Origin of the sequence: Streptomyces sp. NPDC012888, from assembly GCF_042900645.1 — a bacterium.
Classification (GTDB): domain Bacteria; phylum Actinomycetota; class Actinomycetes; order Streptomycetales; family Streptomycetaceae; genus Streptomyces.
On the sequence record NZ_JBIBBM010000005.1, the window covers coordinates 1 to 219848 of the forward strand.

The window sequence follows — 219848 nt, forward strand, 5'->3', positions numbered from 1 at the left end:
GGGGGGACCCTGTGGGAGAGTAGGACGCCGCCGAACAATCATTGCGGGAAGCCCCGTACCGATCGAGTGATCTGGTACGGGGCTTTTCTGCGTTTAGGGCACACCTGTTCTCCTGTAGGGTCGAGAGACATCGTTCGCACGTTCACAGTGGAGGCCCCCGGGTGGAGGTCCAGGAGACTCGGGTTCAGACTGACCGAATTTTCACCATTCCGAACATCCTGAGCATGGCACGCCTCGCCGGCGTACCCCTGTTCCTCTGGCTGATCCTCGCCGAGCACGACGGGTGGGCACTGCTCGTACTCATGCTGAGCGGTGTCAGTGACTACCTCGACGGGAAACTGGCCCGCCGGTGGAACCAGATCAGCAACCTCGGCCGGGTGCTCGACCCCGCGGCCGACCGGTTGTACATCCTGACCACCCTCTTCGGGCTCACCTGGCGGGAGATCCTGCCCCTGTGGCTGACGCTCGCCCTGCTCGCCCGTGACGCACTGCTCGGCGTGATGGTGCTCGTACTGCGCCGGCACGGCTATCCGCCGCCGCAGGTGAACTTCCTCGGGAAGGCCGCCACCTTCAACCTGATGTACGCCTTCCCGTTGCTCCTCCTCAGTGATGGAGCGGGTTGGCTGGCGTGGCTCGCGTCCGTTTTCGGATGGGCGTTCGCAGGATGGGGTACAACCCTCTATTGGTGGGCAGGAATCCTCTACGTGGTTCAGGTCCGTCGCCTACTGAAGGCGGACCGCTCCGATAGATGAGCCGAGGAGGACTTTTCCGACATGAAGGCCGTCGTAATGGCCGGTGGCGAGGGCACCCGCCTGCGCCCCATGACCTCGAGCATGCCCAAGCCCCTCTTGCCGGTGGCGAACCGACCGATCATGGAGCACGTACTCAGGCTGCTGAAGCGGCACGGGCTCAATGAAACCGTCGTCACCGTGCAGTTCCTGGCCTCACTGGTCAGGAACTACTTCGGGGACGGCGAAGAGCTCGGCATGGAGCTCACCTATGCGAACGAGGAGAAGCCACTCGGCACCGCCGGGAGCGTGAAGAACGCCGAGGCGGCCCTGAAGGACGATGCCTTCCTTGTGATTTCCGGTGACGCCCTCACCGACTTCGACCTGACCGACCTCATCAACTTCCACAAGGAGAAGGGCGCACTCGTCACGGTGTGCCTGACCCGGGTGCCGAATCCGCTGGAATTCGGCATCACGATCGTGGACGAGGAGGGCAAGGTCGAGCGGTTCCTGGAGAAGCCGACCTGGGGGCAGGTCTTCTCGGACACCGTCAACACCGGCATCTACGTCATGGAGCCCGAGGTCTTCGACTACGTCGACCCCGACGTGCCCGTCGACTGGTCCGGTGACGTCTTCCCGCAGCTGATGAAGGAAGGCCGGCCCATCTTCGGGTACGTGGCCGAGGGCTACTGGGAGGACGTGGGCACCCACGAGAGCTACGTGAAGGCCCAGGCCGACGTCCTCGAGGGCAAGGTCCAGGTCGACATGGACGGCTTCGAGATCTCACCCGGGGTGTGGGTGGCCGAGGGAGCCGAAGTGCACCCCGACGCCGTGCTGCGCGGGCCGCTGTACATCGGCGACTACGCCAAGATCGAAGCCGGCGTCGAGATCCGCGAGCACACCGTCGTCGGGTCGAACGTGGTCGTCAAGAGCGGGGCGTTCCTGCACAAGGCCGTCGTCCACGACAACGTGTACATCGGGCCGCACAGCAACCTCCGCGGATGCGTCATCGGCAAGAACACCGACATCATGAGGGCCGCCCGGATCGAGGACGGCGCCGTCATCGGCGACGAGTGCCTGGTCGGTGAGGAATCGATCGTCCAGGGCAACGTGCGGGTCTACCCGTTCAAGACGATCGAGGCCGGCGCCTTCGTCAACACCTCCGTCATCTGGGAGTCCCGGGGCCAGGCGCACCTCTTCGGCGCCCGCGGGGTCACCGGCATCCTGAACGTGGAGATCACCCCCGAGCTGGTGGTGCGGCTCGCCGGTGCGTACGCGACCACCCTGAAGAAGGGCGCCATCGTCACCACGGCCCGCGACCACTCCCGGGGCGCGCGCGCCCTCAAACGGGCCGTGATCTCGGCGCTCCAGGCCAGCGCGATCGACGTGCGTGACCTGGAGAACGTGCCGCTGCCCGTCGCCCGGCAGCAGACCGCGCGGGGCAGCGCCGGCGGCATCATGCTGCGGACCTCCCCGGGCGTGCCGGACTCGGTGGACATCATGTTCCTCGACGAGCGCGGGGCCGACCTCTCGCAGGCCCAGCAACGCAAGCTGGACCGCGTGTACGCGCGCCAGGAGTACCGGCGGGCCTTCCCCGGCGAGATCGGCGACCTGCAGTTCCCCTCCAGCGTCTTCGACTCCTACACCGGCTCGCTGCTGCGGCGCGTCGACATCAGCGGCATCGCCGAGTCCGGCCTGAAGGTGGTGGTGGACGCTTCCAACGGCAGCGCCGGGCTGGTGCTGCCGAGCCTGCTGGGCCGGCTCGGGGTCGACGCGCTGACGATCAACCCCGGCCTGGACGAGTCGCGGCCCACGGAGACCGCGGAATCCCGGCGGGCCGGACTCGTGCGGCTCGGCGAGATCGTCGCCTCCGCCGGGGCCGCGTTCGGCGTGCGCTTCGACCCGGTGGGCGAGCGGATCTCCCTGGTCGACGAGCGCGGGCGGATCATCGAGGACGACCGGGCGCTGCTGGTGCTGCTGGACCTGGTCGCGGCCGAGCGGCGCAGCGGCCGGGTGGCGCTGCCGGTGACGACCACGCGGATCGCCGAGCAGGTCGCGGCGTACCACGGCACGCAGGTGGAGTGGACGACGACCTCGCCCGACGACCTGACCCGGGTCGGGCGGCTGGAGAACACGATCTTCGGTGGTGACGGCCGGGGCGGGTTCATCGTTCCGGAGTTCAGCAGCGTCTACGACGGGTCGGCGGCGTTCGTGCGGCTGATCGGACTGGTGGCGCGGACGCAGCTCACCCTCAGCCAGATCGACGCCCGGATACCGCGTGCGCACGTGCTCCGGCGCGACGTGCCGACCCCGTGGGCGGTCAAGGGGCTGGTCATGCGGCGCGTGGTGGAAGCGGCCGGAGACCGGCACGTGGACACCACGGACGGGGTGCGGGTGGTCGAGGCGGACGGTCGCTGGGCGCTGGTGCTGCCGGACCCGGCGGAAGCCGTGACGCACCTGTGGGCCGAGGGGCCGGACGACGCCTCCGCGCAGGCGCTCCTGGAGGAGTGGGCCGCGGTGGTGGACGGCGCCGGGCAGTGAGGGCCGCACCGCTCCGGCGGTGAGGTCCGTACGGTCGGGGAGCCCGGGGGCGGGCGGCGGTCGCGTGCCGCCGCCCGCCCCTCCCGTGCGGGGGCATTGGTCGCCCGCCCGCCCGACGTGCGACGATGTGCGGCATGTCGCAGCCGCACAACAACGGGAGCCCGGCCTCCGGTCGGCGGCGTCCGGACGCCTCCATGTCGCTGCTGACGGACGTGATGGACCACAGCCTCGACGAGGGCTACGCGGAGGCCGCGGCCCGTCGCGAGGCGCAGGGCACCACCGGTCTGCCGCGCACGCTCAGGGCGAAGCTGGGGCTGGCCGCCGGGCTGGTCCTCGCCGCCATGGTCGTCACGCTGGGGGCGGCGCAGACGCAGGCGAGCGCGCCCGTGCTCGCGAAGGAGCGGCAGGAGCTGATCGACCGGGTGGAGCGCGCCGACGCGCGCGCGGACGACCTGGAACGCTCGGTGGACGCGCTGCGCGGGGACGTCGCGGCACGGCAGCGGGCCGCGCTGCGGCAGCACGGCGGTGACCAGGGCCACCTGGCGGCGCTCCTGTCGGGCGCCACGGAGGTGCGCGGGCCCGGGCTGAAGCTCGTCGTGGACGACGCGGGCGACGCCGCCTCCGGCGGTGGGGGGCCCCGGGAGAACAGCGGGTTCTCCGACACCGGGCGGCTGCGCGACCGCGACATGCAGCGGATCGTGAACGGGCTGTGGCAGGCGGGTGCGGAAGCGGTGTCCATCAACGGGCAGCGGCTGACCGCGCTGTCGGCGATCCGTGCCGCGGGTGACGCGATACTGGTCGACAACAGGCCGCTGGTGCCGCCCTACGAGGTGCTGGCGGTGGGGGACAAGGGCCGCCTCGGGACGGAGTTCCAGGACAGCGCGGACGGGCAGTACCTGCACGTGCTGCAGGAGAACTACGGGATCCGCTCCACCCTGTCCGCCGAGGACGAGGTGCGTCTGCCGGCGGCGTCCAGCCTGAACGTGCGGACAGCGACAGCAGTAGAGCCGAAGAAGGGTGCATCGTGATCGCGGTACTGGGCCTGCTGGCCGGAGTGGTGGTCGGACTGCTGGTCCGGCCCGAGGTGCCGGCGGTGGTCGAGCCTTATCTGCCGATCGCCGTCGTCGCGGCACTGGACGCGGTGTTCGGGGGTCTGCGCGCGATGCTGGACGGCATCTTCGTGGACAAGGTGTTCGTCGTGTCCTTCCTGTCGAACGTGGTGGTCGCGGCGCTGATCGTGTTCCTGGGCGACAAGCTCGGCGTGGGGGCGCAACTGTCCACCGGTGTGGTCGTCGTGCTGGGCATCCGCATCTTCTCCAACGCCGCCGCCATCCGTCGGCACGTGTTCCGGGCGTGAGGACGGTTCGATGAGTACGCATGACACTCCCGAGGAGACGCCGGAGCCGGAGCGCCCGGTTCCGCCGGAGCGGGCCCTGCCGCCGGAGGCGCCGACCGCGGAGACCGGGCGGCAGCGGCTCAAGGCCGGTCTGTGGCCGCCGCGGTTCAGCCGGGCCCAACTGATCGTCGCGCTGCTGCTCTTCGTGCTGGGGCTGGGGCTGGCCATCCAGGTCCGGTCGCACACCGACTCCAGCGCGCTGCGCGGGGCGCGGCAGGAGGACCTGGTGCGGATCCTGGACGAGCTCGACGGTCGCACCCAGCGGCTGGAGGACGAGAAGCAGCGGCTGGAGGACCAGCGCAGGGAGCTGGAGAGCAGCTCCAACCAGGCCGAGGAGGCGCGCAGGCAGACCGTGGAGAAGGAGCGCCAACTGGGCATCCTGGCGGGTACCGTGGCTGCGCAGGGGCCCGGTATCACGCTGAAGGTCTCCGACCCGAAGGGGCTCGTGACCTCGGACATGCTGCTGGACGCCATCCAGGAGCTGCGGGCGGCCGGCGCGGAGGCGATCCAGGTCAACGGTGTGCGGGTGGTGGCGGGCTCTTACTTCTCCGATGAGAACGGGGGTGTCGGCGTCGACGGTAGGAAGATCACACAGCCTTACGAGTTCAAGGTGATCGGCAAGCCGCAGGACCTGGAGCCCGCGCTCAACATTCCCGGTGGTGTCATCCAGACGCTGGAGAAGGAGCAGGCTACGGCCACTGTCGTACGCTCGACCAAGATCGTCGTTGATGCCTTGCGGGCAGCGAAGCAGCCTGACTACGCTCGGTCGTCATCGTCATGAGGCGCCCTGCGGGGGGTCGAGGCACCGAAGTTGCGGTGCGTAGTGGAAACTGTCTGGTGGTTTCGGACGTTGTGAGAATGTCCGGGTCGGCAGGTTGTGCATGCGGAGTTCGTCCTGCCCCACGGGCGGGTCTGTTTCGGTCAAGGGGAATCGCCCGTGAAGTTGTTTGAGAAGTTGTTCGGCAAGAAGAACCGCGAGGAAGGCGGAGCGGCGCGGCACCGTGCCGGGCAGGGGGAGGCCGAGGGCCACGGCGACCGGCCGCTGTTCCGTGACGAGGTCGCGGGCGGAGGCGGCAGTGCGGGCGCGTCGCCCGTCGACCCCGCCGCGACGGGCCGCATAGGTTTCGGTGAACCGTCAACCTCCGGTGCGGGTGGAGGCTTTGAGCCCGACCCGTATGCGACCAGTGCCTCCGCGGGGCACCCGCGGAGCGAGGAGCCGTCCATGTCGGCCGAGCAGGTTTGCAGCAGGTGCGGGCACCATGCGGGTGCGGCCAGCCGGTTCTGCTCGCGCTGTGGGGCGCCGCTGCGGCCGGGGCTGACCCCGGAGCGTGCCTCGGAGACCACCTCCACCATCTCGATCTCGGGCCTGGAGGCCTACGAGGCCGAGGTGTCCGGGCAGCAGGTGCCGTCCTCGCTGTCCCCCGAGGCGCAGGCCGCGGTGGAGGCGCTGCCCCCGGGCTCGGCGCTGCTGATCGTCCGGCGCGGCCCCAACTCGGGCAGCCGTTTCCTGCTGGACGGCGAGCTGACCACGGCGGGCCGGCACCCGCAGAGCGACATCTTCCTGGACGACGTCACCGTGTCCCGGCGGCATGTCGAGTTCCGCAGGCGCCAGGACGGCGGATTCACCGTCGCCGACGTGGGCAGCCTCAACGGCACGTACGTCAACCGGAACCCGATCGACGAGGTCGCCCTGAACAACGGCGACGAGGTGCAGATCGGCAAGTACCGGCTGGTGTTCTACGCGAGCCAGCGGGGCGTCTGACGCCCCCGGACTGAAGTCCGGGGGGACTCTCCCAGGGAAGGTCCATGCTGCGTACACCGACCAGCGGTGCCGGGAACGGCACCGCGGGCTCGGCCGGGCGGCTGGTGAGCATCGGGACGGTGCTCAACCTGCTGCGCGACGAGTTCCCCGAAGTCACCATCTCGAAGATCCGTTTCCTGGAAGCGGAGGGGCTCGTGGAGCCCAGCCGCACACCTTCCGGATATCGCAAGTTCAGCCCCGGCGACGTCGAGCGGCTGGCCCGGATCCTGAGGTTGCAGCGCGACCACTACCTGCCGCTCAAGGTCATCCGCGAGCAGCTGGACGGGCAGGCGGCCGGTGAGCCGCTCCGGATCCCCGCGCCCTCCCCGCACGGGGACGCCGCCGCGGAGGGCGCGGAGCGGCCCACCGTGGCCCGGGTGGGGCGGGCTGAGCTGCTCGCGGCCGCCGAGGTGGACGAGGCGCAGCTCGTCGAGTGGGAGTCGTACGGGCTGCTCGCGGAGGTGCCCGGGGGCGGGTTCGATGCGCAGGCCGTGACGGTGGCGAGGCTGGTCGCCGACCTGGGCCGGTTCGGGCTCGAGCCGCGCCACCTGCGGGCCATGAAGGCCGCCGCGGACCGGGAGGCGGGACTGGTGGAGCAGGTGGTGGCGCCCTTGCGCCGGCACCGCAATCCGCAGACCAGGGCGCATGCGGAGGCCACCATGAAGGAGCTCGCCGGACTCTCCGTACGGCTGCACGAGGCCCTGGTGCAGACCGCTCTCGGGGTGCGGCTCAACTGAGCCGGGCGGCCCCGACTACCCAAACCGGCGCGGCACGTCCTAGGGTTGCTGTGTGAACGAGCTCGACGTTGTGGGTGTCCGGGTGGAAATGCCCTCCAACCAACCGATCGTGCTCCTGCGTGAAGTGGGAGGCGACCGGTACCTCCCCATCTGGATCGGTCCTGGGGAGGCCACGGCCATCGCCTTCGCCCAGCAGGGCATGGCCCCGGCCCGGCCGCTGACGCACGACCTGTTCAAGGACGTGCTGGAGGCGCTGGGCGAGGAGCTCACCGAGGTCCGGATCACGGATCTGCGGGAGGGCGTCTTCTACGCGGAACTGGTGTTCGCCAGCGGGGTGGAGGTCAGCGCGCGACCGTCCGACGCCATAGCCCTGGCCCTGCGCACCGGTACGCCGATCTACGGCAGTGACGGGGTGCTCGACGACGCCGGCATCGCCATCCCGGACGAGCAGGAGGACGAGGTGGAGAAGTTCCGCGAGTTCCTCGACCAGATCTCGCCGGAGGACTTCGGCACCAGCAACCAGTGAGCGGTGTTCTGCCCCATTCGGTAAGCCGTTCCCCGGAAAGGGGCACGGGAAACCACTCTCAGGGTGATTATCACTCGGCGTGCCGAGTGTGGCGATCGTTGACGCTGCCCTGGTGACTGCCTACCGTCGAGATGGCAGGTCAAGGACGGAGGGTCGGCGTGAGAGTCACGGGCGACGGTACGACCGGGGGCGTCCCCACACGGAGTGAATGCGGGCCGTACCCGCTGCACGGTGGTGCGACGGGTCCCGCGCGCCGGTCGCCGGAGTGCGCGCCGGTCGCCCCGGAGCGCGGCGGCGAACCGCAGTACGAGGAGATCGGGTACCGGGGGCCGACGGCGTGCGCCGCGGCCGGCATCACCTACCGCCAGCTGGACTACTGGGCGCGGACGGGCCTGGTCGAGCCGAGCGTGCGGCCCGCGTACGGGTCCGGCACCCAGCGGCTCTACAGCTTCCGCGACGTGGTGGTGCTGAAGATCGTCAAGCGCTTCCTGGACACCGGGGTCGGGCTGCAGAACATCCGGACCGCCGTCCAGCACCTGCGTGACCGCGGCTTCGCCGACCTGGAGCGCATGACGCTGATGAGCGACGGCGCGACGGTGTACGAGTGCACCTCGCCGGACCAGGTCGTCGACCTGCTCCAGGGCGGCCAGGGGATCTTCGGGATCGCCGTCGGCGTGGTGTGGCGGGACGTGGAGCACGCCCTGTCCCAGCTGCACGGCGAGCGGGTGGACACCGGTGAGACGCTGATCGGCCACAACCCTGCGGACGAGCTCGCGGCCCGCCGCAACCGGGCGGTCTGACCGCACTGCGGCCACGGCCGGTGCCCGCGGGCTCAGTGGGGTCCGTGGTCCGTGGGACGCTTGTCGAACGTTCTTGCGGGACATTGTCGGTGGTGTGGGGGAGCATCGGGGTGTGAGAGCCGCGCCGACCATCCTGCACCTGGACATGGACGCCTTCTACGCCTCGGCGGAGCAGGCCGCCAAGCCCAGCCTGCGCGGCAAGCCGGTGATCGTCGGCGGTCTCGGCCCGCGCGGGGTGGTGGCGACCGCCTCCTACGAGGCCCGCCGTTTCGGCGTTCACTCGGCGATGCCCACCGCCCAGGCCCGGCGGCTGTGCCCGAACGGCGCCTACCTGATCCCGCGCTTCACCCTGTACCGGGCGGTCAGCGACCACGTCATGGCCCTCCTGCGCGAGCTGTCCCCGCTGGTCGAGCCGCTCAGCCTGGACGAGGCCTTCGTGGACCTGGAGGCCGGCGGGGCCGCGTACGACACGGCCTCGGCGCGCGCCGCCGGCGAGCGCCTGCGCGCGGACATCCGCCGGGGCACCGGGCTCAGCGGTTCGGTGGGGCTGGCCGGGTCGAAGATGCTGGCCAAGGTGGCCTCCGAGGAAGCCAAACCGGACGGCCTGCTGGTCATCGAGCCGGGAACCGAACGGGAACTGCTGGCGCCCATGCCGGTGCGCACCCTGCCCGGGGTCGGCCCGGCCACCGGCGACCACCTCAGGCGCGCCGGCATCACCACCGTGGGCGACCTGGCGGAGGCGGGCGAGGACGAGCTGGTCCGGCTGGTCGGCCGGGCGGCCGGGGTCGGCCTGTTCCGGATGGCGCTGGGCCTGGACGACCGCCCGGTGGTCGCCGAACGGGACGCGAAGTCGGTGTCGGTCGAGGACACCTTCGACGTGGACCTGCACGACCGGATCCGGATCCGGTACGAGGTCCAGCGGCTGGCCGACCGGTGCGTGCAGCGGCTCCGCGCCTCGGGACACTCCGGCCGGACCATCGTGCTCAAGGTCCGCCGGTACGACTTCTCGACGCTGACCCGGTCCGAGACCCTGCGGGGGCCGACCGACGACCCGGCGGTGGTCCGGGAGGCCGCGGGACGGCTGCTGGACGGCGTCGACACCACCGGCGGGATCCGGCTGCTCGGCGTCGGGGTGTCCGGGCTGACGGACTACACCCAGGAGGACCTGTTCGCGCAGTCCCTGACCCTGGCCGCGGCCCCCGCCGGCAATGGCGGCGACAGCGGTGCCGCCGGGGCTCCCGAGGCCCTGGAGGAGCCCGTGACGGAAGGGGCGGCACCCGAGGCCCCCGCCGCCCCCGAACGCCGCTGGGCGGCCGGGAGCGACGTCCGGCACGCCGTGTACGGGCCGGGCTGGGTGCAGGGGAGCGGGGTGGGGCGGGTCACCGTGCGGTTCGAACAGCCGGGGTCGCCGCCGGGCCGGGTGCGCACCTTCCTGGTGGACGATCCGGAACTGGAACCCTCGGACCCGATCCCGCTGGTCGGCCGGCCCGCGGACGGGCCGGCCTGAAGGAGGGGCGGCGGCGGGGGCGCTAGCGCTGGCCGAAGTCGTGGTCGTGGTGGAACTCGCTGGGCAGCGTGGTGTCCAGGCCGTAGTGGTGGTAGAGCTGGAGCTCCTGCTCGGGAGAGAGGTGCCGGCCCACGCCGAAGTCGGGGGCGTCCTTGATCAGGGAGCGGTCGAAGGGCACGCGGAGGGTGTCCTCGACGACCTCGCTCGGCTCCAGCGGGACGAAGGCGTCCCGGCTGAACAGGCCGGTGCGTACGGCCGCCCACTCGGGGACCCCGGTCGCGTCGTCCAGGTACACCTCGTCGACGGTGCCGATCTTGACGCCGTTGCGGTCGAAAGCCTTGCGGCCGATGAGACTGCGGGGATCGATCTCGGACTGCACGGTCCCTCCAAGTGGTCGCATGGATCGCAACTCGCATCCGATATGACTACGTAAGGCCATATCCGGGGCGCGGGCCACTTGAGCCGGGCTCCACGGGCACCCCGGAAGGCCCCGGATCCGCGCTGGTAGGCTGGGTGTCGGCTGTTGACCCTGTGCGGGAGAGTCCTCCGAGTGAGCAAGACGGAGGCGCCGAAGGAGCAAATCCTCCCCGGAATCTCTCAGGCAGACGTACCGCACGGACGAGGCCACTCTGGAAAGCAGGGTGGACACCGGTCCCCGCAGTACCGGGCGCCTCCCTCACCGACGGTGAAAGCCGGCGTTCCCCGGGCGATCCCCGGGTGGCACCGGTGAAGCTCTCAGGTTGAGATGACAGAGGGGGAGGCCGTCCGGGCGCCCGCGCCGTGGTGCCCCTCGCAGGTCGTACAGACCAGGAGGCCTCCGTACATGACCGCCAACCGCATTCCGCTCTCCCAGCTGGAGCGAGGCATCCCCTTCGAGCAGCGCCACATCGGCCCGGATGCCGAGGCGCAGGCGAAGATGCTCGCTCAGGTGGGCTACGGCTCCCTGGACGAGCTGACCGCCGCCGCAGTACCGGACGTCATCAAGAGCGCCGAGGCGCTGGACCTGCCGTCGGCCCGGACCGAGGCCGAGGTGCTGGCCGAGCTGCGTTCGCTCGCCGACCGCAACCAGGTCCTCTCCTCCATGATCGGCCTGGGTTACTACGGCACCTTCACCCCGCCGGTGATCCTCCGCAACGTGATGGAGAACCCGGCCTGGTACACCGCGTACACGCCGTACCAGCCGGAGATCTCGCAGGGCCGCCTGGAGGCGCTGCTCAACTTCCAGACCGTGGTCGCCGACCTCACCGGCCTGCCGACCTCCGGCGCCTCCCTGCTCGACGAGGGCACCGCCGCCGCCGAGGCCATGACGCTGGCGCGCCGCGTCGGCAAGGTCAAGGGCGGCGTCTTCCTCGTCGACGCCGACACCCTGCCGCAGACGGTCGCCGTGATCGAGACCCGCGCCGAGCCGCTGGGCATCGAGGTCGTCGTCGCCGACCTGTCGGCCGGCATCCCCGAGGCGATCGCCGAGCGCGGCGTCTTCGGCGTCGTCCTCCAGTACCCCGGCGCCTCCGGTGCCGTCCGCGACCTCAAGCCGGTCATCGACCAGGCCCACGGGCTCGGCGCGATCGTCACCGTCGCCGCCGACCTGCTGGCCCTGACCCTGCTGACCTCCCCGGGCGAGCTGGGCGCCGACATCGCCGTCGGCACCACCCAGCGCTTCGGCGTCCCCATGGGCTTCGGCGGCCCGCACGCCGGCTACATGGCCGTCCAGGCCAAGCACGCCCGTTCGCTGCCGGGCCGCCTGGTCGGCGTCTCCGTCGACGCCGACGGCAACAAGGCCTACCGCCTGGCCCTGCAGACCCGCGAGCAGCACATCCGCCGCGAGAAGGCCACCAGCAACATCTGCACCGCGCAGGTGCTGCTCGCCGTCATGGCCGGCATGTACGCCGTCTACCACGGCCCCGAGGGCCTGAAGCAGATCGCCCGCCGCACCCACCGGTACGCGGCCGTGCTCGCCGCCGGCCTGACCGACGGCGGGGTCGAGCTGGTCCACGGCTCGTACTTCGACACCCTGACCGCGAAGGTGCCGGGGAAGGCCGCCGAGGTCGTCGCCGCCGCCCGCGAGGGCGGGGTCAACCTGCACCAGGCCGACGCCGACCACGTCTCCATCGCCTGCGACGAGACCACCACCCGCGCCGACCTGGAGGCGGTCTGGGCCGCCTTCGGTGTCGCCGCCGACGTCGACGCGCTCGACGCGGTCGCCGCCGAGGCGCTCCCCGAGGGCCTGCTGCGGTCGGACGCCTACCTGACCCACCCGGTGTTCCACCAGCACCGCTCCGAGACCGCCATGCTGCGCTACCTGCGCAAGCTCGCGGACAAGGACTACGCGCTCGACCGCGGCATGATCCCGCTGGGCTCCTGCACCATGAAGCTCAACGCGACCACCGAGATGGAGTCGGTGACCTGGCCCGAGTTCGGCCAGCTGCACCCGTTCGCGCCGATCGACCAGGCCCAGGGCTACGCCACGCTCATCAGCGAGCTGGAGGAACGTCTCTGCGAGGTCACCGGATACGACAAGGTCTCCATCCAGCCGAACGCCGGGTCCCAGGGCGAGCTCGCCGGCCTGCTGGCCGTCCGCGCCTACCACCGCGCCAACGGCGACGAGCAGCGCACCGTCTGCCTGATCCCGTCCTCGGCGCACGGCACCAACGCGGCCAGCGCCGTGATGGCCGGCATGAAGGTCGTCGTCGTCAAGACCGCCGACGACGGTGAGATCGACGTCGAGGACCTGCGGGCCAAGATCGAGCAGCACCGCGACGAGCTCTCCGTGCTGATGATCACCTACCCGTCCACCCACGGCGTGTTCGAGGAGCACGTCGCCGACATCTGCGCCCAGGTCCACGAGGCCGGCGGCCAGGTATACGTCGACGGCGCCAACCTCAACGCCCTGGTCGGCCTGGCCAAGCCCGGCCACTTCGGCGGCGACGTCTCGCACCTGAACCTGCACAAGACCTTCTGCATCCCGCACGGCGGCGGCGGCCCGGGCGTCGGCCCGGTCGGTGTCCGCGCCCACCTGGCGCCGTACCTGCCCAACCACCCGCTGCAGCCGACCGCCGGCCCGGCCACGGGCGTCGGCCCGATCTCGGCCGCTCCGTGGGGTTCGGCCGGCATCCTGCCGATCTCCTGGTCGTACGTCCGCCTGATGGGTGGCGAGGGCCTCAAGCGCGCCACCCAGGTCGCCGTGCTCGGCGCCAACTACATCGCCAAGCGCCTGGAGCCGCACTACCCGGTGCTGTACACGGGCCCCGGCGGTCTGGTCGCCCACGAGTGCATCATCGACCTGCGCCCGCTGTCGAAGTCCACCGGCGTCTCGGTCGACGACATCGCCAAGCGCCTGATCGACTACGGCTTCCACGCGCCGACCATGTCGTTCCCGGTGGCCGGCACGCTGATGATCGAGCCCACCGAGTCCGAGGACCTGGCCGAGATCGACCGGTTCTGCGACGCGATGATCGCCATCCGGGCCGAGATCGAGAAGGTCGCCACGGGCGAATGGCCGGCCGGGGACAACCCGCTCGCCAACGCCCCGCACACGGCGGCGGCCCTGGGCGGCGAGTGGAACCACGCGTACACCCGTGACGAGGCGGTCTTCCCGGGCGGGGTCGTCGCGGCCGAGAAGTACTGGCCGCCGGTCCGCCGGATCGACGGCGCCTTCGGCGACCGCAACCTCGTCTGCTCCTGCCCGCCGCTGGACGAGTACGACAACTGAGGCCCGGCGCGAGCGCGCGGCCACGCGAAAAGGACCGGCCCGGGAGCTGCAAGGCTCCCGGGCCGGTCCCGTTCCCACCGGAGACTACGCGGCCTTCACCACCCGCGCCGCCACGAGCGGGCGGTGCGGGGCGATGATCTGGCCGTCCGGCAGCAGCTCACCGGTGTCCTCGAAGAGCAGGACGCCGTTGCACAGCAGGCTCCAGCCCTGTTCCGGGTGGTTGGCCACGGGGTGCGCGGCCTCCCGGTCGGCGGAGTCGGCTGAGGGACAGGCAGGCTGGTGCGTGCACATGGATGCGTTCTTTCGCTGCGTCGTGGTCTGTGTGCTGCGGCTCGATGCGGTGTCCGCGTTGTTCATGGCCGCCCCCCCGTATCAATCTCGGTGTGGTCAGGGTCCCAGTGTTGCCCCACGGGCGTTGCTCCGCAGGGATTTCCGGCAGCTGTCCTCACAGATTGATGACGCATCACTCGTGCGGGCGGTTCAGCCCAACTCCCCTGTCATTTCGGATGGTTACGAACCCACCCCGAGGGACTAGTCCGAATGGGTCAACGGGGTCAGGCGGCCTCACCGGCCAGCGCGGTCGGGGTCAGCCGGTGGGTCATCACGGGCAGCAGCTCGGAGACCGGGTGCGGGCGGAACGCCGCGATCCCCGGTGGCGCCGGAGCCAGCGGGACCAGCAGGTCCGCGGCGGCCGGCAGCCCGGCGGCGGGACTGGCGCCCACCGCCCCGTGCAGCCACAGGGTCAGCATGTACAGCTCCGGCACGGACAGCAGCCGCGGCTGGTACCCGGTCCCGAGGGACTCGGCCTGGCGCAGCGCCCGCTCGGTGGCAGCCACGTAGGGACCCTCGAAGAAGTGGGAGAAGGCCCAGCCGTCCGGGGTGAGCCGGGTGTCCGCCGCGGCGACGAACCTGTCCCCGCCGCGGATCAGGAACCGCCACGCGGTGAGCCGGGTCCGCGGTGGCCGGCCGCCCGCGACCACCCGGTCCAGTACGTGGACCGGGAGCGGGAGTTCGGCGGTGACCGGGCCCTGCAGGGCGCGGAGCGCCGGAGTGTGCGCCTCGTTGAGCGCGGACGGGGATCCGAGTGCTGCGAGGACGCTGCGCAGGGCGGGCGCGGGGGCCGGGGGGAACTGCAGCGGCATAGTGGGTCGCCTCTCGCTTGGGAGACCGGTGGTGCGGGGGCGGGTGGGTGCTGAGGGGGCTGACGCATTCTGGGGCCAGAGGGGGGCTGTGGGGCAATGGCCGCGCGCCGACTCTCTGCCTCGATTGCGGAGTTTATACGACACGTGTTCACACAGTGTTTCGGCTAGCTGTCCCGCCCATTGCGGACAAGGGGCTTACCGGTCCCGCTGTCATGGATTTCATGCCGAGGGCGCGCGAGGGTCTCGCGCTGACCTCGGAGGTTACCCGACGGGGGCTCGGCTGGAAAGCGTCGGTAATGCGTTCGCCCAGTAGACGGGTCATGGTCACGTATTTCTCACGGCGCAATGTGCCGGGTGAATGTGCCAAAGCGACCCGCCGGCCGAACCGGCGCGCGCCGTCCGCCAGTCGCGTGCGGGAGGTGTCACCGACCGGGTCGCCGGGCATCATCGGGCGTAACGCCCGCGCCCGGGTATCCGGGTGGGGCCCACTCGAGGAGGGAAGCTTCGATGGGGGAGAAGGTCGTGGCAGGCGGATTCGACCTGTCCGATCGGCATCGGTATCGGAGGAAGCTTCACGAGTGCCTGGAGGGACTGGAGCGGCTTCTGGCCGAGAAGAGGTTCGACCGGCCCAGGAATCTGATGGGTCTGGAGATCGAGCTGAATCTCGCGGGCCCCGACGGACTGCCGAGAATGGTGAATGCCCAGGTTCTGGACCGTATTGCCAGCCCTGATTTCCAGACCGAACTCGGAATGTTCAACCTGGAGGTCAACATACTCCCGCACCGGCTCGGCGGGAGGGTATTCGACCAGCTCGCCGAGGAGCTCGACGCCGGGCTCGGCTACGCCCACCGGCAGGCCGCGGAGGTGGACGCCGGCGTCGTGATGATCGGGATCCTGCCGACCATCACCCGCGCCGACCTGGTCGCCGCCAACCTGTCGGCGGTGGACCGGTATTCGCTGCTGAACGAGCAGATCCTGATGATGCGCGGCGAGGACTTCCACCTGGACATCGACGGGGTGGAGCGGGTGAGCTGGACCGCCGGCTCGATCGTGCCGGAGGCCGCCTGCACCTCCGTGCAGCTGCACCTCCAGGTCACCCCGGCCCGGTTCGCCGACGTGTGGAACGCCGCGCAGTGCGTGACCGCCCTGCAGATAGCCGTCGGCGCGAACTCGCCGTTCCTGTTCGGGCGGGAGCTGTGGCGGGAGTCGCGGCCCCCGCTGTTCCAGCAGGCCACCGACACCCGGCCGCCCGAGCTCCAGGCCCAGGGGGTCCGGCCGCGCACCTGGTTCGGGGAGCGCTGGGTGGACTCGGCCTACGAGCTCTTCGCCGAGAACGTCCGCTACTTCCCCTCGCTGCTGCCGATCTGCGACGAGGAGGAGCCGCTGCGGGTGCTGGCCGAGGGCGGGGTGCCGAGTCTCCAGGAGCTGGTGCTGCACAACGGCACCGTGTACCGGTGGAACCGCCCGGTCTACGGGGTGGCCGACGGGGTGCCCCACCTGCGGGTGGAGAACCGGGTGCTGCCGGCCGGACCGACCGTCACCGACGTGGTCGCCAACGCCGCCTTCTACTACGGCCTGGTCCGCACCCTCGCCGACGAGAAGAGCCCGGTGTGGAGCCGGCTGCCGTTCGCCGAGGCCGAGGCCAACTTCGACGCCGCCTGCCGGTACGGCATCGACGCGCGGGTGCGGTGGCCGCGCCGGGGCCGCTCCGGCGGGCTGGTGAGCGTACCGGCCGTCCGCCTGATCCTGGACGAGCTGCTCCCGATGGCCGCCGCCGGGCTGGACGCCTGGGGCATCGAGCCCGCCGACCGGGACCACTACCTCGGGATCATCGAGGAGCGGTGCCGGCGCCGGGTCAACGGGGCCACCTGGCAGGTGGACACCTACCACCGGGCCCTGGACTCCGGGCTGGACCGGGGCGCGGCGCTGGCCGCGACCACCCGCCGTTACAGCCAGCTGATGCACCGGGGTGATCCGGTGCACACCTGGCCGGTGGGCCTGCCGGAGGAGGAGGCGAGCGCCCCGGTCGGGCTGCGCCGGTGACCGTCCGCCGCCCCGCCCCGCCCCGTGACCCGCGTCCGCCACCGAGCAGGCAGTATGGGTGGTCGAAGCGGACGGCGGGACGGCGGAACGGAGTCGGAGTGCGGGCGGAACCGGTGCTGGAGGAGCTGGGCGAGGACCGGCGGCGGGCCCTGCTGCGCACCGAGACCCTGCTGGTGCTGGCGCTCTCGCTGGGGGCCAGCGCGCTCTCCGCGCTGATCAGCTTCATCGGTTCGCTGACCAAGCCGGGAGGGCTGAAGGACCAGGCGGCCACCCTCAACGGCTCCTACGCTCCCGGCCGTCCCTGGCTGGACCTCGCCTGGCAGCTGTTCGGCATCGCCAGCGCCCTGGTGCCGGTGCTGCTGGTGGCCCACCTGCTGACCCGGGAAGGCGCACCGGGGCTGCGCGTGCTCGGCTTCGACCGCTCCCGGCCCTGGACGGACCTGGGGCGGGGAACCCTGGTCGCCGCCGGGATCGGCAGCGCCGGGCTGGCCTTCTACCTGGTGGCCCGCGCCTCCGGCTTCAACCTGACGGTGGTGCCGGAGGCGCTGCCCGACGTGTGGTGGAAGTTCCCCGTCCTGATCCTCTCCGCCGTGCAGAACTCGGTGGTGGAGGAGGTCATCGTCCTCGCCTATCTGCTGCGCCGGCTCGACGGGCTGGGCTGGTCGCCGCCGGCCGTGCTGCTGGCCAGCTCCCTGCTGCGCGGCTCGTACCACCTCTACCAGGGCATCGGCGGGTTCGTCGGGAACGCCGTGATGGGGGCGGTCTTCGTGCTGCTGTACCGGCGCTGGGGGCGGGTCGGGCCGCTGGTCGTCGCGCACGCCCTGCTCGACGTCGTCGCGTTCGGCGGGTACGCGCTGCTGGCCGGCAAGGTGGACTGGCTGCCCACCCCGTAGCGGCGTCCCCGCCGGCGCGGCGGCGGTCAGGGGCGGCTGAGCAGCTCCCCGTCGATGACCGTCACGGCGTGGCCGGTGAGGAGCGTACGGTCGCCGGCCAGGCGGACCCGGACCAGGCCGGTGCGGGCGCCGCCCTGCAGGCCGGTCATTTCCTCGCGGCCCAGGCGCGCCGCCCAGAACGGGGCGAGGGCGGTGTGGGCGCTGCCCGTCACGGGGTCCTCGTCGATGCCGAACAGCGGGAAGAAGCCGCGGGAGACGAAGTCGTAGCCGCGGGAGGGGTCCTCGGCCGGTGCGGTGACGATGATCCCGCGCCTGCCGAAGGCCCGCAGGGCGGCGAGGTCCGGGCGCAGGGCGCGGACGGTGGGTTCGTCGGCCAGTTCGACCACCAGGTCGCCGATGTGCTCGGAGGTGTCGTGCACGGAGAGGATCGCGACGCCGCCGAGGGCGCCGGCGATCTCGGCGGGCGCGTCGCAGGGGGTCAGGGAGGACGTCGGGAAGTCCAGGGTCACCGTGCCGTCGGGGTTCGTGCGGGCGGTGAGGATCCCGCAGCGGGCGGAGAAGCGGACGGTGCCGGTGGCGAGGCCGCTGTTCGCCAGGACGTGGGCGGTGGCCAGGGTGGCGTGGCCGCACATGTCGACCTCGGCGGCCGGGGTGAACCAGCGCAGGGCCCAGTCGGCGTCGCCGCCGGGCGGGAGCGGGTGGGCGAAGGCGGTCTCGGAGAGGGCGACCTCGGCGGCGACCTGCTGCAGCCAGGCGTCCGGGGGGAAGCCGCCGTCCAGGAGCAGGACGCCGGCGGGGTTGCCCCCGAAGGGCCGGTCGCTGAAGGCGTCGACGATTCGAATGCGCATGAGCCGACGGTAGGGCCGTGACCGCCGTGTGATCCAAGGCCAATCCGGGAGCACTGGCCTTGCCGGGAGGCGGGAGGCGGGAGGCCGGGAGGCCGGGACGCGGGCGGGCGCCCCGCGGCCGTGCTGCCGGAGGGCGCCCGCGCGTGTGATCGGGGTGTACGGGCGCCGGTCAGGTCACCAGCCCGGAGAGCTTGCGCAGCGACTCCGTGAGAGCGGCGGTGGCCGAGTCCTTGAGCTTGCCGGCCATCAGCGAGACCGCGGCGCCGGTGAACTCGCCGTCCACCCGCACGGTGGTGGCCCCGCCGTCCGGCACCAGCGTGTACCGGGTGCCGACCACCACGCCCATCGGGCCCTTGCCCTTGATCGCGAAGACGCGTTCGGCCTCCAGTTCCTCGATGGTCCAGGTGACCTCGGCCGGGAAGCCCATCATCTTCATGTTCTCCTCGAAGGTGGCGCCGACCGCGAGGGTCTGAGGGCCGCCCTTGGGGAAGCTGGTGTGGGTCTGGCTCCACTCGCCGTACGCACCCCAGTCCGTCAGCTGGGACCAGACCTTGGCGGCGGACGCCTCGATGCGCGACTCCACCGTGACTTCGGCCATGCGACCACCCCTTCTCGTCGGGACACGTGCGCGGAACGTAGTCCCGGCGGCCGCAACATTCAATACTGATGACCCGTCAGAAATCGGGACCCGTCTCAACAGGTGTCACCCACGTGACGGTCCTGACGGTCGGCTGCCATGATGGCGGAATGCAAGCGTCAGGGAAGAACGCCGGACTGGGCATAGCGCTCGTCTCGGCGGCCGCATTCGGCGGTTCGGGAGTCGCGGCGAAGCCGCTGATCGAGGCGGGTCTGGACCCGCTGCACATGGTGTGGCTCAGGGTCGCCGGCGGCGCCCTCGTGCTGTCCCCGCTGGCCTGGCGCCACCGCTGCCTGCTGCGCCGCAAGCCGGCCCTGCTGGCGGGCTTCGGCCTCGTCGCGGTCGCCGGCGTGCAGGCCTTCTACTTCGCCTCCCTGTCCCGCATCCCGGTCGGCGTGGCCCTGCTGCTGGAGTACCTGGGCCCCGCCCTGCTGCTCGGCTACATCCGCTTCGTCCAGCGCAAGCCCGTGAGCAGGGCGGCAGCCGCCGGTGCGGCGGTGGCCGTGGTGGGCCTGGCCTGCGTGGTGGAGATCTGGTCGGGGCTGAGCCTGGACCCGCTCGGCGTGCTGCTCGGCCTCGCCGCCGCCTGCTGCCAGGCCTTCTACTTCGTCTTCGCCGACCAGGGCACCGACGGTGAGGAGGTCCCCGACCCCCTCGGCGTCGCGGCGTTCGGCCTGATCATCGGCACCCTGGTGATGACCGCGATCGCCCGTCCCTGGCAGATCGACTGGTCGGTGCTCGGCGGGACCGCGGAGCTGGCCGGCGCGCAGGTCCCCGGTCTGGTCCTGCTCGGCTGGGTGGTGCTGGTCGCCACCGCGCTCGCCTACCTCACCGGCGTGGTCTCGGTGCGCAGGCTCTCCCCGCAGGTGGCCGGAGTGGTGGCCTGCCTGGAGGCCGTGGTCGCCACCGTGCTGGCCTGGGTGCTCCTCGGCGAGCACCTGTCCGCGCCGCAGGTGCTCGGCGGTGCGCTGGTGCTGGGCGGCGCCCTCATCGCCCAGTCCTCCCGTACGGCGCGGCCGGATGCGCCACCACCGCCGGGGGAGCCCGGCGCGGTCCTCGCGGCCGGGGTCCCGGTGGACCGGGAGTCGACCACCGCCTAGGCTGGCGAGCATGCATTCGACCGTGCTGCCGCCCCCCGCCGCCTAGCGCGGGCGGCCACCGCCGAGACCGTTCCAGCCCGGGAGTCACCGGGCCGGTCCCTGCTGCCCGCGAAGCGATGACGCAACCCCTTCATCCTTCCTGCTTCACGCAAGCGCGCAGATCGCGGAGAAAACACGTGTCCGACCACTCGCCCGCCGGGCGCAGTCTGCTGTACCTCGCCGTCGCCGGAGTCGCCTGGGGCACCGCCGGAGCGGCGGCCTCCCTGCTCTTCCTCGCCAGTGACCTCGGGCCTCTCTCGCTCTCCTTCTGGAGGTGCGCGGGCGGCCTCGTGCTGCTGCTCGGGGTGCTCGCGGTGCGCCGCCGCCGGCCCGCCCGGCCTCGACCCGCCGTGGGCTCGCTGGTCGTCACCGGCCTGCTCTTCACCCTCTTCCAGGCCGCCTACTTCGCGGCGGTGCGCGACACCGGGCTGGCGGTGGGGACCGTCGTCACGCTCGGCGCCGGACCCGTACTGATCGCGCTGGGCGCCCGCCACTGGATGGGGGAGCGGCTCGGGCGCGGCGGGGCCCTCGCCGTCGCCGCGGCGCTCGCCGGGCTGGTGGTGCTCGTCCTCGGCGGCACGGACGCCGAGGTGCGGCCGGTCGGCGTCGGCTGGGCGCTGCTGTCGGCGGCCGGGTACGCGGCGATGACGCTGCGGACGCGCCGGGCCGGCAGGTCCGGGACTTCCGGGGACCCGCTGGTCACCACGGCCTGGTCGGCCGGCGTGGGCGCGGTCTGCCTGCTGCCGCTCGCCCTGGTCGAGGGGCTGCTGCCGCACAGCGCCGAGCCGGGCCGGGTGCTGTGGCTGATGGTGTACGTGGCCGCGGTGCCGACCGCGCTCGCGTACGCCCTCTACTTCACCGGCGCGGCCGCGGTCCGTGCCGCGACGGTGTCCGTGATCATGCTCATCGAGCCGGTCGGCGCGGCCGTGATCGCCGTACTGCTGCTCGGGGAGGAACTGACCGGTGCGGTGGTGTTCGGCGGTGTGCTGCTGCTGGCGGCGGTCCTCGCGCTGATCGTCGCGGAGGCCCGCCGCCCGGCGGAGCGGCTGCCGGCGGCACCGGTCGCGCCGCTTCAGAGCGCGGCGAGGTAGTCCGGCAGGGCGATGGCGGGGTCCTGGCCGTCCGCGGGCACGGGGGTGCCGTACGTACGCGCGACCGGGACCACGCCCGACCAGTGGGGGAGTGCCAGGTCCTCGGGGTCGTCGTTGGGGCCGCCGGTGCGGATCTTCGCGGAGACCTCCAGCAGGTCGAGCCGGATCACGGCGGTGGCGGCGGACTCCCTGGCGTCCGCGGGGCGGGAGTCGGCCGAGCGCCCCGGCACCACCTGGTCGACCAGGGCGTCCAGGGCGGTCCGCCGCTCCGCCTCGTCGGTCACGGCGTAGGCGGTGCCGTGCACCACCACGGACCGGTAGTTGATCGAGTGGTGGAAGGCCGACTTGGCGAGGACCAGGCCGTCCACGTGGGTCACGGTCAGGCAGACCGGCAGGCCGGGGTCGGTGGTGGCGGCGCCGCGCAGCGGCCGCGAGCCGGTGGAGCCGTGGACGTAGAGGGTCTCGCCGACGCGCGCGTACAGGGTGGGCAGTACCACCGGGGCGCCGTCGCGGACGAAGCCGAGGTGACAGAGGTAGGTCTGGTCGAGGATCGAGTGCACCGTCTCGCGGTCGTAGTGGGCGCGCGGGCGGGACCGGGTCGGGACGGTGCGCTCCGTCGGGGCGTAGCCGGTCTGCGTGGCGCTCATGGCGACCTCCATTGCACTAGTGCATAATGTGGTTTGTGCTAGGAGACTACATGGTCACAGGAACGCGCGCATCGGAGATCGCGGCGAGCGTGGAAGCGGGCGTGAGCGCGGGCGAGCTCGCGCCGGGCGCGCTGCTGCCCCCGATGCGGGAACTGGCCGCCCGGCTGGGCGTCAACCCGAACACGGTCGCGGCGGCCTACCGAACGCTGCGCGAACGCGGTGTCATCGAGACGGACGGGCGCCGCGGCAGCCGGGTCCGGGCCCGTCCGGCCACCACCGCCCGCGAGTCGCTGCGGGTGGCGCCGCCACCGGGAGGGCGGGACGCCTCCCACGGCTGCCCCGACCCGGCGCTGCTGCCCCCGCTCGAGGCGGCGCTCGCCGCGGCCGCCCGCCGGTACGCGGAACGGCCGACCCTGTACGGGGACGACCCGGTGGTCCCCGACCTGGCCGCCGCCGCCCGGGCCGGACTCGCCGCGGACGGGGTCCCGGAGGGCCCGCTCGCGCTGGCCTCCGGCGCGCTCGACGCGATCGAACGGGTGCTGACCGCACACCTGCGGCCCGGCGACGCGGTCGCCGTCGAGGATCCGGGCTGGGGCAGCCTGCTCGACCTGGTACCCGCCCTGGGACTGCGGATCCTGCCCGTCGCGGTGGACTGCGAGGGGCCCCGCCCGGAGGCGGTGGCCGGGGCGATCGCGGCGGGCGCCCGCGCCCTCCTGGTGACGGCCCGGGCGCAGAACCCCACCGGCGCGGCGGTGGGCGCCGAGCGGGCCGCCGCGCTCCGGGCGCTGCTCGCGGAACACCCGGACGTACTGGTGCTCGACGACGACCACGGCCACGGCATCGTGGATCTGCCGCTGCACCCGCTCGGCGGGGTGACCCGGCACTGGGCCCTGGTCCGCTCGGTCTCCAAGGCGTACGGCCCGGACCTGAGGCTCGCCCTGCTCACCGGGGACCCCGTCACCCTCGACCGGGTGCGCGGCCGGCAGCGGCTGGGGCCGGGCTGGGTCAGCCGCGTCCTGCAGTACGCCGTGGCCGAGCTGTGGGCCTCCGGGGCCGTGGACCCGGTGGCGGTCTCCCGCTCCTACGCGCGGCGCCGCGACGCCCTGGTCGCGGCACTGGCCGAGCGGGGCGTCGCGGCGTACGGGCGCAGCGGACTGAACGTGTGGGTGCCGGTCGCGGACGAGACGGGGGCGGTGGCGCGGCTGCTCGCCGCCGGCTGGGCGGTGGCGCCCGGGGCCAGGTTCCGCGTCGCGAGCGGGCCGGGGATCCGGATCACCGTGTCCCGGCTCGCGGTGGAGGAGGTGCCGGCCCTCGCGGACGTGGTCGCGGAGGCGGTGCGGCCGCCCCGCGGCGCGCGCTACGACTGACGCCGCGGCCGGGCCTGGGTCAGGGCCGCACCGGCCAGGACGACGGCCGCGCCGACGGGCGTGTTCCAGTGCAGCTGCTCGCCCAGCACCAGCACGCCCGCGGCGGTGGCGATGACCGGGATGAAGTACGTGACCATCTGCGCCGTCGTCGGCCCGACCTCCGCCACCAGGCGGTACTGCATCTGCAGCGCCATCCCGGTGCCCAGCGCGCCCAGCGCGACGATCGAGAGGGTCGGCCAGAGCGGGAAGGAGGCCGGGGCCGAGGTGAACAGCGTGCTGACCACGGTCAGCTGGAGGGTGGAGACCATCAGCTGGCCCCCGGTCAGGGCGACGGGCGAGCCGGGGACGTCCGCCAGCGTGCGGCGCACGTAGATCCAGCCGACCGGGTAGCAGAGCGAGGCGAGCAGGGCCATCGCGGCGCCCCGCGGGTCGACGCCCGAGAACCCCTGCCAGGCGCCGAGCACCGTCAGCACGCCGAGGAAGCCCAGCCCGAGCCCGGCCACCCGCCGCCGCGTGGGGCGGTCCTCCGACAGCGCGACCAGGGACAGCACCATGCCCCACAGCGGCGAGGTGGCGTTGCAGATCCCCGCCAGGCTCGACGGGATGCTCAGCTCCGCGTAGGCGAACAGCGAGAACGGGGCCGTGTTGAGCAGCAGCGCCGCCACCGTGAGGTGCCCCCAGGTGCGCAGCCCGCGCGGCAGCCGCTCGCGGCGGACCAGCAGGACCGCGCCGAGCGCCAGTGCGCCGAAGAACACCCGGCCCAGGGCCACCTGGAACGGCGCGTACGCCTCGGTGCCCACCTTGATCAGCAGGAAGCTGAAGCCCCAGACGACGGAGAGGACGCCGAACCGGACCCGCCAGTCGAGTACGGCGCGGCACGCGCGGGCCCGGGCGGACGCGGACGCGGACGTGCCGGAGCGGACGGGCGGGCGGGCGGCAGCGGGAGAGTGATCGGGCGTGGTGGCGGTGGTGGGGGCCGGGCGGGTCTCTGCGGGGGCGCTCATGCCCTCCACTCTGATCACTCCGACCTCGTAGGACAAGCGAGAGTTCTTTCGGTCGATCGCGTAGCATCACTTACATGTTGAACCTGGAGCGCCTCCGCACCCTCGACGCCCTGGCCCGTCACGGCTCGGTCAGCGGCGCCGCCGACGGTCTGCACGTCACCACCTCCGCCGTCTCCCAGCAGATGGCCAAGCTGGAACGCGAGGTCGGCCAGCCCCTCCTCGCCAAGAACGGGCGCGGCGTCCGCCTCACCGACGCCGGGCGCCTCCTCGCCGAACACGCGGCCCGGATCATCTCCCAGGTCGAGCGCGCCCAGGCGGAGGTCGAGGCGCACCGCGGCCGCGCCGTCGGCGAGGTCCGCATCGGGGCGTTCCCCACGGCCATGCGCGGGCTGCTGCCCGCCGCGCTGACCGGGCTCCGCGCCGACCACCCCGACCTGCGCCCCCGGGTCCGCGAGATGGAACCCGAGGAGAGCATGGCGGCCGTGGTCCGCGGCGACCTGGACCTGGCCCTGACCATCGACTGGTACAACAAGCGGATGCCCGTCCCCGCCGAGCTGGTGCGGGCCCACCTGCTCGACGACGCGGCCGACGTCGCGGTGCCCGCCGGCCACCCGCTGGCCGCCGCCGCCCAGGTCTCGCTCAGCGATTTCGCCGAGGACGAATGGGTCTCCTGGAATGAGGGCCAGTTCTGCCACGAGTGGCTGGTCTTCACCCTCCGCGGGACCGGCATCGAACCGCGGATCACCCACATCGCCGAGGAGCACCACACCCAGCTCGCCTTCGTCGAGGCCGGTCTCGGCGTGTGCGTGACGCCCCGGCTGGGTCGCGGCCCGGTGCCGGCCGGGGTGCGGCTGCTGCCCGTGTGCGACACGGTGCGCCGGCACGTGTACGTGGTGTGGCGCGCCGACGCGGACCGCCGGCCCTCGGTCCGGGCCGCCGTCGAGGCGCTGCGGGCCGCGGCGCTGGGCGTCGTCAGGCCGTCTCTTTCGGATCTTGCCGGTTAAGCCCGCGTCGTCCGGTGCCGTGCATCGCAAGGCGGAGAGGCTCCCGATTACTGGACGTACTTGGGTGCCTCGACAACGCTGGGGGCACCTCCCAGCGGTAGCTGGGGGACGAGGTGCGGTGCCGGGCGGCGCGGGTCAGGCAAGATCCGGAAGAGACGGCCTGGAGGCCTACAGCTTGCGGAAGTCCCAGGAGACCACGGTGTCCGGGGTCAGCCGCAGCCAGGCGTGGCGGCCGTCGTGGGGCATCTGCTCCATCCCGAAGTTCTTGGCCGGGAAGAGTCGTTCGGCCTCCTCCAGGTCCGGGCAGGGCTCGCCCGTGCGCGGGGCCTCGCCCACGAAGACCGCGCTTCCCGACAGCTCCACGCCGCGCAGTTCGTCGTACGACTCGCCCGCGTCCACGACCACCGAGATGCGGGGGTCCGCGCGCAGGTCGGACCAGCGCCGGCTGCGGGTGATCGAGTACAGCCAGAGCGAGGTGCCGTCCCAGGCGAACCACAGCGCCCCGACGTGCGGGCGCCCGTCGGGGGAGACCGTGGCCACCCGGCAGGTGCGCTGCTCGCGGAGGAAGGCGTCGACTTCCCGTTCGGTCATCATGATGCGGCGGCCACGCCGCTGGGTCCCGTCCACCCGTCCCACACCCCTTCACATCTGACTGTGTGTCAGGAATCATCGGGGCTCTTCCGTCACCGCACCAGGGGGAGACAGGGTCGGACATGCTGAAGCTGGAACCCGGCACCACCGCACTGCTCACCGTCGAGTGCCAGAACGGGGTGGTCGGCGAGGACGGCGCCCTGCCCGAACTCGCCGCCGAAGCCCGGGGCTCCGGCATGCTCGCGCAGGTGGCCGCCCTGGTCGACGGCGCCCACGCCGTCGGCGTACAGGTGCTGCACGCCGTCGCCGAGCGGCGCCCCGACGGCCGCGGCGCCAACTCCAACGCCCGGCTGTTCCGCGCCGCGTCCCGCCTGCCCGTGCGGCAGCTGTCGGGCACGGCCGCCGTCCGCATCGCCGAGCCCATCAAGGTCGCCGACGAGGACCTCGTCGTACGGCGGCTGCACGGCCTCTCGCCCATGGCCGGGACCGACCTCGACCCGCTGCTCCGCAACCTCGGCTGCCGGACCCTGGTCGTCACCGGGGTCTCCGCCAACGTGGCGATCCCCAACACCGTCTTCGACGCCGTCAACCTCGGCTACCGGGTGGTCGTCCCGGCCGACGCGATCGCCGGGGTGCCCGCCGCCTACACCGCCGAGGTGCTCCGCAACTCCCTCGCCCTGGTGGCCACCGTCACCACCGCCGCGGAAATCCTCGAGGCCTGGGCGCAGGAAGGCCCGTAACCTGGACGGATGCTGTCCGAAGTGATCGCGACCCGCTACGTCACGCCCCTGCGTGAGGGCGGCTCGCTCCCGGGGATCGTCGAGGCCGACGACCTGGGTACCTACGTCATGAAGTTCACCGGCGCCGGCCAGGGCCGCAAGACCCTCGTAGCCGAGGTCGTCTGCGGGCGACTGGCCCAGCGGCTGGGCCTGCGCGTGCCCGACCTGGTACGGATCCAGCTGGATCCGGTGATCGGGCTGGGCGAGCCGGACCAGGAGGTCCAGGAGCTGCTGAAGGCCAGCGGCGGCCTCAACCTCGGCATGGACTACCTGCCCGGCTCGATCGGCTTCGACCCGCTGGCCTACCAGGTCGACCCGGCCGAGGCGGGCCGGGTGGTCTGGTTCGACGCCCTGATCAACAACGTCGACCGCTCGTGGCGCAACCCCAACATGCTGGTGTGGCACGGCGACGTGTGGCTGATCGACCACGGCGCCACCATGATCTGGCACCACAACTGGCCGACCGCCCAGGCCGCCGCCGGCAAGCCGTACGACGCCTCCGACCACGTGCTGGCGCCGTTCGCCCCCGACATCGCGGCGGCCGCCGCCGAGCTCGCCCCCCGGGTCACCGAGGAACTGCTGACCGAGGTCGCGGCCGAGGTCCCGGACGAGTGGCTGGTGGACGAGCCCGGTTTCGACGGGCCCGACGAGCTGCGTCGCGCCTACGTCGACGCCCTGCTGCCGCGCGCCCGCACCGTCCACGAGCGGATCTCGCTGGAGGCCCGGCCGAAGGCCCCCTCCGGCCCGCCCGGCTGGCTGACCGACCTCCTCGGCGAACGGCCCCACCAGAAGAAGAGCGGCGACCGGTGACCCAGCGGGACGTTTTCGAGTACGCGCTGGTGCGCGTGGTGCCCCGGATGGAGCGCGGCGAGTGCTTCAACGCGGGAGTGATCGTCTACTGCCGGGCGCGCTCCTTCGTCGCCGCCCGCACCCACCTGGACGAGACCAAGCTGCTCGCCCTCGACCCGGCGGCCGACGTCACCGGCGTACGGGCCGCCCTGCGCGCCGTGGAGGGCGTATGCGCGGGCGGGGAGCAGGCGGGCCAGGCAGCGGGCGACGACCCGGGGCGCCGCTTCCGGTGGCTGATCGCCCCCCGCAGCACGGTGGTGCAGCCGGGCCCCGTCCACACCGGTCTGACGGCCGATCCCCAGGCCGAGGTGGAACGCCTGCTCGACCTGCTGGTGCGCTGAGCCGGCCCCCGGGCGGAACGCCGCGAAGGCCCCCGGGGCCCGGTGCCGTTGACACCGGGTGCCGGGGCTCCTAGCGTCTCCCTCGCTGAAGCTACTAAGCGGTTGCTCAGGTATGGGCGGCCGTACTTCAAGGGCGAGGAGAACCAGATGTCCACCACCGAGCAGCGCGTCGCCGTCGTCACCGGGGCGGCCCGGGGCATCGGCGCCGCCACCGCCGTACGGCTCGCCGCCGAGGGCCGCGCCGTCGCCGTACTCGACCTGGACGAGGCGGCCTGCAAGGACACGGTCGAGGCCATCACCGGGGCCGGCGGCAAGGCCCTCGCGGTCGGCTGCGACGTATCGGACGGCGCGCAGGTGGAGGCGGCCGTCGAGCGGATCGCGGGCACGCTCGGCGCGCCGACCGTGCTGGTCAACAACGCGGGAGTGCTCCGCGACAACCTGCTCTTCAAGATGAGCGAGAACGACTGGGACACCGTCATGAACGTGCACCTGCGCGGCGCGTTCCTGATGTCGAAGGCCTGTCAGAAGCACATGGTCGACGCCGGGTTCGGCCGGATCGTCAACCTGTCCAGCGCCTCGGCCCTGGGCAACCGCGGGCAGGTCAACTACTCCGCCGCCAAGGCCGGTCTGCAGGGCTTCACCAAGACGCTGGCCATCGAGCTCGGCAAGTTCGGCGTCACCGCCAACGCCGTCGCCCCCGGCTTCATCGTCACCGAGATGACCGCCGCCACCGCGGCCCGGGTCGGCATGGGCTTCGAGGAGTTCCAGGCCGCCGCCGCCGGCCAGATCCCGGTCCAGCGGGTCGGCCGTCCCGAGGACATCGCCAACGCCATCGCCTTCTTCACCGGCGACGCCGCCGGCTTCGTCTCCGGCCAGGTCCTGTACGTGGCCGGCGGCCCGCTCAACTAGTCCGAGGGAGTCCGTACGGTCATGGCAGCAGCACAGGACAGCACCGCCCCCGACAGCGGCCGGGTGGCCCTGATCACCGGCGCCAGCCGGGGCATCGGCTACGGCATCGCCGAGGCGCTCGTCGCCCGCGGCGACCGGGTCTGCATCACCGGGCGCAGCGAGGAGGCCCTCAAGGAGGCCGTGGAGCAGCTCGGCGCCGACCGGGTCATCGGCGTCCCCGGCAAGGCGCACGACGAGGCCCACCAGGCGGTGGCCGTCGAGCGCGCGATGGAGGCGTTCGGCCGGATCGACTTCCTGATCAACAACGCCGGCACCAACCCGGTCTTCGGCCCCATCGCCGACCTGGACCTGGGCGTGGCCCGGAAGGTCTTCGAGACCAACGTGATCTCCGCGCTCGGCTTCGCCCAGCGGACCTGGCACGCCTGGCAGAAGGAGAACGGCGGCGCCATCGTCAACATCGCCTCCATCGCCGGCGTCTCGGCCTCGCCGTTCATCGGGGCCTACGGCATGAGCAAGGCGGCCATGGTCAACCTCACCCTCCAGCTGGCCCACGAGATGGCACCCCGGGTGCGGGTGAACGCCATCGCCCCGGCCGTGGTGAAGACCAGGTTCGCCCAGGCCCTCTACGAGGGCCGGGAGGCGGAGGCCGCGGCCGCCTACCCCCTGGGCCGGCTGGGCGTCCCGTCCGACATCGGAGGGGCGGCGGCGTTCCTCACCTCGGACCAAGCGGAATGGATCACAGGTCAGACTCTGGTCGTTGATGGCGGAATGTTTCTCAATGCCGGAGTCCACTGACCGATAAACGGACGGAATACCCCTTCGGGGGCCGGTAAATGTCTCCCGAATAGGCGTGAAAACGGTATGGAACCGGCACCGAACTGATCAAGTGCCCCACGGAACCACCCCATTGGATTCGTGGGGCGCTGCGGTAGGGTCTGCCGCACCCAGGCTGATCGAGGAGTGTGCACGTGTTCATCCGGACCAGATGCCTGCAGAGCACTGCGGCCCTTGCGTCCATATCCCTGCTGGCCGGATGCGGCCTGCTTCCGGGTGATGACGGAAAGAGCGAAAAGCGCATCGTCGTCGGCACGACGAGCGCGCCCACCACCCTCGACCCCGCCGCGGCCTACGACGGCTCCTGGGAGCTCTACCGGAACGTCTACCAGACGCTGGTCGCGTTCCCGACGGGAAGCGTCAAGCCGCAGCCCGACGCGGCCCAGAGCTGCGAGTTCACCGACACGGCCAACGAGTCCTACCGCTGCGTCCTGCGCAAGGGCCTGAAGTTCTCCAACGGGGAACCGCTCGACGCCAAGGCCGTCAAGCACTCCTTCGACCGGATCCGGACGATCAACTCCAAGGTCGGCCCGAAGGACCTCTTCGGCAGCCTGGACAAGATCGAGACGCCCGACGCGCAGACCGTCGTCTTCCACCTCAAGACGCCCGACGCGACCTTCCCGTACGTCCTCGGCTCCCCGGCCGCCTCGCTGGTCGCCCCCCGGGACTACCCCGCCGACAAGCTCCGCGAGGACGGCAAGGTCACCGGCTCCGGCCCGTACCTCCTCGAGGAGTACGTCGAGAAGCAGCGGGCCGAGCTCGCCGGAAACGGCGACTACCAGGGCTTCGCCCAGCGCAAGAACGACGGCGTGACCATCCGCTACTTCCAGGACTCCGGGAAGATGGTCACGGCCCTCAAGGCCAAGGAGATCGACGCCACCTACCGCGGTCTGACCGCCGCCGAGATCAAGGACCTGCAGGGCGCCGCCGCCCGCGAGGCCGGCATCCAGCTCCTCGCCAACGTCGGCTCCGAGATCCGCTACCTGGTCTTCAACCCGAAGGACCCGGCCGCCGGCAAGCTCGCCGTCCGCCAGGCCGTCGCCCAGCTCGTCGACCGCGGCACCCTGGTCACCAAGGTCTACCAGGGCACCGCCGAGCCGCTGTACTCGATGGTCCCCAAGGGTGTGGTCAGCCACAAGACGCCGTACTTCGACAAGTTCGCCCACCCGGACACCGCCAAGGCGAAGAAGTACCTCAAGGACGCGGGCGTCAGCACCCCGGTCAACCTGTCGTTCGTCTACACAACCGACCGCTACGGCTCCTCCACCCAGCTGGAGTTCGAGGAGCTCAAGCGGCAGCTGGAGGAGAGCGGCCTGTTCAAGGTCGCCATCCAGGGCAAGCCCTGGAAGGAGTTCCAGCAGGGCTACAAGGGCGGCCAGTACCCCGTCTTCGGCCGCGGCTGGTTCCCGGACTTCCCCGACCCCGACAACTTCATCGCCCCCTTCGTGGGCAAGGAGAACGCGGTCGGCACGCCGTACGAGCCCGCGCCGATCATCAACGACCTGCTGCCCAAGTCCCGCCGCTCCAGCGACCGCTCGGCCGTCAGCCAGCACTTCGAGGAGGCCCAGCGGATCCTCGCCGAAGACGTCCGGCTGCTCCCGCTGTGGCAGGGCAAGCTGTACGTCGCGGCCGGCGAGGACCTCGGCGGCGGCGAGCGGGCGCTCGACCCGCAGACCGTCATGCAGATGTGGGAGCTGTTCCGCAAGACCAGCTGGTAGCGGTCGGGCGGAGCACGGGTTCGGGCAGTGTCAGTGGTCGCGGGTAAGTTCTCCGGTCAGTTGCACTATTGATTGCCGGAGGTTGACGACGTGACCCAGATGCTGCCCGAGTCCTGGCTGCCCGTGCTCGGCGAGGAACTGGAGAAGCCCTACTTCAAGGAGCTGATCGAGTTCGTCGAGAAGGAGCGGGCGCAGGGGCCGGTCTACCCGCCGCGCGAGCAGGTCTTCGCCGCGCTGGAGGCCACGCCGTACGACCGGGTCAAGGTCCTCATCCTGGGCCAGGACCCCTACCACGGCGCCGGGCAGGGGCACGGGCTCTGCTTCTCCGTGCGGCCCGGGGTCAAGACCCCGCCCTCGCTGCGCAACATCTACAAGGAGATGCAGGCCGAGCTCGGCACGCCGATCCCCGACAACGGTTACCTGATGCCGTGGGCCGAGCAGGGCGTGCTGCTGCTCAACGCGGTGCTCACGGTCCGCGAGGCCGAGCCCAACTCGCACAAGGGCAAGGGCTGGGAGAAGTTCACCGATGCGGTGATCCGCCGGGTCGCCGACCGGCCCGACCCGGCCGTGTTCGTCCTGTGGGGCGCCTACGCGCAGAAGAAGCTCCCGCTGATCGACGAGTCCCGCCACGTGGTGGTCAAGGGCGCGCACCCCTCGCCGCTGTCGGCGAAGAAGTTCTTCGGCTCCCAGCCGTTCACGCAGATCAACGAGGCGATCGCCGCGCAGGGGCACGAGCCGATCGACTGGCGGATCCCGGACCTCGGCTGAGACCGCGCCGCGCGACCGCGCGTCTCCGGGAGCGGCCGGCTCCCCGTCCCGCCGGCCCCGGCTCCCGGATCGCGCGATCGCGTGATGGTGTGACCGCGCCTCGGCGGCAATGCCGGTGCCTGCGGCTAGCGTCGGGATGATCGGACCGGAAGGGTCCGGCGGAACGAGCCGGAGGCGGCGTTGACCGAGCAGCAGGAGGCGTCCGAGGACGCCGTCATGACCCGGATCGGCCAGGCGATCATCCTGCTCCACGCCGGCGACCGGGAGGAGGCGCGGAACCGGCTGGGCGAGATCTGGTCCGAGATCGGGGAGGACGGTGCGCCACTGCACCGGTGCACGCTCGCGCATTACATGGCCGACGCCCAGGACGACCCGGCGGACGAGCTCGCCTGGGACCTGCGGGCCCTGGCGGCGGCCGACGGCCCGGCCGGCGGGCCGCACGCCGCGGTACGGGCGTTCTACCCGGCGCTGCACCTGAACCTGGCGGCGGACTACGTCAAGCTCCGGCGGCCGGAGGCGGCCCGGCTGCACCTGGGGCGGGCCCGGGCCGCGAGTGGCGCGCTGCCGGACGACGGCTACGGGAACGGGGTCCGCGCGGCGATCGCCCGGCTGGAGGAACGCCTGGCTGCCGCCCGCCCGGACGCCGGGCCGTTCCCCGGCCAGCACGCGTAGCCGCGGCGCGCCGGAGCCGCCGGGGCACCGCCCCGCACCCCGCTCCTCGATCGCCGGAGGGGCTCGAGGGGCGGCTCCCGGTCGCCGGAGGGGGTCAGCGCGGGTCCGGGCAGATCCGGGATTCGGGGCTGTCCGGGCGCCATTTGCCGTGCTTGCGGCCCAGCGCGCAGACGTCCGCCGGCCGTACCGGCAGCCGCTTCATCAGCTCCCGCTCCACCTTGCGGGCCTCAGGCCCGGCGTGGCCGGGCCGGTCCCCGCCGTCCGGCTCCCGCCCCGTCGGCTCACCCCGTCCCGCCGCGGCCACCGGCTCCGGGATGTCCGGTACGGGCGGCGGCGCCGGAGCCGGCGCGTCGGGCTCCGGCTCCCGCCCCTCCAGCGGCGGCGTGGGCGGCGCCGGCGGCTCCCCCGGCGCGTCCTGTGCCGGGCCGCTGTCGGCCGGCGCCGCCTGCAGCGCCTCCAGGGCCGGTGCCTGCACCACCACCGGTTCGGCCCCCGGCCCGCTCCGCGGCTCGTGCCGCGGCGGCACCTCCGACACAGGGGCCGCGGCGGGCTGCACCGACGCGGGGGTCACATTCACGCAGCCGGAGACGGCCGAAACGGCAGCGGCCACTCCGAGCAGCAGGGTTGTCGTGGTTCGGGTTGGATGCACTCGGCCAACTCTGCTGTGCGCGGACCCCGTTGCGGAAACCCGGAGCCGATATTGACCCCGCACGGGTGACGGCTACTCGCCGGTTGCCCCGTCGATCTGCTCCCGCAGCAGGTCCGCGTGCCCGTTGTGCCGGGCGTACTCCTCGATCATGTGCGTGTACACCCAGCGCAGGTTGAACCCCTGCTTGCGGCGCGGGTGCTCGGCCACCGAGACCTCGTCCAGGGAGCGTCCCGCCGCCGCCTCGCGGGCCAGCCCGATCTCCTCCTTCCACACCTGCTCGGCGTCGGCGAAGGTGTCGTCCGCGCCGAAGTGGAAGTCGCCGTCCCGGTCCTCCCGCGTGCTGTACAGCTCGGGCAGGTCCAGACCCAGGGTTATCTCCCGGAACCACCAGCGCTCCACCTCGGCCATGTGCCGCACCAGGCCCAGCAGCGTCAGCTCCGACGGGGGCAGCGCCGCGCGCCGCAGCTGTTCCTCGTCCAGCCCGGCGCACTTCATCGCCAGCGTGGCCCGGTGGTAGTCCAGCCAGCCTTCCAGCATCTCCCGCTCGCCGGCGGTGGTGGAGGGCTCGGGACGTTCGTACTCGGTAGGAATCATTGCCCCATCGTCCGCGAACGCCCGCCCGCGCACCAGGGATTAAGCTGCGGGTGCACGGCACACGGACGGAGGAGGCCCCGGTGAAGGTCGCATGCATCGGACTCGGCGACATCGCGCAGAAGGCGTACCTGCCGGTCCTCACCGCCCGGCCCGGCGTGGAACTGCACCTCCAGACCCGCAACCGGGCCACCCTCGAACGGGTCGGTGACCAGTACGGCGTTCCCACCGCCCGCCGCCACGGCACCCTCGACTCCCTCCTCGCGGAGGGCCTGGACGCGGCGTTCGTGCACGCCGCCACGACCGCCCACCCCGAGATCGCCTCCCGTCTCCTCGAAGCGGGCGTCCCCACCTACGTCGACAAGCCGCTCGCGTACGCGTACGAGGACTCCCTTCGCCTGGTCGAACTCGCCGAGGCGCGCGGGGTGTCGCTCGCCGTCGGTTTCAACCGCCGGTACGCCCCCGGCTACGTGCAGTGCGCCGACCACCCGCGCGAACTGATCCTCATGCAGAAGAACCGGATCGGGCTGCCCGAGGACCCGCGCACCCTCGTCCTCGACGACTTCATCCACGTCGTGGACACCCTGCGCTTCCTGCTGCCCGGCGAGGCCGACCACATCGACGTGCGGGCCCGGGTCCGCGGCGGCCTGATGCACCACGTCGTCCTCCAGATGTCCGGTGACGGCTTCACCGCCCTCGGGATCATGAACCGGCTGTCCGGCTCCGCCGAGGAGGTCCTGGAGGTCTCCGGGCAGGACACCAAGCGGCAGGTCGTCAACCTCGCCGAGGTCATCGACCACAAGGGCCAGCCGACCGTCCGGCGCCGCGGCGACTGGGTGCCGGTGGCCCGCCAGCGGGGCGTCGAACAGGTGGTGGACGTCTTCCTGGAGGCGGTGGCCGCCGGCAAGGTGCTCAGCGCCCGGGACGCGCTCCTCACCCACGAACTCTGCGAGCGGATCGTGCTGGCGGCCCTGGAACAGGGCTCCTGACCGGCCGCGGCCGCCGTCCCGCCGCCGCGAAACCCGCCCCGACGGCGTACCCGGCGAGCGCGGCCAGCGCCCCGCGCACCGCCCAGTCGCCCCACCGGACGTAGAACGTGGTGCCGCGGGCGAGCGGCACCTCGTACACCTCGGCCACGGCCGCCGACGTGGGCAGCAACCGGCCCAGCCGCTCCCCGGCCGGGCCGTGCACGGCGCTGATCCCGGTGAGCGTGGCGTGCACCATCGGGCGACCCGTCTCCGCGGCCCGCAGCGCCGCCAGGGAGGCGTGCTGCGCCGGGGCCCAGCTGTCCTGGAAGGTGGAGGTCGCCGACTGGGCGACGAGCAGCCCGGCGCCGTCCGCGGCCAGCCGGCGGCCCATGTCGGGGAAGGCCGACTCGAAGCAGACCAGCGGGCCGATCCGCAGGTCCGGCCGGCCCGGCAGGGCCATCAGCACCGGAGCGGCGCCCCGGCGCCGGTCCTCACCGGCCGCCTTGCCCACCGAGGTCACCCAGCCGAGCGCCGCCCGCGCCGGCACGTACTCGCCGAACGGCACCAGCCGCATCTTGTCGTACCGGTCGCCCGTCGGGCCCTCCGGGCCGACGAGGACGGAGCTCTTCCAGATGCCAGGCCGGTCCGCGCCCCGCGCGTCCACGTTCACCAGCAGCGGCGCGTCCACCCGGGCGGACAGCGCCGCCAGCCGGCCGGCCAGGTCCGGGCGGGCCGCCAGGTCGGCGCCCACGCTGCTCTCGCCCCACACCACCAGGTCCGGCCGCCGCCCGGCCAGCCCCTCCGTCAGCCGCTCCCCGGCGGAGAACCGGCGCTCTGCCCCGTCCGGCCCGTTCAGCACGCCCGGCTGCACGACGGCCACCCGCAGCCGCCCGTACGTCTCCGGAGCCGGCACCCACAGCCACACCGCGCCCACCGCCACGGCGAGCGCCGCCGCCCCGGCCGCCGCCACCACGCGGGCCCGCGGAACCACCAGCAGCACCACCAGCACGCAGTTCACCGCGACCACCAGCAGGCTCAGCAGCCACACCCCGCCCACCGAGGCCAGCCGCAGCGCCGCCGGGACCTGCCACTGGCTCGCCCCCAGCAGCCCCCACGGCCCGCCTAGGCCCTCCCAGGACCGGACCAGCTCCGACAGCAGCCAGCCCGCCGGCACCAGTACCAGCGCGGCCGCCGCGCGGCCCGCCGGCGGACTCCCGCCCAGCAGCCGCCGGACCAGCAACCCGAACGGCACCCACAGCAGGCCCATCAGCAGGGCCAGCGGCAACAGGAACACGTGCAGGCTCGGCAGCAGCCAGTGGTGCACGGCCAGGATGAACCCGGCCCCGCCCAGCCAGCCCTCCAGCGCGGCCCGCCGCCCGCTGCGCGCGGTCCGCAGCAGCAGCATCCAGGGCACCAGCGCCCCGTACGCGAACCACCACAGCCCCGGCGCGGGAAAGGCGAGCCCGGGCAGCGCACCGGCCGCCGCGGCGGCCGCCGCGCGCTGCCATCCGGCCCGGCCCGGCCCGTGGTCGAGCATGAGGCGCCTCCCCCTCCAGTGTGGACCGGGCCGCCGCCCGCGGCCGCCGGAGCGGCCGGTCAGGCGGACGGGTGCCGCCACTTCTCGTGCACGGTGACCCGGTGGATCCGCCAGCCCTCCCAGGTGCGGGAGAGCTCGAAGGTGTACCGGCCGGCGGCCACGAAGTTCGGCGCGGTCGGTGCCGCCGCGGCGCCGCCGTCTTCCGGCCCCGCCAGCCGCATCGGGTTGACGAAGTCCGCCCGGACCTCGGCGCTGTCGCCCGGGGAGCCGTCCGCGTCCTCCAGCAGCACCCGCCGGTTGACGATCAGGTGCTGGCGGACGGGGAACAGCCGCATCGCCCCCTCCAGCCACTCGGCGACGTCGCCGGCGGGCCCCTCGATGCCACCCGCCGACCGGTAGTCGGCCCGGCCGGCCGGAGTGAACAGGGCCCGGTAGGCCGCCCAGTCGCCGTCGTCGACGGCCACCGCGTACCCGCTGACCAACTCGTCCACGGCGAGCCGGTCCATCACCGTCGCCAGGTCCCCACGCTGCGTCATCGGGTCAGTGTGGATCAGCGGGCCGCGGAGGCCAAGAGGCGTGCGCGCGCCGGAACCCGTCAGTGTCCGGAACCCGCCTCGCGCTGCCGGACCACCACCAGGAACGCGTCCGTGGCCAGGTCCATCACCACCTCGGCCGGAACCCCCTCCCGCATCCTCTGGGCCGCGTACTCCTCGGCCGGCCAGCTTCCCCGCGGACTCCCGGCCGGAAAGCGCTCCAGCACCACTCGTCCCATGGGACACCCCCTGCACGTCACCTGTCGTTCGTGTTGCGGTCTTCCCCAGGCACAACGACGCGGGGGCCGCCCGGGAACGTTCCCGGGCGGCCCCCGCGTCCTCGCCCCGGCGGGGCCGGCGGCCGGCTAGTGGCCGGACTCGCCCGCGTGCGGGCTCAGCACGTCCGTGCCGACCAGCACGAACAGCGCGACGCCCAGCACGATCCGGTAGATCACGAAGGGCATGAAACTCTTCGTGGAAATGAACTTCATGAACCAGGCGATGACCGCGTAGCCGACCACGAAGGCGATGACCGTCGCGAAGACCGTCGGCCCCCACGCCACGTGATCGTCGGACATGGCGTCCTTCAACTCGTAGCCGCCGGAGGCCAGCACGGCCGGGATCGCCAGCAGGAAGGAGTAACGGGCCGCCGCCTCACGGGTGTAGCCCATCAGCAGACCGCCGGAGATCGTCGCACCCGACCGGGACACGCCCGGGACCAGCGCCATCGCCTGGCACACACCGAAGATCAGCCCGTCGCGGACGCCCAGCTCCTTGAGCGTCTTGCGCTCGCGGATGGCCCGGTGGCGGCCACCACTCTCGTCGCGCGCCGCCAGGCGGTCGGCGACGCCCAGCACGACGCCCATCACGATCAGCATGGTCGCGGTGAGCCGCAGGTCCCGGAACGGGCCCTCGATCTGGTCCTTGAGCGTCACGCCCAGCACACCGATCGGAATGGAGCCCACGATCACCAGCCAGCCCATCTGGGCGTCGTGGTCGGACCGCAGCGCCTTGTTCGTCAGCGACCGGCACCATGCCGAGATGATCCGCATGATGTCCTTGCGGAAGTAGATCAGGACCGCGGCCTCGGTGCCGATCTGGGTGATCGCGGTGAAGGCGGCTCCCGGGTCGTCCCAGCCGGCGAACGCCGCGGTCAGCCGCAGGTGGGCGCTCGAAGAGATCGGGAGGAACTCCGTAAGCCCCTGGACGAGACCGAGGATTAGGGATTCGAACCAGCTCATGACGGGGTGCGCTCGTCCTTGTGATCGTCGGGCAGATGGGTCCGATGCTAGGGCCCGTTGGCGACGCCGCTGACCACAGGGGTGGGCTTCGGGGGGATTCCGGCCGCAGCCGGGAGCGCGGCTTGGACCACGGCGGGGACCGCCGCCGCGGTCAGCCTGTGCCGCTTGCGCCAGGCCACGGCCCCGGCGACCAGTCCGGACACCGCGATGAACCCGAACGAGGCGAGGAACGCAGGGGAGGTGGGGGAGGAGGCGCTGCCGCCGGCGATCACGTAGGCCGCCGTGTTGGGGACCGTACCGATACCGGTCGCGACGAGGAACGGGAGCCAGCGGCACCGGGAGACCGCCGCGATGTAGTTGGCCGCCGCGAAGGGCACGCCCGGGAAGATCCGCACCGCCAGCATCGACCGGAAGCCGTGCCGGCTCAGCTGGCCGTCCGCCGCCTCCAGCCAGCGCCCGCGCAGCAGCGGCCGCAGCGCGTCCTGGCCCATCGCCCGGCCCAGACCGAAGGCGATGCCGGCCCCGACGACCGTACCGGCCACCGCCGCGACCAGCCCGGCCTGCGCCCCGAACACGGCGCCGGCCGCCAGGTTCAGCAGCGGGCGCGGCACGAACGCCGCCGTGCACAGCCCGTAGGCCGCCGCGAACAGCAGCACCGCCGTGCCCACCGGGAGCCCCGGCGGCCAGCCCTCGGACAGCAGCCGCTGGGGCTCGTACAGCACCACGCAGACGCCCGCGGACACCAGCAGGACCACCAGCAGCGCAAGGCGGGTCCACGGCGCGAGGAGGAGGGACATCCCGGGAGACTAGCCGACGCGAACGGACCCCCGCCGTAATCTGCGCCTCACCCCGGCGAACGCCAGGTGGCCGCGGGACCCGCCGTGGCGGCCCGCCCACCGCACTGCGAGACTGCCGCCACCACACACCACGGGAGGCGGCTGGGATGACGGGGACGAAGGGCACGGCACTGGTCCTGGGCGGCGGCGGGATCACCGGCATCGGCTGGGAGTGCGGCATCCTGCACGGCCTCGCCGAGGCCGGGGTGGACCTGTCCGGCGCCGACCTGGTCGTCGGCACCTCCGCCGGCTCCGTCGTCGGCGCCCAGCTCGCCTCCGGGCTGCTCACCCCCGCCGAACTGTACGAGCGGCAGCTCGCCGGGCCCGGAGCCGAGCCGGCCGCCCGGCTCGGCGGGGCCGTCTACGCCCAGTACGGCCTGGCCATGGCCCGCTCCCGCGACGCCCGGTCCTACCGGCGCCGGATCGGAACCCTCGCCCTCGGCGCGGCGGCCGGCGCGCAGGAGGACCGCCGCACCGTGTTCGCGGCCCGGCTGCCCTCCCACGCATGGCCGGAGCGGCGGCTGCTGGTCACCGCGGTGGACGCGCACAGCGGCGACCTGCGGGTCTTCGAGCGGGACGGCGGCACCGGGCTGGTGGACGCCGTCACGGCCAGCTGCGCCGTACCCCTGGTCTGGCCCCCGGTCGCCATCGGCGGGCGCCACTACATCGACGGCGGCATCAGGTCCGCGGCCAACGCCGACCTGGCCGCCGGGTACCGGCGGGTGGTCGTCATCGCACCCCTCGCCCTGGGCTCCCGCCTGCTGCCGTCACCGCGCAGGCAGGCCGAGGAACTGCGCGCGGCGGGCACCGAGGTGGTCGTGATCCACCCCACGCGGGAGGCCCGCAAGGCGTTCGGCCGCAACGTCCTCGACCCGGCGCGGCGGGCCCCAGCGGCCCGGGCGGGGCTCGCCCAGGCCGCCGCCCACGCGGCCGAGGTCGCCCGGGTCTGGACGGCCTGACCCGCTGCCCGGACCCCGCCGGGCCACGACCGACAATGGTGGCGTGAACGACGAACGGATCCCGCTGGTCCGGGACGTGGCCCAGGGCACCGCCAAGCTGATGCCGGACGTGGACCGCGCCCGGGGCTGGCTGCTGACGGTCGACGGAGCCCCGCAGTCCTACGTGGACCTCGACGACCCGCGGCACCTGGAGTTCGAGTACGCCCGGCGCCTCGCGCACGTCCTGGACTGCGCGGCCGGGGCGGATGACGCCCCCCTGGACCTGGTGCACCTGGGCGGCGGCGCCCTCACCCTGCCCCGGTACGCGGCCGCCACCCGGCCCGGCTCCCGGCAGGACGTCGTCGAGTTCGACGGGGCTCTGGTCGAGCTGGTCGCCGAGCACCTCCCGACCAAGGGCGCGGACATCGCCGTGCACACCGCCGACGCCCGGGACTGGCTGGAGCGGCGGCCGGCGGCCAGCGCGGACGTGGTGCTCGGCGACGTGTTCGCCGGCTCCCGCGTGCCGGCCCGGCTGACCTCCGCCGAGTACGCCCGGGAGGTCGCCCGGGTGCTGCGCCCCGGCGGGATCTACGCGGCGAACCTGGCCGACGGGGCGCCCTTCGACTTCCTCGGCACCCAGCTGGCCAACCTCCGCCCGGTCTTCGCCGAGCTCGCCCTGATCGCCGAGCCCGCCGTACTGCGGGGGCGCCGCTTCGGCAACGCGGTGCTCGTGGCCTCCGACGCGGAGCTGCCGGTCGCCGAGCTGGCCCGGCGGTGCGCGTCGGACGCGTTCCCCGCCCGGGTGGAACACGGCCGGGCCCTGCTGCGCCGCGCCACCACCCCGGTCCCCGACGGCGAGGCCCGCCCCTCCCCGGAGCCCCCGGCCGACACCTTCACCCTCTAGGCGCGTACGCGCCCCCGTTCAGACGGCGGTCGGGGCGGACGTGCCGTCACGGGTGCCGGCGGGGGCGGGGGTACCGGCGGCGACCGGGGCCGCAGCGCGGCGCGTCATCCGGCGGACGTCCGGGACCAGCAGGACCAGCGCCGTCACGACGACGACCAGCGAGGCGCAGCCCCAGAGCGCGGCCGTACGGCCGAAGGCGGATTCCGCCGGCCCGGCCAGCGCCGTGGCCAGCGGCAGCATCGACACCGAGCCGAACCAGTCGTAGGCGGACACCCGGGAGAACTTGTCCTCCGGTATCTCCTGGTGCATCGTCGCCATCCAGTTGACGCCGAACACCTCGATGGCGGCCCCGGCCAGGAACATGGCCGCGCACAGCCCCCACACGGGCAGCGGGACCGCGAGCCCCGCCGACGGCAGCGCCAGCGGGAACACGCAGAGCGTGCCGACCAGCAGCATGCGGCGCGGCTTCCACACCATCATCAGCACGGCGCCCGCGATGGTGCCCACGCCGAACAGGGCGAGCGCCACGCCCCAGGGCGCCGCCCCGCCCAGCTTCTCCTGGGCGACCAGCGGCCCGTACACGGCGTCGGCGACGCCGACCACGGCGACCACCACGGAGAACTGGAGGACGATGCTCCACAGCCAGGGGCGGGTGCGGACCTCCACCCAGCCCTCGCGCAGGTCGGACAGCAGCCCGCCGCTGGGGGCCCGTTCGGCGGTCCGGCTGACGTCGAGGAAGGCGCGCATCACCCCGGCGACGGCGAACGCGGCCGCGTCCACAGCCAGCACCCAGCCGGGCCCGACGGCGGCGATCATCGCGCCGCCGAGGGCCGCGCCGCCGATGCCGGCACCGCTCATGGCCATGCGGAACAGGGCGAAGGCGCGGTTGGTGTGTTCCCCGGAGACGCTGGAGAGGAGCATGCCCTCGGCGGCCGGGTTGAAGAAGGCGGTGCCGGTGCCGCAGAGCGCGGTGAGCACCAGCATCTGCCACAGGCGCGGCTCGCCGGCGAGCACCAGCACGGCGAAGGCGGCCTGGGAGACGCAGTTGAGGGCGTTGGCGGCGACCATCACCCGGTGGCGCGGCAGCCGGTCGGCGAGCGCCCCGCCGACCAGCAGGAAGAGGACGAGCGGAAGGGTGCGTGCGGCGGCCACCAGACCGACGTCGCCGACCGAGCCCCCGGCCTCCAGCACGGCGAACACGGCGGCGATGTGCGCGCCGTGGCTGCCGAGGTTGGTGACGACCGCGGCGGCGGTGAGCAGGCTGTAGTTGCGGCCGGCCCACTCGGGTCGGCGGCCGGGGGTCCGGAGGGAGGTTCGTATGCTCACCCCCGGACTATCCCCGGCGCGACGCGATCTGCCAAACCGATATCCGGGCCCGCGCCCGAGGGCCCGGGGCCCTCGTCAACCGTGCTTCAGGCCGGGCTCGAGGCGGGGCCCGGGGCGGGGCTAGGGGCAGGGCTCCGGGCCGGTCGTCAGCCCGAGGTCAGGCGGACGGTGCTGAGCACCTTCTCGTAGACGTCCGCCTGGACCTCCTCCTTCACGCCCGCCGCCCCGTACAGGACCCAGCTGGCGAAGTCGCCGTTGGCGGTCTTGAAGGCGAAGCCGATGGCCTTGCCGTCGGTGGCGCACTTGTGGGGCTTCTTCACGCCGGTGGCGGTCGAGGTCACCATGTGGCCCTTGAGGCCCGTGGTGGTCGTGTACTCCTTGGGCTGGCTGACCTTCACCGTGCCCTTGGGCTCCTTCTGCGCGTACGCCGCCCAGACCCAGCTGCCGGTGTTGTCGTGCGCGGCCTGCGCGGTGTCCTTGGCGCCCTGGGCGCCCTTGACGCCGGTGGCGGCGAGGCTGGTCTTCTCGGTGTGGCCGTCCTGGTCGGAGTCGACCGTGCACCACTCTTCCTTGAGGTACGCCGGCGCGGACATGCTGATCGCCGGCATGCCGTTGTTCTTCTCCTCGTCGAGGATGCCGGCGGAGACTCCGGAGCCGAGGACCTTCCACTCCGGCGGGACGTCGAAGGCGACGTTGTACTTGGGGTTGATGACGACCTTCCAGCCCGGGACGACCGGCTGGATCGAGCCGCCGGCGCGCGGGTTTCCGCTCGGGGAGGCGGGCGCCGCCGGGTCCGAGGGGGTACCGGCGGCGGCCGGGGCCGAGGCGGAGGGCTGCTGCTGCTTGCCGTCCGCCTGGCCGCCCTCGTCGTCGTCCCGGGTGAGGACGAACGCGCCGGTGGCGGCCGCGGCCACCACCACCGCGGCGGCGGCGACGATCGCGACGGTCTTGGTGGAGGTCGTGTTCGAGGGCGGGGCCGGCGGGGCGGCGTGCGGCGGCTGCCCGTACTGCTGGGCCCACGGCTGCGCGGCCGGCGCGCCCTGCGGGACCGTCGGCGGCTGGGGCGGGTACCCCTGCTGCGGGTATCCGTAGCCCGGCTGCTGCTGGCCGTACCCCGGCTGCTGGTACGGGTTCGGCTGCCCCGGTTGCTGCTGGTACGGGTTCTGGTGCGCGTCCTGCGGGTTCTGCTCGCCCCCGGGCGGCTGCTGCTGTCCTGGCCACATGGCCGGTAACCATAGTGGGGCGGGGGGCGCGGGGCCACGCCCGCCCCTCCGGTTGGCCTCTGGCCAAGCGAGGCTACTCGCGGGTAACCTCTGCTTCCATGAGCGCAGATCAGATGAACGTGGGCGAACTGCTCGCCGCGACCGTGCCGATGGTCAAGACCCTGAACCTGGCCTTCGACGAGATCACCGCCGAGCGCGCGGTGCTCCGCCTGCCGGACCAGGCCGACTTCCACAACCACATCCAGGGCCCCCACGCCGGAGCGATGTTCACCCTCGCCGAGTCCGCCAGCGGCGCCATCGTCCTGGCCGCCTTCGGCGACCAGCTCTCCCGCGCGGTCCCGCTCGCCGTCAAGGCCGAGATCGGCTACAAGAAGGTCGCCATGGGCGAGGTGACCGCCACCGCCACCCTCGGCCGCCCGGCCGCCGAGGTCGTCGCCGAACTCGACGCGGGCGGCCGCCCCGAGTTCCCCGTCCACGTCGCCATCCAGCGCGCCGACGAGGCCGTCACCGGTGAGATGGAGATCACCTGGACCCTCAAGCCGCTGCCCGCCGCCTGACGCGCCGGACGCGGGACGCGTGACGCCGGGCCCGGCCCCGGGACGGGGGCGCCGCAACCGGCGCACCGCCCCGGGGCCGGCCGCGTTCAGCGGTCCTGCGAGAGCGCGTACAGCTCCGCGAAGGAGCCGCCGAGGGCAAGCAGTTCGCCGAACGTGCCGCTCTCCACGACGCGCCCCCGGTCGAGCACGACGATGCGGTCCGCCAGCCGGCAGTTCTCCATCCGGTGCGTCACGATCAGGGTGATCCGGTCCTCCTTCATCGCCTGCAGACCGCTGAAGATCCGGTGCTCGCCGCGCGCGTCCATCGCCGAGGTCGGCTCGTCCATGATCAGCAGCCGGGGCCGGCGGTGGAACGCGCGGGCGCAGGCCAGCCGCTGCCACTGCCCGCCCGAGGGCTCGTGGCCGCCCCACAGGGACCGGGCCAGCAGCGTGTCCAGCCCGTTCGGGAACCTCTCGACGGCCTCGCGCATCCCGACCGCGTCCAGCGCCTCCCACACCGCGGCCTCGCCGCGCCCGCCGGGCTGCCCCAGCGTGACGTTGTCCCGCGCCGTGAACGGCCAGTACGCGTACGACTGCGAGACCAGGCCGACCTGCGCCCACAGGGTGTGCTGGTCGTGCTCCCGGGTGGCCACCCCGTCCCAGAACACCTCGCCCTCCGTCGGCACCGTCAGCCCGGTCAGCAGCCGGATCAGCGTGGACTTCCCGGCCCCGTTCTCGCCCACCACCGCGATGATCTCCCCGCGGGACAGCGACAGGCTCACCGGCCCCAGCGCGGGGGCGTCCTTGCCCGTGTAGGTGTACCCCGCCCCCTCCAGGACCACCTTCTCCGGCGCCCCGGCCTCCACCGGGCCCCGCTTGCCGGACAGCTTCGCCGCCTCCGCGAGGAAGACCCGGTAGTCCTCCAGGTAGAGCGCGTGCTGGAACATGTACGCCCCGTTCGTGACCAGCGCGGACAGCGCGGTGGCCGCCGTGCGCATCGCCACGATCGCGGTGCCGGCCGCAGCGAGCTCCATCCGGCCGTCCAGCACCAGGCCTGCCAGGGCCGCCCAGGTGAGGACCTGGAACAGGCCGCCCAGCGACGCCGCGACCAGGGAGACCCGGAGGTAGCGGGGCGCGGACCCGACCAGCCGGTCGTCGATCCGGGCGCAGACCGCCGCGTACCAGTGGTGCGCGTACCCCCGCATGGAGTTGCAGCGCAGCTCGTCGCCCAGCTTGTGGGTGGTCAGGTACCAGCGCATCATGCCGCGGATGTTCCGCGAGGCGATGGTCGCGTTGTGCAGGGCGTAGTCGAGGCGGGCGGCGATCACGGCGCCGAGGCCGCGCGGCACGACGGACAGGAGGAGCAGGGGCAGCAGGAGGGGGTGGACGACGGCGAGGACGCCGGCGACGGCCAGCAGGTTGACCGTGCCGTTGGTGAACGACATGGCGTCCTTGACCAGCATGGAGGAGCGGGCGGCGCCGATCTCCGCGGCCTCCGAGCGGTCGGAGAACCGCGGCTCGTCGTACGCGGACACCTCCACGTCCATGTGGGCGTCGACCATCGCCAGGTCGGCGGTGGTGGCCAGGCGCGGGGTGAGGCGCCGGGCGGCGCTGGAGGACACGATCTGGGCGACGGTGCCGGTGCCGGCGGTGAGCGCGGCCACGGCCAGCGGGCGGGCCGCGGCGGCGATCCGCCCGGCGGCGTCCCCGCCCGCGAGGAGCGGGCCCATCGCGTCGGACACGGCGGCGAGCGTCGCCGCCGTGCACACGCCGGCCAGGACCTGGCCGCCCAGCAGCCACATCAGGGAGCGGGGGTCCACCCGCCAGGCCATCCGGGCGGTCTGCGCCAGCGAGGCGGGCAGCCGGGCGGCCATCCGGCGCAGCGACAGCGCCTCCATCGCCGCGTTGTGCTGGGTCCCTCCGGCGAACGTGAACTCCGGCGGATCCGCCGGTTTCTGCTGTGCGGTCGGCTTCGGCATCTGCGACTCCTTCACCCTCGTCCTCGGACAGCCACCGCCCGTCCCGGGGCACGCCGGGGCAGCGCGCGGCGGGGCCGCGAGGTGCCCGGGGGAGTGGTGGAGGGGTGAGTACATCCCGTCCCGGAGGGCGGAGTAACGAGAACCGGCCGTCATGCCCCGGCGGGCGGCGCGACACCGCAAGGCCGGGCCGCGGGGGCCCTTGGACGGGCCGGGCAGCAGAACGGCCGGAACCGGCGGTGACACCACGCAAACCGCTTGCGCCACGCACCCCCGATGCGCTGGCGCCGGGCGGCGCCGGGTCCGGGTCCGGCGCGGCCGGGGGGTCCCGGTCCGGCGCCGGCGGCACGTCCCGGTGCGGCGCCCGCACCCGCGTCCCGGTGCGGCGCCCGCACCCGGGTCCCGGTCCGGCGCCGGTGGCGTACCGGGACCGGGCCGCGGGCCCGACCGCCCGGGCGGGGACGCCGCGGGGCGGCCGTGGCCACTGGCGAGGCGGGGCCCCGCCCGGGCCCGCCCGGGCGGTCGGGCCGGGTGGAGCGCGCCGCCGCGGGGGTCGTACGGCGCTCGGGGCCGGGGGCGCTGCCTGGACGCTGGGCTACGCCGGAATCGCGCTGGTCCGCTGGGGCGCGCTGTGTCCGGTGCCGGGGGTGCTGCTTCGGTGCGGGGCGGCCGGGTTCCGTCTCGCCGGCGACTGGGGCGCGCGGCTCCCGGGGCCGGGTCGGGGCGGGGGCGGGGCGCCGGGGGTCCTCCCATCAGCTGAACGGCTCCGCCGGGGCCGTGCCATTGAGCCGGGCAGGGGCGTCCGCGGCGCACAGTGGGCGGGGGCGGTCGCCGCCGTCCAGCCGTCCGTACGTGCCGCCGGGAGCGCGAATGAGCCACGCACCCTCCAGACGAACCGCCCTGCGGCTGCTCGGCGCGGCCGGGGCCGCACTCGCCGCCGCCGGGTGCACGGCCACCCTGCCGCCGGGGGCACCCGTGCGCACGCCGACCGCCAGGGGCGTGCCCGGCGGCCAGGTGCGCGCGGCCGGCGCCGCGCGGATCGAGGCCCTGCTGGAGCGGCTCACGCTGGAGGAGAAGACCTCCCTGCTGCACGGCGCCCGCGACCCCGCCCCGCTCGGCCAGGCCGGCTACGTCGCCGGGGTGCCCCGGCTCGGCGTCCCCGCGCTGCGGCTGGCCGACGGCCCCGCCGGTGTACGGGTGACCCGGTCGGCCACCGCCCTGCCCGCGCCGGTACTGCTGGCGTCGGCCTTCGACCCGGAACTGGCCCGCGAGTACGGCCGGGTCCTCGGCCGGGAGGGACGGGCCCTGGGTCAGGACGTCCTGCTCGCCCCGGTCGCCGACCTCATCCGCACGCCCTACGCCGGCCGCGGCTTCGAGTCCTTCGCCGAGGACCCCCGGCTCACCGCCGACCTGGTGGCCGCCGTCGTCCGCGGCATCCAGGACGAGGGCCTCATCGCCTGCGTCAAGCACTTCGCCCTCGACGACCAGGAGCAGGGCCGCGGCACCGGCGACGTGGTCGCCGCCGAACGCACCCTCCACGAGACGGTCCTGCGCGGCTTCGAAGCCGCCGTCGGCGCAGGCGCCGGCGCCGTGGCGGTCGCCGGCAACAAGGTCAACGGGACGTACGCCAGCGAGAGCCGGCCCCTCCTGGAAGACCTGCTGCGCCGCGCCTGGCGGTTCGACGGCTGGGCGGTGTCCGGCCCGCACGCCACCCGCAGCACCGTCGCCGCCGTCAACGCCGGCCTGGACATGGAGATGCCCGCCGGTACCCACTTCGGCAACCCGCTGCGCCAGGCGGTGCGCGGCGGCACCGTCCCCGAACTCGCAGTCGACCAGGCCGTCCGCCGGATCCTCGGCACCATGGACCGGTTCCGCCTGCTCGACGGCGGTGGCCCCGCACGGCCGCCGCGCGACCCGGCCGCCGGAGCCCGCACCGCCCGCCGCGTCGCGGCCGCCGGCGCGGTACTGCTCCGCAACGAGCGCGGCACCCTGCCGCTGACCGGCGCCGCCGCCCGCTCCGTCGCCGTCATCGGCCCGACCGGCGCCCTGCCCTTCGTCTCGGGCGGCGGCAGCGGGCACGTGGTGCCCGAGCGGGCCGCCGCCCCGCTGGCCGCCGTCAAGCGCCGGGCCGGCCGTACCGCGAACGTCCGCTACGCCGTCGGCGAGGACGTCCACGGCAGACCGCTGCCGGCCGACCTGTTCAGCCCCGCCACCGGACTGGACGACCGCCGCGTGCCGGCCGGCCGGGACTGGCACTGGTCGGGCACCTTCACCCTGCCCGCCGACGACGAATGGACCCTGCTCCTCCACTTCCGCGGACCGAGGCCCGGCGTCACCCTCGACGGCGAGGAGCTGTTCCCCGACGGGCCCGCGGCCGCCCGCCCCTCCGGGGGAATCCTCGGCACCGCCCCCGACGGCCTCGCCGTACGCCGCCGCACCGTCGCCCTCAAGGCGGGCCCCCACCGGCTCACCGTGACCGCCCGCGGCGGCGGCCGGGGCGGGCACTTCCGGCTGCGGCACACCACCCGCGCCACCCGGGCCGCCGACGTGGCCGAGGCCGTCAGAGCGGCCAGGGCCGCGCGCAGCGTGGTGCTGTTCGCCTACGAGGACGCCACCGAGGGCGCCGACCGGGCCACCCTCGCCCTGCCCGGCGGCCAGGCCGCGCTGATCGAAGCGGTGGCCGGCGCCAACCCCCGCACCACGGTGGTGCTCAACACCTCCGGCGCCACCACCATGCCCTGGCTGGCCAGGACCGGAGCCGTCCTCCAGATGTACTACCCCGGCCAGGAGGGCGCGGCCGCCACCGCCGACGTGCTCTTCGGGGACGTCGATCCCGGCGGGCGGCTGACCCACACCTTCCCCGCCGACGAGCACGCCCACCCGGTCGGCGGGGACCCGCGGCGCTATCCGGGCGTGGGCGGCCGCCGCGAGTACACCGAGGGAGTCCACGCCGGCCACCGCTGGTACGACGCCCGGCGGGCCGAGCCGCTGTTCCCCTTCGGTCACGGCCTGTCGTACACCACCTGGCAGTACCAGCAGCCCGCCGTACGGCCCGGGCGCGGCGGACTGCGGGTGGAGTTCACCGTCCGCAACACCGGCCGGCGCAAGGGCACCGACGTCGCCCAGGTGTACCTCGGCCCCTCGCCCGACCTGCGCCTCGACCAGCCCGTCCGGGCCCTGGCCGGCTACCGGCGGATCACCCTGGCGCCCGGGCAGTCGCAGCGGGTCACGGTGGACGTGGACCGGCGCGCCCTTTCCGCGTGGGACCCCGGCCGGCGGGCGTGGGTGCTCGGCACCGGCACGCGGGAGGTGTGGGTGGGCCGCTCCTCCCGGGAACTGCCGCTGCGGACGAGGGCGGTGGTCGGCAAGGGGTAGGCTGCCCGGTCGGTGCGCCATCAGGGGGCGCGCCCGCGCACGAGTTCGGGAGGACGTACCGGTGCACATCCAGGACTGGCTGGAGACCATTCCGGCGGTCAGTATCTACATCCTGGTGGGTCTGGTCATCGGGCTGGAGAGCCTCGGCATCCCGCTGCCCGGCGAGATCATCCTCGTCAGCTCGGCGCTGCTGGCCTCGCAGCACGGCGACGTCGACCCGCTGGTCCTCGGGATCTGCGCCAGCACCGGCGCGATCGTCGGCGACTCGATCGGCTACGCGATCGGGCGGCGGGGCGGGAAGCCGCTCCTGGCGCGGCTGGGCAAGCGGTTCCCGAAGCACTTCGGGGAGCACAACATCGCGATGGCGGAACGCTCCTTCGAGAAGTGGGGCATGTGGGCCGTCTTCTTCGGCCGCTTCGTGGCCCTGCTGCGGATCTTCGCCGGACCGCTGGCGGGCGTCCTCCACATGCCGTACTGGAAGTTCCTGATCGCCAACGTCTTCGGCGGGATCCTGTGGGCGGGCGGTACGACCGCCGTCATCTACTACGTCGGCATCGTCGCGGAGGCCTGGCTGAAGCGGTTCTCCTGGCTCGGACTGGTCCTGGCGGTGCTGTTCGGCGTGACCTCCATGCTGGTCCTCAGGAACCGGGCGAAGAAGGCCGCGGCCGCGGAGGCCGAGGTCCCGGCCCAGGCCGCCGCCGAACCGGAGCCGGCTCCGGCGAACCACTGACCGACCGCCTCCTGTCCCGCCCGCCGTCCGTCCCACCGGGCGGCCGGGCGGGCGGGACGGCGGCGGGCCGGGTGCCCCGTCAGGGGGCCGGGGTGACCGCGGCGCGGTGCTGCTCGGACAGCTCCGAGTACATCGCCGCGTTCAGCCGGATCCCCTCCCGCTCCTCCTGCGTCAGCTCGCGCCGCACCTTGGCCGGGACCCCCGCGACCAGCGAACCCGGCGGCACGACCATCCCCTGCGGGACCAGCGCCTGGGCGGCCACCAGTGAGCCCGCCCCGATCACCGCGCCGTTGAGCACGGTCGCGCCCATGCCGATCAGGCAGTCGTCCTCCACGGTGCAGCCGTGCACCACCGCGTTGTGCCCGATGGAGACCCGCTCGCCGATCGACACCGGGAACCCGGGGTCCACGTGCACCGTGCAGTTGTCCTGCACGTTGCTGTCCGCGCCCAGCGTGATCGGCCCGCAGTCGCCGCGCAGCACCGCCGAGTACCAGACGCTCGACCCCGCGCCCAGCGTGACGTCGCCGACCACGACGGACGTGGGGGCCAGGAAGGCCCCCGAGTGGATCTGCGGGCTCCTGCCGCCCACACCCGCGACGAGTGCCTGGTCCGCCTGCTGTGCCATGTCCGGTCTCTTCCTCTGCTCCGTCGGATGCCGCGCCTCGGCAGCACCGTAGACGATGGGGCGAAGATCACAGGAGCCCGGTCCGGACGCCGGGCGCGCGGCCCACTACCGTGGCCGGGTGCCGAAGAACAGAAACACGTTCTCATCCCTGGCGGCCTGGCGGCGCCGGGCAGCCAACCGCGCCGTCCACGCCGGCTGGAACTGGATGCAGCGGGCCGGCGCGGTCACCGCGCAGACGCCCGGCCGCATCCGGTTCGGTGCCATCGGCTCCGGCACCCGGCTGGCGTTCCCCCAGGGCACCGTCTTCGGCGCGCCGTGGATCCGGCTGGGCGAGTACTGCATCATCGCCGAACAGGTCACGCTGACCGCCGGCATGATGCCCGACCTCGACCTCGGCCCCGACCCCGTGCTGGTCCTCGGCGACGGGGTGGTCCTCGGCCGCGGCAGCCACGTCATCGCCGACGCGCCGATCACCATCGGCAACGACACCTTCTGCGGACCGGGGGTGTACATCACCTCCACCAACCACAGCTACGACGACCCCGACGAACCCGTCGGCAAGCAGTGGCCGCGCAGCGCGCCGGTCGAGATCGGCCCCGGCTGCTGGCTCGGCACCGGCGCGGTGATCCTCCCCGGGGCCCGGCTCGGCCGGAACGTCGTGGTGGCCGCCGGCGCCGTCGTGCGCGGCGAGGTGCCCGACCACGCGGTGGTCGCGGGCGCACCGGCCCGGATCGTACGCCGCTGGGAGCCGGAGACCGGCTGGCAGCCGCCGCTGCGCACCCCGGCGCCGCGACCCGTACCGGAGGGCGTGACCCCACAGCAGCTCCGCGCCCTGGCCGAGCTGGAACGCCCGGCCGAGGCGAGGTAGCACGCCGTCGACCACGCTCGGACGACCCGGAGGGAACGCCTAGCCGGCCGCCAGCAGGACCGTGCCGGCCAGGGCGAGCCCCGCGCCCGCCGCCTGCACGGTACTCAGCCGCTCCCGCAGGACCGCGAACGCGGCCAGCGCGGTGACCACCGGGTAGAGGGAGGACAGCACGGCGGCCAGCGTGACCGGACCCTGCTGGGCGGCGATCGAATACGTGCCGTTGGCCGCCACGTCGGCCAGGCCCACGAAGCCCAGCGCGGGCAGCATCCGCCACAGCGTGCGCGGCCCGGTGCCCGGCGGCAGCGCCGGACTGCCCGCGCGAGACCGCACCCACAGCGCCGTACCGCCCGCCACCACGTTGGTGACGCGCTGCACGAACAGCGCGAGGAACAGACCGGTCACCGTGCTGGACGCCTCCGCGATCAACGCCATCACCGCACCGAACCCGAACGCCGCGACCAGCGTGAGCACGACCGCCTGCCGCTGCACCGGCGCGCCCCGCAGCTCGGGCCCGCCTGCCAGCACGATGCCGACCACCGCCACCGCGATCCCCGCGAGCTGCCCGGGACCCGGCCGCTCGCCGATGGCCAGCCCCACGCCGACGGGCACCACCACCCCCAGCGAACCGAGCGGGGAGACCACGCCCATCGGGCCGAGCGCCAGCGCCCGGTAGAAGCTGAACATCGCGACCGGGCCGACCAGGCCCGCCGCCACCGCCCACCACAGCTGGGGACCGGCCTCCCGCCACGCCCCGGTGGCGAGCACGGTCGCCCCGAGCACCACCACCGCGATCACCTGCGAGGCCACGACCACGGTCAGGGCCGGCAGCCGGCGGGTCAGCAGGCCGCCGCCGAAGTCGGCGACCCCCCAGAGCACGGCGGTGACCAGCGCGAAGAGAGCGGTCATGACGGTGGTACCTCGCAGAACAGGGCAGAACGGGCCGACGCGTGACACGCCGAACGACCGAGTAGACCACACGTTCGCCGGGTCGGGCGTCCGGCCTGCCCCCGCCCCGCCCCAGCCCGCCCCGCGTCGCGGCTCAGCGCAGGGTGGGTATCTCGATCGCCGGGCAGCGGTCCATGACCATGTGCAGTCCGGCCGCACGGGTCCGCTCGTACGCCGCCTCGTCCACCACGCCCAGCTGGAACCACACGGCCCGCGCACCGGCGGACACGGCCTCGTCGGCCACCTGACCCGCCAGCGCGCTGTTCACGAACACGTCCACCACGTCCACCTCGAACGGGATGGCGTCCAGCGACGGGTACCCCTGCTCGCCGTGCACCGTCTCCGCCTTCGGGTGCACCGGCACGATCCGCTTGCCGAACCGCTGGAGCACCTCCGCCACGCCGTACGCCGCCCGGTCCCGGTTGGCGGACAGCCCGACCACGGCCCAGGTGTCGCCGAGCTCGGTGAGGATGGTGCGGATGGTTGCCGGGTCGCCGTACACGTGCGCCGCCTCCTGCTGCTCGCCGGGCCCGGCCCCGTGCCGGCCCGCAGGTGGTGAACGGCGGGCGGGGCGGGAGTGTTCCCCCGGTCCCCTTTAGGGTGAAGAAGTGAAGGCAGACCAGTACGTGACGGTGGCCCGCGAGGGCGTGCACGAATCCGAGATCAACCGCTCGCGCTTCATCTGCTCGCTCGCGCCCGCCGCGACCGAGGCCGAGGCGCAGGAGTTCGTCGCCCGGATCCGCCGCGAGCACCCCACCGCCACGCACAACTGCTACGCCTACGTGATCGGCGCCGACGCGTCGGTGCAGAAGGCCAGCGACGACGGCGAACCCGGAGGCACCGCCGGCGTCCCCATGCTCCAGATGCTGACCCGGCGCGACATCCGCTACGCCGTGGCCGTGGTCACCCGCTACTACGGCGGGGTCAAGCTGGGCGCCGGCGGCCTGATCCGCGCCTACGGCGGCGTCGTCGGCGAGGCCCTGGACGCGCTCGGCACCGTCACCCGGCACCGCTACCGCCTCGCCACCGTCACCGTCGACCACCAGCGCGCCGGGAAGATGCAGAACGACCTGCGCTCCACCGGCCGCGCCGTCCTGGACGTGCGCTACGGGGAGGCCGTCTCCATCGAGATCGGCCTCCCCGAGCCGGACGTCGAACGGTTCCGGGCCTGGCTGGCGGACACCACCGCCGGCACCGCCGGCTTCGAACTCGGCGGCGAGGCCTACGGCGAGGCCTGAGCCACCGCCGCAGGGCCGCCTAGCGGACGTCGAACAGGAGCTCCGCACGGCGCAGCGCGTGCTCGCCTACCGCCCGGCCCAGGCGGACACCCGCCTCGTCCGCGGTGCGGCTGTGGATGCCGGACCACACCCGGGCGTCCACGTTCTCCCGGGTCAGCGTCCGCCAGGCCGTGTACGTCCGTTCCACGCCCGGCGCCGTCGCGCTGGTCAGCCGGAACGGCGCCGTCCGCGAGCCGGTCACCGCCGTCAGCAGGGCCTCCGCCGCACCGGCGTACGTGGCGTGCCCGCTCGGGTAGTCCGGGTGGGCCGGGGTCTGGTGCAGCGGCCGCCAGGCCGGGTCGGTCCCGAGCGAACCGGTGCGGATGGCCGTCACCGGCCGCCAGCGGACGTGGGCGTACTTGCTGTCCGACGTGGCGATCTGGGTGTCGACCAGCGCCGCGTGGAACAGGGCGATCAGCTCGGTCCGGCCCTGCGGCCCGCGCGGGGAACGCTCCACGGCCACCCGCAGTGGCTCCGTGTACAGGGTCAGCGAGGACCCGTACCAGAAGTTCGCGGTCTCGGTCTGCCGGGCGGTGCGCACACCGCTGTCCGCGGCGCCGTACGCCCGGACCTCCTCCAGGTCCTCCCGGTACCGCCGGGAGTCCAGCGCGGGCGGCGGACCGAGCCGGTACTGCGCGGGGGAGTCCAGCAGGAAGGGCCTCGCGACCCGGTTGCCGTACTGCACGGCGGGCGCGTAGCCGTCCGGCGTCGGCTGCCAGACCCCGGGCGCGGCGGCGGGGGTCGGGAACGGCGCGTTGACCGAGGCCGGGTCGAGGCCGTCCCCGGCCCGCTCGGCGAGCGCGGCACGGGCCTGCCGCGCCCCGGCGGCCACGCCGCGGTCCTCGGCGGCGCCGTCCGGCACCTCCGCCAGGGTGGCGGCGAGCGCGGCGTCCAGCTCGGCCCGGCGGGCCGGGACGAGGGCGGCCAGGGCGTCGTGCAGGGCGGAGGCGAGCGCGGCGTCCCGGAACGCGGCCCGGTCCCGGCCGGGCGGCGCCTCCCGGACCGCCCGGGCGGCGGCCAGCCAGCCGATCGCCCAGGTACGGCTGTTGGTGACCTGTGTGGGGGCCGGCGCGGCCGCCACCGTCTCGGCGGTGGTGTCGTACCAGTCCAGTACGACCCGCCCGGACGCGGCGGACGCGGCCGGAGCGTCGGCGGCGGCAGACGCCGGGGGCACGGCCGCGGTCACGGCGAGCAGGGCGGCGGAGCCCAGCGCGAGGAGCGCGGGCCGGTGCGCAACGCCGCCGCGGGCGGGTGCGCGCAAGCGGGAGCGGGCGGGGGTGCGGGCAAGGGTGCGGGTACGTGTGGCGAAGGGCATGACGCGACGCTAGGCAGCGGCCCGTACCGGCCACAAGATCCCGAAACGGCCAGGCCGGTTCGGCCACGGGGACTTCACACCACGGTCATGCCCCGGTGACGAAGGGCGCGGATCCGTGGTCCCGCCGGGGGTTACTGTGGTGGCCGACGCCGCACGGGCCCGACCCGGTCCGCCGCGGCCGCACGACAGGACGAGGAGCGGGAGACATGCCGGCCAGGGGGGCACCGTGAGGCTTCTGCACACCTCCGACTGGCACCTCGGCAGATCGTTCCACCGGGTCGCCCTGCTCGGCGCCCAGGCCGCCTTCCTCGACCACCTCGTCGAGACCGTCCGGGAACGCGACGTCGACGCCGTCCTCGTCGCCGGGGACGTCTACGACCGCGCGGTCCCGCCGCTGCCCGCCGTCGAGCTCTACGACCGGGCCCTGCACCGGCTCGCCGAACTCGGCGTGCCCACCGTGATGATCTCCGGCAACCACGATTCGGCCCGCCGGCTCGGCGTCGGCGCCGGCCTCATCGGGCGCGCCGGCATCCACCTGCGCACCGACCCCGCCGGCTGCGCCGACCCCGTCGTGCTCTGCGACGCGCACGGCCAGGTGGCGCTGTACGGGCTGCCGTACCTTGAGCCCGCCCTGGTCAAGGACGCCTTCGGCGCGGAACGGGTCAGCCACGAAGCGGTCCTCGGCGGGGCCATGGACCGGATCCGCGCCGACCTCGCCGCCCGGCCCGCCGGCACCCGGTCGGTGGTGCTCGCCCACGCGTTCGTCACCGGCGGACAGCCCAGCGACAGCGAACGCGACATCGCCGTCGGCGGGGTCGAGGCCGTGCCCGCCTCCGTCTTCGACGGGGTCGACTACGCCGCCCTCGGCCACCTCCACGGCTGCCAGACGATCAACGAACGGGTCCGCTACTCCGGTTCCCCGCTCGCCTACTCCTTCTCCGAGGCCGGCCACCGCAAGTCCATGTGGCTCGTCGACCTCGGACCGGCCGGGGAGATCAGCGCCGAACGCGTCGACACCCCCGTCCCCCGTCCGCTGGCCCGGCTCCGCGGACGCCTCGACGCGCTCCTGGAGGACCCCGCCCTGACCCGCCACGAGGACTCCTGGGTGGAGGCCGTCCTCACCGACCCGGTCCGCCCGCAGGACCCCATGGCCCGCGTCGCGGCCCGCTTCCCGCACACCCTCAGCCTCGCCTTCGACCCGGAGGACCGCCCCGAGGACACCGACGCCACCTACGCCCAGCGCGTCACCGGCCGCACCGACCAGGAGATCGCCGAGGACTTCGTCGCCCACGTGCGCGGCGGCGCCCCCGACCCCGCCGAGCGCGAGGTGCTCCGCCAGGCCTTCGAACAGGTCCGCACCGACAGCGCCGCCCGGGAGGACGCCGCGTGAGGCTGCACCGGCTGGAGATCACCGCCTTCGGCCCCTTCGCCACCCGCCAGGAGATCGACTTCGACGCGCTCTCCGGCGCCGGGATCTTCCTGCTGCACGGGCCCACCGGCGCCGGTAAGACCTCCATCCTCGACGCCGTCTGCTACGCCCTGTACGGCTCGGTGCCCGGGCCGCGCCAGTCGCCCGGCAGCAGCCTGCGCAGCGACCACGCCGACCCCGGCACCCCCACCGAGGTCCTCCTCGAACTCACCGTCGGCGGCCGCCGCCTGGAGCTCACCCGCCGCCCCGAACAGGAGCGCCCGAAGAAGCGCGGCACCGGCACCACCCGGGACAAGGCCCAGACCGGGCTCCGCGAACACACCGCCGCCACCGGCTGGCAGGCGCTCTCCCGCTCCCACCAGGAGACCGCCGAGGAGGTCGAACAGCTCCTCGGCATGAGCCGGGAGCAGTTCTGCCAGGTCGTCCTCCTCCCGCAGGGCGAGTTCGCCCGCTTCCTGCGCGCCGACGCCGAAGCCCGCGGCCGCCTCCTCGGCCGGCTCTTCGACACCCGGCGGTTCGCCGCGGTCGAGACCCTCCTCGCCGACCGGCGCCGGGCCGCCGAGGCGAAGGTCCGGGCCGGCGACGAGAAGGTCCTGGCCACCGCCCAGCGCCTCGCCCAGGCCGCCGGGGACACCCCCGACCTGCGCGAATGGCCGCTGCCCGACCTGGCCCCCGGTGACCCCGGGCTGTCCGGCGCCGTTTGCGCCTGGGCCGCGGTGGCCCGCAGCGGCGCGCGGGAGCGGCTCACCGTCGCCGAGTACGCCCTCGCCGCCGCGGAGAGCCGCCACCACCAGGCCCGCCTGGCCGCCGAGGAGGCCCGCGAACTCGACCGGCTCCGCCGCCGGCACGCCGAGACCCTGGACCGGGCCGCCGCCCTCGCGGCGGCCGCACCCGAACGCGAGCGGGTGGCCCGGCTGCTGGACCGGGCCCGCCGGGCCGCCTCCGTCCTGCCCGCCCTCGAACTCCGCTCCGCCGCGGCCGCCGCGCATCGCGCCGCCGCCCGGGCCGAGGCCGACGCCCGGGGCCGGCTGCCCGCGTCGCTCGCCGGGGCCGGTGCCGAACAGCTCGCCGCGCTGGAGCGAGGACTCCGCGAGGAACTCGGCGCGCTCGGCGCGGCCCACCGCGCCGAACGCCGCTCCGCCGAGATCACCCGCGAGCGCGCCGCCCTCGACCGGGAGTCCCGGGCCGCCGAGGAGGCACTGGCCGAGGACGCCGACTGGCTGGCCCGCTGGGAGGACACCCGCGCCCTGCTGCACGACCGGGTCGACACCACGCAGTACGCCGCCACCGCCGCCGAACAGCTGGCCGGGGCCCTGGAACCCGCCCGGCTCCGGCTCGCCGCCGCCCGGCGGCGCGACGCCCTGGCCGAGGAGTGCGACCGGGCCGCCGCCGAACTGCTCTCCGTACGCGAGGAGGCGCAGGCCGCGCGGGAGCGCTGGCTGGAGCTCAAGGAGGCCCGGCTGCGCGGTATCGCCGCCGAACTCGCCGAGGCCCTCGTCACCGGCGAGCCCTGCGCCGTCTGCGGATCGGCGGAGCACCCGGCCCCGGCCCGCCCCGCCCCCGGCCACGTCGACCGCGCCGCCGAGGACGCCGCTCACGCCCGCTACGAGCGGACCGAGGCGCGCCGCGCCTCCTGCGAGCGCGCGCTGGCCGGCGTACGGCAGGCCCGGGCCGAGGCGGCGGCCGCCGCCGGGGACACCGCCACCGCCGAACTCCTGGCCCGTACCGAGGAACTGACCCGCGAGCACGCCGCCGCCCACCGGCTCGCGGGCGGCCTCCACGCGGCCCGGGAGGAACTGGCCGCGGCCGAGCGCGAGTACGCCGCACGCAGCGAGAACCGGCAGCGGGCCGAACGCCTGGCCGCCGCCCGCGCCTCCCACCGCGAGGCCCTCGACCGCGAACAGGCGGCCCTGGAGGCCGAGCTGAGCCTGGTCCGGTCCGACGCCGGGAGCGTCGCCGAACGGGCCCGCACCCTGGAGACCCGGGTCCGCCTGGTCTCGGAGGCCGCCGCGGCGCTGCGCCGTTCCGAGACGGCCGCGCAGCACCTGAAGGAGGCGGACGACCACCTCTCCGACGCCGCCTTCCGGGCCGGCTTCGACACCACCGACGAGGCCGCCGCGGCGGTGCTCGCCGAGCCCGAGCGCTCCGCGCTGCAGCGCCGCACGGACGCCTGGGCGGCCGAGGAGGCGGCCCTGGCCGAACGCTTCGCCGAGGCGGACACCGTCGCCGCGGCCGAACGGGAGCCGGCCGACGCCCCCGCCGCCGCGGCGGCCCTGGAGCGGGCCGCCGGCACCCTGCGCGCCGCCTCCTCGGCCGTGGACGCGGCCCGGCTCCGGTGCGCCGAACTGGACCGGCTGTCCCGGCAGGCCGAGACGGACCTGCGGGCCCAGGGCCCGCTGCGCGACGCCTACGACCGGGTGGCCCGCCTGGCCGCGCTGACCGCGGGCACCTCCGCGGACAACGAACGCCGGATGCGGCTGGAGTCGTACGTGCTCGCGGCCCGGCTGGAGCAGGTCGCCGCCGCGGCCACCGTCCGGCTGCTGCGCATGTCCGGCGGCCGCTACACCCTGGTCCACTCCGCCGCCAGGGCGGGCGGACGGGGGCGTTCCGGTCTCGGACTGCACGTGGTCGACGCCTGGACCGGCCGGGAGCGGGACACGGCCACGCTCTCCGGTGGCGAGACCTTCTTCGCCTCGCTCGCGCTGGCCCTGGGCCTGGCCGACGTGGTCACCGACGAGGCGGGCGGCACCCGCCTGGACACCCTGTTCATCGACGAGGGCTTCGGCAGCCTCGACGACCAGGCCCTGGACGAGGTCCTCGACGTCCTGGACTCGCTGCGCGAACGGGACCGCAGCGTCGGCATCGTGAGCCACGTCGCCGACCTGCGCACCCGGGTCCAGACCCAGTTGGAGGTCGTCAAGCGGCGCGGCGGCTCGGAGGTCCGGCACCGCACCGGCACGCCGGACGCGCTCACGGACTGAGCGGCCGCCGGGGCAGGGGCGAGGAGTACACGATGCTGGTCGTCACCGGTCCCAGTCCGGCGATCCGGCCCGTGACCTCCTCCAGGTGCGACATGGAGCGGGCGGCGACCTTCAGGACGAAGCAGTCGTCGCCGGTGACGTGGTGCGCCTCCAGGATCTCCGTGGTGCTCTCCAGCAGGTCGTGGAACGGCCGGTAGTTGCCGTGCGGATAGCGCAGCCGCACCAGCGCCAGGATGGACTTGCCCAGCTTCTCCGGGTCGACGACCGCCGTGTAGCCGGTGATCACCCCGGCCTCCTCCAGGCGGCGGACCCGCTCCGTGACGGCACTGGCGGACATGGAGACGGTCCGGGCCAGCTCGGAGAAGCCGGCCCGGCCGTTGTGCTGGAGGGCTTCGAGGATGCGCCAGTCGGTGGCGTCGGGGGAATAACCGGTCATGGACGGATAGTGCCGTGGAAAACCCGGTCCAACAAGTGATACGCCGGGGAAACCGCCTTCCTGTAGTGGATCAAGGCCCGTAGATTTCTGGGCATGACGACGAACCCGAACACCGCCGCCGCCCCGACCGTCAACCCCGTGCTGCGGGTTCCGCCGGCCGCCCCGGCCGCGGCCGCCGCCTACTTCGCGGCCAGCCTCGCCTTCCACGCGGACGTGTCCGACGTCGCCGCCGCCTTCCGGGCCCACCGCGAGCAGGGCGCCGAGCTCGGCTTCCAGCTGGTCGACTCGCGTTCCACCCCCGCCTGGGACCAGGCGCACGTGCCCGGAGCGGTCCACCTGCCCACGGCCCTCATCCCCGAACAGGCCGAGCAGCTCCTGGACAAGGACGTCCCCGTGGTCACCTACTGCTGGGGCCCCGGCTGCAACGGCGGCACCCGCTCCGCCCTGGCCCTCGCCGAACTCGGCTTCCAGGTGAAGGAGATGCTCGGCGGCATCGAGTACTGGATCCGCGAGGGCTTCGAGGTCGAGACCTGGCAGGGCCCGACCCGGCGCGCCGATGCCGACCCGCTGACCGCGCCCACCGACTCCGACGACTGCGGCTGCTGACACCCGCCGCCGCGGACGCGCACGCCGCGCATGACGCGGACGCGCACGGGCCGCCTCGCCCCCCCGGCGGGGGAGCGGGCGGCCCGCGCGGCCGTACCGGATCAGAGCCGCGACAGCTCGTCGACCAGGTCGTCCAGACCCAGCGAGCCCTGCGACAGCGCGGCCATGTGCCACGCCTTGAGGTCGAAGTCCTCACCGCGCGCGGCGCGCGCGTTGTCGCGGCCCAGCAGCCAGGCCCGCTCGCCCAGCTTGTAGCCGATGGCCTGCCCCGGCATCGACAGGTAGCGGGTCAGCTCGCTCTCCACGAAGTCGGCGGGCCGACCGCTGTGCATGCCGAAGAACTCCTGGGCGAGCTCCGGCGTCCAGCGCTCGCCCGGGTGGAACGGCGAGTCCGCCGGGATCTCCAGCCCCAGGTGCATGCCGATGTCCACGATCACCCGGCACGCCCGCATCATCTGGCAGTCCAGGTAGCCCAGCCGCTGCTCGGCGTCCTTGAGGTAGCCCAGCTCGTCCATCAGCCGCTCCGCGTACAGCGCCCAGCCCTCGGCGTTGGCGCTGACGATGCCCACCGTCGCCTGGTAGCGGGAGAGCCGGTCGGCGACGTGCGTCCACTGCGCCAGCTGGAGGTGGTGCCCGGGAACGCCCTCGTGGTACCAGGTGGACACCAGGTCGTACACCGGGAACCGGGTCTGGCCCATCGTGGGGAGCCAGGTGCGTCCCGGCCGCGAGAAGTCCTCCGAGGGGGAGGTGTAGTACGGGGCCGCCGCGCCGCCGGGGGGCGCGATGCGGGACTCCACCTTCCGGACCCGCTCGGCGAGTTCGAAGTGGGTGCCGTCCAGGTTCTCGATGGCCTCGTCCATGATGCCCTGGAGCCACGCCCGGACCTCGTCGACGCCCTCGATGTGGGTGCCGTGCTCGTCCAGGTGCTTCAGGGCCTCCCAGGGGGTGGCGCCCGGCAGGATCCTGCCCGCCTCGGTCTTCATCTCGGCGAGCAGGCGGTGGTACTCGGACCAGCCGTACGCGTACGCCTCGTCCAGGTCGAGGTCGGTGCCGTTGAAGTAGCGGGACCAGCGGGCGTAGCGCTCGCGGCCCACCGTGTCCGGGGCGTCGGCCACGGCCGGCGCGTACACGTCGCGCATCCAGTCGCGCAGCTCCAGCACGGCGGCGGTGGCCACGGCCGCGGCCGCGTCCAGTTCCGCGCGCAGCGCCTCCGGGCCGCCCGCGGCGAACTCCGCGAAGAACCCCGGTCCGGCCCCCTCGCCCTCGTCCTGGCCGGCCCAGGTGGTGAGCTGGCCGATGAAGGTGGCGGTGGGGCGGGGGCCGCCGTACAGGCCCCGCGCCAGGCCCAGTTCCAGGGACTCGCGGTAGCCGCCCAGGGCGGCCGGGACGGCGCGCAGCCGCTGTGCGATGGCGGCCCACTCCTCGTCGGAGCCGGCCGGGGTCAGCGTGAAGACCTCCCGGACGCTGTGCGCGGGCGAGTGGATGTTGCTGACCGCCCGGAGGCTCTCCTCGGCGTCGTGCACCGCCAGTTCGGCGGTCAGCCGCTCGCGCAGCAGCCGCGCGCAGCGGCGCTCGGCGTCGCTGTCCGCGCCGGGCAGCCGCTCGGCGGCGTCCAGTTCCGCCAGCGTGGCGCGGGCGAGGCCGGTGAGGGCCTCCGTACCGGCCGGGGAGAAGTCGGGGAGCCGGCCGGAGCTCTCGGCCACGCCCAGGTAGGTACCGGTGATGGGGTCGAGTTCGATCAGGCTGTCGACGTAGGCGTCGGCCACCTGGCGGGGCAGTCGGGTTCCGTCATGGGTCTGCTGCATGCCGCCATCTTCGTACGCGGACCCCGCCCGCGTCACTACCGTTCTCGTTCAGCCGCCTGACACCGGCGGAACGTGCGGGATCTGGTACGCCGGCCGGGACCTCACCGGGGTCGCCTCCAGCCGGGCCGTGATCACCAGCGTTCCCTCCTCGATCTGGTAGTCGAGCGGCAGCCCGAGGCCGCGCATGGCCGCCACCATGCCGGTGTTGGCCGCCCGGGTGACCGCGTACACGCTCTCGCAGCCGGCTTCCACGGCCATCGCGACCAGCCGGCGCAGCAGCTCCGAGCCGATGCCGCGGCGCTGCCACTCGTCCTCGACGAGCAGCGCCACCTCGGTCTCGTCCCCGTCCCACAGCAGGTGACCGAGGGCGACGAGCTTGCCGGAGGCGGTGGTGGCGGCGAGGGTGCGGCCGAAGCGGGGGCTCAGCAGGTGGCCGAGGTAGCGGTCGGCGTCGGCGACCGGGCCGTGGTAGCGGCGGGCCAGGGTGGGTTCCGAGCAGCGGCCGTGCATGGCGAGGGCGGCCGCGTGGTCGGCGGAGTCGGCGCGCCGCACCGTGATCTCGTTGCCCTCGGGCAGGGTCAGTACGTCCTCGCTGCGCGGGACCCGCGGGCCGAGCCGGGCGTCGAGCTCGATCAGTGCGCGGGCCCGGGCGAACTCGGTCGGGGTGAAGGGCAGGTGGGGGCGCTCCACCGTGATCGCACCGCCGGAGGGGTCGCGCAGCCGCATCACGGTGGCTTCCAGGACACCCTCCACCGGGGTTTCGGCACCCGCGTTGGGGCGGCCGGACAGGGTGGTGGCGGGGATGGAGTGGATCGTGCAGCGGCCCAGCAGGTGGCGCAGGGCGAGCGGGAGCTCGGCGGCGTCCAGCGCGGTGCGGGTGGCGAGGCCCAGCATGCGGGTCGGGGCGTCGACCAGGTCGTGTGCGTCGGCGCGTTCGATCCAGGTGTGCCGCCCGCCGGCGGAGGCCACGGTCCGGGCGAGTTCGGCCGCGGTCAGCTCGCGCGGGGCGCGCACCAGGAACTCGTCCACGATGCCGCCCTCGGGCAGCGGGTGGGTCTGGAGGGAGAGGATGTCGACCCGGCCGCCGGCGAGGGCGGTGCACAGCGCGGCCAGGCTGCCGGGGCGGTCCCGCACCGTCGTCCGGAGGCGCCAGAGGACGGCGGTCTCGGCGGGTGCGGGGGCCTGGGCGGAGCCGGCCGCGGAGGTATCGGACGGGGCCGTCATGGGAGGGGGCGGGGCATGGCTGTGGCGGCGTGACCACCAGGTGTGGAAGGCCGCCGTGGCCAGGAGCGCCACGGCGGAGGCGATCAGGGCCACGGGCCCGCTGGGGCCCTTGACGACGAGCTTGGCGATGGCGTCGGCCACGGCGACGGCGCAGAACAGGGCGGCCAGTTCGACGAGGTCGCGGCGCCAGTGGTGCGAGTGCTTGCGGGAAGGGCGGTGAGTCATGCACACCACTCTGGCGAAGAGGTGTTGCGTGATCACGAACGATCTGTGTCCGCGCGGTTAAGGATCCATCTGGCCGATTTCGTCCCTTTTCGGGCCGACGGCGGTGTGCTGCCGGGGGCTGCGCCACGGCCGCTACTGGCCGACCAGGCCCGGCCGGAGCGTCTTGCTGAAGAGTACGCCGATGCCCTCCGCGCGCAACCGGACGGTGAGTTCCCCGCTGTCCCCGTCGATCTCCACCTCGCCGAAGTAAGGCGGGTGCTCGGCCGGGGACATGTTGGGCAGCGGCGCCGAGCGCACGAACTCCTGCCGGGGGCCGAAGGTGGCGTCCAGCCGGCCGTGCGGGAAGCCGCCCGCGCCGACCGGCCCGGAGACGAACTCCCAGAACGGCTCGAAGTCGCCGAAGGCGGCGCGCTCGGGGGCGTAGTGCTGGGCCGAGGTGTAGTGGACGTCGGCGGTGAGCCAGAGGGTGCCGGTGATCCGGCGGTGCTTGACGTGCCGCAGCAGGTCGGCGATCTGCAGCTCGCGGCCGAGGGGCGCGCCGGGGTCGCCCTGCGCCACGGCCTCGAAGTCGGTGGCGCCGTCGGGGACCACGATGCCGAGGGGCATGTCCGCGGCGATGACCTTCCAGGTGGCCCGGGAGCGGGACAGCTCGCGCTTGAGCCAGGCGAGTTGCCGGGCGCCGAGGATGCCCTGCGGGTCGGTGGTCTGGCGGCCCGGGGAGTTGGCGTTGCGGTGGGTGCGCATGTCCAGCACGAACACGTCGAGCAGCGGGCCGTGGTGTACCACCCGGTACATGCGGCCGTCGGGGTCGCCCGCCCGCAGGTCGTGCAGGGGGAAGTACTCGCCGAACGCCTGGCGGGCGCGGGCGGCCAGCACGTCGACGTCCTTGACCGTGTACCGGGGGTCGTCCAGGAGCTGGCCCGGGTACCAGTTGTTGCGGACCTCGTGGTCGTCCCACTGCGCGATGACCGGGACCTGCGCGTTGAAGCCGCGCAGGTGGTGGTCGAGCAGGTTGTAGCGGAAGTTCCCGCGGAACTCGGCGAGGGTCTCGGCGACCTTGGCCTTCTCCGGGGTGGTGATGTTGCGCCAGAGGGTTCCGTCGCGCAGCGGGACGGAGGGCTGGATGGGGCCGTCGGCGTAGACGGTGTCACCGCTGAAGAGGAAGAAGTCGGGGTCCAGGCGCCGCATCTCGGAGAAGACGCGGAAACCGCCGAGGTCGGGGTTGATGCCCCAGCCCTGGCCGGCCAGGTCCCCGGACCAGAGGAAGCGCACGCCGGAGCGGCGGGTGACGGGGGAGGTGCGGAAGGTGCCGTGGACCGGCCCGCCGGTGCGGGTGGGGTCGTCGGGGTCGGCGAGCAGGACCCGGTAGTGGATCTGCCGGCCGGGCGGCAGGCCGTGTAGGGCGGTGGTGCCGGTGAAGTCGGTGGCGGGTCCCAGGTACGGGCCGCGGTGCCGGCGAACCGCATGGCGGAACGATTCGCTCGGGGAGGTCTCCACGTACATCCGGGCCGGGCGGTCGGCGCGGGTCCATACGGTGGCGGAGAACGGGGTGATCTCCCCGGACTGCGTGCCCCAGGGGGCACCGGGGCGGCCGGACCGGGCGAACGCGGGGGCGGCCGTCACGGGGACGGCCGCCGCGGGCAGCGCGAGGGCGGCGGACGCGGCGAGGGAGCCGCGGAACAGGGAACGGCGGGTGTGCGGCATCGGTGCGCCTCCTGGGACGGGTCGGGCCAGTGTGCCGGTGGCAGCCGGGCCCGACCGCGTCATGGACGCGAACCGCCGGTGAACAGCCGTCAGACACTCAGGCGGGGGACGCGCCGGCCCCCGCGCCCGCCCCCGCGCCGACCGCTTCCGCGGTCGTCCTCGCGGCCCTTCCCGCGGACTGGGCGGTGTCGAGGATGACCCGGGCGACGAGGGCCGGGTCGTCGTTCATCGGCACGTGGCCGCAGCCCGGCAGCCGGACCAGCCGGGCCCCGGGGATCGTCCGCTTGGCGCGCGGGCCCTGCCGGGGCACCAGCAGCCGGTCCCGGGAGCCCCAGGCGATGGTGACCGGCAGCCCGGTGACGTCCTCGGTGAAACGGGCCGAGCCGCCGGCGGCGAGGGTCCGCTCGAAACCGGAGGCCTCGCGCAGGGCCCGGGTCTCGGCCGCCACCGCCTCCGGGGAACGGCGGGCCGGGCGGGCGTAGATGGTGCCGGTCAGGGCGGCACGGCCGGCCGCGCTGCGGGCCAGCCGGCCGACCGCGGACGGGGGCAGGGCCCGCGCCCCGGCCCGCATCGCGCGCAGGGCGGCGAAGGCGTAGCGGCGCTCGGGCTCGGACCAGAAGCCGGCGGGGGAGAGGGCGGTGACCGAACGGGCCAGGCCGGTCCGGCCCATCTCCAGGGCCAGCAGCCCGCCGAGGGAGTTGCCCGCCACGTGCGGGCGGTGGACGCCGAGTGCCGCGCACAGCGCGCCGAGGGCCGGGACGACCGTGGCCAGGTCGTACGGCACGCCGTCGGGCAGGGCCTCCGACGCGCCGAAGCCGGGCAGGTCCACGGCGATCACGTCGTGGTCGGCGGCCAGGATGTCGGTCACCGGATGCCAGGCCTGGAGGTGGTGGCCGATGCCGTGCAGCAGCAGGAGCGGCTCGCCGGCGCCCTTGCGCTCGTAGGTGACGGTGACGGGGCGCGGCCCGGCAGCGGGGGCCCCGACGCCGGAGTCGGACGGCGGATCGATCGCGAAGGACACGGAGGCGGTCATGCTTGCTCCTCTGCAGCGGGGCACCCGTGGCGGGCGTTGCGAGACGTGATGTCAGCAGTGCCGGACCCATGCCTACCGTCCGGTAGTCAGCGTTACAAGCCCCCTGCCGGACCCCCCGTCATCCGAGAACATCCCATGAACGGCTTGATACGTATGCCCGAAGTGCCCCGCACTGGGGCGAGGATTGGTCTTGACCAACCAGGGACGCCGCCCTATGGTCGCAGGGATAGTGCAGGAACCTTTAATAAACAAAGGCGCGAAACCTAAGGCGCGAAACTGCCGCTGGGACACGCCGATCGCGGCGATCGCAGGAGGATTCAGGGTGGGGACCACGCAGCTCGAAACGGTGCCGGAGCCGAAGTACTGGCACCTCAGGACCGTGCTCAGCGAGGCGCTCGACCAGGACTTCGAGGTGGGCGAGGTCCTGCCGAACGAGCGTGAGCTCGCCGCCCGCTTCGGCGTCGCGCGCGCGACCCTGCGCCAGGCCCTGGAGCAGCTGGAGCTCGAAGGCCGGCTGCAGCGCCGCCGCGGCGTCGGCACCACCGTCGCCCCGCCGCGCGTGGGCGTCGCCGTGGGCAGCACGGGCCCCAGCTGGCCCGGCGAGGCCGGTGACGGCTGGCAGGCCGTCGACTGCGCCGAAGGCGTGCCCACCGCCGCCGTCGCCAAGCTCCTCGGCATCGCCGCCGACCAGCCGGTGCACACCGTCCGCCGCACCCGGGTCACCCACGGCCAGGTCGTCGCCGCGGAACTCCTGCACGTCCCCGCCGCCTCGGTGCCGGGCCTGTCCGGCATCGACGCGCCCTCCGGCCCCGCCCGCGCCCGCGCCGTACTGCGCGAGCTCCAGCGCCAGACCCTGGAGGGCCAGGACCGCGCCGTGGAGCTCGGGTCCGCCCGCGCCGACGACGCCAAGGAACTCGACCGGCTCCCCGGGGCCCCGGTCCTGCTGGTCACCACCCGCTACATCACCGCCACCGGCACGGCCGCGGTCGCCGTGGCCACCTACCGCGCCGACACCTGCCGCCTCACCTTCGGCGACTCCGGCGACGTGGAGATCAGCCACCCCGGGGACACCGAGCGCGTCGCCTCCTGACCCGTACCGCCGGGCCCCGCCGGCGCCGGACCGCGAGGACGACCCCGCGGTTCAGCGGCGGCGGGCCGTGACCGTCCGCTCCACCGCGAACAGTTCCTCCTCGGCCTGGTCCAGGGCCAGCCGCAGCGCACCTGTGGCCACCGCCGCCTCCCCCAGCAGCGACAGCGCCACCCGGGGCGGCCGCAGGCAGTACCGGGCGAGCTCCCGGCGCAGCGGCTCCAGCACCCCGTCCAGCCCGGCCGCCCAGCCGCCGACCACCACCAGCTCCGGGTCGATCGCCAGCACCAGCGCGGCCACGTCGTGCACCAGCCGCTGGATGAACCGGTCCAGCGCGGCCACCGCCTGCTCCTCGCCCCGCCGCGCCCGCGCGAACACCTCCGCGACGGCCTGCTCGTCCAGCGGGTGCAGCGGCTTCCCAGTAGTGGACAGCAGCTTCTCGGGCGTGGCCTCACGCCCCAGCAGGTGGAGCGCGCCGATCTCGCCGGCCGCCCCGCCGAACCCCCGGTGCAGCCGGCCGCCGATCAGCGAACCGGCACCCGGGCTCAACCCCGCCATCACGAACACCACGTCGTCCGTGTCCCGCGCGGAACCCTTCCAGTGCTCGCCCACCGCCGCCGCGTTGGCGTCGTTCTCCACCTGCACCGGGCACCGGAACGACCGCTTCAGCCGCTCCCCGAGCGGCAGACCGGTCCAGCCCGGCAAGGCCGTCCCCAGCCGCACCGTGCCGTCCGCCTCCACGATTCCCGGACTCGCCACCCCCACCGCCCGCAGGGAGTCCCTCGGCACCCCCGAGCGGCGCAGCAGGTCCGCGACGGTGGCCCGCACCTTCTCCAGCCGCTCGTCCGCGGAAGCCGACTCGGACACGTCCCTGGTACCCGCGCCGATCACCCGCCCGTCCAGCCCGGACAGCAGCGCGGCGATCCGGTGCGAGCCGATCTCGATGCCCAGCAGGTGGCCCGCCTCGGCCCGGAACCGGAACCGGCGGGCCGGCCGGCCCTGCCGGCGCGCACCCTCCTCGGCCGAGGCCTCGACCACCAGGCCGGTGCCCATCAGCCCCTCGACGACCCCCTCCACGGTCGGCCGGGAGAGCCCGGTGAGCCGGGTCAGATCGGTGAGGGTCGGCGATTCCGCCGCGCGCAGCGCGCGCAGCACGACGGCGGAGTTGATCCGCCGGAGCAGAGAGGGATCCCCGCCGGTCAGCTGCCCCAACGTGTGTCCTCCCAGCTAGCGCGCCTGTCAGCCGGATGGTACTGCGCACCGTGAGGCACGGCGAGAACGAGGGGGTGTTACCCCCGGACTCCCCGCCCTCAGGCCGGCGCCACGAACCCCGACTCGTACGCCGCGATCACGGCCTGCGTCCGGTCCCGCGCCCCCAGCTTCGCCAGCACCGCGCTCACGTGCGACTTCACGGTCTCGGTCCCCACGAAGATCTCGGCCGCGATCTCCGCGTTGGTCAGCCCCCGCGCCATCAACCGCAGCACCGCCTCCTCCCTCTCCGTCAGCGCGGCCCGCTCCAGCCTGGCCCGCGCCGTGCTGTTCCCGTACTCGGTCGCCAGCGACCGCACCGCGGCCGGGAAGAGCAGGCTCTCCCCCTCCGCCACCAGCCGGACCGCGTGCACGATCTCCGAAGGCCGCGCCCGCTTCAGCAGGAACCCGTCGGCCCCCGCCCGCAGCGCCCGGTACACGTACTCGTCGTTCTCGAACGTGGTCACCACGAGGATCTTCGGCGGATCCTCGACCGTCCGCAGCACCGCCTTGGTCGCCTCGATCCCGTCCAGCAGCGGCATCCGCACGTCCATCGCCACCACCTTCGGGCGCAGCCGGCGGACCAGTGGGATCACCGCCGCACCATCAGCGGCCTCACCCACCACCTCGATGTCGGGCTGGGCGTCGAGCACGGCGCGCAGACCCGCGCGCACCAGGGGTTCGTCGTCTACGAGGAGTACGGTGACCGGCATCCGCTCAGCGTATGTGCTCCAGCGGAAGCCGGGCGCGCACCCGCCACCTCCCCTCGTGCGGACCGGAGTCGGCCGTACCGCCCAGCAGCGCGGCCCGCTGCCGGATGCCGCGCAGGCCGCTCCCGCCGCCCGACCCGGACACCCCCTGCCCGCCCCCGGGCAGCGGATTGGTCACCTCCATCTCCAGCCGGCCCCCGGCCACTTCCACCCGCACCCGGACCGGGACCGGCCCGCAGTGCCGCAACACGTTCGTGAGCGCCTCCTGGAGGATCCGGTACGCCTCTCGGGTGACCGGACCCGGCAACGACTCCAGCGGACCCGTCAGTTCGGCGTCCACTTCGGCCCCGGAAGCCCGCGTCGAGTCCAGCAGCCGGTGCGCCTCGGCCAGCGTCGGGCGCTCCGAGGGCCGGGGACCGGACTCCCGCAGCACCGCCAGGACCCGGTCCAGGTCCTCCAGAGCCGCCCGGCCCGTCTCCTCGATGGCGCCCAGAGCCCGGTCGGTGAACTCCGGGTCGCCCGCGGCCCGCGCGGCTCCGGCCTGCACCACGGCCACCGTCAGCGCGTGACCGATCGTGTCGTGCAGCTCCCGGGCGATCCTGGTCCGCTCCAGCAACTGCTCCGTGCGCTCCTCCAGCACCGACAGCCGCTCCGCCGCGGACGGCCCCAGCAACCGGGTCGCGACGGAAGTGATCAGCTCACCGAGGAGGAACACGGCCACGATCAGCAACACCAGCGGAAGCGGAACGAGCACCACCGCCAGCCAGCGCGGCGGCAGCAAGGGCAGTGCCGCGTCCCCCTGCACGGGGTACCCCCACGAGAGGGTCAGCAGTTCCACCGTGAGCACCGGTGCCCACACGGTCGCGAACATGGCCGCGAGTGCCACCACCAGCCGGATCTCCAACCACAGCACGGTCCGCCAGCGGTCACCCCAGCGCTTCGAGGCCACCGTGGATATCGCGCCGTCCCCGGACCCCCGGTCGTAGGGCGTCAGCAGGAACTGGGCCTGCAGCCCCTCGGCGGTCCGTATCCAGGGGATGAGACCGAACGGGGCGATGATCAGAGCCGGGACCCACGGCGCCTCCGGCGCTATGAACATCCACACCGCGACCACCAGCACAGGCACGCACAGGTGCAACCACCGTGAGTACGTCAGCGGTTGGAAGGGGGCTCTGAGCAGTCGGTCCATGCCCACATCGTGACACCCCCGCGATCACGGGCGTCTCCCCCGTGCGGGGGAGACGATCCCCCCGCACGGGGGAGGAGCGGGAGTGGGGCCGGCCGCGAGTCTGGAGCCATGAACGCAGCGACGAACACCATCGAGATCCGGGAACTGACCAAGGAATACGGCACCACCCGCGCCGTGGATTACCTCACCTTCGACGTACTGCCCGGCCGGGTCACCGGCTTCCTCGGCCCCAACGGGGCCGGAAAGTCCACCACCATGCGGCTGCTGCTCGGTCTGGACCGGGTCACCTCCGGCACCGCCACCATCGGGGGCCGCCGGTTCACCGAGTTCTCCGAGCCCCTGCGCCACGTCGGCGCCCTGCTGGACGCCCAGGCGGCGCACGGCGGCAGGAGGGCGCGGGACCACCTGCTCGCCCTGGCCGTGGCCAACCGGATCCCGGCGCGCCGGGTCGAGGAGGTCATGGAGCAGGCGGGGATAGCGACCGCCGCCCGCAGGCGCATCAAGACGTTCTCCCTCGGCATGCGCCAGCGGCTGGGGATCGCCGCGGCCCTGCTCGGCGACCCGGGAGTGCTCCTGCTGGACGAGCCGACCAACGGCCTGGACCCGGAGGGGATCATCTGGATCCGCGAGCTGCTGCGCCGGCTGGCCGCCGAGGGGCGGACGGTGCTGGTCTCCAGTCACCTGATGGCGGAGACCGCTTCCTTCGTGGACCACCTCGTGGTCCTGGGCCGGGGCAGACTGCTCGCCGACACGTCGATGAGGCAGTTCATCGACGAGCGCAGCACCGCCAGGGTCCGGCTCCGCACCTCCGATCCGATACGCCTTCGGGCCACCCTGGCCCGGGACGGCTTGGAGCTGGTCGAGGCCGCCGACGACCGCTGGACGGTCGACGGGGTACGGGCCGAGCAGATCGGTGCGCTCGCCGCCCGCGAGGGCATCCCCATGTCCGAACTCTCCGACGAGCGGGCCTCACTGGAACAGGCCTATCTCGACCTCACCGCCGGCCACGCCGAGTTCGCCGCCACCCGCTGAACGTCCCTGGAGGTTCTCCCGCCATGTCCACCACCGGTTTTCTGCCCACCGCGCCCGTCCTGCGAAGCGAATGGATCAAGATACGGTCCCTGCGGAGCACCGTGGGCGCGTTGCTCGCCATCCTGCTGACCACCGCCGGAATACAGACCCTGACCGCGGCCGCCATCGGCACGGCGGAGGCGGGCAGCATGGGGGACGATCCGCTGCTCGCGGCCTACTACGGGCTCAACTTCGGCCAGATCGCCGCGATCGCGTTCGGCGCGACCGCCGTCGCCGGAGAGTTCCACAACGCGGGCCTGCGGATCACCCTGACGGCCGTGCCGGACCGCACCCGCTTCTACCTGGCGAAGATCGCGACGATCGGCGGGCTGGCCTTCCTCGTCGGACAGGTGACCGCCCTCGCCACCTTCCTGGGCGGTCAGGCCCAGATGGGTCCCTACACCATCCACCTGGGCGACCCCGGCGCCCTGCGGTCCGTCATCGGCTGCGGTGTCTACCTGACGCTCCTCACGCTGTTCGCCGCGGGACTGACCGCGGTCATACGGAGCGCGGCGGCGGTGCTGAGCCTGCTCGTTCCGTTCTTCCTGCTGGTGTCCTTCGTCATCGCGGCGAAGACGAGCGGCGTGGCGCAGTTCCTGCCGGACCGCGCCGGTCAGGTGATCCTGCGCAGCGAGCCCGAAGGCGTCCTGGGGCCCTGGACCGGGCTCGGCGTGATGGCGCTGTGGACGGTGGCCGCCCTGGCGGGTGGCTGGCTGGCGGTGCGCCGGCGGGACGCCTGACCACTGACGGAACGCCAGTTGTCAGTGGCCGCCGGAATACTGACGGCATGACCACGGCAGAGCATCTAGAGACCATAGAGCGGCTCCGGACGTGTGCCTTCCCCGAGGTGAAGGGCAGGTCGGGGACGGTCACCAGCGGGCCGGGCTACCACCTCGCCGAGCTGGGCGGCAGCCGCTGGTACGGGGACGAGGACCCGGCCGACCGGCTGGCCGGCGAGGAGCAGCTCTCCGCGGAGTACGGGGCGCTGACGGACCGGCTGACGGACCGGTGGGGGAAGCCGCAGGTGTTCGCCCCGGCGGGACTGCCGGAGTGGTCCCGGGCGGGGGAGGAGCCGGCGGAGCCGTGGACCGGGGTGTGCGCCACCACCGACCACGTGCACCTCTGGCGGGCGGGTGACCGGTGGCTCGCGGTCTACGCGGGCCACTGGGGAGCCGACCACTCGCCCCAGCTGATGGCCGTGGTCACGGTCGTCGACCCGCCCTAGCGGGCGTCCTCGGCGGCGGCGCGGAGGCGGGCGTATTCCTGGGCCATGGTGTCCGCGGTCCAGTGGGCGTTCAGGCCGCTGGGGTTGGGGAGGGCCCAGATGCGGGTCGGGCCGATGGTGCGGGTCTGCTCGCCTATGGCGGCGTGGCGGTCGCCGAACGCGGTGCGGTAGGCCGTGACGCCCACGACGGCCAGCCAGCGGGGGCGCAGCTCGGTCACCTTGGCCGTGAGGATCCGGCCGCCCTCGCGGAGCTCCTCGGCGGAGAGTTCGTCGGCGCGGGCGGTGGGCCGGGCGACCACGTTGGTCAGGCCCAGGCGGTAGGTCAGCAGTTCCTCCTGCTCGGCGGGGTACAGCCGGCGGGGGGTGAACCCGGACAGGTGGAGCACCGGCCAGAACCGGTTGCCGGGGCGGGCGAAGTGGTGGCCGGTCGCGGCGGAGAGGAGACCGGGGTTGATCCCGCAGAACAGCACACGCAGGCCGCCCGCGACCACGTCCGGGAGGACGCGGTCGCGGGCGGCGTTCAGCTCTTCGGGGGTCAGAGGATCGACCCCGGTGCGTAGCCGGCGGCCTCCGGGTGCTGCTTGGCGATCTCCTCGATGCGGGAGACCACGGCAGCGACCTGGTCGCCCGCCGCCCCGGTGAAGGAGAGCTTGTCGGCCATCAGGGCGTCCAGCCCGGCGCGGTCCAGCGGGATCCGCTCGTCGGCGGCCAGCTTGTCCAGCAGCTCGTTGCGCTCGGCACCCTGCTCGCGCATGGCCAGCGCGGAGGCCACCGCGTGCTCCTTGATGACCTCGTGGGCGACCTCGCGGCCCACACCGGCACGGACGGCCCCCATCAGGACCTTGGTGGTGGCCAGGAAGGGGAGGTAGCGGTCGAGCTCGCGGGCGACGACGGCGGGGAAGGCGCCGAACTCGTCCAGGACGGTCAGGAACGTCTCCAGCAGGCCGTCGAAGGCGAAGAAGGCGTCGGGCAGGGCCACCCGGCGGACCACGGAGCAGGACACGTCACCCTCGTTCCACTGGTCACCGGCCAGCTCGGCCGTCATCGACGCGTAGCCGCGCAGGATGACCATCAGGCCGTTCACGCGCTCGCAGGAGCGGGTGTTCATCTTGTGCGGCATCGCGGAGGAGCCGACCTGGCCCGGCTTGAAGCCCTCCGTGACCAGCTCGTGGCCGGCCATCAGACGGATGGTCTTGGCGATGGAGGAGGGCGCGGCGGCCAGCTGCACCAGGGCGCTGACCACGTCGTAGTCCAGCGAACGGGGGTAGACCTGGCCGACGGAGGTGAAGGCCTGCGCGAAGCCGAGGTGGCCGGCGATCCGCTGCTCCAGCTCGGCGAGCTTGCCGGCGTCGCCACCGAGCAGGTCCAGCATGTCCTGGGCGGTGCCGACCGGGCCCTTGATCCCGCGCAGCGGGTAGCGGGCCAGCAGGTCCTCCAGGCGGGCGTAGGCCACGAGCAGCTCGTCGGCGGCCGTGGCGAAGCGCTTGCCGAGGGTGGTGGCCTGGGCGGCGACGTTGTGCGACCGGCCGGCCATGACCAGCTCGGCGTACTCGCCGGACAGCTTGCCGAGACGGGAGAGGACGGCGACCGAGCGGTCCCGGACCAGCTCCAGCGAGAGGCGGATCTGGAGCTGCTCGACGTTCTCGGTGAGGTCCCGGGAGGTCATGCCCTTGTGGACGTGCTCGTGGCCGGCGAGGGCGTTGAACTCCTCGATCCGCGCCTTCACGTCGTGCCGGGTGACCTTCTCGCGCTCGGCGATGGAAGCGAGGTCGACCTGCTCCAGGACGCGCTCGTAGTCGGCCAGGGCGGCGTCCGGGACGTCGATGCCGAGGTCCTTCTGGGCGCGCAGCACGGCGAGCCACAGCCGCCGCTCCAGGGTCACCTTGTACTCGGGGGACCACAGGACGGCGAGCTCGGGCGAGGCGTAGCGGCCGGCCAGGACATTGGGGATGCGGGGCTTGGAGGTCACGTAAAGGGATTCTACTGGCCCCGGAACTGTGGGTTCACGCAGGTCCGGGGCCCGCGCCGGGTTGTGGGTTGCTACGAGTAGGGCAGCAGTTCGGGGCGTTTGGCGGGGCGGCCGTCGCCGGAGGACCGGCCGGTGAGCCGGCGCGCTATCCAGGGAACCAGGTGCTGCCGGGCGAAACGCACGTCCTCGGCCCGGCGTGCGGCCCAGGGGATCGGGCGGGCTGGCGGCAGCGGGGTCCGCCAGTCCTCGGCCGGGGGCAGGCCCAGGGCCTGCCAGACGGCCTCGGCCACCCGGCGGTGTCCCTCGGCCGTCAGGTGCAGCCGGTCCACGTCCCACATCCTCGCATCACCGAGGACCGGAGCCCCGTACAGGTCCACGACCAGGGCGCCGTGCCGGGCCGCCAGGTCCTCGATGACGGAGAACAGCTGCTCGACCCGCGGCCGGAAACGCTCCATCACCGGGCCGTTCCGGCCCGGCGAGCGCATCAGCACCAGCCGGCCGCAGGCCGGGGCGAGGCGTTCCACGGCCTCCTCCAGCCGGTCGCGGACCCGCCCCATGTCCACCTTGGGGCGCAGGGTGTCGTTGAGTCCGCCGACCAGCGTGACCACGTCGGCGCCCATCGCCGCCGCCGGGCCCACCTGCTCGTCGACGATCTGGCCGATCAGCTTCCCGCGCACCGCCAGGTTGGCGTACCGGAAGCCCGGCTCGCGGTCGGCGAGCCGGGCCGCGAGCAGATCCGCCCAGCCCCGGTAGGAGCCGTCCGGCAGCGCGTCGGACATGCCCTCGGTGAAGGAGTCGCCGACCGCGACGAAACTGGTGTATGAGGCATTCATCTGCATGGCGGAGCGATGTTACCCCGCGGTTCGTCAGGCCGTGGCCGGCTTGCCGAACAGCTCCCGCAGCACGTCCTCCATCGTGACCAGGCCGGTCATGGCCCCGTCCGCGCCCAGCACCGCCGCGAGGTGGGTGCGGCTGCGCCGCATCGCGGTCAGCACGTCGTCCAGCGGGGTCTCCGCCCGGACCTGGGCGATCGCCCGCAGCGCCGTCACCGGGAACGGCTCCTCCCGCGCGGGCGCGTCCAGCGCGTCCTTGACGTGCAGGTAGCCCAGGATCATGCGCTGCTCGTCGACCACCGGGAACCGCGAGTACCCCGTCGTGGCGGACAGCCGCTCCAGTTCCCCGGGGGTGATCCCCAGACGGGCCGGGACCACCCGGTCCGCCGCCAGCACCACGTCCTTGACCGGCCGGCGGCCGAGTTCCAGGGCGTCGTGCAGCCGCTCGCTGGCCCGGTCGTCGAGCAGGCCCGCGTCGCTGGAGTCCTTGACCATCCGGGCCAGCTCGTCGTCCGAGAACGTCGCCGCCACCTCGTCCTTCGCCTCCACCCGCAGCAGCTTCAGCAGGACGTTGGCGAAGGCGTTCACCGCGAAGATCACCGGCTTGAGCGCTCGCGTCAGCGCCACCAGCGGCGGGCCCAGCAGCAGCGCGGTGCGTACCGGCTCGGCCAGCGCCACGTTCTTCGGCACCATCTCGCCGAACAGCATGTGCAGGTACGTCGCCAGCGCCAGGGCCACCACGAAGGAGATCGGGTGGGTGAGCCCGTGCGGGACGCCGACCAGCTCGAAGAGCGGGGTCAGCAGGTGGGCGATCGCCGGCTCGGCCACCACGCCCAGCACCAGGGTGCACAGCGTGATGCCCAGCTGGGCCGCCGCCATCAGCGCCGAGACGTGCTCCAGGCCCCACAGCACGCTTCGCGCGCGCCGGTCGTCCTGCTCGACGTACGGCTCGATCTGGCTGCGCCGGACCGAGATCAGGGCGAACTCGGCGCCGACGAAGAAGGCGTTCACCACCAGGGTCGCCAGACCGATCAGCAGCTGGATCGCGGTCATCGGCCGGCCTCCGGGTCCTGGTCCTCGTCCTTGCTCCGGCCGCGGCGGTGCCCGCGGCCGGGGTCGCGGGGGTCACGGGCGTCACCGGCGTCACGGTCGCCTACGCGTCCGCGGCCGTCCCGGGCGCCGTCCCGCCCCGCCTCCGGTCCGGGTTCGGGTTCGGGTTCGACCGGTACGTGCAGCAGCACCCGCGCGGCCCGCCGCCCGCTGGCGTCGACCACGTCGAGCCGCCAGCCGTGCAGGTCGAGGCCGTCACCGACCTCGGGGATCCGGCCGAGCTCGGTCGCTATCAGCCCCGCCAACGTCTCGTAGGGGCCGTCCGGCACGCGCAGGCCGATCCGCTCCAGCTGGTCGGTACGGGCGGCCCCGTCGGCAGAGTAGAGCCGGCGCCCGGAGGCGTCCGTGCCGGCCGGCGCGAGGTCGGGCGTCTCGTGCGGGTCGTGTTCGTCCCGCACCTCGCCGACCACTTCCTCGACGATGTCCTCCAGCGTGGCCACACCGGCCGTACCGCCGTACTCGTCGATCACCACGGCCATGGTCTGCTTGCCCGACAGGCGGTCCAGCAGCCGGTCCACCGTCAGCGACTCGGGCACCAGCAGCGGCGCGCGCAGCAGCCGCTCCACCGGGTAGCGGTGGCGGTCCTCGGCGGGCAGCGCCAGCACGTCCTTGATGTGCACGGTGCCGACCACCGTGTCCAGGTTGCCCCGGTAGACCGGGAACCGGGACAGGCCGGTGGCCATGGTCGCGTTGGCCACGTCCTCGGCCGTGGTCTGCACGTCCAGCGCGGTGACCTGCACCCGCGGGGTCATCACGTTCTCGGCGGTCAGGTCCGCCAGGTTCAGTGTCCGCACGAACAGCTCGGCGGTGTCCTTCTCCAGCGCGCCCGCCCGGGCCGAGTGCCGCGCCAGGGCCACCAGCTCCTGCGGGGTGCGCGCGCTGGCCAGCTCCTCGGCGGGCTCCAGGCCGAACCGGCGGACCATGTGGTTCGCCGTGGTGTTCAGATGGCTGATCAGCGGCCGGAACAGCCGGCTGAAGACCCGCTGCATGGTCGCCACCCGCTTGGCGATGGCCAGCGGCGAGGAGATCGCCCAGTTCTTGGGCACCAGCTCGCCGACCACCATCAGCACCACCGTCGACAGCACGGTGCCCAGCACCAGCGCGGTGGAGGAGGCGGCGCCCGCGGACAGGCCGAGGGCCTCGAACGGACCCTGCAGCAGGGCGGCGATCGAGGGCTTGGAGATCATGCCGATGACCAGGCCGGTCACCGTGATGCCGAGCTGTGCGCCGGACAGCTGGAACGTCAGGCTCCGGACGGCCGCCAGGGCGCTCTCCGCCCCGCGCTCGCCCCGCTCGACGGCCCGTTCCAGTTCACTGCGCTCGACCGTGGTCAGCGAGAACTCCGCCGCGACGAAGACCCCACAGGCGAGGCAGAGCAGCAGGGCCACGAGCAGCAGAAGTACTTCGGTCATCGGTTCACCTCCGTCCAAGGATCGGCCAGGAGGAGGAGTCGTGCTCGATGTCGGGTACTGGGAGGCTCGCCCATGGGCGGACGCTCACACCTTTCGTCTGTGGAGGGACGGGGACGTTCGGCTGGTTCCCCCACATGGTAAAGGACGGGCAAAGCGATGGGATCATCCGTTCGGCCGACCTCAGTCGCGCCGGGCCGTACCCATCACGCAGTACGAGGTGGGCAGCGCCGGCCCGCGCTCCGGCAGCCGGAAGGTCCGCGCCGCGGTGATCCGGAAGCCGGCGGCCCCGACGGCGGCCACGGTGTCCCGCGCCGTGTGGCAGCCGCCGAACAGCCGCGGCCACACCGTGCGGTCCAGTCCCCGCTGCACCGCGGCCATCGCGGCCCCCGGCGCCAGACCGTGCTCGAAGAACCGCAGCTCCGCCCCGGGGCGGAGCACCCGGTGCAGCTCGGCCAGCGACCGGGGCAGGTCCCGCACCGTGCACAGCACCAGCGAGGCCACCGCGCCGTCGAAGGCCTCGCTCTTCACCGGCAGCGCCTCCGCCGCACCCGGCACCACGTCCACCGGCACGTCCGCCCGCACCGCCGCCTCGACGGCGAGCCGCCGCAGGGTGCGCTCCGGCTCCACGGCGACCACCTCCGAGACGGCCCGCGGGTAGTGCGCGAAGTTCAGGCCGTTGCCCGCGCCGATCTCGATCACCCGGCCGGACAGGCCCTCCAGCAGCTCCCGGCGCAGCCCGGCCACCCCGCCCCGGACGTCCGCCTGCACGCTCATCCGGGCGTAGAAGCGGGCGAACAGCGGGTGGTGGACGGTGTCCTGGGGCAGGGGCCGTTTCGGTCGCGGACGCATGGCGGACCTCCTCGAAGCGGACGGGCAAGCACGTAACGGCAGTCTTCCCCGCCGCCGGCCCCGGCACCGCCCCGGACGCGCCGGACCCACCGGGCCCGCCTGACCGCCATCGGCCCCGCCGGGACCCGCCGGACCGCCATCAGCCCCGCCGGACCCGCCTACGCCGGCCAGCGCGCCAGGAACTCCCCGGCCGACCAGCCGCCGCCGAGCTCCGCCGCGAGCCACCCGCCGGCCGCCGCCCGGAACTCCTCCGGTCCCAGCGCCCCCGCGCCGGCGGGCACCGCGCCCAGCAGCGGCAGCCCCGACACCTCGGGCAGGTCCGCGAGGTTGCAGCGGGAGGCCAGGTCCGGCTCGGCCGGCCAGCTGCCCACCACCACGCCCAGCCCGGTCAGACCCCGGGCCCGCAGCGCCTCGGCCGTCAGGGCCGTGGAGTTGAGGGTGCCCAGGCCCGCCGGGGCCACCACCAGGACCGGCGCGTCCAGCAGCCGGGCCGCGTCCGCCAGGGTGTGGCCCGCCGCGTCGAACCGTACGAGCAGCCCGCCGGCCCCCTCGACCAGGACCAGGTCGTGCGAGGCGGCCAGCTTCCGGGCCGCCTCCGCGACCTGCTCCGGTCCGACCGCGGGCAGTCCGGACCGCCGGGCCGCCGTGTCCGGGGCCAGCGGTTCCGGGTAGCGGGCCAGTTCGGCCCCGGTCACCGCCGGGCCGGCCAGGCGCACCACTTCCGCCGCGTCCCCGTTCTCCGCCGGGCCCACACCGGTCTGCGCCGGCTTCAGCACCGCCACCGACCGGCCCGCCGCGGCGGCGACCGCCGCCACCGCCGCGGTCACCACGGTCTTCCCGATCTCGGTGCCCGTCCCGGACACCACCACCACGCCCATCTCAGCCCTCCCCGGCCGCCGCGCACACCGCGCGGCCGATCCGCGCCACGTCCTCGTCGGAGGTGACGAACGGCGGCATGGTGTAGATCAGGTCGCGGAACGGCCGCACCCAGACCCCTTCCCGCACCGCCGCCCGCGTGGCCGCGGCCATGTCCACCGCGTGGTCGAGCTGCACCACGCCGATCGCGCCCAGCACCCGTACGTCCTTCACCCCCGGCAGCTCCGCGGCCGGGGCGAGCCCCTCCCGCAGCCCCGCCCCGATCCGCTTGACCTCCTGCGCCCAGTCCTGCTCCAGCAGCAGATCCAGCGAGGCCAGCGCCACCGACGCCGCCAGCGGGTTGCCCATGAACGTCGGACCGTGCGCCAGCACGGGGACCTCGCCCCGGGAGATGCCGTCGGCCACCCGCGCCGTGCACAGGGTCGCGGCCAGCGTCAGGTAACCACCCGTCAGCGCCTTGCCCAGGCACATCACGTCCGGCGTGACACCGGCGTGGTCGGCGGCGAACAGCGCACCGGTCCTGCCGAACCCGGTCGCGATCTCGTCCAGCACGAGCAGTACGTCGTACTCGTCGCACAGTTCGCGCAGCAGCCGCAGGTAACCCGGGTGGTGGAAGCGCATGCCGCCCGCGCCCTGCACCACCGGCTCCACGACCACGGCGGCCAGCTCGTCCGCGTGCTCGGCCACCAGCGTCCGCAGGTGCGCCGCGTACGCCGGGTCCACCGGGGTGTCGAAGCCCGCGGGCGGGGCGTCCGCGAACACCTGCCGCGGCAGGTGCCCCGACCACAGCTCGTGCATGCCGCCGTCGGGATCGCAGACCGACATCGGCTGCCAGGTGTCCCCGTGGTAACCGCCGCGCCAGGTCATCAGGCGGGTCTTGCCCCGGCGTCCGGTCGATCGCCAGTACTGCAGGCACATCTTGACCGCGACCTCGACCGAGACCGATCCCGAGTCGGCCAGGAACACGTGCTCCAGCCCGGCCGGAGTGATCTCGACCAGCTTCGCGGCCAGCCGCACCGCCGGCTCGTGCGTCAGCCCGCCGAACATGACGTGGGACATCCGGCCCAGCTGGGCGGTGGCCGCCTCGTTGAGCACCGGGTGGTTGTACCCGTGGATCGCCGACCACCAGGAGGACATGCCGTCGACCAGCTCGTCCCGGCCCTCGGCCGGGGCGGCCAGCCGCAGCCGGACGCCCGAGGCCGACGCGACGACCAGCGGTTCCTGACGGCCCGGCATGGGGCCGTACGGGTGCCATACGTGCTGCCGGTCCAGCTCCAGGAGCTCCTCGACGGGCAGCGTGCGGCGGTCCGGGTCAGGCATTGGGCGCCAGGTCCGTTCCGGCACCGCGACGGCGTACGGCGACCAGCTCCGGGCGCACCTCGCCCGGCGCCGCCTGCGCGGGAGCCTCGGCCGTGGCCGGCTCGGCGGCCTGCTCGGTGGCCGGCTCGCGCTCCGCTCCGGCGGCGGCGGCGTGGGAGCCGCAGCCCCCGCAGCCGGACCCGCAACCCCCGGCCGCGGCGCCGGCCTCGCCGGCACCCGCCCCGGCCCCGGACCCGCAGAGCGAGGCCCCGCCGCCGTGCGACCCGCAGCCGCCGCCGGCCTCCCGGGCGGCGGCGACGTCGGCCCGGTGCGCGGGCAGGGTCGAGGTGTCCGCGCCCTCCACCTCGAAGCCGGCGTCCGCGATCATGTCCAGGTCGGCCTGGCCGGCCTGGCCCTCACTGGTCAGGTAGTCGCCGAGGAAGATGGAGTTGGCCAGGTGCAGCGCCAGCGGCTGGAGGCTCCGCAGGTGCACCTCGCGGCCGCCCGCCAGCCGTACCTCGACGTCGGGGCAGACGAACCGGACCATGGCGAGGATCCGCAGGGCGCGCTGCGGGGTGAGGTTCCACTCCTTGGCCAGCGGGGTGCCCTCGAACGGGATCAGGAAGTTCACCGGAACCGAGTCCGGGTCCAGCTCGCGCAACGAGTACACGACGTCGACCAGGTCCTCGTCGCTCTCGCCCATGCCGGCGATCAGGCCCGAGCACGCCGAGAGGCCGGCGGCGTGCGCCTTCTGCACGGTGTCCACCCGGTCCTGGTAGGTGTGGGTGGTCGTGATCTCCCCGTACGTCCCCTCGGACGTGTTGAGGTTGTGGTTGTACGCGTCGGCGCCGGCCTCGCGGAGCCGCTCCGCCTGGCCGTCGGACAGCAGGCCCAGGCAGGCGCAGACCTCCACGCCCTCGTTCTGCTCCTTGATCGCCTCGATGGTCTTCGAGACCCGGTCCACGTCCCGGTCCGTCGGGCCGCGCCCGCTCGCCACCAGGCAGACCCGCTTCGCGCCGCCCGCCACACCGGCCGCCGCGGCCCGCGAGGCCTCCTCGGGCTTCAGCCAGGTGTACTTGAGGATCTCCGCCTTCGACCCCAGCCGCTGGGAGCAGTACGAGCAGTCCTCCGGGCACAGGCCCGACTTCAGGTTGACGAGGTAGTTCAGCTTGACCCGACGCCCGAACCACCGGCGGCGCACCTTGCCGGCCGCGGCCACCACGTCGAGCAGTTCGTCGTCGGAGGTCGCCAGTACGGCCAGCGCCTCTTCGCGGGTCGGCAGCTCACGCCGCAGCCCCTTGTCCACCAGGGTGTTCAGCAGGTCCATGGGCCAGATCCTGGACCACGGCACCACTCCCGGCCAAGGAGAGACCGTACAAGATGGCCGGAAGGGAGTGTGTGTATCGCCACACCAACCACACTGGTCGCGAGCGGTTAGGGTCGGTCAAGGTCTGTGGACAGCCGACAAAACGCGCCGACACCGCGCGCCCTACGCGAGGAACAGCCGATGCAGCAGCCGGCGGACGGCACCGACGTCTTCTCCTGGATCGACGAGGCGGAGCGGGCCCGCGAACGGGCCGGGCTGGTGCGCACGCTGCGCCCCCGCCCTCCGGTTTCCGGACTGCTCGACCTGGCCGGCAACGACTACCTCGGGCTGTCCCGGCACCCCGAGACGATCCGCGGGGCGGCCGCCGCCGCCGAGCGCTGGGGAGGCGGAGCCACCGGTTCCCGCCTGGTCACCGGTTCCACCGAACTCCATGCCGAACTGGAGCGGGAGCTGGCCGCCTTCTGCGGTTTCGAGGCCGCGCTGGTGCTGTCCTCCGGGTACGCCGCCAACCTGGCCGCCGTGAGCGCGCTGAGCGGGCGCGGAGCGCTGGTCGTCTCCGACGCCGGCAACCACGCCTCCATCGTGGACGGCTGCCGGCTCTCGCGGGCCGAGACCGCCGTGGTCCCGCACTCCGACCCGGACGCGGCCCGGAAGGCACTCGCCGCCCGGCCGCCCGGCACGCGGGCGCTGCTGGTCAGCGACTCCGTCTTCTCGGTGGACGGGGACGCGGCGCCCCTGGCGGAGTACGCCGCCGTCTGCCGCGCGGAGGGCGCCGCGCTGGTGGTGGACGACGCGCACGGGCTCGGCGTACTGGGGGAGGGCGGCCGGGGCGCGCTGCACGCGGCGGGCCTCGCGGGAGCCCCGGGGGTGGTCGCCACACTGACCCTCTCGAAGGCCCTGGGCAGCCAGGGCGGTGCCGTGCTCGGCCCCGCGCGGGTCATCCGGCACCTGGTCAACACGGCGCGGACGTTCATCTTCGACACCGGTCTGGCCCCGGCGGCGGCGGGAGCGGCCCTGGCCGCCCTGCGCCTGGTCGCGCGGGAGCCGGAACGCGCCGGGCGGGCCCGTGAGGTGGCCGCCGAGCTGTACGGGAGGCTGACCGCGTCCGGCCTGACCGCGGCCCGGCCGGACGCGGCCGTGGTGTCGGTGCGGGCCCCGTCGCCTTCGGCGGCACTGCGCTGGGCCGCCGACTGCCGCGGGGCTGGACTGTCCGTGGGCTGCTTCCGGCCGCCGTCGGTGCCGGACGGGATCTCCCGCCTGCGGCTGACGGCACGGGCCGATCTCACGGGGGACGAGATCGCCAGGGCCGTGGAGACGATCCTGCGGACCGCTCCGGCCGGAGCCACGGACCAGGGGGCGCCGGCGTCCTAGCGGACGTCCGCCCCGACCGTGGCGAGGAAGCCGCGCCAGGCCGGCCCGGTGAAGAGCACGGCCGGGCCGTCCGTCCGCTTGGAGTCGCGGACGGCCAGCAGACCGCCGTCGAGGGCGGCCGCTTCCACGCAGTTGTTCATCCCGGTGCTGCGGCTGCTCCGCCGCCACCGGGCACCTTGCAGAAGTCCGCTGGTACTTGAGGGGGATGCGGACACGGGGGTTGCCTCCTTACGCGTCGTCGGCGAGGGCGCCGATGAGTTCCGACGAGTCCCGGGGCGGGAGGGCGTGCGCCTGGATGGTGCGGAACGCGGCGCTGTACGCCTCAAGGTCTTCCTTCCGCTCCAGATAAAGGCTACTCGTCAAATGGTCGAGTACCACCACATCCAGATCGGCGATGTTCGGAAATGAGAAAATAACGAACGGTCCGGTCAGGCCGAGATGACCCCCCACGCTGAACGGCAGGACCTGCAACCGCACTTGCGGGAGTTCCGCCACCTCCACGAGGTGCCGCAACTGCTCCGCCATCACCCCCGGACCGCCGATCTGCCGCCGCAGCACCGCCTCGTCCAGCACCGCGCTCAGCTCCAGCGGCGGATCCGCCCGCAGCACCGCCTGCCGGGCCAGCCGTACGTCGACCAGCGCGTCCACCTTCGGTTCCGGAAGCCCGCCGAGCGCCGCCCGGGTCACCGCCTTCGCGTACGCCGCCGTCTGCAGCAGCCCCGGCACCACCGAGAGCTCGACGGTCCGCGCCGCGCGGGCACCCGCCTCCAGGCTGATGAAGTCCCGGTACTCCTGGGGCAGCAGGCCCCGGTAGTCGTGCCACCACTGCCGGCCACGCCCGCCTGCCTCCCCGTCCACCGGGCCGGCGGCGGAGGCCGACAGCGCCTCCAGCAGCGCCCGCTGCTGGGCCCCCACCCCGCCGTAGGCGTCCAGCAGCAGCCGGACGTCCTCCGGTTTCACGCCACTGCGGCCCGTCTCGATCCGGCTGATCTTCGACTGGTGCCATCCCACGATCCGGGCGGCCTCACCGCTGGTGAGCCCCGACCGGTCGCGCAGCGCACGCAGTTCCTCGCCGAGCTTGCGCCGGCGTACCGCGGGACCGTGCTGCATGCCCGCCCCTCCTTCCACCGGCACAGGTCGCACCAGTCTGCCGTCCAAATACGGTCTCTCGTAGCAGAGTTCACCGCTTTGAGCGACAGATATATGCATATCTCGGGTGAACGGCAGCAGCGGCCGGGGGAGGAGTGGCAGTCTGGCGCGAAGCACAGATCCGGGGCGGGTCAGCCCCGGTGGGAAAGGGACAGCGCGCCATGGCAGATCACCAGGAAGCATCCGTCACGCTGCCGAGCGATCCCGCCTCGGTCCCCGCCGCCCGCCGCTACGTCGCGGACGTGCTCGGCGAATGGGGGCTCCCGGACGACCACGCCACCGCGGACACCGTCCGGCTGATCGTCTCCGAACTGGCCACCAACGCCGTACAGCACACCTTCGGAATGTCCCCCACCTTCACCGTGGACGTCCGGCTGGAACGCGAGGAACTCCTGCGCGTGGGCGTCACCGACAGCCATCCGCGGTGGCCCAAGCGGCTCCCGGCCGCCGTGCAGCAGGACAACGGCCGCGGCATGGTGATCATCCGCTGGCTGGCCGCCGAATCGGGCGGGCGGCTGTCGGTCACGCCCACCGCCGAGGGCGGCAAGACGGTGTGGATCGCGCTGCCCTGGACCGCGGGCGCGCCCGCGGAGACACCGGTCCGCTGAGTCCGGGCCCGGGGCTCAGACCAGACCGCGCTCCACCGCGCCGCGCTCCACGCACAGTTCGTTGCCCTCGGGGTCGGCCAGTACCACCCAGCCCAGCCCGTCCGCGGTACGCCGGTCGTCCAGGACCCGGGCGCCCAGCCCGACCAGGCGCGCCACCTCCTCGTCCCGGGTGCCGGTGGCCGGCTGGATGTCCAGGTGCACCCGGTTCTTCGCGGTCTTGCCGTCCGGCACCCGGCTGAAGAGCAGCCCCGGTACGCCCGGCTGGGGCGGGTCCAGCAGGACCTGGTCGTCGTCCGGCTCGGAGTCCTCCAGCGCGTAGCCGGTGACCGCGGCCCAGAACTCGGCGGTCCGGTAGGGGTCCAGGGCGTCGAAGGTGATGTGACGGACGGGGTTGAGGTACACGGGACTCCTCGGCTGGACGGGGTGGGGCGGGCCGTCGGCCCAACCTAACCCGCACCGGTCAGTGCACCCGTCCGTAGCTGACGTTCTCCGTCCAGATCTTCTCCAGGCGGACCGTCTTGCCCGGTTTGGGCGCGTGCCAGACCTTGCCCCCGCCCGCGTACATGGCGACGTGGTAGACGTTCCCGCCGGACACGAAGAACACCAGGTCCCCCCGCTGCCGGGAGCCGGCGGCCGTCCGGGAGGTCCGGTCGTACTGCTGCGCCGCCGTCCGCGGCAGCGACTTGCCGACCTGTTTGTACGAGTACTGGGTCAGCCCCGAGCAGTCGAAGCCGTCCGGGCCCGTGCCGCCCCACCGGTACGGCAGGCCCTGTTTGGACGCGGCGACCCGCAGGGCCGCGAGGGCGTGCCCGGAGGCGGCTTCGGCTTCGGGCACGCTGCCCGGGGCCAGCAGCAGGGCCCCGGTCACCGCGAGCGTGGCGGCGACGGTGACCCCGGCACGGGCGGGCGGGGAGGGAACTTCGGCGCGGATCACGGGCATCGGCAGCCCTCCGGGTAGGGCCCCGCCGGGGTGGCGGGGCTTTCGTACCGGGGATCCTGGCGCAGGGAATGCCCGATTTGTCGGTTAGAAAGGGCATGTGTGATTCTCGTCACTTATTTCTCCCTTACGGCGTTTCGCCTTGGCGGCGACCCCCGCCCACCCCTCAAACCCGCTCCCCACCAGCGGCGTTGTCGCCGCCCCCGGCCGGCCCCCAGGGCAAGTCACTCCCGTCGCCGGTCCGTTCCGGGGCTACTCCGATCGAGGGAGAGCGTGGCGCATACGGAACGCCGACGGCCCAGCGGCCTCAGGTGAACCGCGTCATCCGCCGAAACGTGAGTTAACGCAGTGGAAAAGCGTGCGCCCTAACCTGCCAGTCCCGTGCAGCCGGCGGGCCGGACGGCCGCGATGACGAAAGAGGTGGGACCGTGCAACTGACCCCACACGAACAGGAGAGGCTGCTCGTCCACGTGGCCGCCGACGTGGCGGAGAAGCGGCGGGCCCGCGGTGTGCGCCTCAACCACCCCGAGGCGATCGCCCTGATCACCTCGCACATCCTCGAAGGCGCCCGCGACGGCCGGACCGTGGCCGAGCTGATGGCCTCCGGACGCACCGTGCTGGGCCGCGACGAGGTCATGGAGGGCATCCCCGAGATGATCCGCGACGTCCAGGTCGAGGCGACCTTCCCGGACGGCACCAAGCTCGTCACCGTCCACGACCCGATCCTCTGAACCCGGCAGGAAACCCCCATGATCCCCGGTGAGATCCAGTACGGGGAGGGGCCGGTCACCCTCAACGAGGGCCGCCCCGTCACCCGCCTGACCGTCCTGAACGCCGCCGACCGGCCCGTCCAGGTCGGCTCCCACTACCACTTCGCCGAGGCCAACCCCGGACTGGACTTCGACCGGTCCGCCGCCCGCGGGCTGCGGCTCAACATCGCGGCCGGCACCGCCGTCCGCTTCGAGCCCGGCATCCCGGTCGCCGTGGAACTCGTACCGCTGGCCGGCCTGCGGACCGTACCCGGCCTGCGCGGCGAGACCGGAGGACCGCTCGATGGCTGAACTCTCCCGCGAGGCCTACGCCGACCTGTTCGGCCCCACCACCGGCGACCGGCTGCGGCTGGCCGACACCGACCTGCTGGTCGAGATCGAGGACGACCTGTGCGGCGGACCCGGCCGGGCCGGGGACGAGGCCGTCTTCGGCGGGGGCAAGGTCATCCGCGAGTCCATGGGACAGGCCCGCACCACCCGTGCCAAGGGGGCTCCCGACACCGTCATCACCGGCGCCGTCATCCTCGACCACTGGGGCGTCGTCAAAGCCGACATCGCCCTGCGGGACGGCCGGATCGCGGGCATCGGCAAGGCCGGCAACCCCGACACCATGGACGGCATCGAGCCCGCCCTGGTGATCGGCCCGGAGACCGAGATCATCTCCGGCAACGGGAAGATCCTCACCGCCGGCGCCATCGACGCCCACGTCCACTTCGTCTCCCCGACCGTCCTCGACACCGCCCTCGCCTCCGGCATCACCACCCTGGTGGGCGGCGGCACCGGACCCGCCGAGGGCACCAAGGCCACCACCATCACCCCCGGACCCTGGCACCTGGGCCGCATGTTCGCCGCCCTGGAGTCCCACCCCGTCAACATCGGCCTGCTCGGCAAGGGGAACACCACCTCCCGTGAGGCCATGCACTCCCAGCTGCGCGGCGGCGCACTCGGATTCAAGATCCACGAGGACTGGGGAGCCACCCCGGCGGCCATCGACACCTGCCTCGGCGTCTGCGAGGAGACCGGCGCCCAGCTCGCCGTCCACACCGACACCCTCAACGAGGCGGGCTTCGTCGGCGACACCCTCGCCGCCGTCGCCGGACGCACCATCCACGCGTACCACACCGAAGGCGCCGGCGGCGGCCACGCACCGGACATCATCACCGTGGTCGCCGAGCCGCACGTCCTGCCCAGCTCCACCAACCCCACCCGCCCGCACACCCTCAACACCGTCGAGGAACACCTCGACATGCTGATGGTCTGCCACCACCTCAACCCCGCCGTGCCCGAGGACCTGGCCTTCGCCGAATCCCGCATCCGGCCCACCACCATCGCCGCCGAGGACGTCCTGCACGACCTCGGCGCCATCTCGATCATCTCCTCCGACTCCCAGGCCATGGGCCGGGTCGGCGAGGTGATCATGCGGACCTGGCAGACCGCGCACGTCATGAAGAAGCGCCGCGGCGCCCTCCCCGGCGACGGCCCCGCCGACAACCACCGCGCCCGCCGCTACGTCGCCAAGTACACGATCAACCCGGCCGTCGCCCAGGGCCTCGCCCGCGAGATCGGCTCGGTCGAGACCGGCAAGCTCGCCGACCTGGTGCTCTGGGAGCCCGCCTTCTTCGGCGTCAAACCCCACCTGGTCATCAAGGGCGGCCAGATCGCCTACGCCCAGATGGGCGACGCCAACGCCTCCATCCCCACACCCCAACCCGTCCTGCCGCGCCCCATGTTCGGCAGCCACGGCCACGCCCCCGCCCGCAACTCCGTCAACTTCACCGCCCAGGCCGCCCTCGACGACCACCTGCCCGAACGGCTCGGCCTCGGCAAGCAGTTCCTGGCCATCGACTCCACCCGCGGTGTCACCAAGGCCGACATGCGCAACAACGACGCCATGCCACGCGTCGAGGTCGACCCCGACACCTTCACCGTGACCATCGACGGCGAAGCCGTGGAACCGGCGCCAGCGGCGGAACTCCCCATGGCCCAGCGCTACTTCCTCTTCTGAGCGCGGGGCACCCGACATGACCCGCGCAGCCCTGCTGGTGCTGGCCGACGGCCGCTTCCCGGCCGGCGGCCACGCCCACTCCGGCGGCGCCGAAGCCGCCGTCAAAGCCGGCCGGATCCACGACGCCGCCACCCTGGAGGAGTTCTGCCGCGGCCGGCTCCACACCACCGGCCTGGTCGCCGCGGCCTTCGCCGCGGCCGCCGCCCACGGCCTGGACCCCGTCGCCCTGGACACCGCCGCCGACGCCCGCACCCCCTCGCCGGCCCTGCGCACCGCCGCACGCCGGCTCGGCCGCCAGCTGCTGCGGGCCGCCCGCGCCACCTGGCCGCACCCCGGGCTCGACGCCCTCGCCGCGGCCTTCCCGCGCGGCGCCCACCAGCCCGTGGTGCTCGGCACGACCGCCCGGGCGGCCGGACTCGGCCCGGCGGACGCCGCGCACGTCGCCGCGTACGAGAGCGTGGGCGGCCCCGCCACCGCCACCGTACGGCTGCTCGGACTCGACCCCTTCGAGGCCAGCGCGGTACTCGCCCGGCTCACCCCCGAACTGGACGCGGTCGCGGCCCGGGCCGAACGGGCCGCCGACCTGGCCCGCACGGCCGGCACCGACGCCCTCCCCGCCGCCGCGTCGCCCCTGCTGGAGATCACCGCCGAGGCGCACGCCGCCTGGCCGGTCCGCCTCTTCGCCTCCTGAGCGCCCACCGCACCCGCAGAACCGTCAAAGGAGCAACCGTGCACCTCGACCACGCCGTCACCTACCCGCACCGGCACACCCACGGCACCGCCCCCGTCCGCACCGACGGCACCCGCCGCGCCCTGCGCATCGGCCTCGGCGGACCGGTCGGCTCCGGCAAGACCGCCACCGTCGCCGCGCTCTGCCGGGCCCTGCGCGCCGAGTTCTCGATGGCCGTGGTCACCAACGACATCTACACCCGCGAGGACGCCGAGTTCCTGCTCCGCGAGGCCGTCCTGCCGCCCGAGCGGATCACCGCCGTCGAGACCGGGGCTTGCCCGCACACCGCCATCCGCGACGACATCTCCGCCAACCTGGAGGCCGTCGAGGAACTGGAGGAGGCCTTCAGGGAACACGCCCCCCTCGACCTGGTCCTCGTGGAGTCCGGGGGCGACAACCTGACCGCCACCTTCTCCCGCGGCCTCGTCGACGCCCAGGCCTTCGTCATCGACGTCGCCGGCGGCGACGACATCCCGCGCAAGGGAGGCCCCGGCGTCACCACCGCCGACCTGCTCGTCGTCAACAAGACCGACCTCGCCCCGTACGTCGGCTCCGACCTGGACCGGATGGCACGCGACGCCGCCGCCGCGCGGGGCGGACTGCCCGTCGTCTTCCAGTCCCTGCGCGAGCCCGACGGGATCGGCCCGGTCGCCCACTGGGTGCGCGAACGGATCACCGCCTGGGTGAGCGGATGAGCACCGCGACCGGCCGACCGCCGCTGCCCGCTCCCGCCCCCGCTCCCGCCCCCGCTCCCGCTCCCGCCCGGGCCCCGTCCACCGGCCCCCCGGCGGCGGCCGGCCTGCGCGCCACCGCCCGCATCCACGCCCGGGCCGACGGGCGCGGGGGCACCGCCCTGCCCGTGCTGACCGGCCGGCCGCCCCTCGCCCCCCGCCGCACCCGCGGCACCGCGGGCGCGGCCGACGTGGTCCTGGTCGGCGCCATGAGCGGCCCGCTCGGCGGCGACCACCTCACCGTCGAGGCCGAGGCCGGACCCGGCGCCCGGCTCACGGTCCGCTCGGCCGCCGCCACGCTGGCCCTCCCCGGCCGTACCGGGCTCCCCGCCCGGTACGACGTCCACCTCCGCGTGGCCGACGGCGCCCGGCTGCGCTGGCAGCCCGAGCCGCTGATCTCGGTGCGCGGCAGCGACCTGCGGGTCACCACCCGCGCCGAACTCGCCCCCGGCGCGAGCCTGCTGCTCCGCGAGGAACAGGTGCTCGGCCGCACCGGCGAACCGCCCGGACTGCTCCGCAGCCGGCTGACCGTCCTCCGTGGCGGACGCCCGCTCCTCGACTCCGAACTCGGCTGCGGACCCGGCGCGCCCGGCGGCTGGGACGGCCCGGCCGGCCTCGCCGGACACCGCGCCTTCGGTCAACTGCTGGTCGTCGACCCGGCGTTCGAGGCCGACCCGCCGCCCGCCCGGATGCTGGGCGAACTCGCGGCCCTCACCCCGCTCGCCGGACCCGCCGTACTGGTGACCGCACTCGCACCGGACGCCCTGCGGCTGCGGGAACTCCTGGACGTCGCCGCCCGGGAGTTCGCCCCCGAAGCCGGGCCGGGACCCTGACCGCACCGCTCAGCGGTACACGTAACTCCGGTTATCGGGTTGGCAAAGAACGGTGGCGGGCCCTTTTGCGGAGATCACGTCAGGCGCGAGGATCCTTGCGCAGCCGCATTCCGCGGCATCCACACGCAGGGGGAACAACCAACGTGATACGCACCGCGGCGCTGGGGAGCGCCGCCACCCTCACCGCGAGCGCCCTGGCCGCCGGCCTGCTGCTCGCACCGACCGCCACCGCCGCCGACGGCCCGCGCGCGGGCGGCGTCCCGGAGGCCGTCGGCGTCCAGATCGCCGCCGCCAAGGCCGCCCGCGCGGGCATCGACTGGAAGGACTGCCCCGCCGAGTGGGGCCTGGAGAAGCCCATCCAGTGCGGTTTCGTGAAGGTCCCGCTCGACTACGCGAAGCCGGGCGGCAAGACCATCGACATCGCCGTCGACCGGATCGCCAGCACCGGCACCAAGCAGGAGCGCCAGGGCGCCCTGCTCTACAACCCCGGCGGCCCCGGCGGCTCCGGCATGCGCTTCCCGCGCCGGGTCACCACCAAGAACCCGCTGTGGGTCAACACCTCCAAGGCGTACGACTTCGTCGGCTTCGACCCGCGCGGCGTCGGCCACTCGACGCCCATCTCCTGCATCGACCCGCAGGAGTTCGTCAAGGCGCCCAAGAAGGACCCGGTCCCGGACAACGAGGCCGACAAGCTGGTCCACCGCAAGGCCGCCGCCGCCTACGCGGACGGCTGCAAGGAGCGCAGCGGCTGGATGCTGCCGCACATGACCACGCCGAACACCGCGCGCGACATGGACGTCATCCGTGCCGCGCTCGGCGAGAAGAAGCTCAACTTCATCGGCGTCTCCTACGGCACCTACCTCGGCGGGGTCTACGCCACGCTCTTCCCGACGCACGTGCGCCGCATGATCGTCGACAGCGTGGTCAACCCCTCCAAGGAGAAGATCTGGTACCAGGCCAACCTGGACCAGGACGTCGCCTTCCAGATGCGCTGGGACGACTGGAAGGCGTGGGTCGCCAAGAACGACGCCACCTTCCACATCGGCGACACCCCGGAGAAGGTCGAGGCCAAGTGGCGCGAGCTGCGGGCCGCCGCCAAGGCCAAGCCCATCGGCGGGGTCGTCGGCCCGGCCGAGCTCCTCGGCTTCTTCCAGAGCGCCCCGTACTACGACTCCGCCTGGGTGCCGGTCGCCCAGACCTGGAGCGCGTACCTCGCCGGTGACACCCAGGCGCTGGTGGACGCGGCCGCCCCGGACATGTCCGACACCGCCGGGAACATCGACGCCGAGAACGGCAACGCCGTCTACACCGCCGTCGAGTGCGCGGACGCCAAGTGGCCCACCAGCTGGACCCGCTGGAACCGCGACAACACCCGGCTGCACCAGGAGTACCCGTTCCTGACCTGGTCCAACGCCTGGATGAACCTGCCCTGCGCGACCTGGAAGTCCAAGCAGCACACCCCGGTCGAGGTCGGCGCCAAGTACGGGCTCGCCCCGGTCCTGATCGTCCAGGCCGAGCGCGACGCAGCCACCCCGTACGAGGGTGCCGTCGAGCTGCACAAGCGCCTCGCCGGTTCCCGCCTGATCACGGAGAAGGGCGCCGGCTCCCACGGGGTCACCGGCATCAAGAACCCGTGCGTCAACGAGCGCGTCGACCGCTACCTGCTCACCGGCAAGGTCGACGCCTACGACGTCACCTGCGAGCCGCACGCCGAGCCGGCCGCGCCGGCCCCGCAGCGGTCCGCGCAGCCGGCCCCGGCGACCGCCCCCGAGGCGGACCTGCCGCTCCTGCCGCGCCGCTGACGTGAGCCGGGAGGTGCGGGAGGGGGTCAGCGCGACCTGCGACGGGCCCTCTTCCGCGCCTCCTCGGCCTCGGCCTTCACCTCGCCCGCGTACCGGTCCACGTACTCCTGGCCGGACAGGGCGAGGATCGCGGCCATGATCTCGTCGGTGACGGCGCGGAGCACCGCCCGCTCGCCCTCCAGCCCCGCGTACCGGGAGAAGTCCAGGGGCGGGCCGAACCGGATGGTCACCGGCCGGATCCGCGGCACGACCTTCCCGGGCGGCTGGACCTCGAAGGTGCCGACCATCGCGCACGGCACCACCGGCACCCCGGCCCCGAGCGCCATCGCGGCCACGCCGACCTTCCCCTTGTACAGGCGTCCGTCGTGCGAGCGGGTGCCCTCGGGGTAGATGCCCAGCAGTTCGCCCCGGGCGAGCACGCCGAGTCCCTCGCGGATCGCCGCCCGGCCGGCCTCCTTGCCGGAGCGGTCCACCGGGATCTGCCCGGCGCTGCGGAAGAAGGCCGCGGTCAGCCGGCCCTTGGGCCCCTTGCCGGTGAAGTACTCCGCCTTCGCCAGGAAGGTGATCCGCCGCTTCAGGATCGCCGGCATCAGGAAGTGGTCGGAGAACGACAGGTGGTTGCCGGCGACGATCGCCGCCCCCTCGGCCGGGACGTGCTCCAGGCCCTCGATGCGCGGCCGGAACAGCATCCGCAGCAGCGGGCCGAGCAGCACGTACTTGAGCAGCCGGTAGAACACCAGGTGACCCCCGTAGCCGTCGGTGCCTGTGGTGACGACCATCCTACGGACGGTCACCGCCGCGGGCGACGGGCGCGGCGCTACCTACCGGTGGAGGCCGCCATTCCGGCTGTGAGCAGTCCGAGGACCACCCAGCCGAACCACAGCCAGCCGTTGCTGCCGAGGGCCACGGAGTACGTGGCGACGGCCACCAGGGCGGCGAAGGTCATCACGGCCATCGCCTTGACGGATCCGGTCATGCCCCATGGTGGCGCGCGGAAGGCCTCCTCCGCTACTGGCCACGCGCTTGCAACGAGGCGAGGTAGGCGTTGTAGGCCTCCAGCTCCTTGTCGCCGTCCCGGTCCGCGGCACGGTCGGCGCGCTTCGCCGCCCGCTGCTCCGAGTGGTACCACTGGTAGACCAGCGCGATCAGCACCAGCACCGAGGGGATCTCGCTGAAGGCCCAGGCGATGCCGCCGGCCCACTGCTGGTCGTCCAGGGCGTCGACGCCGAGCGAGGACGGCGGGTTCGCGTACGTGCCGATCATGGGCTCGGAGGCCATCATCAGGGCGATGCCGAAGAAGGCGTGGAACGGCATGCCCGCGAAGAGCTCCAGCATCCGCATCACGTAGCCGGGCCGGTGCGGGCCCGGGTCCACGCCCATGATCGGCCAGAAGAACACCAGGCCCACGGCGAGGAAGTGCACCATCATCGCGATGTGGCCGGTCGTCGAACCCATCAGGAAGTCGAAGAGCGGGGTGAAGTACAGCGCGTACAGGCTGGCGATGAACATGGGGATGGTGAACGCCGGGTGGGTCACCACCCGTACGTAGCGGCTGTGCAGAAGCGCCAGCAGCAGCTCGCGGGGGCCCTTGTGGCCGCGCGGGGCCGGCGGCAGGGCGCGCAGGGCCAGCGTCACCGGGGCGCCGAGCAGCAGCAGGATCGGCGAGACCATGCTGATCACCATGTGCTGGACCATGTGCACGCTGAACAGGACCATGCCGTAGTCGTTCAGCCTGGTGCACATCACCAGCGCGATGCTGAGCACGCCGAGGACGAAGGCCACCGTCCGTCCGGCCGGCCAGGCGTCGCCGCGCGCACGCAGCCGCAGGACCCCCCATCCGTAGAGGGCGAGCCCGAGCAGGCACCCGATCAGGAAGAACGCGTCGAAGGAGAACTCCAGTCCCCGCCCGAGGGTGAACGGCGGCAGGTCCATGTCCATGTCCATGCCGTGACCGCTGTGATCCATACCTTGACTCCCTCGACCGTGGTGCCCCACCACAGTAATGGCGCCCCCGGACGCCGGTGCGTCCGGGGGCGCCATTACGGTCGCCTTCGGTACATCAGAGGACGTTCTGGGCCTCGGCGAAGCGCTCGTCCGGAACCGTCTTCAGGGTGCGGGTGGCCTCCGCCAGCGGCACCATCACGATGTCGGTGCCGCGCAGCGCCGTCAGCATGCCGAACTCGCCCCGGTGCGCCGCCTCCACCGCGTGCCAGCCGAAGCGGGTCGCCAGCACCCGGTCGTAGGCGGTCGGGGTGCCGCCGCGCTGGACGTGGCCGAGGATGACCGGGCGGGCCTCCTTGCCCAGGCGCCGCTCCAGCTCCACGGCCAGCAGGTTGCCGATGCCGGCGAACCGCTCGTGGCCGTAGACGTCCTTGCGGCCCTCCTCGAACGGCATGGTGCCGGCCAGGGGCTTGGCGCCCTCGGCGGCCACCACGATCGCGAACCGCTTGCCGGCCGAGAAGCGCTCGCCGACGATCCGGGTCAGCTCCTCGATGTCGAAGGGCCGCTCCGGGACCACGATGGCGTGGGCTCCGGCCGCCATGCCGGACTCCAGCGCGATCCAGCCGGCGTGCCGGCCCATGACCTCGACCACCATCACGCGCTGGTGGGACTCGGCGGTGGTCTTCAGCCGGTCCAGGGCCTCGGTGGCGACCCCGACGGCGGTGTCGAAGCCGAAGGTGCGGTCGGTGGAGGCGATGTCGTTGTCGATGGTCTTCGGCACGCCCACGATGGGCAGGCCGGCCTCCGACAGCAGGTGGGCGGCCTTGAGGGTGCCCTCGCCGCCGATCGGGATGATGGCGTCCAGGCCCAGGTCGGCGACGTGGCCGCGGGCCCGCTCGACGCCGTCCCGCAGGTGGGCGGGCTGGACCCGGGAGGAGCCGAGGATGGTGCCGCCGCGCGCCAGGATGCCGGCGACGGCGTCCAGGTCGAGCTTGCGGTAGTCGCCCTCCAGGAGGCCCTTCCACCCGTCCTGGAAGCCGATGACCTCGTCGCCGTGGTCGACGACGGCGCGGTGCACGACGGAGCGGATGACGGCGTTCAGGCCGGGGCAGTCGCCGCCGGAGGTGAGCACACCAATGCGCATGGCAAGGAAAACCTTTGCAACGTGGGCCGACGACCGGACCACGTCGTCCGGTTGGAACTACACGTCACCCTACAAGCGGATCGGCACTGGACTGAACCATCCTCCACGACGTCGTCACGTACGTTGTGCGAACGCACCGGAGCCCGGCCCCCCGTCGGGGGCCGGGCTCCGGTCTCTTCGTACGACGTGCGCGGGCTCGGGCGAGGCTCAGGCGGGCTGGGTGGCCGCCGTGATCCGCTCGTCGCGCAGCGCCTCGTACCAGCGGTCGTCGACCGGCGGCAGGGCGTTCACGTCGAGCGCCAGCTTCAGCAGCAGGTCGGCGATCTGCGGGTTGCGCGCCATCACCGGGCCGTGCATGTAGGTGCCGAACACGGTGTCGTTGTACGCGCCTTCGGTGCCGTCCCCGGTGCCGTTGCCGCGGCCGAGCCGGGTCCGGGCGAACGGGCGGGCGGTCGGGCCCAGGTGGGTGACGCCCTGGTGGTTCTCGAAGCCGGTCAGCGGCGGCAGGTTCAGCTGCGGGTCGATGTCGGCGAGGACGTCGCCGACGCACCGCTCGCCCTCTCCGCGCACGGTGACCACGTCCAGCAGGCCGAGGCCCTGCTGGCGCTCGCCCATGTCGTTGACGAACTCGTTGCCCAGGATCTGGTAGCCGGCGCACACCGAGAAGACGATCGCCCCGTTCGAGACGGCCCGCTCCAGGCCGCCGTCGCGCACCAGCCGCTCCGCGGCCAGCCGCTGCGGCCGGTCCTCGCCGCCGCCGATCAGGTAGATGTCCCCCGAGGTGGGGATGGGCTGGTCGCTGCGCACGTCCAGGCGCTGCACGTCCAGGCCGCGCTGGCGCGCCCGGCGCTCGACCACCAGTACGTTGCCCTGGTCTCCGTAGGTGCTCAGCAGGTCCGGGTAGACCCACACCAGACGCAGGCTGTTCTCGCTCATGCTCTCTCGTCCCTACGGGTGCTAGTTGCCGACGCGGCGGCGGACGTCCTGGAAGGCGGTGTAGTTGGCGATCAGCTCGATCTGTCCGGGCGGCGCCATCTGCACGGCCTCGTCGAGGGAGGCGCAGACCTGGAAGTCCAGGCCGGCGACCTCCAGGCGGACCGCGAGGTCCAGCTTCCGGTCGCCGATCACGAAGATCGGGTGGCCGGCGAGGCGGGGGTAGTCCACGTCCCACAGCCAGGAGGTGTCGGTGCCGTCGGCGCCGCGCGCGTTCACCGAGAGGATCACCGGGGTCGGCGGCGGGTCGATCAGCGAAAACGTTTCGAGCCAGCCCGCCGGGTTCTTCGCGAGCAGCAGCCGCAGCTGCCGGTCCTGGAAGGTCACCACGTCGTAGCGGCCGGCGACCGCCTGCACGTCGTACATGCGCTCCAGGGCGACCTGCGGCGGCACGCCGAAGACGGCGGCGACGGCGGCCGAGGTCGCGGCGTTCGCCTTGTTGGCGCGGCCGGGCAGCTGGAGGCGGATCGGCCAGGCCGAGCCGTGCGGGTCGAGCACGTGGTCGCCGGAGAGCGCCCAGCTGGGGGTGGGGCGGCGGAAGCCGCACTCGGCGCAGAACCAGTCGTCGCCGGGGCGCTGCATGACGCCACCGCAGGAGGGGCACGACCAGGCGTCGTCCTTCCACTCCTGCCCGGCCGCGACCCAGACGACGTTCTGCGAGGACGAGGCCGCCCACACGATCAGCGGGTCGTCGCAGTTCGCGATCACGACCGCCTTGGAGCCGGCCAGGCCCTCGCGCCACTTCTCGGCGAGCATCCGGGTCTCGGCGGCGCGGTCGAGCTGGTCGCGGGAGAGGTTGAGCAGCGCGATCGCCTTGGGGGTCACGTCGCGGGCCACCCCGGCCAGGTACTTCTCGTCCACCTCGATGACGCCGTACCTGGCGTCGCTGCCGCCCGCCAGGGCGGAGGTGATGCCGGCCGGCATGTTCGCGCCCAGCGCGTTGGACACCACCGGGCCGCTGGCCCGCAGGGCCTCGGCGATGAGGCGGGTGGTGGTGGTCTTGCCGTTGGTCGCGGAGACGAGGACGACGTCGAGGTGCTGCGCGAGCGCGCTGAGCAGATCCGGGTCGAGCTTGAGCGCGACCTTGCCTCCGATCACCGATCCGCTTCCGCGTCCCGCGGCGCGCGACACCGCCGCCGCGGCCTTGCCCGCCGTCACGGCCAGCTTGGCCCGCGGCGAAAGCGGCTCCGTGTTGCCTGCCATCGTCCCTGTTCCTCCTCGCGTCGGTCCGGCCCCAGCCTATCCAGTACGGGCCGGACCCCTGACCGCGGCGCCGCTGTGCGCCGCGGATCTCCTCATATATTCGCCCGTCGTACGCTTACCGCCATGCGACAGCGAACCGTCCCGGGTACGTCCGGACACGTCCGCCCGATGAGCCTGCTGGGCGATCCGGTGCTGCATTCGGCGTGCGCCGAAGTCACCGCGTTCGGCCCCGAACTCGACCGCCTGGTCGAGGACATGTTCGCGACGATGTACGCCGCCGGGGGCGTCGGGCTGGCCGCCAACCAGGTCGGCGTGGCGCAGCGGGTGTTCGTCTACGACTGCCCGGACGACGAGGACGAGCGGCACCTCGGGTACGTCGTCAACCCCCGGCTGGTCGAGGCGGACGGGCTGGAGATCCGCGGCCCGGAGGGCTGTCTGTCCCTGCCGGGGCTGGAGGCGGGCACCGTGCGCCACGACCGTGCGGTGGTCGAGGGGATGGACGCGCGGGGCGGTCCGGTCCGGGTGGAGGGGACGGGGTTCTTCGCCCGGTGCCTGCAGCACGAGTGCGACCACCTCGACGGCGTGGTCTACCGCGAGCGGGTCGACGGGTGGCGCCGGGGCAGGCTGGAGCGGGCGATCCGCCGCGCGGGCTGGTCCGCGTAGCGCCGGGCCGGCGCGCGGGCGGTGCCCGGCGGGTTCAGAAGCCGGGGCCGTCCTCCAGGTTGCCGGCGGTGGCCAGGCGACCCCACAGGAGGTCGGTCAGGCCGCGGACCAACGAGGCGCGGCCGCAAGGGCGTTCGCCGAGCCACCAGTCGCCCGCCGCGTGCATCATGCCGACGATCCCGTGGCCCCAGATCCGGGCCAGTTCCTCGCCGTCGGGGCCGAGGTCCACCCGCTCGGCGACGACCTTCGCCAGCTCCTCGCCCAGCCGGCGGAGCAGTGGTGCGGAGTGCAGGCCGACGTCGAAGCCCCGTTCCGCGGCGTGCGGGTCCTCGGCCGGGTGCATCAGGAAGCGGTAGACCTGGGGGCGGGCCTCGATGGCCGCCAGATAGGTGTCCAGGGTCGCCTCCACCCGGCTGCGCCGCTCGGCCGGGGCGTCCAGAGCCGCGCGCAGCGAGTCGAGCAGGGCGTCGGTGTGCCGTACGGCGAGGGCCTGGTAGAGGCCGGCCTTGTCGCCGAAGTGCCGGTAGAGGATCGGCTTGGTGATGCCCGCCTCGGCGGCGATGGCGTTCATGGAGGCCTTCGGGCCGTCCCGGAGCACCACCCGGTCGGCGGCTTCGAGCAGTTCCCGCCGCCGGCGCTCGGCCCCGTTCTCTTCCCGGCCGGCCTGCTGCGTGGTGTCCATCTTCTACTCTCTCCCCGCCCGTGCGATGTGCGTGACGCCCACGCAACGTAACACCCGGCGCACCCGGTGGATCCAACCGGCGGTCGCGGTTGACACGCCTACCGGCCGGTAACACACTGGGGTGCCTGCGGCTGTTACCGTAGGTAACGCGCATCCTGCACCAGCATAGCCGGAGGGGACATGGCGGAGTTCACCATGGAGCTGAACGAGGACCAGCAGCAGGTCCGGGACTGGATTCACGGCTTCGCCGCCGATGTCATCCGGCCCGCCGCCGCCGAATGGGACGAGCGCGAGGAGACCCCCTGGCCCGTCATCCAGGAAGCGGCCAAGGTCGGCATCTACTCCCTCGACTTCTACGCCCAGCAGTTCTTCGACCCGACGGGCCTCGGCATCCCGATGGCCATGGAGGAGCTGTTCTGGGGCGACGCGGGCATCGCCCTCTCCATCGTCGGGACCGGGCTCGCCGCCATCGGAGTCGTCGCCAACGGCACGGAGGAGCAGATCGGGACCTGGATCCCGCAGATGTACGGCACCCCGGACGATGTGAAGGTCGCCGCCTTCTGCTCGTCCGAGCCGGACGCCGGCTCCGACGTCGGCTCCATGCGGACCCGGGCCGTGTACGACGCGGCGAAGGACGAGTGGGTGCTCAACGGCACCAAGACCTGGGCCACCAACGGCGGCATCGCCAACGTCCACATCGTGGTGGCGGTGGTGGACCCCGGGCTCGGCACCAGGGGGCACGCGTCCTTCATCGTGCCGCCCGGCACTCCGGGGCTGTCGCAGGGGCAGAAGTTCAAGAAGCACGGCATCCGCGCCTCGCACACCGCGGAGGTCGTACTGGAGGACGTCCGGGTGCCCGGGTCCTGCCTGCTCGGCGGCAAGGAGAAGCTGGACGAGCGGCTGGCCCGGGCCCGCGAGAAGGCGAAGGCGGGCGGCGGGGAGCGGGTCAAGAACGCGGCCATGGCCACCTTCGAGGCCTCCCGCCCGGCGGTCGGCGCCATGGCCGTCGGCACCGCGCGGGCCGCGTACGAGGTGGCCCTGGACTACGCCCGGACCCGGACCCAGTTCGGCCGGCCGATCATCGACAACCAGGGCGTGGCCTTCCAGCTCGCGGACATGCGCACCCAGATCGACGCCGCCCGGCTGCTGGTCTGGCGGGCTTCCTGGATGGCGGTCGCGGGCAAGCCGTTCACCTCCGCGGAGGGGTCCATGTCCAAGCTCTTCGCCAGCGAGGTGGCGAAGAAGGTCACCGCCCAGGCCGTGCAGATCCTCGGCGGGAACGGCTACACCCGGGAGTACCCGGTCGAGCGGATGCACCGGGACGCCGCGATCTACACGATCTTCGAAGGGACCAGCGAGATCCAGCGGCTGGTCATCGCCCGCACGATCTCCGGCATGCCGATCCGCTGAACATCGACCCAGGTAGACACGTGTAACCTTCCCTGGGTTGGGGTGCGGGCCCACCGTTCAGCTGGTGGGCGGTACCCCGCCCGATGGGGCTGCCGACGGCCCTGGGAGATTTTTGGGAGATCGTTTTTGGCGGGGCTTCTTCAGCGGGGGATAGGGGCCGAACTCGCGGCGATCCACCACAGTCCGGAGGGATTCCTCCCAGAGCGCCTGCAGCGACGCGGCAACAGCCAGCTCCATCTTCAGTGTGACATGCGAGTACACGCCTTCGACGCCCTGAAGGACATGGCCCATCCGGGCCTCAACCGCCACCCGAGGATGGCCACCCTCGTCCAACCAGACCTTCTGCGAGTGGCGAAGCCCGTGCGGCGTAAGCCCTTCGACGCCGAGCACTGGACGGATCCCGACGCGGGCTTTCGCACCCCGGACTACTCCCCGCGGGGCACGGCCGGCGACCAGCGGCTGCCAGGTATTCGTGTACCAGTCGCCTCCCCTGAGGAGCCGACCACCCTTCGGTGCGGTGAAGACCCACTCCGACTCAGGCCGCGAGGCAATGAGCTCTGTGAGTAGCTCAGCCAGGAACGGCGGAATGATAAGCCCCCGGCTGGACGCGTACTTATTGTCGATCTCGGTGAGCGCCCCATTCACATACTGCGACTGCTGACTTGAGTGCAATCGGAAACCCCGCCCGGTATCAACCAGCTCTACCTGGTCCCGGTGAAGCCCGGCGATCTCGCCGATGCGCATCCCTGTGTAGGCCGACGTAAGAACGAGGGCGTACTCGTTCAGCCCTCGCATCGCCAGGGCGTTTCGTGCGATCAGTAGAGCCTGCCTGGGGGTGGCCGTCGCCTTCTCCTCTTTGACCTGGGGTGTGTACCGTCCGCGTCGCCCTCCTTGTTTTGAGGGGACCGGGTTATCCAGCCGCAGGCCTTCCTTGACCGCGTCGTGCATCATCGAGCGAAACGTGGTCAGGATGCCCTCGACATAGTTCGGCGAGAGCCTGAGTCGAAGCCTCTTCTCCCAGGCTGCGATTCCAACGGGGGAGAGGTCTTTGACGGCCAAGCCGCCCCATTCGGGAAGAATGTGGTTCTTCAGGCGAAGCCGGTACTCCTTCATGCTCAGCGGTGCGAGATCGATCGACTCGATCCACATTGCCGACCAGCTGTGCACAGTCGTGCGCGCCTGCGTCGACCCGATGACGGTCCGGCCGCGACGAAGATCGGCTTCGAGGCCGGCCGCGTACTCCCGGGCGGAGCGCTCGGTGTAGAAGGGCGCGTCGTTGTCGTCCCTCGACACCGACGCCCATTTCCCGTTCAGCAGCTTGTACTTGCCCCGCCAACGCCACTTGCGGGCGAGCTTGTCGTATGTGCGCTTCTCGGCATACGCCATCGTTGACCTCGCGTCCTAGAGCTTGTACAGCAGCTGCGCGAACTCTTCCACGGCTGCCATATCGCCCAACGCGTCGGCGTAGTCGTCGGTGACGTAAGCGATGAGGCCATCATTGGTGGCCTTGACCCATATCTGCACGCCGCACGGCATGCCCTGTACGCGTTCGACCTGGACCGGCATGTGGTCCCCCAACCATCAGAGGCGCCCCCTCGACGGTGTGACGCAATGAAATCACATGAGCACGCTGGGCGTGAGGGGTTGGTGGGAACTGGTTGAAGTTTCTAGCTGGGTTCCTGTGAGGCGCTGCGAAGCTGGGTCTCGGTGCGCTCCCAAGCTTCCAAGGCGTGCCTGATCTCTTCGGGGGTCGCGCCTTCCTTGCCCTTCACCACCACGATCATCCTCGCGCCGGATCCGTCGTCCAGGTCCATGATCTTCGTGTCGAGTAGGGGCCCGTCGCCAAGTGCTTGGGTTACCCGCAGCGGCAGATCGAAGGGGGCTGATGGTGATGACTTACTCGGGTCGCCGCCCTCCAGGATGGCGACACCAGATCCGGCTTCCCATCCAAGGGCGCGCTCAAGTGCCGGCAGGGTGACAGGTAGCCGCTTGCGGGCCTGTCCGGCTTCGTAGTTCTGCACGGTCGACTCGCTGATGCCTGCAGCCTCGGCCAGCGCTACCTGCGACATGCCGAGGGCATCCCGTGCCGCTTCGATGGCCTTGCCGAGCCGCTCCCAGTCCCTGCTCATGCGGTCATGATGCCGCACCCCTAGGCAACGCGCACCCATCGGGTACGTGTTTTGACCAGTAACGATCGGTGCTGGACGGCTCACTTTGTTGCCTGTTCGCGCGCTGCCGTGCGCCTGCCGTCGCTGCCTGACACCCGGTGCACCCAGTGAACACCCATTCAACCCGCCGCGAACCCTTGCCGAACACCCAACGTTGGGTCTATGTTGTGAGTGTGACACCGAATGGAGCCGCAATACGGGCAATCCGGAAGTTGCAAGGCATGCCCCTGCGGCAACTCGCGAACCTCACCGGACGCGACCCCGGCTACCTCTGGCGCGTAGAGAGCGACATCCAGGGCGCCAGCCGGGAAACCGTCCGCAGGATCGCCGAAGTGCTCAACATCCCGGAAGCAGCAATCACAAGGGAGAGACCCTGTGACCAGGAACGACCTGGCCCGGCACCAAATTGACAGCAACCTCATCGAACGCCTGGTCGTAGCCCTTGAGGCCCTCGCCGATTCCGCTCAGGCACCGCGTTGCTACACGCTGGCCGAAGCCGGCGAGCTGCTCGGCAAGACCGAGAACTGGGTGATCGAGGCGATCCAGGATCGCCGAATCCCCTTCACGTACATCGGACGATCCCGCTTTCTGACCGCCGAACACATCCGGGCGATCCAGAAGAGCGGCGAGGTCCAGCCCCGTTCCCTGCGCGCCGCCTAGTCGGCATGCGGCCCTACCGCCGGGCTCTGACCTCCGGCAGCAGGGCCTACCGCAATCCCCACCCTCACCCGCATCGCGAGTGCGGAGAGAGCGAGATCCCGATGTCCCACATCATGCCCGGCCCCACGGGCGACCCCAACCCCACCGGCGAGTACCTGACCGCTCGTGAACGCCTCGAGGCGATGTTCCGCACCAGCCGCGACGACATGACCGTCTGGTCCCGAGACGACGTGCGCAGCGCCATCAACGCCTTCCGTGCCGAGTACGAGCGCGACGTCCGCTGGGAGGTCGCCAAGGACTTCCAGCGGCTCGGTCGGACCCAGGGCAAGCTCAGCTGGGGCGAGGCCATCCGGATCGCCCAAAAGGGCCTGCGCTCCGGCAGCGGCGACTCGAAGCCCTGGGCCGAGGGCGGTGCCCGATGAGCGTGCACTCCATGCCCGACACGGTGGTCGACCTGATCGAGTCCCACCTCCCCGACCACATCAAGGCCGCGGTCCGTGACCTGCGGCAGGCCCGGACCGCGTTCGGCCTGTGCCGCAGCGAGTTCACCCGCGAGGCCCGCGAGTACGCGATCTCCGACATGGCCCGCGCGGACAAGGTCCTGGCGACGTACCCGCAGGCGGCGGTGGTGCTGCGATGAGCGACACGACCCCCGAGCCGCTGTATTCGGTGGCCGAGGCGGCTGACCTGCTGCTGGGCCCCCAGGCGTTCGCCGCGCGGCACGGCCGACTGAGCCCCGAGAACCGCGAGCTGCTGGCGGCCCTGGACGACCACGCCCTGTGGATGATCCTGCACGACGACGACTGCGAGGACGACGAGTGCACCGGCTGCGTCGACAACCCGCCGACGACCGGGGGTGCGCGATGACGACTCCGCTGAACCCCATCGCTGATCTGGACCGGCCGCTGATCGAGCTGGAGTCCGCGATGGAGACGATCCTCCACCGCCGCCGGCTCCGCGAGGGCGCGCTGGCCGAGCAGCGCCACCAGGTGTTCGACCTCGACGCCGACAGCGTCTGCCCGTTCGACGGGGCCGCCCCGTACCCGTACCTGACCGCCGGAGGCGCGTCGTGAGGACCGTGAAGCCCGCACCGGGCGACATCTGGCAGACCGACCTCGGCGGCTACGTCCTCGTCGCCGGCGTCGACAGCGGCCACGTGGTGGCCTGCCCGGTCGCGGTGCTGCCCGACGGCAGCGTCATCGCCTACCCCCGCGGGCGGAAGGCGGAGCGACTCCTGCTGACGGCGTTCTCCCGCGGCCGCTACCAGTACATCGGCGTGGCGAAGGCCACCCCCAGGACGGTGGCCCGGTGATCCCCATCGACGACTTCGCTGGCCGTCGGCTCGCCCCGGCGGACGAGGTCCGGCTGATCCGTGCCGCGGCCGAGGCTCGCGCGAAGGCCGCACTGTCCCACTCCGACGGATGCCTGTGTGCGGCCTGTGCCGCGCGCCGGGTCGACGCCGCCCGAGCCGCGTACCGGGAGCGGATCGCCGCGCTGGTCGCGGAGGGCTACGTCGAGGACGTCGAAGCGTGGGCGGCCCGAGTCGGGAACGGGGGCCGGTGATGGGTCTGGAGATAGACCGGCACGACGAGCTGCCGCTGGTGTCGATCGCCGAGAACCCGGCGCCGGAGCGTGAGGCGGCTGCCGCCTACGTGACACGCCGGGCACGGGACGACGAGGACCGGAGCCTGCTGCTCGCCGCCCTCGGGCTCGGCCCGGTCGCAGGTGCCGCCGCCCTGGCGCTAACCCTCGCCGCATCGGTCGGGCTGCTCTGGCTCGGCCACCACATCAACCAGGGAGGACACCGTGGTTGACACCCAACTTGTGCTGTCGGCAGAACACATCGATGCCCTGGGCGCCGTCGCAGACCGGGCGGAAAACGACGACATCCATGACCGACTGTGTGCCTGTGACGGCTGGCCGAAGGACTGTGCATCAGGTATCCGCGACGGTTCGTGGGACTACGGATCGTGGGAGGTGGCGCTGCCTGCAGTGATCGGGCTGTGGGAGTCGATTCGGCCCGATTCTCGGGCGGTAGAGATCAGCGACCTTCGAATCCAGCTGTCGATCGCGGAGCGGCGGAACGCCGAACTTGCTGAGCAGCTGGTCGAGCGTGACGAGCAGATCGCTGGCCTCCTTCACGTCCTCGACAACGACGACGAGCCGGCTGGCGTGCCGTGGTGACCGGTCCGATACCCCGCGGGGAAGGCAGCCGCCCGGCGGCCAGCGCCACCCCGCCGCCTTCCCTCCCGATCCGCGTCATGCCGCTCTGGCAGGCGCCCCTCCCCGGCCGCACAGGCCGCTAATCCCGCCGGGCCGACCGTGCCACGACCGGTCGCCCCGGCGCCCCAAACCACCCGCATCAGGGCCCTGCACCGCCAGGGCCCTGGCCCAGCACACCCTGAAGGGAGGCGTCATGCGTAACTCCATCACCATCCGGCGCTGGCGCATCGACCTCTACGAGCGTGCCCTCTACCTGCAGAAGCAGCCCAACCCCCGGTGCGCCGACTGCGGCGGCAAGGGTCACGTCGAGTACGGGCCCGGCTACCACGACGGCGAGGAACCGTACTTCGCGCCCTGCGACTGCTGGGACCCGTTCCACAACATCCGCATCCCCGTCGGCCGAACCGTCATCACCGAAAGGTACCCGTTCTGATGGAGACCCCGACCGGTGTCCTCCTCGGCGAGTACACCCCCGGCACCCCCGAGTGGGAGCAGGCCCGCGCCGGCCTGTGTATCACGGCCACCCAGATCGCCGCCGTGATGGGCCGCTCCCCCTGGGCATCCCGGTACAGCCTCTGGCACCAGAAGGCCGGCTTGCCGGTCCCCCCATTTCAGCCCAACCCCGCCATCGAATGGGGCAACCGGCTGGAGAGCTCGGTCGCCCAGAAGTGGCAGGACGAGCACCCCGGCCACAGCGTCCAGGTGACGGGCACGTGGCGGCACCGGGACCGTGGTTGGCAGCGGGCCACTCCGGACCGGATCGTCGTCTCCGACCGGGCCGTCGAACTGCTGGAGGTCAAGACCAGCCCGTTCGGCCAGGAGTGGCTCGACGACGTACCCCTGCACTACTACATCCAGATCCAGTGGCAGCTCGACACGCTCGGACTGGACGTCTGCCACGTCGCGGTCCTGATCTCCGGTCACGACTACCGCGAATTCACCGTCGAGTACGACGAAGGCGACGCTGCGGTGATGCGGTCTGCGGCCGAGGAGTTCCTCGACTCCGTCCGTCGTGGCGAAGCGCCCAACATCGATGGCTCCCAGGTCACCTACGACACGATCCGGCGCCAGCCCGACCGCTATGACCCGACCGACGTCGAAATCCCCGGACCCATCGCCGCCCGATACGAGATCGCCCAGGGCGCCGCCAAGGCCGCCAGCGACGAACTCACCGCAGCAAAGTCCCTGCTCCTTGCCGCACTCGGTACCGGCCGCAACGCCGTCCACCTCGGCCGGCGCATCGCCTACCGCACCGCCCGCGAGGACGGCACCACCATCGCCCTCCAGCCCGCCCGATAGGAGCCACTCATGTCCCGCCTTCAGGGCGACAGCAACCGCGACAACCGCAGCAGCACCCGGTCCGCGGAGACGTTCACCTTCACCCCCGCATCCCGCGAAAAGCTCAAGGCCCGCATCGCCATCATGGGCGTCTCCGGCAGCGGCAAAACCTGGACCGGACTCCGGCTCGCCGCGGCGCTCTCCGACCGGCTCGCCGTCATCGACACCGAGCGTGGCGCCGCCCGCAAGTACGCCGGCCTCAGGGGCGTCGAGTTCGACGTGCTGCAGCTCCAGTCTTTCCACCCGCAGACCCTGGTCGGCGCCCTGGCCGCCGCGGCCGACGCCGGATACGGGGCCGTGATGGTCGACTCGTGGTCACACTTCTGGTCCGGCACCGACGGCACCCTCGAGCAGGTTGAGCGGGCGGCGAAGAAGGGCTACGGCGGCAACACGTTCGCTGGCTGGTCCGAAGGCACGCCGTTGCAGAACTCCATGGTTGACGCGCTGCTGTCGTACCCCGGGCATGTGCTCGCCACCATGCGGGCCCACACCGAGTGGTCGCTGGAGCGCAACGACAGGGGGCAGCTGGAACCGAAGCGGCTCGGCACACGGCCCGAGCAGCGGAGGGGTGTCGAGTACGAGTTCGACGTCGTCGCTCAGATGGACACCGAGAACCGCCTCACGGTGATCAAGTCGCGGTGTCCCAGCCTGCACAACCTGAAGGTCGAACGGCCCGACGGGGCACAGATCGCGCGCACGCTCCTCGACTGGCTGAACGACGGTGCGGCCGGAGCGGACCCGGCTTCGTACATCGACCGGGCCACGGCCGGCAGCGCGTCAGCCGATGACCTTGACCGGCTCGCCTCAGAGATCGCATCGCGCGGACTGGGTGCCACTCCGATGCTCGCCCCGGACACCGGGGCGGCAACCACGCTCGACGAGTTCATCGGAGCCCGCCTGATCGGCCTTCGCGCCCAGCAGTAGCCCCGGTCCGGCCGCGGGCAATGCGGCCGGACCCACCCCAGAGATACCCCGCACGCGAGAGGACCACCGCCATGCCCCGTCGTCTCACCGTCGCCGAACGCCACGCCGCCGCCGAACGCGATCTGCTCCTCGAGGAGATAGCCGACCAGTCCTCTTGGGACCAGTTCCTCGTCGAGCAGGCCGTCCTCACCACCGGCCAGCACGGCGAATTCTCCGCCAACGACTTCCGGTCCCTCCTCCCCGAGATGGGCCTCGGCTTCCTCGGGGCCGCCATCAACGCCCTCCACAGCGGCGGCCTGATCCGGCACACCGGCCGCTACGTCCCATCCGACCTGTCCAGCACCCACGGCCACCGCCTCAGCGTCTGGGAGCTCACCGACAGGGCCCGCGGTATCGCCGCCGACCGGGCCGCCGCACGACGGGACCAGGCGGCATGACCGCCAACGTCATCCTCGGCTGGCTGATCGTCTCGATCCTCGTCGGCGCGCTCTGGGTCCTGTGGCGACTCGGAGCCGGCCAGAGCCCGCCGGACCAGCAGGAGTGGGACGCATCCACCGGCACCCGCACCGAGGCCGACATCCGCCGGGACATCGCCGCCTACCGGGCCCGGCAAGCCGCAATCCAGCAGTACTTCGATGCCGACTTCAGCCGGATCATCGCCGCCGAATACCCGGACGGCATCCCCAGCCAGCGCAGGAAGGAACAGCCGTGACCGACATCCGCCCCGAAGCGCCCCACCACAACACCCTCTACTGCGTGAAGCAATTTGGGTGCCGCCGCCTGGAATGCCTCGTCCGCAACAGCCAGTACGCCCAGCGACGTCACCGGCAGGTGGCCTACGGAACGTGGCAGCCGTTCATGGACGCCGAACCTGTACGCAAGCACATCGAAAGCCTGCGAGCGGCTGGCGTAGGCACCGTCCCGATCGCGGCTGCAGCCGGAGTCTCAACGGCGACCATCGGCCGCCTTCTCTACGGGCGACAGGGACAGCGGCCCAACGCCAAAATCCGCACGGATTCAGCACAGGCCATCCTCGCCGTCCGACTCGAAGACTGCCGGATCCCCGACGGTGCCCGCATCGACGCCACTGGCACCCGGCGTCGGCTGCAGGCCCTTGTCGCATCCGGATGGACCTTCACGGCACTCGAGTCCGAGATCGGAATCCACGCCCACTGTCTCGGCGACATGGCTCGCGCGACGTCCCTCATCTCCGGCAACGCACGCAAGGTACGCGACAGCTACCGGCGTCTGCTCACCACGACCGCCGAGCGGTGCGGAGTCGGCGCCCAAGCGCGAGCGCTCGCCCGCAGGGTGGCCGAACGGGAGGGCTGGCACGGGCCTCTGGCCTGGGATGAGAACAGCATCGACGACCCGCATGCCGAGCCCGAGACCAGTGAACCGTACCGGCCGCCGATGAAGAACGGCCGCGACTCGAACCGCATGGAAGAGATCGCGCACCTTATCGGCCTTGGCGAATCCGAGGCGTCCATCGCCAAGCAGATGGGTTCCTCCGAGGACTACATCCACGACCTGGTCGTCACTCTCCGCCGCAGGAACGACATGCGAAAGGCCGCCTGATGGGACACCGCTGGGCACACCGCCGGACGGCCTGCACCCACGGCCACCCGTACCCCGAGAACCTCGCCTACGACCGCGAGGGGCACGCCTTCTGTCGGGCCTGCCGCAGGGCCTGGAACCGCACCTACAACCGCATCCACCAGAGCCGCCTGCCCGTCGAGCCCGACCCCGTCGCCGTCACCCGCACCCTCAATGGCGACCGGCCGGCCAGGCTCACCGCCGCCGAACGCGCGGCCGCGGTGCTCGCCCTCACCCGGCGTGGCCACACCGCCGAGCAGATCGCCGAGATGGCGGGCTGCACACCGCGGACCGTCTACCGGATCCGCAGCCGCACCGCCGCCTAGCCCACCACCCGCACCAGCCAGAGAGAAGCCTCACCTATGGCTCGCATCCGCTCGATCAAGCCGGAGTTCTTCACCTCCCTGACGATCGCCGAGCTGCCGCTGTCCGCGCGTCTCACGTTCATCGGCTTGTGGACCTACGTCGACGACAACGGCGTGGGGCCGGCGGACGCCCGTCTGATCCGGGCCGCGATCTGGCCACTCGAGGAGGCTCCGGACATCCTCCAGAGGACTCGGGAAGATCTCCAGAGTCTTCACACGGCCCGTCTGATTGCCCTCTACGAGGACTCCGGACGCCCTCTCGTAGCCGTTTGCAACTGGTCTGAGCACCAGAAGGTCAGCCACCCGCGCAAGCCTCGGTTCCCGCGCCCTGAGGACCTCGCTGACCTGCGTAAAGACCCCACTCCGGAGGATCTCCAGAGCCCTCCGGAGGATGACGAGAGCGCTCCGGAGACCCTCCGCCCTGAGCAGGGAGCAGGGAGCAGGGAGCAGGGAGCAGGGAATAGGGGGCGCGCGAAGGCTTCGCCTTCCGCCGATGCCCCTCCCCGAGCCGACGTTGAGCGCGTCTGCAAGCACCTCGCCGACATCCTCGAAAAGAGCGGCAGCAAAAGGCCGGACATCACCGCCAAGTGGCGTGACGCGACGCGCCTGATGCTCGACCGGGACGGCGTCACCGTCGAGCACGCACTCGCCGCCATCGACTGGGCCCACAGCAACAGCTTCTGGCAGGCCCACATCCTCACGCCAATGAAGCTCCGCGAGAAGTACGACCAGCTGCGCCGACAGGCCAACTCCCAGCCGGGCCGCCAGCAGCAGCCCGGCCCGGCCACCGCATCCCGACACATGACCGACGAGGAGATCCGCGATGCAAGCGTTTTCGGCTGACGACGACCCGCACGGCTCGTGGCTCGACGAGCGCCGCGCCCAGGCTGTCGCCGAGTTCAGCAAGACCATCCCCGCCCTCTACCGAGACGCGATCGACCTGCACCCCGAGGTCGCTGCCTGGGCGGACCGCGATGACACCGCGCCGAGCAGCCTGTTCCTGTGGGGCCCGCTCGGTGTCGGCAAGACGCACTCCGCCTGGCAGGCCATCGCCCGCTGGATCGCCGCGCACTTCGCCGGCGCCTACCGCGGCACGCCCGTCGTGCAGTCCTGGCGGTCCACCGCCCTGTTCGACGCGCTCCGCCCCGACGACACCGGCGGCACCCCGAAGACGCTCATGAAGCAGCTGCAGACCGCGGACCTGCTGTACATCGACGACGTCGCCGCAGCCCGCGTCTCCCCGACCGGCTGGACCCAGGAACGTCTCTACGAGATCTTCGACGAGCGGTACATCAACCGCTTGCCGATCCTGATCACCAGCGACGTCAAGCCCGGCGAGATCAGCCACATCGTCGGCGAACGCGTCACCTCCCGCAGCGCCGAGATCTTCCGCGGCGGCGTCGTCCACCTCGGTGGAGACGACCGGCGCAAGGCGGGTGCCCGGTGACCACCGACACCGACCTGTGGGGCACCCCCCTCGACGACGCGCCCGCCATGCCGCTGAGGCCGGCCGACCCCGACGCCGAACGGATCCTCGCCGCCGCCGTCATGGTCCGCACCGACCTCGTAGACGACCTCGCCGCCCAGGGCTTCGACCCCGCCGACTTCACCATCGACCGCTACCGGTGGATCTGGTACGCCGTCGAGGAGATCCGCACCAGCCTCGCCCCCGGCAGCATCCGCTGGGAGGCCATCGACCGGCAGCTGCAGGCCTGGCTGGCCGACGGCCGCATGACCACCGTGCCCGCAGCCCGCGACGAACTCGCCCAGCTGTACACCGAAGCCTCGCCGGCCAGCGCCCCCTGGGCGGCCGAACGGATCACCAAGAAGGCTGTCGCCGCCCGGCTCGTCGCCCACGGCCACGCCGTCATCGCCCGCGGCAACTCCGCCGCCTTCGACCCGGACGAGGACGTCGCCGCCGCCCAGCTCGAACTCGACAACGTCGTCCGCGTTGGCGCCGACAGCGAGACCATCCTTGCGGGCAGCCTCATGGCCGGCGTGCTGGAGCGAGCCGTCACCCCTCCCACCAACGAGCACCGGATTCCGACCGGCTTCCTCGACCTCGACAGCCTGTTCTGTGGCGGCTGGGCCCCAGGCCAGCTCATCGTGATCGGCGCCCGGCCGGCCATGGGCAAGACGACCGCCGCCCTCGGGTTCGCCCGCGCCGCCGCGATCCACAACGGGATCCCGACGCTGGTCGAGTCGCTGGAGATGGGCCGCGACGAACTCGCCAACTCCATCGGCAGCGCCGAAGCCCGCGTACCCCTGCACCACATGAAGCAGGGCACCGTCGACGACCAAGGGGCGCTCCGCCTCGCAAAGGCGGCGGCGAAGATCGGCCCGGCGCCGCTCCACATCAGCGACGCCCCCGGCCTGTCCATGCCCGCCCTCCGGGCCAAGGTCCGGCATCTTGCCCGCACCGCCGGCCTCCGGCTCGTGATCATCGACTACCTGCAGCTGATGCAGGCGCCCAAGGCCGAGTCCCGCCAGGTCGCCGTGTCCGAGCTGTCGCGGCAGATGAAGCTCCTTGCCAAGGAGTTCGGCATCACCGTGATCATCCTGGCCCAGCTCAACCGGGGACCCGAGCAGCGACAGGAGAAACTCCCGCAGGTCTCCGACCTCCGCGAATCCGGATCCATCGAGCAGGACGCCGACATCGTCCTTCTGCTGCACCGCCCCGACGCCTACGAGCGGGAATCCCCGCGCGCCGGCGAGGCCGACTTCATCGTCGGCAAGCACCGAGGCGGCCCCACCTCCACCATCACCACCGCCTTCCAGGGTCACTACGCCCGCTTCGTCGACATGGCCAACACCTAGGAGGCCCACGTGACTGACCTCACCCCCGAGGACATTGCCGCCGCCCGCGGTGAAGGGGACCTCGTGGCCCTGCTCCTCATGGCCGCCGGCATCAGCCCTGCAAAGCCTCCGCGGCAGCGGACCACCGAACCCGACCTCGCCCCACTCGACATCCCCCACCCCGGGGCCTGGCCCACCGGTACCCGCCGGGCCGCACCCGGCCCCACCATCCCCGGTCCCGCGGTCGACGCCGCCCTGCGCGACTACCGCCGCTGGCTGCTGGCCGACCGGCCGCCCGCCAGCACTCACTGCCCATGCCACGGCTGCTCCCTGGGAGGCAAGGCGTGACCGTCACCGACACCTGCCCCGCCTGCCTCACCCCGGCCATAGCCCCGGTCGCCGCCCGCGCCCGCGGCCCGCACATCGTCCACGGCTACCGATGCCCCCACTGCCGGCATCAGTGGGCGACCGCCCGACTCGCCACCGCCTACCCCGCCCGCGACTACCACCAGGACGCAGCATGACCGACCAGCCCCGCATGGAGGCCGTGCACTACGGCATCCCCGTCGCCTACCTCGGCCACGAGGGCGCCATGCTCGCCCTCGGCCACCACGACCCGAAGCGCGTCCTCGCCGCGTTCGACGCGCACACCCGCCGCGACGGCGAGACCGTCGCCGGCTACGCCGACTACCTCACCCCCCGCTGGGCCGTCTTCCGCGACCCAGCGCCCGAGTACGACGGCTGCATGTGGACCGCCGACTGGTGCGACCCGGACGCGCCCGGCGCCCAGCCCGTCACCCTGCTCGACCTCTAGCCCACGCAGGACGCCCCCGCCGTGGTGAATACGGCGGGGGCGCCAACAAAGCCTCTCACGAACGGAGAACGCCGATGAGCTACCCGCCCGCCGACGATCGGCTTCGTCAGCTCCTCGCCCAGGAAATCAACCTCAGCGTCGACACCTGGAAACTCGCCCTCTGGATCGCCGACGGCATCGTCAAGAACCCGGACATCCGCGCAGAGCTCGACCGCATCGCCGACGCCCACCACGCCGGACAGCCCTGCGGAGACCGCCACTGCGGCCACTGCTTCGCCGCAGCCGGAGGCCAGCCGTGAGAGGCCCCGCCCGCTGGCCCCTCACCACCCACCAAGCCACCGTCCTCGCCGCCGTCGCCGAAGCCGGGGACGCCCCGCTCGCCGAGATCGCCTACCGCCTCGACCGCCCCCGCTCCTGGGTAGCCGCCCGGCTCTCCGAGGCCTACAAGCGCCTCGACGTCGCCTGGATGGACCGCGACGAACGCCGAGCCGCCGCCGTCCGCATCGCCCGCCGGCGAGGCCTCATACCCACAGAGCCGCCTGAGGCAGCCTGAGGCGCCGCGAGAGTCGCGCGTGAAGTCAGAGGCGCCGCCGCTCCGTTAGGCCGCCAGGCGGCCGTACAGCCACCCGCACGGGCCCACCCCGGCCCGACCCTCCACCATCCCACCCGACAACCGACCCGCACACAAGGAGAAGCCAGCCATGTCCATCTGGACTGCCGCCTACCTCGCCTACGGCCTGGAGATCCCCACCCGCGACACCGACGAACTCGACGAGATCCTCGGCCGCCTCGACGGCGACGTCGGCCACCTCGAGGCCGGGCCCTACGACCGCGACCGCCTCTACCTCGTTACCGCCTGCCACGACGCCGACCTCGGCGCGCCCGAGACCGTCGACGTCCCCCACGACCCCGCCGTGTACGGGGCGTGGGACGAGCAGCTGCGCACCGCCCTCGCCGTCCTCGACCTCCCCACCGGGCAGGCGTTCACCTGGCACCTCATCGCCAACCAGGACTGACCCCGCCCCCGCCGGCCGCCTCACCCGGGGCGGCCACCCGCCACCCACACCACCGGAAGGACCCGCCGCCCATGACCGACATCCGTATCCCGATCGAGCCGATCCACCTCACCGCCGGCACCGTCGCAGAACTCGTCTTCCTCGACCCGAACCGGCCGCACACTGTGCCGGACGAGCGCGGCTGCCCCGACTGCGACGGAGACGTCTACGACTCCGGATGCCCCGCCTCGGGCTGCACCGGATACGCCTGCCCCGACTGCGGCACCGGCTGCGACCTCGACTTCATTTCCGCTGACGACGGAGGACGCTGCGCCCAGGCCATCGGCGAGGACAACGCCGATGACACCGCCGAGGAGGCCGCAGAATGAGCCAGCAGCCCGCGGTCGACGTCTGGGACCCGCGCCTTGACCTCATCGAGGCTCTCGAAGCCGCCGACTGGATCGGCGATGTCGACTTCCCGCTCTCGCTCCTCCGCAAGAACGGGGCCTGCCTCGGAGTCACCAACGGCTGCATCAGCCTGACGGGCCGCAAGGGCTGGACCGTCGACTTCCCGCTGGACACACCGGACGCGGTCGTCGTCGCGGCCTGCCTGGCAGCAGCCGAGGAGTAGGCCGTGTTGACCCTGCTCCTCGTCGCCGGTGGGCTCGCCCTCGGCTACCTCGCCGGCCGCGTCCGCCCCGCCCGCCGCGCGTCCGCCTGGGCATGGCGGCAGATCGACGTCCGCCGCACACCGCGCACCTCGTGGCGCTGGTGGGCCGCACAGCTGGTGTTCGCCTGCGAGATCGCCGCCATCCTCGCGACCCGACCACGGGAGACCGTGCGCGCGTGGCAGCACCGCAACGCCCCGCCTCCACCGCGCAGCCCCGCGCCCGTCCTCCGCCCCATCGAGGAGTAGCCGTGTCGGGCCTGCTGATCACCTGCACCGTCATCGTCTGCTGGACCGCCCTCGTCGCCCTGGCCATCGTCTGCCTGCACCGCGGGTCCCAGCAGCAGCGGGAGGCCCGGCAGGCCAGCCGCGGCCGCCACGCGGCCCACCACCACCCGTCCTGGGCCCACATCGACCCCCACGGAGACCAGACATGACCCCCGCCGCCGAACTTCGCGCCGCCGCCACCCGCCTCCGTGAGCACGCAACCGAGGCTTACCTCGCCCTCATCGGACCGGCCCTCGCCGACTGGCTGGACGATGCGGCCACCGACGCCGAGATGATCGGCCACAACCCGCACGCCCTCGCCGTGGCCCGCGCCATCCTCGGCAGCCCGGTAGACAGGAGCAGCCGATGAGCGAGCCGTACCCCGCCGATCACGCCTGGGTTGTCGAACGCCGCGGAGAGACGGACTGGCTTGTCGCCAGCATCCACTACGCCAGCCGTGCAGGGGCACTCGCTTGCCAGGCCCGGCGCGAGCAGCAGTTCCCGGACCGTGAGCACCGCATCGTCCGCGTCACCACCACGTACTCCGTCGAGCCCGCGCCGTGACCTCCGAGCAACTGGCCCTGTGGGTGCCGGAGCCGTGCCACAACGGCACCCCGCCGGCACCCACACCCCGGCCCCGCACCAATGCCGCCGACCGGCTCCGCGCCCTCCGCGAACGGCGCGTCGAACCCGAAGCCGGCCGGGCCGTCGGCGGGCGACGGCTTTGGACGCCCGCCGGCACCGAGCAACCCGTCACCACGATCAACCCCTCAGCGAGGTACTTGTGAGCCGCTACGACGACATGAGCAACGGCGCCCGCGAACTGCTCAACAATTTCGATGAGATCGACCTGGCCGAGATGCTTGCCGCCCGGCCCGCCGAACGCTGCGGTGCCCAGCTCCCCAGCCTTGACGGCGGCAGCCTCCAGGAGTGCGTCCTCCGCCCCGGCCACCAGGGCAGCCACGCCACCCACGACGACACCCGCTGGGTCGAGAAGCCTGCCGCCGGCTACTGCCCGCACTGCGGCCGCGGCGACGTCGCACCCACCGCCGACGCCTACGAGCAGCAGCGGCAGCGCGCCGAGCAGGCCGAGGTTGCGCTCGCCCTCCTCCACGCCGGGGAAGAGCCCCACCTCGACGAGCACACCGTACCCACGCCCGCGCAATGGATCTGGCGATGGAACCGGGCCACCCCCGAGCAACGCCTCGAGGTCACCGAGCGAATCATCGCTGAGGCCGAGCGTGCCTCCACCTGCCTCCTCATGGCGCACGAGAAGCGACTCCCCGATGCCGAGGCCGCGCTCGCCCGCGTCCGCGCCCTCGCCACCGACGCAATGACCCACCATGCCGCCGGTTCCAACGACTACGAGATCGGTGTGCACGACTTCGCGCACACCGCCCTCGCCGCCCTTGACCTCCAGGACCCCCGACCGTGAACGGCTGCCCGCACGACGTAGACATCTGCCCGGGCTGCGGAGGCGTCCGCACCCACCGCTGGAAGCTCACCGATTCAGACGTCGAAACCCAGACCCTCTCGGACGGAACGCAGATCTGGGACGAGACCTACACCTTCACCAGCCTGCCCGACCCCTGCGACAGCGACCCCACCACCTGACCCACCCCCGCGCCGCCGCTAGGAGAACCACGTGAACACGCACTGCCTCCGCTGCACCCGCGCTCTCTGGCACGACGAGCCAGCCATCTGCCGCCACTGCGAAACCCTCACCTCCCGCCAGCTCCGCGAACTCCCCGCCCTGTTCCAGCACGCCGACCAGACCGCGGCCCTGTTCAAGACCCGCACCCTCGACGCCGGCGGCAGCGGACAGCCCGCACACGGCAGCCCGGTACGCCTCGCCGTCCTCGACCTCACCGCGAACGGCGGCACCGTCGCCCGGCTGCAGGCCATCGAGGACGCATGGCGGCAGGCCCTCGCCTGGGACATGGGCGCCGACCGGCGGCGCACCGACATCGCCGGCGTCGCCACGTTCCTGACCAACAACCTGCGGTGGGCCTGCGAAAACTACGGCGAGATAGCCGACGACCTCGCCACCATCGCCCGGCTCCACAGCCAACTGTCCGGCATCCTCACCGGCGAACGCCCCGCCCGCACCTTCGCCGCCTACTGCGACCAGGACGGATGCGGCGGCCAGATGGCGATCACCCTATGGACCCGCACCGCCACCTGCTCCGAATGCGGCACCCGGTACGAGGGAACCGAGCTCAAGCACCTCCGGACCGAGTTCGATGAGCCAGCGTCGGGCGGCCGGACCGCGGCATAACGAAGGCCCGCCACCCAGCAGGGTGGCGGGCCTTCCGGCGTTTCTAGGCCTTGGTTAGTGTCTCGTCGAGGTAGGCCTGCACCGGTTCGAACAGGCCGTAAGGCACGTAGTCGGGGATGTCCGTGTGTGACACCCATTCGACCTCGGCGATCTCGTCCTTGTCCCCGACCACCGCCTCGCCCTCGAGGAGCGAGCACGCCGTGTACGACATGAGTCGGCCCGTCTTCGGGTGCACCCGCTCGCCGAGCAGCCGGACCGCGGCCACGGTCAGCCCCGTCTCCTCCGCGGTCTCCCGCACGGCGGCCTCCTCGGGGGTCTCGCCGGCCTCGATGCCGCCGGCCGGGAACTGCCACATCAGCTCGCCCTCGCTGACCCGCCGGCGGATCATGAGCACGCGGCCGTCCGCCACGATGATGGCGGCAGAGATGCCCTGCTCAGTCGTCGTGTCGGTCATGCGGCTACCCCCAGGGCATCGAGGACCGGCCGGTAGATCCGGTCGGCGGGAATGAAACGGGTCAGGCTGGCGACCGGCACAAAGGCGGCCTCGGCGTTCTCCGCCGGGTCGAGATTCGCGGGCTCGCCCATCAGGTGGTCACACAGGACGTAGTCGGCCTGCACCCCGGTCGCGGGGTGGAGGCGGGACCCGAGCGGCTGCCGGACCGTGCAGTGCACGCCGGTCTCCGCCCGCGTCTCCCGCACCGCAACGGCTGCGGTCTCGGCGCCTGGCTTGACGACGCCGGCAGGGAACTGCCAGTGGAGTTCTCCACCGTCTCTGCGTTGGACGAGCAGCACATCGGCGCCGCGCAGGACAACGGCGATCGCGACGCGCAGGGCCTGAACCTGGCTGTCCGCTGGCGGTTGGGCGAGGCGGGTGAACCGGAGTCGCACAGGAGCAGGGGCCCTCTCGTAGACGGTGTCGAGCGCGTCCTGGATCTCAGCCCGCGGCACGATGCCCGGCCGCGCATGCCAGCCGGCCACCGTCTGCGGGTGCACGCCGATCCGGTCGGCGAAAGCCTCCCGGCTCATCCGCAGCGCGGCCTGCAGGTGGCAGGCCAGCTGCCCGGTCCAGGTGTCGATGACGTCCACAATTGCGCCTCCCGGCGTCCCGTGTCCGGCGATCTGTACGGCTACTGATCGTTGCCTATACGGCGGCTGTACGGCAGCCGCTCGTCGGCCAGTCACTCCCCGGGTTGACTCGAGACATGACCTCACCGCTCCCGTGCGATGGCCTCGGCCCGGCTCCCGCTGAACCCGAGCAGCGTGCCGACCTCTGCCCAGCTGCGTCCCTCGTGGAGGCCTCGGACGATCTCGCGCTGGAGGGCGAGCAGCGCGCGGTCGCCGGCAGCGAGCTTGGCCCGCTCGAGGCGGGCTGCTTCGAAGCGGGCGACGGGGTCTTCGATGGCGGCGACTGTGGCAGTGGCGTCCTCGATCGCGGCGATGGTGAGGTCGGTCATGGGGTCAGGGTAGGGGCGCATCTGTCCGGATTCAATGCCCGGTTGAGATTGTGCTCGGCGGGTTGCGGAGAGTGCTTGACAGCCCGTCTCCGCTGCCTTCAATATGGGGTTGAAGCGAACGGCGCTCCACCGCCAGACGCCTCACCCGTGCCGCTCCACCGGCACACCACAAACCGAAAACAGAACGGCCCCAGCACCGGGACTCCACTCCCAGGCCAGGGCCTAACCACAGAGTCTGTAGAGGAGACTGCCGTGGCTTCATCGAACTCTACCCGGGCGTCTGCCCAGGTCCAGCCCCGCCTGCGTATCGCCGTGGGGCGGAAGACCGGCGCCGGCCCGCTCGTCCTCGAGCCGCCGCTGTCCGCCGCGGACATCGCCGCGCACCAGGCCGCGTCGCACGTCCGCCGCCAGCCGCAGGCCGCGTGATGGCCGCCCCCGCCCTCGCATTGTCGGAGGAGTGGCGTGCCGAAGGGCTCGCCTGCCGGGTCACTGAGATCCTCGCCGACCCGGCCAACCCCTCCCAGGCCAGCCTCCCCGCCTACCGCCTGTCGGCCCGACTCGCGTTCGCGACCGCTGCTGCCAGCACCGCCCAGCCCGGGGACTGCCCGTGCGACTGGTGCGGCCAGGGCGACCACGACCCGATCCGGCCGACCGACGGCGAATAGCCATCGAGCACCGCCGCTGAACCCTCCACCCGTCTGACCAACGAGGAGCACCGTCATGCCCCTGTTCCGCCGCACCCTCCAGCCCGTCGAGCCGCTCGACTACCCCGCGATCGCCCGAGGCCTCCGCGCCATCGCCGACGGCCTCGACGCCGGCGACACCGACGCCCACGTCCTCATCGACGACCGCGACCTCCACCCCGACAGCGTTCTCGCCTATCTCGACTCCCGCACCCCCGACCGCGACGACATCTGAGGAGACCCGCCATGGCCACCAAGTACCAGTCCGTTCAGGCCTACATCGCCGCCAGGAACGCCGGCAACGCTGACGCCGCGTCCCGCATCGTCGCCGAGGTCACCGCCCGCTACGAGTCCCGCACCACCGACGGCAGCGAGCTCGCCGAACTCCTCAACGCCAACCTGACCACCCCGCTCGCCAACAAGGAGTAGCCGTGCCCGACACCGACACCCTCAGGCCCGGCGACGAGCTTGACGAAGGCACCCCAGTCATCTGCTGCGGCGACGTCATGGACACCGTCGGCACCACCTGGACCTGTCCCGTCTGCGCCACCACCATCCAGACCCGCGACGGCCTGATCTTCGACATCCGCGACTGACCGCCTGACCACCGGAAGGACCACCCGTCATGACGTTCACCCTGATCAAGACGCCGCTCGAGACCGAGTCCGCGTGGGCCGAGCACAGCGCCCGCGAGGACATCAAGCACCGCTACTTCGCCGCCCGCCACCGCGGCGACCTGGACACCGCCGCGCAGGTGTGGCTCGAGGCCGCCGCCTACGACGCCAACAACCGCCGGTCCAGCAGCCTCGCCGACGAGCTCGACGACTACCCCGACCGCCGGGCCGCCTGATGGACGTCACTGGCTACCACCTCCACCGCCGATACGACCCCATCCTCAACCGTGCAGCCGCCATAGCCGACCAGGCCGCCGCCCTCGTCCAGCAGCGCATGCGGGAACCGATGCCGGCCACCCGCATCGTGGTCGCCAAGGAGGGGAACTGCCCGCTCGCCCTCATCGAGAACTACCGAGCCACCCTCGGCACCGAGCTGTGGCCGCCGGCTCGTCCTGCCACTGACTACATGGGCATCACCACCGTCAGCCCCGACGGGGCGCTCATCGTCATCAACGCCGACGAGCACGACGGCAGCCTCCGTCAGCTCGACGAGACCCTGGTTCATGAGCTCGTTCACGCCGTCCAGCTCGGTCGACCCGGCAAGCGCGATGAAGAGCTTCGGGGGGTGCGCCACAACTTCGGACTGGAGCGGATGCGCATCCGGAGCGCGTGGAAGCAGAACCGGGCGACAAGGATCGACGAGCGAGAGGCCCAGGCGCTGGAGTACCTCGCGCGGGACCTGCGCTGACGTGCTGCCCGATCCGCCCGACCCGAGCGGGCGGTGAGGGGAGCCGGGACAGCCCCGGCCAGGGAGGGAGCAGCACATGGAGCAGTACGTCGAGGCGGCGGACCGGATCCTCGCCGTCACCCAGAAGGTCCTCGCCCGTGGCGGAAGCGCGTCGGACGTCGAGGCAGCCGTGAGGCGGGTATCCGCCGACTACCCGCGCCACGTCCTGCAGGCCGCCCGCCACAAGCTCATCACCGACGGACACCACTAAAGGACAGTCATGGCCAACGACTTCATCATCTCGTTCCGCACCCGCGCAGGCAGCAACGTGACCGTCGTATCGAAGAACAGGGCGGCCGAGGCCACGTGTAGCGGCTGCAACACGATGTGCCTGCCTCCGGGCGGCTCCCAGCAGGCAGCCACCAACTGGGCCGAACGGCACGCCAGCGAGTGCGACCAGTAGCTGCAGGCCTGTAGCCCTCGCCGGCCGTCTCGCACGGCCGGCCTGGAAATCAGACCAGCACCACCATCCCAGCACCGTCCGAGGGCGCTGTCATGCCCTCACCCACCCGAGGAGGCCCACATGGGCTGGTACATCTCGCACGGCGGCACCAGGCACGGCTACTCGTACAGCGGTGTCGCCGAGCTGCGCGACAAGCTGCAGAAGGCCGCGCCTGCCGAGTGGTCGGCGCTCGCCGCCGTCCTCAAGCGGCCCAGCGGTGACCCGTTCGAACTTGACCCAGTCGAGGCCGAGCGCGTCGGCCATGCCCTTCACCGCGCCGCCGACCGGCTTCACGTGTGGGACCGCAACTGGACCCGCATGGCGCGGCAAATCGCCGACTCCGCCCTGCTGGCCGCCCGCCTTGGCGAGCCCTGGATGTGGTCCTGATGTCCAGCCTCCTCCACGCCGGCCGCCGCGCCAGGGTCCTCGCGTTCTTCGGGTGCCTGGCCTGGCTCTTCGGCCTCACGCCGCCCGGCTGGCAGCGCCTCCTCGTCGTAGCCCTCGCCGCTACCGCCGTCGCCTTCGACACCTACCTCGACGAGCACAAGCCCCGCCCCGCCCGCATCGCGGGCCCACGCTTCGACACCGCCGCATAACCCCCACCGCACCGGAAGGACATGATCGTGAGCAGCGAGTACCGCTCCTGGGAGGAGCGCGAGGCCAACGCGGCCCTGCTGCGCGCCGAAGCCGAGGCCAAGGCGGCAGAGGGCGCGGGGCTCGCCGAAAAGGCCAAGGCCGATGCCGCCCGGGCGCAGACCGACATCCTCGCCGAACAGGTCAAGCGAGCCCGCCTGGCCAAGCAGCTCGAAGCCGTCGAGGACGAAAAGACGGAGGCCGCCAACGCCCGCCGCGACCGCCGCCGCGAGGCCCGCCTCGACAACGGAACCGGGTTCAAGAACCTCGTCACTGCCGTAGTCGTCCTCGGGCTGGCCGCCGCCCTCCCCGCCCAGCTCAAGTACTTCCTTGGCCTGCGCGCCGAGGGCTCCTTGGACACTGGGCCAGCCTGGTACCTGATCTCCATCCCGTTCTTCCTGGAGCTCCTGGCCTGGACCAGCGTCAAGGGCACCCAGTGGGCTGCGCGACGCGGCTTCGCCCGCTGGCCGTTCTGGCTCCTCACCCTCTGCCTGGCCGGCTTCACCGGATGGGTGAACGGCAGCAAGGGCGCCGAGATGTACGGCACGGTCGCCGGGTTCGCTCTCGCCGCCACGTCATTCTTCGGGCCGATCCTCTGGGAAGTGCGCGAGGTCATCGAGTCCCGCACCGCCGGGGACAATCGGTCCGCCGCCCAGCGCGCTGCCGACAAGGCCAAGGCGCGCGAGGCGCGTGCCGCCGCCAAGGAGCAGGCCGTCCAGGACGCGGACCGCAAGCGCACCTTCCCGGCGGAGTACGCCGAGTACCGGCGCATTATGATCGCTAACCCGCTGGGTTCCGTCCAGCGTGACGCCGCGTGGGCCACCGCGTGGAGCAACCTCCACGGCCTCGGTGTGGGTGTCACCGCCGCCACCCTTGCCAGCCGTGCGGACGCCCGCGACGCCATCGACGCGGTCATGGCGCGGGCCGACATCAGCCCCGAAGCGCTCGCCGTCGACAACCTCCTGCGGGACCTCTTCGCGGAGTCCCCGAAGGGCGACGACGACCCCGGCGCCGCCCCCGCAAAGCGCGGCCCCAAGCGCCCGCCTCAGACCCCTACAACCCTTGGGGGGCTTGGCAAGCAGCCGTCTGGACGAGCGCCCCGCAGGGACGCTGTAGAGCCCCTCGCGCAGGCCGACCTCGACAAGGCCCGCGAGTACCTCAACGTCGTCGGCGAAGGCAAGTTCTCGGCACCCGCCATCGCCAAGCTCCTCGGCCGCAGTCACGTCTACGCCCGCCGAATCCGCAACGCCGTCAACGAGACCCAGGAAGGGTGAACCGACGATGACGACCGCCGCTCAGCACCCGCACCTGTCCGTCGTACCGCCCATGCCGGCCGACCCGCCGACCCCCCTCGAGGGCGTGGTCGTGGCCGCCGACAAGACACCCGCCACCCTTCGCTCCGACAGCGCCATCGCCCGCGCCGTCGACCACGTCCGCCACCACCACGGCTACCTCCCCCTCGCCGGCCGTGGCTACCGACGGCTCGTGGAAGGCTGGGTCGCCGGCTACCACGACTACCACCCCCACCTCGTCGCCACCGCCGAGCAGGCCCTCGCCGACGAGACCGACATCGCCCGGCAGGACTCGCTCCGCGAGACCATCGACGAGCGGCGTGCCGCCTACCGCCGGCACCGCCTCATCTACACCACCAAGAGCGGCATGTGGGGGATGACCGCCGCTGCCGCCACCACCGCGGGCACCCTCAGCGGCGGGCTGTGGGTCACGATCGCCGCCGGACTCGGCGCCTACCTGTACGGCATCCGGCACGGCGTCGACGCCGCGCCGAAAGTATCCGCAACGCCGCCGGCGGCCCGGGCCCACGGGACGTCGGTGGCAGTGCCGGGTCCGCCGCAGGCGGCAGCCGCAGCAAGTCCCGCTGGCGCAGACTCCGACCACGCGATGCCCGCCGATGCGATGCCCGCCGACGAGTCAGCGCTGCTCTCCGCCCTCGTCAAGGCGGATGTCATCACCGCTGCCGAGCAGGCCGAGACGCGTGTCGTCGGTGGCATCCGTCGGGACGGGCCCGGCTGGGCCGCCCGGATCGAACTCCCCGAGGGAATGCCCGCGAACAAGGCCACCGTAAAGATCGCCAACCTGGCGGGCGCTCTCCGCAAGAAGGCCAGCCAGATCGAGTTCAAGCCCGACTCCTCTGAAGATGCCCACGAGGGCATGGTCACCCTGTGGGTCGGCGACCACCCCAACCCCCACGCTGGCCCCAAGGTGTACAGCGAGCTCGTGAGCGCCCCCCGCTGGCACTTCTGGCGCGACGGCATCCCGCTCGGCATGGACGCCCGGCAGGCCCGGCAGATCCTCCGGCTGATCTGGTCGTCCATCCTGATCGGCGGTCTGCAGGACTACGGCAAGTCCTACCTCGCCCGTCTCATCGCCGCCGCAGCCGCCCTCGACCCCACTGTCCGCATCATCGTCATCACCGGCAAGAAGGGGCCGGACTGGGCCCCGCTCAAGCGGATCGCCCACCGCTACATCGCAGGCTCCGACCCCGACACCATCCGCGAGATCTTCAGCACGATGACCACCGTCATCGACGACATGCAGGCCCGCGGCGACGAGCTCGACCGGCTCTTCGAGGAGGAGCCTCACCGCGTGCCCGAAGGGAAGATCACCCCGGAACTCGCTGCCGACGGCATGGGCCCAGTCCTCGTGATCGTTGAGGAGCTGCAGGAACTCCTGGGCGGTGCCGCTCTCACCAAGATGCCCGTGCCTGACGACGACTCCGATAAGCCGCGCCTAGTCTCCGCCAAGCCGCTCCTCGTCGACCTGTTCGCCCGCTTCAACAGGGCCGCCCGCTTCGTCCTCGGCATGGGCGTGTACATCACCCAGCGCCCCGATGCCACCGGCGTCCCCACCGAGCTCCGCGAAGTGTGCGTCAAGCGCGCATCCTTCCGGACCAAGAGCCGCGACAGCTCCGAGATGATCCTCGGCGACATGGCTGTCGCAGCCGGCGCCTCTCCGCATGCACTCCTCGAGAGCAGCAAGGGCGTGTTCGTCCTCGAGGAAGGGGCGGAGGACGGCTACCGCACCCTCCGCGGAGACGTCATCGACCTGCCCGACTTCGCCCGGATCTGCGAGCGTGGGCGCCAGCTGCGGATCGAGGCCGGGACGCTGTCCGGTGACGCAGCTGAGCGTGACCGACGAGCCGCCGCTGCTGCCGCCGCTTCAGGTGTTCGTGCCGAGGCCTTGGCTGCGCTGGACAGTCGCCACGTTGACCGGATGCGGACCGAACGCCTCGCCGAAGCGCTCGGGCTGACCGCTGAAGAACTGAAGGCCCAGCTGCGGGCGGCAGGAGTCGGCGACCCCACCCCCCTCGGCGAGATGGAAGGCCTGAAGAACCCCCGCGGCTACAAGCGCGAGGCCCTCGCCAGCGCCTGATATGCGCAGATCGTACCCCTGATCGGGCCCTGCTCGGCCTGCTCCACCGCAGGTCAGCGCCCGATCGGGTCCCGCTCGCCGCCCGCTCGCCGCCTGCTCGCGGCCGCCGGCGAGCCGCGCCCGATCAGACCGCGAGCAACCCCTGACCTGCACCGGAGCAGTACCGAGCTGCGCCGATCCGACGGACAAACCCCCGCAAACCAGCGATGAAGGAGATCGTCATGAGCAACCCCCACTTCACTCCTGCCGGCAACGGAAAGGTCTACGCCAACACCACGAAGGGCGCCAGGGAACTCGCCAAGGACGCCAAGGTCGGCATGGTGCTTTACAAGGTCAACCGTCACGCTCTCGTCGCCGGACAGTTCGAGGAGTACACGTACTCGCCCGTCCACTGCACCCACTGGAGCCGCCTCTGCGGCGTCTGGATGTTCAGCCCCGTCCCCCACATCAAGGGCAGCCTCACCCACGAGCGGCTCGTCTGCGGTATCTACCTCGGGACCACGCCGCCGGAAGGTCTGCGTGACCTCGCCGGCCCCGAGCCGGACTGCCGCGACGAAGGCGCCTACGGCCTCAAGCGCGGCGAGCTCTTCGGAGGCCGTCTCGACCCCGCCGAGATCGACTACATGGAACGCCTCGCAAAGCAGGCCGTCGCCGAACGGCACGAGCGCGGCAAGAGGCTCGGCCATGTCACGGAGGACGAGAACGGCAAGGTCACCACCAAGCGGGGCTGGTGGTAGTGGCCCACACCCGCACGGCCGCCGCCCCGACCCGGGCGGCGGCCCCCGCCCCCACCCTCGACGACCGCCTCGCCCTCACCGGCCTCGCCATGGACACCCGGCTCGACCGGGCCGGGATCCGGGTCAGCGTCGCCACCGCCCACATCGACATCCCCGAGCCCGAGATCGGCTACATCGCCCACCACGACACCCCGATCGCCGACCTCCTTCACCGGGCCCGGCACCGACTCGCCACCGCCGGCTGGTCCCGCCACACCGCCATCGACGGCACCGGCGCCATGTGCCCCCTCCACGCGATTCACCTCGAGGCCCGCAATGCACGGGAAGAGGGGGAGGCCCGCAGCCTGCTCCTGCAGGCCATCCAGGCCGAACGGCCCGACGTGTGCAGCATCCCCCGCTGGAACTCACAGCAGACCGGCCCCGCCCCCGCGCTCCGCATGCTCGGTGCAGCAGCCGGCCTCGCCACCAGCCGAGGCCTCTGACCTACCGCTCGACCAGGCCCCCGCCATCCGCGGGGGCCTTCGGCGTGACCATGGCCATCCACCGCCCGTCGGTCAGCTGCCGGACCGGCTGCCGCACCGCCACCTCAACCCCGCGGTCCCGCAGCAGCGCCAGACCCTGCTCCACCTCAGCCGCCGACTCGCCCATCACCCCGAAGCGCACACCCATGACAGCAGTGTGCCGCCCCCGCCCTCCGCCGGTGCCCCAGATCTACAGACGCCACTCAGGCCGGTAATCCCGGTGCTCGGCGTACCCCGAAGCCAGAATGCGGAGCTGCCGCTGAGCGACCTGCCCGACAGGGCCCGTCATCCAGAGGTATGGCCGTACTGTCTCCTCGAATAGCCGCACCATGGCTTCCGCGCGATGCACGGTCGCGCCGCCGTGCTTCAGTGCGGACTCGGCGCGAACCCCGAGCTCCTCGTGCTTGGCGAGCAGCGCCGTTCGGATCACGCCTGCCGTATCCGCCGCTTCCGCCAGGCGGGCGCTCACGAAGTCCACCAAGGGGTCGTTCATGCCGCGCAGTCTCGCACTTGATGAAGGCACTTGACAGAGGTAATTGACCGAAGTCATTCTGTGCTGAGATAGCACTTGTGCGCGCTCAGGCCATCCCACCCGGATGGCCTTTCGTCATTCCAGGGGGTGCTCATGGATCGCCCCTGGCTCGTCACCGCCTCGGACGCCGCCTACTACACCGGCCGGCCTGTCGGGACCGTGTGGCGATGGGCCACCGAAGGACGCATCACCCGACACGGCACCGGCAAGGCCACCCGCTACGACCTGCGGGAAATGAACCGCCGCAGGGTCGACGAGTGGACCGGCGAGATCACCCCCGGGGCGCCGCCCCCGCTTCCGACCGCCGCCGCAGCCTGACAGGGGGACGCCATGACCACGCCACGCGTGACCGTCGTCCGACCCGAGGACTACGGCGCCACTTACGGCCAAGACGCCACCGCAGCATTCCAGCGCATGTTCGACACGATCAACCGGACCACCCGCACCGACCCAGGCGGCTCTGTCCCGATCGCCACAACCGTCGTCGAGCTGGCCGGCACCTACGTCGTCTCCGACACGCTCATGCTCCCCGCCACCGGTCGTGCGCAGGCCCTCACGATCCGAGGCACCGGCAAACGGGGCACCGAGATCGTCATGACCCGACCCAAGCCCATGCTCGTCAACAGCGACAGGTGGATGGGCGTCCGCTGGCATGACGTGTCGTTCCGCTCCACCGACCCAGGCGCCGTCTACCTCGACTCCTACTCCACCGCCGGCGCCCAGGACTGGAACTGGATCAACTGCGAATGGCGCGGTCGCTGGCGGTACGGCATAGGCCTCGACGGGCCCGATCGCAGCAACCTGAACTCAGAGTTCGTGTGGGACCGGTGCACCATCACCGGCAGCTACGAAGACGCGTGGCTGTGGTCAGGCCTGTCGCCCGAGCACCCTCAGCAGGACCAGTTCCTCAATTACTCGCTGCGTGACTGCAAGATGGAACCCCAGTACGGGGACTGCCTCCGCTTCGACAAGGGCGGCTCGATCACCGTCTCCGGCGGCTCCTGGATCCTCACCGGCAAGCGACCCGACGGCCGGCCCTCCAGGTTCTTCCACTTCCCGCCTGGCAGTCACTACGACTCGGTCCAGAACCTCACGGTCACCGGCGTGCGCTTCGAACCCCGCGACCAGGCCAATCTCGTCATCGACAGCCACTGGAAGGGCATGATCCAGTTCATAGGCTGCATGGACGACGCCTGGGCCTTCAAGCCGTATTCCGCGGCCGACGACTACGCCCCCCACCGCTACACCAACGCCGGCGGCGTCCGCTACCAGGGCTGCCAGCTCACGGGCCGGCACCGGTACACCCAGACCGCGGCACCGTCACGGCAGGCCATCGTCTACGACCAGAGCGCGCGCACCGTGAGCAGCCGGCGCACCCGGGCGGCGTTCCTCGACCTGCAGGGCTCAAACGCCAGCAGCATCCGCATCAGCCACCGCGACGACCGCGACGGAATCACCTAAGGAGGCCGCTCGTGGCCAGCGCGCTCTACCCCAGCTTCAAGGAGCTCCTCCTCGGCGGCGACATCGACCTCGCGTCCGACGACATCCGCGCCATCATCGTCGACACCGCCGACTACACCTACAGCTCCGCCCACAACTTCCTCGACGACGTCGCCGCCGGCTCCCGCGTCGCCACCTCCTCCGCCCTCGGCTCCAAGACGATCACCAACGGGGTCTTCGACGCCGCGGACGTCACGTACAACGCCGTGACCGGCGACAGTGTCGAGGCCATCGTGCTGTACAAGCACACCGGCAACGAGGCCACCGCCTCGCTGATCGCCTACATCGACGGCGTTTCAGTCACACCCAACGGCGGTTCGATCACGGTCCAATGGAATGCGAGCGGCATCTTTTCAATCTAGACCTACCACGGGCTTGCCGCCGTTAGAGTTTCCGTGTGAAGACCTGCTCCCGATGCTCGGCGCATTTCGCCCCGCAGAGCAACCGTCAAAAGTACTGTTCCTCGACATGCCGCCAGCCGCAGCGAGTGTGCGAGCAGTGCGGCGTTAAGTTCGCTATGAAGTCGAACTCAACCGGCCGCTGGTGCTCCGCCTCTTGCAGCCTCGAAGGGCGAAGGAAGCCCGAGTGCCGCTTACGGCCGTGTCCGGCCTGCTCAGCGGTGTTCAAGCCTAAGACGGCCGCCCAGAGATACTGTTCGAAGCCGTGCGGGGCGGTCGCGAACCAGCGCCCCCAGCGGGCCTGCAGCGTGTGTCGCAAGTTGTACAGGCGGAAGAGCCTTACGGACACTTGCTCCAAGGCCTGCGCCGCCACCTATCGTCGGCGTGACCCTGACGGCAGGGCCTGTGAACGATGCCAAAAGCGCATCCCATGGCCTGATTCCCTGACACGTCGGTTCTGCTCATTGGCTTGCAGGCAGACGCCTCTGGGCACCGAACGCCTTGACCAAAACGGTTACGTGCACGTTTACGTCGGTAAGGGCCATGTGATGGCTACCCGGTCGGGCTGGGCGCAACAGCACCGCGCAGTTCTAGCGGACGCTCTAGGTCGGCGGATCGAGCGACATGAATCCGTGCACCACATCAACGGGAACCGCGCCGATAACAGGCTAGAGAATCTCCAGCTGCGCAGCGGTAAGCATGGTGCCGGCGTCGCAATGCGGTGCTGCGACTGCGGGTCCAGCAACGTTGAAGCGGCACCCCTGGCGTAGGCGAGGTGAGCCATGGCGATCGGGCAGCTCACCCACCTGGCCTCCACCGTCACCCTGTCCACCAACAGCTCGGCAGCGGCCACCGTCCCCAACGACGGCAGCGTCGTCGCCGGCGACTTCCTCGTCGTAGCCTGCGTCATGCCCTCCGGCTCACGGACCTTCTCGATCTCCGGAGGCGGTGCAGGCGGCTGGACCAGCCTGGGCACGGCCACGCAGGCCGGCCACATGTCCCAGGTCTGGTGGCGCATCGCAGACGGCAGCGACCCCGGCGCCACCATCACCGTCACGCCATCGACCGGCAGCATCCGGCAGGTGCTCCTACTTGGCAAGGTGTCAGGCGCGGCGCCAGTCAGTCCGGTCACCTCCTCGTCCAATACCTCGGCCAGCGCCACCACGAAGACGACACCATCCCTCGGGAGCGTGCTCGTCAACAGCCGCGAGGTGTCGATCGTCTTCGACACCCGCGGTGCCTCCACCCCCCAGACCGCCTCCTGGACCGCCCCCGCCGGCGAGACCGAGCGCGCCGAAGCCTTCACGACGTCCGGCAGCGGCGCGTGCTCCGGTGCCTGGGGTGACAGCGACGCCACCGTCTCCGGCACCATCGGCTCGCGTGTCTGGACCGCAGACGTCACCGCCCTCGGCTCCGCGTGGACCCTCGCCATAGCCCAGGCCGAGCAGACCATCAGCCCCGCCCTGCTGGCGTCCACCACTACCCTGTACGCCCCGACGCTGACAGCTACCGCCACGCTGGCGCCGGATGCCATCGCGGCCAGCACGACCCTTTACGGGCCGGCCCTCTCCCCGGGGCCGGTCACGCTCAGCCCAGACCCGATCCCGGCCGGCGCCACGCTCCACGCGCCAACCCTGACCCCGGGTCAAGTCGCCCTCGCACCCAGCCTGCTCGGAAGCGCGACCACGCTGCACACGCCAGCCCTGCAGCCGGGCAGCGTCACCCTCGCCCCCGACCCGCTGGAGTCCACGGCCACCGTGTACGCCCCGACCCTCGCACCCGGCGACGTCACGCTCACCCCGGCCCTCATCGGGCCGGGAGCATCCATGTACGAGCCGACCCTGGAGCCCGGATCCGTCACCCTGACACCCGCCCGGATCGAGTCCACCGCGGCCATATACGTCCCCGACCTCGGAGGCTTCGACCCCGACGTCACCCTCACCCTCAGCAGCCTCATCACCAGGTGGGAGGTCAGCCAGCCATGGTGATCCCCGCCAGCAGTACCGAGTACATCAGCATCACCGTCTCCACCTCCCCGGCCGGTATCGACCTCACCGGCACCCCACCCCGCTGGGCGTTCCTGCCCGACACCAACCGCTCCAACCCGATCAACGGGGACTGGCTCGACGGACAGTGGGACGGCGACACCACCGCACGCATCCTCGTAGGCCCCACGGGCGGCGAGACCGCCCTCACTCGCGGCAGCTGGCACGTCTGGGTCAAGCTCGACCCACCCAACGACGAGACGGTAGTCCGCAAGGCCGGGACACTCACCGTCACTTGATGTCATGCTGCCCCGCATGCGAACCCACACCGCAGCTCTCGCCCTCACGCTGGCCCTGCTCCCACTCGCGGCCTGCAGCGAGGCAGAGGCCAGCCCCAAGGCCTGCAAGGCCGCCATGCACAAGCAGTACGAGCAAGCCAAGGCCAACGGCAAGGAAGGCAGCCAGCCCGCCGCCTGCAAGGGCCTCGACGACGCCACACTGCAACGCCTTGCCGGCGAGGTCATCCAGGAGCAGCTCAACGGCGCCAACCTCGAACAGGACCTCAAGGACCTCGAGGCCTCGATGGACGCTGAGCTCGGCACGCCGTCCCCCTGACGACGGAGGAGGCGGCCGTGGCCGGCAACCCACGCAACGGGCACCGCTACCGGACCCTGTGCGCCCGACAGCGAGCCCTCGGCCTCCCCTGCTGGATCTGCGGCCACGACATCGCCTACGACATCACAGGGCTCGAAGCAGGACGCCACAAGTGGGCGTTCACACTCGACCACCTCGTCCCGCTCAGCCGCGGCGGTGACCTGCTCGACCCGGCCAACGCCCGCAGCGCACACAGACGGTGCAACTCGGCGCGAGGCAACCGGCTCACCGTCCGTGTCCAAGGTTCATCGAGGAGGTGGTGATGGGAGCTGAAGAGGTACCCCAGATCAACGAGGCGCTAGCCAGCGCGGCCCGGCTCCTGAGGCAAGCCGAGATGGAAACCAACCTCGCCCTGATGGAGCGGCTCGACCAGCTTGCTTGCTCCTGGCTGGCCGTAGCCAACCTCCTGGGTGAGCGGGAACGCCAGCTCTGAGGCGGTGACAGTCCGTGCTCTACGTGGTCACCGGCCCACCAGCCGCCGGCAAGTCCAGCTGGATCACGGCCCACGCCACGCAGGGTGACATCGTCATCGACCTTGACCGCATAGCCCTCGCCCTCGCTGGTCCCAACGCCAAGCCATGGGATCACGACGAGCTGCTCCTCAAGGTCGCACACCGGGCGCGCTTCGCCGCCATCGACGAGGCAGTCCAGCACCGCGACAAGACCGACGTCTACCTGATCCACACCATGCCCAGTGCCAAGGCTCTCGCCCGCTACAAGCGGCTCGACGCCCGGGTGGTCGTGGTCGACCCGGGCAGGGACGTGGTCATGCAACGCGTCAAGGACATGCGGCAGCCCGGGATGGAGCAGGTCGCCGCCCGATGGTACGCCAAGCGCAGGCACACAGGTGCCACCACGGGTGCACAGGCTTCGAGACGTTGGTGACCCCCTGCCTCCCCCTATGGCAGGTCACGCAACGCATACTCGTTGCACTCTTCGTTGCGATTTCACCGCAACGAGGAGTGAACCGAAGCAGGGCGTGGGTTAGGGGTGGGGGGCCCTACCTCTCACTGAGAAACGTGCTGGTCAGCGACCCAACCGCCCTTCTCGCCGAGATTTGCGCGCGGCCGATTTGAAAGACCGCTAATCACCGCGAACCACGAACTCGGTAAATAGCGACTCTCTGTAGTTATCACTTTGTGTGACATTCATTGATCACCCGTCGCTGATCACGGCGGGCAGGAAGGCCCGAGTCTCCCGGCTCGGGCCTTCCGCGTTCCCGGGAGACTTGATGTCTGAACTGGCTTCCTTCACATGTATCGACTGTCGAAACGTGGGTGTCCAGCAAGCCAGGGGCCGGGCGCGTCTACGCTGCACACCCTGCGGCCTGATCCGCGCCTCGCAGCTCGGCAGGCAGCGCAACCGCTCCAGGCGTCGACCCGCCTTGCCTGTGAAGCCGTGCGAGGGGTGCGGCGCTGTGTATGAAACCCGTGTTCGGCGGCAAAGGTGGTGTTCCCGGCGGTGCAAGGATGCCCACCACGGTGCTGCCTTCCGAGCGGCTGGCAAGCGCGCTCGTCTTTCGCCTGAAGCCCAGGAGCGGCAGCGACTGTCCTGGCAGGTGAAGAACCGTCGACGACGGGCCGCCAAGCGCGGCGGGAAGTCGGAGCTGTACACCCTGCAGGAGATAGCTGAGCGTGACGGTTGGTTGTGCCAGCTCTGTGGGGACCCCGTGCCGATGGACGTGAAGGTGCCTGGCCTGCTCGCCCCGACGATCGACCACATCATCGCGGTTTCGCGGGGAGGCGACGACACCAGGGCCAATGTGCAGCTGGCTCACTTCCGATGCAACAGTGCGAAGGGGCCTCGGCAGGTGCTGGCCGTGGTTCCGATCGAGGGTGGCAGCGGTGAGTGAGCCGGACAACGAGGCTGCCACGCGTGCGGAGATCGCCGAGCTGGGCGTGGCGCAAATCGCACCGGGACTTGCGGCTCTGGCCATCACCTTGGCCCAGCACTTGGACGATGCGGAAGCCCCCACAAGCGCCGCGGTGGTGGCGCGAGAGCTCAGATCCACCCTCGACAAGCTGCGCGCCGTGGCGCCGGGCAAGGCGGAGGGGGATGAGCTGGATGACCTCGCTGCTCGACGCGCCCAGCGCCGCGGTGCCTGACCGGCAGGGGTCGCAACGGCCCCGCCTGTTCACGGCCCCGCCGTTCGTCTCCTCGTCCGGCCAGGAAGCTGTGGAGCTGGCCGCGCTCGCCGGCTTGAGGCTCGATCCGTGGCAGCAGTACGTCCTCGACCAGGGGCTCGGCGAGCGCGCCGACGGGAAGTGGTCAGCCTTCGAGGTCGCGGTCAACGTCCCACGTCAGAACGGCAAGGGCGGGGTGATCGAGGCCCGTGAGCTTGCCGGCCTGTTCCTTTTGGGTGAGCAGCTAATCCTGCACTCGGCTCACGAGTTCAAGACTGCGATCGAGGCTTTCAAGCGGGTCACGGCCCTGGTGACGAACAGTGACTACCTGCGGAAGCGGGTGGCGCGGGTCCGCCGGACCACGGGCGAGGAGTCGATCGAGCTGCTTTCGGGCCAGCGGCTCCGATTTCTCGCTCGGTCCGGCGGCTCGGGCCGGGGGTTCTCCGGCGACTGCAACGTGCTGGACGAGGCGATGATCCTGGGCGACGAGGCGATGGGCGCGCTCATGCCGACCATGTCGGCCCGGCCGAACCCGCAGATCTGGTACCTGGGGAGCAGCGGGATTGGCGGTCCGTCTGTGCAGCTTGGTCGGCTCCGCGAACGCGCGTTGCTGGCCCTTGAGGGCTCCCCGGATCCGTCGCTCGCCTACTTCGAGTGGTCTGTGGACCCGCATGCCGCGGAGTGCCCGACGGGCTGCGAGGAGCACGACGATCCTGGCTCGCCGGAGGCGTGGGCGAGGGCCAATCCGGCGATGGGCATCCGGATCTCGCAGGAGCACATCGAGCGTGAGCGGCTGTCGATGTCGCCCGGTGTCTTCGCGCGGGAGCGGCTGGGTGTGGGCGACTACCCGTCGGACCGTGCGGACAGCTGGCAAGTGATTGGCCAGGATGCGTGGCGGGCGTTGGCGGACGGCGAGTCGAAGCCGTCGGATCCGGTGGCGTTCGCGATCGACATGACGCCGGAGCGGTCACACGCTGCGATCGGTGTGGCGGGCGCCGTGGGCAACGCCGTCCATGTGGAGGTAGTGGACCACCGGCCGGGTGTCGGGTGGGTCGTCGAGCGGGCCCTTGACCTGCAGGAACGCTGGAACCCATCCGCGTGGGTCGTCGATGCCGGCGGCCCGGCGGGCGCCTTGATCCAAGAGTTGGAACGGGCGGGCCTGACGGTGACCGCGCCCAAGGTGCGGGAGGTAGCCCAGGCGTGCGGCCGGTTCTATGACGCGGTTGCGGAGCAGAGGCTGGTGCATCTCGATCAGGCGCCCCTTGCTTCCGCCCTGGCTGGCGCGCGGAAGCGCGAGCTTGGCGAGGCGTGGGCGTGGGCGCGCCGCGGGGTTTCGGTTGACATCAGTCCGCTGGTCGCGGTGACGCTCGCCATGTGGGGGCTGACCGCGCCTGTTGAGGAGCCGGAGCCTCCGGCGGAGCCGCTGATGGCGTGGGGTTAGGAGGGCGTCATGGCTGTGCTCGACAGGATTCCGGTGACGCGGGTCTCGCTGGAGGCTCGTGAGATCCGGTTCGGACCGACGATTGCGACGCTGCTGGCTGCCGCCCTGTTCTCGATCGGCTGGGTGGCGGCCAAGGCCTGCGCGGTGTTGTGGGCCGGCCTGACATGGAGCTTCGTGGCTGTGCGCCTTGGCTGGCAGCAGGGGATGGGCGGCAAGAGCGTGACGCCGGGTGAGGGCGGGTCAGGCTGATGGGGACTCTCCTGGACCGCATTGCCGCTGCCCGGGGTCGACCCGCAGATGGCCGCAAGGCATTCTCGCAGCCTCCCTTCTGGTCGCTGGACAGCTTGAGGTCGGCCCTGGTGCCGAGCTCTCTGCCGGACCGCGAGCGGATCGAGAGCGACTTCGAGGGCTACGTCGAAGGCGCGTACAAGCGCAACGGTCCCGTCTTCGCCTGCATGCTAGCCCGCCAGATGGTCTTCTCCGAGGCGCGGCTGACCTGGAGGCAGATCCGCAACGGCCGGCCCGGTGATCTCTTCGGGACCACCGACCTGGGGCTGCTCGAGGCGCCGTGGCCGGGGGGTACGACGGGCGAGCTGCTGGTCCGGATGATCCAGGACGCTGACCTGGCGGGGAACTTCTACGCTACGACGGCAGACGACCAGGGCCGGTACGGCAAGGCGGCTACGGGCCCGGGGCGGCGCGTGGTGAGGATGCGCCCGGACTGGGTGACGCTGGTCCTCAGGTCGGCATCGGGGGACCCTTACGCGCTCGACACTAAGGTCGTGGGTTACCTCTACCAGCCCCGACCGTCATCGAGAGTTGCGGCCGACCTCTCCGACGCGGTGCTGCTGCTGCCTGATGAGGTGTGCCACTTCTCGCCGATCCCTGACCCTGCGGCCAGGTTCCGCGGCATGTCGTGGTTGACGCCGGTCCTGCGCGAGATCCAGTCCGACAGCGCCGCCACCGCCCACAAGGAGACCGTCTTCCGGAACGCGGCGACGCCGTCGATGGTGGTGCGGTTTGCCCGGGAGACGACACCGGAAGCGTTCGACCAATTCGTCTCCCGGTTCAAGGCGTCGCACCAGGGAGTCGAGAACGCCCATAAGACGTTGTTCCTGGGTGGCGGCGCGGACGTCACGCCGCTGACGTTCGACTTCCGGCAGCTGGAGTTCTCCCAGACGCAGGGCAAGGGCGAGTCGAGGGTCGCATCGGCGGCTGGCGTCCCGCCGTCGTGGGTGGGTTTCTCGGAGGGGCTGCAGGGTTCGGCGTTGAACGCCGGCAACTTCTCCGCAGCCCGGCGCCGGTTCGCGGACGGCACGATCCGCCCGCTGTGGCGGCAGGCCGCCGCCGCTCTGCAGGTGCTGGTACCGCCGCCGTCTGGGGCGCAGCTCTGGTACGACGGCCGCGACATCGCCTTTCTCCGCGAGGACCGGAAGGACGCGGCGGAGATCCAGCGCCAGCAGGCATCGACGATCCGGCAACTCACCGACGCCGGCTTCAAGCCGGACAGCGTCGTCCGCGCCGTTCAGGCCGAGGACTGGACCCTCCTGGCCCATACCGGCCTGTTCAGCGTCCAGCTGCAGCCGCCCGGCACACAACAGACCGCACCACCCACCGCACCAGTCGACTCGGATGACGCCGAGGAGGGGCAATGATGGATACCAAGGCGCTAGGCCGGGTCGAGATCAAAGACGCCGACAAGGGCACCGTGAAGGCCGTGTTCTCCACGTTCGACGTCATCGACCATGACGGCGACGTGACCGCGCCCGGAGCGATCGAGGACGGCGCGCTGGTCAGGATCAGCGCCTACGGGCACGCCTCTTGGGGTGGGGCTCTGCCGGTCGGCAAGGGCGTGGTCCGCATCAAGGGTAGCGAGGCGATCCTCGAGGGTCAGTTCTTCATGGACACCACGCACGGCCGGGACACCTTCGAGACGGTCAAGCAGCTGTCCGAGGACGGCCTGCAGGAGTGGTCCTACGGCTTCGACGTCCTGGACGCCGAGCCCGTCGAGCGTGACGGGCGGTCCGTGCGCCTCCTGAAGCGGCTCAAGGTCCACGAGGTCAGCCCAGTGCTCCTGGGCGCCGGCATCAACACCCGCACGCTGGCGGCCAAGAGCCACACACCCCGCCCTGCGACGCCCGATGGCCGCGTGCCGGCGGTCAAGCGCGCAATCCCCACCCACGACACGCCGACCGTGGCCCGGGCCTGGGACGCGGCCGGAACGGTCGCCGCCCTGCCGGAAGGTGCACGCCCGTCGGAGCTGCGCAGCGTGTACGCGTGGGTGGACCCGGACGGCGACCCCGAGACCAAGTCCAGTTACCGGTTCCCGCACCACCACGGCGTGGGCGGCCCGGCGAACATCCGCGCCTGCCTGGCCGGGATCGCCGTCCTCAACGGCGCCCGCGGCGGCGCCGACGTGCCGGACGAAGACCGGGAAGCCATCTACAAGCACCTGGCGGCGCACCTGACGGACGCCGACCGGGAACCGCCGGAGCTGCGTACAGCACCGGCAGGCACACGCAAGAACCTCAGGTTCGTGGACGAGAGCGCCGACGTGATGGCGTCCGTCTCAGGCCTGATCGACCGCGCACAGGAAGTCATGGCTCTCCGAGCGCGCAAGGGCAGGGGCATGTCGCCCGTCACCGCCGATCTCCTGTCTTGGGTCGGCGACGACCTCAAGCGACTCCAGCGCCTGCTCGAGCACCCCATCGAGGACGACCAGCCGACCGTGAGCGAGGACGAGATCGCCTCCACGCTCATGGCCGCGATCGCCCGCGTCAACGGAATCTGAACGGAGAGTCATGACCGAGATCGTGGAGTTCCCGGCGCTGAAGGATGCGCAGGGCAAGCTCGACGCCCGCCGCAAGAGCCTGGCCGACATCCTCACCGAGGCCGGCCCCGACTACGACATGTCGAAGGTGAAGTCGATCGCCGGCGACACCGCGGCCAAGGTCGCCGAGATCGGAAAGATCAACGCCGAAATCGACGACTGCAAGAAGAAGGTCGACGAGCTCCTGGTCGTCGCCCGCGCCGCGGCCGAGGCCAGCCGGCACGAGGAACACGCCGAGAGGGGATCCGAGCCGGGTACCGTCCCGGAGCGGGGCAGCAAGGGCTCCCGACGCTCATTCGCTGACCTCCTGATGGACTCCGTCGCAGTCAAGGAGTTCCGCGGCAGCGCCGGCCCGTCGGCCACCCTCGACATCGAGCTGAAGACGCTCTTCGAGACCGGCCAGGGCGGTGGCGCAGGCTGGGACCCTTACGACGCACGCACCGGCCGCATCGAGTACATGGCGACGCGCCCCGCACCGCACGTCGTCAACGTCATCCCGCAGACCACCACCTCGTTCAGCACGGTCAAGTACATGGAAGAGACCACGCTGACGAACAGCGCGGCGGAGGCCACCGAAGGTGCCGCCTACGCCGAATCGGCCCTCGCGCTCACGGAGCGCTCCAGCGAGGTCCGCAAGATCGCAACGTTCCTCCCCGTCACCGACGAGGTCTTCGAAGACGAAGCCCGTGCCCGGTCCTACGTCGAGAACCGGCTGCCGTTCCTACTGCAGCAGCGCCTCGACTCCCAGATCCTCGTCGGCAACGGCACCGCCCCCAACCTGCGCGGCACCGAGAACGTCTCCGGCATCAACACCCAGGCCCTCGGCGGAGATCCGATCCCCGACGCCATCTACAAGGCGATGAGGGCCATCCGCGACACCGGCTTCGCCGAGCCCAGCCACGTGTTCATCCGCCCCTCCAAGTGGGAAGCAGTGCGGCTGCTGCGCACCGCGGACGGCATGTACATCTGGGGTAACCCGAGCGAGGCCGGGCCCGAGCGGATCTGGGGCGTCCCGGTCATCCAGACCACGGCCCCGACCGCGACCAAGGCGGTCCTCGGCGACTACACCAACTTCGCCGAGCTCGCCGTCCGCCGCGGCATCGACGTCCAGGTGTCCAACAGCCACTCCTCGTACTTCGTCGAGGGCAAGCTGGCGCTCCGCGCCGACGTGCGTGTGGCCCTCATCCACTACCGGCCGTCCGCCTTCGCCGTGGTCACCGGGCTCTAAAGGCGCAGAACCTACCGCCGCAGGCCGCTCCGTGCGGGCGGCCTGCGGCGCTCCATGGAGGAGTTGACTCATGGCAGTCATAGCTGGCGCGCGGCGGATGACCGCAGGCAGCGCGATGGGCAGCAAGAAGTACGCCCGCGGCCTGTACGACTTCGCCACGGACGGTGGCGCTGTCGGTGACATCACCCTGCGCGGTGACACCATCCCCTCGGGCGCGATCATCACCGATGCCCTGATCCACGTGGACACCGCTGTCACCTCGGGAGGAGCGGCCACCCTCGCCATCAAGACCGAGTCGGCAGCGGACATCAACGCCGCAGACGCGGTCTCCGGCGCACCCTGGTCGACGACCGGAGCCAAGCGCGGGGACTTCACAGCGACCACGGCTCCGATCAAGACGACCGCGGCCAGGTCGATCGTCGCCACCGTCGCAACGGCGGCACTCACCGCCGGGAAGTTCTCCGTGATCGTCGAGTACGTCGAGCTGACCAGCCAGACGTGAGGAGTGACGACGTGGACGAGAGCGGCACGGTCATCATCGACCGGCATCTCTACCTCACCGAAGACCGGACCCGCGTGGTCGAGGAAGGCGATCCGGCGTCGCGCTGGCTGTGGGCCTCCCCGGGCACTCAGGTCTCCCGCGCCGAGGCGGTTCGCCTCGGCGCCATCTCCGGCGAAGCGGAGCAGGCGCCGACACCCGAGCGGACCGAAGCCCCGAAGCAGCGGTCGCCGCGCAGCAACAAGTCTCGCGGTGCCACCGAGGACAAGAGCTCCGGCAGCCAGCCTTCTGCCGGCCAGTGAGCGAGGTGAGCCGTGCCGTTCGACCTCGGGGACTCTGTCCGCCTGCGTGGTGAGTGCCGGGACGCGGGCGGCACGCTGACCAACGCCACCAACATCACCCTGACCATCACCCAGCCCGACGGGACCACGGTCACCCCATCGGTAACCAACCCTCCGGCGAGCACGGGCGAATACAGCTACGACTACAACACCGTTCAGGCCGGCCGACATGCGGTCCGCTGGCTCTTCGCCGACCCGGCAGCGGCCTACACCGACAGTTTCGACGTGCGGGCAGCGGTGCCGCCCCTCATCCTCTCCCTGGCCGACGCCCGGCAGCACCTCCAGTTCCCAGCCGACGACACTGGCGCCGATGAGCAAATCCGAGGCTGGCTTGAGGCCGTCACCGAGATCGTCGAGGGCCTATGTGGTCCCTGCGTGCGCCGGACGGTCGTAGAGGACCACAGCGTGGGCCAGCACGGTGCCACGGAGGTAGCCCTGCGACGTACCCCAGTCCTCTCCGTCACCTCGGCCGCGGGTGTGCCGACCGGAGGGGAGTCGTACACGTCGGGCGAGCTGGACGTCGACAGTAACGGCGTGCTGCGACGCCTGGATGGTGGGCGCCTGTACGGGCCCCTGCTCCGGGTGACCTACCTGGCCGGGCGAACCGTCATCCCGGCCAACTTGGCCGCGGCGGCCCGGATCATCCTGCAGCATCTGTGGCGCACGCAGTACGGAGCCTCACGCGCACTGAGCGGTCTGGGCGGTGGCGAGGACTTCGCCGTGACCGAACCCATCGCGGGTTTCGGCTACGCGATTCCAAACCGCGCGCTGCAGCTGATGGAGCCGCACCGGCTCCCGCCGGGGGTGGCCTAGATGGCTACGTCCGCAGTCCCGGCCGCGGTCGACGCTCTCCTCGGCATCCTCCGCTCGGCAGTGGGCCTGACAGGGGTACGCATCACCGACGGTCCGCCGACGAACAACTTGGCGGGGGATTCGCTTTTCATCGGCTACCAGCCAGGCGGGGACAACGCCGTGTCGATGACACAGGCCTTCGCCTCCGCCGGGGCCCGGACGCGCGACGAGGATTTCGACATCGGCTGCTACCTGGAATCGCGCGCGGGTGGCATCGACATGGGGGCCCGTCGGCGCCGTGCCTACGAGCTGCTGGCCGAGGTCGAGAACGCCCTCCGCGCCACAGATGCCGAGCCCGAGGCTCCCACCCTCCGCAACACCGTGCTGTGGGCGCACCTCACAGCTGGTGACCTCATGCAGGCCCAGTCAGACGGTTCCGTCGCTGGTATCGCGTTCACGGTCCGCTGTCGGGCCCGCATCTAAGGAGTAGGCCCATGGCCAAGGTCCGTTTCGTCGGCCCTGAGCCGGTAATCGTGCCGGAACTCGGCGGCCGGACCGTTCAGCCCGACGAGGTCGTAGAGGTGCCGGATCACCGGTACGACGCCTACGTCTGCCAGCCCCCCAATTGGGAGGGCGTCGAGGAGCCGAAGGAGTCCGCGCCGAAGAAGGCGACGGCCAGGAAGGGTGACGTCTGATGGCTATCGGATCCGGTCTCGGCGGCCAGCTCGGCATGGTCGCCGAGGTCACCTACGGGACTTTCGTGGCGCCGACCAGGTTCCTCGAGTTCACCAAGGAGTCCCTGGTCCTCAAGAAGACCACAGCGCAGAGCGCCGGCGTGGCCGCTGGCCGTCTGCTTCCCCTGTCCTCCCGGCGCGTCCTCACGCAGCTGGAGGTGGCGGGCTCCATCGACCTGGAGGTGACCCACACCGGCATGGGGCTGCTCCTGCAGGCCCTCATGGGGACGACGGTCACCCCGGTCCAGCAGGGCGCAACCACCGCGTACCTGCAGACGCACACGCTGGCCGACAACTGGGGCAAGTTCCTCACGATCCAGAAGGGCGTGCCGTTGACGACCGGCACGGTCACCGACAAGAGCTTCGTGGGCTGCAAGGTTGTGGGCGCCGAGTTCAGCTGCGAGGTCGGCGGGATGCTGGAGGCGTCCTTCGAAATCGACGGCCGTGACTGCTCCGAGTCTCAAACCCTCGCGTCGGCGTCCTACCCGTCGAGGAAGCCTTTCCACTTCGGGCAGATGGCGTTCAAGACGGGCACGTTCTCGTCGGAGACTGCCCTGGACGGCGTGCGCAAGGTGTCCGTCAAGATCGAGCGTCCCATGGCGACCGACCGGTTCTACGCCGGTCAGGCGGGCCTGAAGAAGGAGCCGATCGCCAATGACCTGGTCAAGATCAGCGGGTCGATCGAGATGGACTACGTCAACACGACCCTGGACGACCTGCACACGAGCGACGCGGCCACCAGCATGGTGTGGGAGTTCGTAGGTGCGAACATCGCGTCGACGTTCGACGAGACGTTCCGGATCACTCTGCCCGCCATCAAGATCGATGAGGCGCCGCCGACGATCGAGGGCTTCGAAGTGATCAAGCCCACGTACCAGTTCACAGGCCTGTACGACGGCACGAACCAGCCGGTCATCACCTACATGTCCACCGACACCGCGGTGTGACGTGCCCAGCGACATACGCATCCTCAACACAGGCGCGCTGCTGGAGCTGTCCCGCCGGCTGCGGGCTGTGAACGAGGAGTCGGTCCGCGCGTCGATGCACCGCCGGATCCGGCGCGCCGCCGAGCCTCTCCGCAGCGACATGCAGCGCGTGGTTCGCAGCCTGCCGATCCGGAGCCAGGGCGGCGCAGGCCGGAGCGGCCCGTCGCCCACCACCCGGCCTCTGCGCGCCACGATCGCAGCGTCGATCAAGCTGTCGGTCCGGACAGGCGGTAACCCCGGCGCCCGCGTGTGGGTGGACCGCAGTGCCCTGCCGGCCGACCTGCGGAACATGCCCAACGTCATGAACTCCGGCCGGATCCGGCACCCCGTCTTCGGAAACCGACGGCGCTGGGCCACACAAACCACGACGCCCCTGTGGTGGGAGACGACGATCCGCCGCCACCGGCCGCGCATGGAACGCGAGGTCGAGCGGATCCTCGCCGACATCCGCAGCCGCCTCGACTAGGAGCAGCATTGATCATCCTGTACCGCCCCGAGGACGGCGGCGACGAGCAGCAGTACGACATGCGCACGGTCCGCACCTCCGAGGCGCAGATCATCGAGCGCACCACCGACATGCAGTGGGGCCAGATCAAGCTCGGCGTCCGCGACGACAACCCGACCGCGCTGCGCGGTGTGGTCTGGGTGCTGATGAAGCGCGGAAACCCGAGCCTGCGCTGGGGAGACTTCGACCCGCCCGTCGACTCCCTCACCTCAAGGTTCGACGAGCGCGAGGTCGCGCTGTACGCGGCCGACATCGTCAAGCTCCCGGAGGAGCAGCGGCCCCAGGCCGTCGCGGAGCTCCGCGTCTATGCGGCCAATCCCGACTCCGTGGACATCGCTCTCAAGGAAGCCTCCGAGCCCCCAAAAGAGGGGGAGACCTCGGACTAGCCGAGGCCCGCCTGCGGTACAGCGGCCTCTTCGCCCACCTCCTCCACCTCGGCCCTCGCGACGTCGACCAGCTGACCGTCGACGAGTTCGAGGTGCTGTGCGACTGGGTCGACCGCCACCAGGCAGCAGCGAGGGAGGCGGCATCGCATGGCTGAGCGTCTCGCGTTCATCCTCGACGGCGACGACAACCTGTCACCGGTGTTCCGCCGCATCGGCGAGTCCGCCGAGCGGTTCCACCGACGTCTGAACGCCGCGGTCGACGAGTCGGGCGGCGAGCTGCGGGCCTTCACCCGCGGGGCGGACGGCCAGCTGCAGCAGCTCGCCGGCAGCATGGCCTCCGCCGGACAGGCCGCCGAGCAGATGGGCCAGGATGCTGCCCAGTCTGCGCATCAGGTGCAGGCCGTGGGGACAGCGGCCGCCGAGGCCAATACCGAGGTGGAGCAGTTCACTCGCGACTCCCGTGGGCGGCTGCACGACGTCCGCGGCCGGTTCGTGTCCGCGGCGCGCGCGGCAGAGCAGCTCGCCCGCGCGACGGCCGAGGCCAGCCCCGAGGTGGAAGCCGTCGGCGCTTCCGCCGAAGGGGCCTCTTCCCGCACACGCCGTATGGCCGACAGCAGCGACGCGGCGACCCCGAGCATCCTGCGTCTCGGCGGGGCGGCCGGTGGCGCGGCGGCCCAGGTCGGCGGGAAGGGCTCGGGGCTCGGCGGTGCCCTCGGGGCCGTCGCGGCCATCGCCGGCCTTTCACTGCTGCCGTCGCTCGGCGCGCTCGTGCCAATGGTGGCTGGACTCGGCCTCGCGGTAGGCACCCTCAAGATGGGCTTCTCCGGCGTCGGCGAGGCTGTAGCCGCCGCGGGCAAGGGGAAGAAGGAATACGCGGAAGCCCTCAAGGGACTCACCCCGCAGGCCCGCGCCTTCACGAAGCAGCTCGTCGCCACGAAGAAGTCTTTCGAGGGGCTGGGCGACCGAATTCAGAAAGTGATGCTGCCCGGCTTCACTCAGGCCCTCAAGCAGTCCGGGCCACTGGTGAAAATCCTCGGCGACACCATGGTTGTCCTTGGCAAGGGCTTCGGCGACGCAGCGGCTGGCCTCGGGCGCCTGATGAAGGACTCCGGTTTCCAGAAAGACTTCGCGCGTATCCTCCAGCTCGGCACCGTATTTGTCCGGGATATGACCTCCGGGCTGGGCGGGCTGGCTCGCGGTTTCTTGACTTTCGGAGCCGCCAGCGGGCCCACGCTCACCGCTCTCTCCGGCGGTCTGCGAGACCTGCTCGGCAAGGGGCTGCCGGGCATGTTCCAGGGGCTGGAGCGCGGGATATCGGGTTCGGCGCAGTTCCTGTCTGGGTTCTTCGGGATGCTGAACTCGGTGCTACCGGCCATCGGACGTTTCGCGGGTGAAGTCGCCCGTACCTTCGGGCCGTATCTGAGTGCGCAGGTGACGTTCTTCGGCAAGGTCTTCACGTCCGTGCTGGACGCGATCTCTGCTGGTGTGCGGCTGGCGGCCCCGATTTTCCGCGACCTGGTCTTCGGTGTGAAGGCCATCTCCATGGCGATCAGCTTTGTGGCGCCCGCCTTCCGGGCGGCCGGAGCGGCGATCGTCGCTGCGTTCGTGCCGGCGCTTGGCGGTATCCGCAATGCGCAGGGTCCACTGCAGCGCCTGAAGGGGTGGGTGGAGGACAACAAGCTGGGCTTCATGGAGCTGGGGCGGATGGCGGCCAGCGCGATGATGGGTATTACGCAGGCGGTCGTCACGGCTCTGCCAATCGCCGTCCAGGGATTCCGCTACCTGAGCATGATCGTGCTCGGAGCCTTTCAGGGAATCCTGAATGGGGCGGCGACGGCCTTCGGGTGGATCCCGGGAATCGGCCCCAAGCTGAAGGGTGCGGCGGCCGAGTTTGACCGCTTCAAGGGCGGGTTCATCAACGGCCTGCAGGCCGCCGAAAACAAGACTCGCAGCTTCTCCAATTCGGTCGCCCCGCGGCTGAGGGAGAACCGGCTGCAGATGAACATCGGCCAGTGGGAATCGCAGATCCGCGTCGCAAAGGGCCAGCTGTCGTCAGTTCCGCCGTCCAAGCGGGCTCAGCTCCTGGCCCACATCGGCGACCTGGAACGGAAGGCGGCTCGGGCGCGGGCGGAGCTGGCGTCGATCCGCGGCAAGACGGTCACGGTCACGATCGTCTCCCGCAACCTCGTCGACTCGTCACTGAACCGCAGCCGGATCGTCAACGGTCGACTGGTCCGAGCGACGGGCGGTATCGTCCGCGGGCCCGGCACCAGCACGTCGGACAGCATCCCTGCCTGGCTGTCGGACGGCGAGTACGTGATCCGCGCGTCCTCCGTGTCGCGGCTCGGCCTGCCCTTCCTGAACGCACTCAACGAGGGCCGGATGCCGACCTCGGCTGCTACGCCGGCGCCGACTCGTGCAGCAGCAATGCCTGCCGCCCCGGCAGCACGCGGGGTGACGTTCGCCCCGCAGATCACGGTGACCGGGGCCATCGACCCGATCTCCACGGCTCAGCAGCTGCGCCGGCTGCTACTGAAGCTGCAGCGAAATTACGGCCTGTCGACGGGGGTGATCATGTCGTGATCAGGTTCGTCCTTCGGGCCGCCTTCGGGTACGCGGCCACCGCGCTGGCAGTGGACTGGACGGACATCTCCCAGTGGGCAGACCTGCCCACCGGGATCCGCTGCACCCGCGGCGCCGCCGACGAGCTGTCCCAGATCCAGCCCAGCACCATGACCCTGACGCTGGACAACTCCGACGGCAGGTTCAGCCCCGGCCTGTCCACCTCTCCCTACTACCCGTACATCCGGCCCGGCTGCCCGATCCAGCTGGGCATCATCACCGCCACCACAAAGAACCTGATCAACCAGCCGTCCTTCGCCAGCGGCGAGCTCGGAGAGTGGACGACCAAACCGCTGGAACCGGTAGCCGAGTACGCCACCGATTCCGTGCGTGCCCGCACCGGCACTTTCTCCCTGCGCATGGAATGGGCCAACACTGGCACCGGCGGCGTGATCCAGCAGACCGTGTACGGGCTCGACATCGGCAGGGTGTACACGGTGTCGGGCTATGTGTGGGTGCCGGCGGGTGACCCCGCCGTCCGGTGGCGGGTAGACGACGGCGCGCCCGGCACGGCGTCCACGACGAACGACGCCTGGGAACGGATCACCCTTTCCTTCACTGCGACGTCCACCAGCCACACCGTCCAGCTGACCACCAACACCACCTCACCGACGCTCGGCGACGTCGCTTGGCTCGACGACGTCCAGCTGGAGCAGAGCGCGTCGGCGACGGCGGTCACGATCAACGGGGCCCAGATCCACTGGCGCTTCTACGGTGCCGTCAACCAATGGCGGGCCGTGTGGGATGGCCTGCACCCCGAGGTGTCGGTCTCAGCCGCCGACCTCATGAGTTACATGAGCCGGGCGCCTCAGCTGCAGTCGATGCTCACCGAGGAGATGCTGCTCCTCGATCCGATCGTCTACTACCCGCTCTCCGAGAGCTCGACGTCCGAGTCGGGTGGTGACATCGCCGGAGACGGCGCCGGCTCCCTCTCCAAGGTGGCGGTCGGCTCCGGGGGGACGGTCAATTTCGGCGAGACCGACGGGCCTCCCGCGACGGGGCAGACGGCTCCGGTCCTGTCGCCGTCATCGTCCACAGTCGGCTGGCGTCTGGACGCCGACATGGGCGCATACGTGGAGCAGGAGAGCACCAACTTCTACATGACCTACGAAGTCTGGTTCAAGACCACCGTCGCCGACCGGATCTTCCTTCACCTGCGCAGCGCCGACTTCATGTCTCGGCTGTCCTTCTGCCTCAACGCCTCGGGACAGCTCACCTTCGAACACACCGCTGTCGGGTCGACGCTCATGGTCGACACCGTCGACGCCACCAACCTGGCCGACGGGCAGTGGCATCACATTGCCTACGACGAGTGGAACCAGTACATCGCGATCGACGGCGGGGCCCCGTTCTCCGGCCCGGGGATCAGCCTCATGTACGCGCTCCGCTATGCCAGCGTCGGCACCGGCACGACTCGACTGTGGGATGGTGCGGTCGCGCACGTGGCGATGTACCGCAGCAACTACGACATCTCCATGCACGCTGACCACTACAACGCCGGGTTCAGCGGGCACTCGGGGGAGGATGCGGACGAGCGCATCCTGCGGCTGGCCGGATATGCCGGCGTCGCGTCCGTGGACGCGAACGGGGACTTCTCGGCGGTCGCCTCGCAGGGCGAGGGCGGTCAGAGCGCCCTGGACATGATGCGGCTGGTCGAAACAACCGAGAGCGGCAAGCTGGCGTCCCACCGCGACGGCCACGGCCTGCTCTTCCAGAGCCGCACCGTCCGCTACAACGCCGAGCCGTCAGTCACCCTGACCTACTCCGACCTCGAGACCGACTCAGTCGAGCTGCCCATCGACGACCAGAAACTCATCAACACCGTCCTCGCGAGCCGACCAGGCGGAGCCACGCAACGCGTCACCTCCGCCGAATCCATCGCCGCCTTCGGGCCGTACCAGCGCAGCACAACCATCCTGAAAGTCACCGACGCCGAGGTCATCGACGCTGGCTACTGGCTCGTCTCCCGGTACGCCATCCCAGAGCCGGAACTGCGCGAGATCCCCATTCAGGCCTACAGCCTGTCGACCGCCCAGTACCGGCTGCTGCTCGACGCCGACATCTCCACCGTCATCGAGGTCACGGACATGCCGGACGAGGCGCCGGCGTCCACGGTGACGGCCACCGTCGAGGGCTACAGGGAGACCATCAGCCAGGAGTCCCACGAGATCGTCTACCACACGAGCCGCAGCGTGATCGACGCCGTGTGGGTGCTGAACAGCACCACGTACAGCGTGCTCGGCTCCACGACCCGGCTCGGCTACTGAGGAGGCCCACATGCGCGACATCGCAGTACAGCGTGCCCAGGCCTTCTACCAGCCCCCACCGTCGCAGGCCTCTACCGCGTGGGACCTCGTGCCGGCAGCCGAGCGGGTGTGGCGCTGGTACGAGCACGCGAACCAACGACGCGTCCAACCGCCGGCGGGGTTCATCGTCGGCGTCTCCGTGTACGCCCGGATCAACCACGGCCGGTGGATCGCGGACTGCACATGCGGCAGCGCCCAGGTCGTCACCCCCGACGACCCCCGCTTCGCCTGCCCCGAATGCGGATACGGCTGGGTCCGCGTCACCTTCCCCGCCAACCCGGCCCAGGCCGAGGACGCCGTCGCCGACCTGCCGCCGCATCGGCGGAACTGGTGGCACGACGACGACCTGACCGCCCGCGACCGGCCCGGCAGACCCGACCGTCCGGCGCCGCCGGTCGACAACCCGAGGCCGGACCTGCCGGCCGTGCCGCAGAAGGGGGCTAGCTGATGGCCGCGCCTGTAGACACCCCCCGTACCTGGGTAGTCGGCGAGGTCGTCACGGCCGCCCTCATGAACGCCGAGATCCGCGATCAGTTCAGTGGGCTGGCCGGCATCCTCTGCTCCACCCAGGTCGTCAACGCGTCCTTCGCGCTGGCCAGCCACGCCTCGAACTACACCGCGATCTCGTACACCGGCATCTCGAGCTCGAATGACACGAGCATGTGGAACGTGTCGAACGCGACGCGACTCGTCGCCCCGCGGGCCGGCACCTATCTCGTGCACGGCGGGATCTCCTGGCCGTCCGGACTGTCCACGAACGACGCCCGCGGCGAGTTCCGCCTCAACGGCTCCGGCACAGCGACGGCAACCGCACGCATGGCCACCCAGCAGGAGTCCACAGGCAACTGCCAGGCCGTCGCCAGCGGCGTCCTGATCTTCACCGCCGCCAACCAGTACGCCGAGGTGTACGTCAACCAGAACAGCGGCTCGTCGCTGAACCTCAACGTGACCATGGGCATGACCTGCATCAGCCAGGCCACCAGCTAGCCCACTCCGCCCCGGCAATACCACCGGGGCCCTCGCATGCCTGGGAGGCCCGATGTCCACCGGCAACCAGTTCTACCCCGGCGCCTCAACCGCCTACCGCTACGACGGCACCTACAAGGGCCTGATGCAGGAGATCAACTGCTGCGTCACCCACACCACTGAGGGCACCACCCTGCCGTCCTACGGCGGCGGAGCCAGCGCCCCCAACGTCACCCTGCTGCCCGACATCGCTAACAAGCGCCTCAAGGTGTACGCCCACTTCCCCGCTGACATGAGCGCCCGTGCCCTGGTGGACGACTCCAACACGGCTGTGCGGACGAACAGGAACAACTGTCATCAGGTCGAACTCGTCGGCACCTGCGACCCAACCAAGCGCACCAGCTGGGGAACCCGGCGCGCCGGCGTCGACTACATCTTCTGGCCCGAGGCGCCGGACTGGGCCCTGCGTGAGTACGCCCGCTACATCGCGTGGCTGTACACCGAGCACAAGGTCCCGCTCGCCTCAACCAGCAAGCCGTGGCTCGCCTATCCGTCCAGCTACGGCAGCAGGAACGGGCAGCGCATGAGCCTCGCCGAGTGGGCGGTCTTCAAGGGGCACTGCGGCCACCAGCACGTGCCCGACGGCAACGACCACGGCGACCCCGGCAACATGGACATGCTCCGCGTGATCCAGTACGCCAAGGAACTCGTCCCCGGCGGCCAGCCGCCCACCACGCCCCCGACGCCGCAGCCGAGCAAGCCAGTCGTGGATCTGTCGAAGCTGATCGCCGCGGCCAAGGCCGACCCGCCTAAGACGGGCACCCCGGTCAGCTACAGCGGAGTCAAGGTCGTCGAAGCAGCACTGGCCGCAGAAGGCCACCTTGCGCGACACCTCGTCGACGGCCACTTCGGAACCGCCACCCGCTCCGCCTACTCCGCCTGGCAGCGCCGCCTTGGGTACGCGGGCGCTGACGCCGACGGCATCCCTGGCTTGGCTTCCCTGACTGCGCTCGGTAAGAAGCGCGGCTTCAACGTCACCGCCTGACAGAACGGATCATTATGAAGATCTTCGGTCGCGAGCCCGCTCTTATCATTGCCGCCGTATCGGCAGGCCTGAGCCTCCTCGTCTCGTTCAACTTCGGGATGTCCGGCGAGCAGGCCGGCGCCATCGTCGCTGTCATCAGCGCTGTTTTCGCCGCTGCCACCGCTGCCGTCACCCGTCCGATCGCGCCGTCGGCGTTCACGGGCCTCGTCGCCGCCGGCGTCGCGCTGCTCGCCGCCTACGGTCTCGACGTGTCCCCGGAGACGGTCGGCGCCCTGAACGCGGTCGTGCTCGCCGTGCTCGGACTCATCACCCGCGGCCAGGTGTCCCCGTCCCCGGCTGCCGGCCGAGGCCCGACCCCGGTGCCGTAGTGCGGTGCCGCCTGCTGCGGCTGCTCAGCATCAAGCTGGGCCGCCGCGGTGCGATCCTCTCCTGCTACGGCCTCGTCTGGCTCCTCTACGGGTACGGCCAGATCACCACACCCCAGCCCGACCAGCGCGGTCTGCAGACCCTGCTGGCCCTGATGCCGCTCACCGCCTGGGGCTGGGTGTGGATCGCCGCCGGTGTCGTAGCACTTGTAAGCGCGTGGGCTCCGCCGGGCCGAGACGCTGCCGCCTTCTACGTACTGCCGCTCATCGTGGTCCCGTGGATGGCGTCCTACCTCGTCGCCTGGCTCCTGGGGGACTACCCCCGGGGCTGGGTGGCGGCAGCCGTGTGGGCGGTCATCACCGTCCCGGTCCTTGTCACGGCAGGGTGGCCCGAGCCGCCCCGCCGGAAAAGAGCGGAGCCCCCGTATGAGTGCTGAGACCTGGGCATCCATAGGCGTCACCGGCGCCACAGCAGTGGCTGGGATCTTCGCCGGCCGAGCAGCCCGAAGGACACGACGGCAGGAGTCACGCGATGACTTCACCGCGGTCACCGAGGCCATGGGCAAGGAGCTGGCCCGACAGGCCGGCGATATCAAGGCGTTGCGTGAGCGGGCGGACGTCGCCGAGAACCGCGTCGAGGGCGCAGTCGTCGCCGTCGGCTACCTGATCGAACGCGTCCGAGGCCTCAGCGTCCTCATCAGGTCCGTCGGCATGGAGCCCCCGAAGGCGCCGCCGATCCCGGACAAGGCGCGCGAGTTTATCCACCACGAGATCTGAACTGGAGAGCGACAGCCGCACCCCCTTCCGCCTCGGCGGGAGGGGGGCTTCGTCGTGTTCGGGCAGCGGGTGGACTCGCGATAACCCCCACACGACACGACCTGGCGTGGAATAGTGAAGATACCAGCCCATACCAACTCCAATCGCCCTGGAGGATCCTGTGTCCAACGCGCTGCCCCATGACGCCTACATGGCCGACGTAGCCGGCCAACTCACCGCCTATGGCCTGGAGCCCGAGCAGTGGTGGGCCTGCGAGGATGACTCCGGCACCCCTGACAGCGACCGCCTCGATGGCGTCTTCCAGTGGCTCCCCGGCACTGCAAGCTCCGAGCACTGGCCCCACGGCGTCTACCTGACCTGGGACCAATACGCCGGCTGGCGCCTCATCGAGGAGGGTGAAGGTCGGGCCGTCCACGCTCTGTCGGAGGACGTCGGAGTCTTCACCCACCCGCGACAGGTCGCTGCTGACGTCCGCGCCCGCTTCGACCACGGACTCGACGGATGGTCACCCGGTCCGATCTGCATCGCAGGCGGCCACTGGGATCCCGTGGCGACGCGGGATGCCGTGCTTGCGTGGGCTGGGTAGCCACCCGCACGTCACCGGCCGGCCCCCTCGTCGAGGGGGCTTTGCTGTGCCCAAATCCGCTCGCCGGTCCAGCGATAAGATGCCATATCGGCGTCCAAAATTGGTATACTTGAGCATGTCTCAGAGCCTTCGTAATGATCAGTCTGAGTACGACCCGATTGACTCGGGGGAGTTCGCCTGGTGCTTCTCCCACGGGCGCCTGCATCGCTTCGCCGGAACCGACGAGCCGTGGTGCACTGCACACTGGGCGCCACTGACCGGAAAGACGGAGGTCGAAGCGTGCCTCGACAAGGCGACCCGCTTCGGCTCGGCCCAGTTCATCGATGGCCTCACAGGTGAGCAGCAGCTCGCCCTCATCGACTCCCACCGTGCGCGCCGGGCGGACGGCCAGTGACTGACGACGACACGGCGGCCGTGATCCACGAGCGGGGCACCGAAGGCAAGATCCGCTACGCATCCCAGAAGCTGATCGAGATTCATGACGCACTCATCAACTCGGCGGCCAGGGACCATCGAGGTGCGCTCCTCGGACTGGCGATGACGTTGGACTGGGTGGCGGACGCGGTCAAGGAGCAAGGCACTGAGAACGCCCGGCTGCGAGAGCGTCTGAGGAAGGCAGAGAGGGCAGCAGACTTGCTCGCTGCGGACCACCGTGCGATCGAGCGCGCGCAAGCCGAGTGCGACGCCATCGAGCGCGACCGCGCCAGGCTTGATGCGGACGGTGAGTCCTTTGGGGACGGGCTTGCTGACGCTGTGGCCCGCATCCGTCTCGTCATCGAGGGGACCTCGTGACCGACCTGGCTCCGTACCAGACGAGCGCCGCCCCGGCCGCCTACGACCCGGCGGCCCTCGCCGTCCTCGCCGCCATGGAACAAGCCGCCGAGGAACACCTCGACGCCATCCGCCCAGAGAACACCAAACGCGGCTACGCCAACGACTGGGCGCTCTGGGCCGAGTTCCACGACTGGCTCGCCGAACGCACCGGCCACCAGCTGCCGCTCACCGCCGTCACCAAGGGCACACTCGTCGGCTTCGTCGTCTGGCTCGACACGGTCAAACTCGCAGCGCCAAACTCCATCGACCGTAGGATCACGGGCGTCACAGTCACCGCGCGAGCCCACGGCGCCGAGGTGCCGAAGGCCGCGACCGTCGCCGCCCGCCAAGCCCTCAAGCCACTCAAGGCCGACCCCGAACGCCTGGCCCGCGGCCGCGGCAAGGCCGCCGCCGTCACCCCCGAACAGCTTCGCCAGATGCACGCCGCCGCCCCGGCCAGCCTCGCCGGACTCCGCGACCGCGCGCTCTGGCTCCTCGCCTTCGGTATCGCCGGCCGCTCCGCCGAAGTCGCCGCACTCCGAGCCGACGGCATCAAGCACGTCAGTCGCGGCCTCGATGTCCACGTCCCCGCAGTGAAGGGCCGCCCGCCCCGGGACGTTGTTGTCGCCTACGGACGGCATCCCGACACCTGCCCCGTCCGCGCCTGGTCCACCTGGAAGGCCGCGGCCGGCATCACGGCCGGGCCCGCCTTCCGAGCCATCAGCGTCCACGGGGCGATGGGAAACGACGCCCTCGCCCCGGCAGCCTGCCGCGAGATCATCGCCCGCAGCGCCGAACGGGCTGGCCTGTCCGTCCGGCTCACCGGGCACAGCATGCGGGCCGGATTCATCACCACCAGCCGACAGGCTGGCCGCCGCGAGGAGAAGATCCGCGCGCAATCTGGTCACGCCGCTAACAGCCCCGTGTTCTGGGGGTACATCCAGGAAGCCGACCGCTGGTCGGATGCCGCCTCTGAGGACATCGGCCTCTAGCGGAACGACAAAGCCCCGCCCATGAGGGCGGGGCCGAGGTCGTCGATGAGCTTGCGGCGGACCGTCTCGAACAGGTCCGAGCCGGGCAGCGCCAGCGGCTGTGCGCCCTGCTGGGCGGGCAACGAGGTGTCCATGGCTCTCCTTTCGTGGTTGGTACCCTGATGCGGCGGCGCCCCACCCACTAGACCTGGGTGGGGCGCCGTTTGCGGGGCCCGCCCCAGCCGGGGCGGGTGTGCTTAGCGACGAACGCCGGGAATGAGGCTCTGAATGATCCGGCTCGCCTTCGCGTAGTCATCAAGACTTGGGCCGGGGTCCTGCTCGGTAGCGGCGGTGTTCACGTCCGCCCGCTCCTCCTCCTCGGTGGCCTGCTCCACTGAGATGGCAGCGTTGAGCGGGTGGTCCGGCTGGTCCATCTCGTGCCCCGTCTCCTCCTGGTGTGCGTCAAGGGCGGGGGTCTCGCCGCACTCCATGCAGAAGCCGGGCCCGAGGTCGTCCCCATCCGTGGCGCACTCCTCGCAGTCCCGCCGCGGCTGTTCCTCGTGGTCGGGGCATAGCGCCAAAACCTCGTAGGCGTCGGCCATCTCGGTGTGCGCAGCAACCAGGCTGGCGACGTGCTCCTCGGCCGCGGCCTTGCCCGTCTCGCCGTGGAAGCCAGCCTCGATGCAGGCGCCATCCTCGAAGATTCCGTACTCGGTCACGTTGGTCTCCGTCTCGTTGTGGATCTCGGTGGCGGGGGCGGTCGGCGGGAAGAGCTCGGTGCGCAGCTCGGCGTAGAACAGCTCGCCCTCACCGACGTTGGTGATGTCGGCGTCGATCATTCGGCCGAGCAGGTTGCAGAACTGCCACGGAGACATGGCGTTGATGTGGGCAACCAGCCGGCAGTCGACGCGGTACCCAGCGATGTGCTTCTGGTGCGACCAGTACGCGGCCAGTGCGGTGCGGAAGATGGCCTCGGTCTCCTCGTTGCGGCATCCCGGGTAGAGGTTGGTCTCGTTGATCGCGTCGAGGATTTCGGCGTGCAGGTCGCGGCCGGCGGTGTGGCGACGGGTGCGGGTGCCGATGCTGAGGGTGTAGCGCATGGTCTTCGCGAACTGCTGGCCCCTGGTCATTTCCGTCTCCCCTGCTCACCCGTTGTTTCTGTACCTACAGAATGCTCGCGAGGTGCGCCCTTGTCAAGCCCCTCCCGCAGATGGATGCTAGTTTCTGTACCCACACCTACGAGGGGGAGACATGGCCCGACCCGCCACAGGCAAGACACCGCTCCGGAACATCCGCGTGCCCGATGATCTGTGGCAGGCGGCGAAGGAGGAGGCCGCCGCCGAGGGGCGCAGCCTCACGGACGTCATGCTGGGAGACCTGCACCGGTACGTGACCCGTCGGCGGCGCGAGCGAGGGGTCGCGGACGGTCCGCCAGAGACCCCAAATCCTGGCGCTTAAGGGAACGTTATGCGCTGCCCCAGCAAGCCTGACCGAAGGGATCGGATGATGAGCAGAACCGTGACCCTGATCTTCCATGGCGGCCCGCTCGACGGGCAAGCGATAGATATGACGGTGCCGATCCCCAGAGTGGTCAAGCTGGACCAGCAGGTTGGGGTCGCCATGGAGTTCACCTACGAGCGGTACACCCCAGAGCGGCCCGACCGGTACGCGCACTTCCAGATGACCGAGTGGAAGCCGGCTGCCGCCTGACCGCCCTGCCACACTGAAGCCACCCGAAGGAGACGCCCATGCCCGTGTCGTTCGTCAAGCCGCAGCCGAACCCCGCCACCCAGGAACGCCTCGCAGAAGTCGGTCAGACGCTCGCCGCGATGGCCCGTGCCCTCGCTCCGGCGACGAAGGCCGCAGAGCGTGCCATTCGGCAGTTGGCCGATCTGGCCGCTGCAACCCGCCAGCCCTGACGCTGACGCCGTCGTCGACGAGCAGCGCTTCAGCCCCCGCCTTCGGGTGGGGGCTCTATCGTTTCCGGAACTTCCTCTGTCATATGCCTACCGTCGCGCCCGGCCCCGGGTCTACGGTGTGGCCACCGGACCATCCCGGGCCGGCGCCCTCCCGGTCCTCCCCACGGGAGGGCCGTCGCGCGTGCAGCTACGGCAGGACGGCCCCGATCTTCCGCAGCTTTGCCCGCACGTTTAACCAGGACCGGGGACAGCTGGGGGTGCTGGGCACCGTAACCGTCTGCCCCGAGGGGGCCGTGACCCGCAGATGGTTGCCGGCGCGGCCCCGACGGACAATGACGAAACCCTGATGCCTGGTAACCGTCTGCAACATGCCTTCGATCTTTGAGTCGTTAACCCACTTCACCTTGTCCTCCGGTCGGTAAGGGTACGGCCATCAACCGGGTGTCAGCGCCTCCCGCGGCGACGCTCACTCTGCCGCTTTGCCGCGCGGCACTCCGGGCAGCGACACCCATGGTTGCGATAGGTCGCGGGTCTGCCGTGCTGCAGCGTTGGATTCCGGCCCGCTGTCAGGGCCTTGTCTAACTCGGTGCGGAACCATGGGTTGGTGCGTGCGTAACCGTGCACGTTTGCCGCAGTGATCTCGAACAGGCGGGTGACCTCCTTGAGCGAGTGTCCGCGGCGGAGGTAGGCGAGGATGCGCTTGCGGAGCTCGGCAGGCAGGATGGCCCGCCGCAGCTCCTTCCTGTACAGGCGGTCGGCGGGCCGTCGTTTCGCCCGGCATGCGTCGCAACGGCTGTACTGCGTGTGGGTGTAGGACCGGCAGTCGTGGCAGCATCGCAGCTTGAACTCGCGGTCAGGTAAGGCGCTAGTCACGGCTGCTCCTGGCTGCTGGCCGTGCCGGCGAGGCCGTCCCCTCTGACTCCGCCGGGGGTTGCGCCGCAGCTTCGGCGGCCGGGCTGTCGGCGTAGGCGATGCGCAGGCCTGGCACCTCGTAGGCGACCCGCGCGACCACCGCACGGTTCCACGAGGCCGGGAAGTCGATGTCGGGGTTCGCGGCGTGGTAGTCCGCGTCTGTGCGGTACACGAGGACGCCTGGGTCGGGCATGTCCATCAGCTGGTCGACCACTCCCTCAACGAAGGCCGCGGTGCGCGCTTCCAGGTCTTCCAGGGCGAGGCGGACTCCGTCGGGGATCGGGTACTTGCCCTGCTCCCAGTGCCGCACGGTTCGCGGCGATACGCCGAGGTGCCCGGCAAGCCAGTCCCCTGTCAGGCCGAGATACTCGCGGACCACCCTGAACTCGGCGTCCGTCATACGCTCGTCGTCCGGCATGCCAGCCGGGTCGCTGTACTGCTGAGTGTCCATCACTGCTCCAAGGGGGAAGCCCCGGCCGTCCCGGCCGGGGCAGTATTGGCGGGTCTTCCGTCAGACCGAGTCCGCCTCCTGGCGGTCCAGGTCCTCCGACATGACGCACATCTCATCCACCTCGCGGCGGAACGTTGCGATGGCCTCGTCGAGAGTCGGGTAGGTGTCGGTCTGGCTGTATCCGTTGCTGTCCCAGACACACACGGTGCGCCAGTCACGGACGACGCCGCGGACGTCATTGTCGGTCCACTCGCTCCGGTCGGCGGGGCACCAGTGACCGGCCTGGGCCTCCACGCAGGTGCGGTGTTCACCGCTGTTGCCGCAGTAGGTTCCCTGGGGGGACCAGGACACGGCGGCGGTCCCGTCGGCCAGGACGAGGCGGGTGGTGGTGGTGTTCTCGGCGTCCACGTCGTAGGTGTCGCCACCGAACAAGCAGAGGCCGTCCAGCCAGTCGGTGGGGTTCTCGGCCGCGTCCTCGGGGGTGGCAGGGATCGCGGTGTTGAGGAGGCTGGCGAGGTCGCGGCTATCGGCGATGGAGGTGATCACTTCTGGTTCCTTCCAGGTGAGGCAGGGCTGATCCCCGCCGGTTAGAGGGAGGCGATGGCGATGCGGATGCCGGCGATGGCGGCGTGGAAGACCTCGGTGGGGCTGGCCTCGCGGGACTCGCTGTAGCCGAAGCGGCAGTGGAACTGTCCGTCGACGGTGTCGAACCACAGCTTGTCGATGCAGGTGGCGAGCTTGTAGCCCTGGGAGTTGGAGATCAGCTCGCCCTGCCAGTAGGCGCCGGCGATGTTGCCCGTCTTGTAGTGGTGCAGTTCGAGGCCGGCGAGCTGGGCGGGGTTGTTGAAGTAGATGCGGTCCATGCCGTTGCGCTGCCAGCGGTTGCCGCCAACCGCGGTGAGGGTCTCGACGGTGTAGGCGATGGCCTTACGAGCCTTGCGGGCGCCGATAGCGATGCGGCGAGCGAGGGACGCGGCGTCGATGATCCACTTGCCAGCGGCCTTGGTGGCGGCGACGGCTCCGATGCGGCACCAGGTGCGGATGGTAGCGATGGTGACCTTGGCCTGGGTGGCGGCGGTGGTGGTGTTCATGGGCCGGTTCCTTCCGGTGGGGTCTGGGGCTGTCCCCTGACCACTAAGACCACTCTAACTTCCTAAAATAGGAAGCGTCAAGGGGTGGCCGGTGGCTAGTCCAGCACCCCGAGGAGCGTGTCCGGTCGACAGTGAGGGCAGGCCTCGACACCCTCGGCCAGCGCCTGCCGAGCCGCATCCTCTGGCACCCCCGCCGAGCGCTTGCCCGCATCCCAGCAGCCACCCGCGTGCACCCGCACCGGGCGCCGGCCCACGCCGATGCCGTGCTCGATCAGCCAATCCGGCGGCGAGGGCAGCTCCCGCACGGCCGCCGCCGCAGCCTGCTCCTGCTCGGCCACGACGATCCGGCGCCGCACCTCGTCGAGGTTCAGCTGCAGCCACGTCTCCAGGGTGCGGAGCCGGGGCAGGTCGGGCGGAAGATCGGACATATGTTCGATTGTAGCGCCGGACGGCTCCGCCGTTGTCGGCGCTGTACCTGACAATGAAGCCATCATCCGCGAGCACCACTACCCGCGGGGTTGCGGTTGGCTGCCGCGCTACACGGATCCGCCCCACCGGACCCCACCAGGGGACAGCGCCCGGCGGGGCGGAATCGCGTCAGCCGTCGGCCGGCTCCTGGTGTCGGACCCGGACCTTCACCGCCTGCTCGACCTTGTTGCGCGGCTCGTCGATCTCCGCCGCGTACTCGGTCACCGCAGCCTGCACCTCGGCCGCCCGGTCCCGCCACACGGCGTAGGCCTGGTCCCGGTCCGCCCGCTGCTCGTCGGTCCAGTCAACGATGGTCGGCCCGTACTCCTCGGCCAGCCGCAGCACCTCCGCGTGGGCCGCATCCGAGGCGCGCTGCGCGTTGATCAAATCGTCGGTGAGTTCGATAGCCACTCGGCGATCCTAGGCGGCCAGCCCCTGCTCGACGTGCACTGGCGCCCTCGGCTGCGCGCGTCGCTCCTCTCGCCTCTGTGGCAGGTCCCTGGCCTGCCGCGCGGCGGCAGAGATCAACAGTTACGCCCAGCCCGCGCATATGCCAGACTGCGTCAACCCGCCCCCGGCGGCCCGAAAACGGAGGGGGATCAATGACGCTGCCCGCATCCATGTTCGGCACTGAACTCCGCAAGAGACGTGAGCACTCCAAGATCTCGCTGCGCAGGTTCGCAACGCAGATCAACTACAGCCCAGGCTGGATCAGCCGGGTAGAAACCGGGCAGGCTCTGCCCACCGACGACTTCGCCCGGATCTGTGACGACGCCCTCCGGGCCAACGGACAACTGATCGCGCTCGCACAGGCTGACCAGCCGCGTTCCATCATCCTCACCCCAGCGCAGCTGCCCACCGCGACCGCCCGGTTCGCTGGCCGCTCACAGGCCCTCGACCAGCTGCACGCTCTCTCCGACAGCGCTCCACAGGACGCAGCACTCACCATCGCGATCGACGGCCCCGCCGGCGCCGGCAAGACGGCCCTGGCTGTTCAGTACGCCCACCACGTGGCCGCCCACTACCCAGGCGGCGTGCTGTACACCGACCTGCAGGGATGGGGCCTCACCGACGAGCCCCTCGACCCAGGCCACGTCCTCGAGCGTCACCTCGTCGCGTTCGGCGTGCCAGCCGAGTCCATACCCCCCGCGATCGAGGAGCGTGCAGCTTTGCTCCGTACCGTCGTCGCAGGCCGGCAGGTGCTCATGGTCCTGGACAACGCGCGCGACGCAGCGCAGGTACGCCCGCTCCTGCCAGGATCGCCAGGCTGCACGGCCCTCATCACCAGCCGCCGCAGGCTCACCGGTCTGGCTGTCAGCGCCGGAGCCCATCGAGTCGAGGTAGGCCCCATGGCACCCGGGGAGTCCGTTGCGCTCCTCCGCACCGCCATTGGCCAACTCCGCTCAGACGCGGAACCTGCCGCGCTCGAAGCTCTCGCCGAGCGCTGCGGACACCTCCCCCTGGCTCTACGCATCGCGGCCGAAACCCTCAGCCTCCGACCGCACCGGACCATCGCCGCGGCCGTCGCGGACCTGGCCGGCCAGGGACGGCTCGACGCACTCGCAGCAGACGACGACCCCTCCCTCGCCATCCGGACAGTCCTCACGTGCTCCTACCGGGCGCTGGACCCCGAAGTGGCGCGAGCCCTCCGATACCTGGGCATCCACCCCGGGCGAGTCATCCACCCCGCCACTGCCGCCGAGCTGCTGGACCGGCCACCTGCCGTCACGGAACGACTGCTGGACGCCCTCGTCGCCACGCACCTCCTCGAGGAGACCGGCCCAAGCGAATACCAGCTCCATGACCTGGTGCGCGACTATGCGGCAGAACGAGCAGCGGCTGAGGAGACCGCAGACGAGCGGCGCAAGGCCATCCGCCGGCTCGCCACCTGGTTCATGTACAGCGTCGACGCGGCTTGTTACGCCCTCGCCCCCCAGAGGCCCATCGAACTGCTGGAGAACCCGCCGCAGGACGCCCTCACGTTCAAGACCGCAGACGACGCCCGCCAGTGGTGCGATTCGGTCGAGGACCTGGTCGTCCCGCTGGTCAAGGCCGCTGCGGAACAGGGGCTGACCGCCGCATGGCAGATCCCTGCCCGGCTGTGGAACTGGCTGCTGCTCCGCAAGCCGTGGACGCTTTGGATCGCCAGCCACGAGGCGGGGCTGGCTGCCGCGACGTCCGCCGGTGACGTACAGGGCCAGGCATGGGTGGCCATGAATCTAGGGGAGGCGTACCGACAGTCCGGCCACTTTGCGCTCGCCCGGCAGCATGTGCTCGAGTCGCTGACCATCCGTCGCTCCCTCGGCGACGTTCACGGACAAGCCTGGGCGGAGACCTGCCTCGGGTTCACGGCGACGGACGAAGCGGACTACGAGACGGCCGTCGCACACTTTCGGCGAGGGTGCGACCTCTTCGCGGAAGTCGGCGACGAACACGGCCGCTACGTCGTCATGGCCAGCCTGGCCGAGGCCTCCGGATACCTGGGCGCCCCAGACGCCGACCAGCTATTCGAGACTGCCCTCGACCTCACAGAGCAGCGAGGCGACCGCTACGCCGCAGGCACGCTATGGGCACGGCGAGCAGGCGTCCAGCAAAGCAACGGCCGCCTCGACGCCGCGCTGCAGTGCCTCGACCAGAGCATCACCTATCGCCGGGACGCTGACGACGAGTGGGGCATCGCCGACGCGCTCGACCGCCGCGGCCAGATCCTGAGCGACCTCGGCCGCAGCGACGAGGCCTGCAGGTCCTGGGAGGAGGCGCGCAGCGCATTCGAGCGCCTCGGGGACCCGCGTGCCACCTACCTCGCCGACCGCCTCAGCAGCCGGTGAACGCGTTACGGATCCTGTCCATCGCCGCCTGGGCGTCCACCGACCGCGCGATACGGACCGGTGGGCGCCCATCGGTGATGCTGCTCATCTCCGGCGGGAAACCGCGGTCGTCGATAAGGGTCCGTCCCCGGCAGTGCCCCGCGAGCTCGACCAGGATCTGCTTCTCCTCGTACTCGGCGAGGCTGGGGTCCAGCATGATTGCCGCGGCGAGGGGGTCGTGCATGAGGCAGCCGTGCTGCCCCATCAGCTGGGTGTAGATCCCGACGTAAGTGTCGAGGATCCTGGTCGCGAACTGCGCAGCCGGCGTCTGTGCAGCGGCGACCGCGTCGAGCCAGGCCTTGTCAGCCCAGGCACGCGCGGTCACGTCCATCGGTATGACCGTCATCCTGAAACCGGCGCGGAACACCTCCTCGCCCGCCTCCGGGTCATGCCCCGTGTTGGCGTCGGCCCACGCGGTCAGGTTGCCGGGGACCCGGATCGCGCCGCCCATGTACACCACATGCCGCAAGAGACTGGGTAGGGCCGGTTCCAGCCGGAGCGCGAGCGCCAAGTTGGTAAGTGGTGCCAGGCACAGCAGCGTCACCTCCCCGGGGCGCTGTCGGGCCAGCCGCACGATCTGCTCGGCAGCGCTCTCCTGCGTCGGCTGCCGCTGGGACGCCGGCCCCGCCTGCCCGCCCAGGCCGTCCGGTCCGTGTACGAACTCGGCGGTGGCGAGAGGCTGCTGCAGCGGCTTCGGGGCGCCGATGGCGACGGGCACGGCCGTGAGGCCGGCGACGTCGAGGATTCGCAGCGCGTTCGCGGCAGAGACCTCCGTGGGCACGTTGCCGTGGATCGTGCCGAGTCCCAGGATCTCCACGTTCCTCTGGGCCGCCAGGAACAGGATTGCCCAGGCGTCGTCGACACCGGGGTCCGTGTCGATGAGAACTGGGAAGCGCGGGCTACTGGGCACCATCGGGACCTCCGGATATCTGCGGTTGGCCGGAAGTCTCGCCCGTGGCTGGCGGGCAGCGCTAGGTGTTTCGTGTGTTGCGCAACACGTAAACACTGGTGCAGACGTTGGCGGGTGATGAAGATTGCGTGAAGGGACACCACCCGTCCCTAGGGCCACCTGTCTGTCTCGCAGCGGCGGCAGCGAGGCAGGCAGAGGTGCCCTTCGCTGAGCAAATCTTTCAAGCAGGGCCGTGATGCTTCAAGCGTCAACCGTGCGGAGTGTCCCGGTAGTTGTCAGGGCCTCACACGGGGTGTGAAGAGTGCGTGTGCATAAATGCGCTGACCGTCTGTTGAAACAGGCATATGCCCGGCAGGATGGACGCATGGTTCGGTTGGCTGAAACCGAACCCTGAGGAATGGCGCTACGGGAGCAGGTTGCGGACCGGGATGCGGAGGGCCTGAGCGATGCGAAGCAGGTGGCTGAACTTGGCATCCCCGGTGCCGTGCTCGATCCGCTGCACGGTGGAGCGGTCGATCTCGGCGAGCTCGGCCAGCCGCTCCTGAGTCAGATTCTCATGGAGTCGCGCTACGCGGACCCGGTCGCCTAGCCCGAGCAGGGCGTCGCGGATCCACTGAGGTTGTTCGGCTGGCACCCCGCAAGGTCAGCCGATCAAGATCCACTTGTCAGCAGCAGAATAGCGGCATTGTTCGATCAAGGTGCCGCTCATTGAGGTAGGAAGCAGGGGTGGCCCTCTTCCGCCGCTTGCATGTCGGCACCGAGACAGGGCGCCCCCTCGGCGGTGGCCGGCATGTGAGGCGCGGCCTCCCCGGAGTTGCATCCGGGGAGGCCAGGGCGCTGCCAGCGGGGGAGGTCGTGGGAGATTATTGGGAGATGGGAGACCCGGCTGAACACCCTGCGAACACCCCTCGTATCCCGCTGAGCGCGCGACCGTGGGGCCCCTGAGCTGGGCTTTTATGCAGGCAGAAACCCGTCAGCTCGGCGGATGCACCGGGACGCCGCCATCTACACGATCTTCGAAGGGACCAGCGAGATCCAGCGGCTGGTCATCGCCCGCACGATCTCCGGCATGCCGATCCGCTGACGGCAGCCGGCCCCCCCGGCCACGGATGCCCCGCCCCCAACGCGGGGCATCCGTGTCACAACCCCGCAACGCGGGCTTCCGCCGGGTCCGCGAACAGTGATCATGGCTTGATGCGTACACACCACACAGCCGTGATGACCCTCACCGGTGCCGTACTGCTGGCCCTCACCGGGTGCGGCAGTGGCGGCGGCCGGACCATCGAACCCACGCCCCCGCCCGGCGGATACGTGACGGCCCCGGCCGGCGGCCACGTCCTGGGCGGCTCCCCGAGCCCCACGCCGTGCCCGACGCCCACGCCGACCGCCACCGCCACCCCCACTGCCTCCGCCACGCCCTGCGGGTCCACGCGCACCCCCAGGGCCACCTCGAAGAGCAGCTCCAGGCCGGGCGGCACCAAGGGCGCCACCACGCCGGCCAGGAAGGCCACCAAGCGGCCCTGACACCCTCAGCCGCGCAGCAGCCGGTCCAGGGCCCGGGCGAAGAGCAGGCGCCCCGCCGCCGCCACGGCCGGGCCGAGGACCCGGGGTACACCGAACGGCCGCAGGTCCTCACTCCAACGGACCTCACAGCCCCCGCCGGGCAGCGGACGCACCTCGATCTCCGCCCAGCCCCGGACAGCCCGGCCGCGTTTCTCCAGCCGCACGGCGCCCGGACGGCCCTCTTCGGGCGGCTGCCAGCGGACCACTTCCATCCGGTCGTCGAACGTGAGCCTCCCCACACCGGTCCGCGCCGTGAAGACCGTTCCCACCCGGTTGGGCGGTGGCGTGTCGACCACCGTCCGTGTCAGCGGCACCTGCGCGCCGTGCCGTTCCCAGTCGGTGAGCCTGCGCCAGGCCTCCGCCGGGGCCAGGGGAGTACGGCGGACGATCCGGATTCCGGGCATGAACGCATCGTAATCGGGCAGAAGCTCACTGAACTCCCGCTCGAATACGGGTTCCCTATCGCAGTTGTGATCAGTAATACTCCTCGCCACCGTGGATCGCGGAACCGACCGGGTGACCACCGGCCCTCCGCCCCACACAGCGAGGAGGTGCGCCATGTGCTCCCACCAGCCCCCCTGCCCCAGCGCCGACAGCGCCGACCGTGACGCGGCCCGTGTGATCGTCTCCCACCCCGAACAGGGCTGGAGCCTGCTCTGCAACGGCGCCGTCGTCTTCGACGACACCGGCGAGCTGCTCCCCGACGGCCGAACGGTGGCGCCCCACCGCCCGGCCCCCGCCCTGGTCTGAGAGGAGGCCCCATGCGCCAGCAGCTGATCCGCAAGCCCGTGCCGAAGCCGGCCCCGAGGGAACTGGACCTGCGCACCCCGTCGGGCAGACCCCTCCCGTACTGACGGGAGCCCCGCCCTGACACCGCCCACCGGCCGGGACACCGGTCCCGTTCAGCCGGTGGGCGTCTGCGCCCCGCCCCGGAACGCCGACTCGTACGCGGCGTCGCCGATCGCCGCGCGTGCCTGCCGCTCGCCCGCGTCCCGCAGGGCGGTCAGCGAGGGCGAACCCATCTGCGGCCGGCCCACCGTGCGCCACCAGGCGTGCCCGTTGCCCAGCAGCCGGGCGGCCAGCTCGCCGTCGCCCAGCCCCGCCACGGCCGTGGCCAGCAGGTCCAGGCCCAGCGCGATGCCCAGGCGGTCACCGAGCAGCCGCTTGCCGGACAGCATCGACCGGACGTGCCGGGCGGCCGCGTCGTGCCGGTCCAGACCCAGCGCCGCCACCGCCAGGACGTAGTCGGCGTACGCGCACAGCCAGCGTTCGCCCAGCTCCTCGCAGGCCTCGCGCAGCCCGCCCGCCTCCTCGGTCGCGTCCTGGAACCGGCCCAGGTCGCACAGCGCGTACGAGGTGACCAGCCGGCACAGCAGCCAGCCGGCGCCGTCGGGGCGGCCGCCGTGGCCCGCCCGGGCCCCCGGCCCGGCCAGCTCCAGGGCCCGGCGCGGGTCGCCGGGCATCAGCACCGCCGCGCCCACCAGGTAGGCGGCCCGCAGCTCCCGCTCCGGGTCGGCCAGCCGGGCCGCGACCGCCGTGCACCGTTCGCCGTAGTCCGCGGCCGCCTCCATGTCCCCCTGGAGCAGGCAGGTCGCGCCCAGGGCCCACAGCGCCTGCGCGTACGCCGGCCCGGTCTTCGCCGCCCCCTCCAGGGCCCGCTCCAGGAAGGTCCGGCCCTCACGGACGTGCCCGCAGCAGAACCACAGGAACCACAGCGCCCCGGCCATCTCCACGGCGGCCGCGGGATCGGAGCCGAGCAGGTGCTCCAGCGCGGCGCGCAGCTGCATGTGGTCGGCGGTCATCCGGCGGTGCCAGTCGAGCTGGCGGGGGCCCATCCAGCCGCGGTCGGCCGCCTGGGCGAGCTGGGCGTACCAGTGGGCGTGCCGGTCGGTGACCGTCCGCACCTCGCCCAGCTCCGCGAGCCACCCGTGGCCGAACTCGCGGACGGTGTCGAGCATGCCGTACCGGGGGGCGGAGCCCGGGCGGTCCAGCCGGCGCACCACCGACTTGGCCGCCAGCGAGTCCAGCAGCTCCTCGACCCGGTCGGCCCGCAGCGGGCCGCCGGAGCACACGGCACGGGCCGCGGACAGGTCGAAGTCCCCGGCGAACACCGACAGCCGGGCCCACAGCAGCCGCTCCAGCGGCTCGCACAGCTCGTGGCTCCAGCCGATCGCGGTGCGCAGGGTCCGGTGCCGGGGCGCCAGCCCGGCCCGGCTGTCGGACAGCACCTCCAGCCGGGCGTCGACCCGCCGGGCGAGCTCTTCCACGGTCCACAGCCGCAGCCGCGCACCGGCCAGTTCCAGGGCCAGCGGGATGCCGTCCAGGCGGCGGCAGAGCCCTGCGGCCACCTCGGTGCGGACCGGGTCGGCGAAGACGGCCGCGGTTTCCGGCGAGGCGGCCAGGGCGCGGTCCCGCAGCAGGACGAGGGCGTCGCTGTCCGGCCCGTCGGCAGGCAGCGGCCGGACCTCGACCAGGGTCTCGCCGGGGCAGCCGAGCGGCTCCCGGCTGGTGGCCAGCACGGTCAGGCCGGGGGCGGACTGGAGGAGCTCGCCGGCGAGGTGCCGGCAGGCGGCCACCAGGTGCTCGCAGGTGTCCAGGACGAGCAGCAGCTCCTTGTCGGCCATCCAGGCGCACAGCTCCTCGTCCGCGGCGCCGGTGTGTTCGGCCAGCCCGAGGGCGTGCGCCACGGTGGCGGTGAGCAGGCGCGGATCCCGCAGCGGGGAGAGCTCGACCCACCAGACGCCGTCGTGCGGGGGGCGGGTCCGGCCGGCGGCGGCCCCCGCGGCGCGCCGGGCGAGCCGGGACTTGCCCACGCCCCCCACCCCGGTGAGGGTGACCAGCCGGCGGCGCGGCAGCAGATCGTCGAGCAGGCTGAGCTCCTGCTCGCGGCCGACGAAGGCGGCCGTCTCCGGCGGTAGGTTCCCCAGATTCCCCAGCACGGCGTCAGAGTCTGGCTCAGATGAGCCGTCGGCACCGTCCCCATGACCGTTGTTGACCGGATTCTGGGTGATCATCGCCGTGTGTTGCGCGGGCGGTGGCCGAACGGCACCTCTTCGGACCGGATCCGAATGCCTTTGACCGGCCTCAGCGGACCAGGACCACCCGGCGCTCGGCGGAGAAGGAGCCCCAGCCGCCGTCCGGCAGCCGGGCGCGCAGTTTCAGCTGCCAGACGGTGCCGGGGGGTTCGGCGACCGTCAGCCGGTGCTCGGTGCGGCCGCCGACGGCGGCGCCCTCGCCGAACTGGATCACCGTCGTGGGCCGTCCGTCGACGTGCAGTTCGTAGGTGCGGGTCTCGTGGCCGGTGTCGGGCGGGAGCCAGGACAGGGTCACCGTGCCGGGGCCTGCGGTCGCGGTGAAGTCGGCCGGGGCGGTGCCGGGGCCCGGGCCGTCGGCCGGTTCGGTGGTGACGTCCACCGGAGGGCTGTCGGGGGAGGAGTTGTCGGCGCCGTCCCGGGCCCGGACGGTGAAGGTGTACACGGTGTCGGGCCGCAGGCCGGTCAGCCGGGTGCCGGTCTCGGTGCCGGCCACCGAGTGGATGCGCACGCCGTCCCGGTAGACGTCGTACGCCGTGACGCCGGAGTCGTCGGTGGCGGCGGACCAGGACAGCCGTACGGTGCGGGGGCCGGCCGGGCTGCCCGCCGCGCTCGCGGGGGCGGTGGGCGGGCGGTGGTCCAGGGGGAGGTCCGCGGGGGTGGTCACCGCGGCCGGCGAGCTGGGGGCGGAGAGGTTGCCGGCAGCGTCCCGGGCCCGGACGGTGAACTCGTACCGGGTCCGCGGGGCGAGCCCGGGGACGTCCAGCATGTGCTTGTCCGCGGGCAGTTCGCGGACCAGCCGGCCGCCCTGGAACACCAGGTGGACGGTCACTCCGTCGGCGTCGGCGGGCGGGTCCCACATGACGTGCGCGGAACCGGCGCTGCCGGCCTGCGCGGTGAGGCCGGCCGGTGTGGGCGGCGGTTCGGTGTCGGCGCGGGCGCAGCCGGTGGAGCCGGCCAGGGCGGCCGCGGCGGCCAGCACGAGGAGCGGTGCGGGCGGGCGGAAGGCTGCCCGCCGGCGCCTGCCGGGCCGGGTTCGGGCCGGTGTGGCGAAGCGTCGCACGGCCCCACCTCCTCCGCCTTGCCGCAGAATGGTCTGGACCTTTATGGCACGTGCTGCGGGCGCCCGGCAAGACCCCGGACCCGGAGCGGCCGTCATGACCGAGTTCGTGATCTTCCGACCCCTTCTGGCATTATTGCGACTCGTTCGCAACAACTGATGATCATGAATAGCAGGGATGTGCTCAGCATGACGGCCCGTACGGTACGCGGAGCGGCCGCGGTGACGCTGGCCACCGCACTCACAGCGGCCGCGGCGGCCTGCTCCGCGCCCTCTCAGGGCGGCACGGGCGGAACCGGCGCGGCGGACTCCGCGGTCGTCGGCATAGCCAGCGAACCCGAGACCCTCAGCCCGCTCCTGGGCTACGGCAAGGACGGCAACTCCAAGATCTTCGACGGTCTGCTCACCCACGACGCGGACATGAAGCTCAAGCCCGCCCTCGCCGCCGCCCTCCCCGAGGTCTCCGCCGACGGACTGACCTACACCTACCGCCTCCGCAAGGGCGTGAAGTTCAGCGACGGGGCACCCTTCGGCGCCAAGGACGTGGTCTTCACCTACCGGACCATCCTCGACCCCGGGACCAACAACCCCTCCCGGACCGAACTCGACGCTATCGGCGGAGTCGAGGCGCAGGGCGAGGACACCGTCGTCTTCCGGCTCAAGTACCCCTACGCGCCGTTCGCCGAGCGCACCGTCCTGCCCATCGCCCCCGAGCACCTCGCTGGCCGGCAGGACGTCAACACCGGCGCCTTCACCACCGCGCCGGTCGGCACCGGGCCGTACGTCCTCACCGCCTGGTCCAAGGGCGAGAAGCTCTCCTTCAAGGCCAACCCCGGCTACTGGGGCGGCGAACCCGCCGTGAAGAAGTTCACCATGGTCGTCATCAAGGACGACGACGTGCGCGCCACCCGGCTGCGCTCCGGCGAACTCGACGCGGCCATCCTGCCGCCCAACCTCGCCAAGGGCTTCGCCGGCGACAAGGGCCGCCGCACCTTCGCCGCGAAGACCTTCGACTACCGCACCGTCACCCTGCCCACCCACCACCCGGTCACCGGCGACACGGCCGTCCGGCAGGCCCTCGACGTGGCCGTGGACCGCGGGGCCATGGTCAAGGGCCTCCTCGACGGGGCCGGCAAGCCCGCCTACGGCCCGGTCCCCACCGACAGCCCCTGGTTCACCGCGGGCACCGAGCGGACGCACGACCTCGGCAAGGCGAGGAAGATCCTCGACGACGCCGGGTGGAAGCCCGGCGAGGACGGCATCCGCACCAAGGACGGCGTCCGCGCCTCCTTCCCCCTCTGGTACACCTCCGGCGACAAGATCCGCCAGGACCACGCCCTCGCCTTCGCCTCCGACGCCAGGAAGGCCGGCATCGAGGTGAAGACCGAAGCCGGCACCTGGGAGGTCATCGAGCCGCGGATGAAGACCGACGCCGTCCTCGCCGGCGGCGGCTCCCCGGCCGACCCCGACTTCGACCAGTACCTGCTGCTCACCTCCTCACTCGGCGGCGACGGCTTCAACAACATGGCGTGGTACGACAACCCGGCCGTCGACCGCGCCCTCGAGGACGGCCGCCGCAGCGGCGACCCGGCCAGCCGCAAGGCGGCCTACGACACCGTCCAGCGGGAACTCGTGAAGAACCCCGGCTACGTCTTCCTCACCCACATCGACCACCTCTACGTCGTGAACGACAAGTGGACCGGAACCTCCACCCAGGTGGAACCGCACGACCACGGCCTCGGCTCCGGCCCCTGGTGGAACGTCGAGACCTGGAAGCCGAAGAAGTGAGCACCCGCCCCCGCACCCGGGGCGGACCGCCCTGGGCGGCGATGGCACGGATGACCGGGCGGCGGACCCTGTTCGCCGCCCCCGTCCTGCTCACCGTCACCCTCGGCGTCTTCGCGGTCGCCGCCGCCTCGCCGTTCGACCCGGTCAAGGCCTACGCGGGCACCGCCGGACTCACCGCCTCCCAGGCCGAACTCGACCAGCTCCGCGCCAACCTGGGCGCCGACCGGCCCCTGCTCACCCGCTGGTGGGACTGGCTCACCTCGGCCCTCCGCGGCGACCTCGGCGACTCCGCGATCATGCGGCAGCCGGTGGCCGACGTGATCACCGAACGGCTCGGCTGGTCCGTGCTGCTCGCGGCGACCGCCTTCGCCGCGGCCGTGCTGCTCGGCACCGCCCTCGGCGTGCTCGCGGCCCGCCGCCCCGGCGGATGGTTCGACCGCTGCACGACCTCCCTCGCGTACACCCTGGAGGCCGCGCCCGCGTTCTGGCTCGGACTGCTCGCCATCTGGTTCTTCTCCGTCCGGCTCGGCGTCCTGCCCTCCGGCGGGCTCACCGACGCCGGCAGCGACACCGTCACCGCCGGCCAGGTCGCCCGCCACCTCGTCCTGCCCGCGCTGGTCCTGGCCGTCTCCCAGCTGCCGTGGTTCTACCTGTACGTCCGCCAGGGCGTGGCCGACGCGCTCGCCGAGGACCCGGTGCGCGGCGCCCGGTCCCGCGGACTGTCCGGCCGTACCGTCCTGCTCGGCCACGGACTGCGCGCCGGCATGCTGCCCATGCTCACCCTGATCGGCTCCCGGGTGCCCGAGTTGATCACCGGTGCGCTGCTGGTGGAGACGGTGTTCAGCTGGCCCGGCATAGCCGCCGCCACCGTCCAGGCCGCCACCTCGGTGGACTTCCCGCTGCTGGCCGCGCTGACCGTGCTCGCCACCGCCGCCGTCCTGGCGGGCAACCTGCTCTCCGACCTGCTCTACGGGCTGGCCGACCCCCGGGTGGGCTTCGATGGCTGACACCGTCTGGCGGCCCGCCGGCCGCACCCGCGAGCTGCGCTCCACCCGCGCCCTGCGGGTGCGCACCGCCGCCGCGGTGACGCTGATCGTGGTCGCCGCCGTCCTGCTGGTGCCGCCGGTCGTCCGGCTCGACCAGCAGGCCGTCGACCTCACCGCGAAACTGCTGCCGCCGTCCTGGGCGCACCCCTTCGGCACCGACGACGTGGGCCGCGACCTGCTGCTCCGCTGCGTCTACGGACTGAGGGTGTCCCTGCTGGTCGGGCTGGTCGCCGCAGCCGTCGCCACCCTGATCGGGACCGTCGTCGGGGCCGCCGCGGCGACCCTCGGCGGCTGGACCGACCGCCTGGTGATGCGGGTGGTCGACACCCTCTCCGCCATCCCGCACCTGCTGCTGGGCATCTTCATCGTGGCCCTGTTCCGGCCCGGGATCTGGCCCGTCGTGGTGTCGGTGGCCCTCACCCACTGGCTCTCCACGGCCCGCATCGTCCGCGCCGAGGTGCTGTCGCTGCGCGCCCGGCCGTTCGTCGACGCGGCGATCTCCGGCGGGGCCTCGCGCCTGCGGATCGCCGTCCGGCACCTGGTGCCGGCCGTCCTGCCGCAGGCCGGGCTGGCCGCCGTGCTGATGGTCCCGCACGCCATGTGGCACGAGTCGGCGCTGTCCTTCCTGGGCTTGGGCCTGCCGGCGCACCAGGCCAGCCTCGGCGGCCTGGTGCAGGCCGGCCGCGGTTCGCTGCTCGCCGGCGACTGGTGGCCCAGCCTCTTCCCCGGCCTGCTGCTCGTCGTGCCCACCCTGGCCATCGCGGGCCTCGCCGGCGCCTGGCGCGACCGCCTGAACCCCCGCCGCCGCTCGGAGCTGACCCTGTGAACCGCCGCAGCGCCCCCGGCACCGCCGGTGCCGCGACACCGCCGCCCGTGCTCGACGTCGACGGGCTGTCCGTCCGGTTCCGGATGCCCGGCGGCCGGTACGTGGCCGCCGTCAGCGACGCCACGTTCCGGCTGGGGCCCGGGGAGTGCCTGGCCCTGGTCGGCGAGAGCGGCTGCGGCAAGTCCGTGCTGGCCTCCGCCCTGCTCGGACTGCTGCCCGGGAACGCCGAGACCGCCGGCAGCGCCCGCCTCCCCGACGGCCTCGACCTGCTGACCGCCGACGAGCGCACCCTCGCCCGCACCGTGCGGGGCCGCCGCATCGGGCTGGTGCCGCAGAGCCCGGCGGCACACCTCACCCCCGTCCGGACCGTCCGGGCGCACCTGGAGGAGACCGTCCGCGCGCTGGTCCGGACCCGGCCCGGCCCGGAGACCCCGGCCGGCGGCCGCGGCGCCCGCCGGACCAGGCTCCGGGACGCCGCCGAAGCCGCCGCCGGCCGGGCCGCGTTCCCCGCGACGCACCTCGACCGGTACCCCCACGAACTGTCCGGCGGACTCGCCCAGCGGGCCGCCACCGCCCTGGCCCTCGTCGGGGACGCCCCGCTGCTGCTCGCCGACGAACCCACCACCGGGCTCGACCGCGAGCTCGTCGACCGCACCGTCGACGAGCTGCGCGCCCACACCCGCGCGGCCGGCCGGGCGCTGCTGATGATCACCCACGACCTCGCGGCCGCCCACCGCATCGCCGACACCGTCGCCGTCATGTACGCCGGCCGGATCGTCGAGACCACCCCCGCCGGGACCTTCTTCGGCGCGGACGGCCCCCGCCACCCGTACGCCCGGGGCCTCCTCGACGCCCTGCCCGAACGGGCCTTCACCCCGATCCCGGGCAGCCCGCCCGAACTCGGCGCCCTGCCCCCCGGCTGCGCCTTCGCCCCCCGCTGCGACCGCGCCGACGAGCGGTGCGCCGCCCTGCCCGCCCTCACCGAAGGGGTGGCCTGCCACCATGCTTGAGCTGCACGGCGTCACCGCCGGCTACGAACGGGGCCGGCCCGTCTTCCGCGGGGCCGACCTCACCCTCCGCCCGGGCGAGTCCCTGGGACTGCTCGGCCCCAGCGGCTGCGGCAAGTCCACCCTCGCCAGGGTCGCCGCCCTGCTGCACCGCCCCGACCACGGCACCCACCGGATCGACGGCACCCCCGTCACCCGCTACCGGCACCGCGCCCCCCGCCGGCTCCGCACCTCCGTCGGCGTCGTCTTCCAGCAGCCCCGCCTCGCAGCCGACCCGCGGCTGCGCCTGCACGAGATCATCGCCGAACCGCTGCGCGCCACCGGCCGCCGCACCGCCGCCCAACTCCGCGACGTAACCGCCGAGTCGGCCGACCGGGTCGGACTGGGCCCGGACCTGCTCGGCCGCCGCCCGCACGAGGTCAGCGACGGCCAGCTCCAACGGGCCTGCCTGGCACGGGCGCTGGTGCTCGGGCCCCGCTGGCTGGTCTGCGACGAGATGACCGCGATGCTCGACGCCTCCACCGCCGCCGCCCTGGTGGGCGTGGTCGAGGAGTACCGCGACCGCACCGGCGCCGGCCTGCTCGCCGTCGGCCACGACCCCGTACTGCTCGGCCGCTGGTGCGACCGCACGGTGCACTGGAACGAGATCGTCAAGCCCTGAAGCGGCGTCACGCACCGTCAACACCCGTACGGCGGACACGTCGTGCGTCCACCCGGCCCTCCCGCTGCGCCACGATGGCGCGGCACAAGGAGGTCGGTTCCGATGGTGATTTCCCTCTCCGTGGTCGTCCTGCTCCTCGTCCTGGCGTGGATCTTCCTGCGCGGCGGCGGCCTGAAGGTCTCCCACGCCCTGGTCTGCGTCCTGCTCGGCTTCCATCTGGCGGGCACCAGCATGGCCACGACCCTGCACGACGGACTCGCCGCGACGGCCGCGGTGGTCGGCGGCCTCAGGCCCTGACGGGCCGGCCGCCGCACTGGACACCTCCGGCGGCCGGCCCTACGGTCTGCACACCATCCGACGCACCGTCAGATGGTGTGACGCGCGGAGCTGGTGACCATGGTGCGAAGAGCGCTGGACCGCGCCGCGATCCCGGCGCTGGCCGTCCTCGCGGTGCTGTCCCTGGTCCTCATGGCGCACGCCGACGGCATCCCGAAGGCCGCCGGCCACCGCCTCGTCAGCCAGTACGACGGACGGCCCGCCGCACCGGCGCCGCTGACCGGTGACACCCCGCCGCAGCACCCGTACCTCGCGCCGAACGGCCGCAGCGGCATGCACTCGGACGCGGGCGGCAGCGGCACCTCGCCGTGGGCCGGCCCGCTCGGCCGGGACCCGGAGGTGACCAGCCGGCGGATCGCCGCGCTCGGCGGCGAGTGCGCCACAGTCACCTTCGACTCGGGCGGCCGGCTGGTCACCGTCTGCGGCACCCTCGCCGGGTTCGAGGTCCGGCTGCTGGACCCGCGCACCCTGGCCACGCTCGCGGAACACGACCTCCCGCAGCGCTCCTCCACGGTCGAGGCCCTCACCACCCTCGACCCCTCGAAGATCCTCAAGGACACCTCGGGCGGCGCCTACTTCTACCTCGACGACCGGGACCGGGCCGTGCTCGCCGACTCCCGCGGGCACATCCTCCGGCTGGCACACGCACAGGGTGCGGACGGGGGCTGGCGGTTCACCGTGGAGGACGACTGGGACCTCACCGGGGTCGTCCCGCACGACTGCGCCGGCTGGACCGACCCGCGGCCGGACGGAGCATGCGATCCGGTCACCTCGGTGATGCCCGACTGGGACGGCCGCATCTGGTGGGTCACCCGGCAGGGCCGCGTGGGCACCGTGGACCCGGCGACCGGGACGGTCCGCCACGTCCGGCTGACCGGGGAGGAGATCCAGAACTCCTTCTCAGTCGCCCGGGACGGCGTGTCCATCGTCTCCGACCACGCCCTCTACGGCTTCCGCACCGCCCCGGACGGCACCCCGCAGGTGCAGTGGCGCGAGGCCTACGACCGCGGCACCGGCACCAAACCCGGCTCGGTGAACCAGGGTTCGGGCACCACCCCCGACCTGTTCGGCCAGGCCGACGGTGATGGCGACGGCTACGTCGCCATCACCGACAACGCCGACGACCGCATGAACGTCCTCGTCTACCGCCGCGGCGCGGAGGTGCCCGCCGGACGGCGGCTGGTGTGCAAGGTGCCCGTCTTCGGCCCCGGTGCCTCCACCACCGACAACTCCCTCGTCAGCTGGGGCAACAGCCTGGTCGTCGAGAACAACCACGGCTACGAGAACCCCACCAGCGTGTTGCTCGGCAGGAGCGTCGTCGGCGGGGCCACCCGCATCGACGTCCGCGCCGACGGCAGCGGCTGCGACACCGTCTGGCACAGCCCGGTCCGCTCACCCTCCACGGTCCCCAAGCTGTCCACCGCCAACGGACTGCTGTACTTCTACGAGAAGGAACCCCACCCCTGGGGCATCGACGCCTGGTACCTCACCGCCGTGGACTTCCGCACCGGCGAACGCCGCTGGAGGCGGCTGACCGGCACCGGCCCGCTGTACGACAACAACTGGGCGCCGATCACCCTCGGCCCCGACGGCACCGCCTACGTCGGCGTCCTCAACGGCATCGTCGCCGTCCGCGACGGCCGTCCCGCGGCCGGGCATGCCCCCGCCCGCTCCGGGTAGGCGCCCCGCGAGGCGCGGGGGCCCGGGGTGAGAGCGAGGAGTACGGCATGTCCACCGACGCGATCGTGATGCTGAGGGAGGACCACAAGCAGCTGCGGAAGCTGATGCGGGACTACCGGGCGGCCCTCGCCGCCGAAGCGGCGGACCCCGCCGCCGACACCGACACCGGCACCAAGGGCGACGTCGTCGACGACTTCCTGCACGCGCTGACCGTCCACAGCTACGTCGAGACCGAGGGCGTGTACCCCCGGGTCCGCGACCTGCTGCCCGAGACGGAACCCGAGATACTCCGCTTCAAGGAGGAGCACCACCTCGCCGGGCTGCTCTCCAAGGAGCTCGTCGCCCTGCGCGCCGACGACGAGGCCTTCGACGCCAAGGCATCGGTCCTGATGGACGCGGTCGAACGGCACATCGCCGCCGAGGAGGAGGACTGGTTCCCCCGGGTCCGCGCCGGCGTCGGCCGCAAGGAGCTCCAGTCCATCGGAGTGCTGATGAACGACCTCCGCGAACGGGCGCCGCAGCGTCCGCACCGCGCCCTGCTGCAGAAGCTCACCGACGCGATCACCGGCTAGGCGGAGAGGAGCGCGGTAGCACTGCGTCACCGCCCGTCACAGGGTGCGAGCCGGGGCATCGCGGGCCGCGCGGCGGGTAGCCGCACCCCCGTGGCGGCGTGCCCGGCCGCCCGTCCCGCACCTCCAGGGAGCACCCATGCAGCAGCGCAACCACGACGGGTCGCACTGGCTGGACGGCGTACGCCGGCCCGCCCGCCCGGCGCTCGACCACGACCTCGACGCCGAGGTCGTGGTGGTCGGGGCCGGCATCGCGGGCCTCGCCACCGCCTGGGAGCTGGCCGCCGCCGGCCACGAGACCGTCGTCCTGGAGGCCGACCGGATCCTCTCCGGCACCACCGGCGGCACCACCGGCAAGCTGACCGCCCTGCACGGGCTGCACTACGAACGGCTCGCCCGTACCGCGGGCACCGAGGCGGCCGAACTGTACGCCGCCTCCCACCAGGACGCCATGGAGCGCGCGACCGCGCTGGCCGGCCGGCTCGGCATCGACGCCGAGTTCGAGCGCCGGCCCGCCGTCACCTACGTCCGGGAGGGCGAAGCGGTCCGCGAGATCCGCGCGGAGACCGCGGCCGCCCGGGCCGCCGGACTCGACGCACACTTCGTCACCGAGACCGGGCTGCCCTTCCCCGTGGCCGGCGCGGTCCAGGTGCCCGACCAGCTCCAGTTCCACCCCGGCGCCTTCCTCACCGGGCTCGCCGACGCCTTCACCGCGGCCGGCGGGCGGATCTACGAGGGGACCAGGGTCACCGGCGTCGAGGAGCACGCCCGCATCCGGATCGACACCGCCACCGGACCGGTGGTCCGGGCCGGTGACGCCGTGATCGCCACCCACTTCCCGCCCTTCGGACCGGTCTCCCTGATGGTCCGGCTCACGCCCCGCCGCGAGCTGGTCGTCGCCTCCCCGGTGCCGGCCGCGGCCGACCCGCAGGGCATGTACCTGACCCGGGAGGAGCGGACCCGCTCGGTGCGCACCGCCCCCTGGCCCGCCGACCCGGCCCGCCGCCTGCTGATCGTGGCCGGCGAGGCCTTCCGGCCCGGCGAGGGTGACCCCGCCGAGGGCTGGGACCGGCTGGAACGCTGGGCCCGCGCCTGGTTCCCGGACTTCGGCAGCACCGGCGACGTGCTGCGCTGGGCCGCGCAGGACATCGACTCCGCCGACCACCTGCCCTACGTCGGGCACCTCCACCCCGGTACCCAGCACGTGTACGTGGCCACCGGCTTCGGCGGCTGGGGGCTCACCGGCGGCCTGATGGCCGGACGGCTGATCGCCGCCCACGTCCACGGCGGCCCCCGCCCGGCCTGGACCGAACTGTACGACCCGCGCCGGCTGACGCCCGTCCGCGGGCTGCCGGACCTGGTCGGCTCGCAGGCCGGGGTCGCCTCCCACTACCTCGGCGACCGGATGCACCTGCCCGGCCCGGACGCCGTCCGCGACCTGCCGCCCGGCGGCGGGATCGTCGTGCGGGACCACCGGCACCCGCTGGCCGTCCACCGGGACGACGCCGGCGAGCTGCACTCCGTGTCCGCCCGCTGCACCCACATGGGCTGCCTGGTCGCCTACGACGACGCCGAACAGGTCTGGGAGTGCCCCTGCCACGGCTCCCGGTTCACCCCCGACGGCACGGTCCTCCACGGCCCGGCCACCGGCCCGCTGCCCGCCGAACCGCTGCACGCGCGGGACGCCGAGCACGCCGACCACACCGAGCAGGCTGAGCACGGAGGGCATGCCGGCCGCCACGCGCCGTGACCGCGGGCGGGCCGGGGTCAGGCGCCTGCCGGGACGGGCGGCGACGCTTCCGCGCCAGACGCGGCACCGGCCGGCAGGGGCGGATTCGAGCCGGACGGCAGCCAGCCCGCCATCACCGCGAGGATCCCCGCCTCGAACCGGCTGCGCGCGTCCAGCCGCCGGAGCAGGCCCGCCACGATCCGGCGCGCGCTGCGCGAGGAGATGCCCAGCCGCTTGGCGACGGACTCGTCGGTGTGCCCCTCGGCGAGCAGCCGCAGCACCTCCTGCTCCCGCCGGGTCAGCTCGCCCGCGTCCGCCGGCTTCGCACCGGTACCCGGCTCGCCGAAGGGCTGCGACACGGCCCAGGTCTGTTCGAACAGCGCGCACAGCGCCACCAGCAGGCTCTCCTCGCGCAGCACCAGCGCCGCCCCGCGGGCGTCGCTGACGTCCATCGGCAGGACCGCCGTCTCCCGGTCCACGATGATCATCCGGAGCGGCAGGGACGGCGCCGTGCGCACCCGCGCCCCGCAGCGGTTGAGCCACTCCACGTGCACCCGGGTCGGGGCATGATTTCGGACGCTGTCGAGGTACACCGTCCGCAACTGCACGCCGCGTGCGAGCATGGCGTGGTTGGGACCCCGGCTGGCCCGCAGATCATCCTCGCTGTGCCCGCCACCGGGGGCGAAGGTCATCACCGATCGCCGGGCACTGTCGCCGAGTTGCGCCAATCGGTGGCGAATCGTGTCGATCCCGTGGAGACGCTCCATGCTGTCGCGCGCACCCTGAGGACGGGCGGAGGCGAACTCGGCGACCAGGCGGGCCGCGGCCGCCCTCGCCGTCTCCGTCCGCTCCTGCTGGGCGGCGAGCGCCGCCTCCTGCCGGGCCAGCAGTATCCCCATGGCCGTTTCCGGGCCCAGGACCCGGGGGATCTCCGACTCGCGGGCGGTGGGATAGATCAGGGAGAGTTCACTGAGCCGGTCGAGGGCCATCCCCATCGCCGCCGGCGCCAGGCTCAGCCGGGCCGCGAGCTGCGAAACGGTCTCGTCGGGGTTGCTCAACATGGCCCGGTACACACGTTCGGTGACGGTGTCCAGCCCAAGTGCCTTCAGCATCGGCTTCCCTGTTCCTGATGGTGGACCGGGAAGCGATTGTGCCGCACGCAATGTCCCCGTGGAACGACAGCTTCGGCCAAAGGACCACAGCCCCTTCACGGGAGCCACACATCCTCTTCTACCGCCAGGAACCGACATGTACCTCGTACACGCACAGTTGGCGCCGCCACCGGACGGGCAGGCCACCGGCGAGGCGATGCGCCAGGTCAGGGACGCCCTCCTGCAGGACCGGGAGGTCCAGCACATCGCCTGTCACCCCGACGGCCCCGGCGGCCCCGTCCTCGGGGTGTTCACCCTGGCCGGCTCGGTCGAGGAGGCCGAGGACCGGGTCGCCGCGCTCTGCCGTGCCGCCCTGCGCCACGGCCCCGGCCTGCGCGGATGGCGGCTGGGCCGCTGCGAGGTGGTCCTCGCCCTGCCCGGCGGCCGCCCCGGAGCCGAAGGCCCGGCCGCGATGGCCTGATTGGGACAGGGCCGGATCCTGCAATCGCAATCGCTTCCCCGGTTTCCCGGCCGCCGCGCACCATGAGGGCGACCCCAGACCCTCCCTCGTGAGAGGAATCCCGCCATGCGCCGGAACACGTCCCGGTACGGGAGAACCGACGGCAGCACCGAGCCCCGCGACCTCACCTGGGGCGGCTGACCGGCCGGGAGGCAGACGCCGCCCCGACCGGGCCGGCGCCGGCACCGCCCGGTGCGACGAAGGACGATGACAGATGAGGTTGATTGGCTTGCCGCAACACCCGCAGCGCAGCACGCGCTCCAGACAGCTACCGGCACTCGCCGCCGTGATCGCGATGGCGGCCGTCGTCGCCACCACCACCTCCGCCGGGGCCCAGGACGCCGCCGACGGCACCCTCGCCCAGGCCCTGCCCACAGCAGCCGGCACCCCCGGCGCGCTCGGCGGGAAGCTCTCCCCCCGGCTCGCCGACGGCGAGGGCCGGGCCACCGTCTTCGTGGAGCTGACCGGCACCTCCGCGGTCGACGCCTTCACCGCCGGCACCCGCTCCGGAGCCGGCCCCGACGCCGCCCGCAAGGCCGCGAAGGAGGCCCGGCGCGCCGCCGACGGCACCGCGGGCCGGGTCGCCGAGGCCCTGCGCGCCGGTGACGCCGGCACCAAGGTGCTCGCCGTCACCTCCAACGCCCTGCCCGGCCTCCTCGTCGAGGCCGACCTCGCGGGCATCCGCGCCCTCGCCGACCGTCCCGACGTGACCGCCATCCGCCCGGTCACCGCGCAGGAGAAGAGCAGCACCAACTCGGTGCAGCTCACCGGCGCGCTCAACGCCTGGCAGCAGACCGGGCGCACCGGCAAGGGCGTGCGCATCGGCATCGTCGACGACGGCATCGACTACACCCACGCCGCGTTCGGCGGCCCCGGGACCAAGGACGCCTACAAGGCGATCGACCCCAAGGTCGTGGCCCCCGGCACCTTCCCGACCCACAAGGTGGCCGGCGGCACCGACTTCGTCGGCGACGGCTACGACGCCTCCGGACGGCTCGGCTCCCCCCTCCCGGTGCCCGACCCCAACCCGCTCTCCTGCGGCCACCACGGCACCCACGGCGCCAGCATCATCGCCTCGCAGGGCGTCAACGCCGACGGCACCACCTTCACCGGCGACTACGGCAAGCTCACCCCGGAGACCGTCAGCGGCATGCGGGTGGGACCGGGCATGGCCCCCGAGGCCACCCTCTACTCGCTGAAGGTGTTCGGCTGCAACGGCCTCACCTCCACCCTCACCGCCAAGGCGCTCGACCACGCCCTCGACCCCGACGGCGACGGCGACTTCGCGGACAAGCTCGACATCGTCAGCCTGGCGCTGAGCAGCAACTACAACAGCGTCGACGACCCGCTCGCGCTGTTCGTCCGCAAGCTCGCCCAGCACGACGTGCTCGCGGTGTTCTCCGCCGGCAACGGCGGCGACCTGTACGACGTCGCCGGATCCCCCGGCAGCCTCGCCCCCGAGGCCCTCACCGTCGGCAGCACCCGCGACTCCTACTTCCTGCGCGACGGCGCCCGCGTCGAGGAACCCGCCGCGCTGTCCGGCGTACGCACCGGCCAGTTCAGCCTGGCCTACACCGGCGAGGCCACCCTCGACCTGAGCCGCCCGGTCGTCGCGCTGTCCGCCGCCAACGCGCAGGGCTGCAAGGCGTACACGCCCGAGGAGACGGCTGCCGTCGCCGGAAAGACCGTATGGCTGGAGATGCACATCCAGCGCACCATCGAGGGCCTGGAGTGCGGCTCGGCCGCCCGCGCCAACAACGCGCAGAAGGCCGGCGCCGTCGCCGTCGTCCTCAGCGCCGAGCAGGACCACTTCACCTCCCGGCTCACCGGCACCCCGACGATGCCGATGTTCCAGTTCACCGACACCTCCACCAAGGCCCTGCGGCCCGCCCTGGAGGCCGGGACCCTCAAGCTCCGGCTCGTCGGCTCCGACCGCGCCAGCGTCCCCACGTACGACCACGCGCTGACCGACACCGCGTCCGTGTTCACCTCGCGCGGCATCCGCGGCCCCGTCGTCAAGCCCGACATCTCGGCCCCCGGCGACACGATCGCCGCCGCCTTCAGCGGCAGCGGCACCGACCGCGCCGTCTACTCCGGCACCTCCATGTCCGCCCCGCACGCCACCGGCATCATGGCCCTCGTCCGGCAGGCCCACCCGGAGTGGACGTACGAGGAGGCCAAGGCCGCCGCGATGAACACCGCCGGGCACGACATCACCTCCGACGACGGCAAGCTCCTCACCCCGCAGCGCGTCGGCGCCGGCCGCATCGACGCCCTGGCCGCCCTGCGCACCGACACCCTCGCCTACGTCACCGACGACCCCGGAGCCGTCAGCGCCTCCTTCGGCGTCATCGAGGCCGACCGGAGGCTGACCCGCACCAAGACCGTCCGCGTCGTCAACAAGAGCGGTCAGGAGCAGCGCTTCGACGCCGCCTACCAGGCGGTCTCCACCATGCCCGGCGTGCGGTACACCGTCTCACCCGCCACGCTGCGGATCCCCGCGCACGGCTCCGCCAACGTCACCGTCACCCTGCGCATCGACGACGTGCGCGCCCTCCGCAAGGCCATGGAGCCCGCCATGGAGGCCCTCCAGGGCGGCCTGGCACGGCAGTTCGTCGGCGACGCCTCCGGCCGTCTGCTGCTCACCCCGCGGCACGCCGCCGGGCAGGCCCTGCGCGTCCCGGTCGCCGCCTCCCCGAAGCCGGTCTCCGCGCTCCGGGTCGCGGACGCCCTCACCCTGCGCGGCGACGGCGCCGGCGACGGTCCGCGCGGCCTGCTCCGGCTCGGCGGCCGCGGCCTCGACCAGGGCCGGGGCGCCTCCGCCTACCGCAGCCTGGTCAGCGTCTTCGAACTGGGCGCCCGCTCGCCCGAACTGCCCGACTGCGCCGGGAGCACCGGCGGCCGCTGCGCCCTCAACGACACCGCCCGCGGCGGCGACCTGCGCTACGTCGGCGCGACGAGCACCGCCCCGCAGGCCCGCGCCGAAGGCCGGCCGCAGGACGCCCTCGCCGCCTTCTCCGTGGTCACCTGGGGCAACTGGGCCAATCTCGGCAGCAACACCGTCCCGTACGTACGCATCGACACCACCGGCGACGGCACGCCCGACTTCGAGTCCTACGTGGTCAAGGCGCCCCGCAGCGACGTACTGCTGGTCAACACGGTCGACCTGCGCAAGCCCCTGCCGGGCGGAGGCTTCACCTCCGTCGACACCCAGCCCGTCAACGGCCACTTCGGCGACGTGGACACCGACACCTTCGACACCAACGTCGTCGTCCTGCCGGTGAGGCTGGCCGCCCTGGGCGTGGACCCGGCGGCCGCCTCCCACCCGATCGGCTACACCGTCTCCGTGGGCGGCTTCTACCGCGCCCCCGGCAGCGCCGTCGTCGACCAGCTCGACGCACCCGTCCGCTACGACCCGCTGGCGCCCGCCTACCGCATCCAGGGTGCGGGCGGCCCCGCCGTCACCCACCTGGCCCGGCCCGGTACGGCCCTCGCCGTCCACGGCTCCCGCGAGGCCCCGGCCACCGGCGAACTGCTGACCGTGTTCCACCACAACGGCAGCGGACAACGAGCCCACGTGGTCACCGTCAGGGCACCGCGCCGCTGACCCCCGGCCGGCGACCGGCCGGTGCCCGCCCCGACGACCTCGCGGGCGGGCACCGGCCGCTGTCCGTACAAGGAGTACGCATGGCACCCACCCGCCCGGCGGGGGCTGAGTTCCGGCTCCTGGGCGACCTCGACGTCCGCCTCGGCGGCGTCCGCTGGCAGCCGCCCTCCCGCAAACCCCGCAGACTGCTCGCCGCCCTCCTCCTCGAACCCCGCCGCCAGGTCACCAAGGACCGCCTGCTCGAAGCCGTCTGGGACGGCGAACCGCCCCGCTCCGCGACCGGCGCCATCCAGGTGTACGCCTCCCAGCTGCGCCGCGCCCTGCCGGGCTGCGGGCTCGTCTGCTCCGGCGAGGGCTACCTCCTCGACGTCGACCCGCGCAGCGTCGACCTGCACCGCTTCCGGCAGATCGTGGCCGGTGCGGAGGGGCTGCCCGACGCGGAACGCGCGGGCGCGCTGCGCCGCGCCCTGGCCCTGTTCCGCGGACGGCCGCTCGCCGACATCGGCTCCGACACCCTGCGCCGCGAGATCGAACCGGTCATCACGGAGGAGCGGCTGAGCACCCTGGAGGACCTCGCCGAACTGGAGCTCTCCCTCGGCCGCAGCGACCGGCTGGTTCCCGAACTGCTGCGGCTCACCGGCGAACACCCGCTGCGCGAACGCCTCTGGGAGCAGCTGGTGCGCTGCCAGGCCGGCGCGGGCCGCCGCCGGGACGCCGCCGAGACCTTCGAACGCGCCCGGCGGCTGCTCCGCGAGGAGCTGGGCGTGGAGCCCGGCCCGGGCCTGTACGAGGCGGCCCGGCTGACCGGGGTGCGCCTGAGCGGCGTGCCGTCGGCCGAACCGCGGCCTGTCCGGCTCCCGTCGGCCGACTCGGCAGCCGAGCGGCGGTCGGCCGAGCCGCGAACGGGCATTGCGCGGACGGGCGTTGCGCGGCCGGGCGGCCCCGGGGAGACAGGCCACCCGTACGGCGGCCGGCCGTACGGCGGTCTCCCGTACGGCGGCCTCCCGCAGGCCGGGGCCTGGCAGGCCGGTCCGCGGCACGCCGCCGCGGTCCCGGCGGGCCCCGCCTCACGCGGTGCGGCGGCCGAGGCGGATGCCGCACCGGCCGTCGGTGCCGCCCGTGCGCGAAGACCCGCCGTCGTCACGCCGGGCAGCCCCGCGGGCCCGAACATGCTGCCCCGCGACCTGGCCGACTTCACCGGCCGCGCCGCCGAACTCGCCCGCGCCGACGCCCTGGTGGGCGCGGCCGGGACCGGCAGCGCCATCCTCGCCCTCACCGGCATGCCCGGGGCCGGGAAGACCGCGCTGGCCACCCGCGTCGCACACCGGGCCCGTGCCGCCTACCCCGACGGCCAGCTCTTCCTCGACCTGCACGGTCACAGCGCCGAACGCGGGCCGCTGCCCGCCCACGAAGCCCTCGACCTACTGCTGCGGATGGCCGGCGAGCCGGGCGGCGGCGGTACGCCGGGCCCCGGCGGGGTCGCGCTGGCGGCCGCGCGCTGGCGGGCGGCACTCACCCGGCGTCGCATGGTCGTCGTCCTCGACGACGCGGCCGACGCGGCCCACATCCGCCCCCTGCTGCCCGGCGACTCGGCGAGCCTGGTCATCGTCACCAGCCGGGGGCCGCTGGCCGAGCTCGACGGGGCCCAGCCGATGCCCCTGGGCATGCTGTCCACGGCCGAGGCCGCCGCGCTGTTCACCGGGGTCCTGGCGGGGCCCGGGCGGCGGCCGGAACGGTCCGCCGCCGAGGTGGCCCGGCTCTGCGGCGGCCTGCCGCTGGCGGTGCGGCTGGCCGCGGGCCGGCTCCGCCAGCACCCCACCCGGCCCGCCGCCGAACTCGTCCGCGCGCTGCGCGCCGACACCGCGCTCGACGAACTCCGCCTCGGCAGCCGCAGCGTGGGCCAGGCCTTCGACGCCTCGTACCGGGCGCTGCCCGGCCCCGAGCGGCGCACCTTCCGCGCGCTCGGGCTGCTGCCCGGCCCCGACGCGGACGCTGCGGAGGCCGCGGCGCTGGCCGGCCTGCCCGCCGAGCGGATCCGCGGGGTCCTGGAGGCCCTGCTCGACCGCAACCTGCTCGAACAGCACGCGCGCGACAGGTTCCGGCTCCACCCGCTGCTGCGCCGCTACGCGCGGTGCGCCGCGCACCGCGAGGACCCCGAGGCCGCCCGGCGGGCGGCGCTGGCCCGGCTGGCCGAGCACTACCTGCGGCACGCGCGGGTCGCTCTGCGGGGGCTCGGGGTACCGGCCCAGCCGTACGCGCGGAGCCGCGCGCTGGCCGGCCGGGCGGGGGGCTCCAGCCTCGCGGGCGTCTGAGGCGTGGGGGTCCCCCCCGGACGGGGTCCGGGGGAGGGTGTGGGGCGGAGCCCCGCGTGGTCGGGCGGAGCTCCGGTCGGGCCCGCTCACGGGGCGGTCGGTGGGGCGGCGTGGGTCAGGGCCAGGGCGGCCAGGGCCGTGATCTCCGGGGCGAGGGGGCGGTCGTGGAGCAGGGGCGGGGTGGCGTCCGCCAGGCGGGCCCACAGGCCCGACGGGCGCGAGCCGGTGCGCCGGCCCGCCTCGGCGAGGGCCAGCAGCAGCCCCCCGGTGATCCAGCGCAGCCGGGCGAGGACGTCGGCGACGGCCGCCGCGCTGTTCAGTGCCAGCGGGACGTGGTCCTGGTTGTCCAGGTTCGTCGGGATCGTCGTCATCGACGCCGGATAGCCCAGCTGCCGGATCCGCGACAGGTGCGAGGACGCGGCGATCTGCACCCCGGCCAGCCCGCTGTCCCGGCCCGGCACGGCGGCCAGCAGGGGCGGCAGCCCGCCGTTGGACCGCGGGTCCAGCAGCAGGGCCAGCTGCCGCTCCAGCAGCAGCGCCACCTGGTGGGCGCAGCTCGCGTGCGACTCCGAGGCCAGGCCGACCGGCGCGGCGTGGAAGTTGCCGCCGTGCCGGACCGTGCCGTCCACCGTCACCGGGTTGTCCGTGCAGCCGTCCGCCTCCGCCAGCAGCACCCGCTCCTGGCACGCCAGCTGGTCCAGTACCGCGCCGAGCACCTGCGGGGCGCAGCGCAGCGAGTACCGCTCCTGCAGCGGCCGCTGGGGCCCCCGGGTGTGTCCGGCCGGCAGTTCGGCGCGGATCAGGGCGGCCGCCCGGCGCTGGCCCGGCTGGTTGCGGACGCGGCTCAGCCCGTCGTCGTACGGGTCCGGGTCCGCGCCGAGCAGCGCGGCCAGCCGGCCCGTCGCGGCGGCCGCCACCCGGACCGCCGCCTCCAGTTCGCGGTGGTTGTGCAGGGCCAGGGCCAGGCAGGCGCCGGACCCGTTGACGAAAGCCAGGGCCCCGCGGGCGTCCCACACCACCCCCGGCACGCCCAGCCCGGCCAGCACCTCCGCCGGTTCCGCCGTTCCGGAGGCGGCCCCGTCCCGCGGGTCCGCCCAGGCCAGCTGGGACTCCCGGGCGCCGGTCGCGGCCAGCGCCGCGTGCGCCAGCGGCACCAGGTCCCCGCTCGCGCTGAGGCTCCCGTCGCGCGGTACCACCGGGGTGAAGCCGGCGTTCCACTGGTCGGCCAGCCGCTGCCACAGCTCCGGGTCGACCGCCGAGTGCCCGGCGGTCATGCCGCGCAGCCGCAGCCACACCATGGTCCGGGTCACCGCCGGTGACAGGGGCTCGCCCTGACCGGCCGCCAGGTGCCGGATCAGGCCGAGCCCCTGCACGCCCGGGTCGGCGTCCGCGGCGTACCCGACCAGCGGGCCGAACCCGCGGGTGGCGCCGTACACGTCCCGGACCAGCCGGGCCCGCTCGAAGACCGCCCGGCTCGCCGCCATCCGCCGCCGGTCGGCACCGGTCAGCTCGATCTTGGCGTCGAAGGCGCTCTCCGCCAGCAGGCGCCCCACCGCTCCGCTCACCGCTCGCCCACCCGCACGGCCAGTCCCGGCAGTTCGGCCGTCAGCACCGAGCCGCCGGCACGCGGGACGTACCGCACCCGGGTCACCGACCGCGGGCCCGGCAGCGTCGCGCCGAGCGCCCCCGCCAGCCGGGACCGCAGCTCCGCCGGGTCCGGCCCGCCGGCGGGAGCGGCGTAGTACAGCGCGTAGTGCTCGCCGCGGATCTCGTCGGCCAGCGGGACGCACACCGCGTCCACGTCCGGCGCCAGCCGCCGTACGAGCAGCTCGACGCGGCCCAGTTCGCAGCGCACCCCGTTGACCTTGACCAGGTCCGGCGCCCGCCCGAGCCGGCGGAAGGACCGCTCCCCGGCCGGCACCACCAGGTCCGGCATCTCCACCGACTCCGGTACCGGCTCGCCGGGGCGGTGCGCCAGCCGGGGTCCGGCCACGGTGAGCCGTACCGGTTCCGGTTCCGGTTCCGGCGCCGGGCCCGGGCGCCCGCCGCCGTACCCGCCCGAGACCAGGGTCACGTCCGGCAGCAGCCGCCATGGGGCGGAGTCCCGCAGCACCGGGTCCACCGGGCGGGTGGCCACCGCGCCGGTCTCGGTGGAGCCCAGCACCTCCACCGCGCGGAAGCCGGGCCCCGCCAGCCGGGCCGTCACCTCGTACGCGGCGCCGGGGACCCGGGCGGTGCTGTGCACGGCCACGAGCCCGCGGAGGCCGCCGGGCGCGGGCCGTGCCCGCAGCAGCAGCTGCCAGGTCGACGGCAGGCACACCAGCAGGGTCCGGGCGTCCGGGTCGAGCTCCGGCGGGTCCAGCGGCCGGTCCCCGTACTGCGCGACGGGCACGCCCAGCAGCCGGGGGATCTCGACGCCGAAGACCCGCCCGTACAGGTGCCGCACCGGGGCGTGGCACACCACCCGGTCCACCGGGCCGAGCAGCCCGGCCAGGAGCTCCGCCTCGGCCGCCAGCTGCGCGGGGGAGCGCAGCCAGGCGACCGGCGGCCCGGTGGTGCCGGAGGTCTCGAAGGCCTGGGGGGCCTGGGAGGCCTGCGGGGACCCGTCCGGGCCGGTCACGCGCCGTCCCCTTCCCCGTGCGCGCCGCCGCCGCTGCCGCCGCTGCCGGCGCCGCCCAGCACGGCCGCGTCCTCCAGGCGGTCCGCCACGAACCGGGCCATCAGCGCCGTGGTCGAGAACCAGTGCCGGACGTCGTCCCCGACCAGGTCGACCTCGATGCCGAACTCGGCCTCCACGGCGCTGACGCACTCCATCACGGTGAGGCTGTCGTACCCGTCGCCGAGGGTGACGCGCAGGTCGGCGTCCTCGGCGACCGCGTCGTACTCCGGACCGAGCCGGGCCGCCAGTACGGCGCGCAGCCGGTCCAGGACGGGGGCGGGGGGAGTGGTGGTCATCGTGTCCGTCCTTCGCTGCCGTCCGCTCCGGCCGGCCGGTCGGAACGGTGAAGTGGGCCGCCCGCCGCGACGTACACGTCGGCGGGCGACACGGGGAGGAACTCCAGGTGGAAGAAGGGCGTGCGGGCCGTCACGCCGAGCACTTCCGCGATGTGCCCGGCCAGCGCCGCACGGAACTCCTCGTCCCGGTCGTGCGAGATCCGGCACACCACCCAGGCGTGGTGCAGGTCCCCGGCCCCCTCGGGGCGGGGCAGCGCGGACACGGGCCAGCCGCCGGTGAACACCCGGTCCTCGTCGGCCGGTTCGAACCGGACCACGACATGGGCGGCCCGCACCCCGCGTGCCGTCAGCCAGCGGGTGATGCCGAGGGCGACGGCGCGGCGCCGGGGCGCGGACAGGCCCGCGCTCGCGATGGTGATCGTCGGCATGGGAGGTGTATTCCTCGGGGGTCGGGTGGAGGGCTCGGAGGTGCTCGCCCGGGCCGGCGTCAGGCCGGCGTCGGGCCGCCGTCAGGACAGCGTCAGGGCCGGCAGCGGCTCCCCGGCGGGGGCCGCCGGGGACCCGGCCCGGCCCCGCAGCAGTACGCCCAGCACGGCGGCCAGCGGGCCGCCGCCGGACGGCGACAGGGGGGTCCACGCGGTCCCGTCCGGCCGGTCCACGGCCTTCAGGAACACCTCCAGGTGCGCGGTGTCCAGCGGCAGCCCGGCCCGTTCCGCCGCCACCACCGCCTCGTACGTGGACAGCAGATCGGGCAGCCGGTTCCCCCGGTCGGCGAAACCGCCGCCGCGCACCCGGTGCCGCTCCAGCACCGGCGCCACCGCGGGCACCGGCCGCCCGGCCGCCGCCAGGACGCGGTGCGCCTGGAGGGTGGCCCGCAGCCCCGCCGGGGCGCCGGGCACCGGCCCGTACGCGTCCCCGCACCCGTCCCCGTCCCCTTCGCCGGACGCCGCGCAGGACTCCGTGAAGCCCAGCAGGGACGCCGGGTCCAGCACCGCGGCCGGATCCGCGCCGAGCAGCCGCAGGGTCTCCACCGCCGAGGAGGTCGACACCAGGTCGGAACCCCGGCCGGCCCAGTAGCCGAAGCCGCCGTCCTCGTTCTGCAGTCCGGCCAGCCAGCGCACGACCGCCGCCCGGCCCTCCGGGTCCGCCGCGAACGCGCCCGCCGCCACCGCCCACAGGGTGCAGCGCACCTCGGCGCCCCGGCCGGGCATGTACATCACGCCGTCCTCGTTCGGCAGCCGGCAGGCCTCCAGCCAGCGCACCAGCTCGGCCCGCCGGCCCGGTGCCGTGTCCGGCCGCAGGGCCAGCGCCGCCGAGGCCAGCGCGTCGTCCGCCCGCTCCGGCTCCCGGTACGTGTACCCGCCGCCCGGACAGGCCAGTTCGGCGATCCGCCGGGCCACCGGGGCCGCCACCGGCTCCGTCGGGACGCCCAGGGCGCGCAGCGTGCCCACCGCGCAGAAGGAGGCCCACACGTCCTCCACGGCATACCCCTCCCAGCGGACGAAGGCGCCGCCCGCGCCGCGCAGCCGCAGCACCCAGTCCGCGCACCCGCCCGGATCGGCCGGGCCGGCCCCGAGCGCCGCCAGCGCCCCGGTCGCCCGGTACGTCGCCCACATGCACGGCACCCCGGCCTCCGGGGAGAAGCGGAAGCCGCCCGAGGAGTCCTGCCGGGCCCGCAGCCAGGCCGTCAGGCGCGGCACGTCCCACGGCGGCGGGGCGTCGCCGGCCGCCGCCGCCCAGGCGAGCACCCCGTAGTAACAGGCCCGTACGTCGGCCCGGTCGCGCCGGGCGTCCGCCGGGGTCCAGCCCAGCCCGCCGTCCGGGCCCTGGAGGGCGCGCAGCCAGTCCAGCAGCCGGGCGCGGTCCGGCGGGCCCTGCCCCGGGCGGAGCAGGGCGGCGGTGCGGGTGCCGAAGTGGGTGGCCCACGCCTCCGCGCCCTGGCCGGGCTGCATCCCGTACGCCTCGCCGGTCCAGGTCGAGTCCAGCCAGCGCGCCGTCGGCTCCGGGCGGGCGGGCGGCCGGCCGAGGTCGGCCAGCGCCTGGGTGCAGTAGAAGGTGGCCCAGGAGTCCGAGGGCATCCCGGCGTCCCAGGCGTAACCGCCGTCCGCGTTGCGCCGGGAGGCGAGGTAGCGGACCGTCCCCTCCGGGTCGGCCGTCTCCCCGGCCCGGCCGAGCCAGGCCAGCGTGCGGACCGCGGCGTACGTGCACCACAGGTCGGGCCCGCCGGTGGACGCTCCGCGCGGGGCCCCTGCCGCGCCGGTCACGGGGCCTCCTCCAGCACGCGGACGTTCGAGCGCTTCCAGCTCTTCTGCGCGGCCCCGCTCTTGGTCAGCTGCGGCAGCGAGTTGACGAACGCCACCCGGTCCCAGGCGAGGCCGAGCCGCTCCTTGGAGGCCCGCAGGACCTCCTCGGCCACCGCCGGCTCCCTGCCCCGGTCCGCGCCGGGCAGCCGCTCCAGCAGCAGGCCGGCGAAACCGCCGCCGGCCGTCACCTCGACGAGGTACCCGGTGGCCTCGGCGGCCGCGAACACCACCTCCTCCACCTCCCGCGGGGCCAGGTCCACCCCGTGCACCCGCAGCGTGTCGGAGGCCCGGCCGCGCACCGTGACGGTGGGGGAGGGCCGGCCGCAGGGGCAGTCCCGGCCCAGGGTCACCAGGTCCCCGGTGCGCAGCCGCAGCAGCGGCCGGGCGTACGAGTTCAGCGGGGTGACGACGAGCTGGCCCCGGTCGGGTCCGCCGGCCTCCGCGGTGACCGGCACGACACCCCCGGGGCCGCCGGTGTCCAGCTCGAAGTGGGTCGAGGCGGTCAGCAGGTGCTGGCCGCCCGCCGCGCAGGTGGTGGCCAGGGTGCCGGTCTCGGTGCTGCCGTAGCTCGCGTCCAGCGCCACCGCACCCCACCAGCGGCCGAGCCGCTCGCGGAACGGTGCGGTGTTGACCTCGCCGAGGAGCATCAGCCGGCGCAGACCGGCGCCGAGTTCGGGCAGCAGCCCGCGGCCCGCCGCCAGCCGGGTCCACTCCAGGGCCACGCCGGGGGCGAGGAACACGGTGGTCGGGCGGTAGCCGCGCCACAGTTCCACCAGCCGGTCCCAGCCGGTGATGCCGGTCGCGAACGGGTAGGCGCGCAGGTGTGAAAGGTCGAGGTAGTCGGCGGCCTGGGCGATCAGGTCACCGACCGGGACCACGTCCGAGGGCAGCAGGCTGAGGATCCGCTCCGGGTCACGCCGTTCGCCACCGGCCCCGCCGTCGTCGGTGTCGGTGCCGTCGTCACCGCACAGGACCGGCCGCCAGGCCTCGGCGACCGCCACCGTGTTCCAGATGACGTCCTCGGCCAGCCGGGGCGTGGGCGTGGGCGCCCCCGTGCTCCCGGTGGTCTCGTAGTAGCGCAGCGCACGGCCCGGCGTGACCGTCGCGAAGTCCAGCGGCCGGGCCTTGAGTTCCTCGCGGGAGGTGGGCGCCAGCGCCGCGAAGGCCCCGGCGGAGAAGGGGCCGATACCGCGGTAGGCCGGCGCCGCCGAGGCCCGCGCCCAGACCTCCGCGAGCTTGCGGGCGTAGAACTCCCCGTCCGGGAACCCCGGCGTCGCCACCGTCTCCCGCCTGGCCTCGCGCCAGATTTTCACGTGCCGTTCCTGATGCCACATCGCTGGATCCCCCGGTGCACACCGCTGGATGAGAGTCGGCCACAGCCAACACCGCGCCCCTTAAGCCCCCCTGAACCGGACCGGCCCGGACGGACCGCCCGGGCCCCGGCTTAAGCACCCGTTAAGCGCCTCCGGGCACTGTTCCCGGCACACGGCAGCAACCGAAGGAGCACGCGTGACCAGAGTCGTTGTCACCGGCGGCGGCACGGGCATCGGACGGGCCACGGCCCGCCTCTTCGCCCGGGACGGTGCCGAGGTCGTCCTCGTCGGCCGGCGGGCCTCCGTCCTCAAGGCGGCCGCGGCCGAACTGGAGCCCGCCGCCGTCACGATCGTGTCCGCCGACCTCTCCGGTACGGCCGGCGCCCGCCAGGTGCTCGAAGCCCTCCCCGACGGCCCCGTCGACGTACTGGTCAACAACGCGGGCGGCGTCGACCGCGCCCCGCAGCCGGGCCTGGAGGGCTACGCCGAACGGTTCCGCCGCACCCTCGACGCCAACCTCACCTCCGCGGCCGTGCTCACCGAGGCGCTCTGGCCCCGCCTGACCCGGCCCGGCGGCCGCGTCGTGAACATCTCCTCGGTGGCCGCCCGGCGCGGCGGGGCCGACGGGTACACCGCGGCCAAGGCCGGCCTCATCGGCTGGTCCCAGGGCCTGGCCCGGAAGGGCGGCCCCGAGGGCGTCCTGGTCAACACGGTGGCGCCCGGCTACGTGGAGGACACCGAGTTCTTCGACCCGTCCGGGCGCTCGGTCCGCCACGACGCCCTCGTCGCCGAGACCCTGCTGGGACGCGCCGGGGTGCCCGCCGACATCGCCGCGGTCGTGCACTTCCTGGCCTCGCCCGACGCGTCCTGGATCACGGGCCAGGTCATCGACGTCAACGGCGGAAGCGTGCTGGGGAGGTGAGGGCCGACATGACGCCCACGCGCAGACGGATCCTCTACGTCTTCCCCGACCGCAGCTCGGAACTCCTGCGCGCCTACGAGGAGGGCGAGTTCTGGGTGGACTACCGGACGGCCGCCGCGCGCGCCGGACTCGACTTCGCGGTCGCCGCCCCCGACCACTTCGCCATCGCCCGCGGCACGGCGTACTGGCGCGACGAACCGCTGTCCCCGGAGCGGGACATCGTCGTGTACGGGGTCCGCACCAACCCCACCCACGAGGTGGACCTGTGGGCCGGGCTGTCCCTGATGCGCTCCCTCGCCACGCTCGGGTTCTGGCTGCCGGTCCCACTGGACACCGGCATCCTGCTGAACGACAAGTACGCCACCCTCAACGCCTTCCTGGACTCCCCGGTCCCGGTGATCCCCACCATCCGGCTGGCCGCCGACCGGGACGTGCACCGGCTGCGGCACCTCAACCTGGTGCCGGGGGACTGGTTCCCGGTCTTCGTCAAGCCCCTGTCGTGGAGCGGCGGGCAGGGCTGCGTGGCCTGCCCCGACCGGGACAGCCTCGAAGCCGTCCTCGGTCTCGCGGCGGGCAGCCGCACCGGGGTGGCCGTACAGCCCCGGCTCCCCGAGGTCACCGCGGACATCCGGGTGGTGGTCGTCGAGGGGACGATCGTCGCGATGTTCGACCGGATCCCGCGCCGGGGCTCCCACGTGGCCAACGTCAGCCGGGGCGGCAGCTACGCCGTCCGCACCGACATCGATCCGCGGGTCCACGACCTGGCCAAGCTCGCGTGCGAACGGCTCGGCGTCTCCTACCTGTGCGTGGACCTGCTGCTGGCGGACGGGCAGCTGTGGCTGTCGGAGTTCGAGGCGGACGGGGCGGTTTCGCGGCTGCTGGCGCCGGCGGACGTGGTGCACCACGTCGTCGCCACGCGGTTCGCGGCGTACGAGCGGCGGCTCGAGGCGTTCCTGTCCCGCCCGTGAGCCCGGGCGGGGGCCCGGCGCCGGCCCCCTGGGCCTGGCCCCGGCCCCTGGGCCCCGCCCCTGTCCCGGGTCCGGGCGACGTGGTGGACCTTGCGGTCCGCTGTGGCTGGTCGCGCGGTTCCCCGCGCCCCATGGGGGGCTGGGTGCGTGTGGTTGGTCGCGCTGGTTCCCGCGTGCCCGGGGGGCGCGTGTCGGTTTCTAGGTGAGAGGTGCTCACGTGGGTACTGCCGCTGTACTCGGTTATCTCCGGCAGGCGTTGCCGGCCGGCGGGGGGAGTGCGCCCGTGGGGCTGCTGCTCGGGCCCGTCGAGGGACGGGGGCGGGCCCTGGACGAGGCCGGGCTGGACCGGGAGGCCTGGCGGGCGGCCCGCCGGCGCTGGATCGCCCGGGCGGACCGGATCACCCGCGCCATGACCTGGCTGGACACCGGCGCCGACCCCGCGGACGTCACCGTCGGCGTGAAGGACACCGTGGACGCCGCCGGCATGCCGACCACCCTCGGGCACGCCACCCACCGCCACCACCCGGCCGCCGACGCGCCCGCCGTGGCCCGGCTGCGCCGGCTCGGGCTGGTCCTGAACGGCAAGGCGTACGCCACCGAGCTCAACATCGGCGCGCCCGGCGACGTCCTCAACCCCGCCTTCCCGGAGCTCTCCCCGGGCGGCTCCAGCACCGGCTCGGCCGTCTCCGTCGCCGCCGGAATCTGCGACTACGCGCTCGCCACCGACGTGCTGGGCTCCGCCCGCTGGCCCGCCGCCAACTGCGGGGTGGCCGGACTGCGCACCACCTGGCGGCCCGGCCGGCTCGACGGGGCCCTGCCGGTCTCGCCCACCCAGGACGCCCTCGGCCTGATGGCCCGCACCGTCGGCGACCTGCGCGCGCTCTGGCGGCGCGGCCCGCTCGCCGGCACCGGCGGCGAGACCGCACCCGGCCAGGCCCCGCTGCGGATCGCGACCGTGGCCAACACCCGCTCCTGCGCACCCGTCCTCGGCGCCGCCCTGGCCCGCGCCGAGGACGCCCTCACCGCACTCGGCGCGGCCCTGGGCACCATCGAGCTGCCCGGGGAGCTCTGGCGGGCCCGGGCCGACGCCTGGGAGCTGTGCTCGGCCGACGTCGCCGACGTCGTCCGGGAGGTCGAGGCCCGGCTGGAACTGCGGATCTCGCCCGTGGCCCGGGCCTCCCTCGGCCCCCCGCCCGCCCCCGGCCGCCACGCCGAACTCCTCGCCTCCCAGGCCGGGTTCCGCCGCGACCTGCTCGCCCTGTTCGACCGGGAGGGCGTCGACGTCCTGCTGATGCCGGTCAGCTCCACCCCGCCCAAACGGGTCGAGGAACGGGCCGGGAAACCCACCCTGCCCAAGCCCGGCGACACCGACTACGCCGACCGGCTCGGCTACACCCCGATCGCCAGCTTCGCCGGCCTGCCCGCCCTGGTCCAGCCCGCCGCCGTCAGCCCCGAGCACGGCCCGCTGGCCGTACAGCTGGTCGGCCGTCCCGGCGCCGAGGCCCGGCTGCTGGAGCTCGGCACCGCCCTGGAGTCACTCCTGGACACCCGCGCCGAGCTGGCCGCCCGCGTCGCGCGCACCCTCACGGAGGCACCGTGACCCCGCCCCCCGGCACCCCCGCCCGCATCGGCCGGCTGGCCCCCGGCCCGGTCCGCGCCGAAGCCCGCCGCCTCGCCGCCCTCGGCGCGGCGCCCCCCGCCGGCGCCGACGAGAGCGGACCCGCCCAGATCACCGCCGCCACCCGCACCCTGGCCGCCGGATCCGGCGGGCAGGTCGTCGCCAGCGGCGGCACCACCGGCCGCCTCAAGCTCACCACCATCGCTCCGCACCAGGGCATCCCCCGGCTCCTGGACAGCTGGCGGCCGCTCCACCCCGGTGACGTCCTGCTCAACCTGTTCCGGCCCGGACGCCTCTGGGGCGCCCACTACTTCTACAACGCGCTCGCCACCCACTGCGGGGCCTCCGTCCTGCCCATGGGGCCGCTCTCCGCCGCCGAACTCCCCGAGTGGGCCGAGGTGTTCCGGGAGACCGGGGTCAACGCCCTGGCCGGCGCGCCCAGCGCCCTCGCCGACTTCGCCGACGCCGTCCGCGCCACCGGCACCGAACTGCCCGTGGACACCGTCGTCTGGGCCGGCGAGCCCTTCACCCCGGGCCGCCGCGAGGCCGTCGCCCGGGCCTTCCCCGACGCCCGGCCGTGGGGCAACTACGGCTCCATCGAGACGTACGTCATCGCCACCAGCGGCCCCGGCTGCGCACCGGACCTGCTCCACCTGCTCCCCGGCCAGCAGCTGGAGTACGACGCCGAACGCACCCTGCTCACCCGCACCGGCGAGGGCTGGCCCGCGCCCGCCGTGCGCTACCGGCTCGGCGACCGCGTCACCGCCGCCGACTGCCCCTGCGGCGCCCCCGACGCGCTGAGGGTCCTGGGCCGCACCGACGACCGGCTGAAGTTCCACAACACCATGCTCCGCCTCGGCGACCTGCTGGACGTCGCCCGCGCCGCCCCCGGCGTCACCGACGCCCAGCTGCTCCTCACCCCGGACCCGGCCGACCCCGCGGCACTCGGCTCCGTCACCGTCCGCTGGACCGGCCCCGCGGCCGCGATGGCCACCGCCCATCCCGCCGACCCGGTACGGGCCGAACTCCTGCGCCGCGTCTACGCCCTGGGCGCCATCGCCGCCCAGCACCCGGACAGCGTCCGCGCCGAACCGGTGGACCGGCTCGAACGCAACTCCCGTACCGGCAAGGTGGTGCCGCACCTGTGGCACCACCCGGGCGCCGCCCGTACCACCTGACCGCCCACCGAGCACGGCAACCCAGCGACCAGTCGGCCAGCCGGCCGCCAGACAGGGAAAGGGACGGCGCCATGGAGCGCGGCACCCCGGCCGAGAACCGGATCACCAGGGAGTTCCTCCAGGACGCGCGCGGAAAGTCCCGCGCCGTCGACACCACGGACCCCGCCTTCGACCGCACCCACGCCTGGCTGGGCCGGCCGGTCTTCAACCGGCCCGCGTTCCTCCGGGCCGAGGACGTCCGCACGCTGGAGCACGACCTCGGCGTGCTGCTGCGGCTCCTGTCCTCCCTGCCCGAACGCCTCCACGGAGGTGACCCCGGCCGGATGGCGCTCTCCCTCGGCCTGCCGCCGGCCCAGGCCGAGGCCGTCACCCGCTGCGCCGTCCCCGGTCCGGCCGTCCCGCTGGGCCGGGCCGACCTGCTGCGCGAGCGGGGCCGGTTCCGGCTCCTGGAGTTCAACACCACCAGCTCCCTCGGCGGCTGCGAGATCGCCGAGATGAGCCGTGCCATGCTCGCCGACCTCCCGCTGACCGAGTTCGCCGAGCGGCACGGCCTCGGTTTCGGCGACCCCGTCGCCGGGATGACCGCCTCCATGGACGCCGCCCACCCCTCCCGCTCCGGCCTGCCCGTGGCCGTCGTCAAATGGCCCGACAGCCCGGCCACCGCCACCGAGTTCGGCCACATGCGGCTCTTCCTCCAGCAGCTCGCCGAACTCGGCCACGACGTCTTCCCCTGCCACATCGGCCAGCTCGCCTACTCCGGCGGCGTACTCACCGCACGGGGCCGCCGCGTCGACCGCCTCTTCCGCACCTTCCAGCTCAGCCGGCTCACCGGCACCCCGGAGACCGCGGCACTCGCCGCCCCGCTGCTCGACGCCGTCGCCGACGGGGCCGCCGCCCTGTTCACCCCGCTGCCCGCCGACCTCTACGGCATCAAGGACTGCCTGGGCCTGGTCGGCGACCCCGCCCACCGGGACCTCCTCGACCCCGCCGAGGCCGAGGTCGTCGACCGGCTGCTGCCCTGGACCCGGCCGCTGCGGCCCGGCGTCACCACCCGCGAGGGCCGGACCGTCGACCTCCTCGAACACCTCACCGCCAACCGGGAAGGGCTCCTCCTCAAGCCCAGCGCCGGCTTCGCCGGCAAGGGCATCACCGCCGGCTGGATGGCCGGCCCCGGCGAGTGGGCGGACCGCATCGCCGACGCCCTGCGCTCCGGCACCCCGCACGTGGTCCAGGAACGCGTGGTCCCCGACGCGGAACGGTTCGTGGACGAGGACGACCCCGACACCCTGGCGCCCTGCCTGCTCAACTGGGGCGTCTTCCACACCGTCCACGGCTACAGCGGCGCCTTCGTCAAGGGCATCCCGCGCGCCGCCCAGGACTTCCGCTTCCTCGGCGACGGCTCCCACGTGGGCTGCGTCTTCCACCCCCTCGACCACCGCACCACCGGGGAGCGCTGATGCCCACCACCACCGGCGTCGTCGTCGACGCCTACACCACCGGCAACCTGCTGCCCGCCGCCTTCGCCGAGCACGGCGTCCGCCTGGTCCACGTCCAGGCCCGGGAGCGGGTCTCCACCGCCCTGCTCGGCCCGGACCTCGACCGGTTCACCGAGAACGTCGTCTACGACGGCCGTCCCGCCCTCGACCGGATCCGCGCCCACGCCCCGGCCTTCGTCATCGCCGGCCAGGACTCCGGGGTGGCCCTCGCCGACCGGCTCAGCGAACTCCTGGGACTGCCGACCAACGGCACCGCCCTGTCCGCCGCCCGCTGGGACAAGTACGCCATCGGCGAGCGGCTGCGCGGCCTCGGCATCCACTGCGCCCGCCAGTTCAAGTCGGCCGACCCGGCCGACCTGGTCCGCTGGCGCAAGGAGGACCCGGGCGGCGCCGACCGTCCCGTCGTGGTCAAACCGGTCAGCTCCGCGGGCACCGACCGGGTGCACGTGTGCCGCACCGACGCGGAGATCGAGGCGGCCGCGGCCGCCGTGCTGGCCGGCCCCGACGTCTACGGCAAACCGAACACCGAGGTGCTCGTCCAGTCCTACCTCGAGGGCACCGAGTACATCGTGGACACCGTCAGCCGTGACGGCCGGCACTTCGTCTGCGGGGTCTGGCGCTACCACAAGCGGCTCGTGGGCGGCCGGCCCGTGTACGACCGCGACGTCCTGCTCGACCCCGGCGAGCCGCCCGTGCCGGCCCTCCTCGACTACATCGCCACCGTCCTGGACGCCGTCGGCATCCGGCACGGCTCCGCCCACGCCGAGGTCATAGTCACCCCCGAGGGGCCGGCCCTGGTGGAGATCGGAGCCCGGATGAACGGCAACATGCACCCCGGCCTGCACCGCCGCTGCCTCGGCCACGACCAGGCCGCGCTCACCGCCCTCGCGTACGTCCGCCCCCGGGAGTTCCTCGACCGCTGGGCCGGCCGCGTCTACACCCGGCTCGCCCCCGCCGTGGTCTGCAACACCGCCACCGAACGGTCGGGCCTGGTCACCCGCGTGGACGGGGCGGCGGTGCGCCGGATCGAGGCGCTGCCCGCCGTGCACGCCGTCACCGTCAAACTGGCCCCCGGCGACCGGATGCGGCCCACCACCGACCTGCTGTCCAGCCCGCTGCGGGTCTTCCTCACCCACCGGGACCAGGCCGTCCTCGACGCCGGCACGCGCACCGTCCGGGAACTGGCCGACGCCGTGTACGAGACCGATCCCGCGAACGGGACCGCGAACGGAACCGGAACCGGGACCGGGGCCGTGACCGGGACCGCGACCGGGACCGGAGCCGGGGCGTGAGCAGGCCCGAGCCGGCCGCGCCCGGCCCCGCCGGAGCGACCGCCGGCCCCGCCGCCGCCCCACCGCCGAGCCTGTGGCGGGACCGCGACTTCACCACGTACTGGCTGGGCGAGAGCACGGCCCGCGTCGGCATCCAGGTCACCGCGCTGGTCCTGCCGCTGCTCGCCGTCGTCGAACTCGACGCCACCTCCTCCCAGGCCGGCCTGCTGGGCGGCTTCCAGTTCGTCCCCTACCTGCTGCTCACCCTGTTCGCCGGCGTCTGGGTGGACCGGGTGCGGCCGCGCCCCTTCCTGGTCCTCACCAACCTCGCCCGCGCCGTCCTGCTGGCCCTGGTCCCCGTCCTGTTCTGGCTGGACGCCCTCACCCTGCCCGTGCTCTACGCCACCGGCTTCGTGATCGGCGCGCTCGCCGTCCTGTACGACCTGTCCTCCTCCACCTTCCTGCCCTCACTGATCGGCAAGGACCGGCTCGCGGAGGGCAACAGCCGGATCCAGGGCAGCGGTTCGGTGGCCCGGATCGCCGGTCCCGGGCTCGGCGGGCTGCTGGTGCAGGTGATGTCGGTGCCCGCCACGATGGCCGCCGGGGCCGCCGTCCACCTGTTCTCGGCGGTCGCGCTGTTCGCCGTCCGCACCCGCGAGGAACGCCCGCCGGCGGGCGCGGCCAAGCCGGTGCTCCGCGAGATCGCCGGCTCGCTCCGGTTCGTCGCCGGCAACCCCTACCTGCGGGTCTCCGCCTTCCGGGCCGGCTTCAACAACCTGTTCTTCATGGCCATGCAGACCCTGTTGCCGCTGTTCGTGATCCGCGGCCTCGGCGAGACCAGCGGCACCCTGGGCCTGGTGCTGGCCACCGGCGCGGCGGGCTCGCTGATCGGCGCCTTCCTCGCGGTGGGCGTCGCCCGCCGGCAGGGCACCGGCCGGGCGATCGTGATCGGGTTCGGGCTGGGCTCCTTCTCCCAGGCACTGATCCCGCTGGCCGGCGGCCCCACCCCGCTCGTCCTCACCGTCCTGCTGGGCTCGTTCCTGCTGGGCGGCATCGGCACCACCATCGGCAACATCCACCTCGCCACCCTCACCCAGACCGTCACCCCCGCCCGCATGCTCGGCCGCACCAACGCCGCCCTGCGCTTCCTCACCTGGGGCACCATGCCCGTCGGCGCCCTGCTCGGCGGCTGGCTGGGCGACGCCATCGGCCTCCGCGCCGCCCTCGTCGTCACCGCCGCGGGCTTCACCGTCTCCCTGCTGCTGGTGGCCTTCTCCCCGGTCGGCAGGCTCACCGACCTCCCCGAGGAGGCCCACTGGGAGGACTGACAGGCCCTAGGGTGGCGCTGTCGTTTCCGACGTCGAGGAGGTACGCCGTGCCGACCATGCCGAGTTACGCGTCCGGGCCCAGTGAGGTGCCGCTGCTGGGCGACACCATCGGGGACGACTTCGACCGCACGGTACGGGCGTTCCCCGGCCGGGACGCGCTGATCGAGGCCGCCACCGGCCGCCGCTGGACGTACGCCGAACTCGCCGCCGACGTCGACGCGCTGGCCCTGGGGCTGCTGGACCTCGGCATCACCCGCGGGGACCGGGTCGGCATCTGGTCCCCGAACTGTGCCGAGTGGACACTGGTCCAGTACGCCACCGCCAAGATCGGCGCCGTCCTGGTCACCGTGAACCCCGCGTACCGCACGCACGAACTGGAGTACGTGCTGCGGCAGTCGGGGATCCGGCTGCTCGCCGCCGCCGAGCGGTTCAAGACCTCCGACTACGCGGCGATGGTCGCGGAGGCCGCGCCCCGCTGTCCCGGCCTGGAGCACGTCGTCCTGCTCGGCTCCGCCCGCTGGGAGGAACTGCTCGGAGCCGGACGCCGCGCCGACCCGGCGGCCCTGGCCCGTGCCGCGGCCGGGCTGAGCCCCGACGACCCGATCAACATCCAGTACACGTCCGGCACCACCGGCTTCCCCAAGGGCGCCACCCTCTCGCACCACAACATCCTCAACAACGGCTACTTCGTGGGGGAGTTGCTGGGCTACAGCGAGCGTGACCGGGTGTGCATCCCGGTGCCGTTCTACCACTGTTTCGGCATGGTCATGGGAAACCTGGCCTGCACCAGCCACGGTGCCGCCATGGTGATCCCCGCGCCGGCCTTCGACCCGGCCGCCACCCTGGCCGCGGTGGCCGCGGAGTCCTGCACCTCGCTGTACGGCGTCCCCACCATGTTCATCGCCGAGCTCGCCGATCCCGGCTTCGGCACGTACGACCTCTCCAGCCTGCGCACCGGCATCATGGCGGGCTCACCCTGCCCGGTGGAGGTGATGAAGGAGGTCATCGACCGGATGGGCATGGCCGAGGTGGCGATCTGCTACGGCATGACCGAGACCTCGCCCGTCTCCACCCAGACCCGCGCCGACGACCCCGTGGAGCGCCGGGTGTCCACCGTCGGCCGGGTCGGGCCGCACCTGGAGGTGAAGGTCGTCGACCCGGACACCGGCCGTACCGTGCCGCGCGGCACCCCGGGGGAGCTGTGCACCCGCGGCTACTCGGTGATGCTGGGCTACTGGGGCGAGCCGGAGCGGACCGCGGAGGCCGTGGACGCCGCCCGCTGGATGCACACCGGCGACCTGGCGGTCATGGACGAGGACGGCTACATCGCCATCACCGGCCGGATCAAGGACATGGTGATCCGCGGCGGCGAGAACCTCTACCCGCGCGAGATCGAGGAGTTCCTGCACGGGCACCCGGACGTCCTCGACGTGCAGGTCGTCGGGGTGCCCGACGACACCTACGGCGAGGAGCTGATGGCCTGGGTGCGGATGCGGGAGGGCGCCGAGCCGCTCACGGCGGAGGCGGTCCGCGACTTCTGCGCCGGGCGGCTCGCCCACTTCAAGGTCCCGCGCTACGTCCACGTCGTCGACGCGTTCCCGATGACGGTCACCGGGAAGGTGCGCAAGGTGGAGATGCGGGAGGAGGCGGTGCGGCTGCTGGCCCGGGAGCGGCCGGGACCGTCATCGCCAGCACCTGCTCGGTGACCGCGTCCAGCATCTCCGCGGCGGCGTCGGCGTCGCCGAGGACGAGGAAGTTCAGGGTGAGGCCGTCGGTCATCGCGGCCAGGTAGCGGGCCAGCAGGGGGACGGGCACCCGCAGCCCGAACCCCATGTCCGCGCGGAGCTGCTCGATCAGCTCGGCGTAGGTGGCGGTGTACAGCTCGTACTGGCGGCGGGCCAGGTGCCCGAACCCGGGCCGGCGCAGGGCGTACTGGGTGAGCTCGTAGGTGAGCAGGTGCTCGCCGGGGCGGGCGGACACGTGGTCCCAGTACGCCTGGAATCCGGCCCGGACGGTCTCCCTCAGGGATCCCGCGGGCCGGATCGCCTCCTTCACCACGCCGGTGTAGTGCTCGGTGATCGCCTCGATGACCGACTCCAGCAGGGCCTGCTTGGAGTCGAAGCAGTAGTGGACCACGCTGAGGGACACGCCGGCCTCGGCCGCGATGGACCGGGTCGTGGTCGCGGGGACCCCGTCCCGGGTCATCGCCCGGATCGCCGCCTCGGTGAGCTGCCGGCGCCGTTCGGCCAGCGGCCTGCGTGCCATGTGCGTTGCCGTCCTCAGCTGCTGTGTACGCCGACCTCGTGGAGCGAGTAGCCCCACTGGGTGCCCCGCTGGACGCCGTGGACCCGTACCCAGCGGGCGGTGGTCGCGTCGAACAGGGCGGTGTCCAGGCCGCCGTCGCCGGTCGTGGTGGACCACACCGTCCGCCAGTTCGCGGCGTCGTCCGACACCTCGATCCGGTAGGAGCGGGCGTGCGCGCGTTCCCAGTCCAGGGTGACCCGCTTGACCAGGTGCGGGCTGCCGAGGTCGACGGTCAGCCACTGGTCGTCGCTCCACTCGCTGGCCCAGCGGCTGCCCCGGTCGCCGTCCACGGCCCGGCCGGGCGCGTAGGTGGCGAAGGGGTTCCACCACTCGGTGGAGGAGGCGGAGGCGGGATGGCCGAGGGCCAGGTTGACGCCGGCCCGGTGCTGCTCGGAGGCGCCCCAGGTGTCGAGGTAGGACTCGGCGCCGCGGAACAGGTCGTCCACGACGTCCTGGCCGCCGACCTTGCGGACGTCCTCGATCCAGTCCGGGACCAGGCCGTAGTGGGAGGCGCCGTCGGTGTTCAGGTCCCAGCTGCGCTGTCCGGTGGTCTGCCGGTCGATGACCGAGCCGCCGTCGGTGCTGCGGAACGGGTACGTGACCTTGTTCGGGGCGTCGGCGCCGCGCGGGCCGGGCCAGCCGCCCACCCCGTTCATGTCGGTGCCGTAGCCGTAGCCGACGCCGTACTTGTCGCGCAGCGCGTCCTTGGCCTTGGCCTCGGCGCTGAACGCCTCGGAGCCGTTCATGTACTGGGCGGCGAAGCCGCCGAGCCGGTAGAGCCGTTCGGTCCAGTCCTCGTCCATCCAGCTGTGCGAGGAGATCACGCCGGGGTAGGACTCCGACTCCATGATGTCGAAGGCCCGTCCGGCGGCCTTCACGCTCATGTGGTCGATCTCCAGCATCATCTTGCGCTTCATCATGCCGCGCAGCGCGTACTCGCCGAGTCCGGTGAGCCCGCGGACGTTGCACCGGGCGTCCGAGGCGTACGAGGGCACGCTCACGCCGGCCGGGAGTTCCTTCTCCGCGTTGGGGGCGGCGGCCAGCCCGATCGGGTTGTCCTCCTGCGGGCCGGCGCACTTCTCGGTCCGCCAGAACGTGCCGGTGGACAGGAACTGGCCCACGTTGATCGCGGTGCCGAGCGTGCCGGAGTCGAAGCGGACCCCGCAGAGCGCGTTGTCGAACTTGTGGCAGAGGAACATGCTGCGCACGCCCAGGCGGTGCAGCTCGTCCAGGCCGCGGTCGATGTCCTCGCGGTCGCACTGGGCGACGTCGAGGATCTGCTTGCAGCCGAAGGGCTCGGAGGTCTCGACGCCGAGCACGACGGCCATCTTGCCCTGGGCGATGACCTGGCGGGCCTGGGCGCTGTCGGTGACGATCCGGAACCAGCCCTTTCCGGGGCCGCCGTACATCTTGTCGACGTAGGCCTGCATGTCGTACGTCTTCTGCGCCTGGAGGCGGATGGACGTCATCTCGTCGCAGCCGCGGTCCTTGAAGAAGTAGACGGAGCAGATCACCCCGTTGGTGACGAGGTCGTTGACCATCACCCGCTGGCCGCCGCGCCAGGCGCGCTCGATCCAGGCGTAGTAGTTCTGCTGGTGGGTCAGCGAGTCGTGGGCGGGCCAGTCCTTGAAGGTGGGCCAGCCGTTCGGGTCGTGCTTGCCGTCGCCGCCCTTGGTGATGAAGTCGAAGACGGCGAGGCTGCCGTCGGGGTAGTGCTCGGGGCAGTCCTTGAGGGCGTCGGCCACGCCGAGTTCGGAGAACGGCTTGCCGCAGATCAGCCGGCCGCCGAAGGCCTCGTTGGACATCACGTGGTTGTGCGCGTCGACGAACCCGCGGACCTGCCCCTTGGCGTCGGTCCCCTTGAAGGGTTCACCGGTGACGTCGATCCGTGAGTCGGGTGCCGGGCGCGCGACCGGGTTCCACCACTCCGCCTCGGCGGCGGTGCTGGGTGCGGGGCCCAGGAGCAGGGCCATGGCGGTGAGCAGGAGGGTCAGGAGCGCGACGGGCTTGCGCCTGCGGTGTGGGGGTCGGGTCGTCACGGCCACCTCGGATTGTCATGTCCACATATGGATGCCCCGAGGATGGTTACCAGCGCGTAAGGAGTCAATAGTCCGGGACGCTTGACCTGATGCGATGTCAGGTGCGCGGCGGCGGCCGCCGGGGGTCCGTGTCCTCCCCCCGCGTGGAAACGCCCCCCTCCCGGCCGCCGGGAGCCCGGGGACGGGGGCCGGAGGTGCTAGGAAACGGGGCATGACGGACAAGACCGAGAAGACCATCACCGTGTTCGGAGCCACCGGCCGCCAGGGCGGCGGCCTGGTCCGGGCGATCCTGGCGGACCGGAACGGCCCCTTCACGGTCCGCGCCGTCACCCGCGACCCCGCCTCGGACCGGGCCCGCGAGCTGGAGCGGCTCGGCGCCGAGGTCGTCGGCGCCGACCTCGACGACGAGGCGAGCCTCGCCCCCGCCCTGGAACACGCCTACGGCGCGTACCTGGTCACCGACTTCTGGCAGCACATGTCCGCCGAACGGGAGCAGGCCCAGGCCCGCGCCCTCGCCCGGGCCGCCTCGCACGCCGGTGTCCAGCACGCCATCTGGTCCACGCTGGAGGACACCCGCGAGTGCGTCCCGCTGGAGGACGGCCGGATGCCGGTCCTCCAGGACCGCTACAAGGTGCCGCACTTCGACGCCAAGGCCGAGGCCGACAGCTACTTCACCGAGGAGGGGGTGCCCACGACCTTCCTGCGGACCACCTTCTACTGGGAGAACCTCATCGCGCCCTTCGGCCCGCAGCGAGGGGAGGACGGCAGCCTCGAACTGGTCCTGCCCATGGGCGACAGCCGGCTCTCCGGCATCGCGGCCGAGGACATCGGCCGCACCGCGCTGGAGATCTTCAAGCGCGACACCGACCTGATCGCGGCCACCGTCAGCATCGCCGGCGAGCACCTCGCCCTCGCCGAGATGGCCCGGATCCTCACGGAGGCCCTCGGCGAGCCGGTGAACTACCGCCCGCTGACCCCGGACGCCTACCGCGCCCTCGGTTTCCCCGGGGCGGACGAGGCGGGCAACATGTTCCAGTACTACGCCGACTGCGAGGCCCGCTTCACCGCGGCCCGGGACCTGGACGCCGTCCGCGAGCTGCTCCCCGGCCTGCAGGACTTCCGCACCTGGCTGGCCGGCCACGGCGACCGCCTCCGGCTCGCCCTCGCGGGCTGATGCCGGCCCGGCGCGGACCGGGGCCCCGCCCTCACTCCAGTTCCGGCGTGGAGGCGAAACCGATGCACTCGACGTCGATCTGGTCGGCGAGTTCGGTCAGCACCCCGGCCAGGTCCGCGACCGTCTGCGGGTCACCCGTGAGCTCTCCGGAGTCGCTCGACCCCTGCCAGTCCTCGGCGACCCGGCGGAGCAGCGTGGTGACATGGTCGGCCGGTATCAGCAGGCCGCCGTCCCCCGAGGGGATCAGCGGTATGGACACCTGGATCATGGCAATGCCTCCCACGCCGCGACGTACCACTTCCTCAGGGCGGCTACCCCGGCCGCTCCCCGCCAACCGTCCCGTCCGCGACGGCCGCCCCCGCCCGGTCCGGCTGGTGACCTCCGCCGCGACCCGGGAGGATGGGGGAAGGGGGTGAGGCGAGGCGAGAGGAGGGCGGCCGCCGTGCTGGGAGACAGCAAGGGATTCAGCGGCTTCTCGGTGGAGAACGTCGACGACGTGAAGGACTTCTACGGCTCGACACTCGGCCTGCGGGTCGAGGTCGACCCGGACATGGGCATGCTGTTCCTGCACCTCGCGGGCGGCACCGACGTGCTCGTCTACCCGAAGGAGGGCCACCGGCCCGCGACCTTCACCGTGCTCAACTTCCCCGTCGACGACCTCGACGCGACCGTCGACGCCCTCGCCGCGCGCGGCGTGACCTTCGACCGCTACGAGGGCTTCGACCAGGACGAGAAGGGCATCGCCCGCGACAACGGCGGCGGGCCGGACATCGCCTGGTTCAAGGACCCGGCGGGCAACATCCTCTCCGTCTACCAGGAACGCGAGGGCTGACCCGGTGACCCGGCGGGGCGGGCGGCCACCACGGCCGCCCACCCCCCGGGCCCGTGCGGTCAGGCCGCGACGCTCCTCGCGCGGTCCCCGCCCTCGGTGGCCGGCGCCAGCCGGCCCGTACGGTGCAGCCCCCACACGGCGGCCGCGCACAGCAGACCGAGCGCGGCCAGCGCCAGCCACGGCAGGGCCGGCAGTCCCGCACGCCGCGCGGCGTCCAGGGCGGCGCCCGTCAGCAGGTTGCCGACGGTGATCCCGATGCCGCACACGGTGTTGTAGAGCCCGTAGTGCGTGGCGACCAGCCGGTCACCGGACAACCGCACGATGGTGTCCATCTCGAACGGGTAGGCGATCATCGTGCCCACCGCCAGCAGCAGGGCCGACAGGACCGGTGGCACCGCGGCCAGTGCCCACCTCCCCGGCCCGCCCGCCGGCACCGGCAGCACGGCGGCGGCCGCCACCGGTACGAAGCCCAGGCCCATGGTCAGCAGCCCCCAGGTCATCGCCCGTCCCGGGCTGGTCCGGGACTTGAACCAGGCCGTGATCCGGGTCTGGAACAGGACGGTGCTCAGCCCCGAGACGGCGAACAGCACCGCGACCGCGGCCGTGCCGAACCGCCCCTCCCCGCCCAGCCGGCGGACCTCCAGCGGCAGCGCCAGGTAGACCTGGAAGGTCATCACGTACGAGCCCGTCATCGCCGCGGAGAACAGCAGGAACGGCCGGTTGGACAGCATGCCGCGCCACTGCCGGAGCACCCCCTCGGCCGGACCGCCCCCCTCCGCCGCGCCCGAGGTGCCGCGCCGGGCCGGCAGGGCGCGCAGCTGCACCACGCTCAGGACCGCGAACACCCCGGCTGCCGTCAGGCAGGTCACCCTGAAGTCGATCCCGGTGAGGACCATGCCGACCAGCGGGCCCAGCAGGATCCCCGCCTGGTAGAACACGTTGAACAGGGCGAACGCCTCCACCCGGCGCTCGCCGGAGTCGGCCGCCAGGTAGGCGCGGGTCGCCGGGTTGAACAGGGCCCCCGCGAGACCGGTGGCCGCGGACGCGGCGAGCAGCGCGGGCACGGAGTCGACCAGCCCGAGGGTGGCGAACCCCAGGACGCGCAGCACCATCCCCGCGACGATCACCGGCTTGTAGCCGAGCCGGTCGGCGAGGGTGCCGCCGATCAGGAACATGCCCTGCTGGCTGAAGTTGCGCACGCCCAGGACCAGCCCGACCAGCCAGCCCGCGAGGCCCAGCGGGCCCGCCAGGTGGGCGGCGAGGTAGGGCATCAGCATGTAGAAGCCGAGGTTGATGGTGAACTGGTTCACCATCAGCAGCCGGACGCTGCGCGGATGACCGCGCAGCTGGGTCAGGACGCCGGTCATGCCGCTCCGCCCCCGGCGCCCGCCGCGCCCCCGGCGCCCGCCGCGCCCCCGGCGCCCGCCGCGCCCCCGGCGCCCGCCGCGCCCCCGGCGCCCGCCCCGCCCCGTCCGCCGGCCGGACGGTCCGGTGCGGCGGCGAGGGTGAGCGGGTCGACCACGTCGGCGCACCGGGTCCAGCGCGTCACCTCCTTCTCGCCGAGCCGTTCGATCACGTCGGGCTCGTGCGCCGGCGGGACGTCGAGCAGCCCGTGTGCCCGGCAGTAGTCGTCGTCGTAGACGGTGCCGAGGTAGCGCTGCGGTCCGTCGGGGAAGACGGCCGCGATCCGGGTCCCCTCGGGCAGCGTCCGGGCGGCCCAGCCGGCGACCAGGGCCACGGCGCCCACGCTCCAGCCGCCGGTCGCGTAGTGGGAGGCGGCCAGCCGGCGGCAGGTCCACACCGCTTCCGCCGGGGCCACCCAGTGCACCTCGGAGAAGCTCCCGTACGCCACGTTCCGCGGGAAGATGCTCGATCCGAGGCCGCGCATCAGCCGGGGCCGGGCCGGCTGGCCGAAGATGGTCGAGCCGACCGTGTCCACGCCCACCAGCCGCAGGTCCGGGAAGAGCTGCCGCAGCACCCGGGAGATGCCGGCGGAGTGCCCGCCGGTGCCGACGCTGCACACCAGGACGTCGATGTGCCGCAGTTCGGCGGCGAGTTCCAGCGCGAGCGGCGTGTAGGCGGTGGTGTTGTCGGGGTTGTTGTACTGGTCGGGGCACCAGGACCCGGGGTGGAGTTCCAGCAGCCGGGCCACCCGGTCGCGGCGGGCCTGCTGCCAGCCGCCGTCGGGGTGCGGCTCGGTCACCACCTCGACCCGGGCTCCGTAGGCGGTGAGCAGCCGGGCCATGGAGTCCTCCAGCCCGGGGTCGGTGACCAGGGTGACGGGGTGCCCGTACACCATGCCGGCCAGGGCCAGGCCCAGTCCGAGGGTGCCGCTGGTGGACTCGATGACGCGGGCGCCGGGCCGGAGCTCGCCCCGGGCCCGGGCCCGCTCGACCATGTGGAGGCCGGGGCGGTCCTTGATGCCGCCGGGGTTGAACCCCTCCAGCTTGGCCCAGAAGCCGCGCCCGGCGGGGGCGAGCGGCTCGGAGACGTGCAGCAGGGGGGTGTCGCCGACCAGCCCGGACAGGGCGGTGCGGGCGGTGAGGGACGTCTGTGTCACGGGTGGGTGCATGGCTTCGCTCTCTGGGATGAGGTGGGGGGACGGGTGGCGGGTGACGCGGTCGGGTGGGGACGACCGGCCTAGAGCAGCCACCGGCAGTAGCGGGCCAGCGTGGAGCGGACGGTTCCGGTGTGCGGGGCGGGAGCGGTGCCGGCCGGGCGGGGCCCGGCGGCGGGCCCCGGGCCGTCGCCGGCGGGCCCGGAGCAGGACGGCGCGGGGGAGTCGGGCGGGGCGGACCCGGTCGACCCCGCGGCCGCGGGCAGCGGTACGGCGGGGGCGCACGGGGTGCCGTGCTCGTGCGGCGGGTGGGGGTGTCCGGCCTGCGCGGGGGCGTGGGGGTGGCCCCCGTCGGCGTACGCGGGGAAGCAGTGGACGGCCCCGGACAGCAGGGCGGCCAGCAGCACCGCGAGCAGGTGCGCGGAACGTAACGGGGTGGGGGTGTGGCGCGGCACAGTTCCTCCGTGCGGCGGCGCGGCCCCGGACACCGGGGGCGCGGAAGAGGCGGGCGGTCACACGGGGGCCCGCGGGCGCGCGGGGGCGCGGCGGGGCCCGGCCACCGGGCGGGGGCCGGTGGCGCCGCCGCCCGCTACACCCTCAGTACGTCGCAGGGCCGGGGTGACTGACCGGCGGCCCCCCGGACCGCCGCCGGATCCGGTCCGGCCGCGGGGGCCCGGTCCACCGGGGTCCGCTGGGTGCGCACCGGCTCGTCCGGGCCGGCGGCCTCGGCGGCGGCCGGCGGCAGGGCGCCGGCCGGGGCGCACTCGTGCGCCGGGTGGTGCGGGTCGTGGCCGCCGTGGGCCGAATGCGCGTGGCCGGCGTGGCCGGGCGGATCCGCCCGCGGCACCGCCGGGGCGGCGGCCGCCCGGTCGGCGGGTGCGGCGCCCCGGCCGGGTTCGGTGCCGGTGTGCGGCCCGGAGAGGCAGAGGAAGGCCAGCAGCAGCAGGACGGCGCCGAACAGCCCCGGCAGAGCGGCCCTCAGGGGGCTCTGCGCGGTGGGGAGGCGCCGGTGGGCTGTGACCACACCGTGATGCTAACGGCGCCGCTCCGGGATGCGGGCGAGGTGATTCGGCCGAGCCGTGGCCGGGACCGGCGGTCGACGTCCGCACAGCGGACCCGGGACCGGCCGGAGGGGCGCGCGGCCCGGCCGCGGACCATCGTCCCCGCCCCCGTCAGGGCAGGTCAGGGCCATGGTGGAGGCGGAGTCGGCGAGAACCGGGGGACCACTTGAGGGCTCAAAGGATCGACGGGTTAGCATATGAGCGCCGCCTAGCTCGAAAGATAATCCTGTGACTGTCAACGAGGACTCGTTCACCAACTGGAAAAACCGCGAGGAGATCGCGGAGTCGATGATCCCGATCATCGGGAAGCTGCACCGCGAGCGGGATGTGACGATCCTGCTGCACAGCCGCTCCCTGGTGAACAAGTCGGTCGTCAGCATCCTCAAGACGCACCGATTCGCCCGGCAGATCGACGGCGAGGAGCTCTCGGTCACCGAGACCATGCCGTTCCTCCAGGCGCTCACCACCCTCGATCTCGGCCCGTCCCAGATCGACATCGGCATGCTCGCCGCCCTGTACAAGAACGACGACCGCGGTCTGACCGTGGAGGCGTTCACCGCCGGTGCCGTCGCCGGCGCCACCGGCGAGAACAAGATCGAGCAGCGCCGTGACGGCCGCGACGTCGTCCTGTACGGCTTCGGCCGCATCGGCCGCCTGGTCGCCCGCCTGCTCATCGAGAAGGCCGGCTCCGGCAACGGGCTGCGCCTGCGCGCCATCGTCGTCCGCGGTGGCGGCGAGGCCGACCTCGTCAAGCGCGCCTCGCTGCTGCGCCGCGACTCCATCCACGGCCAGTTCCAGGGCACCATCACCGTGGACGAGGCCAACAGCACGATCGTCGCCAACGGCAACGCGATCCGGGTGATCTACGCCAACGACCCCTCCGAGGTCGACTACACGGCGTACGGCATCAAGGACGCCATCCTCATCGACAACACCGGCAAGTGGCGGGACCGCGAGGGCCTCTCCAAGCACCTGCGCCCCGGCATCGACAAGGTCGTCCTGACCGCCCCGGGCAAGGGTGACGTCCCGAACATCGTCCACGGCGTCAACCACGACATGGTGAAGCCGGACGAGCGCATCCTCTCCTGCGCCTCCTGCACCACCAACGCGATCGTCCCGCCGCTGAAGGCCATGGACGACGAGTACGGCGTGCTGCGCGGCCACGTGGAGACCGTCCACTCGTTCACCAACGACCAGAACCTGCTGGACAACTACCACAAGGCCGACCGCCGCGGCCGCTCCGCGCCGCTCAACATGGTCATCACCGAGACCGGCGCCGCCTCGGCCGTCGCCAAGGCGCTGCCCGAGCTGAAGGCGCCGATCACCGGCAGCTCGATCCGCGTCCCCGTGCCGGACGTCTCGATCGCCATCCTCAGCCTGCGCCTGGGCCGCGAGACCACCCGCGAGGAGGTCCTCGACTACCTCCGCGACGTCTCGCTGAACTCGCCGCTGAAGCGGCAGATCGACTTCACGACCGCGCCCGACGCCGTCTCCATGGACTTCGTCGGCTCGCGGCACGCGTCGATCGTCGACGCCGGCGCGACCAAGGTGGACGGCGACAACGCCATCCTCTACCTCTGGTACGACAACGAGTTCGGCTACTCCTGCCAGGTCATCCGGGTCGTCCAGCACGTCTCCGGGGTGGAGTACCCCACCTACCCGGCCCCGCAGGCCTGACCTCCGCGGACCCCGAGGGGCGGCCCCCGGTGCCTTCCGGCACCGGGGGCCGCCCCCTTTGCCGTGTGGTCCCCAGCCCGCCGACGAACGCGCCCGGCGGGGCTGAGCACACTGCGGCGGCCGGGACCGGTCCGACGCCCGGGAGCGCGCCACCCCGGCCGCCGGCCGCCGGACTCAGGGCCCCCGCGCCGGTTCCGCGGACCGGCCGTCCGCGGCGGAGGAGTCCCCCGCCGGGCCGATACGGGCCAGGTCGGTGAGCAGGGCCGCGTACCAGGCCACGGCCGAGTAGTACGCCGGAGCCGCACCCGCGGGGCCGGGCCCGGCGTCCCCCACCGCCGGGTCGGGCGGCGGCAGGGCGGCCGGAGGGGTGTCGCCGCGCGGGTCCAGGGACGCCGACACGAGCAGCATCCGGCCCGCCACGTGGTCCCCCAGCCGCAGCAGCTCCGCCGCGGCCGACCGCTCCAGCGGGGGCGCCACCACCGGTACGGGCGGTCCGCCGTCCGCCGCCGGGGGCGGCAGCAGCAGCCGGTCCGAGCCCCACAGCGTGTGGTGCCCGAGCATCAGGGCGGCCTGCCAGTCCGGTTCGGCGGGGGCGCCCGCCATGTGCGGGGGCGCGCCCGCGCCAGCCGCCGCACCGGACGCGAGGCTCCGGGGCTCGCTGAGGTACTGGGCGAACGCCGACTCCGCCATGATCAGCGCGTGCTGGAACGACCGGTGGCCGGGCGCCGTGGACCTCGGCTCCCTCCTGCCGCCCGCCGCGACCGCCGCCGCCGTCGCCACCACCGTCTCCGCCGCGACCCGCAGCAGGACCGCCGCCGAACGGCGCATCTCCTCGTGCGCCCCGCGCGGCCAGGCCAGCAGCCCGAAGACCGCCCCGATCGCACTGCCGGTCAGCACCTCGAGCAGCCGCAGCTCGGCCAGCTGCCAGGTCGCCGGCGCCAACTGGGCGAACACGAAGGCGATGACCACGGTGAAGCCGCCCTGCGCCCAGCCGATCCCGCGGACCGGCCCCACCGTGAACGCGACCATCATCAGCACCGGGAGGGCGGCCGCGTACACGTCGGTGTGCGTCCCCACCACGGTGATCAGCAGGGCCGCGACGACGGCCCCCACCAGCGTGCCCGTCAGCGCCCGCCGCACCGTCACCCGGGTCTCGGCGACCGTCGTACGGGTCAGGGTCAGCGTGGCCAGCAGCGCCCAGAACCCGTGCGGGAGGCTGTCCACGCCCGCGACCAGCCGGGCGGCCGCCAGCGCCAGACTGATCCGCACCGCGTTCTGGAAGAACACCGACCGCCGTCCCGCGTGGCCCAGGAGCCGGTGCCACCACAGCCGCCAGGCCGGCAGCCGCGCGTACCAGAACCGCCCCGGGGCCGCCACGGCCGCCCCGGCCCGGCCCTCCACGGCGATGCGGGACGCGGTCCACACGGCCAGGCCCGCGTCCGCCACCTCCAGCACGGCGGCGTGCCGCCGCAGCTCGGCCGCCGGCAGTCCCGGCCGGGCGGCGGCCACCAGCTCCGCGCGGGCACGGGCCAGGTCCTCCCGCGCCCCGCCCGCGCCGCCGCCCACCGCCCCGCGCTTCGCCACACCCCCGTCCGCGCCGGCCTCCAGGGCCTCCGCCGCCTCGGCCGCCCCCCGCGCCACCGCGGCCAGTGCCGCCCGCACCGGGGCGGACGGCTCCCGGCCGGCCGGCGGAGCCGGCAGCAGCGCCAGCCGGTTCAGCAGGGTGCGGGTGGCCAGCCCGGTGTGGGACAGGGCCCGGTCCCGCACCCCCGGACCCGCGGGGCGGTCGGCCTCCGCAACCCGGGACGGCCGCAGCGCGGCACCCGCCTCCAGGGCCTCTCGCGCCTCCCGGGCGTCCAGCGCGTACGGCGGCTCCGCCAGCCGCCCGGCGCACACGCCCGCCAGCCGCACCGCCCCGGCCGCCCGCGCCCGGTACGGCACCGGGGGCGGGTCCGGGAACAGGAACGCCTCGGCCACCGCGATCAGCACCAGCCCCACGGTGGCGCCGCCCAGCCGCTCGCCCAGCGACCCGGGGTCGTAGGGCGGGAACGACGGCAGGATGTACAGCAGCTGGAGGCCGGGCGCCGCCCCGGCGGCCCGTGGACCGCCGACCGCGACGAACGCCAGGGCGAACCCGATGACCAGCATCCCGGCCACCGCGCTCCACGTCCGCACCGCGAGGAAGGTACCCAGGGCGACCAGCAGCCAGCACCACGGAGCCACCCGAAGCATCAGGGCGGCGCGCTGCCGCCCCGTCCCGGGGATGTGGGCCAGCGCCGCCAGAGACACGGCCGTGAACAGCGCGTAGGTGGCGGCGGTCGCCGAACCGAAGCCGTAGAGGAACAGGTAGAAACCCGTCCCGGCGGCCACGGTGACGCGTGCCGCCCTCCGGGCCGCACCCCCGTAGCGGGCCCCGAGCGGTGCCGTACGGTCACCAGCCATGCCACCAGGATCACCCGGCTCCCGCCCCACGGCACGCGCACACCGCCGCCTTCGGCCGGCCCGCCTGGCCCGGGCCGCCGAGCCGGGCGAGGGCCGCCGCGGCGAGGGCCCGTACGCCCGCCGGGAGGGCGGTGCGCGGGTCGGGGGCGAAGGCGGGGGAGTGGTTGGCCGGCAGCGCGGCCAGCTTCGCCGCGGCGGACGTGCCTGCCGCACGCGCCCACGCGGCGGGACCGGTCACCCCGAGCATCCAGTAGCCCAGCCGCACCCCCGCGGCCCCGTGCAGCTCCCGGCCCGCCGCGCCGAACAGCGCGAAGTCCTCGGTGGCCAGCGTGGGCGGCCACATCGCCACCCGCTCCGCGCCGAACTCCGCGGCGTGCGCGGCCCGCAGCGCCGCGGTCAGCCCCGGGTCCGGGTGCGTCACGGGGGAGGACCCGACCCGCACCAGCTCCGGTTCGCGCGGGCAGCCCGCGGCCGCGCACTCGGCCCGGACGATCCGCTCCACCGCGGCGACCGCCCGGTCCAGGGCCGCGTCGCCCACCGCCCGCACCGTGACGCCGAGTTCGGCGCTCTCCGGGATCACGTTCGGCCGGTCACCGGCGTGGAAGGAGCCGACGGTCACGGCCACCGGGTCCGCCGGGGCGGCCTCCCGCGCCACCACCGTCTGGAGCCGCGCCACCACGTGCGCGGCCGTCACCACCGGGTCCACCGCCAGGTGCGGGGCGCCCGCGTGCCCGCCCCGCCCGTGCACCACCACCCGGTACGTGACGCTGCCCGCGGCCACCGGCCCGTACGCGTGCGCCACCATGCCCGCCGGCAGCGGTGCCGCGTGCTGGGCCAGCACCTCGTCCGGCACCCCGAACCGCTCGTACAGCCCGTCCGCGAGCATCGCCCGCGCCCCCTGGAGGGTCTCCTCGGCCGGCTGGCCCACCACCATCAGCGTGCCGCGCCAGGCCGCACGGCCCCCGGCGAGCAGGGCGGCCGCGCCGGCCGCCGCGGCCAGGTGCAGGTCGTGCCCGCAGGCGTGCGCCGCGCCGCCCTGCGCCGCGTACGGCAGGCCCGTCTCCTCCCGGACCGGCAGCGCGTCCAGTTCGGCCCGCAGCAGCACCGTCGGCCCGTCCCCGTTGCGCAGCACGCCGACCACCCCGTGCCCGCCCACCCCGGTGGCGACGTCCAGGCCCGCGTCCGCCAGCCGCCCGGCGAACAGCCCGGCCGTGCGCCGTTCCCGGCCGGACAGCTCCGGATGCCGGTGCACCTCCAGGTAGAAGGCGGTCAGCGGGCGGAGCAGCGCGGCGAGCCGCGCCGCCAGGGATTCGTCCATGTACGGCAGCCTCCCAGGGCCCCGACGACAGGTGGCTGACAGGAAGTGACAGCGGTCCGGGGGCCGTGCTGCGGGCGGTCCGTGACTTGATGGATTCCGGGGCCGCCACCCGATGCGGTCAAGGCCCCGACCGCACGTTCCGTACCCCATGTCCCACCCGACGACCCGACAGGGAGACCACCATGGAGAAGTCGCCGCTCGCGTCCCTCGCCGACGAGATCCTGGAGCTGGAGTCCGAGACCTTCGAGATCTCCGACTACTCCGACGCCAGCGAGGTCGTGCTCGCCGGTTCGACGAGCTGCTCCTCCACCTCCACCTGCTCCTCCACCACCAGCACCACCTCCTGCTCGGCCTGATCCACCACCGCCGGCACACACAACGCCCCCGGACCCGCGACGCGGGACCGGGGGCGTTCCGGCGCACACCGGCAGCGTCACGGGAAGGGGTGCGGCACCATCCTGATCTCCGCCTCCGTGAGATCGGCGGACCGCAGCCCGGCCCGCCGCGCCGCGGTCCGCAGCCGGGGCAGGAACGGGGCCCGCTGCCGGGACCAGCCGAAGTCGATCGGCAGCAGCCCGGGAACCACCGCGCACACCGTCCGCAGCCCGACGCGCAGCTGCTCCGGTGTCGTCTGGTCCACCACGATCACGTCGTGCCCGGCACGGGTCAACTCGCCGACGACGTAGGCCAGGTCGTCCCGCAGGTCCGCCGAGACCGGCGGGGCGGGCCGGTCCCCGCCGTACACCTCGCCGAGCGGGCGCACCGCCGTCGGCTCCAGGTACGGGCGGACGTGCCGGGCCATGGCGGGCAGCCCGTACAGCTGGGCGTGGTCCTTCAGGTGCCGGACCCGGCCGAAGTCGGCGGCCATCGCCTCCAGTTCGTCCTGCCGCTCGGCCACCTGCCCGGGCAGGTGCGGGATGTACGTCAGCACCTCCGACAGGGCCGCCTCGACGGCCGCGACCGGGTCCAGCGCCGCACCCGCCCCGAAGGAGAACAGCCCCGGCCCGCCGTCGCGGCGCACCGCCAGCCCGGTCACCACCGGCACGCCCAGGTCGATCCGGTTGTCGAAGGCGTGCACCTCGTAGCCCTGGAGGGCGGCCCGGTCGGCCATCGCCCGGACCGCCCCGCCCGGCACCGACGCCAGGTCGATCCCGGTGAGCCGCTGGCCGCCGTACCAGGCCAGCAGGAACGCGTCCCGCTCGACCAGCTCCAGCAGGGCCCCGAGCAGCGCCTCCTCCACACAGCTGCCGATCGCGCAGCCGTTGGAGCACTCGAAGACGAAGTTGTCGGCGGCCAGGCCCGCGCTGTAGTGCACCAGCCGGGCCGGCACCAGCACCGGCCGGTCGTCGCGCAGCGAGTGCCCGTACACCCACGGGATGGGACGCGCCGGGTCGAAGGGGGAGACCAGCGGGTCGTCCCGGTAGGTGGAGTCCGGGTAGAGGCCGCACTCGGCAGGGTCCAGCGCCCGGTCGCCGAGCTCCTCGTACGAGGCCACCGTCAGCGCGGAACCCGTGCGCCGGTGGGTGCCCGCGTAGCGTTCCAGGCCCTCCAGGTGGGCCAGGTCCCGGCTGTGGGCGAAGCTGTTGCCCTGCCCGCTCCACGTCACGTCGGTCAGCCCGGCGTAACCGCGCATGAAGACGCTGCCCGCGACCGGCGCGGTGGTCGGCGAGGTCACGTTGGTCCAGGTACCGCCGCCGAGGACGCCGGTGACCGGGTTGGCCAGGGCCGCGTACGGCATGGGGTACGAACCGGCGGACCGCAGCCGCTGCGCGCCGGGCGCCGGCTTGGGCCTGGAGCGGGGCGCGAAGCGGACCGGCGCGTCGGTGCCGCGCGGCCCGCAGTCCGGGCACAGCGGGTCGGCAAGCAGCGGGTACGT

The 219848-nt window shown here is 72.8% G+C and carries 255 protein-coding genes and 1 riboswitch (1 of these 256 running past the window's edge); of the genes, 167 read left to right on the forward strand and 88 right to left on the reverse strand.

Features of this window, described 5'->3' with window-relative positions; translation table 11 throughout:
* The first annotated feature begins 161 nt into the window (after positions 1-161).
* The 10 genes from ACFY61_RS09790 to ACFY61_RS09835 all read left to right on the forward strand — a co-directional run bounded on the left by ACFY61_RS09790 (position 162) and on the right by ACFY61_RS09835 (position 10036).
* On the forward strand, positions 162-752 hold the full coding sequence (locus ACFY61_RS09790; protein ID WP_389469334.1) for a CDP-alcohol phosphatidyltransferase family protein: 591 nt from the start codon (positions 162-164) through the stop codon (positions 750-752).
* A 21-nt stretch (positions 753-773) separates the two neighbouring features.
* A complete protein-coding gene (locus ACFY61_RS09795; protein WP_389469336.1) occupies positions 774-3269 on the forward strand; it encodes a sugar phosphate nucleotidyltransferase in 2496 nt (831 codons plus the stop codon).
* 125 nt (positions 3270-3394) lie between these two features.
* Positions 3395-4297 (forward strand): DUF881 domain-containing protein, encoded by a 903-nt coding sequence (locus ACFY61_RS09800; RefSeq protein WP_389469338.1) that lies wholly within the window; start codon positions 3395-3397, stop codon positions 4295-4297.
* Entirely contained in the window at positions 4294-4626 is a 333-nt protein-coding gene (locus ACFY61_RS09805) for a small basic family protein (RefSeq protein WP_189973628.1), read from the forward strand. The genes ACFY61_RS09800 and ACFY61_RS09805 overlap by 4 nt, the downstream gene beginning before the upstream one ends.
* A 10-nt stretch (positions 4627-4636) precedes the next feature.
* Positions 4637-5446, forward strand: coding sequence for a DUF881 domain-containing protein (locus ACFY61_RS09810; protein WP_389469340.1), 810 nt, complete (start codon positions 4637-4639; stop codon positions 5444-5446).
* Between the two features lie 156 nt (positions 5447-5602).
* A complete protein-coding gene (locus ACFY61_RS09815) occupies positions 5603-6427 on the forward strand; it encodes an FHA domain-containing protein (RefSeq protein WP_389469342.1) in 825 nt (274 codons plus the stop codon).
* 44 nt (positions 6428-6471) lie between these two features.
* Positions 6472-7203, forward strand: coding sequence for a MerR family transcriptional regulator (locus ACFY61_RS09820; protein ID WP_389469345.1), 732 nt, complete (start codon positions 6472-6474; stop codon positions 7201-7203).
* Between the two features lie 52 nt (positions 7204-7255).
* Positions 7256-7729: a bifunctional nuclease family protein gene (locus ACFY61_RS09825; RefSeq protein WP_389469347.1), complete on the forward strand. Its 474-nt coding sequence runs from the start codon at positions 7256-7258 to the stop codon at positions 7727-7729.
* 158 nt (positions 7730-7887) lie between these two features.
* Positions 7888-8529: a MerR family transcriptional regulator gene (locus ACFY61_RS09830; RefSeq protein ID WP_389469349.1), complete on the forward strand. Its 642-nt coding sequence runs from the start codon at positions 7888-7890 to the stop codon at positions 8527-8529.
* A 112-nt stretch (positions 8530-8641) separates the two neighbouring features.
* On the forward strand, positions 8642-10036 hold the full coding sequence (locus tag ACFY61_RS09835; protein WP_389469351.1) for a DNA polymerase IV: 1395 nt from the start codon (positions 8642-8644) through the stop codon (positions 10034-10036).
* A 22-nt stretch (positions 10037-10058) separates the two neighbouring features.
* Here ACFY61_RS09835 and ACFY61_RS09840 read toward each other — a convergent pair whose 3' ends face one another.
* The gene (locus ACFY61_RS09840) at positions 10059-10415 is read right to left on the reverse strand and encodes a PRC-barrel domain-containing protein (RefSeq protein WP_389469353.1); all 357 of its coding nucleotides are present in this window, start codon (positions 10413-10415) and stop codon (positions 10059-10061) included.
* Between the two features lie 145 nt (positions 10416-10560).
* Positions 10561-10659, forward strand: a riboswitch (glycine riboswitch).
* Between the two features lie 200 nt (positions 10660-10859).
* Between ACFY61_RS09840 and gcvP the strand changes: the two genes are divergently transcribed.
* Positions 10860-13745 (forward strand): aminomethyl-transferring glycine dehydrogenase, encoded by a 2886-nt coding sequence (gcvP, locus tag ACFY61_RS09845; RefSeq protein WP_389469356.1) that lies wholly within the window; start codon positions 10860-10862, stop codon positions 13743-13745.
* Between the two features lie 84 nt (positions 13746-13829).
* On the opposite strand, the gene ACFY61_RS09850 is transcribed toward gcvP, so the two are convergent.
* A complete protein-coding gene (locus ACFY61_RS09850; protein ID WP_389469359.1) occupies positions 13830-14036 on the reverse strand; it encodes a DUF5999 family protein in 207 nt (68 codons plus the stop codon).
* A gap of 263 nt (positions 14037-14299) precedes the next feature.
* A complete protein-coding gene (locus tag ACFY61_RS09855; protein WP_389469362.1) occupies positions 14300-14887 on the reverse strand; it encodes a hypothetical protein in 588 nt (195 codons plus the stop codon).
* Between the two features lie 507 nt (positions 14888-15394).
* Between ACFY61_RS09855 and ACFY61_RS09860 the strand changes: the two genes are divergently transcribed.
* Both ACFY61_RS09860 and ACFY61_RS09865 read left to right on the forward strand, forming a co-directional pair.
* Positions 15395-16930 carry a glutamate-cysteine ligase family protein gene (locus tag ACFY61_RS09860; protein ID WP_389469364.1) on the forward strand — a complete coding sequence of 512 codons (1536 nt, stop codon included), beginning with the start codon at positions 15395-15397 and terminating at the stop codon, positions 16928-16930.
* Positions 16931-17028: 98 nt separating this feature from the next.
* A complete protein-coding gene (locus ACFY61_RS09865; RefSeq protein ID WP_389469367.1) occupies positions 17029-17823 on the forward strand; it encodes a CPBP family intramembrane glutamic endopeptidase in 795 nt (264 codons plus the stop codon).
* A gap of 26 nt (positions 17824-17849) precedes the next feature.
* Here ACFY61_RS09865 and ACFY61_RS09870 read toward each other — a convergent pair whose 3' ends face one another.
* Positions 17850-18671 (reverse strand): PhzF family phenazine biosynthesis protein, encoded by an 822-nt coding sequence (locus tag ACFY61_RS09870; RefSeq protein WP_389469369.1) that lies wholly within the window; start codon positions 18669-18671, stop codon positions 17850-17852.
* Positions 18672-18840: 169 nt separating this feature from the next.
* Positions 18841-19269, reverse strand: a complete 429-nt coding sequence (locus tag ACFY61_RS09875; protein WP_389469372.1) for an SRPBCC family protein — start codon at positions 19267-19269, stop codon at positions 18841-18843.
* A gap of 149 nt (positions 19270-19418) precedes the next feature.
* On the opposite strand from ACFY61_RS09875, the gene ACFY61_RS09880 reads away from it, so the two are divergent.
* Positions 19419-20408, forward strand: coding sequence for a DMT family transporter (locus ACFY61_RS09880; protein ID WP_389469375.1), 990 nt, complete (start codon positions 19419-19421; stop codon positions 20406-20408).
* A 176-nt stretch (positions 20409-20584) separates the two neighbouring features.
* Positions 20585-21538, forward strand: coding sequence for a DMT family transporter (locus ACFY61_RS09885; RefSeq protein ID WP_389469377.1), 954 nt, complete (start codon positions 20585-20587; stop codon positions 21536-21538).
* On the opposite strand, the gene ACFY61_RS09890 is transcribed toward ACFY61_RS09885, so the two are convergent.
* Positions 21520-22185, reverse strand: coding sequence for a pyridoxamine 5'-phosphate oxidase family protein (locus tag ACFY61_RS09890; protein WP_389469379.1), 666 nt, complete (start codon positions 22183-22185; stop codon positions 21520-21522). The genes ACFY61_RS09885 and ACFY61_RS09890 overlap by 19 nt on opposite strands.
* Positions 22186-22220: 35 nt before the next feature.
* Here ACFY61_RS09890 and ACFY61_RS09895 point away from each other — a divergent pair, with 35 nt between their 5' ends.
* The gene (locus ACFY61_RS09895) at positions 22221-23552 is read left to right on the forward strand and encodes an aminotransferase class I/II-fold pyridoxal phosphate-dependent enzyme (protein ID WP_389469382.1); all 1332 of its coding nucleotides are present in this window, start codon (positions 22221-22223) and stop codon (positions 23550-23552) included.
* On the opposite strand, the gene ACFY61_RS09900 is transcribed toward ACFY61_RS09895, so the two are convergent.
* Positions 23543-24556, reverse strand: a complete 1014-nt coding sequence (locus ACFY61_RS09900; protein WP_389469385.1) for a DMT family transporter — start codon at positions 24554-24556, stop codon at positions 23543-23545. The two genes, ACFY61_RS09895 and ACFY61_RS09900, sit on opposite strands and share 10 nt — an antisense overlap.
* A gap of 74 nt (positions 24557-24630) precedes the next feature.
* On the opposite strand from ACFY61_RS09900, the gene ACFY61_RS09905 reads away from it, so the two are divergent.
* Positions 24631-25560, forward strand: a complete 930-nt coding sequence (locus ACFY61_RS09905; protein WP_389469388.1) for a LysR family transcriptional regulator — start codon at positions 24631-24633, stop codon at positions 25558-25560.
* Between the two features lie 168 nt (positions 25561-25728).
* Here the strand turns inward: ACFY61_RS09905 and ACFY61_RS09910 are convergent, their stop codons facing one another.
* Positions 25729-26187: a pyridoxamine 5'-phosphate oxidase family protein gene (locus tag ACFY61_RS09910; protein WP_389469391.1), complete on the reverse strand. Its 459-nt coding sequence runs from the start codon at positions 26185-26187 to the stop codon at positions 25729-25731.
* 86 nt (positions 26188-26273) lie between these two features.
* Between ACFY61_RS09910 and ACFY61_RS09915 the strand changes: the two genes are divergently transcribed.
* The 8 genes from ACFY61_RS09915 to ACFY61_RS09950 all read left to right on the forward strand — a co-directional run bounded on the left by ACFY61_RS09915 (position 26274) and on the right by ACFY61_RS09950 (position 33021).
* Positions 26274-26891: a cysteine hydrolase family protein gene (locus ACFY61_RS09915; RefSeq protein WP_389469392.1), complete on the forward strand. Its 618-nt coding sequence runs from the start codon at positions 26274-26276 to the stop codon at positions 26889-26891.
* Positions 26892-26900: 9 nt separating this feature from the next.
* Positions 26901-27740: a HipA family kinase gene (locus tag ACFY61_RS09920; RefSeq protein ID WP_389469394.1), complete on the forward strand. Its 840-nt coding sequence runs from the start codon at positions 26901-26903 to the stop codon at positions 27738-27740.
* Positions 27737-28120 (forward strand): DUF3037 domain-containing protein, encoded by a 384-nt coding sequence (locus ACFY61_RS09925; RefSeq protein WP_389469396.1) that lies wholly within the window; start codon positions 27737-27739, stop codon positions 28118-28120. Before ACFY61_RS09920 ends, ACFY61_RS09925 begins: the two co-directional genes overlap by 4 nt.
* A gap of 147 nt (positions 28121-28267) precedes the next feature.
* A complete protein-coding gene (fabG, locus tag ACFY61_RS09930; protein WP_389469397.1) occupies positions 28268-29029 on the forward strand; it encodes a 3-oxoacyl-ACP reductase FabG in 762 nt (253 codons plus the stop codon).
* Between the two features lie 21 nt (positions 29030-29050).
* Complete coding sequence (locus ACFY61_RS09935) at positions 29051-29824, forward strand: SDR family oxidoreductase (protein ID WP_389469399.1); 774 nt, start codon at positions 29051-29053, stop codon at positions 29822-29824.
* 173 nt (positions 29825-29997) lie between these two features.
* Entirely contained in the window at positions 29998-31581 is a 1584-nt protein-coding gene (locus ACFY61_RS09940) for an ABC transporter substrate-binding protein (protein ID WP_389469401.1), read from the forward strand.
* Positions 31582-31680: 99 nt separating this feature from the next.
* A complete protein-coding gene (locus ACFY61_RS09945; protein ID WP_389470391.1) occupies positions 31681-32349 on the forward strand; it encodes a uracil-DNA glycosylase in 669 nt (222 codons plus the stop codon).
* A gap of 180 nt (positions 32350-32529) precedes the next feature.
* A complete protein-coding gene (locus ACFY61_RS09950; RefSeq protein ID WP_389469402.1) occupies positions 32530-33021 on the forward strand; it encodes a hypothetical protein in 492 nt (163 codons plus the stop codon).
* A 94-nt stretch (positions 33022-33115) separates the two neighbouring features.
* Here the strand turns inward: ACFY61_RS09950 and ACFY61_RS09955 are convergent, their stop codons facing one another.
* Positions 33116-33670 (reverse strand): hypothetical protein, encoded by a 555-nt coding sequence (locus ACFY61_RS09955; RefSeq protein WP_389469405.1) that lies wholly within the window; start codon positions 33668-33670, stop codon positions 33116-33118.
* A gap of 72 nt (positions 33671-33742) precedes the next feature.
* Positions 33743-34264, reverse strand: a complete 522-nt coding sequence (locus ACFY61_RS09960; protein ID WP_389469407.1) for a DinB family protein — start codon at positions 34262-34264, stop codon at positions 33743-33745.
* A gap of 80 nt (positions 34265-34344) precedes the next feature.
* Between ACFY61_RS09960 and ACFY61_RS09965 the strand changes: the two genes are divergently transcribed.
* Entirely contained in the window at positions 34345-35250 is a 906-nt protein-coding gene (locus ACFY61_RS09965) for a Gfo/Idh/MocA family protein (protein ID WP_389469408.1), read from the forward strand.
* On the opposite strand, the gene lnt is transcribed toward ACFY61_RS09965, so the two are convergent.
* The 5 genes from lnt to ACFY61_RS09990 all read right to left on the reverse strand — a co-directional run bounded on the left by lnt (position 35195) and on the right by ACFY61_RS09990 (position 39337).
* Positions 35195-36766 (reverse strand): apolipoprotein N-acyltransferase, encoded by a 1572-nt coding sequence (lnt, locus tag ACFY61_RS09970; protein WP_389469411.1) that lies wholly within the window; start codon positions 36764-36766, stop codon positions 35195-35197. The two genes, ACFY61_RS09965 and lnt, sit on opposite strands and share 56 nt — an antisense overlap.
* A 59-nt stretch (positions 36767-36825) precedes the next feature.
* Positions 36826-37302 (reverse strand): nuclear transport factor 2 family protein, encoded by a 477-nt coding sequence (locus tag ACFY61_RS09975; protein WP_389469413.1) that lies wholly within the window; start codon positions 37300-37302, stop codon positions 36826-36828.
* A gap of 59 nt (positions 37303-37361) precedes the next feature.
* On the reverse strand, positions 37362-37538 hold the full coding sequence (locus ACFY61_RS09980) for a hypothetical protein (RefSeq protein ID WP_389469416.1): 177 nt from the start codon (positions 37536-37538) through the stop codon (positions 37362-37364).
* A gap of 126 nt (positions 37539-37664) precedes the next feature.
* On the reverse strand, positions 37665-38540 hold the full coding sequence (locus ACFY61_RS09985) for an undecaprenyl-diphosphate phosphatase (protein WP_389469419.1): 876 nt from the start codon (positions 38538-38540) through the stop codon (positions 37665-37667).
* A 47-nt stretch (positions 38541-38587) separates the two neighbouring features.
* Positions 38588-39337: a TVP38/TMEM64 family protein gene (locus ACFY61_RS09990; RefSeq protein WP_389469422.1), complete on the reverse strand. Its 750-nt coding sequence runs from the start codon at positions 39335-39337 to the stop codon at positions 38588-38590.
* 146 nt (positions 39338-39483) lie between these two features.
* On the opposite strand from ACFY61_RS09990, the gene ACFY61_RS09995 reads away from it, so the two are divergent.
* Together ACFY61_RS09995 and ACFY61_RS10000 are read left to right on the forward strand one after the other, a co-directional pair.
* The gene (locus tag ACFY61_RS09995) at positions 39484-40335 is read left to right on the forward strand and encodes a patatin-like phospholipase family protein (protein ID WP_389469425.1); all 852 of its coding nucleotides are present in this window, start codon (positions 39484-39486) and stop codon (positions 40333-40335) included.
* A 100-nt stretch (positions 40336-40435) separates the two neighbouring features.
* Entirely contained in the window at positions 40436-41218 is a 783-nt protein-coding gene (locus tag ACFY61_RS10000) for a spermidine synthase (protein ID WP_389470393.1), read from the forward strand.
* A gap of 18 nt (positions 41219-41236) precedes the next feature.
* Here the strand turns inward: ACFY61_RS10000 and ACFY61_RS10005 are convergent, their stop codons facing one another.
* Both ACFY61_RS10005 and ACFY61_RS10010 read right to left on the reverse strand, forming a co-directional pair.
* On the reverse strand, positions 41237-42544 hold the full coding sequence (locus ACFY61_RS10005) for an MFS transporter (RefSeq protein WP_389469428.1): 1308 nt from the start codon (positions 42542-42544) through the stop codon (positions 41237-41239).
* A gap of 146 nt (positions 42545-42690) precedes the next feature.
* Complete coding sequence (locus ACFY61_RS10010) at positions 42691-43767, reverse strand: hypothetical protein (protein ID WP_389469430.1); 1077 nt, start codon at positions 43765-43767, stop codon at positions 42691-42693.
* A gap of 98 nt (positions 43768-43865) precedes the next feature.
* Here ACFY61_RS10010 and ACFY61_RS10015 point away from each other — a divergent pair, with 98 nt between their 5' ends.
* Complete coding sequence (locus tag ACFY61_RS10015) at positions 43866-44324, forward strand: DUF4442 domain-containing protein (RefSeq protein ID WP_389469432.1); 459 nt, start codon at positions 43866-43868, stop codon at positions 44322-44324.
* A gap of 86 nt (positions 44325-44410) precedes the next feature.
* Here the strand turns inward: ACFY61_RS10015 and ACFY61_RS10020 are convergent, their stop codons facing one another.
* Positions 44411-46282, reverse strand: coding sequence for an ATP-binding cassette domain-containing protein (locus tag ACFY61_RS10020; RefSeq protein WP_389469435.1), 1872 nt, complete (start codon positions 46280-46282; stop codon positions 44411-44413).
* An 867-nt stretch (positions 46283-47149) separates the two neighbouring features.
* Here ACFY61_RS10020 and ACFY61_RS10025 point away from each other — a divergent pair.
* Together ACFY61_RS10025 and ACFY61_RS10030 are read left to right on the forward strand one after the other, a co-directional pair.
* Positions 47150-49654, forward strand: a complete 2505-nt coding sequence (locus ACFY61_RS10025) for a beta-glucosidase (protein WP_389469438.1) — start codon at positions 47150-47152, stop codon at positions 49652-49654.
* Between the two features lie 61 nt (positions 49655-49715).
* Positions 49716-50384 (forward strand): DedA family protein, encoded by a 669-nt coding sequence (locus ACFY61_RS10030; RefSeq protein ID WP_389469441.1) that lies wholly within the window; start codon positions 49716-49718, stop codon positions 50382-50384.
* A 79-nt stretch (positions 50385-50463) separates the two neighbouring features.
* Here ACFY61_RS10030 and ACFY61_RS10035 read toward each other — a convergent pair whose 3' ends face one another.
* Positions 50464-51009, reverse strand: a complete 546-nt coding sequence (locus ACFY61_RS10035; RefSeq protein ID WP_389469444.1) for a gamma carbonic anhydrase family protein — start codon at positions 51007-51009, stop codon at positions 50464-50466.
* A gap of 118 nt (positions 51010-51127) precedes the next feature.
* Here ACFY61_RS10035 and ACFY61_RS10040 point away from each other — a divergent pair, with 118 nt between their 5' ends.
* Positions 51128-51877 carry an acyltransferase gene (locus tag ACFY61_RS10040; RefSeq protein ID WP_389469446.1) on the forward strand — a complete coding sequence of 250 codons (750 nt, stop codon included), beginning with the start codon at positions 51128-51130 and terminating at the stop codon, positions 51875-51877.
* Between the two features lie 39 nt (positions 51878-51916).
* On the opposite strand, the gene ACFY61_RS10045 is transcribed toward ACFY61_RS10040, so the two are convergent.
* Together ACFY61_RS10045 and ACFY61_RS10050 are read right to left on the reverse strand one after the other, a co-directional pair.
* Positions 51917-52783, reverse strand: coding sequence for an EamA family transporter (locus tag ACFY61_RS10045; protein WP_389469448.1), 867 nt, complete (start codon positions 52781-52783; stop codon positions 51917-51919).
* Between the two features lie 133 nt (positions 52784-52916).
* Positions 52917-53324 (reverse strand): CoA-binding protein, encoded by a 408-nt coding sequence (locus tag ACFY61_RS10050; protein WP_389469451.1) that lies wholly within the window; start codon positions 53322-53324, stop codon positions 52917-52919.
* Positions 53325-53430: 106 nt separating this feature from the next.
* Here ACFY61_RS10050 and ACFY61_RS10055 point away from each other — a divergent pair, with 106 nt between their 5' ends.
* Entirely contained in the window at positions 53431-54060 is a 630-nt protein-coding gene (locus ACFY61_RS10055; RefSeq protein WP_389469453.1) for a YigZ family protein, read from the forward strand.
* 19 nt (positions 54061-54079) lie between these two features.
* Here the strand turns inward: ACFY61_RS10055 and ACFY61_RS10060 are convergent, their stop codons facing one another.
* The gene (locus ACFY61_RS10060; RefSeq protein ID WP_389469456.1) at positions 54080-55414 is read right to left on the reverse strand and encodes a vanadium-dependent haloperoxidase; all 1335 of its coding nucleotides are present in this window, start codon (positions 55412-55414) and stop codon (positions 54080-54082) included.
* A 226-nt stretch (positions 55415-55640) separates the two neighbouring features.
* Between ACFY61_RS10060 and ACFY61_RS10065 the strand changes: the two genes are divergently transcribed.
* The gene (locus ACFY61_RS10065) at positions 55641-56804 is read left to right on the forward strand and encodes an exonuclease SbcCD subunit D (protein ID WP_389469458.1); all 1164 of its coding nucleotides are present in this window, start codon (positions 55641-55643) and stop codon (positions 56802-56804) included.
* Positions 56801-59824, forward strand: coding sequence for an AAA family ATPase (locus ACFY61_RS10070; protein ID WP_389469460.1), 3024 nt, complete (start codon positions 56801-56803; stop codon positions 59822-59824). The genes ACFY61_RS10065 and ACFY61_RS10070 overlap by 4 nt, the downstream gene beginning before the upstream one ends.
* Here the strand turns inward: ACFY61_RS10070 and ACFY61_RS10075 are convergent.
* Positions 59814-60260: an Lrp/AsnC family transcriptional regulator gene (locus tag ACFY61_RS10075; protein ID WP_389469462.1), complete on the reverse strand. Its 447-nt coding sequence runs from the start codon at positions 60258-60260 to the stop codon at positions 59814-59816. The genes ACFY61_RS10070 and ACFY61_RS10075 overlap by 11 nt on opposite strands.
* 93 nt (positions 60261-60353) lie before the next feature.
* Between ACFY61_RS10075 and ACFY61_RS10080 the strand changes: the two genes are divergently transcribed.
* The gene (locus tag ACFY61_RS10080) at positions 60354-60866 is read left to right on the forward strand and encodes a rhodanese-like domain-containing protein (RefSeq protein WP_389469465.1); all 513 of its coding nucleotides are present in this window, start codon (positions 60354-60356) and stop codon (positions 60864-60866) included.
* A 101-nt stretch (positions 60867-60967) separates the two neighbouring features.
* On the opposite strand, the gene ACFY61_RS10085 is transcribed toward ACFY61_RS10080, so the two are convergent.
* The 4 genes from ACFY61_RS10085 to ACFY61_RS10100 form a co-directional block, all read right to left on the reverse strand.
* Positions 60968-62671: a DUF885 domain-containing protein gene (locus tag ACFY61_RS10085; RefSeq protein ID WP_389469468.1), complete on the reverse strand. Its 1704-nt coding sequence runs from the start codon at positions 62669-62671 to the stop codon at positions 60968-60970.
* Positions 62672-62719: 48 nt separating this feature from the next.
* Positions 62720-64120: a GNAT family N-acetyltransferase gene (locus tag ACFY61_RS10090; protein ID WP_389469469.1), complete on the reverse strand. Its 1401-nt coding sequence runs from the start codon at positions 64118-64120 to the stop codon at positions 62720-62722.
* A 132-nt stretch (positions 64121-64252) separates the two neighbouring features.
* A complete protein-coding gene (locus ACFY61_RS10095) occupies positions 64253-65824 on the reverse strand; it encodes an alkaline phosphatase D family protein (RefSeq protein WP_389469472.1) in 1572 nt (523 codons plus the stop codon).
* A gap of 97 nt (positions 65825-65921) precedes the next feature.
* Positions 65922-66857, reverse strand: a complete 936-nt coding sequence (locus tag ACFY61_RS10100; protein ID WP_389469474.1) for an alpha/beta fold hydrolase — start codon at positions 66855-66857, stop codon at positions 65922-65924.
* Between the two features lie 322 nt (positions 66858-67179).
* On the opposite strand from ACFY61_RS10100, the gene ACFY61_RS10105 reads away from it, so the two are divergent.
* Positions 67180-67947, forward strand: coding sequence for a GntR family transcriptional regulator (locus ACFY61_RS10105; RefSeq protein ID WP_389469476.1), 768 nt, complete (start codon positions 67180-67182; stop codon positions 67945-67947).
* Between the two features lie 51 nt (positions 67948-67998).
* On the opposite strand, the gene ACFY61_RS10110 is transcribed toward ACFY61_RS10105, so the two are convergent.
* The 3 genes from ACFY61_RS10110 to ACFY61_RS10120 all read right to left on the reverse strand — a co-directional run bounded on the left by ACFY61_RS10110 (position 67999) and on the right by ACFY61_RS10120 (position 71091).
* Complete coding sequence (locus ACFY61_RS10110) at positions 67999-69156, reverse strand: ROK family transcriptional regulator (protein ID WP_389469478.1); 1158 nt, start codon at positions 69154-69156, stop codon at positions 67999-68001.
* Positions 69157-69254: 98 nt separating this feature from the next.
* Entirely contained in the window at positions 69255-69905 is a 651-nt protein-coding gene (locus ACFY61_RS10115; protein WP_389469480.1) for a response regulator, read from the reverse strand.
* A gap of 4 nt (positions 69906-69909) precedes the next feature.
* Complete coding sequence (locus tag ACFY61_RS10120; protein ID WP_389469483.1) at positions 69910-71091, reverse strand: sensor histidine kinase; 1182 nt, start codon at positions 71089-71091, stop codon at positions 69910-69912.
* A gap of 108 nt (positions 71092-71199) precedes the next feature.
* On the opposite strand from ACFY61_RS10120, the gene ACFY61_RS10125 reads away from it, so the two are divergent.
* Genes ACFY61_RS10125 through ACFY61_RS10135 form a run of 3 tightly spaced genes read left to right on the forward strand, consistent with a single transcriptional unit; the run spans position 71200 to position 73387 of the window.
* Positions 71200-72123, forward strand: a complete 924-nt coding sequence (locus ACFY61_RS10125; protein ID WP_389469485.1) for an ATP-binding cassette domain-containing protein — start codon at positions 71200-71202, stop codon at positions 72121-72123.
* Between the two features lie 23 nt (positions 72124-72146).
* The gene (locus ACFY61_RS10130) at positions 72147-72902 is read left to right on the forward strand and encodes an ABC transporter permease (RefSeq protein ID WP_389469487.1); all 756 of its coding nucleotides are present in this window, start codon (positions 72147-72149) and stop codon (positions 72900-72902) included.
* A 47-nt stretch (positions 72903-72949) separates the two neighbouring features.
* Entirely contained in the window at positions 72950-73387 is a 438-nt protein-coding gene (locus ACFY61_RS10135) for a hypothetical protein (protein WP_389469490.1), read from the forward strand.
* Here the strand turns inward: ACFY61_RS10135 and mug are convergent.
* The 9 genes from mug to bioB form a co-directional block, all read right to left on the reverse strand.
* Positions 73384-73926 (reverse strand): G/U mismatch-specific DNA glycosylase, encoded by a 543-nt coding sequence (gene mug / locus ACFY61_RS10140; RefSeq protein ID WP_389470395.1) that lies wholly within the window; start codon positions 73924-73926, stop codon positions 73384-73386. The genes ACFY61_RS10135 and mug overlap by 4 nt on opposite strands.
* The gene (purB, locus tag ACFY61_RS10145; RefSeq protein ID WP_389469492.1) at positions 73923-75356 is read right to left on the reverse strand and encodes an adenylosuccinate lyase; all 1434 of its coding nucleotides are present in this window, start codon (positions 75354-75356) and stop codon (positions 73923-73925) included. The genes mug and purB overlap by 4 nt, the downstream gene beginning before the upstream one ends.
* A gap of 71 nt (positions 75357-75427) precedes the next feature.
* Positions 75428-76195, reverse strand: a complete 768-nt coding sequence (locus ACFY61_RS10150) for an SGNH/GDSL hydrolase family protein (RefSeq protein ID WP_389469493.1) — start codon at positions 76193-76195, stop codon at positions 75428-75430.
* A 27-nt stretch (positions 76196-76222) separates the two neighbouring features.
* Positions 76223-77242: a hemolysin family protein gene (locus tag ACFY61_RS10155; RefSeq protein WP_389469496.1), complete on the reverse strand. Its 1020-nt coding sequence runs from the start codon at positions 77240-77242 to the stop codon at positions 76223-76225.
* Positions 77239-78711, reverse strand: a complete 1473-nt coding sequence (locus ACFY61_RS10160) for a hemolysin family protein (protein WP_389469498.1) — start codon at positions 78709-78711, stop codon at positions 77239-77241. The genes ACFY61_RS10155 and ACFY61_RS10160 overlap by 4 nt, the downstream gene beginning before the upstream one ends.
* Positions 78712-78891: 180 nt before the next feature.
* On the reverse strand, positions 78892-79560 hold the full coding sequence (locus ACFY61_RS10165; RefSeq protein ID WP_389469501.1) for a class I SAM-dependent methyltransferase: 669 nt from the start codon (positions 79558-79560) through the stop codon (positions 78892-78894).
* Between the two features lie 158 nt (positions 79561-79718).
* Positions 79719-80438 (reverse strand): dethiobiotin synthase, encoded by a 720-nt coding sequence (bioD, locus tag ACFY61_RS10170; protein ID WP_389469504.1) that lies wholly within the window; start codon positions 80436-80438, stop codon positions 79719-79721.
* A gap of 1 nt (position 80439) precedes the next feature.
* On the reverse strand, positions 80440-81756 hold the full coding sequence (locus ACFY61_RS10175; RefSeq protein WP_389469507.1) for an adenosylmethionine--8-amino-7-oxononanoate transaminase: 1317 nt from the start codon (positions 81754-81756) through the stop codon (positions 80440-80442).
* Positions 81749-83062: a biotin synthase BioB gene (gene bioB, locus ACFY61_RS10180; protein ID WP_389469510.1), complete on the reverse strand. Its 1314-nt coding sequence runs from the start codon at positions 83060-83062 to the stop codon at positions 81749-81751. The genes ACFY61_RS10175 and bioB overlap by 8 nt, the downstream gene beginning before the upstream one ends.
* A gap of 180 nt (positions 83063-83242) precedes the next feature.
* Between bioB and ACFY61_RS10185 the strand changes: the two genes are divergently transcribed.
* Positions 83243-84433, forward strand: a complete 1191-nt coding sequence (locus ACFY61_RS10185; protein WP_389469513.1) for an 8-amino-7-oxononanoate synthase — start codon at positions 83243-83245, stop codon at positions 84431-84433.
* Here ACFY61_RS10185 and ACFY61_RS10190 read toward each other — a convergent pair.
* Positions 84430-84648: a DUF397 domain-containing protein gene (locus tag ACFY61_RS10190; RefSeq protein ID WP_389469516.1), complete on the reverse strand. Its 219-nt coding sequence runs from the start codon at positions 84646-84648 to the stop codon at positions 84430-84432. The genes ACFY61_RS10185 and ACFY61_RS10190 overlap by 4 nt on opposite strands.
* A gap of 13 nt (positions 84649-84661) precedes the next feature.
* On the reverse strand, positions 84662-85543 hold the full coding sequence (locus ACFY61_RS10195; RefSeq protein WP_389469518.1) for a helix-turn-helix domain-containing protein: 882 nt from the start codon (positions 85541-85543) through the stop codon (positions 84662-84664).
* A gap of 200 nt (positions 85544-85743) precedes the next feature.
* On the opposite strand from ACFY61_RS10195, the gene ACFY61_RS10200 reads away from it, so the two are divergent.
* On the forward strand, positions 85744-86190 hold the full coding sequence (locus ACFY61_RS10200) for an ATP-binding protein (protein ID WP_389469521.1): 447 nt from the start codon (positions 85744-85746) through the stop codon (positions 86188-86190).
* Between the two features lie 15 nt (positions 86191-86205).
* Here ACFY61_RS10200 and ACFY61_RS10205 read toward each other — a convergent pair whose 3' ends face one another.
* Together ACFY61_RS10205 and ACFY61_RS10210 are read right to left on the reverse strand one after the other, a co-directional pair.
* Complete coding sequence (locus tag ACFY61_RS10205) at positions 86206-86592, reverse strand: VOC family protein (protein WP_389469523.1); 387 nt, start codon at positions 86590-86592, stop codon at positions 86206-86208.
* A gap of 58 nt (positions 86593-86650) precedes the next feature.
* On the reverse strand, positions 86651-87130 hold the full coding sequence (locus tag ACFY61_RS10210) for a C40 family peptidase (protein ID WP_389469526.1): 480 nt from the start codon (positions 87128-87130) through the stop codon (positions 86651-86653).
* A 425-nt stretch (positions 87131-87555) separates the two neighbouring features.
* Here ACFY61_RS10210 and ACFY61_RS10215 point away from each other — a divergent pair, with 425 nt between their 5' ends.
* From ACFY61_RS10215 to ACFY61_RS10245, 7 genes are all read left to right on the forward strand, one after another.
* Positions 87556-87858 (forward strand): urease subunit gamma, encoded by a 303-nt coding sequence (locus ACFY61_RS10215; RefSeq protein WP_389469529.1) that lies wholly within the window; start codon positions 87556-87558, stop codon positions 87856-87858.
* Positions 87859-87876: 18 nt separating this feature from the next.
* Complete coding sequence (locus ACFY61_RS10220) at positions 87877-88188, forward strand: urease subunit beta (RefSeq protein ID WP_389469531.1); 312 nt, start codon at positions 87877-87879, stop codon at positions 88186-88188.
* Positions 88181-89902: an urease subunit alpha gene (locus tag ACFY61_RS10225; protein ID WP_389469532.1), complete on the forward strand. Its 1722-nt coding sequence runs from the start codon at positions 88181-88183 to the stop codon at positions 89900-89902. The genes ACFY61_RS10220 and ACFY61_RS10225 overlap by 8 nt, the downstream gene beginning before the upstream one ends.
* A 16-nt stretch (positions 89903-89918) precedes the next feature.
* A complete protein-coding gene (locus ACFY61_RS10230) occupies positions 89919-90593 on the forward strand; it encodes an urease accessory protein UreF (RefSeq protein ID WP_389469534.1) in 675 nt (224 codons plus the stop codon).
* A 38-nt stretch (positions 90594-90631) separates the two neighbouring features.
* Positions 90632-91327: an urease accessory protein UreG gene (gene ureG, locus ACFY61_RS10235; protein WP_389469536.1), complete on the forward strand. Its 696-nt coding sequence runs from the start codon at positions 90632-90634 to the stop codon at positions 91325-91327.
* Entirely contained in the window at positions 91324-92196 is an 873-nt protein-coding gene (locus ACFY61_RS10240; protein WP_389469538.1) for an urease accessory protein UreD, read from the forward strand. Before ureG ends, ACFY61_RS10240 begins: the two co-directional genes overlap by 4 nt.
* Before the next feature lie 143 nt (positions 92197-92339).
* Positions 92340-93998, forward strand: coding sequence for an alpha/beta hydrolase (locus ACFY61_RS10245; protein ID WP_389469541.1), 1659 nt, complete (start codon positions 92340-92342; stop codon positions 93996-93998).
* A 26-nt stretch (positions 93999-94024) separates the two neighbouring features.
* On the opposite strand, the gene ACFY61_RS10250 is transcribed toward ACFY61_RS10245, so the two are convergent.
* From ACFY61_RS10250 to ACFY61_RS10275, 6 genes are all read right to left on the reverse strand, one after another.
* On the reverse strand, positions 94025-94735 hold the full coding sequence (locus ACFY61_RS10250; RefSeq protein WP_389470398.1) for a lysophospholipid acyltransferase family protein: 711 nt from the start codon (positions 94733-94735) through the stop codon (positions 94025-94027).
* An 80-nt stretch (positions 94736-94815) separates the two neighbouring features.
* Entirely contained in the window at positions 94816-94974 is a 159-nt protein-coding gene (locus tag ACFY61_RS10255; RefSeq protein ID WP_389469544.1) for a hypothetical protein, read from the reverse strand.
* Positions 94975-95006: 32 nt separating this feature from the next.
* Positions 95007-95963: a cytochrome c oxidase assembly protein gene (locus ACFY61_RS10260; protein ID WP_389469546.1), complete on the reverse strand. Its 957-nt coding sequence runs from the start codon at positions 95961-95963 to the stop codon at positions 95007-95009.
* A gap of 94 nt (positions 95964-96057) precedes the next feature.
* Entirely contained in the window at positions 96058-97083 is a 1026-nt protein-coding gene (locus ACFY61_RS10265; protein ID WP_389469548.1) for a 6-phosphofructokinase, read from the reverse strand.
* Between the two features lie 207 nt (positions 97084-97290).
* Positions 97291-98019, reverse strand: a complete 729-nt coding sequence (locus ACFY61_RS10270) for a type 1 glutamine amidotransferase (RefSeq protein WP_389469549.1) — start codon at positions 98017-98019, stop codon at positions 97291-97293.
* A 21-nt stretch (positions 98020-98040) separates the two neighbouring features.
* Complete coding sequence (locus ACFY61_RS10275) at positions 98041-99279, reverse strand: MurT ligase domain-containing protein (protein ID WP_389469551.1); 1239 nt, start codon at positions 99277-99279, stop codon at positions 98041-98043.
* 123 nt (positions 99280-99402) lie between these two features.
* Here ACFY61_RS10275 and def point away from each other — a divergent pair, with 123 nt between their 5' ends.
* Entirely contained in the window at positions 99403-99942 is a 540-nt protein-coding gene (gene def, locus ACFY61_RS10280; RefSeq protein ID WP_389469552.1) for a peptide deformylase, read from the forward strand.
* Between the two features lie 34 nt (positions 99943-99976).
* On the opposite strand, the gene ACFY61_RS10285 is transcribed toward def, so the two are convergent.
* The gene (locus tag ACFY61_RS10285; RefSeq protein ID WP_389469554.1) at positions 99977-100624 is read right to left on the reverse strand and encodes a TetR family transcriptional regulator; all 648 of its coding nucleotides are present in this window, start codon (positions 100622-100624) and stop codon (positions 99977-99979) included.
* Between the two features lie 180 nt (positions 100625-100804).
* Between ACFY61_RS10285 and ACFY61_RS10290 the strand changes: the two genes are divergently transcribed.
* On the forward strand, positions 100805-102034 hold the full coding sequence (locus ACFY61_RS10290) for an acyl-CoA dehydrogenase family protein (RefSeq protein WP_389469556.1): 1230 nt from the start codon (positions 100805-100807) through the stop codon (positions 102032-102034).
* Between the two features lie 57 nt (positions 102035-102091).
* On the opposite strand, the gene ACFY61_RS10295 is transcribed toward ACFY61_RS10290, so the two are convergent.
* The 3 genes from ACFY61_RS10295 to ACFY61_RS10305 all read right to left on the reverse strand — a co-directional run bounded on the left by ACFY61_RS10295 (position 102092) and on the right by ACFY61_RS10305 (position 104163).
* Complete coding sequence (locus ACFY61_RS10295) at positions 102092-103420, reverse strand: tyrosine-type recombinase/integrase (RefSeq protein ID WP_389469557.1); 1329 nt, start codon at positions 103418-103420, stop codon at positions 102092-102094.
* A gap of 15 nt (positions 103421-103435) precedes the next feature.
* Positions 103436-103600, reverse strand: a complete 165-nt coding sequence (locus ACFY61_RS10300; protein WP_389469559.1) for a hypothetical protein — start codon at positions 103598-103600, stop codon at positions 103436-103438.
* A 101-nt stretch (positions 103601-103701) separates the two neighbouring features.
* Positions 103702-104163, reverse strand: coding sequence for a helix-turn-helix domain-containing protein (locus ACFY61_RS10305; RefSeq protein WP_389469562.1), 462 nt, complete (start codon positions 104161-104163; stop codon positions 103702-103704).
* Between the two features lie 212 nt (positions 104164-104375).
* On the opposite strand from ACFY61_RS10305, the gene ACFY61_RS10310 reads away from it, so the two are divergent.
* The 35 genes from ACFY61_RS10310 to ACFY61_RS10480 all read left to right on the forward strand — a co-directional run bounded on the left by ACFY61_RS10310 (position 104376) and on the right by ACFY61_RS10480 (position 119125).
* Complete coding sequence (locus ACFY61_RS10310) at positions 104376-104612, forward strand: helix-turn-helix domain-containing protein (RefSeq protein ID WP_389470401.1); 237 nt, start codon at positions 104376-104378, stop codon at positions 104610-104612.
* Positions 104578-104862, forward strand: a complete 285-nt coding sequence (locus ACFY61_RS10315) for a hypothetical protein (RefSeq protein ID WP_389469565.1) — start codon at positions 104578-104580, stop codon at positions 104860-104862. The genes ACFY61_RS10310 and ACFY61_RS10315 overlap by 35 nt, the downstream gene beginning before the upstream one ends.
* 101 nt (positions 104863-104963) lie before the next feature.
* Positions 104964-105284, forward strand: a complete 321-nt coding sequence (locus ACFY61_RS10320) for a hypothetical protein (protein WP_389469567.1) — start codon at positions 104964-104966, stop codon at positions 105282-105284.
* Positions 105281-105502, forward strand: coding sequence for a hypothetical protein (locus ACFY61_RS10325; RefSeq protein WP_389469569.1), 222 nt, complete (start codon positions 105281-105283; stop codon positions 105500-105502). The genes ACFY61_RS10320 and ACFY61_RS10325 overlap by 4 nt, the downstream gene beginning before the upstream one ends.
* Positions 105499-105729: a hypothetical protein gene (locus tag ACFY61_RS10330; protein WP_389469571.1), complete on the forward strand. Its 231-nt coding sequence runs from the start codon at positions 105499-105501 to the stop codon at positions 105727-105729. Before ACFY61_RS10325 ends, ACFY61_RS10330 begins: the two co-directional genes overlap by 4 nt.
* Positions 105726-105935: a hypothetical protein gene (locus ACFY61_RS10335; protein WP_389469573.1), complete on the forward strand. Its 210-nt coding sequence runs from the start codon at positions 105726-105728 to the stop codon at positions 105933-105935. The genes ACFY61_RS10330 and ACFY61_RS10335 overlap by 4 nt, the downstream gene beginning before the upstream one ends.
* The gene (locus tag ACFY61_RS10340; protein ID WP_389469576.1) at positions 105932-106174 is read left to right on the forward strand and encodes a hypothetical protein; all 243 of its coding nucleotides are present in this window, start codon (positions 105932-105934) and stop codon (positions 106172-106174) included. The genes ACFY61_RS10335 and ACFY61_RS10340 overlap by 4 nt, the downstream gene beginning before the upstream one ends.
* Positions 106171-106425 carry a hypothetical protein gene (locus tag ACFY61_RS10345; RefSeq protein ID WP_389469579.1) on the forward strand — a complete coding sequence of 85 codons (255 nt, stop codon included), beginning with the start codon at positions 106171-106173 and terminating at the stop codon, positions 106423-106425. Before ACFY61_RS10340 ends, ACFY61_RS10345 begins: the two co-directional genes overlap by 4 nt.
* Entirely contained in the window at positions 106425-106676 is a 252-nt protein-coding gene (locus ACFY61_RS10350; protein ID WP_389469582.1) for a hypothetical protein, read from the forward strand. Before ACFY61_RS10345 ends, ACFY61_RS10350 begins: the two co-directional genes overlap by 1 nt.
* Positions 106669-107046 carry a hypothetical protein gene (locus ACFY61_RS10355; RefSeq protein WP_389469585.1) on the forward strand — a complete coding sequence of 126 codons (378 nt, stop codon included), beginning with the start codon at positions 106669-106671 and terminating at the stop codon, positions 107044-107046. Before ACFY61_RS10350 ends, ACFY61_RS10355 begins: the two co-directional genes overlap by 8 nt.
* Positions 107047-107278: 232 nt before the next feature.
* Positions 107279-107518: a hypothetical protein gene (locus ACFY61_RS10360; protein WP_389469588.1), complete on the forward strand. Its 240-nt coding sequence runs from the start codon at positions 107279-107281 to the stop codon at positions 107516-107518.
* Positions 107518-108384, forward strand: coding sequence for a YqaJ viral recombinase family protein (locus ACFY61_RS10365; protein ID WP_389469589.1), 867 nt, complete (start codon positions 107518-107520; stop codon positions 108382-108384). Before ACFY61_RS10360 ends, ACFY61_RS10365 begins: the two co-directional genes overlap by 1 nt.
* 9 nt (positions 108385-108393) lie before the next feature.
* Positions 108394-109347 (forward strand): AAA family ATPase, encoded by a 954-nt coding sequence (locus ACFY61_RS10370; protein ID WP_389469592.1) that lies wholly within the window; start codon positions 108394-108396, stop codon positions 109345-109347.
* 71 nt (positions 109348-109418) lie between these two features.
* The gene (locus tag ACFY61_RS10375) at positions 109419-109784 is read left to right on the forward strand and encodes a hypothetical protein (protein WP_389469593.1); all 366 of its coding nucleotides are present in this window, start codon (positions 109419-109421) and stop codon (positions 109782-109784) included.
* Positions 109781-110059: a hypothetical protein gene (locus ACFY61_RS10380; RefSeq protein WP_389469596.1), complete on the forward strand. Its 279-nt coding sequence runs from the start codon at positions 109781-109783 to the stop codon at positions 110057-110059. The genes ACFY61_RS10375 and ACFY61_RS10380 overlap by 4 nt, the downstream gene beginning before the upstream one ends.
* Complete coding sequence (locus ACFY61_RS10385) at positions 110056-110925, forward strand: hypothetical protein (protein WP_389469597.1); 870 nt, start codon at positions 110056-110058, stop codon at positions 110923-110925. Before ACFY61_RS10380 ends, ACFY61_RS10385 begins: the two co-directional genes overlap by 4 nt.
* Positions 110925-111269: a helix-turn-helix domain-containing protein gene (locus ACFY61_RS10390; protein WP_389469599.1), complete on the forward strand. Its 345-nt coding sequence runs from the start codon at positions 110925-110927 to the stop codon at positions 111267-111269. The genes ACFY61_RS10385 and ACFY61_RS10390 overlap by 1 nt, the downstream gene beginning before the upstream one ends.
* A gap of 36 nt (positions 111270-111305) precedes the next feature.
* A complete protein-coding gene (locus ACFY61_RS10395; protein WP_389469602.1) occupies positions 111306-112151 on the forward strand; it encodes a hypothetical protein in 846 nt (281 codons plus the stop codon).
* Positions 112132-112755, forward strand: a complete 624-nt coding sequence (locus ACFY61_RS10400) for a DnaA ATPase domain-containing protein (protein WP_389469604.1) — start codon at positions 112132-112134, stop codon at positions 112753-112755. Before ACFY61_RS10395 ends, ACFY61_RS10400 begins: the two co-directional genes overlap by 20 nt.
* Positions 112752-114125 carry a DnaB-like helicase C-terminal domain-containing protein gene (locus ACFY61_RS10405; protein ID WP_389469607.1) on the forward strand — a complete coding sequence of 458 codons (1374 nt, stop codon included), beginning with the start codon at positions 112752-112754 and terminating at the stop codon, positions 114123-114125. Before ACFY61_RS10400 ends, ACFY61_RS10405 begins: the two co-directional genes overlap by 4 nt.
* A 9-nt stretch (positions 114126-114134) precedes the next feature.
* Complete coding sequence (locus ACFY61_RS10410; protein WP_389469609.1) at positions 114135-114452, forward strand: hypothetical protein; 318 nt, start codon at positions 114135-114137, stop codon at positions 114450-114452.
* The gene (locus ACFY61_RS10415) at positions 114449-114628 is read left to right on the forward strand and encodes a hypothetical protein (protein WP_389469612.1); all 180 of its coding nucleotides are present in this window, start codon (positions 114449-114451) and stop codon (positions 114626-114628) included. The genes ACFY61_RS10410 and ACFY61_RS10415 overlap by 4 nt, the downstream gene beginning before the upstream one ends.
* The gene (locus ACFY61_RS10420) at positions 114625-114918 is read left to right on the forward strand and encodes a hypothetical protein (protein WP_389469615.1); all 294 of its coding nucleotides are present in this window, start codon (positions 114625-114627) and stop codon (positions 114916-114918) included. The genes ACFY61_RS10415 and ACFY61_RS10420 overlap by 4 nt, the downstream gene beginning before the upstream one ends.
* A gap of 74 nt (positions 114919-114992) precedes the next feature.
* Positions 114993-115217 (forward strand): hypothetical protein, encoded by a 225-nt coding sequence (locus ACFY61_RS10425; protein WP_389469617.1) that lies wholly within the window; start codon positions 114993-114995, stop codon positions 115215-115217.
* Complete coding sequence (locus tag ACFY61_RS10430; protein WP_389469620.1) at positions 115214-115471, forward strand: hypothetical protein; 258 nt, start codon at positions 115214-115216, stop codon at positions 115469-115471. Before ACFY61_RS10425 ends, ACFY61_RS10430 begins: the two co-directional genes overlap by 4 nt.
* 148 nt (positions 115472-115619) lie before the next feature.
* Positions 115620-115934 (forward strand): hypothetical protein, encoded by a 315-nt coding sequence (locus tag ACFY61_RS10435; RefSeq protein WP_389469623.1) that lies wholly within the window; start codon positions 115620-115622, stop codon positions 115932-115934.
* Between the two features lie 71 nt (positions 115935-116005).
* Positions 116006-116302 (forward strand): hypothetical protein, encoded by a 297-nt coding sequence (locus ACFY61_RS10440; RefSeq protein WP_389469625.1) that lies wholly within the window; start codon positions 116006-116008, stop codon positions 116300-116302.
* Entirely contained in the window at positions 116299-116544 is a 246-nt protein-coding gene (locus ACFY61_RS10445) for a hypothetical protein (protein ID WP_389469628.1), read from the forward strand. The genes ACFY61_RS10440 and ACFY61_RS10445 overlap by 4 nt, the downstream gene beginning before the upstream one ends.
* A gap of 3 nt (positions 116545-116547) precedes the next feature.
* Positions 116548-116829 carry a hypothetical protein gene (locus ACFY61_RS10450; RefSeq protein WP_389469630.1) on the forward strand — a complete coding sequence of 94 codons (282 nt, stop codon included), beginning with the start codon at positions 116548-116550 and terminating at the stop codon, positions 116827-116829.
* 2 nt (positions 116830-116831) lie between these two features.
* Complete coding sequence (locus tag ACFY61_RS10455; RefSeq protein WP_389469633.1) at positions 116832-117017, forward strand: hypothetical protein; 186 nt, start codon at positions 116832-116834, stop codon at positions 117015-117017.
* Positions 117014-117217: a hypothetical protein gene (locus ACFY61_RS10460; protein ID WP_389469635.1), complete on the forward strand. Its 204-nt coding sequence runs from the start codon at positions 117014-117016 to the stop codon at positions 117215-117217. Before ACFY61_RS10455 ends, ACFY61_RS10460 begins: the two co-directional genes overlap by 4 nt.
* Complete coding sequence (locus ACFY61_RS10465) at positions 117214-117411, forward strand: hypothetical protein (RefSeq protein WP_389469637.1); 198 nt, start codon at positions 117214-117216, stop codon at positions 117409-117411. The genes ACFY61_RS10460 and ACFY61_RS10465 overlap by 4 nt, the downstream gene beginning before the upstream one ends.
* Before the next feature lie 220 nt (positions 117412-117631).
* Positions 117632-118282, forward strand: coding sequence for a hypothetical protein (locus ACFY61_RS10470; protein WP_389469639.1), 651 nt, complete (start codon positions 117632-117634; stop codon positions 118280-118282).
* Positions 118279-118461, forward strand: coding sequence for a hypothetical protein (locus ACFY61_RS10475; protein ID WP_389469641.1), 183 nt, complete (start codon positions 118279-118281; stop codon positions 118459-118461). The genes ACFY61_RS10470 and ACFY61_RS10475 overlap by 4 nt, the downstream gene beginning before the upstream one ends.
* A gap of 31 nt (positions 118462-118492) precedes the next feature.
* The gene (locus tag ACFY61_RS10480; RefSeq protein ID WP_389469644.1) at positions 118493-119125 is read left to right on the forward strand and encodes a hypothetical protein; all 633 of its coding nucleotides are present in this window, start codon (positions 118493-118495) and stop codon (positions 119123-119125) included.
* 43 nt (positions 119126-119168) lie between these two features.
* Here ACFY61_RS10480 and ACFY61_RS10485 read toward each other — a convergent pair whose 3' ends face one another.
* From ACFY61_RS10485 to ACFY61_RS10495, 3 genes are all read right to left on the reverse strand, one after another.
* Positions 119169-119579, reverse strand: a complete 411-nt coding sequence (locus ACFY61_RS10485; RefSeq protein ID WP_389469646.1) for an NUDIX hydrolase — start codon at positions 119577-119579, stop codon at positions 119169-119171.
* Positions 119576-120211, reverse strand: coding sequence for an NUDIX hydrolase (locus tag ACFY61_RS10490; RefSeq protein WP_389469649.1), 636 nt, complete (start codon positions 120209-120211; stop codon positions 119576-119578). Before ACFY61_RS10490 ends, ACFY61_RS10485 begins: the two co-directional genes overlap by 4 nt.
* Positions 120212-120333: 122 nt before the next feature.
* Positions 120334-120579: a hypothetical protein gene (locus ACFY61_RS10495; protein WP_389469651.1), complete on the reverse strand. Its 246-nt coding sequence runs from the start codon at positions 120577-120579 to the stop codon at positions 120334-120336.
* A gap of 252 nt (positions 120580-120831) precedes the next feature.
* On the opposite strand from ACFY61_RS10495, the gene ACFY61_RS10500 reads away from it, so the two are divergent.
* From ACFY61_RS10500 to ACFY61_RS10570, 15 genes are all read left to right on the forward strand, one after another.
* The gene (locus tag ACFY61_RS10500) at positions 120832-121005 is read left to right on the forward strand and encodes a hypothetical protein (RefSeq protein WP_389469653.1); all 174 of its coding nucleotides are present in this window, start codon (positions 120832-120834) and stop codon (positions 121003-121005) included.
* Positions 121005-121244, forward strand: coding sequence for a hypothetical protein (locus ACFY61_RS10505; protein ID WP_389469655.1), 240 nt, complete (start codon positions 121005-121007; stop codon positions 121242-121244). The genes ACFY61_RS10500 and ACFY61_RS10505 overlap by 1 nt, the downstream gene beginning before the upstream one ends.
* A 55-nt stretch (positions 121245-121299) precedes the next feature.
* Positions 121300-121497 (forward strand): hypothetical protein, encoded by a 198-nt coding sequence (locus ACFY61_RS10510; protein WP_389469657.1) that lies wholly within the window; start codon positions 121300-121302, stop codon positions 121495-121497.
* 11 nt (positions 121498-121508) lie between these two features.
* A complete protein-coding gene (locus ACFY61_RS10515) occupies positions 121509-121691 on the forward strand; it encodes a hypothetical protein (RefSeq protein WP_389469659.1) in 183 nt (60 codons plus the stop codon).
* Positions 121692-121693: 2 nt separating this feature from the next.
* Entirely contained in the window at positions 121694-121858 is a 165-nt protein-coding gene (locus ACFY61_RS10520; protein WP_389469661.1) for a hypothetical protein, read from the forward strand.
* 29 nt (positions 121859-121887) lie between these two features.
* Positions 121888-122112, forward strand: coding sequence for a hypothetical protein (locus tag ACFY61_RS10525; protein WP_389469664.1), 225 nt, complete (start codon positions 121888-121890; stop codon positions 122110-122112).
* Complete coding sequence (locus ACFY61_RS10530) at positions 122112-122624, forward strand: hypothetical protein (RefSeq protein WP_389469666.1); 513 nt, start codon at positions 122112-122114, stop codon at positions 122622-122624. Before ACFY61_RS10525 ends, ACFY61_RS10530 begins: the two co-directional genes overlap by 1 nt.
* A gap of 76 nt (positions 122625-122700) precedes the next feature.
* Positions 122701-122874, forward strand: coding sequence for a hypothetical protein (locus tag ACFY61_RS10535; RefSeq protein WP_389469668.1), 174 nt, complete (start codon positions 122701-122703; stop codon positions 122872-122874).
* 9 nt (positions 122875-122883) lie between these two features.
* The gene (locus ACFY61_RS10540) at positions 122884-123066 is read left to right on the forward strand and encodes a hypothetical protein (protein WP_389469670.1); all 183 of its coding nucleotides are present in this window, start codon (positions 122884-122886) and stop codon (positions 123064-123066) included.
* A 120-nt stretch (positions 123067-123186) separates the two neighbouring features.
* Positions 123187-123492, forward strand: a complete 306-nt coding sequence (locus ACFY61_RS10545; RefSeq protein ID WP_389469672.1) for a hypothetical protein — start codon at positions 123187-123189, stop codon at positions 123490-123492.
* Complete coding sequence (locus ACFY61_RS10550; RefSeq protein ID WP_389469674.1) at positions 123492-123701, forward strand: hypothetical protein; 210 nt, start codon at positions 123492-123494, stop codon at positions 123699-123701. Before ACFY61_RS10545 ends, ACFY61_RS10550 begins: the two co-directional genes overlap by 1 nt.
* Positions 123702-123728: 27 nt before the next feature.
* Positions 123729-125012, forward strand: coding sequence for a hypothetical protein (locus ACFY61_RS10555; protein WP_389469676.1), 1284 nt, complete (start codon positions 123729-123731; stop codon positions 125010-125012).
* Between the two features lie 7 nt (positions 125013-125019).
* The gene (locus ACFY61_RS10560; RefSeq protein WP_389469678.1) at positions 125020-127128 is read left to right on the forward strand and encodes a hypothetical protein; all 2109 of its coding nucleotides are present in this window, start codon (positions 125020-125022) and stop codon (positions 127126-127128) included.
* A gap of 221 nt (positions 127129-127349) precedes the next feature.
* Positions 127350-127865, forward strand: coding sequence for a hypothetical protein (locus ACFY61_RS10565; RefSeq protein WP_389469680.1), 516 nt, complete (start codon positions 127350-127352; stop codon positions 127863-127865).
* Positions 127865-128347 carry a hypothetical protein gene (locus ACFY61_RS10570; RefSeq protein WP_389469683.1) on the forward strand — a complete coding sequence of 161 codons (483 nt, stop codon included), beginning with the start codon at positions 127865-127867 and terminating at the stop codon, positions 128345-128347. The genes ACFY61_RS10565 and ACFY61_RS10570 overlap by 1 nt, the downstream gene beginning before the upstream one ends.
* Before the next feature lies 1 nt (position 128348).
* Here the strand turns inward: ACFY61_RS10570 and ACFY61_RS10575 are convergent, their stop codons facing one another.
* Entirely contained in the window at positions 128349-128534 is a 186-nt protein-coding gene (locus tag ACFY61_RS10575; protein WP_389469685.1) for a hypothetical protein, read from the reverse strand.
* A gap of 42 nt (positions 128535-128576) precedes the next feature.
* Complete coding sequence (locus ACFY61_RS10580; protein WP_389469687.1) at positions 128577-128879, reverse strand: DUF6221 family protein; 303 nt, start codon at positions 128877-128879, stop codon at positions 128577-128579.
* A 132-nt stretch (positions 128880-129011) separates the two neighbouring features.
* On the opposite strand from ACFY61_RS10580, the gene ACFY61_RS10585 reads away from it, so the two are divergent.
* The 24 genes from ACFY61_RS10585 (at position 129012) to ACFY61_RS10700 (ending at position 145320) form a co-directional block, all read left to right on the forward strand.
* Positions 129012-129236 carry a DNA-binding protein gene (locus ACFY61_RS10585; protein ID WP_389469688.1) on the forward strand — a complete coding sequence of 75 codons (225 nt, stop codon included), beginning with the start codon at positions 129012-129014 and terminating at the stop codon, positions 129234-129236.
* 12 nt (positions 129237-129248) lie between these two features.
* Entirely contained in the window at positions 129249-130379 is a 1131-nt protein-coding gene (locus ACFY61_RS10590) for a hypothetical protein (RefSeq protein ID WP_389469689.1), read from the forward strand.
* A gap of 11 nt (positions 130380-130390) precedes the next feature.
* Positions 130391-130780 carry a hypothetical protein gene (locus ACFY61_RS10595; RefSeq protein WP_389469691.1) on the forward strand — a complete coding sequence of 130 codons (390 nt, stop codon included), beginning with the start codon at positions 130391-130393 and terminating at the stop codon, positions 130778-130780.
* A gap of 584 nt (positions 130781-131364) precedes the next feature.
* On the forward strand, positions 131365-131586 hold the full coding sequence (locus ACFY61_RS10600) for an HNH endonuclease (protein WP_389470405.1): 222 nt from the start codon (positions 131365-131367) through the stop codon (positions 131584-131586).
* Positions 131587-131598: 12 nt separating this feature from the next.
* Positions 131599-132804: a hypothetical protein gene (locus ACFY61_RS10605; RefSeq protein WP_389469693.1), complete on the forward strand. Its 1206-nt coding sequence runs from the start codon at positions 131599-131601 to the stop codon at positions 132802-132804.
* Entirely contained in the window at positions 132798-133100 is a 303-nt protein-coding gene (locus ACFY61_RS10610) for a hypothetical protein (RefSeq protein WP_389469695.1), read from the forward strand. The genes ACFY61_RS10605 and ACFY61_RS10610 overlap by 7 nt, the downstream gene beginning before the upstream one ends.
* Before the next feature lie 16 nt (positions 133101-133116).
* On the forward strand, positions 133117-133416 hold the full coding sequence (locus ACFY61_RS10615; RefSeq protein WP_389469698.1) for a hypothetical protein: 300 nt from the start codon (positions 133117-133119) through the stop codon (positions 133414-133416).
* Between the two features lie 17 nt (positions 133417-133433).
* Positions 133434-133718, forward strand: coding sequence for an HNH endonuclease (locus ACFY61_RS10620; RefSeq protein ID WP_389469700.1), 285 nt, complete (start codon positions 133434-133436; stop codon positions 133716-133718).
* A 184-nt stretch (positions 133719-133902) separates the two neighbouring features.
* A complete protein-coding gene (locus tag ACFY61_RS10625) occupies positions 133903-134340 on the forward strand; it encodes an AAA family ATPase (protein WP_389469702.1) in 438 nt (145 codons plus the stop codon).
* 346 nt (positions 134341-134686) lie between these two features.
* Entirely contained in the window at positions 134687-135307 is a 621-nt protein-coding gene (locus ACFY61_RS10630) for an HNH endonuclease (RefSeq protein WP_389469704.1), read from the forward strand.
* Complete coding sequence (locus ACFY61_RS10635; RefSeq protein ID WP_389469705.1) at positions 135300-135560, forward strand: hypothetical protein; 261 nt, start codon at positions 135300-135302, stop codon at positions 135558-135560. Before ACFY61_RS10630 ends, ACFY61_RS10635 begins: the two co-directional genes overlap by 8 nt.
* On the forward strand, positions 135520-137019 hold the full coding sequence (locus ACFY61_RS10640) for a terminase (RefSeq protein ID WP_389469707.1): 1500 nt from the start codon (positions 135520-135522) through the stop codon (positions 137017-137019). The genes ACFY61_RS10635 and ACFY61_RS10640 overlap by 41 nt, the downstream gene beginning before the upstream one ends.
* Before the next feature lie 9 nt (positions 137020-137028).
* Positions 137029-137268 carry a hypothetical protein gene (locus ACFY61_RS10645; RefSeq protein ID WP_389469709.1) on the forward strand — a complete coding sequence of 80 codons (240 nt, stop codon included), beginning with the start codon at positions 137029-137031 and terminating at the stop codon, positions 137266-137268.
* A 110-nt stretch (positions 137269-137378) separates the two neighbouring features.
* Positions 137379-138674, forward strand: coding sequence for a phage portal protein (locus ACFY61_RS10650; RefSeq protein ID WP_389469710.1), 1296 nt, complete (start codon positions 137379-137381; stop codon positions 138672-138674).
* Complete coding sequence (locus ACFY61_RS10655; protein ID WP_389469711.1) at positions 138671-139810, forward strand: HK97 family phage prohead protease; 1140 nt, start codon at positions 138671-138673, stop codon at positions 139808-139810. Before ACFY61_RS10650 ends, ACFY61_RS10655 begins: the two co-directional genes overlap by 4 nt.
* Before the next feature lie 10 nt (positions 139811-139820).
* Positions 139821-141077 carry a phage major capsid protein gene (locus ACFY61_RS10660; protein ID WP_389469713.1) on the forward strand — a complete coding sequence of 419 codons (1257 nt, stop codon included), beginning with the start codon at positions 139821-139823 and terminating at the stop codon, positions 141075-141077.
* A gap of 70 nt (positions 141078-141147) precedes the next feature.
* Positions 141148-141579, forward strand: coding sequence for a hypothetical protein (locus ACFY61_RS10665; protein ID WP_389469715.1), 432 nt, complete (start codon positions 141148-141150; stop codon positions 141577-141579).
* Positions 141580-141590: 11 nt separating this feature from the next.
* Entirely contained in the window at positions 141591-141878 is a 288-nt protein-coding gene (locus tag ACFY61_RS10670) for a hypothetical protein (protein ID WP_389469717.1), read from the forward strand.
* A 12-nt stretch (positions 141879-141890) separates the two neighbouring features.
* A complete protein-coding gene (locus tag ACFY61_RS10675) occupies positions 141891-142730 on the forward strand; it encodes a hypothetical protein (protein WP_389469720.1) in 840 nt (279 codons plus the stop codon).
* Positions 142731-143192: a hypothetical protein gene (locus tag ACFY61_RS10680; RefSeq protein WP_389469722.1), complete on the forward strand. Its 462-nt coding sequence runs from the start codon at positions 142731-142733 to the stop codon at positions 143190-143192.
* An 11-nt stretch (positions 143193-143203) separates the two neighbouring features.
* Positions 143204-143404, forward strand: a complete 201-nt coding sequence (locus ACFY61_RS10685; protein ID WP_389469724.1) for a hypothetical protein — start codon at positions 143204-143206, stop codon at positions 143402-143404.
* Positions 143404-144390, forward strand: coding sequence for a phage tail tube protein (locus tag ACFY61_RS10690; protein WP_389469726.1), 987 nt, complete (start codon positions 143404-143406; stop codon positions 144388-144390). The genes ACFY61_RS10685 and ACFY61_RS10690 overlap by 1 nt, the downstream gene beginning before the upstream one ends.
* A gap of 1 nt (position 144391) precedes the next feature.
* On the forward strand, positions 144392-144895 hold the full coding sequence (locus ACFY61_RS10695) for a hypothetical protein (protein WP_389469728.1): 504 nt from the start codon (positions 144392-144394) through the stop codon (positions 144893-144895).
* Positions 144896-144903: 8 nt separating this feature from the next.
* Entirely contained in the window at positions 144904-145320 is a 417-nt protein-coding gene (locus ACFY61_RS10700; RefSeq protein ID WP_389469731.1) for a hypothetical protein, read from the forward strand.
* On the opposite strand, the gene ACFY61_RS10705 is transcribed toward ACFY61_RS10700, so the two are convergent.
* Positions 145317-145439, reverse strand: coding sequence for a hypothetical protein (locus ACFY61_RS10705; protein WP_389469734.1), 123 nt, complete (start codon positions 145437-145439; stop codon positions 145317-145319). The genes ACFY61_RS10700 and ACFY61_RS10705 overlap by 4 nt on opposite strands.
* A gap of 28 nt (positions 145440-145467) precedes the next feature.
* On the opposite strand from ACFY61_RS10705, the gene ACFY61_RS10710 reads away from it, so the two are divergent.
* The 12 genes from ACFY61_RS10710 to ACFY61_RS10765 all read left to right on the forward strand — a co-directional run bounded on the left by ACFY61_RS10710 (position 145468) and on the right by ACFY61_RS10765 (position 155792).
* A complete protein-coding gene (locus ACFY61_RS10710) occupies positions 145468-147903 on the forward strand; it encodes a hypothetical protein (protein WP_389469736.1) in 2436 nt (811 codons plus the stop codon).
* On the forward strand, positions 147900-150209 hold the full coding sequence (locus tag ACFY61_RS10715; protein ID WP_389469739.1) for a carbohydrate binding domain-containing protein: 2310 nt from the start codon (positions 147900-147902) through the stop codon (positions 150207-150209). Before ACFY61_RS10710 ends, ACFY61_RS10715 begins: the two co-directional genes overlap by 4 nt.
* Positions 150210-150219: 10 nt before the next feature.
* Positions 150220-150696 (forward strand): hypothetical protein, encoded by a 477-nt coding sequence (locus ACFY61_RS10720; protein ID WP_389469741.1) that lies wholly within the window; start codon positions 150220-150222, stop codon positions 150694-150696.
* Entirely contained in the window at positions 150696-151235 is a 540-nt protein-coding gene (locus ACFY61_RS10725) for a hypothetical protein (RefSeq protein ID WP_389469744.1), read from the forward strand. The genes ACFY61_RS10720 and ACFY61_RS10725 overlap by 1 nt, the downstream gene beginning before the upstream one ends.
* A gap of 52 nt (positions 151236-151287) precedes the next feature.
* Positions 151288-152259 (forward strand): hypothetical protein, encoded by a 972-nt coding sequence (locus tag ACFY61_RS10730; RefSeq protein WP_389469746.1) that lies wholly within the window; start codon positions 151288-151290, stop codon positions 152257-152259.
* A gap of 14 nt (positions 152260-152273) precedes the next feature.
* Positions 152274-152627, forward strand: coding sequence for a hypothetical protein (locus tag ACFY61_RS10735; RefSeq protein WP_389469748.1), 354 nt, complete (start codon positions 152274-152276; stop codon positions 152625-152627).
* Positions 152627-153061, forward strand: coding sequence for a hypothetical protein (locus tag ACFY61_RS10740; protein ID WP_389469751.1), 435 nt, complete (start codon positions 152627-152629; stop codon positions 153059-153061). The genes ACFY61_RS10735 and ACFY61_RS10740 overlap by 1 nt, the downstream gene beginning before the upstream one ends.
* Positions 153051-153401 (forward strand): hypothetical protein, encoded by a 351-nt coding sequence (locus ACFY61_RS10745; protein ID WP_389469753.1) that lies wholly within the window; start codon positions 153051-153053, stop codon positions 153399-153401. The genes ACFY61_RS10740 and ACFY61_RS10745 overlap by 11 nt, the downstream gene beginning before the upstream one ends.
* A 160-nt stretch (positions 153402-153561) precedes the next feature.
* A complete protein-coding gene (locus ACFY61_RS10750; RefSeq protein ID WP_389469755.1) occupies positions 153562-153987 on the forward strand; it encodes a hypothetical protein in 426 nt (141 codons plus the stop codon).
* 115 nt (positions 153988-154102) lie between these two features.
* Positions 154103-154381 (forward strand): hypothetical protein, encoded by a 279-nt coding sequence (locus tag ACFY61_RS10755; protein WP_389469756.1) that lies wholly within the window; start codon positions 154103-154105, stop codon positions 154379-154381.
* Positions 154378-154779 (forward strand): hypothetical protein, encoded by a 402-nt coding sequence (locus ACFY61_RS10760; protein ID WP_389469757.1) that lies wholly within the window; start codon positions 154378-154380, stop codon positions 154777-154779. Before ACFY61_RS10755 ends, ACFY61_RS10760 begins: the two co-directional genes overlap by 4 nt.
* The gene (locus tag ACFY61_RS10765) at positions 154776-155792 is read left to right on the forward strand and encodes an integrase (RefSeq protein WP_389469758.1); all 1017 of its coding nucleotides are present in this window, start codon (positions 154776-154778) and stop codon (positions 155790-155792) included. The genes ACFY61_RS10760 and ACFY61_RS10765 overlap by 4 nt, the downstream gene beginning before the upstream one ends.
* Here the strand turns inward: ACFY61_RS10765 and ACFY61_RS10770 are convergent.
* Positions 155789-155926 (reverse strand): hypothetical protein, encoded by a 138-nt coding sequence (locus ACFY61_RS10770; protein WP_389469761.1) that lies wholly within the window; start codon positions 155924-155926, stop codon positions 155789-155791. The genes ACFY61_RS10765 and ACFY61_RS10770 overlap by 4 nt on opposite strands.
* 102 nt (positions 155927-156028) lie before the next feature.
* The gene (locus ACFY61_RS10775) at positions 156029-156901 is read right to left on the reverse strand and encodes a hypothetical protein (RefSeq protein WP_389469764.1); all 873 of its coding nucleotides are present in this window, start codon (positions 156899-156901) and stop codon (positions 156029-156031) included.
* Between the two features lie 376 nt (positions 156902-157277).
* Between ACFY61_RS10775 and ACFY61_RS10780 the strand changes: the two genes are divergently transcribed.
* Both ACFY61_RS10780 and ACFY61_RS10785 read left to right on the forward strand, forming a co-directional pair.
* Positions 157278-157481, forward strand: a complete 204-nt coding sequence (locus ACFY61_RS10780) for a hypothetical protein (RefSeq protein WP_389469766.1) — start codon at positions 157278-157280, stop codon at positions 157479-157481.
* A gap of 38 nt (positions 157482-157519) precedes the next feature.
* Complete coding sequence (locus ACFY61_RS10785) at positions 157520-157690, forward strand: hypothetical protein (protein ID WP_389469769.1); 171 nt, start codon at positions 157520-157522, stop codon at positions 157688-157690.
* Between the two features lie 865 nt (positions 157691-158555).
* Here the strand turns inward: ACFY61_RS10785 and ACFY61_RS10790 are convergent.
* The 5 genes from ACFY61_RS10790 to ACFY61_RS10810 all read right to left on the reverse strand — a co-directional run bounded on the left by ACFY61_RS10790 (position 158556) and on the right by ACFY61_RS10810 (position 161023).
* A complete protein-coding gene (locus ACFY61_RS10790) occupies positions 158556-159053 on the reverse strand; it encodes a helix-turn-helix domain-containing protein (protein ID WP_389469772.1) in 498 nt (165 codons plus the stop codon).
* A 60-nt stretch (positions 159054-159113) separates the two neighbouring features.
* Positions 159114-159599, reverse strand: coding sequence for a hypothetical protein (locus tag ACFY61_RS10795; RefSeq protein ID WP_389469775.1), 486 nt, complete (start codon positions 159597-159599; stop codon positions 159114-159116).
* A gap of 41 nt (positions 159600-159640) precedes the next feature.
* A complete protein-coding gene (locus ACFY61_RS10800; RefSeq protein WP_389469778.1) occupies positions 159641-160144 on the reverse strand; it encodes a hypothetical protein in 504 nt (167 codons plus the stop codon).
* A 95-nt stretch (positions 160145-160239) separates the two neighbouring features.
* Positions 160240-160572 (reverse strand): DUF6233 domain-containing protein, encoded by a 333-nt coding sequence (locus tag ACFY61_RS10805; RefSeq protein ID WP_389469780.1) that lies wholly within the window; start codon positions 160570-160572, stop codon positions 160240-160242.
* A gap of 169 nt (positions 160573-160741) precedes the next feature.
* A complete protein-coding gene (locus tag ACFY61_RS10810; protein ID WP_389469783.1) occupies positions 160742-161023 on the reverse strand; it encodes a hypothetical protein in 282 nt (93 codons plus the stop codon).
* Between the two features lie 191 nt (positions 161024-161214).
* On the opposite strand from ACFY61_RS10810, the gene ACFY61_RS10815 reads away from it, so the two are divergent.
* The gene (locus ACFY61_RS10815; RefSeq protein WP_389469786.1) at positions 161215-163440 is read left to right on the forward strand and encodes a helix-turn-helix domain-containing protein; all 2226 of its coding nucleotides are present in this window, start codon (positions 161215-161217) and stop codon (positions 163438-163440) included.
* Here ACFY61_RS10815 and ACFY61_RS10820 read toward each other — a convergent pair.
* Together ACFY61_RS10820 and ACFY61_RS10825 are read right to left on the reverse strand one after the other, a co-directional pair.
* Positions 163427-164392, reverse strand: coding sequence for a nucleoside hydrolase (locus ACFY61_RS10820; RefSeq protein WP_389469788.1), 966 nt, complete (start codon positions 164390-164392; stop codon positions 163427-163429). The two genes, ACFY61_RS10815 and ACFY61_RS10820, sit on opposite strands and share 14 nt — an antisense overlap.
* Before the next feature lie 400 nt (positions 164393-164792).
* Complete coding sequence (locus ACFY61_RS10825) at positions 164793-165023, reverse strand: helix-turn-helix domain-containing protein (protein ID WP_389469791.1); 231 nt, start codon at positions 165021-165023, stop codon at positions 164793-164795.
* A 312-nt stretch (positions 165024-165335) separates the two neighbouring features.
* On the opposite strand from ACFY61_RS10825, the gene ACFY61_RS10830 reads away from it, so the two are divergent.
* Together ACFY61_RS10830 and ACFY61_RS10835 are read left to right on the forward strand one after the other, a co-directional pair.
* Complete coding sequence (locus ACFY61_RS10830; RefSeq protein ID WP_389470408.1) at positions 165336-165473, forward strand: acyl-CoA dehydrogenase family protein; 138 nt, start codon at positions 165336-165338, stop codon at positions 165471-165473.
* Positions 165474-165583: 110 nt separating this feature from the next.
* Positions 165584-165913, forward strand: a complete 330-nt coding sequence (locus tag ACFY61_RS10835) for a hypothetical protein (protein WP_389469793.1) — start codon at positions 165584-165586, stop codon at positions 165911-165913.
* A 5-nt stretch (positions 165914-165918) separates the two neighbouring features.
* On the opposite strand, the gene ACFY61_RS10840 is transcribed toward ACFY61_RS10835, so the two are convergent.
* Positions 165919-166356, reverse strand: coding sequence for an SRPBCC family protein (locus ACFY61_RS10840; protein WP_389469794.1), 438 nt, complete (start codon positions 166354-166356; stop codon positions 165919-165921).
* 154 nt (positions 166357-166510) lie between these two features.
* Between ACFY61_RS10840 and ACFY61_RS10845 the strand changes: the two genes are divergently transcribed.
* Positions 166511-166702: a DUF5999 family protein gene (locus ACFY61_RS10845; RefSeq protein WP_389469797.1), complete on the forward strand. Its 192-nt coding sequence runs from the start codon at positions 166511-166513 to the stop codon at positions 166700-166702.
* Between the two features lie 152 nt (positions 166703-166854).
* Here ACFY61_RS10845 and ACFY61_RS10850 read toward each other — a convergent pair whose 3' ends face one another.
* Both ACFY61_RS10850 and ACFY61_RS10855 read right to left on the reverse strand, forming a co-directional pair.
* Positions 166855-168891 carry an ATP-binding protein gene (locus tag ACFY61_RS10850; RefSeq protein ID WP_389469799.1) on the reverse strand — a complete coding sequence of 679 codons (2037 nt, stop codon included), beginning with the start codon at positions 168889-168891 and terminating at the stop codon, positions 166855-166857.
* A gap of 145 nt (positions 168892-169036) precedes the next feature.
* Positions 169037-170047 carry a fibronectin type III domain-containing protein gene (locus tag ACFY61_RS10855; RefSeq protein ID WP_389469801.1) on the reverse strand — a complete coding sequence of 337 codons (1011 nt, stop codon included), beginning with the start codon at positions 170045-170047 and terminating at the stop codon, positions 169037-169039.
* Between the two features lie 186 nt (positions 170048-170233).
* Here ACFY61_RS10855 and ACFY61_RS10860 point away from each other — a divergent pair, with 186 nt between their 5' ends.
* The 9 genes from ACFY61_RS10860 to ACFY61_RS10900 all read left to right on the forward strand — a co-directional run bounded on the left by ACFY61_RS10860 (position 170234) and on the right by ACFY61_RS10900 (position 179707).
* Positions 170234-171832, forward strand: a complete 1599-nt coding sequence (locus tag ACFY61_RS10860) for an ABC transporter substrate-binding protein (protein WP_389469804.1) — start codon at positions 170234-170236, stop codon at positions 171830-171832.
* Positions 171833-171873: 41 nt separating this feature from the next.
* Positions 171874-172839 (forward strand): ABC transporter permease, encoded by a 966-nt coding sequence (locus ACFY61_RS10865; protein ID WP_389470411.1) that lies wholly within the window; start codon positions 171874-171876, stop codon positions 172837-172839.
* Positions 172832-173704 carry an ABC transporter permease gene (locus tag ACFY61_RS10870; protein ID WP_389469806.1) on the forward strand — a complete coding sequence of 291 codons (873 nt, stop codon included), beginning with the start codon at positions 172832-172834 and terminating at the stop codon, positions 173702-173704. Before ACFY61_RS10865 ends, ACFY61_RS10870 begins: the two co-directional genes overlap by 8 nt.
* An 83-nt stretch (positions 173705-173787) precedes the next feature.
* A complete protein-coding gene (locus ACFY61_RS10875) occupies positions 173788-174714 on the forward strand; it encodes an ABC transporter ATP-binding protein (protein WP_389470414.1) in 927 nt (308 codons plus the stop codon).
* Entirely contained in the window at positions 174707-175372 is a 666-nt protein-coding gene (locus ACFY61_RS10880; protein ID WP_389469809.1) for an ABC transporter ATP-binding protein, read from the forward strand. The genes ACFY61_RS10875 and ACFY61_RS10880 overlap by 8 nt, the downstream gene beginning before the upstream one ends.
* A 102-nt stretch (positions 175373-175474) precedes the next feature.
* Complete coding sequence (locus tag ACFY61_RS10885; RefSeq protein ID WP_389469812.1) at positions 175475-175669, forward strand: hypothetical protein; 195 nt, start codon at positions 175475-175477, stop codon at positions 175667-175669.
* A gap of 99 nt (positions 175670-175768) precedes the next feature.
* Positions 175769-177388 (forward strand): hypothetical protein, encoded by a 1620-nt coding sequence (locus ACFY61_RS10890; RefSeq protein ID WP_389469814.1) that lies wholly within the window; start codon positions 175769-175771, stop codon positions 177386-177388.
* A gap of 47 nt (positions 177389-177435) precedes the next feature.
* Positions 177436-177960: a hemerythrin domain-containing protein gene (locus tag ACFY61_RS10895; protein WP_389469816.1), complete on the forward strand. Its 525-nt coding sequence runs from the start codon at positions 177436-177438 to the stop codon at positions 177958-177960.
* 136 nt (positions 177961-178096) lie between these two features.
* Positions 178097-179707: an FAD-dependent oxidoreductase gene (locus ACFY61_RS10900; protein WP_389469819.1), complete on the forward strand. Its 1611-nt coding sequence runs from the start codon at positions 178097-178099 to the stop codon at positions 179705-179707.
* Positions 179708-179724: 17 nt separating this feature from the next.
* Here ACFY61_RS10900 and ACFY61_RS10905 read toward each other — a convergent pair whose 3' ends face one another.
* On the reverse strand, positions 179725-180798 hold the full coding sequence (locus ACFY61_RS10905) for a LuxR C-terminal-related transcriptional regulator (protein WP_389469821.1): 1074 nt from the start codon (positions 180796-180798) through the stop codon (positions 179725-179727).
* 136 nt (positions 180799-180934) lie between these two features.
* On the opposite strand from ACFY61_RS10905, the gene ACFY61_RS10910 reads away from it, so the two are divergent.
* The 3 genes from ACFY61_RS10910 (at position 180935) to ACFY61_RS10920 (ending at position 187216) form a co-directional block, all read left to right on the forward strand.
* Positions 180935-181258 (forward strand): hypothetical protein, encoded by a 324-nt coding sequence (locus ACFY61_RS10910; protein ID WP_389469823.1) that lies wholly within the window; start codon positions 180935-180937, stop codon positions 181256-181258.
* Between the two features lie 268 nt (positions 181259-181526).
* Positions 181527-184904: a S8 family serine peptidase gene (locus tag ACFY61_RS10915; RefSeq protein WP_389469825.1), complete on the forward strand. Its 3378-nt coding sequence runs from the start codon at positions 181527-181529 to the stop codon at positions 184902-184904.
* An 80-nt stretch (positions 184905-184984) separates the two neighbouring features.
* Positions 184985-187216, forward strand: a complete 2232-nt coding sequence (locus ACFY61_RS10920) for a BTAD domain-containing putative transcriptional regulator (protein ID WP_389469828.1) — start codon at positions 184985-184987, stop codon at positions 187214-187216.
* Between the two features lie 86 nt (positions 187217-187302).
* On the opposite strand, the gene ACFY61_RS10925 is transcribed toward ACFY61_RS10920, so the two are convergent.
* From ACFY61_RS10925 to ACFY61_RS10950, 6 genes are all read right to left on the reverse strand, one after another.
* Entirely contained in the window at positions 187303-188781 is a 1479-nt protein-coding gene (locus ACFY61_RS10925; RefSeq protein WP_389469830.1) for an aromatic amino acid ammonia-lyase, read from the reverse strand.
* A complete protein-coding gene (locus tag ACFY61_RS10930) occupies positions 188778-189836 on the reverse strand; it encodes an AMP-binding protein (protein ID WP_389469833.1) in 1059 nt (352 codons plus the stop codon). The genes ACFY61_RS10925 and ACFY61_RS10930 overlap by 4 nt, the downstream gene beginning before the upstream one ends.
* A complete protein-coding gene (locus ACFY61_RS10935) occupies positions 189833-190171 on the reverse strand; it encodes an acyl carrier protein (protein WP_389469836.1) in 339 nt (112 codons plus the stop codon). The genes ACFY61_RS10930 and ACFY61_RS10935 overlap by 4 nt, the downstream gene beginning before the upstream one ends.
* The gene (locus ACFY61_RS10940; protein WP_389469839.1) at positions 190168-190599 is read right to left on the reverse strand and encodes a hypothetical protein; all 432 of its coding nucleotides are present in this window, start codon (positions 190597-190599) and stop codon (positions 190168-190170) included. Before ACFY61_RS10940 ends, ACFY61_RS10935 begins: the two co-directional genes overlap by 4 nt.
* Positions 190600-190680: 81 nt before the next feature.
* A complete protein-coding gene (locus ACFY61_RS10945) occupies positions 190681-192435 on the reverse strand; it encodes a prenyltransferase/squalene oxidase repeat-containing protein (RefSeq protein WP_389469842.1) in 1755 nt (584 codons plus the stop codon).
* Positions 192432-193787 carry a phenylacetate--CoA ligase family protein gene (locus tag ACFY61_RS10950; protein WP_389469844.1) on the reverse strand — a complete coding sequence of 452 codons (1356 nt, stop codon included), beginning with the start codon at positions 193785-193787 and terminating at the stop codon, positions 192432-192434. The genes ACFY61_RS10945 and ACFY61_RS10950 overlap by 4 nt, the downstream gene beginning before the upstream one ends.
* Positions 193788-193983: 196 nt before the next feature.
* On the opposite strand from ACFY61_RS10950, the gene ACFY61_RS10955 reads away from it, so the two are divergent.
* The 8 genes from ACFY61_RS10955 (at position 193984) to ACFY61_RS10990 (ending at position 204274) form a co-directional block, all read left to right on the forward strand.
* Positions 193984-194709, forward strand: a complete 726-nt coding sequence (locus ACFY61_RS10955; protein ID WP_389469848.1) for an SDR family NAD(P)-dependent oxidoreductase — start codon at positions 193984-193986, stop codon at positions 194707-194709.
* An 8-nt stretch (positions 194710-194717) separates the two neighbouring features.
* Positions 194718-195677, forward strand: coding sequence for a RimK family alpha-L-glutamate ligase (locus tag ACFY61_RS10960; RefSeq protein ID WP_389469850.1), 960 nt, complete (start codon positions 194718-194720; stop codon positions 195675-195677).
* A gap of 283 nt (positions 195678-195960) precedes the next feature.
* Entirely contained in the window at positions 195961-197277 is a 1317-nt protein-coding gene (locus ACFY61_RS10965) for an amidase (protein ID WP_389469852.1), read from the forward strand.
* Entirely contained in the window at positions 197274-198473 is a 1200-nt protein-coding gene (locus ACFY61_RS10970) for an AMP-binding protein (RefSeq protein WP_389469854.1), read from the forward strand. Before ACFY61_RS10965 ends, ACFY61_RS10970 begins: the two co-directional genes overlap by 4 nt.
* Positions 198474-198544: 71 nt before the next feature.
* Positions 198545-199930, forward strand: coding sequence for a hypothetical protein (locus ACFY61_RS10975; RefSeq protein ID WP_389469856.1), 1386 nt, complete (start codon positions 198545-198547; stop codon positions 199928-199930).
* Positions 199930-201261, forward strand: coding sequence for an ATP-grasp domain-containing protein (locus ACFY61_RS10980; protein WP_389469858.1), 1332 nt, complete (start codon positions 199930-199932; stop codon positions 201259-201261). The genes ACFY61_RS10975 and ACFY61_RS10980 overlap by 1 nt, the downstream gene beginning before the upstream one ends.
* Positions 201258-202568, forward strand: a complete 1311-nt coding sequence (locus ACFY61_RS10985) for an MFS transporter (RefSeq protein WP_389469861.1) — start codon at positions 201258-201260, stop codon at positions 202566-202568. The genes ACFY61_RS10980 and ACFY61_RS10985 overlap by 4 nt, the downstream gene beginning before the upstream one ends.
* Positions 202569-202624: 56 nt before the next feature.
* Positions 202625-204274 (forward strand): AMP-binding protein, encoded by a 1650-nt coding sequence (locus tag ACFY61_RS10990; protein ID WP_389470417.1) that lies wholly within the window; start codon positions 202625-202627, stop codon positions 204272-204274.
* Here ACFY61_RS10990 and ACFY61_RS10995 read toward each other — a convergent pair.
* Both ACFY61_RS10995 and ACFY61_RS11000 read right to left on the reverse strand, forming a co-directional pair.
* Entirely contained in the window at positions 204177-204833 is a 657-nt protein-coding gene (locus tag ACFY61_RS10995; protein WP_389469863.1) for a TetR/AcrR family transcriptional regulator, read from the reverse strand. The two genes, ACFY61_RS10990 and ACFY61_RS10995, sit on opposite strands and share 98 nt — an antisense overlap.
* A gap of 14 nt (positions 204834-204847) precedes the next feature.
* On the reverse strand, positions 204848-206845 hold the full coding sequence (locus ACFY61_RS11000; RefSeq protein ID WP_389470420.1) for a discoidin domain-containing protein: 1998 nt from the start codon (positions 206843-206845) through the stop codon (positions 204848-204850).
* Positions 206846-207122: 277 nt separating this feature from the next.
* Here ACFY61_RS11000 and ACFY61_RS11005 point away from each other — a divergent pair, with 277 nt between their 5' ends.
* Positions 207123-208085, forward strand: coding sequence for an NmrA/HSCARG family protein (locus ACFY61_RS11005; RefSeq protein WP_389469865.1), 963 nt, complete (start codon positions 207123-207125; stop codon positions 208083-208085).
* Between the two features lie 31 nt (positions 208086-208116).
* Here the strand turns inward: ACFY61_RS11005 and ACFY61_RS11010 are convergent, their stop codons facing one another.
* On the reverse strand, positions 208117-208353 hold the full coding sequence (locus ACFY61_RS11010; protein WP_389469866.1) for a DUF6213 family protein: 237 nt from the start codon (positions 208351-208353) through the stop codon (positions 208117-208119).
* A gap of 174 nt (positions 208354-208527) precedes the next feature.
* Here ACFY61_RS11010 and ACFY61_RS11015 point away from each other — a divergent pair, with 174 nt between their 5' ends.
* Positions 208528-208917, forward strand: coding sequence for a VOC family protein (locus ACFY61_RS11015; protein WP_389469867.1), 390 nt, complete (start codon positions 208528-208530; stop codon positions 208915-208917).
* 59 nt (positions 208918-208976) lie between these two features.
* Here ACFY61_RS11015 and ACFY61_RS11020 read toward each other — a convergent pair whose 3' ends face one another.
* From ACFY61_RS11020 to ACFY61_RS11035, 4 genes are all read right to left on the reverse strand, one after another.
* Complete coding sequence (locus ACFY61_RS11020) at positions 208977-210284, reverse strand: MFS transporter (RefSeq protein WP_389469868.1); 1308 nt, start codon at positions 210282-210284, stop codon at positions 208977-208979.
* Positions 210281-211489, reverse strand: coding sequence for a PLP-dependent cysteine synthase family protein (locus ACFY61_RS11025; RefSeq protein WP_389469871.1), 1209 nt, complete (start codon positions 211487-211489; stop codon positions 210281-210283). The genes ACFY61_RS11020 and ACFY61_RS11025 overlap by 4 nt, the downstream gene beginning before the upstream one ends.
* A gap of 68 nt (positions 211490-211557) precedes the next feature.
* A complete protein-coding gene (locus ACFY61_RS11030) occupies positions 211558-211929 on the reverse strand; it encodes a hypothetical protein (RefSeq protein WP_389469873.1) in 372 nt (123 codons plus the stop codon).
* 134 nt (positions 211930-212063) lie between these two features.
* On the reverse strand, positions 212064-212498 hold the full coding sequence (locus ACFY61_RS11035) for a hypothetical protein (RefSeq protein ID WP_389469874.1): 435 nt from the start codon (positions 212496-212498) through the stop codon (positions 212064-212066).
* A gap of 265 nt (positions 212499-212763) precedes the next feature.
* On the opposite strand from ACFY61_RS11035, the gene ACFY61_RS11040 reads away from it, so the two are divergent.
* Positions 212764-214212, forward strand: a complete 1449-nt coding sequence (locus ACFY61_RS11040) for a glyceraldehyde-3-phosphate dehydrogenase (RefSeq protein ID WP_389469876.1) — start codon at positions 212764-212766, stop codon at positions 214210-214212.
* A 174-nt stretch (positions 214213-214386) separates the two neighbouring features.
* Here ACFY61_RS11040 and ACFY61_RS11045 read toward each other — a convergent pair whose 3' ends face one another.
* A complete protein-coding gene (locus ACFY61_RS11045) occupies positions 214387-216654 on the reverse strand; it encodes an FUSC family protein (protein WP_389469878.1) in 2268 nt (755 codons plus the stop codon).
* 10 nt (positions 216655-216664) lie between these two features.
* Positions 216665-217972, reverse strand: coding sequence for an amidohydrolase (locus ACFY61_RS11050; RefSeq protein WP_389469880.1), 1308 nt, complete (start codon positions 217970-217972; stop codon positions 216665-216667).
* A gap of 182 nt (positions 217973-218154) precedes the next feature.
* On the opposite strand from ACFY61_RS11050, the gene ACFY61_RS11055 reads away from it, so the two are divergent.
* A complete protein-coding gene (locus tag ACFY61_RS11055; protein ID WP_007268044.1) occupies positions 218155-218328 on the forward strand; it encodes a thiazolylpeptide-type bacteriocin in 174 nt (57 codons plus the stop codon).
* A 77-nt stretch (positions 218329-218405) separates the two neighbouring features.
* Here ACFY61_RS11055 and ACFY61_RS11060 read toward each other — a convergent pair whose 3' ends face one another.
* Positions 218406-219848, reverse strand: the 3' portion of a protein-coding gene (locus ACFY61_RS11060) for a TOMM precursor leader peptide-binding protein (RefSeq protein WP_389469882.1). It continues 519 nt past the right edge of the window; 1443 of the gene's 1962 nt are visible here — the last part of the coding sequence; the start codon falls outside the window, past its right edge; it ends in the stop codon at positions 218406-218408.

Coding starts and splice junctions, on each gene's coding strand:
- ACFY61_RS10960 (WP_389469850.1), top strand. CDS start 194,718: ATGACGCCCACGCGCAGACGGATCCTCTACGTCTTCCCCGACCGCAGC.
- ACFY61_RS10060 (WP_389469456.1), bottom strand. CDS start 55,414: ATGCCCTTCGCCACACGTACCCGCACCCTTGCCCGCACCCCCGCCCGC.
- ACFY61_RS10710 (WP_389469736.1), top strand. CDS start 145,468: ATGGCTGAGCGTCTCGCGTTCATCCTCGACGGCGACGACAACCTGTCA.
- ACFY61_RS10325 (WP_389469569.1), top strand. CDS start 105,281: ATGAGCGTGCACTCCATGCCCGACACGGTGGTCGACCTGATCGAGTCC.
- ACFY61_RS10375 (WP_389469593.1), top strand. CDS start 109,419: ATGCCCCGTCGTCTCACCGTCGCCGAACGCCACGCCGCCGCCGAACGC.
- ACFY61_RS10150 (WP_389469493.1), bottom strand. CDS start 76,195: ATGCAGATGAATGCCTCATACACCAGTTTCGTCGCGGTCGGCGACTCC.
- ACFY61_RS09915 (WP_389469392.1), top strand. CDS start 26,274: ATGCTGAAGCTGGAACCCGGCACCACCGCACTGCTCACCGTCGAGTGC.
- ACFY61_RS10735 (WP_389469748.1), top strand. CDS start 152,274: ATGAAGATCTTCGGTCGCGAGCCCGCTCTTATCATTGCCGCCGTATCG.
- gcvP (WP_389469356.1), top strand. CDS start 10,860: ATGACCGCCAACCGCATTCCGCTCTCCCAGCTGGAGCGAGGCATCCCC.
- ACFY61_RS11055 (WP_007268044.1), top strand. CDS start 218,155: ATGGAGAAGTCGCCGCTCGCGTCCCTCGCCGACGAGATCCTGGAGCTG.
- ACFY61_RS10560 (WP_389469678.1), top strand. CDS start 125,020: ATGACGACCGCCGCTCAGCACCCGCACCTGTCCGTCGTACCGCCCATG.
- ACFY61_RS10665 (WP_389469715.1), top strand. CDS start 141,148: ATGGCAGTCATAGCTGGCGCGCGGCGGATGACCGCAGGCAGCGCGATG.
- ACFY61_RS10335 (WP_389469573.1), top strand. CDS start 105,726: ATGACGACTCCGCTGAACCCCATCGCTGATCTGGACCGGCCGCTGATC.
- ACFY61_RS10975 (WP_389469856.1), top strand. CDS start 198,545: ATGGAGCGCGGCACCCCGGCCGAGAACCGGATCACCAGGGAGTTCCTC.
- ACFY61_RS10580 (WP_389469687.1), bottom strand. CDS start 128,879: ATGAACGACCCCTTGGTGGACTTCGTGAGCGCCCGCCTGGCGGAAGCG.
- ACFY61_RS10540 (WP_389469670.1), top strand. CDS start 122,884: ATGGCCAACGACTTCATCATCTCGTTCCGCACCCGCGCAGGCAGCAAC.
- ACFY61_RS10780 (WP_389469766.1), top strand. CDS start 157,278: ATGAGCAGAACCGTGACCCTGATCTTCCATGGCGGCCCGCTCGACGGG.
- ACFY61_RS10220 (WP_389469531.1), top strand. CDS start 87,877: ATGATCCCCGGTGAGATCCAGTACGGGGAGGGGCCGGTCACCCTCAAC.
- ACFY61_RS10990 (WP_389470417.1), top strand. CDS start 202,625: ATGCCGAGTTACGCGTCCGGGCCCAGTGAGGTGCCGCTGCTGGGCGAC.
- ACFY61_RS10025 (WP_389469438.1), top strand. CDS start 47,150: ATGAGCCACGCACCCTCCAGACGAACCGCCCTGCGGCTGCTCGGCGCG.
- ACFY61_RS10365 (WP_389469589.1), top strand. CDS start 107,518: ATGGAGACCCCGACCGGTGTCCTCCTCGGCGAGTACACCCCCGGCACC.
- ACFY61_RS10905 (WP_389469821.1), bottom strand. CDS start 180,798: ATGCTGAAGGCACTTGGGCTGGACACCGTCACCGAACGTGTGTACCGG.
- ACFY61_RS10870 (WP_389469806.1), top strand. CDS start 172,832: ATGGCTGACACCGTCTGGCGGCCCGCCGGCCGCACCCGCGAGCTGCGC.
- ACFY61_RS10845 (WP_389469797.1), top strand. CDS start 166,511: ATGTGCTCCCACCAGCCCCCCTGCCCCAGCGCCGACAGCGCCGACCGT.
- ACFY61_RS09860 (WP_389469364.1), top strand. CDS start 15,395: ATGGGGGAGAAGGTCGTGGCAGGCGGATTCGACCTGTCCGATCGGCAT.
- ACFY61_RS10565 (WP_389469680.1), top strand. CDS start 127,350: ATGAGCAACCCCCACTTCACTCCTGCCGGCAACGGAAAGGTCTACGCC.
- ACFY61_RS10610 (WP_389469695.1), top strand. CDS start 132,798: ATGGTGATCCCCGCCAGCAGTACCGAGTACATCAGCATCACCGTCTCC.
- ACFY61_RS09800 (WP_389469338.1), top strand. CDS start 3,395: ATGTGCGGCATGTCGCAGCCGCACAACAACGGGAGCCCGGCCTCCGGT.
- ACFY61_RS10130 (WP_389469487.1), top strand. CDS start 72,147: ATGTCCACCACCGGTTTTCTGCCCACCGCGCCCGTCCTGCGAAGCGAA.
- ACFY61_RS10655 (WP_389469711.1), top strand. CDS start 138,671: ATGATGGATACCAAGGCGCTAGGCCGGGTCGAGATCAAAGACGCCGAC.
- ACFY61_RS10270 (WP_389469549.1), bottom strand. CDS start 98,019: ATGAGCGAGAACAGCCTGCGTCTGGTGTGGGTCTACCCGGACCTGCTG.
- ACFY61_RS10770 (WP_389469761.1), bottom strand. CDS start 155,926: ATGGACACCTCGTTGCCCGCCCAGCAGGGCGCACAGCCGCTGGCGCTG.
- ACFY61_RS10320 (WP_389469567.1), top strand. CDS start 104,964: ATGTCCCACATCATGCCCGGCCCCACGGGCGACCCCAACCCCACCGGC.
- ACFY61_RS10530 (WP_389469666.1), top strand. CDS start 122,112: ATGGACGTCACTGGCTACCACCTCCACCGCCGATACGACCCCATCCTC.
- ACFY61_RS10255 (WP_389469544.1), bottom strand. CDS start 94,974: ATGACCGGATCCGTCAAGGCGATGGCCGTGATGACCTTCGCCGCCCTG.
- ACFY61_RS10860 (WP_389469804.1), top strand. CDS start 170,234: ATGACGGCCCGTACGGTACGCGGAGCGGCCGCGGTGACGCTGGCCACC.
- ACFY61_RS10090 (WP_389469469.1), bottom strand. CDS start 64,120: ATGACTCACCGCCCTTCCCGCAAGCACTCGCACCACTGGCGCCGCGAC.
- ACFY61_RS10305 (WP_389469562.1), bottom strand. CDS start 104,163: ATGAGCAGGGACTGGGAGCGGCTCGGCAAGGCCATCGAAGCGGCACGG.
- fabG (WP_389469397.1), top strand. CDS start 28,268: ATGTCCACCACCGAGCAGCGCGTCGCCGTCGTCACCGGGGCGGCCCGG.
- ACFY61_RS09905 (WP_389469388.1), top strand. CDS start 24,631: ATGTTGAACCTGGAGCGCCTCCGCACCCTCGACGCCCTGGCCCGTCAC.
- ACFY61_RS10890 (WP_389469814.1), top strand. CDS start 175,769: ATGGTGCGAAGAGCGCTGGACCGCGCCGCGATCCCGGCGCTGGCCGTC.
- ACFY61_RS11005 (WP_389469865.1), top strand. CDS start 207,123: ATGACGGACAAGACCGAGAAGACCATCACCGTGTTCGGAGCCACCGGC.
- ACFY61_RS10045 (WP_389469448.1), bottom strand. CDS start 52,783: ATGACCGCTCTCTTCGCGCTGGTCACCGCCGTGCTCTGGGGGGTCGCC.
- ACFY61_RS10265 (WP_389469548.1), bottom strand. CDS start 97,083: ATGCGCATTGGTGTGCTCACCTCCGGCGGCGACTGCCCCGGCCTGAAC.
- ACFY61_RS10630 (WP_389469704.1), top strand. CDS start 134,687: ATGTCTGAACTGGCTTCCTTCACATGTATCGACTGTCGAAACGTGGGT.
- ACFY61_RS10805 (WP_389469780.1), bottom strand. CDS start 160,572: ATGTCCGATCTTCCGCCCGACCTGCCCCGGCTCCGCACCCTGGAGACG.
- ACFY61_RS09920 (WP_389469394.1), top strand. CDS start 26,901: ATGCTGTCCGAAGTGATCGCGACCCGCTACGTCACGCCCCTGCGTGAG.
- ACFY61_RS10895 (WP_389469816.1), top strand. CDS start 177,436: ATGTCCACCGACGCGATCGTGATGCTGAGGGAGGACCACAAGCAGCTG.
- ACFY61_RS10935 (WP_389469836.1), bottom strand. CDS start 190,171: ATGACCACCACTCCCCCCGCCCCCGTCCTGGACCGGCTGCGCGCCGTA.
- ACFY61_RS09985 (WP_389469419.1), bottom strand. CDS start 38,540: ATGAGCTGGTTCGAATCCCTAATCCTCGGTCTCGTCCAGGGGCTTACG.
- ACFY61_RS10495 (WP_389469651.1), bottom strand. CDS start 120,579: ATGACCGACCTCACCATCGCCGCGATCGAGGACGCCACTGCCACAGTC.
- ACFY61_RS10875 (WP_389470414.1), top strand. CDS start 173,788: ATGCCCGGCGGCCGGTACGTGGCCGCCGTCAGCGACGCCACGTTCCGG.
- ACFY61_RS10010 (WP_389469430.1), bottom strand. CDS start 43,767: ATGTGGCCAGGACAGCAGCAGCCGCCCGGGGGCGAGCAGAACCCGCAG.
- ACFY61_RS10725 (WP_389469744.1), top strand. CDS start 150,696: ATGGCCGCGCCTGTAGACACCCCCCGTACCTGGGTAGTCGGCGAGGTC.
- ACFY61_RS10095 (WP_389469472.1), bottom strand. CDS start 65,824: ATGCCGCACACCCGCCGTTCCCTGTTCCGCGGCTCCCTCGCCGCGTCC.
- ACFY61_RS10390 (WP_389469599.1), top strand. CDS start 110,925: ATGGGACACCGCTGGGCACACCGCCGGACGGCCTGCACCCACGGCCAC.
- ACFY61_RS10000 (WP_389470393.1), top strand. CDS start 40,436: ATGCCGGACGTGGACCGCGCCCGGGGCTGGCTGCTGACGGTCGACGGA.
- ACFY61_RS10120 (WP_389469483.1), bottom strand. CDS start 71,091: ATGGACCGACTGCTCAGAGCCCCCTTCCAACCGCTGACGTACTCACGG.
- ACFY61_RS09995 (WP_389469425.1), top strand. CDS start 39,484: ATGACGGGGACGAAGGGCACGGCACTGGTCCTGGGCGGCGGCGGGATC.
- ACFY61_RS10200 (WP_389469521.1), top strand. CDS start 85,744: ATGGCAGATCACCAGGAAGCATCCGTCACGCTGCCGAGCGATCCCGCC.
- ACFY61_RS10730 (WP_389469746.1), top strand. CDS start 151,288: ATGTCCACCGGCAACCAGTTCTACCCCGGCGCCTCAACCGCCTACCGC.
- ACFY61_RS10535 (WP_389469668.1), top strand. CDS start 122,701: ATGGAGCAGTACGTCGAGGCGGCGGACCGGATCCTCGCCGTCACCCAG.
- ACFY61_RS10575 (WP_389469685.1), bottom strand. CDS start 128,534: ATGGGTGTGCGCTTCGGGGTGATGGGCGAGTCGGCGGCTGAGGTGGAG.
- ACFY61_RS09975 (WP_389469413.1), bottom strand. CDS start 37,302: ATGACGCAGCGTGGGGACCTGGCGACGGTGATGGACCGGCTCGCCGTG.
- ACFY61_RS10880 (WP_389469809.1), top strand. CDS start 174,707: ATGCTTGAGCTGCACGGCGTCACCGCCGGCTACGAACGGGGCCGGCCC.
- ACFY61_RS11000 (WP_389470420.1), bottom strand. CDS start 206,845: ATGGCCCTGCTCCTGGGCCCCGCACCCAGCACCGCCGCCGAGGCGGAG.
- ACFY61_RS10395 (WP_389469602.1), top strand. CDS start 111,306: ATGGCTCGCATCCGCTCGATCAAGCCGGAGTTCTTCACCTCCCTGACG.
- ACFY61_RS10590 (WP_389469689.1), top strand. CDS start 129,249: ATGACCACGCCACGCGTGACCGTCGTCCGACCCGAGGACTACGGCGCC.
- ACFY61_RS10240 (WP_389469538.1), top strand. CDS start 91,324: ATGAGCACCGCGACCGGCCGACCGCCGCTGCCCGCTCCCGCCCCCGCT.
- ACFY61_RS10380 (WP_389469596.1), top strand. CDS start 109,781: ATGACCGCCAACGTCATCCTCGGCTGGCTGATCGTCTCGATCCTCGTC.
- ACFY61_RS10295 (WP_389469557.1), bottom strand. CDS start 103,420: ATGGCGTATGCCGAGAAGCGCACATACGACAAGCTCGCCCGCAAGTGG.
- ACFY61_RS10980 (WP_389469858.1), top strand. CDS start 199,930: ATGCCCACCACCACCGGCGTCGTCGTCGACGCCTACACCACCGGCAAC.
- ACFY61_RS09820 (WP_389469345.1), top strand. CDS start 6,472: ATGCTGCGTACACCGACCAGCGGTGCCGGGAACGGCACCGCGGGCTCG.
- ACFY61_RS10195 (WP_389469518.1), bottom strand. CDS start 85,543: ATGCAGCACGGTCCCGCGGTACGCCGGCGCAAGCTCGGCGAGGAACTG.
- ACFY61_RS10815 (WP_389469786.1), top strand. CDS start 161,215: ATGACGCTGCCCGCATCCATGTTCGGCACTGAACTCCGCAAGAGACGT.
- ACFY61_RS10435 (WP_389469623.1), top strand. CDS start 115,620: ATGTCCATCTGGACTGCCGCCTACCTCGCCTACGGCCTGGAGATCCCC.
- ACFY61_RS10370 (WP_389469592.1), top strand. CDS start 108,394: ATGTCCCGCCTTCAGGGCGACAGCAACCGCGACAACCGCAGCAGCACC.
- ACFY61_RS09945 (WP_389470391.1), top strand. CDS start 31,681: ATGCTGCCCGAGTCCTGGCTGCCCGTGCTCGGCGAGGAACTGGAGAAG.
- ACFY61_RS10550 (WP_389469674.1), top strand. CDS start 123,492: ATGTCCAGCCTCCTCCACGCCGGCCGCCGCGCCAGGGTCCTCGCGTTC.
- ACFY61_RS10165 (WP_389469501.1), bottom strand. CDS start 79,560: ATGCGTCCGCGACCGAAACGGCCCCTGCCCCAGGACACCGTCCACCAC.
- ACFY61_RS10160 (WP_389469498.1), bottom strand. CDS start 78,711: ATGACCGAAGTACTTCTGCTGCTCGTGGCCCTGCTGCTCTGCCTCGCC.
- ACFY61_RS10485 (WP_389469646.1), bottom strand. CDS start 119,579: ATGACCGACACGACGACTGAGCAGGGCATCTCTGCCGCCATCATCGTG.
- ACFY61_RS10600 (WP_389470405.1), top strand. CDS start 131,365: ATGGCTACCCGGTCGGGCTGGGCGCAACAGCACCGCGCAGTTCTAGCG.
- ACFY61_RS10460 (WP_389469635.1), top strand. CDS start 117,014: ATGACCCCCGCCGCCGAACTTCGCGCCGCCGCCACCCGCCTCCGTGAG.
- ACFY61_RS10785 (WP_389469769.1), top strand. CDS start 157,520: ATGCCCGTGTCGTTCGTCAAGCCGCAGCCGAACCCCGCCACCCAGGAA.
- ACFY61_RS10175 (WP_389469507.1), bottom strand. CDS start 81,756: ATGCCTGACCCGGACCGCCGCACGCTGCCCGTCGAGGAGCTCCTGGAG.
- ACFY61_RS10690 (WP_389469726.1), top strand. CDS start 143,404: ATGGCTATCGGATCCGGTCTCGGCGGCCAGCTCGGCATGGTCGCCGAG.
- ACFY61_RS10135 (WP_389469490.1), top strand. CDS start 72,950: ATGACCACGGCAGAGCATCTAGAGACCATAGAGCGGCTCCGGACGTGT.
- ACFY61_RS10640 (WP_389469707.1), top strand. CDS start 135,520: ATGACCTCGCTGCTCGACGCGCCCAGCGCCGCGGTGCCTGACCGGCAG.
- ACFY61_RS10100 (WP_389469474.1), bottom strand. CDS start 66,857: ATGACCGCCTCCGTGTCCTTCGCGATCGATCCGCCGTCCGACTCCGGC.
- ACFY61_RS10755 (WP_389469756.1), top strand. CDS start 154,103: ATGTCTCAGAGCCTTCGTAATGATCAGTCTGAGTACGACCCGATTGAC.
- ACFY61_RS10510 (WP_389469657.1), top strand. CDS start 121,300: ATGCCCCTGTTCCGCCGCACCCTCCAGCCCGTCGAGCCGCTCGACTAC.
- bioB (WP_389469510.1), bottom strand. CDS start 83,062: ATGGACCTGCTGAACACCCTGGTGGACAAGGGGCTGCGGCGTGAGCTG.
- ACFY61_RS10840 (WP_389469794.1), bottom strand. CDS start 166,356: ATGCCCGGAATCCGGATCGTCCGCCGTACTCCCCTGGCCCCGGCGGAG.
- ACFY61_RS10230 (WP_389469534.1), top strand. CDS start 89,919: ATGACCCGCGCAGCCCTGCTGGTGCTGGCCGACGGCCGCTTCCCGGCC.
- ACFY61_RS10210 (WP_389469526.1), bottom strand. CDS start 87,130: ATGCCCGTGATCCGCGCCGAAGTTCCCTCCCCGCCCGCCCGTGCCGGG.
- ACFY61_RS10350 (WP_389469582.1), top strand. CDS start 106,425: ATGGGTCTGGAGATAGACCGGCACGACGAGCTGCCGCTGGTGTCGATC.
- ACFY61_RS10015 (WP_389469432.1), top strand. CDS start 43,866: ATGAGCGCAGATCAGATGAACGTGGGCGAACTGCTCGCCGCGACCGTG.
- ACFY61_RS10660 (WP_389469713.1), top strand. CDS start 139,821: ATGACCGAGATCGTGGAGTTCCCGGCGCTGAAGGATGCGCAGGGCAAG.
- ACFY61_RS10330 (WP_389469571.1), top strand. CDS start 105,499: ATGAGCGACACGACCCCCGAGCCGCTGTATTCGGTGGCCGAGGCGGCT.
- lnt (WP_389469411.1), bottom strand. CDS start 36,766: ATGCTCGACCACGGGCCGGGCCGGGCCGGATGGCAGCGCGCGGCGGCC.
- ACFY61_RS11050 (WP_389469880.1), bottom strand. CDS start 217,972: ATGGACGAATCCCTGGCGGCGCGGCTCGCCGCGCTGCTCCGCCCGCTG.
- ACFY61_RS10900 (WP_389469819.1), top strand. CDS start 178,097: ATGCAGCAGCGCAACCACGACGGGTCGCACTGGCTGGACGGCGTACGC.
- ACFY61_RS10155 (WP_389469496.1), bottom strand. CDS start 77,242: ATGACCGCGATCCAGCTGCTGATCGGTCTGGCGACCCTGGTGGTGAAC.
- ACFY61_RS10275 (WP_389469551.1), bottom strand. CDS start 99,279: ATGGCAGGCAACACGGAGCCGCTTTCGCCGCGGGCCAAGCTGGCCGTG.
- ACFY61_RS10790 (WP_389469772.1), bottom strand. CDS start 159,053: ATGGACACTCAGCAGTACAGCGACCCGGCTGGCATGCCGGACGACGAG.
- ACFY61_RS09870 (WP_389469369.1), bottom strand. CDS start 18,671: ATGCGCATTCGAATCGTCGACGCCTTCAGCGACCGGCCCTTCGGGGGC.
- ACFY61_RS10585 (WP_389469688.1), top strand. CDS start 129,012: ATGGATCGCCCCTGGCTCGTCACCGCCTCGGACGCCGCCTACTACACC.
- ACFY61_RS09855 (WP_389469362.1), bottom strand. CDS start 14,887: ATGCCGCTGCAGTTCCCCCCGGCCCCCGCGCCCGCCCTGCGCAGCGTC.
- ACFY61_RS10260 (WP_389469546.1), bottom strand. CDS start 95,963: ATGGATCACAGCGGTCACGGCATGGACATGGACATGGACCTGCCGCCG.
- ACFY61_RS10225 (WP_389469532.1), top strand. CDS start 88,181: ATGGCTGAACTCTCCCGCGAGGCCTACGCCGACCTGTTCGGCCCCACC.
- ACFY61_RS09935 (WP_389469399.1), top strand. CDS start 29,051: ATGGCAGCAGCACAGGACAGCACCGCCCCCGACAGCGGCCGGGTGGCC.
- ACFY61_RS10685 (WP_389469724.1), top strand. CDS start 143,204: ATGGCCAAGGTCCGTTTCGTCGGCCCTGAGCCGGTAATCGTGCCGGAA.
- ACFY61_RS10525 (WP_389469664.1), top strand. CDS start 121,888: ATGACGTTCACCCTGATCAAGACGCCGCTCGAGACCGAGTCCGCGTGG.
- ACFY61_RS10605 (WP_389469693.1), top strand. CDS start 131,599: ATGGCGATCGGGCAGCTCACCCACCTGGCCTCCACCGTCACCCTGTCC.
- ACFY61_RS11045 (WP_389469878.1), bottom strand. CDS start 216,654: ATGGCTGGTGACCGTACGGCACCGCTCGGGGCCCGCTACGGGGGTGCG.
- ACFY61_RS10360 (WP_389469588.1), top strand. CDS start 107,279: ATGCGTAACTCCATCACCATCCGGCGCTGGCGCATCGACCTCTACGAG.
- ACFY61_RS10290 (WP_389469556.1), top strand. CDS start 100,805: ATGGCGGAGTTCACCATGGAGCTGAACGAGGACCAGCAGCAGGTCCGG.
- ACFY61_RS10720 (WP_389469741.1), top strand. CDS start 150,220: ATGCGCGACATCGCAGTACAGCGTGCCCAGGCCTTCTACCAGCCCCCA.
- ACFY61_RS10545 (WP_389469672.1), top strand. CDS start 123,187: ATGGGCTGGTACATCTCGCACGGCGGCACCAGGCACGGCTACTCGTAC.
- ACFY61_RS09980 (WP_389469416.1), bottom strand. CDS start 37,538: ATGGGACGAGTGGTGCTGGAGCGCTTTCCGGCCGGGAGTCCGCGGGGA.
- ACFY61_RS09880 (WP_389469375.1), top strand. CDS start 19,419: ATGCAAGCGTCAGGGAAGAACGCCGGACTGGGCATAGCGCTCGTCTCG.
- ACFY61_RS10745 (WP_389469753.1), top strand. CDS start 153,051: ATGAGTGCTGAGACCTGGGCATCCATAGGCGTCACCGGCGCCACAGCA.
- ACFY61_RS10465 (WP_389469637.1), top strand. CDS start 117,214: ATGAGCGAGCCGTACCCCGCCGATCACGCCTGGGTTGTCGAACGCCGC.
- ACFY61_RS10125 (WP_389469485.1), top strand. CDS start 71,200: ATGAACGCAGCGACGAACACCATCGAGATCCGGGAACTGACCAAGGAA.
- bioD (WP_389469504.1), bottom strand. CDS start 80,438: ATGGGCGTGGTGGTGGTGTCCGGGACGGGCACCGAGATCGGGAAGACC.
- ACFY61_RS09900 (WP_389469385.1), bottom strand. CDS start 24,556: ATGAGCGCCCCCGCAGAGACCCGCCCGGCCCCCACCACCGCCACCACG.
- ACFY61_RS10035 (WP_389469444.1), bottom strand. CDS start 51,009: ATGGCACAGCAGGCGGACCAGGCACTCGTCGCGGGTGTGGGCGGCAGG.
- ACFY61_RS10920 (WP_389469828.1), top strand. CDS start 184,985: ATGGCACCCACCCGCCCGGCGGGGGCTGAGTTCCGGCTCCTGGGCGAC.
- ACFY61_RS10285 (WP_389469554.1), bottom strand. CDS start 100,624: ATGGACACCACGCAGCAGGCCGGCCGGGAAGAGAACGGGGCCGAGCGC.
- ACFY61_RS10075 (WP_389469462.1), bottom strand. CDS start 60,260: ATGACCGGTTATTCCCCCGACGCCACCGACTGGCGCATCCTCGAAGCC.
- def (WP_389469552.1), top strand. CDS start 99,403: ATGCGACAGCGAACCGTCCCGGGTACGTCCGGACACGTCCGCCCGATG.
- ACFY61_RS10835 (WP_389469793.1), top strand. CDS start 165,584: ATGCGTACACACCACACAGCCGTGATGACCCTCACCGGTGCCGTACTG.
- ACFY61_RS10800 (WP_389469778.1), bottom strand. CDS start 160,144: ATGAACACCACCACCGCCGCCACCCAGGCCAAGGTCACCATCGCTACC.
- ACFY61_RS10445 (WP_389469628.1), top strand. CDS start 116,299: ATGAGCCAGCAGCCCGCGGTCGACGTCTGGGACCCGCGCCTTGACCTC.
- ACFY61_RS11010 (WP_389469866.1), bottom strand. CDS start 208,353: ATGATCCAGGTGTCCATACCGCTGATCCCCTCGGGGGACGGCGGCCTG.
- ACFY61_RS10910 (WP_389469823.1), top strand. CDS start 180,935: ATGTACCTCGTACACGCACAGTTGGCGCCGCCACCGGACGGGCAGGCC.
- ACFY61_RS10115 (WP_389469480.1), bottom strand. CDS start 69,905: ATGCCGGTCACCGTACTCCTCGTAGACGACGAACCCCTGGTGCGCGCG.
- ACFY61_RS11020 (WP_389469868.1), bottom strand. CDS start 210,284: ATGACCGGCGTCCTGACCCAGCTGCGCGGTCATCCGCGCAGCGTCCGG.
- ACFY61_RS10185 (WP_389469513.1), top strand. CDS start 83,243: ATGCAGCAGCCGGCGGACGGCACCGACGTCTTCTCCTGGATCGACGAG.
- ACFY61_RS10085 (WP_389469468.1), bottom strand. CDS start 62,671: ATGCAGCAGACCCATGACGGAACCCGACTGCCCCGCCAGGTGGCCGAC.
- ACFY61_RS10645 (WP_389469709.1), top strand. CDS start 137,029: ATGGCTGTGCTCGACAGGATTCCGGTGACGCGGGTCTCGCTGGAGGCT.
- ACFY61_RS09795 (WP_389469336.1), top strand. CDS start 774: ATGAAGGCCGTCGTAATGGCCGGTGGCGAGGGCACCCGCCTGCGCCCC.
- ACFY61_RS09890 (WP_389469379.1), bottom strand. CDS start 22,185: ATGAGCGCCACGCAGACCGGCTACGCCCCGACGGAGCGCACCGTCCCG.
- ACFY61_RS11025 (WP_389469871.1), bottom strand. CDS start 211,489: ATGCACCCACCCGTGACACAGACGTCCCTCACCGCCCGCACCGCCCTG.
- ACFY61_RS10440 (WP_389469625.1), top strand. CDS start 116,006: ATGACCGACATCCGTATCCCGATCGAGCCGATCCACCTCACCGCCGGC.
- ACFY61_RS10080 (WP_389469465.1), top strand. CDS start 60,354: ATGACGACGAACCCGAACACCGCCGCCGCCCCGACCGTCAACCCCGTG.
- ACFY61_RS09850 (WP_389469359.1), bottom strand. CDS start 14,036: ATGTGCACGCACCAGCCTGCCTGTCCCTCAGCCGACTCCGCCGACCGG.
- ACFY61_RS10020 (WP_389469435.1), bottom strand. CDS start 46,282: ATGCCGAAGCCGACCGCACAGCAGAAACCGGCGGATCCGCCGGAGTTC.
- ACFY61_RS10775 (WP_389469764.1), bottom strand. CDS start 156,901: ATGACCAGGGGCCAGCAGTTCGCGAAGACCATGCGCTACACCCTCAGC.
- ACFY61_RS10615 (WP_389469698.1), top strand. CDS start 133,117: ATGCGAACCCACACCGCAGCTCTCGCCCTCACGCTGGCCCTGCTCCCA.
- ACFY61_RS10420 (WP_389469615.1), top strand. CDS start 114,625: ATGACCGACCAGCCCCGCATGGAGGCCGTGCACTACGGCATCCCCGTC.
- ACFY61_RS10425 (WP_389469617.1), top strand. CDS start 114,993: ATGAGCTACCCGCCCGCCGACGATCGGCTTCGTCAGCTCCTCGCCCAG.
- ACFY61_RS09875 (WP_389469372.1), bottom strand. CDS start 19,269: ATGGCCGAAGTCACGGTGGAGTCGCGCATCGAGGCGTCCGCCGCCAAG.
- ACFY61_RS10865 (WP_389470411.1), top strand. CDS start 171,874: ATGGCACGGATGACCGGGCGGCGGACCCTGTTCGCCGCCCCCGTCCTG.
- ACFY61_RS10680 (WP_389469722.1), top strand. CDS start 142,731: ATGGCTACGTCCGCAGTCCCGGCCGCGGTCGACGCTCTCCTCGGCATC.
- ACFY61_RS10515 (WP_389469659.1), top strand. CDS start 121,509: ATGGCCACCAAGTACCAGTCCGTTCAGGCCTACATCGCCGCCAGGAAC.
- ACFY61_RS10885 (WP_389469812.1), top strand. CDS start 175,475: ATGGTGATTTCCCTCTCCGTGGTCGTCCTGCTCCTCGTCCTGGCGTGG.
- ACFY61_RS09810 (WP_389469340.1), top strand. CDS start 4,637: ATGAGTACGCATGACACTCCCGAGGAGACGCCGGAGCCGGAGCGCCCG.
- ACFY61_RS09990 (WP_389469422.1), bottom strand. CDS start 39,337: ATGTCCCTCCTCCTCGCGCCGTGGACCCGCCTTGCGCTGCTGGTGGTC.
- ACFY61_RS10505 (WP_389469655.1), top strand. CDS start 121,005: ATGGCCGCCCCCGCCCTCGCATTGTCGGAGGAGTGGCGTGCCGAAGGG.
- ACFY61_RS10400 (WP_389469604.1), top strand. CDS start 112,132: ATGCAAGCGTTTTCGGCTGACGACGACCCGCACGGCTCGTGGCTCGAC.
- ACFY61_RS10995 (WP_389469863.1), bottom strand. CDS start 204,833: ATGGCACGCAGGCCGCTGGCCGAACGGCGCCGGCAGCTCACCGAGGCG.
- ACFY61_RS09960 (WP_389469407.1), bottom strand. CDS start 34,264: ATGATTCCTACCGAGTACGAACGTCCCGAGCCCTCCACCACCGCCGGC.
- ACFY61_RS10820 (WP_389469788.1), bottom strand. CDS start 164,392: ATGGTGCCCAGTAGCCCGCGCTTCCCAGTTCTCATCGACACGGACCCC.
- ACFY61_RS10300 (WP_389469559.1), bottom strand. CDS start 103,600: ATGCCGGTCCAGGTCGAACGCGTACAGGGCATGCCGTGCGGCGTGCAG.
- ACFY61_RS10940 (WP_389469839.1), bottom strand. CDS start 190,599: ATGCCGACGATCACCATCGCGAGCGCGGGCCTGTCCGCGCCCCGGCGC.